This window comes from Bosea sp. BIWAKO-01, assembly GCF_001748145.1.
In the GTDB taxonomy this organism is placed as follows: domain Bacteria; phylum Pseudomonadota; class Alphaproteobacteria; order Rhizobiales; family Beijerinckiaceae; genus Allobosea.
In genome coordinates this window covers 1,889,509-2,112,900 of the sequence record NZ_BCQA01000001.1, presented here as the reverse complement: position 1 = coordinate 2,112,900, position 223,392 = coordinate 1,889,509, and the positions used below count along the sequence as shown (strand labels likewise).

Here is a 223,392-nt window from a genome sequence, read left to right as displayed (position 1 = left end):
AGGTGAGATCAGGCGGGTCGAGGAGCGGCTGCGCGAACGGGTGCGCGATCCCGCGGTCGAGATCGCGCCGCTCTATGGCGCGCTCGATCAGGCCGAGCAGGATCGCGCCGTGCTGCCGGCGCCGGCCGGACGTCGCAAGATCGTGCTGGCGACCTCGATCGCCGAGACCTCGCTCACCATCGAGGGGGTGCGCGTGGTGGTCGATTCGGGTCTCGCGCGCGTCCCGGTCTACGAGCCCGATATCGGCGTGACGCGGCTCGAGACCCGCCGGGTCAGCCGCGCCGCGGCCGACCAGCGCCGCGGCCGCGCCGGCCGTACCGAACCGGGCGTGTGCTACCGCCTCTGGGAGGAGGCTGGCACCGGCGCCCTGGAAGCCTTCGCCCGGCCCGAAATCCTCTCGGCGGATCTCGCGCCGCTGCTGCTGGATTGCGCGGCCTGGGGCGTCGCCGATCCGACATCGCTCGCCTTTCTCGATCAACCGCCGGCGCCTGCCCTGAAGGAGGCGCGGGCGCTGCTGCTCAATCTCGGCGCACTCGCCGATGATGGCCGCATCACCGCCGATGGCCGGGCCTTGCAGGCATTGCCGCTGCCACCACGCCTCGCCCGCATGGTCGTCGTTGCCGCGCGTTTCGGCCAGGCCAGGGCGGCGGCGGAACTGGCGGCGCTGCTGGTCGAGCGGGGGCTCGGCGGGGATGCGACGGATCTCGCCGAACGGGCAGAGCGCTTCGGGCGGGAGCGCGGCGGTCGCGCTGCCGATATGCGCCGTCTCGCGGAGGGGTGGGCCCGGTTGGCGGAGAAGGCGAGCCGGCCCGGGCACGACGCGCCGGGCTCCATCGGCTTCCTGCTCGCGCTCGCCTATCCCGAGCGAATCGCCAGGCTTCGCGCACCAGGCTCGGGCCAGTATCTCCTGGCCAATGGCCGCGGTGCGGCTCTGGAGCCGACACAGCGCCTCGCCCGCGAGCCCTGGATCGTCGTGGCGGACATGACGGGCATGGCGCAGCAGGCTCGAATCCTCGCAGGCGCCGCAATCGCTGAAGACGAAGTCCTGCGTCAGGCCGCCGAAGGCCTCGCCCCTTTCGGTATGGAGGAGCGGACGGAAACGATCTTCGACCGCAATGCCCGCGCCCTGCGTGCGCGTGCGGTCAGGCGCTACGGCGCCATCAGCCTGTCGGAGCGCCCGCTTCCAGTCGAGGCAACGTCGGAGAACGCTGCGATCCTGGCCATTGGTGTCGCGACGCTGGGCATCGGGTTGCTGCCATGGACGAAGGCACAGCAGCAATTGCGCGAGCGTACCGCCTTCCTGCGCCAGGCCGCAGTCGGCGCAGAAGGCGAGAATCCCTGGCCCGACCTGTCCGATGCCGGGCTCGCAGCCGAGCCGGAACTCTGGCTTGCGCCCCATATCGAGGGGCGAACCTCGCTCGCTGCGATTGCGCCGGCCGACCTCGACTTGGCGCTGGCCAGCCTGCTGCCCTGGGATCTGAAACGCCGGCTCGATGCCGAGGCGCCGACGCATTTCGCTGCACCGACCGGCTCCCATCTCGCCGTGGATTATGCAGCCGAGGCGGGGCCGACGATCTCAGTGCGCGTGCAGGAGCTTTACGGGCTGGCCCAGCACCCTTCGCTCGCGGCCGGCCGCGTGCCCCTCGTCCTGGAGCTGCTGTCGCCAGCGCATCGACCGATCCAGGTCACCCGCGATCTGCCCGGCTTCTGGCGCGGCTCCTGGGCTGCGGTGAAGGCCGACATGAAGGGCCGCTATCCCCGCCATCTCTGGCCGGATGATCCAGCCGCAGCGCTGCCGACGACGCGAGCGAAGCCACGGGGCACCTGAGGCTGCCTCAATTCCCCATCCGGTCGCGCCATTGCCTCTCGCCCGAGAGGCAGGATACGCGCGGCTCCTTGGCCTGCGCCTTTTGGATGGTTGCCTCGGCAGCCGGGACGTCGGCAATCTCGCGCACCAGCTTGGTGCGGGTCGCATCGACGAACTGGTGGCGTTCGCGGATCGGGATCACGAAGGCGCCGATGCCGGTGACGACGCAGTCCTCGTAATAGACGTCGAGATTGTCGATATCGAAATAGCTCGCCTGTTTCAGCATCACCGGCAGGCCGTTGATGCTGATGCCCTTGTCGCGGGCATCGTCGCGCGCTGCGGTAACGGGGCGCCCGTCATTGTTGGCGCCGTCGCCCGAGATGTCGATCACACGGCGCATCGCGGTGACATTGGCCTGCTCGAGCAACTGCATGCCGAGATCGATCGCGCCTGAAATCGACGTCCGCCGGCCGCGCCGTGTCTGGGCCTCGCCCAGTTCCTCGGCAAAGGCGATAGCCGATTGCGGCGTGTCGATGACCGTCCAGGGCTTGACGATATGCTGGAAATTGCCGCCGGCCCATTCGAAATAGGTCACGGCGATCTTGCCGAGCGCGCCTTTGGCGATGGCGTCGTGCAGCTGTTTCGAGCGAAAGGCCTCGATATAGCCGCCGCGCTGCAGCGCGAGCTCGTCGAGATCCATGGAGTAGGAAATGTCTACCGCCAGAACGAGGGCGACATCGACCTCGTCGGGTGGGGCTGCCGCCGGCTGCGCATGCGACGCCGTGCTCGTCCAGAGGCCGGCGGCCGCAAGACTCAAGAGACCGAACAGCACGTGCCGCATCTCCACCTCCGCCATCAGGGAGCGGTGGGAGTGTGCACCTCGTTTCGGCTGACGCCAAGAATGATTTATCGGCAGGCTCAGCCCGCGCGGCGGGCATCCACGATGGCGATCGCGGCCGCAACTGCCTCCTCGACCGTGAGAGCCGAGGTGTCGAGGATATCAGCATCCTCGGCGGCCTTCAGCGGAGCGTCGCTGCGGCCGGAATCGCGGGCATCGCGACGCCTGATATCGGCGAGGATACCCTCGAAGGTGGCAAGCTCGCCGCGCCCGGCCAGTTCCTTGTGGCGCCGGGCCGCCCGCACCTCGGGCGTCGCGGTGACGAAGAGCTTGGCCGGAGCCTCGGGGCAGATCACCGTGCCGATATCGCGCCCGTCGAGAACGGCGCCGCCCGGCTGCCCGGCGAAGCGCCGCTGGCGATCGATCAGCCCCTTGCGCACCGCCGGCATCGCCGCAACGACCGATGCGGCCTCGCCGATCTCGCGGCCACGCAGACTGTCCTCGGCGAAGGCCCCTTCATCGAAGGTCGAGACAATCGCTGCAGCGGCCTCGGCATCATGGATATCCTTGCCCGCGTCCTGCATTGCGCGGGCCACCATGCGATAGAGCAGGCCGGTATCGAGAGAGGGCAGGCCGTAATGGGCCGCGAGCCGCCGCGCCAGCGTACCCTTGCCCGAGGCGGCAGGACCGTCCACGGCGATCACCAGGGGCTTGCGCATCGCGGCAGGGCTCATGCGATCTCAGCGCCCAGCCCGTTCATCAGGCTGATAAAGGTCGGGAAACTGGTCGCGATCATCGCACCGTCATCGACCTGCATCGGTTTCTGCGTCGCCAGCCCCATGACGAGGAAGCTCATTGCGATGCGGTGATCGAGATGGGTCGCGGCCGTGCCGCCCCCCGTGACCTTGCCGTTTCCGCCCTCGACGACGAGGTCGTCGCCTTCGATCCGGCAGGTCACACCCGCAGCCTTCAATCCTGCCTCGACAGCGGCGAGCCGGTCCGATTCCTTGACGCGCAGCTCCTGAAGCCCCCGCATCCGGGTCGTGCCGCTGGCAAAGGACGCGGCGACCGCGAGGACCGGGTACTCGTCGATCATCGATGGCGCGCGCTCCGGGGGCACCTCGACGCCCTTGAGGGCGCCGGCGCGGACGCGCAGCGTTGCGACTGTCTCGCCGCCTTCATTGGCTTCGCTCTCGACCGTGATGTCGGCTCCCATCTCGCGAAGCGTGGTCAGCAACCCGCTGCGGAGCGGATTGGTCATCACGCTCTCGATCAGGATATCGGAGCCCGGCACGATCAGAGCGGCGACCAGCGGGAAGGCGGCAGAGGAGGGGTCGGCAGGCACCACGATCGGCGCCGCCTGCAATTCGGGCTGGCCCGTCAGCACGATACGTCGGCCATGGGCGCCTTCGAGGGTCACCCGTACCTCGGCACCGAAATGCGCCAGCATCTTCTCGGTATGGTCGCGCGTCGCTTCGGTCTCGATCACCGTGGTCTCGCCCGGGGCGGCGAGGCCGGCGAGCAGCACGGCCGACTTGATCTGCGCCGAGGCGACCGGTGTGCGATAGGTGATCGGCAGCGCCTCTTTCGGCCCGCGGATCGTCAACGGCACGCGTCCACCCTCTTCCTGCGACAGGATGGTGGCGCCCATCAGCTCGAGCGGATCGAGGATACGCCGCATCGGCCGCTTCCTGAGCGAGGCATCGCCGTCAAAGGTGGTGGTGATCGGGTGCGCGCCGCAAACGCCCATCATCAGGCGCGAGCCGGTGCCGGCATTGCCGAAATCGAGCAGGCCGGCCGGCTCCCTCAACCCGCCGACGCCGACGCCCTGGACGCGCCAGGCGCCGGGGCCGTCATGATGCACGATGGCGCCCAGCGCACGGGCCGCGTCGGCCGTCCGCAGTACGTCCTCGCCTTCGAGCAGGCCGGCGACCTTGGTCTCGCCGATGGCGAGCAAGCCGAAGATCATCGCGCGATGCGAGATCGACTTGTCGCCGGGAACCCGGACACGGCCGGAGAGCGGGCCGGAGGCCCGGGCGGTGACGGGAGTTGGGTGCTGCGCGTGGGCCACGTCGATCGTCTCTGGCTGCTTGATCTTGGACGCTGGCTGCCTAGCATGGCCACCCGTCGCGCGCCACGCGCGAGACGCGAATCAAATCAGCATTTGACAGGGCCGGCCGGCACGACTAACGGACGCGCCTGCTTTTCAAAACATGAATGAATGAAGGTCCGACGCAGTGGCGAAACCGGAACTTGGTACCAAGCGCGTTTGCCCGACCACGGGACGCAAATTCTACGACCTGAACAAGGACCCGATCGTCTCGCCCTATACGGGCCAGGCTTTCCCGCGTTCGATGTTCGAGCCGCAGGCCAAAGCGGCGGCGGTTGTCCCCAAGGAAGCGGATGACGAGGACGAGACCGAGGCCGCTGACGGCGCGGTCGAGCTTGTCTCTCTCGATGAGGCCGATGCCGAAACGAGCGAGAAGGACGCGGTTGTCACCAGCGAGGACGACATCGAGGTCGAGGACGACATCGCTGCCGAGGAAGACGACACGTTCCTGGAAGAGGACGAGGAAGGCGACGATGACGTCTCCGATCTGATCGATGGCGACATCGAGGGTGACGAGGACGTCTGAGGACAAAAAATATTTCTGCGATATAGGTGCTTGTGTCTTCTGCCGAGCCCGCCTATAGAGCCCTCCGTCGCAACAGTGACGACGCGGACATCGCCGGGCTTCGAAGTTGAAGCCACTCCTGCGGTGTCCGGGAATTTGCCGGTTGACCCCCAAATCAATCGGCCAGCGTGGGGCCATAGCTCAGTTGGGAGAGCGCTTGAATGGCATTCAAGAGGTCGGCGGTTCGATTCCGCCTGGCTCCACCATATCCTCCCGCTAATTGATTGAGATTGTGCGGGATTGTCCGGTATTGGCCGGAATCACCCCAACATTTTCCCCAACACCGAGCGCCATTTACCTCGCTCCTATTCGCAGCGCCGGCCGCATAGGTCGCGCCGGCCGATTGATCGAGCGCGGCGCATGATTCGCTCGGCATCAACGCACCGTCGTCTTTCAGTGCGACGCACCGCGGGTTGAGCGCAACGATCAGCAAACCGCCCGACGTACCCGGGCACAAAAAGGCTACATTCCGCCTGCTTAGTGCCCCGACTTCGCCACGAGTATGAAGGGGTCTTTATGGCGAACTTGTTCTGTCGTGCGGGCCTCGCGAGCCTGCTGGTGTCTGGCTGCTCGCCGCAATCAGTGCCGACGGTCGAATCGATCACAAAGCCGACGATCGAGACTTTTGCCCAGCTGGCGACCTGGCGTCCTTGGCAACCTGCTCGATCAGCTCCGCAACAAGCGGCGCCCGTGGCGCTGTCTGAGCCCGCGCCGGAGCCAATTAAGCCCGCGTCAATCGAACGTGAGCATGAGAAGGTGACGAGGACGGCTCCTAAGCCCGCCCCCGTCGTCGCGAAAGCTGCGAAACCGGCATCTTTACCCGCTTCCCGCGTCGAGCCCGCTGCAATGCCGGTGGTACCGAGCAAGACAGTGCCAGCCTTGGTTTCCTGCCGCACGCACAACGAGCCCGGTCAGCGCGTGCGCATGGAATGCGATCCCGTCGACTGACAGGTCGATTGGAAATTCGTCCCAGCTTCCTTCGGCTCATCCAACAGGCAGTTGGCCTTCTCCGCGACCCCATGGGCCTGGTGTTCGGGCGCTTTGCTCCGCCAAATTTTCCGACCCGGACCACAGCATCATTGATGAGCTGGCGGGTGGTACTGCGATCCTGATTGCAGGTTGCTGCACTCGGTCCTCAGGCTTGCCGAGGGGCCTGCGAACAGATCCTTCCTGAGAAACACCATTTCAGCCGCCTGATCATGCCGGCATTCGCGGCCGGAAGGCCCACCCGTCCGATGGGCCATCGATTCGGTGGGGCTGTGTCGGCGAGGCCGCTGATCCGCGATTTGTCATTGACTCCGCACTAGGGCAAAGGGCTTGCCTGCAATGGGGAGAGGCTGGCCATGCGATCGCAGATCAATGCGCGCCTGAAGTTGCGGCAGATCGAGATCGTGATTGCCGTGGCCGAGCAGGGCAGTTTCCTGGCCGCGGCCCACACGCTCAGCATCACGCAGCCCGCGGTGTCGAAGGCGGTGCAGGATGTCGAACAGATCATCGGCCATCCCATCTTCGACCGGATGGCCCGCGGCGTGATGATCAATCCCTTCGGCCGTGCCGTTGTCGAGCGCGGCCGGGCCATGCTGTCGCTGGTCGAGCGACTCACGGACGATATCGGGCTGATCGAGCAGGGGCAGGCCGGCACGCTGGTCATCGGCGCCCTGCCGACAGCGGCGACAAGCGTGCTGCCGCCGACGCTCGGCCGGCTGCGAGCGTCCAATCCCGAGCTGAACATCAGGCTGGTGCAGGGGCGCACGGCGGAGCTGATGCCGCAGCTCGAGAGCGGCAAGCTCGATCTGATCGTCGGGCGGCTCTACGAGCTCGAGACCGCCCACGACGTTCACCGCGAGACGATCTATCACGAGCCGATCTCGGTCCTGGCGCGGGCCGGCCATCCCTTGCTCGGGAGCCCCGGCAGCACGGGCGCGGAACTCGGGAAGTTCGGCCTCGTGCTGCCCTCGCTGGAACAGCGCCTCGGCCAGGAGATCGATGCGGTGATCGCCTATTCCGGATTGGAGATGCTGGCTGCGCCGCTGCGTTCGACCTCGATTTCCTTCATCCGCGAGCTCGTCCTGTCGAACGACTACGTCACCATCCTTCCGCGGTTGATGCTCGCCGGTGATCTCGGCCGCGGTGCTGTCAGGATATTGCCCGTTCCGATGGTCTCCGGCAGCCGTCCAGCCGGTATCATCACCTTGCGCCATCGCCGACGGTCGCCGAGCGTCGGGGCCCTGCTGGCGGCGCTGCGCGAGCATCTGCGCGAATTGCGGGCGACCGGCCTGCTCGACGAGGACGGAGCCTCGCCGGATGGGCCTACCGGCATCTGATATTCCCGGCACTTATAGCTCTTGCGAACCAGCACACGAAGACGCGACTGGCATCCTGCGGATAGCGTTCCGGCGTCATATCCGCAGGTTCGCAGCTCATGCTTCAGCAGACTTCAAGACAGCGCGTATCCGAGCATTGCCTCGACATTCTCTTCCGCGAGGCGCGCACCTATTCCGGCTGGCTGCCGAAGCCGGTGAGCGACGCGCAGCTGCGCGAGCTCTACGAACTCGCGCGGATGCCGCCGACGAGCAGCAACATCAGCCCGCAGCGCATCGTCTTCGTTGTCTCGCCGGAGGCGAAGGCGCGGCTGCGCCCCGGGCTGAAGCCCGGCAATGTCGACAAGACCATGGCAGCGCCGGTGACCGCGATTCTCGGCATCGACAGCCGCTTCTTCGACCATCTCGAGCTCCTGGCGCCGCATGCGGTCGACAAGCGTGCGGGCTATCTCGCGGATCCCGATCTTGCTGCCCGGGCGGCCTTCCGCAATGCGACCCTGCAGGGCGCCTACCTGCTGATGGCGGCACGCGCGCTGGGGCTCGATTGCGGCCCGATGTCCGGGGTCCTGCATGATGTCGTGGACGCCGAATTCTTCCCAGGTGGTCAGGTCAGGTCCAATTTCCTGATCAATATTGGTCATGGCGACCCGGCAAGCGTCAGGCCGCGCGCCGCGCGGTTCGACTTCGACGATATCTGCCAGATTCTCTGACCGCAGAGGGCATCATGCTGCAAACCGTTTCCCCGCGCCCTAACCCGCCGCGACTCTGCTTCATCGGCTTCGGCGAGGCCGGGCAAGCCTTCGCCGGCGGCCTGCTCGAAGCCGGTATCGTCGAGATCGCCGCCTTCGACACCGCAGCTACGGAGGAGCGCGTCCGCGAGCCGGCAGAGCGCCTGGGCGTCCGCCTTGCCGACAGCCTAGAAGCCGCACTGGCCGGCGCCGATTTCGTGTTCTCGGCCGTCACCGCGGCCGACAGCCTCGATGCTGCCCGTCAGGTTGCGCCGCGCCTCGTCCCCGGCCAGGTCTTCGTCGACGTCAATTCGGTCTCGCCCGGTCGGAAGCGCGAGGCGGCCGCGGCATTTGCTGCGCCTGGTGCCTATCTCGACCTCGCGATCATGGCGCCGGTTCACCCCAAGCGCCACGCCACGCCCTGCCTGGTCGCCGGCGAGGCGGCCGAGCATTTCATCGCGATCTTCGCGGGCTTCGGCATGGAACTCGGGCCGGCGGGGCCGCAGATCGGCTCGGCAACGATCATCAAGATGGTCCGCAGCGTCATGGTGAAGGGACTGGAGGCATTGACCTATGAGTGTTTTACGGCGGCCCGCGTCGCCGGAATCGACGCGGTGATCCTCGACTCCCTCGGGCGCAGCTATCCCGGCCTCGATTGGCCAAAGGTCGTTCCCTACAATGTCAGCCGCATGCTGCAGCACGGCGTCCGGCGTGCCGCCGAAATGCGCGAGGTCGCGCTGACGCTTCGCGAGCTTGGCATCGACCCGGCCGTCACCGAGGGGGTCGTCCTCCAGCAGGAACGTCTCGGGCGCCTGCCGTTGCAGGCCGAGCCCGAAGACGGCTTCGCGATGCTCGATGCCGTACGCGCCGCACTCTCCGGGCAGCAGCCGGAGCTCTCATAGTCGCGAAAGTTATAGCTGAAGCCCGAAACACCGCGAAGACCGCTCCGGGCGAAGCCGATACCCAATAGGCAAGCAAGAAAATGCGCCGGCGCAGCAAGCCGGCGCGACCGGCCTCGCCGGAAGGGGAGACAGACGATGGACCAGGACATTCGCGATCCGATCGCGCCAGCAACTGCAAGCGCATCGCCCGATGTCTTGCCGCGCAACCGGAACCTCTACATCAACGGCAGCTGGCGCGAGGCGGCCGAGACCGGCGGTCTCGAACTGACCAGCCCGGCGACGGGCGCGTCGCTCGGCTTCGTCGCGCAAGCTGGAAGCAGTGATGTCGATGCCGCGGTCCGGGCCGCTGGTGCCGCCTATCGCAGCTGGCGGAACGTCGCCCCGGCCGAGCGCGCCAAGATCCTCCGGCGAATCGCCCAGATCGTCCGCGACAACGCGCGGGAACTTGCGCTCATCGACGCCATCGACGGCGGCAATCCGGTCCACGAGATGCTCGGGGACGTTGCCAACGCCGCCTCTCAACTTGATTTCTTCGCCGGCCTCGTCACCGAGATGAAGGGCCAATCGGTGCCGCTTGGCCGCGACTCGGTCAATTTCTCGGTGCGCGAGCCGCGCGGCGTCATCGGCCGCATCATCCCGTTCAACCACCCGTTCATGTTCTGCGCCGCCAAGTCGGCCGCGCCGCTCGCAGCTGGCAACACCGTCATCGTCAAGCCGCCGGACCAGGCGCCGCTGAGCTCGCTGCGCTTTGCCGAACTGATCGACGGGCTGCTGCCTCCCGGCGTCTTCAACGTACTCCCAGGCGGTCGCGAGGCCGGAGCGGCGCTTGCCGCCCATCCCGGCGTCGCGATGATCTCGCTCATCGGCAGCGTCCAGGCCGGGCGCGCCGTCATGAAGGCCGGCGCCGATACCATCAAGCCGGTCCTGCTCGAACTCGGCGGCAAGAATGCGCTGATTGCACTTGCAGATGCCGATCCCGACGAGGTCGCAGCCGCCGTGGTCGCCGGCATGAACTTCATCTGGTGTGGCCAGTCCTGCGGCTCGACCAGCCGGGCTTTCATCCACGAGGCAATCCATGACGCGGTCGTGGCGCGTATCGCCGAGCGCGTGAAGCAATTCCGCCCCGGCGACCCGACCGATCCGGCGACCACGATGGGCGCCATCATCAGCCGCGCCCAGCTGGACAAGGTGATGGGCTTCATCGCGGACACCAAGGCCGAGGGTGCGAACCTGCTCTGTGGCGGCGGCCGCCCGCTTGATCCGGCGCTCGCCAACGGCAATTTCGTCGAGCCCACCGTGTTTACCGGGGTGACGCCTGCGATGCGGCTGGCGCGCGAGGAGGTCTTCGGGCCGGTTCTTGCGGTCTTCCGCTGGTCGGACGAGGCAAGCATGCTCGAGACCGTCAACAGCGTCGAATACGGGCTGACCTGCTCGATCTGGACCAATGACGTCCGCGACGCGCACCGTCTCGCCGGCGAGGTCGAGGCCGGCTTTGTCTGGATCAACGAGGTTTCGCGGCATTTCCTCGGCACACCCTTCGGTGGCTACAAGCAATCGGGCCTCGGCCGCGAGGAGTGCCTCGAAGAACTTCTCAGCTACACCCAGGAAAAGCACATCCACGTCAACCTGAAGCGGCCGGCAAGAAGCTGACAGGAGCGATCGGAAAGCCTGCGTGACTGCTCGCGGGTCATAAAAATACATAAACGGAGGGAGAAACATGCGTAGTCTCAATGGCGCCGCCGCCCGCCTCGTCGGAGCCGGCATCGCACTCTCGGCTTCTGCGGGCCTCGCCTCGGCGCAGGCGCCGGCCTACCCGTCCGACCGCATCAACATGACGGTCGCCTTTGCCGCCGGTGGCTTCGTCGATACCTTCGCACGCATCGTCGGCCAGAAGCTCAACGAGAAATGGGGCAAGGCGGTCACGGTCGAGAACAAGGCCGGCGCCGGCGGCAATACGGCGGCCGCGATCGTTGCGCATGCGAAGCCCGACGGACTGACCTTGCTCGTCACCTCGACGGCGATCGCCATCAACGAGACGCTCTACAAGAAGCGCGACTACGCGCTCGATCAGCTTGTCCCGGTTGCCATCGCGGTTTCGTCGCCGGAGACGATCGCGACGCATCCGTCGAAGCCCGGCAACCTGAAGGACTATCTCGCCTGGGCCAAGAAGGACGAAATCACTTTCGCCAGCGCCGGCGTCGGCTCGGGCTCGCATCTGGCGACCGAGTATTTCCTGAAACGCCTCGCCATGCAGCCGGCTTCGCATATCCCCTTCCGGGGCGGCGCACTCTCGGTGCAGGCGGCACTCGGAAACCAGGTCGATATGGTCGCTTCGTCCTTCGGCATCATCCCGCAGGTCGCGGAGGGCAAGCTCAAGGGACTGGCCGTTGCGAGCGAGACGCGTGTTGCGGCGATGCCCGATGTTCCGACCTACACCGAGTCCGGATTCCCCTTCGTCGCCGAATCCTGGGTCGCCGTGCTCGCCCCGGCCAAGACGCCGCCGGCCATTGTCGAGCAGCTCAACGCCGCGATCAACGAGATCGTCAGCGAGCCGCAGACGCGGGAGAAGCTCCTCGGCATGGGCTACCAGCTCCATGTTCGCTCGGCTCCCCAGGTCGCGACCTATCTGAAGGCCGAGGTCGCCAAATGGGGCGAGATGGTGCGCACCGTCGGCGTGACCGTCGAATGATGCCGAGTCGGCCGCAACGCGCCGCCTCCCGAGCCAGGGCGAAACTGCCATGAGCCAGTCCGAGCCTCTCCCCCGGTGGAAACGCGTTGTGCGTTCTCCGCAGAATCTGGTCTCCGGCCTGATCCTCATCGCAGCGGCGACCGTCGTCGTGTGGATGCTCGGCAATCTCGCGCAGGGCACGCTGCGCGTCATCGGCCCGGCCATGGTGCCGCGCTGGACGGCGATCGCAATCGGCATCGGCGGCGCTATCCTCGTCGTGCTGAGTTTCATCGAGGATGGCGACGCGCTCGAACGCTGGCATCTGCGCGGGCCGGCCTTCGTGCTGGCCGGAATCGTGCTCTTCGCCGCGACCATCCGTGAGCCCGGCTTCGTCGTCGCGGCGCCGCTTGCCATGCTCGTCGCCGGCTTCGGCTCACGTGAGGTCCAGCCGCGCGAGCTCATTGTCTTTGCGCTGGCGATGACTGTCGCCTGTGCCCTTCTGTTCCGCTTCGCGCTCAACCAGCCGATCCCGATGCTGGTGCTCCCGTCGTTCTCGATCAACTTCTGAGGCGCGCATGGAACTCCTGCAGAATCTCGGCCACGGCCTCGGCATCGCGCTGTCGCCGACCAATATCCTGCTCTGCTTTGCCGGCTGCATGCTGGGGACGCTGATCGGCGTCCTGCCTGGGATCGGGCCGATCGCGACCATCGCGATCCTGCTCCCGCTGACCTTCGGCCTCGATCCTACCGCCGCGCTGATCATGCTGGCCGGCATCTATTACGGCGCCCAGTATGGCGGTTCCACCGCCTCGATCCTGCTCAATATCCCCGGCGAGTCGAGCGCTGTCGTCACCGCCATCGACGGCCATGAGATGGCGCGCCAGGGCCGAGCGGGCATCGCGCTTGGGATCTCGGCGATAGGCTCCTTCGTCGCCGGCACGATCGCGACACTGGTGATTGCCGCCCTCGCAGCGCCGCTGGCCAGCATCGCGCTGATCTTCGGGCCAGCGGAGTACTTCGCACTCATGCTGATGGGGCTCGCCTTCGCAGTCCTGCTGGCGCGCGGCTCTGTGCTCAAGGCCGTGGTGATGATCCTGGTCGGTGTGCTGCTCTCGACCGTCGGGCCAGACCTGACAACCGGTCAGCTCCGCCTCACCTTCGGGGCGACCTGGCTCGCCGACGGCATCGAGATCGCCCTGCTCGGCATGGGGCTGTTCGGCATCGCCGAGGTTTTTCGCAGCCTCGAGCATGGCGAGTCACGGCAGGTGCGCGAGACCCATATCGGCCGGCTGCTGCCCGGCCCCGAGGAATTGCGCGCCTCGGCCAAGCCGATCCTGCGCGGAACCCTGCTCGGCTCGATCCTCGGCATCCTGCCGGGCAACGGTGCGGTGCTTGCGCCCTACGCCTCCTATACGCTCGAAAAGAAGCTGGCCCGCGATCCGCGCCGCTTTGGCCGCGGTGCGATCGAGGGCGTCGCCGGGCCGGAATCGGCCAATAACGCCGGAGCTCAGACCTCCTTCATTCCGCTGCTGACGCTCGGCATCCCACCCAATGCCGTGATGGCCCTGATGGTCGGCGCAATGACGATCCACGGCATCGTGCCCGGTCCGCAGATCATGACCAAGATGCCCGACCTGTTCTGGGGGCTGATCGCCTCGATGTGGGTCGGCAACCTGATGCTGCTGGTCATCAATCTGCCGGCGGTCGGGCTCTGGGTGAAGCTGCTGAAAGTGCCGTATCGCCTGATGTTCGTCGGCATCGTCATCTTCTGCTGCATCGGCGTCTACTCGATCAACAACGAGCCGGCCGACATCCTGATCATGGGAGCGCTGGCGGTGTTCGGCTACGGCCTCACCAAGTTCGGCTTCGAGCCGGCGCCGCTGACGCTCGGCTTCGTGCTCGGCCGCATGATGGAGGAAAACCTCCGTCAGGCACTGATGATCTCGCGCGGCAACCCCATGACCTTCGTCGAGCGGCCGATCGCCGCCATCCTCATCCTGATCGCGTTCGCAATGCTCACCGTCGCCATCCTGCCGGCGATCCGTAAGGGCCGCGACGAGGTCTTCAGCGAGTAAGCGCGACAGCCAGATGGACATGACCATGCAGACCGAAGTGGGCGCCGCGGCGCCGGCGACCGAAAGATGGGGCAGCGACGTCGTTGCCGAGACGATCAGGGCGCTGGGCTACAGATTTGTCGCACTGGTTCCAGGCGCGAGCTTCCGGGGCCTGCATGACAGCCTGGTGAACCACCTCGGCAACCATGACCCGGCGATGATCGTCTGCCTCCACGAGGAACACGCGGTGGCGATCGCCGACGGGTTCTCGCGGGTGGCGCAGGAGCCGATGGCCGTCATCCTGCATTCCAATGTCGGGCTGATGCATGCGACGATGACGATCTTCAACGCCTGGTGCGATCGCCGGCCGATGCTGATCCTCGGCGCCACGGGGCCGGTCGACGCGCATCGCCGCCGGCCCTGGATCGACTGGATCCACACCGCGCGCGACCAGGGCGCGCTGGTCCGGCACTACACGAAATGGGACGACCAGCCGGCCTCGGCCGAGGCTGCGGTCGAATCCCTTCTGCGCGCCGACCAGATCGCGCGGACCGCTCCGACCGGCCCGGTCTATGTCTGCCTCGACGCCGAGATGCAGGAAGGCCGGCTCGACCGCGCGGTGAAGGTCCCTGATATCCGCCGCTTTGCGCCGCCACGGCCGGCCGCGGCTCCCGCCGAGGACATCGCCCGGACGCTGGAGATCCTGCGCAATGCGCGGGCGCCCCTGCTCCTGATCGGTCGCGTCTCGCGCCATGCCGGCGATTGGCAACGCCGCATCGCATTGGCCGAGCGGCTGGGGGCGACGGTTCTGACGGCCACGCATAATGCGCCGGGCTTCCCGACCGAGCACAGGCTCCATGCGCTGGCCCCGGTCGGCGAGCGTCCGAACGACGCCGAGCAGCACTTGCTGCGCGAGGCCGATGCCATCGTCAGCCTCGACTGGCACGATCTCGCCGGCTTCCTCAGCGCCCGCTGTGGTGCCTCGCAGACGCAGGAACCGCTGACGACCGCGATCGTCCACTGCTCGCTCGACGGCCATGTCGCCAATGGCTGGAGCATGGACCATCAGGCGCTGCCGGCCTGCGATGTCAGGATCGCGGCCGACCCGGACCGCTTCGTCAGTCAGTTGCTGGAGGCCGTCGGCACGGATTGGCAACCGGCTCCGTCACTGGTTCCCGAAGGCGGCCACTGGACGCAGACAGCCTCGGAGGGCCCGGACCGTACCGCGCCGTTCAATGCCGAACAGATGGCCTTCACGATCTCGGCTTTCGCGCGCGATCGGGAGGTGACGTTCGCACGGCTGTCCTTCGGCTGGCCGCGCAGCGCCTGCCGATTCCGCACGCCACTGGATTTTCTCGGCAAGGACGGCGGCGGCGCCGTCGGTACGGGGCCTGGCCACACGATCGGCGCCGCGATCGCGCTGAAGGACAGCGGCCGGATGACGATCGGCGTCATCGGCGACGGCGATTACCTGATGGGCGTGAACGCACTCTGGACCGCCGCGCATCAGCGCGTGCCGATGCTGCTCGTCGTCGCCAATAACCGGTCCTATTTCAACGACGAGGTGCATCAGGAGCGCATGGCGCGACAGCGCGGCCGGCCGGTCGAGAACAAGTGGATCGGCCAGCGGCTGGACGATCCGGCGCCCGACATCATCGGGCTGGCGCGCGCGCAGGGTTTCGAAGGCGCTGTTTCGGTCCGGAGCGTCGACGAGCTGCTCGCCGAATTGGAGCGGGGCGCCGCCGTTGTCGCGGCCGGCGGTCGCTACATCATCGATGCACTGATCATCCCCGGCTATTCCGACCGATGAACGGGCCCCTGGGAGAGGACACACGGCTCACGGTCGGCTGCGGCGCCTATGACCGGACCTGGCCGCTGATCGCCGGCATGTTCCGGCCGAAGGGCTATAGGCTCGATTGGTCGGTCCTGCCGCCGGAGGAGGTCTTCCTGCGCGGCATGCTTGGAGGCGAGTTCGACATAACCGAGATGTCGCTCTCGACCTACCTCCTGCTGCGCTCGCGCGGCACCTGTCGCTATCTGGGTCTGCCGCTGTTCGTTTCGCGCAAATTTCGCCACAGCGCGCTCTATGTCCGCAGCGATTCCGGGATCGAGCGGCCGGAGGATTTCTCCGGCAGGCGCGTCGGCGTCCCGGAATATCAGCTCACGGCCAATGTCTGGGTGCGCGGGCTTCTCGCCGATGAATACGGCGTGCGGCCGGAAGCGATCCACTGGGTCATCGGCGGAATCGATGCACCCGGCCGCGCGGAAAAGGTGCCCGTCACGCTGCCTCCCCGATTCGAGACGACGCGGTTGCCAGCCGGGGAGACACTCTGGCAGTGGCTGCTCGAGGGCAAGCTCGATGCCATCATCGCGCCGCGGGCGCCAAAAGCCTTCGCCGACGGGCATCCGGCGATCCGGCGGCTGTTTCCGGATGTTCCGGCGGCGGAGCGGGCTTATTTCCGCAAGACCGGCCTGTTCCCGCCGATGCATCTGATCGGCATCCGCGCCGACATCGCCGATCGGCATCCCGATCTTGCCGCGTCGCTGACCGTGGCCTTCGAGCAGGCCAAGGCCTACGCCGCAAGCGAGCTGCACCAGTTTGCCTATGACACGGCGATGCTGCCCTGGCAGGAGGCGGCGCTGCGCCAGACCGAAGAGATCATGGGCAAGGATTACTGGTCCTACGGGATCGAGCCCAACCGCACGGCGATTGAGGCCATGGCCCGCTATTCCCAGGAACAGGGGCTTACCGACAGATGCCTCTCGATCCCGGAGATCTTTCCGAATCACCGCTGACGCTGCCCCGCAGTGCCGCGGATATGCGTGCGGGCTCACCTTGGCCAACACCATCGGCACCACCTAGTATCGGGTCATCGGCCCATGAGATGCTGGCGGCGGGCGCATGAATCGCTATCCGATGTTCAACCCGCAGTTGCTGCTCAGCTTCGTCGCGGTCTGCGAGAGCCAAAGCTTCACCCGCGCCGCCGACCGCGTGTCCCTGTCGCAGTCCACCGTCAGCCAGCAGGTCAGGCGCCTGGAGGAGATGCTGGGCAAGCCGCTGTTCGAGCGCTCCTCGCATCAGGTCGAGCTGACCGAGGAGGGCGGCCGGCTGCTGAGCTATGCACGACGCATCATCGCCCTGAACGAGGAGGCGCATGACGCCTTGACCGGCTTCTGGCGCGACGGTGTGCTGCGGCTTGGCATGCCGGAGGATTTTACGGTCCCAACCGTCGACCTGCTGGCGGCATTCAGCCGTGAGCAACCGCATCTGCGGCTGGACGTCACCAGCGGCCTCAGTGCCGATCTGCGCGGCGCCTATGAGCGCGAGGAACTCGACTTGATCCTGGTCAAGCAGCGCCGCCGTCAGCCGCCGCGCGCGGCCAGGCTCGAACCGCTGCTGTGGCTGGACAGCCAGGCTCACCCGGCTATCGAACGTTCGCCGGTGCCGCTGGCGGTGTTCCCGCTCAACGGTCTCTATCGCGAGGAGCTCTGCCAGGCGCTGGACAGCCTCGGCATTCGCTGGCGTGTAAGCTACAGCAGCGCCAGCCTGGCGGCGCTGGCTGCCGCCTCCGCCGCCGGGCTGGGCGTGACCCTGCTGCCGGCCGGCTGCCGGCTGCCCGACCACCGAATTCTGGGCACGGCAGAAGGCCTGCCGGAGGTGAACGATTTCGAGCTGGCGCTGTATTACCGCGACAACGCTCCTGCAGCGGCCGTCGTGCTGGCGGAAAGACTGGCCGAGTTCTGCCGGCTGGAGCGGTGAGTGAACCGGATTGGCGCTGGCGCGTGGCCCTGACGGGCGTCATTGCCAAATCGAATAGTCATCATTGGCAAATATCGCTGCCAACCCGGGCGGCCCATTCGTAATCTAGGGGCTGAAAAGACCAACCCCTGGGTTAAGGAAACGAACGTGGAACGTGTCCATCAACAAAGCCGCAGGAGCTTTCTCAGCCAGACTGGAAAGCTCACCACCGCCTGCGCGGTCATCGGCTTGGCCAGTGGTGCTGCACAGGCAGCACCGGCCAGCACGGGCCGCCCCGCATCCGAGGCTGGAGCGACCACGCTGACCGATCGTCATTACTACCTGAGCGACGTGCGGCTCGAAGAAGGCTTCGAGTATGACGGCGACACGGTGATCGGCACCCGCACCGCGCTCCATACGCTTGAGATCAAGGACGGCAAGATCGCCGCGCTGCACCCGGCAAACACCACTCCGCCCGCCGGCGTGCCGCTCTATCAGGTGCACGGCCAACTCATGCTGCCGGCGATGCGCGACATGCACATTCACCTGGACAAGACGTTCTACGGTGGCCCGTGGCAGGCGCCCCGACCGCGCCAGGGCAAGACCATCATGGACATGATCGCGCTCGAACAGAAACTGCTCCCCAAGCTGCTGCCGACCTCGCAACAGCGCGCCGAGCAGCTGATTGCCCTGCTGCAGTCCAAGGGCACGACCGTGGCGCGCAGCCATTGCAACATCGACCCGGTCAGCGGGCTGAAGAGCCTGGAGCACCTGCAGCGCGCGCTGGAGAATCACCGCAGCGATTTCAGCTGCGAGATCGTCGCATTCCCGCAGCACGGACTGCTGCATTCCAAGGTCGACGGCCTGATGCGCGAAGCCATGCAGATGGGCGTGCAATATGTCGGCGGCCTGGACCCGACCAATGTCGACGGTTCGATGCAGAAATCGCTCGACGCGATGTTCCAGATCGCTCTCGATACCGGCAAGGGCGTCGACATTCACCTGCATGAGACCAATCCGGCAGGCGTGGCTGCGATCAACCACATGATCGATACAGTGGAGAAGAATCCGGCACTGCGCGGCAAGGTGACCATCAGCCACGCCTTCGCACTCACCACGCTTGCTCCGGAGGCCCTGGCCGAAACCGCCTCCCGTCTGGCGGCACAACAGATGACCATCGCCTCGACGGTGCCGATCGGCGGCCTGATGATGCCGCTGCCCCGGCTGAGCGAAGCAGGCGTCTTCGTGATGACCGGGACCGACAGTGTGATCGATCACTGGTCGCCATTCGGTTGCGCCGACATGCTGGAAAAAGCCAACCTGTATGCTCAGCTCTACCGTGGCAGCGATGAGTACCGGCTGTCGCGCGCCATGGCCATCGCCACAGGCGGGGTGCTGCCCCTGGACGATAAGGGCAATCGGGTCTGGCCGAAGGCTGGCGATGATGCGGCCTTCACCCTGGTCGGCGCCAGTTGCTCCGCCGAGGCGGTCGCCCGCCTGCCGGCACGCAGCGCCACCTTCCATCGCGGGCGCATGGTCTATGGCAGTGTCGGCAACGCCTGACAGCGGGCCGCTCTTTCGCTCCCTGCGGTCTTCCGGGGCTGTAGGGAGCGTCCGCCGGGCGCGGGCGGTTTCGTCGAGCGGCGCGTCGGGTCGCTCTGCACGTCAGCTCGTCGCGAAGAACGCCAGTCGGGTCAAGAGCGTGTAGTGCGCTTCCAGGACCATGATCGCGACGAAGACCATCAGCACGACAGGCGGCAGCAGGATCGCGTAGGAGAGTGCCAGGCGCTCCCAGGCCATGTGCATGAAGACCGCGATGATCAACCCTGCCTTCAACGCCATGAAGAGCAGGATCAGCGACCAGCGCAAGTAGCCGACAAGGCCTAAATAATCGACCATGTAGGAGCAGGCGCTGAGGATGAACAACCACGCCCAGACGACGAGATAAAGCCGGATGGGATGCTGCTTTGTATCGCCATGCGGAGTATTTGACTGAGCCATGTCGACCTCTCACCAGAGATAGAACAGCGCGAAGATGAACACCCAGACCAGGTCGACGAAGTGCCAGTACAGGCCGGTGATCTCGACGATCTCGTAGCGGCCCTTCCGGCTCGTGAAGAATCCGCGGCGCTCCTGGTCGAAATCGCCCCGCCAGACCTTCCGCGCGATGACGAGCAGGAAGATCACGCCGATCGTGACATGGGTGCCGTGGAAGCCTGTGATCATGAAGAAGCTCGAACCGAATTGCTCGGCGCCCCAGGGATTGCCCCAGGGACGGACCCCTTCCGCGATCAGCTTCGACCATTCGAAAGCCTGCATGCCGACGAAGCTCGCGCCGAGCAGGGCGGTCAGCAGCATCAGGATGGCGGTCTTCCGACGGTCGCGCCGGTAGCCGAAATTGACCGCCATCGCCATGGTGCCGCTGCTGCTGATCAGCACGAAGGTCATGATGGCGATCAGGATCAGCGGCAAGTGGTGGCCGCCGATCTCGAGTGCGAAGACTTCGCTCGGATTGGGCCAGGGTATGACGGTCGACATCCTCACCGTCATGTAGGAGATCAGGAAGGTCCCGAAGATGAAGGTGTCGCTGAGCAGGAAGATCCACATCATGGCCTTCCCCCAGGAGGCCGTCTTGAACGCCCGCTGATCCGAGGACCAGTCCGCGACGATACTGTTCCAGCCGGCGGGATGCGTGCTTCCGGGCTTCAGGACGGTCGGCGATAGCTCGTTCATCGATCGCGCCTCCTAGCTCAGTAATCCGCGACAAATCTCGATCAGGTCGTCGGTCCAGCGCATCAGCAGGCTGAAGAGAACGAGCCAGACCAGCAGCAGGAAATGCCAGTAAATCGCGCAGAGCTCGACGCTCAGGCGCAAAGCGCCGGATGCCTGCGGGGTACCTCCGCCTGGGTCGAAGGACCGGATCGTCGTCCGCCCCAACGCCACGAGACCTCCAAGCATGTGCAGGCCATGGATTGCCGTGACCAGATAGAAGAAGGCGCTGGCCGGGTTCGCCGCGTTGAAATAGCCGGCAGCCGCGAGTTCGCGCCAGGCGAGCACTTGTCCGGCCAGGAAAGCGAGCGAGCACACCCCTGCAGCCAGCAGCCCGGAGCGGATGCTCGCTGGTTCGTCGCAGCGCGCTGCGATCACCGCCGAATGCAGGGCGACACTGGCGAGCATCAGCAGCCCGGTGTTGAACCAGAGCACGATCGGCATCGGCAGCGAGCGCCAGTCCGCCATGCTCATGCGCATTGAATAGGCACTGATCAGGAGCGCGAAGAGCGAGCCGGCGACCGCGAGGAAGGCGCCGAGGCCGAGCTTGGCGATCACCGGGGATCGCGGCCTGGTATCTCGGGCCTCGTCGATGACCCCGACTTCGAGCCAGGGCTTGGCCGCCAGCCGCTGATGCGACAGCCACCAGCCGGCGAGCGTTGCCATCAGGATCATGAACAGGACGATGACGAACACGATGCAGCCTCCTCACACCGTTCGTGGATCGGGAGGCTGGTTCTGCGGCAGGAAATCCTCTGCTGCGCCGGGCACGCTGTAATCATAGGCCCAGCGATAGACCACCGGCAGCGTCTTGCCCCAGTTGCCATGGGCTGGCGGCGTCTCGGGCGTCTGCCATTCCAGCGTGGTCGCCCGCCAGGGGTTGCCTCCGGACGGTCGGCCTCGCTTCAGGCTCCAGGCGAGATTGAAGACGAATATGAGCTGGGCGGCGCCGACGATCAGCGCGACGATGGTGATGAAGGCGTTCAGCGTCGCGGTCGATGCCGGCACGAAGGCCATGTCGCCGATCTCGTGATAGCGGCGCGGCACGCCCATCAGGCCGATATAGTGCATCGGGAAGAAGATCAGATAGGCGCCGAGGAAGGTGGCCCAGAAGTGCAGCTTCCCGAGCGCGGTATCGAGCATCCGCCCGGTGACCTTGGGATACCAGTGATAGATCGCGCCGAAGATGACGAGGATCGGAGCGACGCCCATCACCATGTGGAAATGGGCGACGACGAACATCGTGTCCGAGAGCGGCACATCGACGACGACATTGCCAAGGAATAGCCCGGTCAAACCGCCATTGACGAAGGTGACGATGAAGCCGAGCGCAAACAGCATCGGCACGGTGAAATGGATGTCGCCGCGCCAGAGCGTCAGCACCCAGTTATAGACCTTGAGGGCGGTCGGAATCGCGATGATCAGCGTCGTGGTCGCGAAGAAGAACCCGAAACTGGGATGCATGCCGCTGACATACATGTGGTGCGCCCAGACGACGAAGCTGAGTGCACCGATCGCCACCAGCGCCCAGACCATCATGCGGTAGCCGAAGATGTTCTTGCGCGCATGGGTGCTGATCAGGTCGGAGACGATTCCGAAGGCCGGCAACGCGACAATGTAGACTTCAGGGTGCCCGAAGAACCAGAACAGGTGCTGGAACAGGATCGGGCTGCCGCCACGATAGGAGAGCTGTTCTCCCAATGCCACGATTGAAGGCATGAAGAAGCTCGTGCCGATCAGCCGGTCGAGCAGCATCATCACCGCTCCCACGAAGAGGGCCGGGAAGGCGAGCAGCGCCATCACGGTTGCGGTGAAGATGCCCCAGATGGTGAGTGGCATGCGCATCAGCGTCATGCCCTTCGCCCGGCCTTGCAGCACGGTTACGACATAGTTCAGCCCCCCCATGGTGAAGCCGATAATGAAGAGGATCAGCGAGACCAGCATCACGATGATGCCCCAGGGCTGCCCGGGCGTATTGGCAAGGATCGCCTGCGGTGGGTAAAGGGTCCAGCCGGCCCCTGTCGCTCCGCCAGGCACGAAGAAGCCGGCGACGAGCACCAGCACGGCCAGCAGATAGATCCAGTAGCTCAGCATGTTGGCATAGGGAAAAACCATGTCGCGCGCGCCGAGCATCAGCGGGATCAGGTAGTTGCCGAAACCTCCGAGGAACAGCGCGGTCAGCAGGTAGATCACCATGATCATCCCGTGCATGGTGATGAGCTGGTAGTAGCGCTCCGGGTCGATGAAGGAGACGAGACCGGGAAAGCCGAGCTGCAGCCGCATCAGCCAGGACAGGACGAGGGCGACAAGGCCGATCGCCAGCGCCGTCAACGAGTACTGGATCGCGATGATCTTGGCGTCCTGGGAGAAGACGTACTTCGTGACCCAGCTTCTGGGATGGTAGAGCTCGACATCCTCGACCTCGGCGGTCGATAGAGGTGCGACAGCGTCACTCGGCACATCGACCATCAAACTGCCTCCCGCTCTCCCTGAGATGCCATGCCTCGCCGGAGGCTCAGCCGTCACCCCTTCCTAGTTTCTCGCCTGAGCCCGCGCCGCCGCAGTGAGCTGCGCGAAGGTCTTCTGCTGCTGGAGCCAGCCGCGATACTCGCTCTCCGGCTCGACGACGACACCGCCGCGCATGAAGGTGTGGCCGGTGCTGCAGAGTTCGGCGCACAGCGCCTCGAACGTGCCGGTGCGGGTCGGCGTGAACCAGTAATAGGTGACGCTGCCCGGGATCATGTCCATCTTGGCGCGGAACTCGGGCACGTAGAAATCATGCACGACGTCGAGCGAGCGCAGCAGCACCTTCACCGGCTTGTCGAGAAGGAGGTGAAGCTGGTCGCCCTGGATGATGACGTCGTCCTGCCCGCGCGAATCCTTGGGGTCGAGGCCAAGTGGGTTCTCGGGGCTGACAAGGGTTACGTCGGTCGCGCCGAGCTGACCATCGGCGCCGGGCAGACGATAGCTCCATTGCCATTGCTGGCCGACGATCTCGACCGTTGCGGCATCGGCTGGCACCGTGACGAACTGCTTCCAGACGACGAGGCCAGGCGCTAGCATGGCGGCGACTCCGATCCCGGTCCCGATCGCGAGCCACCATTCGAGCCGCTTGTTTTCGGGCTCATAGGCCGCGCGGTGTCCTTCGCGGTGGCGGAAGCGGAACAGGCAATAAGCCATGAACAGCACCACGGCAGCGAAGACTGTGCCGGTGATCCAGAACGTGATGATGATGGTGTTGTCGATATAGTGCCAGTTGGAGGCGATCGGCGTCCACCACCATGGGCTCAGCAGGTGGAACGCCACCGAGCCGATCACAACCAGCGCAAGTACGACGGCAACACCCATGGTCGGTCACCTTTGCCTATGGGGTGATGAACGGGGTCCGGCGGGCGCCGCGACGCGATCGAGGCGTGGCGACGTCATAAAATCGGACTTCTTCGCGGCATGGAACCGAGACCGCCTGCCCATGGCGGCGTCGGAGAGCGGCATCAGCGGGTCGGGAAGGAAGACAGGTGGGATGGCGCAGAGGGATCGCGTGGCGCGGGCTCGGACGAGCGCGTCAACCGGCTTCAAGCGTCGCTTCCTGCTCGCCATCGCCGAACCTCCCGGTCCGTCAGACGATTGGGCGTCACATGTGACGCAAAGCTCCCGCCCAGGCTGCAAAGCGCATCGCTTCTCAGCCTATGGTCGATGAATAGTGTCCGACTGCGCTCGCTGGTTGTCAATCGAGGCCCCACCGGAGCCAGCTGCGCTATTGCCGCAGCTCAGCGCCGAGGGTGGCTATTTCTTCTTTCCCTCAGCGTCGTACTGCTTGAGGAAGGCGACGACATCATCGATTTCCTGTTCGGATTTCAGGCCGGCGAACACCATCTTGGTACCGGGAATCTTGGCCTGGGGAGCCTTGATGTAGTCGCGGAACGTCGACTCGTCCCAGGTGATGCCGGAATTCTTGTTGGCAGCCGAGTAGCTGTAGCCCTCGACCGATCCCGCGGGTCGCCCCAGCAGTCCGTTGAGCTTGGGTCCGACCGCGTTCTTCGCGGTCTCGCCGATCTGGTGGCAGGCGCGGCATCGCAGGAAGATCTTCTCGCCTGTGGTGGCGTCTCCTGCGGCCATGACGGGGTGGGAAAGGACTGGGAGAAGCAGTGCGGTCGTCAAGGCCAAGCGTATCATCGAAGGGCCTCCTTCGAGTTCGGATCGACCCGCTACAAACAGCACGCCGGCCCGCACAACCCGTGCGAGCTAACCCTACACTATCATTGGTGCAGCTCCAATCTGCCTAGGCTTGAAACCGCCTGCCTCAGTCATCGACATGGTCGTGCCCACCGATGCGGCCAGGACGCCAATATCCCTCGGACGCAATCTGATCCCGCCCCAGGCCGCGCCCGATCAGGTGATGTCGCTGGGCGCGGACATTGCTGGTCTCGCCAACGAGATAGGCGTGCCCGCGTCCCTCCGGGAGGATAAAGCTGCGCAGGCGATCAAGCACCAGCGTGTTCGGCCCCGCCGCCGCGCCGTTGCGATGCACCCACTCGACCGTCAGCGCCGCGGCGGTCTGAAGCGGCATTTCCGCCGCCGCATCCGAAACGTCGATCCAGGCAAAGGCGGCGTGTCCGGCCGGCATCGCCTCGAGGATGTGCTGGACGGCAGGAAGTCCGGTTTCGTCGCAGCAGAACAGATGCCAATCGGCCTCGGCATTGAGGGTCGTGCGGCCGCGCGGGCCTTGCGCGAGGAGGGTATCCCCGGGCTTGGCCGCTCGCGCCCAGTTTGGCGCCGGCGTGGCGCCATGCATCACGAAATCGATCGCGAGGCGCTTCTGCGATCGGTCGAACCAGCGGATCGTATAGTCGCGCCGGCCGGTGCCGCCGTCAGGCAGCGGCATGCGCAGGATCAGCGCCTGTCCGGGCGCATAGGAAAGCTCGTCCAGGTTCTCCGCCGTCACGACGACACGGCGCATGTGCGGCGCGATATCGAAGCTCTCGACGACGGAGAGCGTCCATTCGGACATGTCACGATGGCGTGCTGCGGCAGGTACGGGGGCCGACGACGTCATTTGAGGGAGATCCAGTAGGCGCCGTCCAGCGGGAAGGGCTGGAAGCGATCATGAAGGTCACGCAGCAACCGGTCGGAATCAAGGTCGGCGAAGAGCGTGGGATGCAGCCATTTGGCAAAGGCCTGCACGGCAACGATGTTGAAGGGAGAATTGTAGAAATGGTGCCAGATGGCGTGGGCGCGGCCATTCCTGACGGCAGCCAGCTCGGCGATGCCGATGCGCCCCATCGAGCGGGCAAGCGTTACCCTTGCAGCCTCGGCCGGAACTCCGGCGCCAAGCGCGAGCCATGGCCGGTCGAGACTGTCCACGCCGCCGATGGCAGTGCCGATATAGACGTCCGGCGGGTTCGCCAGAAGCCATTCGAGGGTGACGGAGCCCGCCTCGCCAGGCACCATTGCCTCGGCGATATTGATGCCTCCGGCAGCGCTGACGAAACGCCCCATCATGCCGCGCGTCATCGTCTCGCAGCAGCCGCTGTCGAGACCGACCCGGCTCTCGACGAAGACACGCGCGGGGGCGGGGCGGGCCCGGGCCAGCCGGTCCTCGACCTCCGCGAGGGCGGCCTTCCAGGCCGCAACGAATTCACCCGCCTCCCGCTCGCGTCCCAGCACCTTGCCGAGCAGTTCCATCGATTTCGGCGTGTTGACCAGTGGGTCGCGCCGGAAATCGACGAAGAGGATCGCGACGCCGGTGGCTTCCAGGGCGCGGATCACCTCGCCAGAGCGCGTATCGGGCCCGTGGCCATCGAGCCCGAAAATCGCGACCTGGGGCTGCAGAACGATGGCGCGTTCGATGCTGAAGCTCTCGCGCGAAGCACGACCGATGCGCGGGATCTCGGCGATGCGCGGAAACCTCGCGCGATATTTCGCGTAGGTCGCAGGGTCGACATCCTCGTAGTCGCCCATCATCCCGACGACGCGGCCGACCGGATCGGCCCGGTCGAGCACAGCGAGCGCCGGCACGTAGCGCCCCTCGCCGATCACGATACGCTCGACCCGGTCGGGGATCGTCACCATGCGGCCGGCAAGGTCCATAACCTGCTTCGCCGCAGCCTGAACCGGCGCGAGCAGCAGAGCGGCAACGAGAAGGCAGGTGCGCAGCATGGGCCTGTCCCTAGAACCTGGCCGCGGCACTAAGCACGAAGGCCCGGCCCGGCTGGTAGAGCGGCGTTACCGTGCCGAATTCCTGACCATAGGTCGCGCGATCGGCATAGGTCTTGTCGAGCAGATTCTTGACCTCGGCCCGGAAGGTCAGGCTCGAATAGTTTGCCGGCTTGTATTCGATGAAGGTGTTGACGACTTCATAGCCCTTCAGCGGCTGGCTGCCCGGCTGCACCTTCTTGTAGTCGAGCACGATCTCGACATCGGCGCCGACAGTCACACCCCATTGCTTGAAGGTATGGGTGCCAGTCAGGGTGATGACCTGCCCGATCGGCGTCGCGAGATAGGTGCCCGTATCGGAATCGGCGCGCTGCCCGTCGATCTTCACATTGATATCGGCATATTTGGCGCGGACGAAGCCGTCTTCCCAGGCATAGCCGAGGCCGATCTCGTAACCCAGCGACTCGACATCGCGAGTCAGGGTGCCGCTGGCGATGGCGAAGCGCGCCGCGCGGGCATTGTCCAGGGCGGTCCGAAAAATGCTGCCTTCCAGCGTGAAGCCCTGGTAACGCGCGATCAGGCCGGCCATGGCGTTGTCCGCCGTCACGGGCTTGATGCCGGCTCCATAGCGCCAGGCGGTGTTCATGATGAAGTTCTCTGCGAGCTGGATACCGCCCCAGCCATGCGAGTAGCCGGCTTTCACGGTCAGGAATTCCGGAATGATGTCGAACTCGCCAGAGATATTGCGGCTCAGCCCGGAATTATCCCATTCCTGGCCAGTCGTGCCGGTGAACCATTGCCGGTCGCCACGCAGGCCGAAGGAGATCCGTGTCCGCTCCCAGGGCTGCAGTCGCGCCTGGGCGTAGAGGCCGAGATTGCTCGCCCTCTCGTCTGTCCGGAAGTTGCGGTCCTTGTAGAGCGCCTTGTCCTTGTAGAAATCGACGCCGGCCGTGATGCTGCCCAGGCCGAAGCCGAAGCGGCTCTCGAACTTGGCGTTGAAGCTGTCGGTCTGGCCGTTGCCGGGATAGGTCACCGGAAGCGGGCTCGTACCGATCGGGCGTTCGAAGATCGGCGTGTCGACGTCGGTTACGCTGTAGGCGAGCACGGCCTTCGGGTCCCACCAGCCGTTCGGCGTGGTCCGGCTGTAGCTGAACACGGTGTTCTGCCGTTCGATGGTGTAATTGCGGATGCGCGGCTCCCAGGGTGGGCGCCCCGTGATCGCGCCGATATTGGCGCGGAACGGTCGGGGAGCATCATCGCGGACGCGCTCATGGCTGATCTGGACGCGATCGCCCGTCGGGGCCTCATAGCCGAGCTTGACGAGCCCACTGAGGATATCGGTCGAGGTGCCGCCGACCTCGCGGCCATTGCCCGCCTTGTAGTTGTCGCCCTTTCCGAGGGTGAAATAGCCGAGCGCATCGAACCCGTCATGGCGGGCATAGCCGGACAGGCTCGTGGTGAAAGTCCGGCCATTGGTGTTGAACATCGACTTGGCGTAGGCGCCGATGCCGTTGCCGCTCAGGAAATCGCGCGCATCCTTGGTCTCGTAGGCGATGGCGCCGCCGATCGCGCCCGGCCCGGCATCGGTTGGAGCGATACCCGCATCGACACGCACCGCCCTGAGGAAGGAGGGTTCGATCAGGGTCGTGGCGTTATGGTGGAAGACCTTGTTGTTCTGGCGGCTGCCGTCGATGGTGACCGCGAGATTGTTCTCTTCGACGCCATGGACATAGACCTTCTGGGTCGCGGGGATGGAGCCGCCGACCTTGATGCCGGGCTCGCTGGAGAAGATATCGCGGGTATCGGTCGGATTCTTACGCTCGAGCTCCCGCGATCCGATGACGATCTCGCTGACCCCGCCGCGCGCGATCGAGCCACCGGTGACATCGATCGTGTCGAGGGCGATCGCTCCCGGGGGAAGGGCCGCTCCTCCTGTCGCCGATGGGAGCGGTCCGGTGATGGTCACGACTCTTGCGCCGGTGAAGTGATAGGTAAGGCCGGTACCTGCCAGGAGCTGCTGCAAGGCCGCCTCTGGCGCCAGTGTCCCGTTCACGGCCGACGAGCGCTTGCCCGCGGTGGTGCTGGACGGTGCGAAGATCTCGATACGGCTCTGGCGCGAGAAGGCAATCAGTGCGGAAGACAGCGACTGCGCGGGGATGCTGGCGCTCGCTGCCGCGCCCGCGGGCGACTGGGCGTTTGCACGCTCCACCGCCCAGAACGAAGGAATGGCGGTTCCCGCCAGCAGCAGCGTTACCAGCACTGGACGCCTCGTCCGCGCGCGGCATTCTTCGGTCGTCATATCGCCAGAACCCTTGTCCCCGGATTGCGCGGAGACGCGGCATCGGGCGCGGCTCCTGATTCCGAAGACGCTGGCTCCGCGAAAAGTAATTAGTGCGGGGTACGGATTCTTGCGGGGTCAGGCCGGGACGAGCGCGATCAGCCAGTTCGTGGCGCGCAGGACGCGCAGGTCGAGGCTGCGGGCGATGCTGTCGAGCGCCGCATCGATATGGCGCGCGTCGAACACGGCCGTGACGCGTCGCTCGCCAAGATTGCTGCCGATCAGCTGGACATGTCCGCGGCGATAGCGGCGCAGCTCGGCCAGAACCGTGCTCAGCGGCGCATCATGGAAGACGAGCTGGTCCTGACGCCAGGCCTGAGCGCTGTCGAGATCGGCGGGACGGACCGGGGAGAGGCCTGCGCGATCGAAGCTGACCCCCTGGCCCTGGCTCACGCGAACGGGCTCGCCCCGCGCTGCGCTCACAGCCACCGTGCTCTCGGTGACGACAACCTCCACACCATCATCGGCCCGCAGCTTCACGTCGAAGGCCGTACCGAGCACCTCGACCTTGCCCTGTCCCGCTTCGACCACGAAAGGTCGGCCCGCATTCCTGGCAACCGTGAAGAAGGCTTCCCCGGCAACGAGCCTGACGCTGCGCTGCCCACCACCGAACGTCACATCCGCGGCGCTGCCGGGGCCCAGTTCCATCTGCGAGCCATCCGCGAGGCTGATGGTCCGACGTTCTCCGATGCCGGAACGATAATCCGCCAGCAGCCCCGCCGGTGCGAGTTGCCAGCCGGTGGCCAGGCCCAGCAGCACCACGGCTGCAGCCGCGAGGTGCCGCGCCGCTGATCGGCGAGGTCGCGCCCGTGGCTGAAGGCTGAGAGAACTCCGAGCCGATGCGCTGCCGGATACCGTGTCGAGGCGGCCCCAGATCTGCTCGAGCTCGTGCCAGGCCCGCTCATGCGCAGGGTCCGACTGAAGCCACGCCTCGAAAGCGCGGCGATCCCGCGTTCCCGCGTTCTCGTCGCGAAGTCTGACAAACCAGGCAATCGCTGCGTCCTCTGCCGATGACGGCTCGCTTGTGCCCATCAACGCGCTTCACCCGGCTGCGGTATCGGTTTTCGCTGGTCCCACACGCGTTCTGGCTCCATTCATTCGCAACGGCCGGCCCTGTGGGATTGCGCCATTCTGCCTAATTAGACGATTGGGGGCGGAAACCTAATTAGGCGGGCGGGGCATTTTTATCGCGCAGCTGCCGCCGCAGACCTGCCATCGCATTGGCGAGATGCACCATGACGGTGTTTCGGGAGATGCCGAGCCGCTGGGCGATTTCCGCATAGCTCAGGCCGTCGAATTTGTGGAGGAGCAAGACCTCCCGGCTGCGCGGAGGCAGGATCTTGATGGCGGTCTCGAGCGCGGCGCGCTCCTCTCTTGCCAACATCGCGGCATCGGGACGGGGCGCCGGATCGGCGATCTCGTGATCTGCGGCTGCAAGCGGGCTGATCACGGCGGCGGCGCGGCCCTGCTGGCGCCAGGTATCGATCGCCACGCTGTCTGCGGTACGATGCAGATAACCCCGGATGTCGCGGATTTCGGCGCGCGGGATGCGCAACAGACGAAGGAATGCCTCTTGGACGGCATCGGCCGCTGCGGAGACTGAAAGGCCGCGCTTCACCAGCCGTCTTTGCAGGCGCAGCCGCTCATCGGCGTAGAGGGCGGCAAGGCTGGTTGGATCGGAGGACATATCCCGTCTTGCGAGGCTGTCGGCCGCGCTGGCACGCGTCCTGAGGATGCGTCGCATTAGCCAATGAAAAATTATGGTGCAAGTACAATGATTTAGAGGGTTTCTAGGCTGGCCGCGCGGAGTGGGGCGCTGAATTGTTGCTCGCGGACCGAGGCTGGTTGATCGGTGTCGCCTGATCTCGTGTCCGAAATGTCGCGGGGCTGAGCCGAACGCGATGCGCCTTGTGCACTCCACCGGCCTCATGCGGTATGGTGGCGTGAACGCCCGCCGGGCCTGGTGTCGGGCACCCGACCGACAGGGGTCCGCTTGGAGAAGGCTGCTCAGGACATGCGCGAGCCGTGGCCGTGACGTCTTCCCCCTTGCTCCGGCTGGGACTGGATGGCGCCGGCCTGCGGCAAGCAGCGCTGCTGGCTCTTGCCGCCTGGCTCGCATTTGCTCTCGCTTCGTCGCTTCACATCACCAACGCCTATTGGGCCGCGATGCCGGTCTGGGTTGTGGCGCAAGCCTCGCGCGGGCTCTTGTTCGCCCGTGGCTTTCTCAGGATTCTCGGAACGTTGATTGGCGCAGCCGTCGGCTTCGGCCTGCTGCATCTGATTCCCAACCATTATTTTCTGTTGCTCGCGCTTGGCCTTTGGGTCGGCTTCAACACTGCGCTGACGCATGTGCTGCGCGGCGTCACCGCCTATGGCGCCCTGATGAGCGGTATGACCGCGGCCATCGTCATCCTGCCAACCGTGTTCTCCCCCGAACGATCCTGGGACATCGCCATTGCACGGGTTGAGTGCACGTTGATCGGCGTGGCCGTCGTGACGCTGTTCACGGCGCTGTTCACGCCGGCAGCATCGCGTTCTGCTCTCATGTCCCGGGCAGGACTGATGGCCGGGAAAGCGGTGCGGTTCGCAGCCTTGGCGCTCCAGGGCGTTCCGCAAGATCGGATGGCCTTAGCCGAACGGCAGCTTCTCGCCGAGATGAGCAGCGTCACCCAGGCGGCGGATCAGATGACGGCAGGTTCGCTGCGGGGCTCGCGGCGTCGCAAGCGCGTCGATGCACTGGTCGCGGCCGCCTTGTTGGTGATGTCGGCAGGGCGCGCAGCTGCGTCGCGGGAGGCGTCGGAGGAGACCATCGCCAGGGCTCTGCCCGAACTTGACCGGTTGGCAGCACATTTCGAGCGGGAAACAGAGGCGCAAGGAGAGGTACCCCGTGCCGAAGGGCTGGATCCCCGCCTGTCGGACAGTCTGCGGGGGCTGGTCGCAGCAGAAGCCGCACTCAGTGCGGACCGCCCGGCCGGAGATGAGCTCTCCGGTCTGGTGCCTGCCTTCCTGCACAATCCTCATGGCGACTGGTCGCTGGGCACCACCGCCGGCGCGGTGTCGGGGCTGGCCACCTGGCTCGCTTCCTCTGCGGCCTATGCTGCAAACTGGCCGGTGGCGGAACTCGCAGCGCTGGGAGTCTGCATCTTCTCGATGGTCCTGGGTTCGCTGGCGCAGCCGCAGGCCATTGCGCCGCATATGTTGAAGGGGGTTCTGGCCGGGGTGGTGGCTGCCCTGATCTACCGCCTCGGCGTGCAGCCGCATGTCCAGACCGTGCCCGAACTGCTGTTTTCGGTGGCACCGTTCCTCCTGCTTGGAGGGTTGGCGCGCGCGAGCCGCAGGACGGCAATCGCGGCGATCGACGCCAATATGTGTTTTCTCCTGGCCAGCCAGGCGGTGTTGCCGGCCGTCACCAAGCCCGCCGCAATCCTGAGCGAGGCCGGCGCGCTTGTCGTCGCTGCGGTGCTGGTGACAAGCAGCTTCATTCTGCTGCCGCGCAGGCATGACCGGCACGCGGCAAGGACCCGCGAGGATATCCGGCGAGACCTCGAGCGGCTCCTCGCCAATCCGCAAGCCAGGCGCGGGGCAAGCTGGGATCAGGGCATGACCCGGCAGATCATGCGCCTCACTCTGCACCTCGCCCGAGCCGGAGAGGGCGATGGCGGCGCTGCGCGCGGCCTGCTTGGCGTGCTCAATCTCGGCATCGCGGCGACGGCGCTGCAGCGGCTGGTGTCTGAGGGAGGGCTCGGGGACGAGGATCGGCGGCTGATTGCGCAGGGGCTCGCAGCTCTGGGACGGTTCCGGACGGAAACGCCCAGACCGGAATTGTTCGACGAGGCCGCGCGAAAGCTCGCGAATGCCCAGGCTGCGCGCGCAATGAAGGAGGCCGCAGCGGCATTTCGGCAGGCGGAGCCCTTTCTCGCCGGCGCGTAATGGCGTGCGCTGGAGGCCGCCCTGCGCCGGTGTCGGATGGGCGCCTGCCGTAATGCCGCGCAAGCGCGATGGCCATCCGGGTTTGGCCGCTTCAGCGGCACAAAGTCGGGATGGCGTCGTCAGACCTTCCGAGAAGGGGCGCGTCAGGCTGGGTGCTTCTTCACCCAGGCGACATAGGCATCCACCCAGCCTTGCAGGAAAGCCCGGCTGGATTCCCCGATCTCGCCGCTCTCGGTGAACAGTCCATCCTTGGCCTGGATGAAGACTTCCGGCTGTCCGAGCGTCGGCATGTCGAGATAGGCGAGGACATTGCGCAGATGCTGCTGCGCAATCGCTGTTCCGATAGCGCCGACCGACACGCCGAGAACACCGGCCGGCTTGCCGGCCCAGGCACTCTGCCCATAGGGCCGCGAGGCCTGATCGATCGCGTTCTTCAGCACGCCGGGGATGGAGCGGTTATACTCGGCCGTGACGAAGATGACGCCCTGGGACCCGGCGATCTCGGCCTTCAGCCGCTTCACGGCCGGGGCCTGGTTCGCGTCGTCATCCTGATCGTAGAGCGGCAGATCGCCGATCGCGACCTGATGGAGCCTGAATTCGGGCGGGGCGAGTTTGGCGATCGCCGTGGCAAGCTTGCGATTGAAGGAATCGCGACGAAGGCTGCCGATCACGACGGCAATTCTGAATTCGCTCATGGTGTGTCCCATCACATCGTGCTGGTTGCGGCGTCGAGCCTAGTGCCCGACGCCCGATTTGTCGCGCGCGATCATCCCGGCCGCGCGCCACGTGAGCGAGGTGGTTACCGGACCGGTCCATGGACCGGTCCAAGGTTCAGGTCGCGTTTCCAGCGTTCTCCGCCGCCCCCTTGGCGTTCGCCGCGGGGCCTGCATCCTTGGCGGGGCGAGGGTCGCGCCAGTCGATGAGCCGGTAGAACATCGGGATGAAGAAGGTGGCGATGAAGGTTGCCGCCAACATGCCGCCGATCACGCCCGTGCCGATCGAGTGCCGGCTCGCAGAGCCCGCTCCGCTGCTGATCGCGAGCGGAACGACGCCAAGAATGAAGGCGAGCGAGGTCATCACGATCGGCCGGAAGCGCAGCCGCGCCGCTTCCAGCGCAGCCTCGGCAGCACTCATGCCCTGCTGGCGCACCAGAACGGCGAATTCGACGATCAGGATGGCGTTCTTGGCGGCCAGACCGATCAGCGTGACAAGGCCGATCTGGAAATAGACGTCGTTGGTCAGGCCGCGGAGCCAGACCGCGAGCAGTGCCCCGAACAGTGCGAACGGAACCGCGAGAATGACCGCCAGCGGCAGGCTCCATTTCTCGTACTGCGCGGCGAGGATCAGGAACACCATGATGATGCCGAAGATCATGGCCTGCGAGCCGGTTCCGCTGGTTGCGAGCTCTTGATAGGCCGAGCCCGTCCAGGCGATCTGGAAGCCCTGCGGCAGTTCGCGCGCCACCTCCTGCATCGCCGCGATCGCCGCGCCCGATGTGTATCCGGGCGCCGGATTGCCCATCACCTTGGCGGCGGCAAAGGCGTTGAAGCGCTCGAACTGGTCGGGGCCGGCGACGCGCACGGCTTTCACCAGCGTATCGAGCGGCACCATCTTGTTGTTGCTCGAGCGCACGAAGACCTGCTTGAGATCCTTCGGAGCCTGACGGAAAGCGGCCTCCGACTGCAGGTTGACGCGGTAGTTGCGCCCATAGAGCGTGAAGTCATTGACGTAGAGGCTGCCGAACGTGCTTTGCATCGTCTCGAAGACGGAGCTGATCGGTACGCCGAGCGCCTTGGCCATGTCGCGGTCCAGGTCGAGCCGGTACTGCGGAACGCCGGTGTCGAAGGTCGTGCGCACGCCGGCCAGTTCGGGACGTTTCGAGGCGGCTTCGACCAGTTGTGCGGTGGCGGCGGAGAGCGACTGGACGCCGCCTCCGGTGCGATCCTGCACATAAAGTTCGAACCCGCCCGTGGTGCTCAACCCGCTGATCGGCGGCGGATTGAAGAACAGCACCATGGCGTCCTTGATCCCGATATTCATGCCGGTGAACGTCTTGACCAGGTTGCGCGCATCGAGGTCCGGGGTTCGGCGCTCGCTCCAGTCCTTCAGCGTCACGAAGGTCGTGGCGGCGCTGGTCCGCTCGCTTCCGGAGAGAAGGTCGAACCCCGAAATGGCGAAGACGTTCTCGACCGCCGGGTGCTTGCCGATATTGGCCGCAGCCTGATCCATCACCGCCACGGTGCGGTTCAGCGAGGCGGCCGGAGGCAGGATCGCCACCCCGAGCAGCACGCCCTGGTCTTCGTCTGGAACCAGCGAGCCCGGAATGGTCCGGAACAGGATGCCGGTGCCGGCAATGAGCACGGCGAAGAGCACGAGGCCGATGGCGAAGCGTTTGACCAGGAAGCCGACGCCCGAAACGTAGCCGCTCGTCAGCTTGTCGAAGAAGCGGTTGAACAGCCGGAACGGCAGGGCCGGTTCCTGATGGCCCGGTTTCAGGATCAGCGCGCACAACGCCGGAGTCAGGGTCAGCGCGACGATGCCCGAGATCGTGACCGACAGGGCGATCGTGACCGCGAACTGTTTGTACATCGCGCCGGCCAACCCGCCCATGAACGACACGGGGATGAAGACCGCGCACAGCACCAGGACGATCGCGATGACCGGCCCGGTGACCTCGCTCATCGCCTTGATCGAAGCCTCTCGCGGCGACAGGTGCTCGGTCGCCATGATGCGCTCGACATTCTCCAGAACCACGATCGCGTCGTCGACGACGATGCCGATGGCCAGGACGAGGCCGAACAGGGTGAGCAGGTTGATCGAGAAGCCGAACATGTACATGCCGGCAAAGGTGCCGATGATCGAGATCGGCACCGCGATGACCGGGATGAGCGTCGCCCGGAAGTTCTGCAGGAAGAGGAAGACGACGAGGATGACCAGGACGATGGCCTCGACGAAGGTCTTGACCACCTCCTCGATCGAGACCTGGATGAACTTCGTCGTGTCGTAGGGAATGCTGTAGGCCATGCCCTCCGGGAAGGACTGCTTCAGCTCGTCCATGCGGCTCTTGAGCGCCTCCATGGTCGAGAGCGCGTTCGCTCCCGTTTGAAGATAGACCGCAAGCGGCACCGCCGGCTTGCCGTTGAGCTTGCTGTCGACGGTATAGCTGGCCGAGCCGAGCTCGACCCGCGCCACATCCTTGAGCCTGAGCGTCGCCGCGTTGATGTCGGAGCGCAGGATGATGTTGCCGAACGCCTCGGCATCCGGGAGACGCCCCTGGGTCGTGGCGGAATAGGTGAAGGGGGTCGATGGGTCGTTCGGCTCATCGCCGAAGCGGCCGGCTGCGAACTGGGCATTCTGTTCGCGAATGGCTGCGGCGACATCGGTGGTCGTCAGGCCGTAGCGGGCGAGCTTGTCGGGACTGAGCCAGATCCGCATCGAGTAGTCGCGCTGGCCGAGCAAGGCCGCGTCGCCGACGCCGGGAATGCGCTTCAGATCGTCAATGACGTTCAGCAGGGCATAGTTGCCGACATAGGTCGTGTCGAAGCGGTCGTTCTCCGAATACATCGCCACGAGGCCGAGGATGGAGGTCGAGCGCTGGCTGACCGTCACGCCGAGCCGGGTGACCTCTTGCGGCAAGGTCGGCGTTGCGCGCTGGACGCGATTATTGACGTTGATCGTAGCCTGATCGGGATCGGTGCCCTGCGCGAATGTCACCGTCAGCGACATCTGGCCGCTGCTGGAGTTCGAGGACTGCATGTAGAGCATGCCCTCGACGCCGTTGATCTGCTGCTCGAGCGGCGCTGCCACCGTCTGCGCGATCGTCTCGGCGCTGGCGCCGGGATAGGTGGCGCTGACGACGATCTGCGGCGGCGTCAGCTCGGGATATTGCGCGATCGGAAGTGCCCGGATCGCGACGAGGCCGGCAAGCACGATGACGATCGAGATGACGGCCGCGAAGACGGGCCTGTCGATGAAGAAGCGATTCATGGCTTGGCAGCTCCGGGCGCCGCAGCAGCGATCGAGACCGGAGCGCCGGGGCGAACCTTGATGATCCCCTCCGTGATCAGCTTGTCGCCGGCCTTGAGGCCCGACGTGACGATCCAGCCGTCGGCGACCTGACGTCCGAGTACGACGGGGCGGGCTTCGGCCTTCCCCTGGCTGTCGACCGTGTAGACGAACTGTCCGCGCGGTCCCTGCGAGACGGCTGCCTGCGGAACGACGATGGCGTCGTTGAGCACGACACCCATCACGATCGCACGCAGGAACTGGCCGGGCAGCAGGCGATGCTCGGGATTGGGGACAACGGCACGCAGCCGCAGCGTCCCGGTTTCCGGATCAAGGCCGGAGGAGGCGAAATCGATGACGCCTGGCTGCGCATAGACGCGGCCATCGCCGTAGGTGAGCTTGACCGAGAGGACCTCGCCGGCACGTTCCCAGATGCCCTGAGCCTCGAGCAGGGCCCTGACCTCGGCCACTTCGCTCTCGCTGGAGTTGAAGATGACATAGACAGGGTCGAGCTGGGTGATCTTGGTAAGCAGGCTGCTGTCGCCCGTGGTGCCGATCAGGCTGCCCTCGGGCAACTCCTCGCGGCTCGTGACCCCACTGATCGGCGCCCTGACATTGGTGTAGCCGAGATTGAGTTCCGCGACGTTCAGGTCGGCGTGAGCGACGGCGACCGAAGCCGTTGCGAGTTCCTTGGCGGAGAGGGCGTCATCGCGTGCCTTTTCCGTGCCCGAGCCGCTCTGGGCCAGCCGCGTATAGCGCTCGGCATCGCGCGTCGCCTGGGCGAGCTGGGCCTCCGCCTGCTGGAGCTGTGCCTTGGCCTTGGCAACGTCCGCCTCGTAGCGCCTCGGATCGATTTCGAAGAGAATGTCACCGGCCTTGACCTCGGCGCCCTCGACGAAGTTCCGCTTCAGCAGAATCCCGCCAACCTGGGCCCGGACCTGAACCTCCCGAGAGGCCTCGACGCGTGCGGCATATTCGAATGTGAGCGGCACCTTGCCGGCCTTGACCTCGACCACGGTCACCTGAGGCGGGGGCGCGGCCCCCTGCGCCTGGGCCAGGGTTGCTGCGCCAAGCAGCGGCCAGATGAAGGCAAGGCTGAAGAGCGCGAAACGGCGCCGCGGCGTGTAGGTGGTCATCCGTCGCATCCTTCCAATGGTGCCGGTCGCGGCGCGCTCGCCGGCGGGGCATCGCGCAGTCTTCCATGAGCAAGGGCCGTATCCAACCACGAGCATTGCCCGCCGGAAGCGCGGGCAGCCTTCTTCGTTCTTGCGGGGGCATGAGGCAGGGGTGTCCTCCCTCTAGTTGGGCTTGGACAGGAATACGGCGATGAGATTCTCAAGGAAATGCTCCTGAAACTGGCCGCGATCCATGGGGCTCGCGGACAGGGATTGAACGAGGTCCGGCGCGGTCGAGGGCCAGAAGAATGCGCCGGCCAGAATCGAGAAGGCGATGAAGGGGTCGCTCGCATGCGTGACACCTTCGCGAACCGCCTGATCGAGAAGCGGTATGAAGGCATCGAGCGCGGGACGAAGCAGGAGTTCCTTCAGTGCGGCCAGTCGCGCCCCGCTCTCCCTCGCCTGCTGCGCGATGAAGAGGCCGAGTTCCGGGTGGCTGAAATGGAAGAGCACCGTCAGACGGATGGCATCGGTCACTCGGTCCCGGAGCGGGCGTGTCTCGGCCGTCAGGCGTCGGATCTCGGCGTGCAGCTGCGCCGTATACGAGGCGACGTGGTCGATGCTCGCGAGCCAGAGCCCCTCCTTGCCGCCAAAATGCACACGCACCAGCCCGGGGTCGACCTTGGCGGCAGCGGCCAGGCTGCGCAGATCGACGCTGTCATAGCCATGACGCGCAAAGGCGCTGGTCGCAGCGAGAAGCAAAGCCTCGCGGCCCGACATCTGGTCCTTGAGTCGCCGACCGCGAGGGCGCGGAGCTGGACTGGGGGAAGTGGATCGATCGGATCGGGGCATTGCTCGGATGATTGTTATAAAATCTACAAGTGAGGATATTTCAGCGTGACGCGGGACGCAAGGGCGCACGCGATCGCCCGGTGACGGCCATCCTCACGAGATTGTTACGCAAGGGAGATGCTGACCTGGCCAAGGGTCATGCCGACCATGGCGTAATGTCGCCAGCGGCGCGCGACGATCCTCTCAGGCGAATGCAAGTCGTGTTGGTTCGCAGATTCCGCTGAAGGATTGGAGTATCTGAAACGAGACCCGCAGCCTTCTTCAGCGATCCAGTCAGATGATCCTCTGGTATTTTACGGATGTTATGATTTATCTGTACTGTAACGATCGGTCTCTGGGTCTTTGGATCGCATATTTTGGAAAGGTCCCGACTGGCGGCGGATCTGTGATTGCCGGCGGGGCCGGTCGCGGAATTCAGGGTTTCGGAATCTCAAGTATTTCTGAGAAATATCATGCCCTGCTCTCTGAGGGAGGAGTAACGCAAGAATTGGATTGGCCAAAATACTAGGTGATTGGAACAAGTATCAGGTAACGCTGTTCTGAATCTCCAGCGGGGGGGCTGGGTATGACCAAGGATAACGGCAGCGGCGAACGCATGATCTGGTCTGAACTGGCCGGGCAGATGGTCTCGATTTCGTCGCCGGAATGGTGCCACGAGCGGGACGTCGATTATCTGCTGTGGCTGCCTTCGCTGGAACGGGGCCGGGTGCTGCGCGGATATCCCCCGGAGACCGTCGAGCGTCTCTGCGCCGATATCGAACGCTTGCGGGAAATCCGGAAACGCCGCTGAGCGCCGGGGCATCGCAAAGCGGCGGATTGCATTCGCGCGACCCGCCGCGCCTGACCGTTCAGGGCTTGACGATCCACTCATGGGCAGGATCGTTGGCGAATTTCCAAACCCGCTTCGGACCCGCCATCACGTTGAGATAATAGAGCTCATAGCCGTGCGGTGCCGCGACCGGATGATAGCCCCTTGGCACCAGCACGACATCGCCATCCTCGGCGCACAGCGTCTCATCGAGCGAACGGTCATCGGTATAGACGCGCTGCAGCGCAAAGCCCTGGGGCGGCGAGAGCCGGTGGTAATAGGTCTCCTCAAGCAGCGATTCCTGCGGCAGCCTGTCCTGGTCGTGCTTGTGCGGTGGATAGCTCGACCAATTGCCTGACGGGGTGATCACCTCGACGACGAGCAGCCCTTCGGCGGGCTCGGTCTCGGGCAGGATATTGCGGACATGGCGGGTGTTCGTACCGCTGCCGCGCGTCATGCAGCCGACATCCGCTGGCGCGATCACCCTGGGTTTTGAACCCGGCTTTCCCGGCGCCGAGCAGATCGCCAGCTCGCAGGGGCCCTGTGCCGTCACGGCTAGGCGCAATCCGGCCGGTACATAGAGCGACCAGGGGTCGGGTTCGAACGGGGAGGACCGACCGCCAATGACGCCGAAATCGGCGCCCCCGGCCATGGCTGCGGCCTTCCCCGACAGCAGGACGACGCAAACCTCCCGGTCTCCGGTATCCCGTTCAAGCACCTGGCCGTCCGCGAGCCGGTAGACTTCGAAGCCGACATGGCCCCAGCCGGCCGATTCCGGGGTGACGTTGTGGATGCGGCCGTCCTGATCTGGGGCGGATGGTTTTACGAGCAGCTTCGACATGGCGCATCCGGGCCTCAGACGAGCCCGGCCTCCTTCAGGCTGTGCTTGAGATGGGCGACGCCCTTCTTGGCATAGGTCAGCGGATGGGCCTTTTCCGGATCCTGCTCGGCTTCGACCACGACCCAGCCGGAATAGCCCGGCAATGCGCGGAACACCGCGGGATAATCGACCATCCCGTCGCCCGGCACGGTATAGATGCCGAGATCGCTGCCCTTGCCGAGCACGGCATCAAGGAAGCTCCAGCCTTCCGCCGCTGCCTGCGTCATGACATGCGGGCGCACGTCCTTGGCGTGGACATGGCTGATCCGCCCGCGATAGCGCGCGGCGAGCGCAGCTGGGTCCGAGCCACCCCAGGTGGCATGGCCGGTGTCGAGCAGGAGATGCACGGCGGGGCCCGTCGCCGCCATGAAGGCGTCGATATCGGCTTCGCTTTGCACGATTGTGCCCATGTGGTGATGATAGACCAGCCGGACGCCTTCGCTCAGCGTGCGCTCGGCAACCTGCGTGATCCGGTGGCCGAACTCGGCCCAGTCCTGCGCGCTCATCACGGGGCGCTGCGAGAGCGGCTTCGAGCGGTCGCCATGGATCGCATTCGAGGTCTCGGCGAAGACCAGCACGGTCGAGCCCATGGCCTTGAGCAGATCGAGATGCGGCCGCAGATGGCGCATCTCCTCGTCGGCGTCGCGCTGGAGCAGTTCAGCTGAATACCAGCCCGAGATGCAGTCCATGCCGAAGGGGGCGAGAGCCGCCTTCAGCGCTGCCGGCTGCCGTGGGAACTTGTGACCAAGCTCCATGCCGGTGAAGCCGGCCTCACGCGCCTCGGCGAGGCAGGTTTCGAGCGATGTCGCGCCGCCGATCTCCTGGAGATCGTCATTCGACCAGCCAATCGGGTTGGCACCAATGCGGATGGGCATGGATAAGTGTCCTTCGGGATCAGGGGCGTGACTTCAACGCAGTCTCATAACGCTCACGCGCCTGCCGGACTTCGGCGCGCGCGGAGGTTGCCGGCACCGCGACATCCCACCAGTGGCCGCCGGCATCGGTCGAGGCGAGCGGGTCGGTATCGATCACCACGACGGTGGTGCGCGCATGCGCGCGGGCGGCACGCAGCGCTTCGTCCAGTTCGACGAGGCTGCCGGCCTTCGTGGCGATGGCACCGAGCGAAGCGGCATGGGCGGCAAAATCGATTGCGGGCAGCGTCTCGTGGCGGGTGTCGCGCAGCAGGTTGTTGAAGGAGGCGCCGCCCGTCGCATTCTGCAGCCGGTTGATGCAGCCGTAGCCGCGATTATCGAGCAGGACGATCGTCAGCTTCAGGCCGAGCATCACCGAAGTCGCGATCTCGGAGTTCATCATCAGATAGGAGCCGTCGCCGACCATGACGACGACCTCGCGGCTCGGATCGGCCATCTTGACGCCGAGTCCGCCGGCGATTTCGTAGCCCATGCAGGAATAGCCGTATTCCATGTGGTAGCCGCCGGGCGCGCCGGCCTGCCAGAGCTTGTGCAACTCGCCGGGCAGTCCGCCGGCGGCGCAGAGCACGACATCGGACGGCTCGCTCCAGCGCTGCACGGCGCCGATCACCTGCGCATCGCTCGGCAGGGGCTGGTTGCCGGGATCGGTATAGCGCGCGGCGAGGCCAAGCCAGGTCTTGCCCTCGGATTCCGCCCGCTCCGTCCATTCCGCCGGCGCGCGATGTCCCGCCAGTGCCGTAGCCAGCTCGGAAAGGCCGGCCAGGGCATCGCAGACCAGCGGAAGCGCGCGGTGCTTGCCGGCATCGAAGGCCTGCGTGTTCAGCCCGACGATCCGGCAGGCCGGGTTGGCGAAGAGTGCCCAGGAGCCGGTGGTGAAATCCTGCAGCCGCGTGCCGACGGCCAGGACCAGATCGGCCTCGCGTGCCAGCGCATTGGCGGCGGCCGTGCCGGTGACGCCGATGGCGCCGAGATTGAACCTGTGGGTTGCGCCGAGGCTGCTCTTGCCGGCCTGCGTCTCGGCGGCGGGAATGCCGTGCGCCTCGCAGAATTCGGCGAGCGCGGCTTCGGCCCCGCTATAAAGTACGCCGCCGCCGGCAATGACGAGTGGCTTCTTCGCCGCCTTGAGCAGTCTGACCGCCTCGGTCAGCTCCTGCTCGTCCGGGCGTGGGCGGCGTGGCGTCCAGAGCCGCTCGGCAAAGAAGCTCTCGGGATAGTCATAGGCTTCGGCCTGCACGTCCTGGCAGAGCGCCAGCGTCACTGGCCCGCATTCGGCCGGATCGGTCAGGACGGTCATGGCCCGCTCGAAGGCCGGCATCAGCTGCTCCGGCCGTGTCAGCCGGTCGAAATAGCGCGAGACCGGACGAAAGCAGTCATTGGCGGAGACCGTGCCGTCGCCGAAATCCTCGATCTGCTGCAGCACCGGGTCGGGCAGGCGCCCGGCGAAGATATCGCCCGGCAGCAGCAACAGCGGCAGGCGGTTGACATGCGCGACGGCGGCAGCCGTGACCATGTTGGTGGCGCCGGGGCCGATCGAGCTCGTCACCGCCATCATCTGGCGCCGGCGCGATGCCTTGGCGAAGGCGATCGCAGCATGCGCCATGGCCTGCTCGTTATGGGCGCGATAGGTCGGCAACGTGTCGCAAGCGGCATGCAACGCCTCTCCGAGCCCGGCGACATTGCCGTGCCCGAAGATGGCCCAGACGCCCGCGAAGATCGGCACGGTCTTGCCGTCGATCACCGTCTTCTGTGCCTGCATGGCGCGTGTCAGCGCCTGCGCCATGGTGAGGCGGATCGTACCCATTGGGAGTTCCTCAGCGTTCCTGCCAGGCTGCGACCAGCCGGGCGAAGCGTTCTGCCATTATCGCGGTCGCAGCCTCGTCATCGAGGCTGCCGGCAAGCCAGCCACGCGCCGCTTCCCCGAAAATCGTGCGGCCGACGGCGAAGCCCTTGACCGACGCCGAGCCCTGCGCTGCGCGGAAGGCCTGCGCGACCGTCTCTTCCGGCGCATCGAGGCCGAGCAGCAACACGCCGCGGCAATAGGGGTCATGGCCGGCGATGACCGCATCGATCTCGCTCCATGCGGCCGGGGAGGGCTGGCCCTCGAGCTTCCACCAGTCCGGCCTGATACCGATGGCGTAGAGTCGCGTCATCACCCGCGCGACCGTGTCATCCGCAACCGGCCCGTGCTTCGAGGCAATGATCTCGACGAGCAATTCCCGCCCGACCTGTCGACAGGCGAGAGCGACGCGCTTCAGCACCTGCTCCTGCGCATTCCTGAGAGCCTCGGGATCATCCGGGTGGTAGAAACACAGGCATTTGGCGACATGGCTGACCGGCCACTCGGCCAGGGTGGCCCCGAGAGACCCAGTCGTGTCGGTCTCCAGCGCGAGCGGGCGCGAGCCGGGGAGTTCGAGGGGGCGGGCGATCCAGAAGCCGTGATCCTCCGCCCGGAACAGCGCTTCACGGCCATGGATGCCGTCGACCAGCATGCCAAAGCCAGGGCGTCCGTCGGCGACACGGGCCGCCGCCTTCACGGCAAGCGTCTTGAAATGGGCGATCCGCTCCTGCGGTACGCCTGCCGCGTCGGCCATCTCCTCAAGCTGGGCCCGATGATCGATGGCGAGCGCCATCACGCCCGCGGGCTGCGGCAGGCGCGTCGTCGCCCAATGCACATGGTTGATCTCGGCGTCCCGGCGCAACGCCCGGTGCGGCGAACCATGAGCAAGGAAATATTGCAGCTCGGGGAAGGTCGGGCTTTCCGGCGAGCACAGCAGCCGCGAGACCGCGAAGGCGCCGCAGGCATTGGCAAAGGCGCAGCAGGTTGCGATCGGCTCGTCGCGCAGCCAGCCACGCAGGAAGCCGGACATGAAGGCGTCGCCGGCACCGAGCACGTTATAGACCTCGACCGGGAAGCCAGGTCCCTTGATCCCGTCTTCGAGCGAGGCAGGGATAGCGCCGGGAAAGACCACGCAGCCCATCGGGCCGCGCTTGCAGACGATGGTCGCGGCGCTCAGGGACCGAATCGTGCGGATGGCCTGAAGCGTATCCTCCGAGCCGCCGGCGGCGTGGAGCTCCTCCTCGGTGCCGACGATCAGGTCGCAATCGGGCAGGATCGCCTGGAGATGCTCCGTCACTGTCTCGGAGCGGATATAGCGCTCCTCCCCGGCCTGGTGCCCGGCAAGTCCCCAGAGATTGGGCCGGTAGTCGACATCGAACACGACCTTGCGGCCATGCTTGCGGGCGAGCGCGATCGCCTTCTTCTGAGCCGCTGCGGCGTTGGGAATGGCGAAATGCGTGCCGGTGACCACGATCGCCCTGGCAGAGGCAATGAAGGCCTCGTCGATCTCGCTTTCCTGCAATGCGGCGTCGGCGCAGTCGGTGCGGTAGAAGATCAGCGGGAAGGTCTTCTCATCGCGCACGCCGAGGATGACGAGTGCGGTCAGCCGTTTGGGGTCGGTGATCACGCCGCTCGTCTCGACGCCCTCGCGCTCCAGTTGTTCGCGGATGAAGCGGCCCATCTGCTCGTCGCCGACACGGGTGATCACGGCCGATTTGAGGCCCAGGCGCGCGGTGCCGATCGCGATATTGGTCGGGCAGCCTCCGACCGCTTTGAGAAAACTGCCCATGTCTTCAAGTCGGCCGCCGATTTGCTGGCCGTAGAGATCGACCGAGGAGCGGCCAATCGTGATGACGTCGAGCTGAGGGGCGACGGGCATGGTGCTTCGGCTTTCCGCACTAACCTGCGAGATCGGGATCGGCGCTGGCGCCGGCGTGTTCGGCGGTAGCGACGGCAAGCGCCATCGCCAGGGTGACGCTGGCCGCCATCGAGCGGAATGCGCCGAAATCCGCCTCCGCGACATCCAGCCAGAGATTACAGTTTTCGGCGAGCGGACTGAGCGGGCTGTCGGTCAGGGCCAGCACCGGAATGCCGCGCTGATGTGCGGCGGCAGCGATCTCGACCGTGGCAGTCGTATAGGGCGCGCAGCTGATCGCCAGGATGGCGTCGCCTGGTCCGGCAAGGGCCGCCTGCTCCTGGCCGAGGCCGCCGACATGGTCGACCAGCACCGCCCTGATGCCGAGCTTGCCGAAGGCATAGGCGAGGTAGGACACCACCGGGAACATGCGTCGCGCGCCGACGAGGACGATGGTTTGCGCCCTGGCCAGCAAGGCAGCCGCCTCTTCCAGCTGGTCGGGCCTGACAGCTGCCCGGAGCTGGGCAAGCGACGCTTCGCTCGCCTGAATGAAGCCGTCGAGCAGGGCTGCGCCGCCATCCGAGCCTGTTCCTGCCGTTCGCAGCGCTGCCAGACGGGCGCGATGGTCGGCAGCATGCCGGCGCAGACGCGAGCGGAACACCTCCTGGAGTTCGCTGAAGCCGGAATAGTCGAGCGCCTGCGCGAAACGCACCAGCGTCGAGGCCTGGACGCCTGCCTTCTCCGCGATCTGCGCGGTGGAGCCGAAGGCCATGTCGTCGAGATGGGCAAGTGCATGATCAGCGACCTGTTTCAGCCGCTTCGGCAGGGATGGCCGCCGTTCGCGCAGCAAGGCGACGAAACGGTCGAATTCCGGCCTGTCCGTGGGCTGAGGCTGCGATCCTGATGACATGCCGGTTCCGGTTAAAGCGCCTTGACTTCAAACGCTGATCGGCGGAATGTTTATTCCAAAATCAGACAAAGACAATCCATTCGTATCAAAATTTCGCTGGGGAGCGTGGCGTCAGGTGTCAGGGAAGAACGAATTCGGTCGTGATCTGACCGGCAAGGCCGCCATCGTCACTGGTGGTAGCCAGGGGCTTGGCGAAGCCGTCGCCCGCGAGTTCCAGGCGCGCGGGATTGCTTCCCTGCTGCTGACCGGCCGCAATCGCGAGCGCGGCGAGGCGGTTGCCCGCGATCTTCGCAATGCCGGCTGCGATGTTCGCTTCCATGCCGCCGATCTTTCCGAGCTCGATCAGGTCAAGTCAATCGTTCCGGCCGCCGAGGCAGCGTTCGGTCGTCTCGATATCCTGGTCAACGCCGCCGGCGATACGGATCGCGGCTCCATTCTGGAGACGACGCCCGAGCTCTATGAGCGCATCATGGCGGTCAATCTGCGTGCGCCCTTCTTCCTGATCCAGGGGGCCGCCGAGCTGATGTGCCGACTCGGGATCGAGGGCGCCATCGTCAATATCCAGTCGATGTCGGCGCATGGCGGCCAGCCATTCCTGAGCGCCTACAGCGTCTCGAAGGGGGCGCTGGCGACGCTGACCCGCAACGCCGCCTTCGGGCTCCTGCCGCACCGTATCCGGGTCAATGGCCTCAATATCGGCTGGATGGCGACGCCGGGCGAAGACGCGATCATGCGGTTGCGCCATGACGCACAGGATGGCTGGCTCGATCAGGCCGCCGCGAGCCAACCCTTCGGCCGCCTGCTCGATCCGCGCGAGGTCGCCCGCGCTGTCGCCTATCTGGCCTCGGCCGAATCGGGTTTGATGACAGGCTCGAACATCGATTTCGACCAGACGATTCTTGGAGCGCGGCAGTAACGCTGCCGCAGCCACAGCCTTGACGACAGGACATATGACGATGCGCATGGGATTGCTGGGTGCCGGCCGGATCGGACGCATTCATGGGTTGAACCTTGCGGCGCGCAAGGACGCGACGCTGGTTTCGGTCGCGGACGCCTTTGCGGATGCGGCGGGCTCGCTGGCGGCCGAGACGGGCGCAGCGGTTGCCAGTCTCGACGCGATTCTCGCCGACAAGACGCTCGATGCGGTGCTGATCTGCACACCGACCGACACCCATGCCGACCTGATCGAGGCCGCCGTCGCCTCCGGCAAAGCGGTGTTCTGCGAGAAGCCGGTCGATCTCGACGCCGCGCGGATCAAGACATGCCTCAAGACCGTCGCTCAGACCGGCAAGCCGCTGATGATCGGCTTCAATCGGCGCTTCGACCCGAGCTTTGCTGCGCTCCAGAATCGCCTGCGGGCCGGAGAAGCGGGCGCGATCGAGATCGTCAGCGTGATCTCGCGCGATCCCTCGCCGCCGCCGGTCGACTACGTCAAGCGCTCGGGCGGCCTGTTCCGCGACATGATGATCCATGATTTCGACATGGCGCGCTTCCTTCTGGCCGAGGAGCCGGTCGAGGTTTTCGCGCTCGGTTCGGCGCTGGTCGATCCGGCGATCGGGCAGGCCGGCGATGTCGATACGGCCGCGGTTCTGATGCGCACGGCGTCCGGCAAGATCGCGCAGATCTCGAATTCGCGCCGCGCCAGCTATGGTTATGACCAGCGCATCGAAGTCCATGGCTCGAAGGGCATGCTGCGGGCCGGCAACATCCACGAAACCACGGTCGAGATCGCAACCGGTGCCGGCTTCCGGGCGGACCCGGTGCAGAATTTCTTCCTCGAGCGCTATGCCGCAGCCTATCGCGCCGAACTCGATGCCTTCGTCGCCGCCCTGAAGGGCAAGACGGCGCCGTTGCCCTCCGGAGAGGATGGCCTGAAGGCGCAGATCCTGGCCGACGCCGCGACTGAATCCGCACGCATCGGCAAGCCGGTCTCCGTCGATCTCGGAGCGATCTGATCATGACGCCCGCTGATCTCGATCTGCGCCAATATGCCGTACAGGGCCTCGTCCAGCAGGCCGGCTTCCTGGCGCTCGACTATTTCAACAAGAGCGAGAGCCTTGGCGTCACGATGAAGGGCGCCCAGGACTGGCTCACCGTCGCCGATGGTGCTGTCGAGGATTTCCTGCGGCAGCGCCTTGCCGTGATGTTCCCGCAGGATGCGATCATCGGCGAAGAGGGCGGCGGCGAAGCCTCGGACGCGGTCTGGATCATCGACCCGATCGACGGTACCTCGAATTTCGCCCGTGGCGACCGCAACTGGTGCATCTCGATCGGCTTTCTGCTGAACGGCGTCCCCGAGATCGGCATTCTTTCTGCGCCGGCGCTGGGCGAGATCTATGTCGGACGCAAGGGGCGGGGCGCGACCCTGAATGGCGAGGCGATCAAGGTGTCGGGGCAGACCGATATCAAGCGCGCCTATGTCGAGTTGGGCTGGTCGACGCGCATCCCGGCCGAACGCTATGTCGCGATGATCGGGCGTGGCTACGCCGCAGGCGCCTCGGTGAAGCGCGGTGGCTCCGGCGCGCTCGGCCTGGCCCATGTCGCGAATGGCCGGACGGAGGCTTATGCCGAACTCCACATCAACGCATGGGATGTCGCGGCCGGTGTCGTGATCGCAGCCGAAGCCGGCGCCTATGTCAGCGATTTCTTCAGCGGGGACGGCATTGCCAAGGGCAACCCGATCCTGTGCTGCACGCCGGGGCTTCGCCGCGAGCTCGAACAGGTCACGCAGATCGGGAGCCAGCAGGCGAACGATTGATCTTTGCCGGCAACACGTCACTATCAAGCCAACAATAAAACCAAGAACGACACGTAACGGGAGGATGACATGCAGGGATTTCAATGGCTCCGGACCGGGGTCCTGGCGGCGTTGGCCAGCGGGGCTGCTTTTGCGGCGGCCCCCGCACAGGCCCAGGGCGCACTCGTCATGTATTGCGGCGTCCAGGAGGAATGGTGCCGCGCCATGTCGACCGCGTTCGAGCGCGATACGGGAATCAAGGTCGCGATGACCCGCAAGTCGGCGGGCGAGATCTACGCCCAGCTCAAGGCGGAATCGTCCAATCCGCGCGGCGACATCTGGTGGGGTGGTACCGGTGACCCCCATCTCCAGGCCGCCGAGGAAGGGTTGACTCTCGAATATGAATCGCCGGTCAACAAGGACCTTCACGACTGGGCGCTGTCGCAGTGGAAGGCGGCGCAGAAGCGCTCCGTCGGCATTTACGCTGGCGCGCTCGGCTTCGGCTTCAACACCCAGCAGATCAAGCAGAAGGGCCTGAACGAGCCGAAATGCTGGGCCGATCTGCTCGACCCGAAGCTCAAGGACGACGTCCAGGTCGCCGATCCGAACTCCTCGGGAACGGCCTATAACCTGCTCGCGACCGTGGTCCAGTTGATGGGCGAGGACAAGGGCTTCGACTATCTCAAGAAGCTGCACAAGAACGTCAGCCAGTACACCAAGTCGGGTGCTGCCCCCGCCAAGGCCGCGAGCCTCGGCGAAACCGCCGTCGGCATCGTCTTCATCCACGACGCGGTTGTCTTCGCGGTCCAGGGGGATCCGATCAAGGCAGTCGCGCCTTGCGAGGGCACCGGCTACGAGATCGGCTCGATGTCGATCATCAAGGGCGCGCGCAATCTCGACAACGCCAAGAAGTTCTATGACTGGGCGCTGACCCCGGCAGCTCAGGCGCTGGCGGCCCCGGCCAAGTCCTATCAGGTCCCCTCCAACAAGAACTCGACGGTGCCTCCGCAGGCCCCGAAGATGTCCGAGATGAAGATGATCGACTACGACTTCGTCAAATACGGTTCGTCCGCGGAGCGGACGCGGCTGCTGACGAAGTGGGACAAGGAGGTCAAGGCGCTGCCGAAGTAATTTTCCGTTCAGCGCTCTGAAGAGATCCCCTGCGATGCGTCCTGCGACACGGCTCGTCCTGCTGCTCGGCTGGCTCGGCTATGCGGTCATTCCCTGGTACCTGCCTGACGGCATCAGTCTCAGCCAGTTCGGCTGGCTCGCGGGGTATCCATTCGGCAAGGTCGGCACGGCGCTCGCGCTGGCCCTGTCCGGAACGGCCCCCTGGCTGCTGCCGGTTGGCGTGGCGCTGCTGGCTGTGACGCTGCTGCTCGGCCGCAGCGAGAGTGCTGCGGTCGGCAGGACGCTGATCTGGGCGGGGCTGATCGGCATGGTCCTGTTCTTCGCGCAGGGCTTTGCCATCACGCTGCAGGGCCAGGGTATCGCCTGGCTCGCCGCATTGCTCGGCGGCAGCGGCGCGGCTCAGGGCGGCATGGGCTTCGGCGCGTTCCTGACGGTGCTTTCGCTCCTGCTGCTGCTCTGTCATGGGCTCGCCTATCGCGGGTTCTGCCGGGGCGACATCTTCACCACCAGCTCGATCGGCATCATCGTCCTGCTGATCGGGCTCTTCATCTTCTTCCCGGTGGCGACGATCCTGCAAAGCGCGCTTGTCGATCAGGCCGGCGCCTTCGCGCCTGGCATCTTCGTCGCGCGCCTGTTCGATTCCTCGATCTGGGGACTTGGCTGCGTCACCGCGAACACCAATTGCGGCGTCGCCTGGAACACGTTGATCCTTGCCGTGCTGACCGGCGTCATCACGACGCTGCTCGGGCTTGCCTGCGCGCTGCTCGTGCTGCGGACGCGCATGCCGGGCAAACGTGTGATGCGCGCGCTCACCGTGTTGCCGATCATCACGCCGCCCTTCGTCATCGGTCTCGCGCTGATCCTGCTCTTCGGCCGCTCCGGGGTGGTCTCCGGACTGCTCTATGACTGGTTTTCGATCCCGCGCTCGCGCTGGATCTACGGGCTGCCCGGCGTGCTGCTGGCGCAGGTCCTGGCCTTTGCGCCGATCGCGTTCCTCGTCCTGATCGGGGTCGTGCAGGGCATCAGCCCCAGCCTGGAGGAAGCCTCGCAGACGCTGGGCGCCAAACGTTGGGCGACGTTCCGCACGGTGACCTGGCCGCTGCTCAAGCCGGGCCTGGCCAATGCCTTCCTGCTCGGCTTCGTCGAGAGCATGGCCGATTTCGGCAATCCGCTGGTGCTCGGCGGCAATTTCGAGGTGCTGTCGACCAAGATCTTCTTCGCCGTGGTCGGCGCCGCTCATAATCAGGGGCAGGCGGCGGTGCTGGCGATGGTGCTCCTCGTCTTCACGCTCGGCGCCTTCTGGGTGCAGCAGCGCTGGCTCGGCGGCAAATCCTATACGACCGTCACCGGCAAGGGCGATTCCGGCCTGCCGGCAAAACTGCCGAAGCCGGTCACCTTCATCTCCGCACTGGTGATCGTGCCCTGGGTGGCGCTGACCTTCGTGATCTACGTGATCATCCTGATGGGCGGTTTCGTGAAGACCATGGGCCGCGACCACACGCCGACGCTGGAGCATTATCGCACCGGTTTCGCCATCGATTTCAGCCGTGGAATATTCTTCGAGGGTGCGGCGTGGGACTCGCTGTTCACGACGCTGAAGGTCGCGGCAATCTCGGCCCCGCTGACGGCGGTGCTCGGCCTGCTCACCGCCTATCTGTTGATGCGGCAGCAGTTCCGCGGCCGCCATGTGCTCGAATTCACCACCATGCTGAGCTTCGCCATCCCCGGCACCGTGCTCGGTGTCGCCTATATCCTCGCCTTCAACGTACCGCCGATCGAGATCACCGGGACCGGGCTGATCCTGATCATCGCCTTCGTCTTCCGGAACATGCCCGTCGGCGTCCGTTCCGGCATCGCCGGCCTGTCGCAGATCGACAAGAGCCTTGACGAGGCTTCGATCACCTTGCGGGCGCGCAGCTTCACCACGCTCTGGCGCGTTGTGCTGCCCCTGCTGCGCCCTGCGCTCGTCTCCGCGCTCGTCTACAGCTTCGTGCGCAGCATCACCTCGGTCAGCGCGGTGATCTTCCTGGTCTCCGCCGAGTACAACCTGGCGACCGCCTATATCGTCGGGCGCGTCGAGGCCGGCGAGTTCGGGCTCGCCATTGCCTATTCCTCGGTGCTGATCGTGGTCATGGCCGTTGGTATCGGCCTGATCCAGCTCGGCGTCGGCGAGCGCAAGCTCGGGCGGCGCAGCGCGATCCCGCTCGCCACATCCGCCGCACAGCCTGTCAAGTAAGGAGCAGCACCTCTCATGGCCAAGGCGGGACCTGCCTCAGTCGAATTCCGCAATGTCAGCATGCGCTATGGCGCGGTGACTGCCGTCGACAATATCAGCTTCACGATCGAGCCGGGAAAGCTGGTGACCCTGCTCGGCCCCTCTGGCTGCGGCAAGACCACGACCCTGCGCATGATCGCCGGCCTTGAGATTGCCAGCGAAGGCCAGGTGCTGATTGGCGGCAAGGATGTCACGCGGCTTTCCGCTGCCGACCGTGACGTCAGCATGGTCTTTCAGTCCTATGCGCTGTTTCCACATATGAGCGTGCTGGAGAATGCCGCCTACGGGCCACTGGTGAAGGGGCTGCCAAAGGCCGAGGCGCAGGACATGGCGCTGGCCAAGCTCGCCCTCGTCGGCCTCAAGGGCTTCGAGAAGCGCTACCCGTCCGAGCTCTCGGGCGGCCAGCAGCAGCGCGTCGCCGTGGCGCGCGCGCTGGTGCTCGAGCCGCAGGTCCTGCTCTTCGACGAGCCTCTGTCGAATCTCGACGCCAAGCTGCGCCGCAAGGTGCGCGAGGAGATCCGCGAGCTGCAGCAGAGCCTCAATCTGACGGTTGCCTATGTCACCCATGATCAGGAGGAGGCGCTCGCCGTCTCCGACCGGATCATCGTGATGTCGAATGCCCGGATCGCGCAGGAGGGCTCGCCCCGCGAGCTATACGAGGAGCCGGCCAACTCCTTCGTCGCCGACTTCATTGGCGATGCCAATATGGTTCCCGTCACGATCTCGGAAGTTTCCGAAGGCATCGCCGATGTGATGATCGGCTCGGCAAAGGTGAAATTGCCGGCGCGTGGCCTGGTCGCCGGACCGGCCAAGGCGGCGATCCGGCCGGAAAGCCTGTTGATGGGGCCTGCCTCCGGGCCGGGCCTGCGCGGCACCGTCCGCAAATGCGCCTATCTCGGCAACCACCTTGATCTGATGATCGAGACCGAGGTCGGCGAGCTCTTCGTCGTCCAACCGGGCGGGCGCGATCTGCTGCCCTATGGCAGCGAGGTCGGGCTCTCCTTTGCAAATTCGGGCGTCACGCTCATTCCCCAGAGCTGAGCGGCCAGCGCGCCGCTCCTGTCGCTCCAGCGGAGCAGAGGCGCCGCGCGGCGCGCCCGCCGGCTTCCTGCTCGCTTCGGGCGCACCGTGGTCCGTGGGGCACCGGTGCTATCCCCTCAGGGCGAGCAAGAGGAACCGAAGGCGCGCGGATCGCGCGCTTGGCAGCCTCAAAGATGCCTGAGCCACTCCGCGGCCGCTTCCGCTGGCGGCCGCTCGATATTGAAGGCGCCGACGAAACCGCCCTTCTTGTCCATGAGATAGACGAGCGCGGTGTGATCCATCGTGTAATCGCCTTCCTTGAGCGGCACCTTCTTGGAATAGGCGCGATAGGCCTTGATCGTGGCGTCGATGGCGGCACGGTCGCCGGTCAGGCCGACGATGCGCGGGTCGAAGCTGCCAAGATAGCTCTTCAGCACCTCCGGCGTGTCACGCTCAGGGTCGACGCTGATGAACAGCGCGCGCAGCTTTTCGCCCTTGGGGCCGGCGGCGCGCAGAGTCTCGGAAATCTCGAAAAGCTTGGTCGGGCAGATATCGGGGCAATGGGTGAAGCCGAAGAAGACGAGGAAGGGGGCACCGCGCAGATCGGTGTCGGCCAGCGGCTTGCCTTCGCCCGTCGTCAGCGTGAAGGGTCCGCCGACACTGGAGGTCGCGCTCTGACCCTGGCGCACCGGGCTGAAGGTCAGGATCGCGGCCGCCGCCAGGGCGACTGCGCCGGCCAGAAAAACCACGAGAGGCAGGATGAGGCGACGGTTCACGGGGATCCTCGGAAAAGTCGGACGGCGCGGCGCGCCTCAGAAACAGGCAACGATGGCGGCGATGAGGCCGTCGGTGAAGAGTCGGTCGCCCTCGCGCCACCAGAGCAGCAGTCCGGTCAGCAGCAGCGCAAACGCGCCGCCGCCGAGCAGCCATAGCCCGGTCCGCGAGGCCTCGGCCTCATGCTCGGCGCCTGTCTGATCCGATTGCGTCATGACGGCGAGCATAGCCGGGCCAGGCTGAGGCCGGAAGCGGCAACCGTGACGCAGGGGAGTGCAAGGAGAGTGGAGCGGGCAATCGGGATCGAACCGACGGCAAGCTCGGTCAGATGTCGCGGGACGGGATGATCCGCTTCGATGGATGTCACGTGTTCATGCCGGAGCATGCCTGCCTCCTGGGGCGCGAGGTCGTCTCGGCCCTCGACGTCCAGCTCGACCTGCCGGTGCGCCGCTAGAGCCGGGCGGTCTAGCTCCCGGCAGGCTCCCCCTGCCACTCGGCGAGCGGCAGCCCGCACGTGTCGAGATCGAGCAATCCGATGGCTCGCAGCGCGATCTGATCGACGATCTCGCCCACGTCGCGCGGTCGCAGATAGAAGGCGGGAACGGGCGGCGCGACGATCGCGCCGCTCTCGGTGACCTGTGTCATAGCCCGCAGATGGCCGAGATGCAGTGGGCTCTCGCGTGCCAGCAGCACGAGCCGGCGGCGTTCCTTCAGCTGCACGTCGGCGGCGCGCACCAGCAGGTCGTCGAGTTGGCCATAGGCGATCGCGCACAAGGTCCGCATCGAGCAGGGGGCCACGATCATGCCTGCGGTGCGGAACGAGCCGCTGGCGATGGTGGCGCCGATGTCGCCGTGATCGTGGCAGTGGGTCGCCAGGGCGCGTGCCCGCTCGAGAGCGCCGGGGCCGATCTCGCTGGCCAGGGTTCGCTCGGCAGCGGGCGAGACGACGAGATGGATGTCGACCGCCGCGATCCCGGCCAGTAGCTCCAGGACACGCAGTCCGATCGCCGCGCCTGACGCGCCGCTGATCCCGACGACCACCCGCGACCGTCGGTTCATCGCGTGGCTCGCTGCTTGGTTGCGAGGCCGAGCGTGGGCCACAGGGCGTCGATGCGGGCGCTCACAGCCGAATCCATCGCGAGCGCACGCCCCCATTCCCGCTCGGTCTCCGGCGGCAGCTTGCCGGTCGCATCGATGCCGAGCTTGCCGCCCAGGCCAGGCTTGGGCGAGGCGAAGTCGAGATAGTCTATCGGCGTGTCGGTCACCGTCACGAGGTCACGCGCAGTGTCCGACCGGGTAGCAACCGCCCACATCACCTGGGCCCAGTCGCGTGGATCGATATCGGCGTCGACCACGATGACGAGCTTGGTGTAGGTGAATTGCGGCAGCATCGACCACAGGCCGAGCATCAGCCGGCGCGCCTGGCCCGGATAACGCTTTGCGATGGCAACGACCGCAATCCGATAGGAACAGGCCTCCGGTGGCAGCCAGACATCGACCACCTCCGGGAACTGGCGACGCAGCAGCGGCAGGAACAGCACGTTCAGCGCCTCGCCGATGCGCGACGGCTCGTCCGGTGCGCGCCCGGTGAAGGTGGAGAGATAGAGCGGCTCGCGGCGCATCGTCACCGCAGTCACGCGCATCACCGGAAAGGGCTCCACGGCGTTATAGTAGCCGGTATGGTCGCCGAAGGGCCCTTCCGGCGCTGTCTCGCATGCCGACACGAGCCCCTCGATCACGACCTCGGCTTCGGCCGGGACGGAGAGCGGAACGCTGATGCAGGGCGTCAGGACAGGGCGCTCGCCGCGCAGAAGACCCGAGAACCGCAGTTCGGAGACGGTTTCCGGCAGGGGTAGGACCGCCGACAGAATCGTCGCCGGATCGGCGCCGATCACGACCGCGACGGGCATGTCACGGCCGAGGCGGCGCCATTGCTCGTGGTGTCTTGCCCCACCGCGATGGGCAAGCCAACGCATGATCGCGCGGTCGCGGCCGAGCATCTGCATGCGATAGACGCCGATATTGCACTCATCCTCGGGCGACGGCTCGGGCGGTGCCGTGATCACGAGTGGCCAGGTGATGAGTGGGGAGGGCTCGCCCGGCCAGCAGACCTGCACCGGCAGGGTTGTCAGATCGATCGCGTCGCCCTGGAAAATTCGCTCCTGGACCGGCGCACGGGCGCTTTCGCGCGGACGCATCGACAGGGCCGCTCGCGCCAGCGGCAAGGCCCGCCATGCCTCTGCCAGGTCGCGCGGTGGTCGTGGCTCGCGCAGCTCCGCCAGCGTCCGGCCGAGCGCGGGCAGATTGTCCGGGCGGATGCCGAGCCCCCAGGCGACGCGTTCGACCGTTCCGAAGAGGTTGGTGAGGAGGGGGATCGGTGAGACCGTGCCATCGGGCCGCACGGGTCGCTCGAACAGCAGGGCGGGTCCGTCCTCGGCGATGACGCGACGGTGGATCTCGGTGACCTCGTGCACGACGCTGACCGGCTCGGCGATCCGGTGCAATTGGCCAGCCGCTTCGAGATGGGCGGTGAAGGCGCGCAGGTCTCGAAAGCGGGGAAGTTCGCGTATCGGCAAGGGGCTCGCTCCAGTTGCAGCAGCATTCCCTGGTCCATTCGTGTCTGTCTTTGCGCCGGCGCAACGAGTGTCGCGGCAAGCGGCCTAGAAGCGGTCCGGTGAGGTGACCGATGCCAAGCCCTGAAACGCCCGCGGCAGACGCGGCGCCCGCGACATTGCCGCCATTGCTGTCGCTCGCCCTGCGGCCGCTGCCGCTCGAGCCGCTCCAGCCCGCGCTGGCGCTCATGCTCGGCCGCATCAGCCGGCGCCATCCCGGCCTCTACAGCCGGCTGGGGGAGCATGCCGGCAAGCGCTTCGGCATCGATCCGACCGACCTGCCCTTCGCCTTCGTTCTGGAGCCGCGCCTCGATCGGCCGGCGGCGCGTGCGGTCCGGCGGCTGCCGAGTGGGCTCGACGCTCGGATCAGCGGCCCGCTGGCAGGGCTGATCGGAATGGCGGAAGGGGTGTTCGACGGCGATGCCCTGTTCTTCTCGCGCAGGCTCGTGATCGAGGGTGATGTCGAGGCGGTTCTGGCGCTGCGCAACGCCATAGACGATGCGCGACTGGACCTGCGCGCGCTGCTGTTCGGCAGGCTCGGGCCGCTGGGGCGCGCATTGGCCGGCCTGTTGCGCGGGCGGGCGGGACTGGCGCCCGATTCGTTCGGAGCCGGGCCGTGGAACTGATCTGTCCCGCAGGCACTCCCGCTGGCTTTGAAGCGGCCGTCGAGGCGGGAGCCGATGCGATTTACTGCGGCTTCCGCGACGAGACCAACGCCCGCAATTTCCCCGGTCTGAACTTCAGCCGCGAGGAGATGCGCCGCTCGATCGCGATCGCGCATCAGCGCGGCGTCAAGGTGCTGGTCGCGATCAACACCTTCGCCCGGGCCGGGGCGCTCGCGCTCTGGCAGGCTTCAATTGACGACGCCGTCGATGCCGGGGCGGATGCGCTCATTTTGGCCGATCTCGCGACGCTCGACTATGCTGCCAGGCGCCATCCCGAGCAGCGCCTGCACGTCTCGGTCCAGGCCGGCGCGGCCAACCCGGACTCGATCCGCTTTTATGCCGAGAGCTTCGGTGCCCGGCGCGTGGTATTGCCGCGCGTGCTCAGCGTACCCGAGATCGCCGCGATCATCCGCGAAAGTGCCTGCGAGACGGAGGTCTTCGTCTTCGGCGGCCTTTGCGTGATGGAGGAGGGCCGCTGTTCGCTCTCCTCCTATGCGACCGGCAAATCTCCCAACATGCAGGGCGTCTGCTCGCCGGCGAGCCATGTCACTTATGAGGAGCGGGACGGCGAGATCGTCTCGACGCTCGGCGGCTTCACCATCAACCGCTTCGGCAAGGGCGAGCCGGCTGGCTATCCGACCCTGTGCAAGGGCCGGTTTTCCACGCCGAAAGGCTCCGGCTACATTTTCGAGGAGCCGGTCAGCCTCGATGCCGCGATCATGCTGCCGGCGCTGCGTGCCGCCGGCGTGACCGCACTCAAGATCGAGGGACGGCAGCGCGGGCGCGCCTATATCGCGCAGGTCGTTCGTTCGTTCCGACGGACCATCGCCGCCCTCGATGCGGGAAAGCCCGCTCCCGCCGCCGGACTCGCCACCATGACCGAGGGACAGGCAAGCACGGTCGGCGCTTACCGCAAGACCTGGCGATAGTGCTGTCGCGTCTGATTGGATGAAGGAACGGACGATGCAGCTCACCCTCGGTCCCGTGCTCTACCATTGGTCACCGGAGCGCTGGCGCGACTTCCATTACCGCATCGCCGACGAGGCGCCGGTCGATACCGTGGTGGTCGGGGAAGCGGTCTGCTCCAAACGCGCGCCATTCAAGCAGGATTACCTGCCCGGCGTCGTCGAGCGTCTGCAGGCCGCGGGAAAACAGGTCGTACACGCCTCGCTGATCCTCGTGTCGCTCCCGCGCGAGCGACGGCAGACCAGCGAGCTCATGTCGGCGGAAGACATCATGGTCGAGGTCAATGACCTGACCTGCCTCGCCTTCCCCAGGGACAGGCCGCATGCGATCGGGCCTTTCGTCAACGTCTACAACGAGGCGACGGCCGGCTTCCTGGCCCGGCGCGGCGCGACACGCATCTGCCTGCCGCCGGAGCTGCCGCTGGCGGCCGTCACAGCGATCGCCACCGCGCTGCCGGAAACCGCAATCGAGGTCTTCGCCTTCGGCCGGGTGCCGCTCGCGATCTCGGCGCGTTGCTACCATGCCCGCGCTCATAAGCTCACCAAGGACAATTGCCGCTTCGTTTGCGAGCAGGACCCCGACGGCATGCCGGTGCGGACGCTGGACGGCGCCGGATTCCTCTCCGTGAACGGCGTGCAGACCCTGTCGCATGGCTGTGCCGGCCTGTTGCGCGATGTCCCGTTGCTACGCCGCGCCGGTGTCGCTTCTCTGCGCCTCTCGCCGCAGGACTGCGACATGGTCGCGGTCGCGCAGCTCTTCCGCGACGTCCTCGGCGAGCGGATCGCCCCGGAAGAGGCCGAGAGACGGCTCGGCGAGATCTATCCCGGCGTGCCGCTGGCCAACGGCTTCCTGCACGGAGCCCCTGGCCATGCCCGTGTGGGAGCGTAAGCCCGGGCGCAATGCGTTGAACCCCATCTGAAGGCGGAAGGAGCCGGTCATGAATGGCGGGCAGGGCAGGGGAGCGGGCAACGCTCATGACCGCGGCGCTCCGGCGACGCCAGCGAGCGAGCTGATCGGCCGGCTGCGCAGGGTGCTGCGACCCGAGGAGCTCGATTGCGCCTGCCGTGAGACGCTCGACGGTGCGCTCGCTCGCTTCGACCAGCTCGAACGCCGACGCGAGTGGCGCCGGCAATTCGCGGCAGCACGCGACCACAAGGAGCGGATCACCGCGCTGCTCGCGTTCCTGTCCGAGCTCGATGCGCTGAGCGAGGCCGAGAGCGATCGCAGCGTCTTCGAAGAGCTGGCGCTGCTCTTCATCGAGATCGCACGCAGCGCGGAAGCGGGTGCAGCCGCCTTGCGGGAATTGTGAGGCCAGGTTCGGGAGCCCTGTCCCAATCCATCGCGGATTTGCGATTTCGCAAATTGCCGCCGCCGCGCGGCCGCTAGTGTTGCGGTGCAGCGAGAGAGTGATGAACTCGTTGCGGTGATGGAGAAGACAGATGTTCAAGACCATTCTGGCCGGTGCGCTGATGGCGCTGGCGGCCGCCGGGGCGAATGCCGCGGAAGTCGAGATCAAGATGCTCAACAAGGGCGCCGCCGGAGTCATGGTGTTCGAGCCGGCGCTGGTGAAGATCGCGCCGGGCGATATGGTGAAGTTCGTTCCGACCGACAAGAGCCACAACGCGGAGAGCATTCCGGAGATGCTGCCGGCGAGTGCAGAGCCGTTCACTGGCAAGATGAACGAGCAGGTCGAGGTGACCTTCAAGGAAGCCGGCGTCTACGGCGTTCGCTGCAAGCCGCACTACGGCATGGGCATGGTGGCGCTGGTCGTGGTCGGTGAACCCACCAATCTCGAAGCCGCCAGTGCCGGTGCTGCCAAGGCTCCCGGCCGGGCGAAGCAGGTCTTCACCGACCTGATCGCCAAGGCGAACCAGATCGCCAAGGCGCAGTAGTCCAACATTCCCGCCGATCGGGCGCGGCCGGACACGAACCGGCCGCCGGAGGATGGTTCTGATGGCACCCATACCGCGGTTGCAGGCCTATGAAGGGCCAGCCCTGTTATCCTATGGCTTCAGACCCTTCTTTCTTCTGGCCGCCCTGCAGGCCGGACTGACGACCCTGGCCTGGTTGCTGGTCGTCACCGGTCGTCTCGTCCTGCCGACGGCGTTCACGCCAGTGGATTGGCACGTCCACGAGATGCTCTTCGGCTATCAGGCGGCGGCGGTCGGCGGCTTCCTGCTGACGGCCATCCCGAACTGGACAGGCCGGCTGCCTGTGCAGGGCAGGCCGTTGCTCGTGCTCGTGATCGCCTGGTTCGCGGGCCGGGTCGCGGTTGCCTATTCCGCCGTGATCGGCTGGCCCCTGGCCATGGCGCTCGACGCGCTCTTCCTCCTGCTGCTCGCCGGCGCGGCCGCGCGCGAGATCGCGGCGGGGCGCAACTGGCGCAATCTAAAGGTCGTGGCCCTTGTCGGGCTGCTGCTTACGGCCAACCTGACCTTCCATCTGGAGGCCGGGCTGGCTGGAAGCGCGGACTTCGCCCGTCGCTTCGCCATCGCCGTCGTGCTCTTGCTGCTCGCATTGATCGCGGGGCGCATCGTGCCGAGCTTCACACGCAACTGGCTGGCCCAGCGTGGGCCGGGACGGATGCCGGTTCCCTTCGGGCGCTACGACAAGGGTGTGCTGGCCGCGAGCGCCACTGCCCTCGGCCTTTGGGTGGCGCTGCCCGATGCTCTTGCAACCGGCGTGGTGTTGGCGGCCGCGTCCGCGCTCCACCTCTTCAGGCTGGCCCGTTGGGCGGGGGAGCGCACCTGGCGCAATCCCCTGCTCGTCGTCCTGCATGTCGGCTACGCCTTCGTGCCGCTGGGCTTCGCGCTTACGGCGGCGGCGAGCCTCGGTTTCGTGGCGCCCGCCGCCGGCATCCATGCCTGGACCGCCGGCGCCTTCGGCACCATGACGCTCGCCGTGATGTCACGCGCCAGCCTTGGCCATACAGGCCGCCCGCTGGTCGCCACGACCGCGACCCAGGCCTGCTATGGGCTCGTCCTCATCGGCACCGTGGCGCGGATCTGCTCGGCGCTCGGTCATGGTCCGGTTGCGCTGCTGCACATAGCCGGGTTGGGCTGGTCGCTGGCATTCCTCGTCTTCGCGGCGGTCTACTGGCCGGTGCTGACCGGTTCACGCCTCGCCCCGAAGGCCGCACCGGCCGCGCAACGGGCCTGACCGGACCCGTCTCCGACACGAAGCTGCAACGCGCCGGAGTGGCCTAATCCGCGTTTTCCGCCAGGCGCTTGAGGGCGGGCGCATCGCACACCACGAGCTTCTGCCTGCCGCCCTCGACCAGACCCCGCGTCTCCCAGGCGCTGAGGATGCGCGACACCGTATGCAGGGTGGTGCCGGTCATTTCAGCGATATCGCGCCGCGAGATCGGGAAATCGACGCGCACTCCCGTTTCAACGGGTTTTCCGGCCTGCTCGACGAGCCTGAGCACGGCGTGGGCCACCCGGCGCTCGACTTCTTCCGTCGACATCTCGCGGATGCGGGTATGGGCTTCGTCGAGGCGTTGGCCGATGGTTCGTATCGCGTTCATCGCCAGATGCGGATTGTCCTCGACGAAGCTGTCCCAGGATTCGCTTGGCCATGCTGCAACGAGGCTGTCGACGGCTGCCGTCGCGGTGCCCGGATAGTCGGAGCGGCCGAGCGCGCGCGTGAAGCCGAACAGGTCGCCGGGATGGACGACCCTCACGATGATCTGCTGACCATCGCGCGTCACCTGCGTCACCTTCAGCCGGCCATGCAGCAGGAGATAGAAGGCCTTTGCCGCATCGCCCTGCTCGAACACGGCTTCGTCCTGGGGAACGCGGCGCGCGCTGGCCAGCGCGGTCAGGCGGTCGAGCTGCGCATCGCTCATGGCGGAGAAGAGGGAAATGCTGCGCAGCACGCTGCGATCCAATGCCACGGTGCTGCCTTCCCTATGGCCGATCTGAAAAGAGCCCGCGCAGTGCCGTTGCGCAGGCGGGATGCGGGATAAGACCGCAATCGCGATGGGCGTTCAAGTGCGTCACGATACCCCGGCCAGCGCGATTCTGGCGCCTGCCAGCAAACAGACGAGGGCGGCATAGCCGATCAGTGCGCCGGCCAGCATCGTGCTGTCGCGCTGCAGCCGCATGAAGCCGAGAATCACGAGCATCGCCTTGGTCAGGCTGAGGGCAGCGATCGCAGGGCCGCGAAACCCGACCGGCAGGACGGAGGCTGCGAGCAGGCTCAGGCCCGTCGCGGCGAACAGGCAAAACAGCACGATGGGGAGAGTGAGGGCGTCGCGAGATCGCATGTCAGCCGAGATAGACGACGGGAAGGATCAGGAGCCAGACGAGGTCGATCAGGTGCCAGACCGTCGCGATACTGGCGACATGGCGCGGCGCCGGTCGCCAGGCGACGAGCAGCAGCAATCCGGCGACGAACAGGACATGGGCGAAGTGGAAGCCGACAACGAGCATGTAGAGCTCGCAGAGACGCCCCTCCATTGCCGCGAGCACCGGAAGCTCGTGCGTGAACGCTGCGATCTTGAGTGCGCAGAAGGTGAAGCCCCCCAACGCGGCGGCAACGAGATTGCGGCGTGGGTGCTGTCCGGAGGTCGCACGGGCAGCGAAGAAGCCACTGGTGACGAGCACGGCCGTGGCCATGCCGGTGAGGCTGAGGTCGAGCGCGCCGCGCAGCGCGGCCAGTGCCCGCGGATCGAGCGCGGCCAACAGAAGGAAGGCGCCCAGCAACGCGCCAAAGACGAGGAGCTCGCTCCAGATCAGGATCCAGAGCAGGAACTCGATGCCATTCGCGGTTTCCGGCCGTGCGGCGCTGAGGCCGCGGCCTATGGCGACGTTCATGCCGGCAGGAGCCTGCGCAACCGGTCGCGCCAGTCCTGTTCGCGGATCAAGCGGAAACCGAGGCTGTCGGGCGGGGTTGCCACGGAGCAGCCGCCGGCCTTCGGGTTGCGGATGAAGAAGCTCATTGGTGCGCGGTGCTGCCCCTCGACGACATAGATCCCACAATTACTGGTCTCGCCGAGCTTGCGGCCCGCGGCGTCGAGCGCGACGCGGCGCAGGCAGGTCTGCGTCCATTCCCAGATATTGCCGGCGATGTCGTGGATGCCGTGCTCGTTGACGCCGAAGCTGCCGATCGGGCGGGGAGCAGGATCGCTCGCCGCCTTTCGGTTGGCCTCGCGTTCGTAGTCGGCGAGCCAGCGCCGCGCCGGGTTGGTCTCGCCGCCATCCAGGCCGCGCGCGTCGTCGACGAAGCGCGAGCCGGCAGCATGGGCCCATTCGAGATCCGTCGGCAGGCGCCAGATCGCCCCCGTCTCGCGCGACAGCCAATTGGCGTAATCGGTGGCGTCGACATGGCTGACGCCGGTCACCGGGAGGTCGCCACGGGGCGCGGGATGATCGAGGCGCTTGCAGGCGCCGGCCCCGACGCAGTGTGCATAATCGGCGGCCGTGACCTGGTAGCGCATGACCTCGAGGGGCTGCCTGATCGCGATGGCTATGCGCGGGGCGTCGACCGGGCGGCCCGCACGGCTGTATTCGTCGGGGAGCCGATGCAGCAGCGTAGCCGGTGGCACGATCGCGGTCTGCGGCAGCGGGAAAGCCGGCATGGTGCGACGCGCAGGGCCGGACAGCAGAAGCGCCATGGCGCCTGCCATGAACAGGAGGCCGAGCGAGGTCGTCACCCTCGGCAGCGTTAGGTGTAGCGTCGTAGCCATGGCGGCAACCCGTTTGGGAGGGGCTGTCTCCCCGCGAAAAGCGGGGAGACAGGCGGAAGGTCAGATGCCGGCAGGGCCCAGGATCTGCTTCATCAGGTCGTCGTTCCACTCGCCCTCGACCTTGAAATGTCCGGCGGCGCCGAGCTCGAAGGCCTCGATCAGGTTGTGGTTGACATAGGCGTAGATGCCCGGCTGCAGGAAGGTGTAGAGCGCAGCTCCGGCGCAACCGCCCGGGATGAACCAGGTTTCCAGGTCACGCTCCGGCGGATTGCGGAACTTGCCCGTGGCCCAGACATAATCGCCATGGCCGCCGATCAGGTGCGGACGGGTATCGCGGTTGGCCTGCGAATGGACGATCAGCACGGTCTCGCCGACCTTGGCGGTCATGGCGTTCTTGCCGGTCAACCCGCCGACCCTGCCGTTGAAGACGATATGGCTCGGTGTCAGCGTCCGCATCGCCTTCTGCACGTCCTCATGGGCCTCGCCGGCGCTGGCATAGCGCTTGAACTTGCCGCTCTCGTCGCGCGGGACATAGAAGTCCTGCTCGCCCACATAATAGACCTTGTCGTATTTCAGCAGCTTGCCCAGATGGTCCTTCAGCCCGTCGCGCGGCAGCACCATGATTGCGCCGTTCATGCCGGCGGTGACGTGCCAGGGCACCATGCCGGGCGGGGCGCAGTGGTAGACGAACACGCCCGGCCGGGTGGCCTTCCAGCGCAGCACGACCTTCTCGCCGGGGCTGACCTCGGTCAGCGCCCCGCCACCGAGCGCGCCCGTCGCCGAATGGAAGTCGATGTTGTGCATCAACTCGTTCGTCTCGGCGTTGATCAGGGTGAGCTCGACATAATCGCCCTCGTGCACGACCATCAGCGGGCCGGGCACAGTACCGTTAAAGGTAAAGGCGAAGGTCTCGGTGCCGGCATCGTCGAGGACGATCTTCTTCTCGCGGATCGTCATTTCGAACTCGATGAGCTTCGGTCCACCGGTCGCGACCTGCTCATGCACCTGCACGAAAGGCGGATCGACCAGTTTCGCCTTGACGCGCGGCAGCTTCGCCACATCCGCGGCCGAAGCCTTGCTCATCACGGCCTGTGCCTGAGCCGGCGCAGAGGCAGCCTGGACGAATACCCCGGTGGCTGCCGCCCCCGCCAGAATACTGCGACGGGTCAGTTTGAGCTCTTCGCCCATGGCTTGTCTCCTTGCCCAATGACCGGAGATCTACCGGTCGTGAAGACTTTAGGAGCCTGGCGAAATCGCTCTTTGTTGCAGCACAACATCTTTGACGATAGCGTCGTCGGCGCTCATTCGGCGGCGATCATCCCGGGGTTCCAGGCCGGCTCGTAGGTGAGCGTCACCAGGACATCGCTGACGCCTTCCACAGCGCCCGCCGCCATCGCGACGGCTTCTCTCAGGAAGCCCGCAAGCGGGCAGCCGCGGGTCGTCGTGGTCATGGTGATCGCAACCACTCCGTCCGATGTCGCATGGATCGTGTAGATCAGGCCGAGATCGACGACGCTGCGGCCGAGCTCGGGGTCGAGCACGTCGCGCAGCGCGATCTCAACCAGGCGTTGCAGGCTGACACTCATTGGTGGGCGCTTCCGCCGCCATGGCGCACGAGCAGGCGGTAGGCCGTGCCGGATGCGTCGAAATTGCCGGCCCATTCGTGCTGGCGCTTCGCCAGCTCCGGGAACAGGAAGACGGGCTCGCGAGCCAGGAGCGCAAACAGGACATCGCCTGGCTGCAGGTTCTCGAGCGTCTCGAGGATGCGCACCATCGGTTCGGGGGGCTCGAGGTCGCAGAGGTCGAGCTCCGCGGCAGGCTCGCCCCAGAAGAGGGCCGAGGGGCTGCTGCCGATGGCGAGACCCTCGCTGGTGTCCGGGGTCTGGAAGGGTGCGAAGGTCACTTCCCAATCGCCGTTGTCGAGTGCTCGGTCGCTCGCCGAGAAGCCCCGGTTTGCCAGGACGGAGAACAATGGCACCGGCCTGAATGGCGCGACAAGGCGAAGGGCCTGGCCGGGCGCCAATGCGCTCACGGCCTCCATGATCGCCTGGAACGGCTCCTCGCCAGCCCGCAACATCGGTCTGACGTCAAGCTCGCGGGCTTGCGGCGTTTCGGTGGTCGACATGAGGTGGTCTCCTTTCGCCGGTGCGTGCAAACAGCAGCCTCGGGTGTTCATGTGCTGGCGGCCGGGCGTCGGCCTTGATCTCGGACAAGCGGCGCACGCGCACGAGCTCTGCCGCAACCCCGGCGGTCCCCACGAGACAGGGCAGCATGGCCCAGCGGAAGCCGGAGGCTGCTCCGGCAGCCAGGGCGCCCGTTCCCAGCGTGACGCCGCCAAAATACAGCGTAAACCACCAGCCCGTGCGCGGCATGGCGAGAAGCTCGCCGACGCGCGGCGTCGGCCCGCGCCCGAGCCGTGGCGCGTAGGCCTCGAGCCAGGTCATGAAGGAGACGATCTTCACGAGCTGGGCGAGCGTCAGGCCGCTGAGCCAGCCGAAGACGAGAAGGAAGGCCAGCGCAGCGATTATGCGGTCACCGGCCGCCACCGCCACCGCCACCGGCAGCTGCGCGATGCCGAGACCGAGCGAGACATAGGCGGGGATGCCGGCGAGCATGTTGATTTCGAGCGCCTTGCGTCGGCGCGTGCGATAGAGGGCGAGGATGTCCCGGCAATAGAGCGCGCTCGCCATGGCGAGCGCGGCGAGCGCCGTCGCGAGCCATCCGGTCCCGGGTGCGAAGCCGGCGAAGGGAGCGAGCAATCCGCCAAGCGCGGTCGCAAGCCCAAGCCCGGCACAGGCCAGCACCGGCCGCACGCGGCGGGCGGGCGGTTCCGGCGACATCATGAACATGACGAAGAGCCGGTAGCTGACGCCGAAGGCAATCAGCCCGAGCCAGCCACCGAGGCCGAGCAAGGCATGAAAGGGTAGGCCGTCCGGCAGCACCGCCAGGTTGCCGAGCCAGCCCCCGCGGCCGGACAGGATCGCGGCGAAAGCCGAGCCGCTCAGGGCCGTGGCTAGGAGGCAGGCCAGACCGGCCAGGACGAAATATGAGAACAGCGTAACCGGGCGCGCGCTCAGCACTGTTGCCAGCAGCATCATCCCGAGCAGGGCAAAGCCGGTCAGCAGAGCAGCGGCCGCCAGCGGCAGGACATCCAGCGGCCCGTTGATCCAGCCGGCCAGCGTCGCGAAGCCGATGCAGAGCAGGAGGAGGCCGGCACTGAGCGACACGAGCGCAGGCAGGGCCAGTTGCGGCAGGGCGAGGGGGCGGGAGACCAGGACCGGCACGAACTGCAGCAGCGCCCCCGCCATGGCGAGGCTGAGCCAGCCGATCACCACGATATGGACGAGGACGAGCGTCGCGGGGTCGCCGAGGCCAGCGGCCGGGTAGCCCAGGCCAGCCATGGCGAGAGCCTCGGCCGCGAGCAGGAAGGCGAGCGCGGCTGCGAAATAGCTCATCGTCCAGCGCGACAGCGATGCCATCGGCATGGCTGTGGTCTCCCGGTCGGGCGGCTTCAGTGGCCGCAGGTGCAGGAATGGCCTTCATCATGGCCGCCACAATCGGCGGTGCCGACATCGGCTTCGTTGCGGCCGATCTCGACCTGCCACAGCTCCGGCCCCGGTACGATATAGGCCCAGGAATAGGCGCCGGGATAGCGAGCCTCGATCTGCCGTCGCAGTGGTGCGGGGTCGTGGTCGTTGACGATCCTGAAGGCTTCGCCGGGGGCCAGACGCTCCAGGATCCCGAAGATCGTGGCATGGCGGATGGAGTGCGGGATTGCGTGCACGTCCAGGGGTTCGAGGGGTGGGGTGGTCATGGTCCCGGCTCCGTTTCGGCCCCGAATGCGGGGTATCATGAAGACTAGCCGGGTCGTGCCCGTGGCAATTTGTCGAGGCTCAAACAGCGCGCGCTTGGCTGCCTCACTGTTCGAGGAAGAGCATGGCGGCAATGGCGAGCGACATCAGCACGGCTGCCGCGACGCCGCCCTTCTGCAACACGCCCATGCGATAGAGCATTGCGGCCATCGCGATGATGGCCGGCGTGGCGATGGCAAGGCCCATCTGGGCGTCTGTCATGGCGTTCTCCTCAGAGCGTGATGTCGCGTGACCTTCTCCGGAAACCGGTTCCCGCTTTTCGGGATCAAGCTCAGGCTGCGAGTGCGCGATAGATCGCCGGCAGGGCCGCCGGCAGGCGGTCGAGCTTCGAGACCACGGCGTGGCCGTTGCGGCCGAAGAGATGCGGGATATAGGCGCGCGACTCGCGGTCCACCGTCACGGCAAAGACGCAGATGCCGGCGCGGCGCGCCTCGATCACCGCCATGCGCGTGTCCTCCATGGCGAAACGGCCCTCGTAGTGGTCGATATCGTTGGGCTTGCCGTCGGTAAGGACGAGCAGCAGCTTTCGCCGGTCGGGCCGCGCCCTGAGCCCGGCGGCGGCATGGCGGATCGCCGTGCCGATGCGGGTGTAGTATCCGGGCCGCAGCGCGGCGATGCGCGCCTCGACAGCCGGTCCCATGGCCTCGTCGAAGCGCTTCAGCGTTTCGATCCGGACCCAGTCGCGGCGGCGCGAGGTGAATGTCAGGATCTCGTGCCGGTCGCCGCAGGCGGCCAGGCCATGGGCGAAGACAGTGAGGGCCTGCTTCTCGACGTCGAGCACGCGCAGGTCGTCGAACCAGGAATCGGTGGAGAGCGAGATATCCATCAGCGTCGTCACGGCAAGGTCATGCGCCTGCGGCCGTGTCGCCAGATGGATCCGCTCACTGCCGGGCCCGCCGGCGGCGAGCTCGGCCTGCCGGCGCACGACGGCGTCCAGATCGAGATCGGGGCCGTCGATCTGCCCACGTTGCGGGACACGCAAGGGGCGCAGCGCCTCGAACTGACGGCGCACCTGGCGCACCAGCGCGCGTGTCGCCGCGTCCTGCTCGGGCGGTTCCAGCTCCTGCCGGGCCGTCGCGGCAAGGACCCGGCAGTAGTCCTCGCGATAGGAGGCGCTCCGGAAGTCCCATTCCGGGTAGGTCAGGGTCCCGGTGAGGGCGGCCTCGTCGATCGCCTCCGGCGGCAGGTCGAGATCGAAGCGGAAGCGTGAGGCCGGGCGGCCCTTGCGCTCGCTCAGCACCATGTCGTCGAGTTCGTCCGCGGCCTCGGGCTCGTGCTCCTCGCTGTCGTCGGACGGGCGATCGACGGCGACCATCTCGGACATCGCCAGGATCTTCTCGAAGCGGTTGAGGATGAAGGGGCTGCGCTCGCGCCACTCCTCGGCGGTCTCGTCGCGGCTGGCGGCGCAGGCCTTCTCCTGCGCTTCGGAGCGGGCAGTGGCAGGTCCCGACTGCTCCTCGTCGCGCCGCCGCGCGCGCGCCGGGGCGGCCGCGCTTGCCAGCGGCCAGAGCGGCACTCCCAGCGCCGGCAGATAGCCGGCCGGCGCCCTGGCCGGCCAACTCCCGGCGTCGAGGTCGATGTCCTCACCACGCAGGAGCGCGCGGATCACTGCCTCGATCCGCTCCTCGGTCGCCGGCAGACCCTTTCGGCTCCGGGTTGCGAGAAGCATCGCGGCGAGGCGCCGATAGGTCGGGGCGAGGCCGGGGAAACGCGTCAGGACCTTGGCCACCAGACGGCTTGCCGCCGCGATGAGCGCGATGTCGCGATGAAGCGGGTCGCCCTCCGGTAGGGTTGCGGGCGCCATGACGGCCATGCAGGCCGCGAGCCAGACATAGAGGTCGCGGTTCAGTTCGGGCTCGGGGAACAGTGCGATCCGGGCCGGAAGCTGCAGGCTGTCCGGCGTGCGCAGCGCCTGTGCCAGCCGTTCCTCACCGAGGCCGACGCGCTGGCGCAGATTGAGCCGATGACCGGCAACGCGCTCGCGGGCTGGCACGATCCGGACCCCGGGCTCGCCGCCAAATCCGCGAAAGCAGACGGCCAGTGTCGGCGCCATGCTCGCCAGCGTCACCGCCGCCTGCGGATGATGCGGCAAGCTCGCGGTCTCGCCGACCAGCTTGTGCCAGAAGCGCCCGACCGTCTCCTCCAGCTCGAGGAAATCCAGCATCGGAAAGCTCCTAGACGAGAACCGCGCGGGCAATCTCGACGAGCCCGGCCTTGACCTCTGGCTCGTCGGTCAGTGGCTCTATGATGGCGGCCATCACCGCCTCGGAGAGCGGCAGGCCGGCGGCGAGCAGGGTGGCGGCATAGACGACAAGGCGGGTCGAGACACCTTCCTCGATGTCCTGCCCCTTCAGCCTGCGCAGGCGCCGGGCGAGGTCGACCAGCGGCGCGACAGAGCCTTCGGCGAGCCCGCTTTCCTTCGCCACGACGCCGATCTCCTGCTCGCGCGGCAGGAAGTCGAAGCTGATCGAGACGAAGCGCTGGCGGGTCGAGGGCTTCAGGTTCTTGAGCAGGTTCTGGTAGCCGGGGTTGTAGGACACCACGATCATGAAGGAGGGCGGAGCGGCCAGCAGCTCACCGGTGCGCTCCAGCGGCAGGAGACGCCGGTCGTCGGTGAGCGGATGCAGCACGACCGCTACGTCCTTGCGAGCCTCGACGATCTCGTCGAGATAGCACAGCCCTCCCTCGCGCACGGCCCGGGTCAGCGGTCCGTCCGTCCACACCGTCTCGCCGCCCTTGAGCAGATAGCGACCGGTCAGGTCGGCGGCGGAGAGATCGTCATGGCACGACACCGTGAACAGCGGCAGGCCGAGTTTCGCGGCCATATGGGCGACGAAGCGTGTCTTGCCCGAGCCCGTCGGCCCTTTGAGCAGCAGCGGCAGACGCCGCTCCCAGGCCTTCTCGAACAGGAAGCGCTCGTTGCCGGAAGCGGTATAGGCGGCGATGTCGTGCACCTCGGCGGCGGAAGCCGGGACGGGCGGGCGCGGGATCATGTTCATCGCAGAAATCCTTGGAACAGGGAGGCAGCCGCCCACCGGCCCGGAAGGCCGGTGGGCCCCGGCATCATTCCGCCGGCTGGGCGAGCGCGACCGGCGCGCGGCTGCGCTCACGGCCGGGCACCAGTACGGCCCAGACGAACATCAGCGCCGAGATCACCACCACCACGCCGGAGCCGAGCCGGATCCAGTAGAACAGGGCCATCTGGTCCTGGACCTCCATGAAGGACTGGCCCAGGACGCGCTGCAGATGGACCTGCACCACGCCGGCAAAGGTCAGCGCGAAGGTCATGACCGACATGGCCGTGCACATCATCCAGAAGCTCACGATCGAGAGCCACTGGTTGTAGGGCGCGCGGCCCTTCAGCTCCGGAATGGCGTAAGCCATCACCGCGAGGTTCAGCATCACATAGGCGCCGAAGAAGGCGAGGTGGCCGTGGGCGGCCGTGACCTGCGTGCCGTGGGTGTAGTAGTTGACCGAGGACAGCGTGTGCAGGAAGCCCCAGACGCCAGCGCCGAAGAAGGCCATCACCGAGCAGCCGATCGACCACAGGAGCGCTGCCCTGTTGGGGTGATTGCGGCCGGCCTTCCAGGTCATCTGGAAGGTGAAGATCACCATCGTGAAGAAGGGCGCGACCTCCAGCGTGGAGAACAGCGAGCCGATCCACTGCCAGTATCCCGGCGCTCCAATCCAGTAATAGTGATGGCCGGTGCCGAGGATGCCGGAAAACAGGGCGAGACCGACGATGACGTAGAGCCACTTCTCGACCACTTCGCGGTCGACGCCATTGAGCTTGATCATCAGGAAGGCCAGCACCGAGGCCATGATCAGCTCCCAGACGCCCTCCACCCAGAGATGGATGACGTACCACCAATACATCTTGTCGAGCGCAAGATTGGCGGGGTTGTAGAAGGCGAAGAGGAAGAAGATCGCCAGGCCCCACATGCCGAAGAGCAGGATATTGGTGACGGTGGTCTTGCGGCCCTTCAGTGAAGTCATGGTGATGTTGAACAGGAACATCAGCACGACGACGACGATGCCGATCTTGATCGCGAAGGGCTGCTCGAGGAATTCGCGCCCCTCGTGGATGCGGAAGAGATAGCCGACCACGGCGACCGCGGCCGCCACGAAGAACAGCCAGAACTGAATGACGGCGATCTTGCGGCTGTACAATTCTGTCTGCGCCTCCTCGGGCAGCAGGTAATAGGTCGCGCCCATGAAGCCGAGCAGCAGCCACACAACCAGCGCGTTGGTGTGGATCATGCGCACGATGTTGAAGGGCAGGACGACCGAAAGCGTGTTGGGCAGGACATAGATCAGTCCCGCCACGACCCCGAAGGCGACCTGCGCGATGAACAGGGCGAGCGCCCCGTAGAAATAGAGCATCGCGACATTCTGGGTCTCGTATCTCGTCGTGTTGTAGCCTGGCATGGCTTTCTCCTGTCGCGACGTCTCAGCCGGCATCGTTGGGCGGCCAGTTCTGGGTCTTGATCCGGCTCGTCCATTCGAGGAAATCGGCCAGATCCTTGAGTTCCTGCTCGGTCAGGTTGAATTGCGGCATCTGGCGCCGCCCCTCGATCCCGGTCGGCTGAGCCTGCATCCAGGCCTTCAGACTCTCGCGCGCGCCGGCCGCGTCCTTGTCGCCGCCGTAGCGCTTCCAGACATTGCCGAGTTCGGGCGCGAAATAGGCGCCTTCGCCGAGAAGCGTGTGGCAGTTGATGCAGGAATTGCGCTCCCAGACATGCTTGCCGCGGGCGACCGCGGGGGTCAGGGTCGACTCATCGGTGGACTTCGTCCGCATGAACCAGTGGCTGTGTGCGGTGAGCCCGACGAAGATGGCGAAGAAGAAAATCGATCCGCCGTAGAAGACATTTCGGGCTCCCGCCTTTGTCAGACGTTCGGCCATGCGTTCACCCTTCTTCTGCAAGCGAAGATGGACAGGTGCCGGAACTGCCGGGCCACGCTGCCGGCCCCCTTGTCGCGATGCATCGGGAACCAAGGCGCTCCTACTGCCGTTCGCCGCGGCCTTCTTTGCGATTTGGCAAGCAAGAACGATCACGTGTGCGGAAGGCCGGTCTCGAAACCCACCGGGAATGGCTTCGCGGCCTCCGTGGGATCAGGGGAACGACACGCACGCGGCTCTCGCCGCCATGCGCGCAACGATCGAGCTCACGCGACGGCCTCTGGATCGGCGCCGACTAAGCCACCGGGTTCGGTGACGCGCGCTCAGGCTGCGACCTTGTCATTTTCGGACGTGGCCACGAAGGCCGGCACGCCAGTCTCGCGGCGCCACCGGAAGAGGCCGAGCTGTGGCGTTCAAGTGCGCTGCTGACACGGGCTGCGGGGAAACATCCTGAACAGGGCCGGCGGCACGCGAGCTCAGCGGGAGGTCGTTAAGCGAGCTGAGTTCCAAGGGATTTTTGGAGCGGGCGATCGGGATCGAACCGACGACATTCAGCGTTTGGAAGCGGTGCCAGGACGTTGAATGTCGTCCTTCGCACTCCCTAACGGAAAGGCCGAATGGATTGCCGGGGCGCGATAAACCGCGCGATCGTAGTGTCATCTGTTGATGGACGGTCGCGGATCATCTACCCGAGGCGGAGCGTTGCGCGATGTCATCGGGAACGCTGCGCAGCGCCCGTCAGGGCTGTTCTGAGGCTAGCAGCATTTGATGCCGATTGAGCGTTTCGACACTGTCATTCTGGGCGCCGGTGCTGCTGGAATGATGTGCGCCATCCATGCCGCAGCGCGCGGCGGGCGTGTTCTCATTGTCGATCATGCCAAAGCACCCGGGGAAAAAATCCGTATTTCCGGCGGAGGCCGCTGCAACTTCACCAATATCGGAACAGGCGCGCGCAATTTTCTCTCGAACAATCCCCATTTCGCGAAATCTGCGCTTGGCCGATACACGCAGCATGATTTCGTTGCGTTGGTCGAAAAGCACCGCATTGCCTATCACGAAAAGACGCTCGGGCAGCTCTTCTGCGATGATTCCGCCAAGCAAATTATCGCAATGCTGTTGGATGAGATGGCGCGCGCGGCATGCGAACTGCGCCTCAGAACCACACTGGAAAGCCTCGAGCGGATCGATGACGGCTTTGCAATCGCGCTTGGTGGCGATGGGGCTGCAAAAATCCAGTGCCGGCATTTTGTCGTAGCGTCCGGGGGGAAATCCATCCCGAAAATGGGGGCATCCAGCCTTGGCTACCAGATCGCCGGCCAGTTTGGTCTGGCGGTCACGGAAACGCGCCCAGCCCTGGTACCGCTGACATTCGGTGAAGACGTTCTTGCCGGGTTTCGCGACCTTGCCGGCGTCGCCGCAGATGTACGGGTCTCGTGCGGCAAGACAACATTCGATGAGGCGCTGCTGTTCACGCATCGCGGTCTTTCCGGTCCCGCGATTCTGCAGACTTCGTCCTATTGGCGCGAGAAGGAGCCGATCAGGATCGCGTTCCTGCCCACGCAGGACGTGTTCGCCGACTTGCGCGCGTCCAGACAGGAAAACGGCCGCAGAAGCATCGCAAATACGCTTGGTGACCTTCTGCCGAAGCGATTGGCCGCTTATCTCGCAGATGCCCATGGTTGGACGGGGCCCATCGGCGACGCAAGCGACAAGAAGCTCGCCGCGATCGCTTCCACCATTCACGGCTGGGAGGTCATGCCCATCGGATCGGAAGGATACCGGACCGCGGAGGTGACGCTCGGTGGCGTCGATACGTCCGGTCTGAACTCACGGACGATGGAAACAAGGACCGTCGAGGGCCTGTACTTCATCGGTGAAGTGGTCGACGTCACGGGCTGGCTTGGTGGCTACAACTTCCAATGGGCGTGGTCATCAGGCTGGGCCGCAGGGACCGCCATCGCCGAACGCACCGGCTGAGAGGCCTGCGCGATACGAGGGCCAATTCTTAAACAATTGAAAATGCCCGCCGGCGTTCCCTGCCAGACCATGCCGGCGAGTTCGAATGACCGACGCCGCCCGAAAAAACTCTAACGTTCTGTAATCAAAAAGTTTTGGAGCGGGCGATCGAGATCGAACCGACGACATTCAGCTTGGGAAGCGGAGCTAAGTCGTTGAATTACCGCACCTGTGTTCCCCAAACGTAAAAACCGGCAGCCGCGCAGCTCATTGGACCGCGCGGCTTACGGGCTTAGCCTGCTCCGAAATGATCCTCGCCGCTATGTGTCATTGGCTCGGGTGATCCGTCTGATGCTGCTGCTGACGAAGCCGAGCGCAAGGTACGTTCGGTCGAACGGTCCGCCTCGCTATGCCGGCCTGAGCCGATCTTCGGTGATGCTCACGCTTCACCATTCGCGACGCCGCGATGACCCATCGTCCCGTTCGGGAACTCGGCCCCAGCTTCACGTTCGGGCAGCGGACGGGGCTACTTCAAATAGCCTACGTAGTAGATACCGATCACGTTTTTCGACGAATCCCGTATCGGCTTGTACCCTGCGACGTAGGGTTTGCCGAGGATGTCCACCTCTCCATAGAACGCTTCGTCTTTCCTGATGAACTCGATGGCTTTGCCTTTGGGATCCAGAATCGTTCCGATCGCTCGCGAGCCATCATCCTTTTTCACGTTGGTGGCGACGCGAACATACTCGTCACCGCTCTTTACGAAGATCGTGGCCGTCCCCTGAGCTTGCTTCACGACTTCATCAACCAAGTCGAAACTGTTGTTCATCTTGGTTGAACCGAAATAAATGGCAGGCACCGCCTTACCAGCGACAGCATCGGTCCCTTCGATCCTTGGCGGACCGAGCTTGTTCGCCATCGACTCCAAGAGCTCCATCGCCGTCTTCACCTTCGCATCCTGAGCTTGGCCAACGTTCGGTAGAAACATCGCCGCCCCGATGAGGTACATGACTGTCGAGATGCCGATAGCAATTTGCTTGAGTTTCATGAGTGTTCCTCCTCTTGAAAAACGCCTGCATGCGTCAGGGTCCTCACCGCATCTCGGTGACGGCTCGGAGGATCAGGCTGTAGCGGTTTGGTTTGATGTCACGCGATGACCACGCACTGATGGGCGTGCCGACGCGCGTCTCGACTAAGTCCAGCATAAAAACGGCCAGGCGCTCAATCACCCGTGATGATAGAGGAAGGCAGGTCCCAGCGCCAGCCACGCGAGTGGCGTCGTCCGCCGCTCGCAGTGGTCGTACCGGATCGAGGCAGGCCGCATGACTGGCCACAGGAGGCCCGCTGATGGCGTTCGTGGGCGTCGTCGTCTGCATCTTGCCGGTGCTGTCCGGAACGCCCTCGCGAGCCCCCAGAGGCTGGAATCTCAGGCTCGGAGGAACCGTTTCTCCGCCCCCCTCGCGGAGACCGACCAGCCGGCCGCCCGCAAGAGACTTGGGTGGCCGGTTAGGTGCATTGTTCGCTGCAAGAAATGTATCGCGCTGCGCCAGCCAGGCTGCCCGAAAGGAGACATCCCAAACGTCGGGTAATGGGATGGACCGGCTGCTCCCGCGGCCGCGTAAGCTGCGGCCTTACCGTCAAGCCGGAGCAGCCCCATGACCAGGACGACTTCGAACACTGAAGCAGAACTCACCGTTATCGGCATCGATATCGGCAAGGACGTCTTTCACCTCGTCGGCTTCGACGCGAACGGCAAGATCGCCTTCCGGCGCAAGATCCGACGCTTGGCGCTCGAAGAGACCTTCAAGATCCTTCCTGCCTGCATCGTCGGAATGGAGGCGTGCCTAAGTGCGCATTTCGTTGCCCGTACGCTGCGCAGGCTCGGCCATGAGCCCCGCATCATTCCGGCGAAGTACGCCAAGCCTTTCGCGAAGGGGCAGAAGAACGACTACAACGATGCCGAGGCCATCGCGGAGGCCGCGCTGCGACCGAACCTGCGGGTGGTGCGGGAGAAGACGCAGGACGAACTCGACTTGCAGGCCTACCACCGCATCCGGTCGCGGCTGGTCTCGCGCCGAACCGCAACGGTCAACCAGATCCGGGCGTTCCTGATCGAGCAGGGTATCGCCATTCGGCCGGGGTTGCGGGCCCTGCGCACCTCGCTCTTCGACATCCTGAAGAACCGTGCCGATGAGATCTCGCCTCGTATGAGCGATCTGATCGTCGGCCTCTACGAGGACTGGCTGTGGCTCGACGAGCGGATCGAGACGATCACCGCCGAGATCGAGAAGATCGCGGCCGAGCAGGCTGCTTGCACACGGCTCATGAGCGTTCCAGGTGTCGGGCCAATCATCTCGACGGCGCTGGTCGCCGCGATCGGCGACGGTGAAGCCTTCGACCGAGGCCGCGATTTTGGCGCCTGGCTCGGTCTCGTCCCGCGGCAATACAGCACCGGCGGGAGAACCGTGCTCGGGCGCATCTCGAAACAGGGCAACACCTATCTGAGAATGCTGTTCATCCAAGCCGCGAAGGTCATCATCATGAGACCGCAGAACTGGGAGAAGTTCAGCTTCGGAACCTGGTTGAAGGAGGCGGCTCCGCGGCTTCACCGCAACAAGCTTGCGACAGCCCTTGCCAACAAGCTCGCTCGCATCAGCTGGAGCGTTTTGCGCAACGGACGGTCGTTCGACACACACGAGGAGGCGCTCGCCATCTAGCAGCCTCCCAAGGAGTTCGCGACGGAGCAGGCATGGAACGGATTCAATATGCGCACCCAGAGCCTGGTGGCCCTTTTGGCCGCTGAACGGCCGATCTGGTAATGAGGCCAAAGGTGCGCGCGTATTCCCAACGAGGCCACGGCCCGCGAGCCGATCAGTAGGCCGGATACATATGAGCGACTTCCGTTATCGCGCCCAACCGTTGTGAAACGCAGCCGGTCCATACAAAAGGGCCACCTTTGACCGTTCAGCGGCTCGCCGCGAATGTCGCAGTTGGGTCGAAAGCGGACCTTGTCGAGTTGTCAGGGGCGTGCGCAACTGCGGTTGCAGTGCTGCGCGTGAATGGAAGAGCCTGATGCTAGGGAGCGGGAGAGCAAGCCGGTCTATCGGCGAAAGGCTTTTCAAGGTTTTCTGGTTTATCGTTATGCTATGCGTGATGGCCGCTTGGGGCGCCGGATGGGCGTTGGCGCTTTATGCGCTCTTTTTCTTGCTGATCTTCGTTCTCGTAAAGTTCCTCCCTCGCAGCGGCGATAATAGATCGGTATCGGACATTGAACGCCGATCCCTGCTCAGATTTCTCGCCGTGACGGCAGCGTTGTTGATTGTTGCCAGCATTGGCTATTTTCTGTTCGCCAGCATTCGATGAATGAGCGCTGACCGCGATCAACGCCGTCGCGAACGCGGGAAGCGAATGGCTGTTATGGGTCGTAAGCGGACCCGCCCGACGAAAGAGACTGCAACCGATTGCCGCGTTTCGGAGTCGGTCAAGGCGACCAGCCCCTTGCGCGGCGCCTACTTAACCCATTGAAATTACACGCTCACGTTCCCTGCCAAGCCCTGCCACAGAGTTCGACTTACTGGCATCGCTCGATGCAAGTTTGCGCTAACGTACTGTAATAAAATAGATTTTTGGAGCGGGCGATCGGGATCGAACCGACGACTTCAGCTTGGGAAGCGGAGCTAAGTCGTTGATTTTGCGCGCCTGCGTCCCCCAATAGGACAGCGACAAAGCAGCCGCAAGCGAGATTAGGGCTGTCATTGCCAAAGTCGGTTATCGGTGGAGACTGGACCTCGCTGGTTTCTCCAGGCTGCTCAGGTGCGGATTGGTTGAGTCGCGGCGTTTTGTTGAATTCGCCGTTTTAACTCTGCAATGCAGTAATCTAGATCAGACCTCAGCTGTTCGGCTGATTGCAAATCAAAGTTGATAAAATTCTCGACCGCTCCTTCGGGGCCGGCATAAGAATCTGGAAGAAGTTTAGCGCCTAGAAAAAATCGCCCGTCTAGCGCTTTCTTTATCCTCCATACCATGAATGATCTACCGCTGTATCGACCCCAAACCGGATTTGATTCGAATACAACGTCTCCCAAGGAGGCATTCAGCCCTTCTGATCTTGATAGAGTCTGCTTGAACCAACCGAGCATCACAAACCATCCAAACGAGGGCAATCGGATTGTTATGTATCGTTGCAGCGACGCGCGAAGTCCGCAACGGGTCGAGGCCGTGTGGAAACGTCTTTCAGGGTCGTGCTCTGACGATGCGACAGGGTCTGAGGGTCAGGCTCTCATGGCCTTCATCAACGTCGCCGCGCCGAGGATGGCGATGGCCCGCTTGAGATTGTAGGCCAGCACATGGAGGCTCATCTCGGTTCCGACATTGGGGAGGTGGCGGGTCAGGAAGTGACTTCGGCCCATCCAGTCCTTGATCGTGCCGAAGACGTGCTCGACCGTGCGCCTTCGGATCCGCATGGCGTCGGGCATGCGATCGAGCCGGCGCTGCATGGCCTCGATCACCACCTCGTGCTCCCAGCGCTTGATGCGGCGCTGCTTGCCGGTGGTGCATTGGTCTTTGACCAGGCAGGCTCCGCAGCCGTCGGCCCAGTAGGTATGGAGTGTCAGATCCTTCTCGACCGATGAGAAGCGCCATGTGAGCGTCTCGCCGGCGGGACAGCGATAGGTGTCGCTCGGAGCATCGTAGGTGAAGTCCTGCTTGCCCCAGCGCCCGTCGGCTTTGGCCCCTGATGTCAGGGGCTTGGGGACGATGGCGGAGATGCCGATCTCGTCGCAGGCCAGGACCTCCTCGCCTGAGAAGTAGCCGCGATCGGCCAGCACAGTCAGCGCACCGGCTCCTGTCGCATCCTTTGCCTGACGCCCCATGCTGGCGGAGCTGGCTGCGGTCGTGGCCGATGTTGGTGACCTCATGAGCCACGATCAGATGATGTTTGGCGTCGACCGCCGCCTGAACGTTGTAGCCGACGAGGCCAGTGCCCTTGCCGTTGGTGGCCATGGCGCGGGCGTCGGGATCGGTCAGCGAGACCTGACGGTCTGGCGCCACCGCGACGACGTGGTCCATCGCCTGGAGGTCACGCATCTGCTGACGCAGGCGATCAAGCCGGTCCTTGAGGCGGATGCTGCGCATCTGCGCGACGTCATCCTCCTGCCGGTCGGCCGTATCGAGCAGCGACAGATAGCGTGCGATGCTTGCCTCCACCTGCTCCATCCGGCGACGGATCGCGCCGGGCGTGAAGTTCTTGTCGCGCGTGTTGACGGCCTTGAACCGGCTGCCGTCCACGGCCACGGTGCCGCCTGCCAGAAGGCCGAGTTGGCGGCACAGCACGACGAACTGCGCGCAGGCAGCCCGGATCGCAGCCCCATTGTCACGGCGAAAGTCGGCGATGGTCTTGAAGTCGGGCGCAAGCTTGCCCGTCAGCCACATCACCTCGACGTTGCGGCCGGCCTCGCGCTCCAGCCGGCGGCTCGACTGAACCTGGTTGAGGTAGCCGTAGAGGTACAGCTTGAGAAGGGTAGCGGGGTGGTATCCAGGCCGCCCCGTCGAGGCCGGGCCGGCAAAGCCCATCGTTCCCAGATCGAGTTCGTCGATGAAGACATCCACCACCCGGACCGGATTATCTTCGCTGACGTAGTCCTCAAGACAGTCGGGCAGGAGCAGTCTCTGCAGCCGGGTCTCGCCTTCGATGTAGCGCGCCATGCAAGCCCTCGGATCGCTCCAGAAAGCCTACCAGATCAGCCCGTTTCCACACAGCCTCGGTCGTACGCGGACACTAACCGTGCGAGAGGGGTGGACTGCTGTAACACATTGAAATCACTCGACCCTGTTCCCGTCAGATTTTGACGGTCAGCAAAGCCAAATTCGGTCAGGCCGTTGAAATCAAGGGGGTTTTGGAGCGGGCGATCGGGATCGAACCGACGACATTCAGCTTGGGAAGCGGAGCTAAGTCATTGAATTCCCTCACCTGCGTTCCCCAGCACATAAACCGGCAGCTTCTTAAATGGGTGATGGGGTGGACGCCCCCCGACGGCATCTGCGTGCCAGAGTGGGAAGCGGACATGTGGGCCCCGGCAAGGCCTGGCCCTTCTGGAGTTTGAATCCCTTGCCAGGATCTGCTTCGCTCCACGAGCGATGCGATCGGTGGTTCCGGGATTGAGCGGGCCGTGAGGCCTCGCCGCCCTTGAATCCGGATTGGGTCAAATCTGCTGATTTGATCGGCTTTTCGAGAGGTGGTCCGGCGCTGACGGCGGGCGACGAGATGCGCAGTGCGCCGATACGTGCTACGCTCCCAAAAGCGGGAGAAGGAAAATGAAAATGCTGCGAGGTGCTTTCCGCCGTTGTGGTGTCATCACAGCTATCGCGTTCTCTGCTGCAATGTTTATCTCTGATGCCCACTTCAACGTTGCTGAGGCACAGAAGGCGCGGGCGGAGGATCTTGCTTGCGGCAAAGAACTACAAGAGCGGTGCAGTGGCAAAGGAGTGCCGGTACAAACAGACGCGGCTGGGTGGGTCAAAACAGACCTCCTTAGTTGCCTTTCCCAAGAAAAAGACAAGTTAGCAAAAAAATGTGCGGCACGCGCGGCTAATGTTTTGAAGAGCTGCAACGCGGATGCCAATCGACGTTGTAAAGGAATCGTGGCGGGTCAGGGCAATATTCTCGCATGCCTTACAACGGCAAGGCGCGTGGTTTCCGCGCGATGCAATGCGGCTCTTGATGCCGCTTACTTGCGCCAATGATCCTATCTCTACGGTAGCGACCTACAACTGTAGTAATGCCCCCTGACCGTCAATCCATTACCGAGACGATGCCGCTTGCGGCGTGGCGGCGTTCGCAGCCAAGAGTACCGGCCAGAGCGGATCGTCAGCGTCGCCGGCTGCGTTCGCGCCCATGTCGAGGCTGCCCTGGTCCTGTCCGGGGTCGAGGCCGAGCTGCATCACCTGCCGTTTCCGGGCAACGGCCATCAGAACAAGTTTGTCGCCGGGCTGCGCGAGTTGCTGCTGCAGCTGTGATGCCGCCGGCATTGTCCTCGATGCCCGCATCAAGGCGCGGGCGTTGATCTGCGGCGGCGAGGTTCACAACTTTCGCGCGGGTCGGCAGGGTCCGTGAGCAGAAGCGGTCGCCTGCCGAGAACGGATGCTGCCCCCAATCGCGACTTCGGCACCACCCCAGCATCGCTTCCAGGCAGCGCTCCAGCCCCAACTCTGTGCCCCTTGGCCGGCTGGCCAATCAGAATGCCCGAAGCTGACCTTTGCCACGTCGGCTATGGGCCAAATCTCGCCCCTCTCTTGCCTGACCACGAATGTCTCGGACGGGTCGTACGCAGACACTAACCGTGCGAGAGGGTTGGACTGCGGTAACACATTGAAATCACTCGGCCCTGTTCCCGTCAGATTTTGACAGTCCGCAAAGCCAAATTCGGGCAAGCCGTTGAAATCAAAGTGAATTTGGAGCGGGCGATCGGGATCGAACCGACGACATTCAGCTTGGGAAGCTGACGTTCTACCACTGAACTACGCCCGCATGCGCTCGCAGCGACCGCAGATCAACGGCGAGGACACGAATCTCATAGCGGCTTCCTGCGCAGGTGTCATCCGGCAATCGCGCGGGATTTTGGGCGCTGGTTCGCTCAGTCGCGAAAATGCTTCGAGAGCTTGAGCGCCTGGCCCTGGTAGTTCGATTTCAGGTCGGCGCCGTAGAGGGCGTCCGGGCGTGCCGCCATGTGCTCATAGACCAGCCGACCGACGATCTGGCCGTCCTCGATGATGAAGGGCACGTCGCGCGAGCGGACCTCGAGAACGGCACGCGCTCCCTTGCCGCCGGCGCCGCCATGGCCGAAGCCGGGGTCGAAGAAGCCGGCATAATGGACGCGGAACTCGCCGACGAGCGCATCGAATGGCGTCATCTCGACGGCATAATCGGGGGGCACATGCACGGCCTCCTTCGAGGCCAGGATATAAAACTGGTCCGGATCGAGGATCAGGGAGCGCGAGGCGTCCGCCTGGATCGGCTCCCAGAAATCCGCGACACGATAGGCGCCGACCCGGTCGACATCGACGAGTGCGGTATGGCGCTTGCCCCGATAGCCTACGAGACCGTCGAAGCCGGCGAGATCGACGCTGACGGCGACGCCGCTCTGGAAGGAGGGAGTGGCTGCGCTGACCAGCGTCTCCCGTTCGTGCAATTCGCCCAACGAGCGGTCGTCGAGCCGGGCATCGCCAGCGCGGAAGCGGATCTGCGAGAGCCGCGAGCCGGAGCGCACCAGAACCGGGAAGGTGCGTGGCGAGATCTCGATGAAGAGCGGGCCCTCATAGCCTTCCTCGACCAGATCGAATTCGCGCGCCCGGTCGGTGATGACGCGGGTGAAGACGTCGAGCCGTCCCGTCGAGCTCTTCGGGTTGGCGGCGGCGCGCAGGCCCTGGGGCAGCGCCAGCCCTTCCATCAGCTCCGCGACATAGACGCAGCCGGTCTCGAGCACGGCGCCCCTGGTCAGGTCGATCTCATGCAGGGCGAGCTGGTCGAGCCGCCGCGCGACGGTCGATCCGGGGCCGGGCAGGAAGCTGGCGCGGACGCGATAGGCCTTGTCGCCGAGCCTGAGGTCGAGGCTGGCCGGCTGGATCTGGCCTTCCGCGGGCGGCCGCGCAAGCTTGATCACACCCTCTTCGATGAAGGCACGGATGCGGCTGTCGGGCTGGATGCCGGGCAGGAAGGGCAGCATGAGCGTCGGACCTGTTCAGCCTGAGCTAGCGAAGCCTGACACAAGGGCCAGGCGGGCCAGTCCTATCGCCCGTTTTCGGGGCGGTTGTCCACGCGAGAATCACTCTGTCCGCCGCCGCGCCGGGCCAAATGCAGGACTGGCCAGCGCTGCTTCGGGATTGACGCTGCCGCCGGCCGGTCCATAACAGGGGCGTTGTTCCCGGCCCATTTCCGTCCGCCGGCGAACCCGCAACGGCACGGAGCCGCTGAGCATGTATCAGGCGCAAACCCGAGGCGTGCGCGTGACCGCCGTTCCCGAGTTCATGGAACGGGAATCCGCCCATGAGCAGGGCCGCTATTTCTGGGCCTATACGATCGAGATCGTGAACCAGTCGCGCCAGACCGTGCAGCTGATGACGCGGCACTGGTTCATCACGGATGGCCGCGGCGAGGTCCACGAAGTGCGCGGCGATGGTGTGGTCGGCAAGCAGCCGGTGCTGCGGCCCGGCGAGAGCTTCAGCTATACCTCGGGCTGCCCGCTGATGACGCCCGACGGCTCGATGCGCGGCTATTACGCCATGCTGGGAGAGGATGGCGTGGTCTTCGATGTCGAGGTGCCGCTGTTCCCGCTCGATTCCCCCTATGTGAAGAAGGTTCTGCATTGACCATTCCGACCACGGCCGCGCGGCGCTACACGCCGCTCGAAATGCTGTCGCGCCTCGTCGCCTTCGACACGGTGAGCGCCAAGTCCAATCTCGATCTGATCGCCTTCGTTGCGGATTATCTCGAGAGCTGGGGCGTGTCCTCGATCCGGATTCCGAATGCGGAGGGTGACAAGGCGGCGCTCTTTGCCACGATCGGCCCGGCCGATCGCGGCGGCATCGTCCTCTCCGGCCATACCGATGTCGTGCCCGTCGCCGGCCAGGCCTGGTCGAGCGATCCCTTCACCCTGCGCATTGCCGATGGCAGGGCCTATGGCCGGGGCGCCGTGGACATGAAGGGCTTCGTGGCGCTGGGGCTTGCCCTGGTTCCGGATTTCCTGGCCGCCGGGCTGACGACGCCGATCCATCTCTTCCTGTCCTATGACGAGGAGCTCACCTGCCTCGGCGTCGTGGACGGCATTGCCCGCATGGGCCGCGATCTGCCGCTGCCGCGCGCCGTCATCGTCGGCGAGCCGACCTCGCTCGAGATTGCCGACGCCCATAAGGGCATCCGCACCTTCAATACCGTCGTCACCGGCTTCGCCGCCCATTCCTCGAAGCCGCATCTCGGCGCCAGCGCCGTCCATGCCGGGGCGTTGCTCGCCGCAGAGCTCGACCGGATGGCGCAGGAGCTGATGGAGCGGGCCGATCCCGCCGACCGCTTCGATCCGCCCTACGACACGGTCCATGTCGGCAAGCTCCATGGCGGCATCGCCCGCAACATCCTGGCCGATCGCTGCGAACTGGGCTGGGAGGTGCGCACGTTGCCGGGCTCGGATCCGGACGAAGTACCGCACCGCTTCTCCGCCTATGCCGAGACGGTTCTCGCGCGCATGCGCAAGACCGCGCCCTCCTCGACGATCACGACCGTGATGACATCGGATGTGCCGGGTCTGGCGCCTGATGCCGGCTCGATGGCCGAGGCCCTCACCATGCGCCTTGCCGGCCGCAACAGCACGATTGCCGTACCCTATGCGACCGAGGCCGGACATTTCCAGCGCGCCGGCCTGCCGACCGTCGTCTGCGGCCCGGGCTCAATCGATCAGGCGCATCAGCCGGACGAGTACATCACACTCGAGCAGCTCGCCGCCGGCGAGGCATTCATGCGCGACCTGATGCAGAGCTGCCGGAGCTGAGGGGCACTGAGCCCCGCATCGATGACGGCAGGCTGTTGAGGCGAATGTCGCCTCGGCGGGTTGGGAGCGAGGTCTGTCCAGCCATCCCGATCTTCTGCCGTTCGGCGCGCCACGCGCACACCGTGCGAGGTGCGTCGTCTTGCCCGTGCTGAACTTGCTCGCATAACGCCGTACACGTCGCAGCGCGGGTGCCCGTGCAGGGATCCCTGCGCTGTCTTGCCTCGCTTGCGCGCGGCACGCTTCACTGGAAAATGCATACGCTTAGTAATAATGTATGCAGACATTGATTGGATATGGCGGCAATGATCCATTGCGCGCCGAACTCTGGTGAAGCGATGGAAAACGCGTCAAACTCGGCGCTCGCCTGCGGGAAACCTGCCTCGGCAGCGGCATGGGTGAGGAGCTGAGATGTTCGGTCTGACCGCACTCGAGCTGGCCCGCATCCAGTTCGGCTTCACCATCTCGTTCCACATCGTCTTCCCGGCGATCACGATCGGGCTCGCGAGCTATCTCGCGGTGCTGGAAGGCCTGTGGCTATGGAAGCGCGACACCGTCTATCGCGATCTCTACCATTTCTGGTCGACGATCTTTGCCGTGAACTTTGCCATGGGCGTCGTCTCCGGGCTGGTCATGGCCTACCAGTTCGGCACGAACTGGAGCTATTTCTCCTCCTTTGCCGGCAGCGTGACCGGGCCGCTCCTCACCTATGAGGTGCTGACCGCGTTCTTCCTCGAGGCCGGCTTCCTCGGCGTCATGCTGTTCGGATGGAACAAGGTCGGACCGGGCCTGCACTTCTTCGCGACGATCATGGTCGCGCTGGGCACGCTCGTCTCGGCGACCTGGATCCTTGCCTCCAACAGCTGGATGCAGACGCCGCAGGGATTCGAGATCATAGATGGCCGGGTCATACCGGTCGACTGGCTGAAGGTCATCTTCAACCCGTCCTTCCCCTATCGTCTCGTGCACATGACCATCGCCGCCTTTCTCGCGACGGCTCTGTTCGTCGCCGCCTCCGGCGCCTGGCATCTGCTGCGCGGCCGCGACACGCCGGCGATCAGGACGATGCTGTCGATGGCGATGTGGATGCTGCTGGTCGTCGCGCCGCTGCAGGTTGCCGTCGGTGACGCGCATGGTCTGAATACGCTCAAGTATCAGCCGGCCAAGATTGCCGCGGTCGAGGGACACTGGGAGAACAAGCCCGGTGAGGGGGTGCCGCTGGTTCTGTTCGGCTGGCCCGACATGGCGGCGGAGACGACACGCTACAAGATCGAGATCCCCCGCCTGGGTAGCCTGATCCTGACCCATGACTGGAATGGACAGATTCAGGGCCTGAAGGAGTTCGCCCCCGAGGACCGGCCCAACTCGACCATCGTGTTCTGGAGCTTCCGGATCATGGTCGGCCTCGGCTTCCTGATGCTGGCGCTCGGCTTCTGGGGCCTGTGGCTGCGCTGGCGCGGAGGATTGTTCGAATCCAAGCTGTTCCTGCGTTTTGCCCTGCTGATGGGGCCGTCGGGGCTGGTCGCCATCCTCGCCGGCTGGTTCACGACGGAGATCGGTCGTCAGCCCTGGATCGTCTATGGCGTGATGCGAACGAAGGACGCGGTCTCCAACCACTCGGCGCTGGCGCTGTCGGCGACGCTGATCGTCTTCATCGTCATGTACATCGCCGTCTTCGGAACAGGTGTCAGCTACATGCTGAAGCTGGTGGGACATGGTCCGGAGAGCCACGGTCCTGAGCCGGAAGCCCATGGCGAAGAACTCTTGAATCAACGCCCGGCCCGGCCGCTCTCGGCGGCGCCGGATCACCTCGATGCCCCCAGCGGCGCCGGCAAGGGAGCGTGAGCGAAATGGGCATCGATCTTCCGATCATCTGGGCGCTGATCATCGGCTTCGGCCTGATGATGTATGTGATCATGGACGGTTTCGACCTCGGCATCGGGATCCTGTTCCCCTTCGTGAAGGGGAGGGAGGATCGCGACACGATGGTCAACACGGTGGCGCCGGTCTGGGACGGAAATGAAACCTGGCTGGTGCTGGGCGGCGCAGCGCTGATGGCCGCCTTCCCGCTCGCCTATGCCGTGATCCTCAGTGCGCTCTATCTCCCGCTCGTCCTGATGCTGGCGGGGCTGATCTGGCGCGGCGTCGCCTTCGAGTTCCGCTTCAAGGCCGATGAGGCGCACAAGCCGTTCTGGGACAAGGCCTTTGCCTGGGGGTCCTACGTCGCCACCTATTTCCAGGGCGTGTCGCTCGGCGCCTTCATCAACGGTTTTGTAGTCCGCGACGGCGCCTTTGCCGGCGGCGCGCTCGACTGGCTGACACCGTTCAGCCTGTTCACCGGCCTGGGTCTCCTTGTCGCCTACGCGCTGCTGGGCAGCACCTGGCTGATCATGAAGACGGACGAACAGCTGCAGCAGCGCATGATCGCGCTCGCTCGCCCGATCGTCATCGCCCTGCTCGTCGCCATCGTGCTTGTCAGCCTGTGGACGCCATGGCTGCATCAGCGCGTGGCGGAGCGCTGGTTCACGCTGCCGAACCTGTTCTTCTTCGCGCCCGTCCCGATCCTGGTCTTCGCCACGGCCGCCCTGATCCTGTCGGTGCTGAAGCGGTCGCCGCATGCAGCCCCGTTCCTGCTGTCGCTGGTGCTGCTCTTCCTCGGCTATAGCGGCCTTGCGATCAGCCTCTGGCCCAACATCATCCCGCCCGACATCTCGATCCGCGCGGCAGCGGCTCCGCCGCAGAGCCTGGGCTTCACGCTGGTCGGGGCGCTCTTCATCATCCCGATCATCCTCGCCTATACCGCGTGGTCCTATTACGTGTTTCGCGGCAAGGTCAGGGCGGGGGAGGGCTATCACTGATGGCGCCGGTCACTTCCCCTCGCAAGCCCTGGCTCAACCGCTTCGGCTGGCTCGTCCTGATCTGGGGCGCAAGCGTCCTCACGCTCGGCATCGTTGCCCTCGGCTTCCGTCTTCTGATGAAAGCCGCCGGGCTGTCGCTCTGAGAGAGCCGCGGAGGCGCGAGAGCCTCCGCGCCGTCAGGGTGAGGTGTTCAGCCCCGCCTCGACCTCGGTCGGGTCGAAATCATAGCGCCGCGAGCAGAATTCGCAGGTGACGGCGAGCGTGCCGTCATCGGCGACCATGGCCCGGCGGTCCTCGGCGGAAAAACCGCGCAGCATGCCGAGCACGCGCTCACGTGAGCAGCGGCAGGACTCATGAACGATCACCGGCTCGAAGACGCGCGCGCCACGCTCGTGGAACAGGCGATAGAGCAGCCGCTCGCTTTCCAGCATCGGGTCGAGCAGTTCGTGGTCCTCGACCGTCTCGACCAGCGAGCGGGCCTCGGCCCAGGCATCGTCGGCGATCCCGTCGGGGTGCTCGCTGGCCAGGATCTCGTGCCCCTGCGGAGCATCACCCGGATGGATGTCGGCCGCGCGCAGCCGGTCGGGAGAGGTCGGCATGAACTGCACGATCAGCCCGCCGGCTCGCCATTGCCGCCCCGCGCCCGTGACGACGCTGCCGACGCCGAGCCGCACCCGGCTTGGAATCTGTTCGGACTGCTTGAAATACTGGTGCGCGGCGTCCTCAAGGCTCTGATGCTCGAGCGTGACCACGCCCTGATAGCGCGTCGATTGCGAACCCTGATCGACCGTCAGGCCGAGATGGCCCTTGCCGAGCAGTTCGCCGGTGCTCAACGTGCCCTCAGCCACCGCCTGCTGCAGCCGCGCCTCATCGTAATGTGCGACGGCGCGGTAATTGTCGGGCGCGTTGAAATCGACCACCAGCATGGAGATCGGCCCATCGCTCTTGGTCTGGAGCTGGAAACGGCCTTCGAACTTCAGTGCGGTGCCGAGCAGAACGGTGAGCGCGGCCGCTTCGCCGAGGACGCGGGAGACCGGCTCCGGATAGTTGTGACGTTCGAGGACCGTGTCGATCGAGGCGCCGAGCCGCACGACCCGGCCGCGAATGTCGAGGTCCGGGACCGTGAACGGCACGACCCGATCGTCGAGTGCGGCCGTCTCCGAGGGGGTGTCAGCGACGGCCATCAGGCTGCGACGCCGCCAAAGCACCAGGCCAGGATGCCCTTCTGCGCATGCAGCCGGTTCTCGGCCTCGTCGAAGACGGCCGATTGCGGGCCGTCCATGACCGCATCGGTGACTTCCTCGCCGCGGCTCGCCGGCAGGCAGTGCATGAAGATCGCATCCTTTTCGGCGCGGCCGAGCAGGCGCTCGTCGACCTGATAGGGGCGCAGCAGGTTGTGGCGCGTGCCTTCCTCGTCGCCCATCGAGACCCAGCAATCGGTGATGACGCAATCAGCGCCCTCGACCGCGGCTTCGGGCCGGCTGGTCAGCCGGATCTTGGCGCCCTGCTTGCGAGCCCAGTCGATCAGTGCCGGCGGCGGAGCAAGCTCTTCGGGCGTCGCGATCGCGAGCTCGAAATCGAGCCGTCCGGCCGCATGCACCCAGGAGGTCAGGACATTGTTCGTGTCGCCGGTCCAGGCGATGCGCTTGCCGGCGATCGGCCCCCTGCGCTCCTCGAAGGTCATGACATCGGCCATGACCTGACAGGGATGCTGGCGCTTGGTCAGCCCGTTGATGACCGGCACGGTGGCATATTTCGCCATCTCGACCACGGAATCATGGTCGAGCATGCGGATCATGATGGCGTCGACATAGCGCGACAGCACACGGGCGGTATCGGCAATGGTCTCGCGCTCACCGAGCTCGATCTCCTGCCCTGTCACCATCATCGGCGAGCCGCCAAGCTCACGGATCCCGACATCGAAGGAGACGCGGGTTCGCAAGGAAGGCTGTTCGAAGATCATGGCGATGACCTTGCCTTCGAGCAGGCGGTCGGAGGCTGCCGCGGGCGTGCGACGGCGGGCCTTCATCTCCTCGCCTGCGCGCAGGATGGCGCGGAGCTGGTCGCTGGAGAAATCGGAGAGATCGAGGAAATGGCGCATCGTCGGCGCTTCCTTCAAAAAAACGTGCCGTGGGCGGAGGGTTCGTTATTCGGCCGCCGGTCGCGTCAGGGTGGCCTCGACCGCCTGCGCAGCCCTTTCGAGCCGCACGATCGCCTCGGCGGCGTCTGCTTCGGTGATGATCAGCGGCGGAAGCAGGCGCACGACATTGTCGCCGGCCGCGACGACCAGGAGCCCGGCCGCACGTGCCTCGACCACGAAGTCGGTGTTCGGCGTGTTGAGCTTCAGGCCGATCATCAGCCCCTCGCCGCGGATCTCCGCGATCACGTCGGGATGGTGATCCCTGAGCTGGGCCAGCGACTGCCGCAGACGCAGGCTCATCTGCTGCACATGATCGAGGAAGCCCGGCGCCAGCACGACATCCAGCACCGCATTGCCGACCGCCATGGCGAGCGGGTTGCCGCCGAACGTCGTGCCATGCGTGCCGAGCGTCATGCCCGAGGCTGCGTCCTCGGTGGCGAGGCAGGCGCCCATCGGGAAGCCGCCGCCAATGCCCTTGGCGATCGCCATGATGTCGGGCGCGATGCCCGAGAGCTCATAGGAGAAGAACTTGCCGGTGCGCCCGACACCGGTCTGGATCTCGTCGAAGATCAGCATCAGGCCATGCGTGTCGCAAAGCTCGCGGATCAGCTTGAGGAAGCGTACCGGCACCGAGCGCAGGCCGCCTTCGCCCTGGATCGGTTCGATCATCAGCGCAGCCGTCTCGGGCCCGATCGCGGCCTTCAGCGCGGCCTCGTCGTCGAAGGGCACCTGGTCGAAGCCGTCGACCTTCGGGCCGAAACCGTCGATGTATTTCTGCTGGCCGCCAGCGGCGATGGTCGCAAGCGTACGACCGTGGAAGGCGCCTTCGAAGGTAATGATGCGATAGCGCTCGGGATGACCCTTCGCTGCATGGTGCTTGCGCGCCATCTTGATGGCGCACTCATTGGCCTCGGCGCCGGAATTGGTGAAGAACACCCGTTCCGCGAAGGTCGCCTCGCAGAGCCGCCGGGCCAGACGCTCGCCTTCCGGCATGCTGTAGAGGTTTGAGGTGTGCCAGATACGCGAGGCCTGCTCGGTCAGCGCCTGGACCAGATGCGGATGCGCATGGCCGAGCGCATTGACGGCGATGCCGGCTCCGAAATCGAGATAGCGCTGGCCATCCGACGCGACCACCCAGGCGCCCTCGCCGCGCTCGAGCGCGATCGGCGCGCGGGCATAGGTCGGCAGCAGCACGGACTGGGAAGGGTTAACGGGGGCAGGGGTCATGACAGGCGATCCTCGCGGAAGGGCGAATGAGAACGGGTGGGCGCTGGATGGAAGAACGGCGTCGCGGGGCAAAATTTGGCAGCCCTCTGCGACCCGCCGGCGACATTATCGTCGCAGCCAGTTCCCGACGTCTCGTCGCGCCGTCATCCGCATCGCCAAGAAGACCTTGATCCGTCAAAACATAAGCGCCGCCCGTGGAAGGGGCGGCTGGGTAGCCGCGACTATGCAAAACCGGTTACCCGCTGTCAATTCCGCGCCGTAACGTCAGATCTTCCGCAGCCGGGGGCTTGACCCGCGATCCGCGAATGGCTGGGGAAAAACCAATTTCCGATTCGGGGACTCTTGTGGCCGAGTCCCGGCATCTTGTATGGTCCGTTTTGTCAGATACGACATCTCGTGCGGCGTCTCCTGTACCGTCAATTCCGGGTGTAACGGCCTCCGTCTAGCAACGGGAGCTGCCGGTTTCGGATTCCGCCCATGATCGGCCCATAGGCCGGTTCCGTGAAGGAGCTGGCCGGATGAGACAGGTGAAGCCATGAACGACGTCGGAGCATGGACGGACGAACGCGTCGAGCTTCTCAAGAAGCTCTGGAGCGACGGACTGAGCGCCAGCCAGATCGCCGGCGAGCTCGGCAACGTCACGCGTAACGCCGTGATCGGCAAGGTGCATCGGCTTGGTCTTTCCGGCCGCGCCAAGAGCCCGGCCGCGTCGTCGACGCCGCGCCCCCGGAAGGCGCCGACCCGCGCGCCGAGCCATCCTGTCGGCGGCAATGCCGGCATGACCCGTGGCGCCAATGCGCTCGCGCCGCAATATGAGCCGGAGGCCGAGGTCGAGGTCGAGCAGGCGCCGGCTTTGCCTGAGGACGTCGTGGTGCCGTTCTCCGATCGGGTCACGATCATGGACCTGCGCGAATATATGTGCCGCTGGCCGATGGGCGACCCGACCACGGCGGAATTCCGCTTCTGCGGCGGCCGCTCGCAGACCGGCATGCCCTATTGCAGCTACCACGCTCGGATTGCCTATCAGCCCGCGGCCGATCGCCGTCGCGACCGCAAGATCGTGCGCGCCTGAGCCAGGTCTGTTTCGATCGATAGAGAAAAGCCGGCCCGCAAGGCCGGCTTTTTCATGAGGCCCGTCGGAACCGGGCGGGGCGTTCTGGTCCGCTGGCCACCTAACCCAGTTTGCGTCGCTCGAGGCGCTTGCTCCAGCGTGAGAGCGCGTAGCAGATCAGCCAATAGATCGCCCCGGCGAAGGCATAGGCCTCCATGTTCATCCCGACCCAGTTGGGGTCGGCAAGCGACGCCTGCGCGATGCCGAGCAGGTCGAGGATCGAGACGACGAGCACGAGCGTCGTGTTCTTGATCAGCGCGATGAATTCATTGGTCATCGCCGGCAGCGAAATCCGCAAGGCCTGCGGCAGGACGATCAGCCCGGTCGCCTTCCAATAGGTCAGTCCCAGCGCCGTCGCAGCCTCGCGCTGGCCGGAGGGAAGCGCCTGCAATCCGCCGCGGACGGCTTCGGCCATATAGGCGGCGATGACGAGGCCAAGCCCGATCACGGCGCGTGCCAGGCGGTCGATGCCCGTGCCGCTCGGCAGGATCAGCGGCAGCAGCAGCGAGGCGAGGAAGATCACAGCGATGATCGGCACGCCGCGCCAGAACTCGATGAACAGCACGCTGATCAGCCGCACCACCTTGAGCTGCGACTGGCGTCCCAGCGCCAGCAGGATGCCGAGCGGGATCGCGATCAGGCTGGAATAGACCGAGATGAAGAGCGTCAGCATCAGCCCGCCCCACTCGCGCGTCTCGACCGGGCGCAGGCCGAACCCGCCGGCCAGCAGCCAGACGCCGAGCGGCGGCAGGATGACCAGCGCCAGGATCGCGAGCCGGATCCGCATGGATTTCGGCGAGAGATAGAGGCCAAGTCCAGACAGTGCGAAGATCGCCCCGGCGAGATCTGCCCGCCAACGTTCGTCGACCGGATAGAGCCCGTACATGAACTGGCCGAAGCGGGCCCGGATGAAGACCCAGCAGGCACCGCTGCCGGTGCAGTCATTGCGGGTGGTGCCGGACCAGGTTGCGTCGATCAGCGCCCAGCGGATCAGCGGGACCGCGACCCAGGCGATGCCGAGTGCGAGGATGACGGTAAGGGCGGCGGTCGCCGGCGTGCCGAACAGCCTCTGGCGCCAGAGCGGTAAGGTTGCTGCGCTCATCGTGTCACCAGCGCGATCCTGGCATTGTACCAGTTCATGAAGGCCGAGACGGCAAGCCCGATCACCAGATAGACCGCAAGCGTCATGGCGATGATCTCGATCGCCTGCCCGGTATTGTTCAGAGCCGAGCCCATGAACAGGCTCACGATGTCGGGATACGCAATGGCGGCACCGAAGGACGAGTTCTTCAGGACGTTGAGATATTGGTTGGTCATCGGCGGCACGATCACACGCAGCGCCTGCGGGATGACGACGAGCCGCAGGATTTGCCGGGGACGCAGGCCGAGCGCGGCAGATGCCTCGCTCTGGCCATGCGGCACGGCCTGGATGCCGCCGCGCACGATCTCGGCGATGAAGCCGGCCGTGTAGGTCACGAGCGCCGCCAGCAGCGCGACGAATTCGGGGATCACGACGAAGCCGCCGCGGTAATTGAAGCCGCGCAGCACCGGCACGTCCCAGCTTACGGAGAGCCCGGCCCAGGCGAAGGCCAGCGCGGGCACGATCAGGACGAACAGGATGCCGAGCATGAGGACGGGCGCGTCACGGCCGGTCTCCTCCTTCCGCCGACGTGCCCAGCGCATCACCAGCCACTGCACCAGCCAGGACAGGAGCATGATCGCCAAGGCCCAGCGGAAATTCGCCGGCGAGTCGGGCAGCGGAATGGTCAGGCCGCGATTATTGAGGAAGGCGACGCCGAACAGGCTCAATGAGGCGCGTGGCGCCGGCAGGGCCGCGATCACGCCAAAGTACCAGAACAGGACGAAGAACAGCAGCGGGATATTGCGGACGAACTCGATATAGGCGCCGGCGATCGTCGAGAGCAGCCAGTGCGAAGACAGCCGTGCGATGCCGATGACGAAGCCGAGCAGGGTGGCAAGGGCGATCGCGATCACCGTGACCAGCATCGTGTTGGCGATGCCGACCCAGAACAGCGCGAGGATGTTGTCCTGCTGGGTGTAGCCGGTCAGGACGAAGGGAACTTCGATCCCCGATGTGCGCCAGAGAAAGTCGAAGCCCGACGCGATGCCGGCCTTGACCATGTTCTCCGAGGCGTTGCGCACGAACCAGACGGTCGCGCCGACGAGACCAAGCACGAGCGCGACCTGATAGAACAGGTCGCGCACCCGCTTGTCGTTGATGAAGGACAGAACGCTGGCCACGGTGCCGCCTCTTAGACGAGTGGCGAAGGAGATGCGCCATTCCCAGCGGAGCGAGATGCAGGCCCGGAAACCATCGAAAAGCGTTGCGCCCTGCGATGGTGTCCCGAGCTGCCGGCCTTGCCGCCTACCTGGAATGACGCCCGGTTTCTAGAAGCACCGTCAGGCGCCCGATACCGGGGCGCCTCTCACTGGAAGGGCGGCGTGAACAGCAAGCCACCCTTGGTCCAGAGCTGGTTCTGGCCACGCTCGAGCTTCAGTGGCGAGCCCATGCCGACCGAACGCTCATAGCTCTCGCCATAATTGCCGACCTGCTTGATGGCCTTGTACATCCAGTCGTCCGGCAGGCCCATCATCGCGCCGAAACCGCCTTCGACGCCGAGCAGGCGGCGGACTTCCGAGTTCTTGGAATTGGCCTTAATCTCATCGACATTGGCCGAGGTGACGCCGAGCATCTCGGCGGCGATGGTGCCATTCAATACCCAGCGCACGATCAGCTGCCAGCGCTCGTCGCCATAGCGCGTCACCGGCCCCTGGGGATCGTTCGAGATCGGCTGGGTCAGGATGACGTGATCGCCCGGGACCTTGAGCTTGGCGCGCTGACCTGCGAGCGCGCCGACGCCGGCGGTATAGGCGTCGCAGCGGCCGGCATCATAAGCGGCGATGGCGTCGTCGTTCTTCTGGAAATTGGTGATCGTGACCTTGAGGTTGCGCTCGCGGAACCAATCGGCGGCGTTCTTCTCCTCGGTCGAGCCGGCGGCGACGCAGACCGAGGCGCCGTCGAGATCGGCCGCCGTCTTGGCATTGGTCGACTTGCGGACGATGAAGGTCTGGCCTTCGTAGAAATTGATGCCCTGGAAGTTCAGGCCCAAGGTCGCGTTGCGCGAGAAGGTGATGGTCGAGTTGCGCGAGAGCAGGTCGACCTGGCCCGATTGCAGGATCGGCCAGCGCTGCTGAACCGAGGTCGGCGTGAACTTCACCTTGGTGGCATCGCCCAGCACGGCTGCCGCCAGCGCCTTGCAGTAATCGACATCGAGCCCGGTCCACTCGCCCTTGTCATTGGCGAAGGAGAAGCCTGGCAGGCCAAGATGCACGCCGCATTCGAGATGCCCGCGGGCCTTTATGGCATCCAGGGTCGGGCTTGGCGCCAGCTGTTGCGCATTGGCGGCGGTGGCCGCGGCTGCAAGGGCGGCTGCGGCCCCCAGAAACATCATCTTCGTCATCGTCATTCCCCCGAAGCCTGGGCGGCTCTCTGCATGGTGGCATGACTATGCAACAGCTGAGCCGCGAAGGGGAGTGGGGGGATTTCGAATCCCGGATGCGATGTCGAGCGGAAGACAGCTGGCGGCGCCGTCATCGGTGCATCACTGCGCGGTCATGACCGCCTGCACGAATCCGTCCTCGACATAGGTGACGTTGCCGTCCGGCAGTCCGAGGATGCGGTCGATGGCGATGCCCTGGAAGCGCAGTTGCTGCGACCTACTCGTCCGCGACGCCGCAGGGCTCGGCGAACGGGAGAGGGTGCGGATCAGACTGGAGACACGCGGCTTCGTCTTCCAGTGCCATTTCCTGCTGCCGGAATTCACCGTGCGCGAGACCGTCGAGATCCTGAGCCGGCGCATCTCTACAAGCGGCCAGAGCTGCCCTCCGGCGGGCAGCGCCAGCGTGTCGCCGTGGCGCGAGCGCTAGCCAACGATCCGACGTTCGTCCTTGCCGGCGGGCCGACGGGCAGCCTCGACAGCAAGAACCCGGAACAGGTCTTCGTGATTCCGGGCGCGCTGGTGCGTGAGCGCGGCAAGACCGTGATTGCCGTCACTCACTGTCTGGAGATGGCTGCCTTGACCAGTTGTCGCATCCATCTCGTCGACGGCCGGGTGACCGAGGACGAAACCCTGCAGGGGGAGGCTGAGCAGCCGCCCCGCGCGAGCGCCTCAGGTGCCGAACACCGTGTTCAGCTGGCTGCCGACCATGATGAAGGTGGTGCGCTTGGGCATCTCCTTCAGCCGCACGGCACCGATATAGGTCATCGCCGAGCGCACGCCGCCCATCAGCTCCTGCATCGTACCCTCGACCGGGCCGCGATAGGGCACTTCGACGGTCTTGCCCTCGGAGGCGCGGTATTTCGCGACGCCCCCGGAATAGCGCTTCATCGCCGTGTCCGAGGACATGCCGTAGAAGGTCATCGCGACCGGGACCTTCTTGCCGTCGCGCTCCTCGTAGCGGATCTTGCCCTCGCATTCGTCATGGCCGGCGAGCATGCCGCCCAGCATGACGAAGTCGGCGCCGCCACCATAAGCCTTGGCCAGATCGCCGGGCACAGTGCAGCCGCCATCCCCGCAGACCAGGCCCTTCAGGCCATGCGCCGCGTCGGAACATTCGATGATGGCGGAGAGCTGCGGATAGCCGACGCCGGTCATCTTGCGGGTGGTGCAGACCGAGCCGGGGCCGATGCCGACCTTGACGATGTCGGCGCCTGCAAGAAGCAGCGCTTCCGTCATGTCGCCGGTCACGACATTGCCGGCCATGATCGCCGCATGCGGGAAGGCTTCGCGGGTCGCCTTCACGGTGTCGACGAATTTCTCGGTGTAACCATTGGCGACATCGAGGCAGATCTTGCTGATCGGCGCCTTGGAATGGACGTGCTTCAGCTTCTCGTGATCGGTCTCGGTGGTGCCGAGCGAGTAGAAGGCATTGGCCGATTCCTTCTCCTTGAAGAAGGCGATCAGATCGTCGGCATCGTAATGCTTGTGCAGGGCCACCATCGCGCCGTGCTTCAGCAATGCGCGCGCCATGCCCATGGTGCCGACCACATCCATGTTGGCGGCGATCAGCGGAAAGCCGGTCCAGTCCTTGCCGGTATGGGCGAAGCGGAAGGTGCGGTTGACGTCGACATGGGCGCGGCTGCCCAGCGTCGACCGCTTGGGCCGGATCAGCACGTCCCGGAAGTCGAGCTTGGGATCGTTCTCGATGCGCATGATGGAAGCCTCGGCTGCTTTGGCGCGGAATTCGGGCGCACGCGCTGAGGAGGCGTGCCGGGACTCATAGCCGGTTCGGGGCCCCTGAGGCAAATGGCGTGCGCAGTCGGTCGTCGCAACACTTTAGCAGTTGCTAAAATAATTCTGGACGGCTTCGCGGCCTCACGATACTTAAGCGTATGCTTCACCAACCGGCGCAACTCGACTTGATGTTCCAGGCCCTGGCGGATCCGACCCGCCGGCTGATGGTGGAGCGCCTGTGCGATGGCCCGGCCTCGGTGAGCGAGCTTGCCGCGCCGCTGGCGATGACATTGTCGGCGGTGGTGCAGCATCTCGCGGTGCTCGAGGAAAGCGGCCTCGTCCGCTCGCAGAAGCAGGGCCGGGTGCGGACCTGCCATGTCGAGACGCAGGCCCTGCGCGCCGCCGAGCGCTGGATCAACGAGCGCCGGATGCTGTGGGAGCGGCGCTTCGATCGCCTGGGCGCCTATCTCGCAGAGAACCCGGAAGAACCGGACGAAGGAAGCCCGAGATGACGGAACATAGTGTCACGCATGCCACCTTCACCATCGAGCGCGTCTATGACGCCTCTGCGGTCCGTGTCTTCGCGGCCTGGGCCGATCCGGCGATCAAGCGGCGCTGGTTCGCCTGCCACGACGACTGGGAGGCCGGCGAACACCGGTTCGACTTCTCGGTTGGTGGCCGGGAACATCTGACGACACGGGAGTCCGACGGCGTCGACCATGTCTACGATGCGGTCTACCAGGACATCCTGCCCGGCAGCCGCATCGTCTACGCCTATGCGATGCGCCTGGCCGAGCGGCGCATTTCGGTGTCGCTGGCAACCGTCCTATTCAGGTCGGAAGGCGCGCGAACACGGCTCGTCTTCACCGAGCAGGCTGCATTCCTTGACGGTTACGACCGTCCGGAGGAACGGGAACACGGCACCCGCATCGGCCTCGACAATCTCGCCCGCGAATTGCAGCGCCAGTCTGCTGCTGCCTGACCTCACACGGAGGCTCGACCATGTCCCTGACGCTGCATTTCCATCCGCTGTCCTCCTTCTGCCAGAAGGTGGTGGTCGCGCTCTATGAGAACGGTACGCCCTTCACGCCAAAGCTGGTCGACCTCGGCGATCCCGAACAGCGCATGGCGCTGCTGAAGCTCTGGCCGATGGGCCGATTCCCGGTGCTGCAGGATGACGCGCGGGGCCGCATCGTGCCTGAGTCCAGCATCATCATCGACTATCTCGACCAGACCTATCCCGGCGCGCACCGGCTGATCCCCGACGACCTCGGTCTCGCGCTCGAAACCCGGCTGCAGGACCGCTTCTTCGACATTTATCTCAATGAGACCATGCAGAAGATCGTCGGTGATCGCATAAGGCCGGCCGGTGGCAAGGATCCGACCGGCGTCGAACAGGCAAGGAAACGGCTCCAGACGGCCTATGATGTGCTGGAGCACACGCTGGCGGGACGGCGCTGGGCCGCGGGGGATGTCTTCACGATGGCCGACTGCGCTGCCGCGCCGGCGCTCTATTATTCCGAGCTCGTGCTGCCGTTCCGCGACACGCATAAGGCCGTCGCCGCCTATTTCGACCGGCTGCTGGAGCGCCCGTCCTATAAGCGTGTGCTGCAAGAGGCGGCGCCCTACCTGCATATGTTCCCACGCGGCTAGTGACCCTCGTGATCATCCCCTGCATCATGACTGCACACGGTACCGCTCGGGATGAAACGTGCTTTCAGCCTGCGTCGGCGAGCGCCTCTGCTGCCTTGCGCGCGACCACGGCGTCATAGGCCGCCCGCAGGCGCGTGCCGACGCTCAGCCAGCCGGGATTTGCGCGTCGCGGATTGGGCTGGCCGAGATGGTTTTCGCGCAGCTCGTCCATGAACTCTTCCCACATGGCGGGCCCGCCCTCGGCCAGCAGTTCGGCCCGGATCGAGAGTTCTTCGCTGACCGGCAGGAATTTCAGCCCCCAGCACGACATTTGGGCCAGAGCCGGCAGGAGCCCGATGCCCTTCTCGGTCAGGCTGTAGGTCACCTTCTGCTTGTGGCTCGGGTCGTCGCTTCTGGTGATGATGCCCTGGTCGAGCAGGGTTTTCAGCCGGTCGGCCAGGATGTTCGACGAGATGCCCTCCTTGGAGTGCAGCAGCAATTCCCGGAAATGCCGGCGGTTGCCGAACATCATGTCGCGAATGATGAGCAGGCTCCATTTGTCGCCGACCACCTCGAGCGTGAGGTTGATCGGACAGCCCGAGCGAGGATCGTCGGTCATACGCAGTCTCCCGAAAACCGGCCTTCAATTACCGCTTGCATTATGAGATCAGTTTTCCTAGCTTGCAACCGGTTGCATTTGGCAACTGGTTTTGATTTGGAGGCGACTATGTCTGACCGCACCGTCACGCACGCGAGCTTCGTCATTGAACGCGATTATGCCGCTCCCCCCTCCCGGGTCTTCGCAGCCTTTGCCGACCCGGCACAGAAGCGCCGCTGGTTTGCCGAGGGCGAAGGCTGGAGCATCGAGCGCTTCGATGTCGATTTCCGGATCGGTGGTTCCGAGCACAGCAGCTTCCGCTATCAGGGCGGGCCGCCAATCAGCAACGACACGACCTATCAGAACATCGTGCCCGATCGCCGTATCGTCTCCGCCTACACCATGACGATCGCGGGCGAGCCGATTTCCGCGTCGCTGGCGACGGTCGAGCTCATTCCGGTCGGATCGGGCACCCGCCTCGTCTATACCGAGCAGGCCGCTTTCCTCGATGGCAAGGATGAGGTGTCAACGCGCGAGGCCGGCTCCCGCGAGTTGCTTGAGAGTTTGGCTCAGGAGCTCGAGCGTACCGCGGTGGCGGGCTGATCCTGGTGCCGGGTTGAAAGCCTGGAGAGGAGGCGCAACTCCTCCTCCCAGTGCTTCGGCCGGGCTCAGGCCACCAGGCTCTTCGCCAGCATGCAGTGCACGCCCTTGGATCCGTTGACGGTCTGGGTCACGCGCAGGTCGGCAGCAACGCTGCACAGCATGTAAGCCTCCTCTCGCGTCAGTTTGGTGCGTTCGCAGATCAGGCCGATCATCTCGCGCAGCGCCTTCTGTGCGCAGATGTCGAGATCCGGGTCGATGCCCATGGTGATGTGATGCGTCGGCGTCTCCGCGCGCGGCGTGGTGAAGCTCAGGTCTTCGCGCAGGATGAACTCGAAGGTGCCTTCCAGGGCGGTCTCGATAGCGGTGACGCAAACCTCGCCGTCGCCCTGGGCGCCATGGCCGTCGCCGCAGGAGAACAGCCCACCTTCGACGAAGACGGGCAGATAGAGCGTCGACCCCGGACCCAGTTCCTTGTTGTCGAGATTGCCGCCGAAGGCGCGCGGCACCAGCGAGGTCTGCCTGCCCCAATGCGCCGGCGGAGCCACGCCCATGACGCCGAAGAACGGTGCGAGCGGCAATTCCATGCCCCAGGGCAGATGCGCAAGATTCCTTTCGGGATCGAGCCCGATATGGACGAGCTTATACGTGTCGAACTCTTCCGGTAGGGTGCCGGCGAGAGGCCTGATGAACGTGTAGCCCCAATCGGTTCGGAGTTTGACCTCGCGGATGCGCACTTCGAGGACATGGCCGGGCCTTGCTCCTCTCACCGCGACCGGACCGGTGAGGATGTGGCCGGGCATCGGGCGCTCGACCTTGGCGTGAATCTCGTGAGTTTCGGGCAGAACATGGAAACCCGATTTCGGCTGCTCCCCCGTGCCGCCGTTGATCGTGCGGATGGTGACGTTGTCGCCGCTCGCGATTGTCAGAACCGGCGGCAAGGCAGCATCGAAGAAACCCCAGTGGCAGGTCTTCGGTCCGGCATCGAGCTGGTGATGGGTCACGAGGGCATCCTGTAGCGGGCGCGAAGATCAGGCGGGAGGGGCAAGCGGCCGGGCGTTCTTGCGCATCGTGTAGAGCGTTGCCCCGATCACGAAAGTCGCGCCGATCCAGGTGGTGAGCGCCGGAATCTCGGAGAAGAAGACGAAGCCGGTGAAGCTCGCCAGCAGCAGGCGCGTGAAATCCAGCGGAGCGAGCGCGGCTGCCTCCCCGACCTGATAGGCGCGCGTGATCAGCCATTGGCCCGCCGTTCCGAACAGGCTGAGCAGGATCAGCGAGAGCCATTGCTCGGCGGTCGGCTGGACCCAGAAGATCCAGGTCGGCACGGCGAGCACGATGATCAGCACGATGCCCTGGTAGATCAGGATCGTGTCGGTCCGCTCCGTTGCCGCCAGCTTGCGCACGCTGATGGTGATGCCCGCCCCGAGAAAGGCGCCGGCGACGGACATCAGCGCGTAGATATTCAGCCCCTGCGCCGATGGATTGAGCATGATGATGACGCCGATGAAGCCGATGATGGTCGCGACCCATCGGCGGGCATCGACCTTCTCCTTCAGCAGCAGGACGGCGGCGATGGTGACGAACAGAACCTGGCTGAATCCGATCGCGGTCGCCTGGGCCAGCGGAATGTAGATGATGGCGCTGAAGCCGCAGAGCATCGAGGCGAGCGTGATCAACCCGCGAAAGACCTGCAGTCCCAGACGCGAGGTCCGCATCATGGCTGGCAACTGGTTGGCCGCGAAGGCGATGATGATGACGCTCATGATCACCTGTCGGATCAGCAGCGTCTGGACCAGCGGAATGGCTGAGCCGATATGTTTGATCAGCCCGACCATCACCGCATAGACCAGCAGCGACGACAGCATGTAGACCGAACCGCGCAGGTTTGGTGTCGAGCCGCGCCACCAATGTGTCAGCCGATGCCGGCGGCCGGCGAGCCAGCCGGAAGGGCCGGGTCCGATCACGCCGGGAATGGCGGCCAGCACGATCGGCGGAGCCTCATTGCGTCTTGATTCTGGAGGTTCGGAATCCTCCGGCGATGCGTGCCGTAACGGCGTCGACAGCTCGCCGACACCGTCGTCAGAACCCGAGCCGCGCCGCTGCTCGGAAAGCCGGTCTTCGCTCATCGCCCGAACCATTGGCCGAGCGCGATCGCGCGCCCGGCTCGTCACATCGCAAATGCCCTGAAACCATTGATGATCTTCGGCCCCCTGACCAGATGGTCAGGGGGCATGGCGGGGTTGTGATGGAAGGCGGTCGTCATGCGCCGACCCGTTCGGACCGCGGAGCCGACATTCCACCGGCGTACTGTATACGCCGGCCGAAGCGGTGTAGGAGCCGTGCCACCATCGACGCGTTTCCGGCCGTCGCCGGGTTGAAGGGCACGACAGACGTATGCGGGAACTGCTGTCCGATTTCGTGAGCGGCCTGCGTTCGCTCTCTCCCCGGCGCTTCCCCTATCGCCGTTTTGGCCTCGCCCTTGCGCTCGGCGGCTTCGGCGGCTGGCTCTTCGTGCAGGCGAAGTTGCCACTGCCCTGGATGCTGGGTTCCATGGTGTTCTGCACGGTCGCCGCGCTGCTCAAGGCGCCGGTCTCCGCGCCCGGCGTCATTCGCCCTCCGATGAGCGCTGTGATTGGCGTGATGCTCGGCGCGGGCTTTCGCCCCGATCTCGTGGCGCAATTGCCGAACTGGCTGCCGACGCTGATCGGCCTCGTTTTCTTCATGACCGCCTGCGGCCTGTGCTGCGTCACCTATTTCCGCCGCGTCGCCGGCTTCGACCGGGTGACCGCCTTTTTCGCCGGCATGCCGGGTGGATTGATGGAGATGGTTCTCCTCGGTGAGGAGAAGGGCGGCGATGCCCGGATCATCGCGCTGATCCATTCGGCGCGCGTTCTGCTCGTGGTGATGACCCTGCCGTTCATCGTTCAGTCGATCGAGGGTGTCTCGCTGTCGGCGACGCGCAATGCCGGCCCCTCGCTGGCGCAGACACCGCTTTTCGCCGAGCTCTGGCTCATAGGCTGTGGCGTCTTCGGGGTCATTCTCGGACATCTGCTGCGGCTGCCGGCCAAGCACCTGCTCGGCCCGATGGTGGTCAGTGCGCTGGTCCATTTCCTCGGCTGGAGCGATTCCGCCCCGCCCTTCCAGGTCGTCAACGCAGCCCAGCTCGTGCTCGGCGTCACGGTCGGCTGCCGCTTTGTCGGCACCTCGCCGAGCGTCATCCTGCGTGTCCTGCTGCTCTCGGTCGGTTCGACGGCGGTGCTGCTCGCCCTGACGATCGCCTTCGCCTGGGGCGTCTCGAAGGTCTCGATCTACGGTCATGTGCCGCTGATCCTGGCCTATTCGCCGGGGGGGCTTGCCGAGATGAGCCTGATTGCGTTGGCGCTCCACACCGAGGTCGCCTTCGTCGCAGCCCATCACATCATTCGCGTCTTCCTGGTCATGGTCGGTGCCGGGCCGGTCTTCGGCCTGATCCTCGGCGACAAGCGCAAGACCGAGACCGCGCCGGCGGAGTAACGCCTGAGGCATCGGCCCGAAAGGTGGATTGCGGATCTTGGGCCAGCCGATGCAAACACAGAAGCTCAATGGGCCCGATACGATATCGGGTCCGTTGGACTAGCGGCGCGCGGCCTCGAGCCCGGCGGCCAGCGCGCTCGCCAGGGCGGCTCTCTGGATGGCCATGAACGCCGCTCCGTCGATGCGCTGAGGGTTTCCCTCGCGCGCGCTTCGCACCCGTTCGGTCAGAGCCTGGGCAAAAGCCTCCGGCTCGTCCGCGAGCGAGAAATTCGCCGGCAGCGTTGTGAAGCCGCGACAGGAGAGTGTCGTCGCCACGGCTGGCATGCCGAGCTGCATCGCCTCGATCGTCTTCAGCTGCACGCCGGTTCCGGCGCGGCTCGACAAGGCCAGCACATGGCAGGATTGGAGGAAGGCATTCGCATCAGCGACGCGCCCGATCAGCCGCACCTGGGCCGGGACCGGTGGCATCTCCGCCGGAAGGCGTCCGGCGACGGCAATCGAGATATCGGTCGGAAGGAGCGGAGCGATCTCGCGCAAGAACCAGTCGAGGCCGATGAAGTTCGGCTGCCAGGTCCAGGTTCCGATCATGCCGACGTCGAAGGCCGGTGCGACCGGCTCCGCCATGGCCGCCGGCTGCGGGCCACTGCCCGAGACGAGCGGCAGGACCGCCGCCTTCGCTGCGGCTGGGCCGAGCGCGCGTCGGTCTTCCTCGGCCAGCGTCCAGATATAGCCCACCTCGTTCCAGAGGCGCGTCTCGACGGCTTCCAGCAACCTGGCCTCGCGGGCATAGAGCCAGCTCATCAGCCCGGTGCCGGCATGCGCTGCATTCTGCCGGGCGGAAATATGCTCGATATTGTGTTCGACCAGCACGCAGGGCCCGAGCGTGGTCAGCTCCGGAAAGGCGCCAGGCAGCATCACCGAGTTGAGGATCAGCGCGTCGAACGGGCCGCGCGCCCTTACCGTCTCGACCAGTTTGCCAGCTCCGGCGAGCCGCAGCTTGGCGCAGGCGACAGGCAGGCCGTGGATGAGCGCATATCCAAGCCATTGCAGCTTGCGGCTGGCGGGCGCGACTGCGTTCTCGATATCGACGGCGCCGATCACGACGGCCTGAGAGGGGTCGGCCGGCGCTTCGCCCGGGCGCAGGAAACCGAAGGCGGTGACCTCGTGCCCTGCGGAGCGCAGCGCATCGAGGATTGCGGCATTGGCGATCTCGAAGCCGGTATCGGGCTTTGCAACCGGGATCAGCGAGGTGATGAAGGCAAGACGCAACTGGGCCGATCCTGACGATAGGGATGGCTGTGAGAGAGGCGTCAGATGTTCGGTCGGGTCAAGTTCGGCAACGAACTATCCTGAACATCAGATGTGAGAGTGTATGTGCGGGCATGGGATAGCCGACACCGAACCTTAAGCGGAGACGTCGCATGCTGGGGCACCATGGCTAACCCCCTCCATCATTCCGCCGGCAATCTGGAAGGCGCCTTGCGACGCCCCGTCATTCCCGGCTTCGATGCGCCCGAGACCTTCGAGATCGTCGCGGCTTCGCCCGAGACGGCGCTGCGAGGCGTCGAAAGCGTCATCTGCGTGCCGACCTTCAAGCGACCGGAGCTGCTGGAGCGTACCTTGCGCTCCCTGGCAGCGCAGCAGGGCGGGCATGATTTTGCGATCATCGTCGTCGAGAACGAAGGCGTCGAACGCGCCGGCGCGGAGCGGGCGAGTGCCCTTCACGCTGCGGGGCTGTTCAAGGGATACGTCATCGTCGAGCCGCGACAGGGCAACTGCAAGGCCTATAACGCCGCCTGGCGCTGCGGACTGACCCGTCTTCCCGCGCTGAAGCAGGTCCTCGGCATCGATGACGACGAGGAGGCGCTGCCGCTGTGGCTCGACGCTTTTCTGCGTGTGGCGGCGACTGCGCCGGCCCAGCTCTTCGGCGGCTCGGTCACGCCCGTCTTCGAGGATCAATCGCGCGCCTGGCTGAGCGCACACCCGGTCTTCCGATCGCATTATGCTGTCTCGGGCGAAGTGCCGATCCTGTTCTCGAGCGCCAACTATCTGATCCGGCGCGAGGTGCTGGAGGCACTTGGCTTCCCCTTTCTCGACGAGAGCTTCGATTTCACCGGCGGCGGCGACAGTGACTTCTTCCGGCGCAGCAAGGAAGCCGGCTTCCGTTTCTGGTGGGTCCAGGACGCCGCGATGCGCGAGACCATGCCGAGGCGCCGCACGGAATTCAGCTGGATCGCGGCCCGCAGCCTGCGCAACGGCGCGATCTCGGCCACGATCGAACGGCGCCTTGATCCATCGGCGCGGGGGCGGCTCAAGGTTCTGGCGAAGAGCCTCGCGCTGCTCGCAGCCTCGCCCTTTCGCGGGCTCGCGCTCGGCCTGCGCACCGGTTCGGCTACGATCGGGCTCTATCACGCACAGGTGGCGCTCGGTCGCCTGATGTCGGAGTTCGGCGTCAGCAACGAGCAGTACCGCAAGCCGGACAAGAACTAGGACGTGCGGCATGGCGAGCGGTGATGCAGCTCCGAGCGGAGCGGGGTGCTTTTGCTGGGGCATTATCGGAACCGGCGTGATCGCGCGGCAGTTTGCGGCCGATCTCGCCTTGCTGCCGGACGCGCGGATTGGCGCGGTCCAGTCCCGTGCGTTGGACAAGGCGCAAGCCTTTGCTGCCGAGTTCGGTGCTGCGGCCGCCTATGGCGATCCCGAGACCCTTCTCGCCGATCCGGCCATCGATGCGCTCTACATCGCGACGCCGAATTCCCTGCATGTCGCGCAAGGCCTTCGGGCGATCGCTGCCGGCAAGCCGGTCCTGATCGAAAAGCCGATCGCCCTCACCGCCGCCGATGTTCACAGCGTGATCGAGGCGGGCCGGGCGCATCGCGTCTTTGCGATGGAGGCGATGTGGACGCGCTTCCTGCCGGCCGTAATGGCGGCGCGCGAGCAGGTGGCGGCGGGCAGGATCGGCAAGGTTCGGCGCATTCGGGCGGATCTCTCCTATGTCCGCGAGGAAAGCCCCGGCAGCCGCTTCTTCGACCCTGCGCTGGGCGGGGGCTCGGCCTTCGATCTCGGGGTTTATCCGGTCTCGCTCGCCTTGCATTGGCTTGGCAGTCCCAAACGCGTGACCGGTCGCTGGTTGGCGGCGCGCAGTGGAGTCGACCTGCGTTGCGAGATCGTCCTGCATTATCCGGAGGCGGTGGCGGAGCTCTCCTGCGGCTTTGATCGCAACGGAGGAAACCAGTTCTTGATCGAGGGGGCCTCAGGCGCGATCCGTCTGGATGCGCCCTTCCTCAAGGCGCAGCGTCTGACCCATTATACCGCCCCAGCACTTGGGAGCTCGTGGCGAGGGCCGCGGCTCCGGAATGGGCTGGCCGGAAAGCTGCTCGACCGCCTGCCGATGCCGGGACGCATCCGGGAGACCTACAGCTTTGCCGGCAATGGACTGCAGTTCCAGGCCCGTGCCGCGATGGACGCCGTTCGGAGCGGCGAGACTGGCTGCGCAACCATGCCGCTCACCGAAAGCGCGGCCGTATTGAAGATCATCGAGACGGTTCTGGCGCAGCCGCCAGTCAAAACCTTCTGATCAGAAACGGCTCTGTATCCGATAGGGCTGCGGCAGGTCGCGGGCATTGTTCAACGCCAGCGCAAGCTCGGTGATGTGGAGTGCGAGCGCGCCCGAGAAGACGGGCTTCTGCTTCGCCGCAATCGCGATTGCCTGGTCGGCGATGCCGCGCGCGAAATCGATTTGCGAGGGGAAAGCTGGCAGCGCGGACCGGCCCGTGGCGGCGGGGTAGGCGAGTTTGCGGCCGGGCTCCGGCTTCCAGGGCAGGAAGCGGCCGAGCCGCGCCTCGACACGGTTCGCGAGCAGGCGGGGGAGGTTGCGCGGTGCATCCGTGCGCTCGAGATAGACCGCGGATCGATTGTCCCAGAGGTCGCGGACAGTGATCGTTCCCTCGTCTCCGAGGATCAGCAGCGAACGGTCCTTGGGGGCCGCCAGGCCGCAACTCAACCGAGCGACGGCGCCGGAGCGAAAGGTGAGGCAGCCGACCGAGAAATCCGGGGCCATGGTGATGGTCTCAGTGCCGGGCCCCTTGTCCGGGAATGTCACGGCTGAGAATGCCGTCAGGGCTTCGACAGCGCCGAAGAGCGAGACGAGCCAGGACAATGCATAGCCCGCATGTTCCAGCGTGCAGCCGATCTCGAACTCATGCAGGCCAGGCCATGGCGCGCCGGAACGGGACCGCCAGGTCGCCCAATTGCCCCGGAAGACCGGGCCGTCTTCCATGGCGGCATAGATCAGCCGCGGCGTTCCGATGGCCCCCTGCGAGAGCGCATCGCTCACCAGCCGATGGGCATCGCTGAGGCCGTTCGCCGGTGCGGTGGCCAACGTCAATCCAGCGGCTTCCGCCAGGGCGACGAGCTCGCTGGCCTGCTCGAGCTGCATGGCCAGCGGCTTTTCACAATAGACATGCTTGCCTGCGGCGAGAGCCAGCCTGGTGATCTCGTAATGGCTTTCGGGCGTCGTCAGGTTGACGACGATGTCGACCTGCGGCTCGGCGAGCACGGACTCCAGGCTCTGATAAGGCCTCGTGCCGTGAAAGGCGCAGAACGCCCGGAGACGGTCCGGCGAGCGATCATAGACGCCGGCAAGCTGAAGCCCGGGATGGTTGGCCAGCGTGGTCATGTAGTAATCGGCCACGAATCCTGTGCCGATAAGCGCGATCTGCATCACGGTGTCCTGTCTGGCGATCGGGAGCGACGGCGGCGCTCAGGCTTCGTTGCTGACCAAGCCGCGGATCTTGGCTGCGTTCCTGCCCAGCGCCGTACTTGCCTGTTGGAGTTCGCCCGCGCCGACCTCCCCCGCGCGAACGACCAGCACGATGTCGTCGACCGCATCTGCGAAACGCTCCGTGAAAGCGTCGGATCCCAACGAGGCACCATCGATGAAGACCGGCCCGAAGCGGCGGGCCGCGCCGAAGAAGTCGTGGCTGATCTGTTCGGCTGTGACGAGTTCCGGATGCCCCTTGCGCGGGACGAAGAACAGGCCGGTGCCCTCGTCCTGCAGCGCCGCACGGATCAGGCTGGCGCTGCCGGAGACGATCTCGTGCATGCCTGCCTGCGCATCCGGCGCGAAGACCGATGTCAGGCTGTTTGTGCCGAGGCCGGCATCGACCAGCATGGCCGGCAAACCCGCTTGCGCGGCATCGAGCGCGAGGTTGAGCGCCAGCGTCGAGGCGCCGGCATTGCGGCGCAATCCGATGACGAGAACCCGCCGACTGGGGCTGTCCTGGCTGGCGAGCTCGGTTCGGATGCCACGGATCGCCCGGGCGAAGGAGGCATTCGGCTTGTCGATGACGTCGACGAGATGAGCCTTGGCCTGAAAGACCGAGCGCACTTCGCCATCCGTCCGTCGCCAGCGTCGATGCCTCACGGCCGGCAGTTTTGCCAGCAAGGCCAAGGGGGGAGGCGCGGGGGCTTGCACGACCTCCGGAGTGCGGGCCGGTTGACCGCCTTGAATCGTCATGAAACGCCGCCATCCGGTCCTGGCCGGGGCCGCGCCAGGGGAAGGTGGCTCCGTGGCCGCAGCGGCCGAGGGGACGGGTCTAGCAGGAGCGGGTGGGGGCGATGCCTGAGCGGCGGCAGGTTCGCGGCGGTTGCGGAATGGCCAGCGGCGCAGCGCGGGAGGTGGCGCAGGCAGGGACCCGCCCAATAGCGCCAGTCCGAGCGCAGCGATCGCGCCCAGCCCACCGCCGGCGATGCCTCCGAGCATGACGACCGTGCGCCGGCTGACGCCGCTCTTCTCGAGCGCCGGCATGGCCATGCTGATGACGCGCGCATTCGTCGTGTCGATGCCGGATTGTTCCCCGGTCTCGCGTGCCCGGCGCAGGAAAGCGTCATAGACGGCGCGCGAGGATTCGATCTCGCGTTCGAGCTCGCGCAACTGCACCGAAGCGCGCCCGGCGCTGTATTGCTGCCTGGTCAATTCCTCGACGCGCCGGGCGATCTGCCTCTCGGCGTCGACAGCGCGGTCGTATTCGATCTTGGCGGCGCGCGCGATCCGGGCAAGTTCCTCGTTGATCTGCCGGCGCGCATCGCGCACCTGAGCCTGCGCCGCGGCGAGCGCCGGGTGACGCGAGCCGAGCGAGGCCAGCAGATCGGCTTCCTTGCTGAGCGCCGCGCCCAGCTGGGACCGGAGCGCAGTCATGGTGTTCGAGGCGACCGCCTCGGGTATGGCACCGGCCTCGATGCTCGAGGCGCGCGTCGCAAGCGTCTGGTCGTATTTCGCCTTGGCTTCGCTGACCCTGGTGCGCAGGGCGACGAGCTGGGCATTGTTCAGCGCAAGCTGTTCTTCACCGAGCGACTTGCCGCCTGCACCGACGAGGCTGTTGGCTTCCTTGTATTTCTCGGCCTTCTCCTCGGCGATGCGCAGGCGGTTGCGCAATTCCTCCAGGCGCCCGGTCAGCGCGCCGGTGGCGCGTTGCGCGGCCTCGGCTCGGACGGAAGCCTGGTCGTCGAGATAGGCGGTGGCAAGCGCATTGGCGATCCGCGCCGCCTTCTCGGGATCGCGCGAGGTCACCGAGATGTCGATGACGAAAGTCCGCTCGCCACGCCGGACCGTGACGTTCTTGTCGAGGGCCGCGAGCGCATAGAGTAGTCCATCGCGGGAAGAGGTGCTGCTGCCGGAGAGAAGCCGGGCCAGACCGCTTTTCGCAGCCTCGCCGCCGAATTCGGGATCCTTGTCGAGGCCCTCGCTCTTGACTACGCGCGCCTTGATGCTGTCCGAGGCGATGATGCGCGCCTGGCTTTCGAGATAGGCTGTAAGCGAGGTCGGGTCGCTGCCGACTGCATTGGGCGAGACTTCGTTCTGCAGCACGCGCAGATCGCGCGGATCGATGAAAAGCTGGGCGGTCGAGACGTATTTCGGCGGAATGAACAGGCTTGCCAGAGCGGCAAGGAGGGCGCCCGCCAGCGCTGCCGCTAGGATCAGTCCCTTTCGGCTCCACAGCGTCTGAAAGAGCCAGGCCGGGTTGGTCAGGCGCGCCAATGCCGACGGCACGGCTCCGCCGGCCGCCGGCTCCGTGCGGCTTCCGGCCTGTTCGGTTCTGCTGAGCTCGCCATCGGCGGTCTCGGTCGTGAACATGACGCTACGCTTCACTCAAATCCGCCCGGCCCGGGATGATGATGGTCGTCACCCCGGCGGACATCGAACTCACCAACACCGCTCAGCTCGTCCCCAGCCGATAACGGTCAAGTACCTTCATCATCGGCTTCGGCCTGTAGTCCTCATCGAGGGGGAGTGGCCGGGCCTTGGCAGAATCCTTACGCGCGAAGGTCTCTCCGATCCATGAATAGCGGTCGCTGAGGCCCCAGGTGACGATCGCCTTGGGTTGGCGCGCGGAGACCACTGCATTCAGGAAGGTCGAAACCAGGTTTGCCGCAGTGCTGTCGCGCTCCTGCGAAACGGCCGGCAGCTTCCAATCGATCACGTCGAGTTCGGTAATCTCGACTTCGACGCCGAGCGTGCCGAGATCCTGCATGAAATGCTGCAAGCCGGACGTATCGATGGCGCGTTCGCCGTACAGATGGGCCTGCATGCCGAGCCCATGGACCGGGATGCCCTTGTCGCGCAGATCCCGGATGATCGAGAGAGCCGCGGCGCGGCGCCTCGCGATGCGCGGATCGGTATCCTCGAAATCATAGTCGTTGATCACCAGCCGCGCCTCCGGATCGATTTGGGCCGCGGTCCGGAAAGCGATCTCGATATGTTCGGGGCCAAGCAGGCGCTGCCAGATCGTGTCGCGATAGGGCTCCTCGAGGGTCGGATCGTGAGCGATCACCTCGTTGACCACATCCCAGGTCGCGATGACGCCCTTGTAGCGGTCCACGACGGTCTCGATATGGCTGATCAGCTCGCGCTCGGCTTCCGCCTTCGTGCTCATCTCCTTGGCCCAGGGCGGCAAGGCCATGCCCCAGAGCAACGCGTGGCCGCGCAGGGCCTGCTTGTTGCCGCGTGCGAAGGCGACCAGTTCGTCGGCTCCGGAGAAGTCGAACCGGGAGCGGTCATGCCGGAGCGCTTCCCATTTGAGGTCGTTCATCGGGACGATGACGTTGCAATAGGTCTTCAAAGCCTCGCGGTAGCGCGGGTCGGCGCGGAAGGGCTCGATCTGCGCGGCCGAGCCGAATGGAATGGCCGGTCGACCGACCTGCGCAAGACCGGCGCCCGGCCAGGCCAGGGCGATGCTGGCAGTTCCGGCCAGGGCGTCGCGCCTGGTGATGCGGCTCATGTTCCGTTCCGATTCAGGCAGCTGCGCGGGGCAGCGCTTCCCGTGCTTCGTTTAGGGTCGCTCAATGCCTTTGCGCTAAGCGAGGTTCGGGCTCAATTTTGGCGTGAGCAGGGCCCGCGCCAGCTCTCGCCGCCGCCGCAATGGACTCCATGTCGCCAGATCGTGCCACCATATCCGCCTACCTTACGATCCTGAGCGGCTCAGCCGGTCGTCTCATTATCTCTCTTGTATATTTCCTCATCGTTGCGAATACGTTGACCCTTGGTGAGTTTGGCCTGTTCGCGACCGCCTCCTCGACAGGACTCATTCTCTCGCGGTTGCTGGCCTTCGGTTTCGTCTCGCCGGTCTATCGCGTCGCCACGGTCAAGCCGCGTCTCCTCGGCGCCTATCTCGCCGGCTTCGGCGGTCTTGCCGTCCTGTCGCTTCCGCTGATCGCCGCAGTCGCAGCCCTGGCCTATGTCGCCTTGTTCAGGGAGCGGCTGGATCTCCTGCCCTTCGCCCTGATCATCATCGCCGAGGTGCTCGGCTGGCGCCTCGTCGAGGTCGTTGCCATCATCAATAACGGCCTGAGGCGTTTCAGGCAGTCGGCTCTGCTCGTCATCATCGGCTCCTCGCTGCGCACGCTTGCTGCAGTTGCCTTCTATGGTCTGGGCCATGCGAGCCTGGAAACCTGGGTCTGGGCCTATCTCGGCACCACGATCCTGTCCGCGGTGATCGCGCTGACGCTGTTTCTGCCGCCGCTGCGCCTGCGTTTCGTCAGGGCGCTCTATCCCCGCCGCATGGCCGATGCCGTATTCGCGGGCGCGGCCGACATCGTGTTCTACGTCCAATCCGAACTCGACAAGCTGCTGATGCTGGCGCTCGCGGGAGAACGCACAGCGGGGCTCTATGCCATCGCCATGCGCGTCATTGATCTCACTGCGATGCCGGTACGCAGCTTCAACCAGATGCTGGTCCAGAAGATCATGAAGGATCGCGGCCTCGGCGGCGGCTGGCGACGCAAGATGCTGGTCGAGCTCGCGATCGCGCTGGTCTCGATCGGCGGCCTCGTCGCCATCGTCATCCTGCTGTTGCCGTTTCCGGGCGCACTCGGCCGCAATGTCTCCGAGGCCGCCTATCTCTTCCTGCCGATGCTCGCGGTGCCTGCCTTCCGCAATCTCGTCGAGTATCACGCCGAGTTGCTCTATGCGCGGGAGCGCACCGGCTCGCGTATCACCCTGCTCTGCGCCATCACCGCGCTCAAGGCGGCACTGATCGCCTGGGTCATGATACGCTTCGGCCAGGACGAAGCCTGGGCGCCCTGGTTCAACGCCGTCTTCGGCGCAGTCTATCTGCTCTCCGCGACGGTCACCTATCGATTGCTCGGCCGGACGCGCTGAGCAGGGGTTACTGCGCCTCGAACAGCGCCTTCAGGCGCTCGACCGGCTGCCCGATGAACGATTGCACGCCGACCGCGACCTGCCCCGGTTCCAGTATCTCCTCGAAACTGCGCAGCGTTGCCAGCTCTCCGACATCTTCGGGAAACCAGTAGACCTTGCAGAGTTCGTGCCCGTCCGGCCAGTGGCCGGCGGCGTCGAGCCCGAGCACGCGTTCAACGAAATAGCCGTAGATCATGTATTCCGAGAATTGCCTGTGCGTCGCAATTGCCTCGACCCAGCTCCGCCCGGCTCTCTCTTCGATACGCGTCATCATTGCCCGCACGGCGTCTCGCCGCCAGCTGACGAGATTGTTGATGTAGTCGGCGCTGGGAAACGTTGGCTCCGGCAGCCCGAGCAGGCCGGCGGCCATCACGCACCAGTCGGCATGCTGGGCCATCCCACCCGTAATGCCGTCCGGTTTGCGGTAGAGCCGCACCTTGTCGTTCTGAGCGAGGCACGCCACGTCGAACGGCCGCAGGAACATCATGTCGGAATCGGCGAAGATCACGACGTCCTCGTGGCTCGTCATCGGAAAGGCGAACTTCCGCAGCTGTTGTGCGTGCCAGCCGCGCAGCGGCGGCAGACCGCGCCGCAGGGCGCCCAGGCCCGTCCAGACCCGGCGGCGTCCGAGGCTCAGGAGATCGGGCCGGGGTTTCAGCCAGGAGGGCAGAAGCTCCGCTTCCGCGATCACCCGCCGTCGCGGACCTTCCAGCTGCCTGAACAGCGCGACGTCCCGATCCTCGACCAAAAGGTAATGGGCCGTATGGCCGGCGACGAAACGGTCGATGCTGGCGCAGAGCAGCCGGCAACGTTCGAAGTCCCCGGCATAGCTCGGCGTCGCGATGGCGTAGCTAAGGCTCATTGCGCCGGACCGCGGGGCTGGAACCTGATGCGCAGCATCCGCAGCAGGAACGCGGGGTTGCCGAGCACATAGCGCCGCCACAGCCGGCGGGGCTCCAGCAGGAGGCGGTAGAGCCACTCCAGCCGCAGACGCCGCAGGACGTCCGGTGCGCGCTCGACCTCGCCTGCCAGGAAATCGAACAGCGCACCAATACCTGCAGCGATCGTCGCGTGCTGGAGCGTGATCTTCTCTGCGATCCAGCGTTCCTGAAGCGGATTACCGAAAGCCACGAGCAGGAGATCGGGCGGGTTTTCGGCCAGCTGCGCCAGAAGCCCGGCCTCTTCGCTCTGAGCAAAGTAACCGTGGCTCAGCACGGTGAAGCGGTGTCGCGGGTAATCCTGGGTCAGGCGGGCCGCAGCGCGCTCGGCCACGCCTGGCTGCCCGCCCAGCAACGTCACGCGGAGCGGGCGGTTCTGTGCGGCGAGCAGGGCCGGAATGAAGTCGGTGCCATTGAGATTTGCGGGGAAGGACGCGCCATAGAGAAGCCGGGAGCCGATATCGACGCCGATTCCGTCGGCAAGCACCAGGAAGTCCTTGAGCTGTTCCTGCAGCCTTGCGTCCACGGCGGCCAGGTTGACGAGGTTCGCATTGCAGAAGGCGAGCTTCACGTGGCGGTGACGGGCAAGTGCCGTGTCGAGCGCGGCGAGCGCCTGCGCGCTATCGAGCACAGCCACTTCGATGCCGCCGATATCGCGGCGGGCATGGTCGGGATGGTCGGCTGGCTGCGTGTGCGATGACATGTCGAAGAATGAAATGGCAGTCACGATCTCGTTCATTTCGAGGCGTTTTCGGTTCCTGTCTTGGCCGCTCACGTCAGTGGATCACGCCAAGCCCGATGGACGGTGAACAGCCCTTGACCCTGACTACCATTAGACCGGCTGCCGAGGAGTTGCGGAACGGGATTGGCGCTGTCTCATAACGGGACGCCGACATGTCGGTCGTTGCGGCCGAATTCCCTGGCCCCTTCGCGTCGCGGCTGAACGCCGCGTTCAGCGTCTCATTCCGGCGCGTGACCGAGCGGCATGGCGCTTGCCGCTCGCAGCCGTAAGCGCAGTTGGAAGGGAGCGTCCTGTTCCGTTCCGGAGCGCTCGCCGCCGGCCGTCAGGCCGTTGTGGCTCCGGAGAGCCTACCGCGATGATGAGCGTCAACGATCTGAACTATGCGGCGGCGGCCGCCGACGAACGCGCCAATGCCTGGCGGCACTGGATCGGTCTCGTCACGGCGCTGACGGACGCAGTCGTGGTGCTGACGATCGTGTCCCTCGCCTCCGTGGTCTACCACCTCCAGGCCTACGGCCATTTCGGCGATGTCAGGATCACACGCGAGCTGGCGGTGATGATCGCGGCAATCTTCGTCTTCACCAATGTGATGCGCGGTCGCTACCAGCTCAGCCATTATCTCTCTGCCAAGGGGCAGATGGCCTCGGCCTTCACGGTCTGGAACATTACGATGGTGGCCTTCATAGCCGTCGCGTTCCTCGCCAAGATCGTCGATCATTATTCACGCGCCGTCGTGCTCGTGACCTACCTGGCCGGCATTCCGCTGATCACTCTGGCGCGTGCCGGCATTGCCCGCATCATTTCAGTCGCCAGCAAGACCGGCCGCATCACCACGGAGCGGGTGTTCCTGATCGGCCGTGAACCCGACGTGATGTCCTTCGTCTCGCGCCATCAACCCTGGAACATGGGCTTCGCCATCGTCGACGTCGCATTTCTGCACAGCAACGACGCGCGCCGCATCAATGATCCGATGGCCGCGCTCAAGGCCGATCTGGTCACCGCTGCAGGGCGCTGCCGGCAGATGCGACCGGACGCGGTGTTCATCGCCTTGCCCTGGTCGGATCAGGAGACGATCGATGCCTGCATCGATGCCTTCATGAACCTGCCAGTCGCGATCCACCTCGCGCCCGAGCGGATCATGGATCGGTTCGACAGCCCCCATATCGTGCGCATCGGCTCGTTCGCCAGCCTGCGGCTGACGCGCCCGGCGCTCTCCACCGCTGCGATCATCGCGAAGCGTGGCTTCGACATCGTCGCCGCTTCGACCATCCTGCTTCTGGCGTTGCCGGTTCTGCTGATCATTGCAGGGTTGATCAAGCTCGACTCGCGCGGGCCGGTGTTCTTCCTGCAGCGACGCTACGGCTTCAACCAGCAGCCCTTCAGGATCTTCAAGTTCCGAACGATGACGACCACAGATGACGGCGACGTCATTCGTCAGGCGACGCGTAACGACCCGCGCATCACGCGCATCGGCCGCTTGCTGCGCCGCTTCAATCTCGATGAGCTGCCGCAGCTCATGAACGTCATCGCCGGTCATATGTCCCTGGTTGGGCCGCGCCCACATGCGCTCGCCCATGATCACGCGTTCCAACGCAAGATCGCCCTCTATGCTCGGCGTCATAATGTGAAGCCGGGCATCACCGGCTGGGCTCAGGTCAACGGCCTGCGCGGTGAGACCGACACGGACGAGAAAATGGCCAGGCGGGTCGCATTCGATCACTGGTACATCGACAATTGGTCGTTCTGGCTCGATCTCGGCATTCTCCTGCGCACCGTGTTCAGCGCGCGGGCCTATCTCAACGCCCAATAGTCGGCCCGCTGATCTGCCCCGATTCGCGCAGAGCGGCATGGCACCGAGCGCGCTAGCCTAGCGGAAATCAGGCCGCTACCGTGCAGTCCAACTTCTCAGCCGGGGGCTCGCCATGAACCAAATCGATTTAGACGGCCGCGTCGCCATTGTGACCGGTGGAGCGCAAGGGATTGGCCGTGCGGTTGCCGAGCGCTTCGCGGCGAGTGGCGCCAAGGTCGAGATCTGGGACCTCGATGGCGCGCTCGCAGCGAAGGCGGCGGGCGAGATCGGCAAGGGGGCGACCGGGATCGCCATCGATGTCACCGATGCGGCGGCCGTGAAGCGGGCGGCCGACGCGCTCGAGGCCCGCCTCGGCAGTGTCGATATCCTCGTCACCAGCGCCGGCATCGCGGGCCCCAACCTCAAGACCTGGGAATACCCGCTCGACGAATGGGCGAAGATCATGCGCCTGAATGTCGATGGCACGCTGCATTGCTGCCAGGCGGTGATACCCGGAATGCTGAAGCGCAATTACGGCCGGCTGGTGCTGGTCGCGTCGATCGCCGGCAAGGAAGGCAACCCCAACGCATCGGCCTATTCGGCCTCGAAGGCGGCGGTGATCGCCTTGACCAAATCGCTCGGCAAGGAGCTCGCCGACAAGGATATCGCGGTCAACTGCATCACGCCCGCGGCGGCGCGGACTCGCATCTTCGACCAGATGAGCGAGGAGCATATCGGCTACATGCTGGCCAAGATCCCGCGCGGCCGTTTCCTGCAGCCTGACGAGGTTGCCTCGATGGTCGGTTTCCTGGCTTCCGCCGAGAACAGCTTCACCACAGGCGCGGTGTTCGATCTGTCGGGCGGGCGCGCGACTTATTGATCCCGATCCGCGCCGCGCGGTTCTGCGCGGCGCGGATTCCCTTTTCGGTCAGAGGCGCTGGCCGACATCGATCCGGTTGCCGTCCGGATCGGCGAAGACGAAGGACCGCAGCCCGTAGTCCTGGTCGCGCAACCCCTTGATGATGCGCAGCCCTTCGCGTTGGCAAATCGCGTGCAGGGCCTCGGCATCGCCGACCATCAGATGGGCGATGTTGAATGGCGCGGCGGGATGCGTCTTCTGCAGGGTGAGATGCAGTTCGGCCTCATCGCGCTTCAGGATCATGAAGCCGACAGGTGAACCATTCTCGAAGGTCTTTCTGAAGCCGAGTACCCGCGTGTAGAAGTCGTGGGCTTTCTCCATGTCGCGTACGGGCAACATGGCGGCAATCCGTCCGAAGCGGATTCCGTGGTCGGTTGGGTCGGTCATGGCAACGTCTCGCGATGGGGAGCCGCTTCATCCGGTACCGGCGGTGCGGCGCGGACGAGTGCTTTCCAGGGGGTGAAGAGAGACGGTGCTCCGGCTGGATGATTAGCAGGCGGATGGGCCGTCGCGCCAGTCATGGAAATTCGACCGGGGGACGCCTCTGGCTGCTTCCCCCGCAGGGCCGATGCGCTATGGTTTGGCCATGACCGCCTCGCTTCCCTCTGCCGCCGTCCTTGGTGCCCGCGCCTTTGCCGCACTCGATGGACTGAACCGCTTCACCGACGAGCCGGGCAAGATCACCCGCCTCTACCTGTCCCCTTCGCATCGGCAGGCTGCCGAGTGGACGAAGGGCGCGATGGAGGTGGCGGGGCTCGACGCCTTCATCGATGCTGCCGGATCGGTCCAGGGCCGACGCGAGGGCGCAAAGCCTGGTCTTCCCGCCGTGCTGATCGGCTCGCATATCGATACGGTGAAGGATGGCGGCCGGTTTGACGGCAATCTCGGCGTCATCGCCGGTATCCTTGCAGCGCAGGCCCTTCGCGATGCCGGCATCGTCCTGCCCTTCGCGCTGGAGGTCGTCGGCTTCGGGGACGAGGAGACGGTGCGCTTTCCGACCTCCCTTTCGACCTCGTCGGCACTGATCGGGCATTATGATCCGGCCTGGCTCAATTCGCGCGATGAGGATGGCGTGGTGCTGCGCGACGCCCTCGTCGCCTTCGGTGGCGATCCATCCGGAATTGCTGCGCTGAAGCGCAAGCCCGGCACTGTAATGGCCTATCTCGAAGTCCATATCGAGCAGGGTCCGGTGCTGGAGAGCGAAAACGAGGCCGTCGGCATCGTCACGGCCATCAACGCCCAGAAGCGAGCCCGGGTCCGCGTCACCGGCGAGGCCGGCCATGCCGGGACGGTCCCGATGAAGCTGCGCAAGGATGCGCTTGCGGCTGCCGCGGAGATGGCGCTGGCGCTCGAGGACATCGCGGCTGCGCATGAGCAGGCGGTCGGCACGGTCGGCGTGTTCAGGCCCGATCCGGGCGCCACCAATGTCGTGCCCGGCGCGGTCGATTTCACTGTCGATTTCCGTTCGCCGCGCAACGAGACGCTGGCGAGCATGGACAAGACCATCGCCGAGCGCTTCGCGGCGATCGCCGCACGGCGCGGTGTCGGGCTGGAGATCGCGCCCTATTCGCAGGAAGATGCGACGCCGATGGCCGAAAGGCTGCAGGAGGCTTTTGCGACGGGGATCGCCCGTACGGGCGCAAATCTCAGCGCGCGCCGTCTGCCCTCCGGCGCCGGCCATGACGCCATGGCGATGGCACGGCTCTGTCCGGCAGCCATGCTCTTTGTCCGCTGCGAGAAGGGCATCAGCCATTCCCCGCTGGAGAACATGACCGAACTCGACGCCGGCATCGCGATCCGGGTGCTGCTCGAGACAGTCCTCGAATTGGCGCGACAGGAGGGGTGATTCCCAGTCCTGCTCGGCAGTAGGCGCCGAGCAGCTATTCTTCGTGCAAAAACCGCGTGACGGCTGGCCTTACTCCAGCGCCCCCACCACCGCCTCGACCGCCTCGACGATCGCGCCCGAGCGCACAAGCGCCGTCGCCTGATTCATCTCGGCGGCGTACCAGCGGTCGCCGTCGAGCGCGGGCGGGATCGTCTCGCGCAATGCGTCGAGCGCGGCCTGCGTGCCCCGGCCGAGCGGATGGTCCTTGGCCGTCTCCGCGATCAGGGTCAGCGCCTGGCAGGCCATCAGGATTTCCATGGCGATGATCATCTCGACATTCTCGACCACGGTGCGCGCCTTTCGGCCACACCAGGTCGAGTTCGAGACATGGTCCTCGGCATTCGACTTGCCGGGGATCGAATCGACGGATCCCGGCGCCGACAGCGTCCGGTTCTCCATCACCAGCGCCGACATCGAGCACTGCACCGTGGCGAAGCCGGTATTCAGGCCACGCTTGCCGGCAAGCAGGTTGCGCGGCAGGCCATAGCTGAGCGTCGGGTCGATCAGCCGGGCGAGACGGCGTTCGCAGATCGAGCCGAGATCGGTCATGGCCATGGCGAGCAGGTCCATCGCCTGTGCGACGTATTGACCATGGAAATGACCGCCGGAGATCACGGTGTAGCTGCCGCTTTCCTCGAAGATCAGCGGGTTGTCCGTGGCCGAGTTGGTCTCGGTGCCGATGACGCGCAGCACGTAGTCGAGCGCCTCGCGGGCCGGACCATGCACCTGCGGACCGCAGCGCAGCGAATAGACATCCTGCACGCGGGGTGACGGCGGTTTGCCGGGGGTGCGGCCGATCTCGTCAGGGTAGATCGTCTCGCGGGCCGAAGCCGAGCAGCGCCTCGAGCCCTGCGTCAGTTTCAGGATATTGCGCGCGACCAACCCCTGGCCGGGATGGGGACGCGCCGCGTGGACGCGCGGATCGAAGGCCGCAAGCTCGCCGCGCATCGCTTCGAGCGAGAGCGCGAGCCCGATATCGGCCGCTTTGACCAGCCGCTTGGCATCCTCGCTCGCCAGCACGCCGAGCGCGAGCGAGACCGTCGAGCCGTTGATCAGGGCAGAGGCATCCTTGGCGCCGAGCGGGAAATCGGGCGTGAGGCCCGCCTTCGCCAGGGCGTCGCGCGCCGGCATGCGCTTGCCCTTGTAGATCGCTTCGGCCTCGGCGAAGCCGCAGACGGCCGCCGACATATGGGCGAGCGGCGCCAGATCGCCGGAGGCTCCGACCGAGCCCTTCTGCGGGATCACCGGGTGCACGCCGGCATTGAGGCAGGCGAGCAGGCGCTCGACGAGCTCGACCTGGGGGCCGGAATAGTTCGAAGCAAAGGCATTGGCGCGCAGCAGCATGGTGGCGCGCGTCACGTCTTCGGGGAAGGGCTCGCCGATACCGGTGGCATGCGCGTAGACGCTCTTGCGCTGATATTCGGTCATCTCGGACATCAGCACGCGCTGGTCCTTGAATAGGCCGACACCGGTGTTGAAGGAATACATGAACGGCGCATCGTCGGTCATGAAATGCGCATCGATATGGGCGCGCGTCGCCGCAATGCGCTCGCGGGCCGCCTTGGCGAGGCCGGCCTTCTCGTAACGACCGGAGGGGCCCGGCCTTGCGACCTTGAGAACCTGCTTGCCCTTGAGCGTGCGCCCGTCGATCGAAACCGCCATGCTCGTTCCTTCCGCGTGGTCCGTTCTGTTTCCTCTGGTCTAGAGCATGGCATCCGAAAGGGGAAACCGGCCTTCCCGCTGTTTTTTCGCCCTAACTCCTTGATCGAAGACGGATTCAGGTTTCAAACCAAGCAGCTTTGCCGTTTCGTGAATAATCGGCCGGTGTTTGCGGCGTGGCTGCAGCATCGAGAATGGCCGTGCACTGATGGGCGAGGTCAAGATTTGGAATTGGTGGCTCAGGCCCCGTCAGCGCATGGTGCGCCGAACGCCTCATCGTGAGCGCTCCTGACAACGGACTCGCCTGCCAATGCCTCGCATGATCGACTATTTTTTCACGCTGTCCTCGCCCTGGGCCTATCTCGGCCATGCGGCTTTCCTCGAGACAGCCAAGCGCCATGGCGTGACGGTGACCTACCGGCCGATGCCGGTGCGGGCGGTTTTCGACGAGACGGGCGGGCTGCCCTTGCCGAAGCGCCACCCCTCGCGCCAGCGCTATCGTCTGGTCGAGCTGCAGCGCTGGCGCGAACGGCGTGGCCTGCCGCTGGTGTTGCAGCCGAAGCATGTGCCGTTCGATCCGTCCCTGGCGGATCGCTTCGTCACCGCAATGGTGGCGGCTGGTCATGATCCGGATGCGTTCCTGCGGCGCGCCTTCCACACCATCTGGTCGGACGAGCGGGACATGGGCGATCGCTCGGTGATCGCCGGGCTGGCGACCGCGGAGGGTCTTCCGGCCGAGGCCCTGCTGACGACGGCCGAGAGCCCAGCGAGTTCCGAACGCTACGAGGCCAATCGCGTTGGCGCGATCGCCGCCGGTGTCTTCGGGGCGCCCTCCTATGTGCTCGATGGCGAGGTCTTCTGGGGCCAGGACCGTATCGAGCTGCTCGACTCCGCTCTGACGAGCGGGCGGGCTGCCTATCTCCCTCAAGCCTGATCAGCCTCTCGCAGGGCTGATCTGACGCGACGCCTCGGGTGCCCTGCGCCCGAGGCGCTGGTATGCCGTGCCCCACGCGATATGGTTCAGGAGCGCCACTTGGGCGCGCTCAAGAATTCAATCGATTAAGGGAGCGCTGAGCGCGATGACACAGGATCATTCGACATCGAACTGGCCGCAATTGGCTGATCTCAGGGGCAAGAGAATACTGATCACCGGCGCCAGCACCGGCATTGGCGCGGCGGCTGCCCGGGCCTTCGGTGCCAATGGCGCTCACGTCGGCGTTCACTACAATGCCAGTCGTGACAAGGCGGAAGCAGTGGCCCGCGAGATCGAGGCGGCCGGTGGCAAGGCTGTGCTGATTGGCGGCGACGTAACGAAGAGTGCTGAGATTCCGCGCATCATGACCGAGGCGCTTTCGGGCCTCGGGGGGCTCGACGTGCTGATCAACAATGCCGGCGGGTTGGTGAAACGCGTGCCGGTCACCGATTATGATGATGGCATCATCGACGACATCATCGATCTCAACATCCGCCAGGTCGCGCATTTCATGCGCGAGGCGGCCAGGACCCTGATTGCGCAGGGCACGGGCGGCAGCATCGTCAATGTCAGCTCGGTCGCGGCGCGCATTGGTGGCGGCCCGGGCTCCGTGCTCTACGCCGCCTCAAAGGGGTTCATCTCGACGGCGACCCGCGGCTGGGCTCGCGAACTGGTCAAGCACAGGATCCGGGTCAACGCCGTTTCGCCAGGCGTGATCATGACACCGTTCCACGAGCGCTACTCGACCCCCGAGCAACTCGCCGCGATGCAGGCCGGCATCCCGATGGACCGGCTCGGCACGGCGGATGAATGCGTCGGCGCGTTCCTCTATCTCGCCTCCGAGACACTCGGCAGCTTCGTCACCGGCCAGATTCTCGAGGTCAATGGCGGCCAGTACATGCCGTAACCTCCTTCCGTAACGGCCCCCGCGACACCGCGCACCATTTCGCGTTAGGCTCCTCTCTCGTAGGAGAGGCCCGTCGCAGGAGGCCGCCGATGGACTACGAACACTTCTTCCGCACGGAGCTCGACGCGCTTCGCAAGGAGGGACGCTACCGGGTCTTCGCCGATCTGGAGCGCATCGTCGGGCGCTTTCCCCGTGCGCGCTACCATGGCGCGGACGGGCCCCGCGAGATCACGGTCTGGTGTTCCAACGACTATCTCGGCATGGGCCAGCATCCCGACGTGCTGGCCGCGATGCAGGAGGCTCTTGCCGGTTGCGGCGCTGGCGCCGGTGGCACTCGCAATATCAGCGGCACCAACCACTACCATGTGCTGCTCGAGCGGGAACTGGCCGACCTGCACGGCAAGGAGGCGGCGCTTCTCTTCAACTCCGGTTACATGTCGAACTGGGCCTCGCTCTCGACACTGGCCTCCCGGCTCCCGGGCTGCGTCGTCCTGACCGATGCGCTGAACCATGCCTCGATGATCGAGGGCATCCGGCATTCGCGCGCCGAGAAGCTGATCTTCGCCCATAATGATCCCGATGATCTGCGCCGCAAGCTGCAGAGCATCGATCCTGCCCGGCCCAAGGTGATCGCCTTCGAGTCGGTCTATTCGATGGACGGGGACATCGCCCCGGTCGCGGCCTTCTGCGACATCGCCGACGAGTTCGGCGCCATGACCTATATCGACGAGGTCCACGCCGTCGGCCTCTATGGGCCGCGTGGCGGCGGCATCAGCGAGCGCGACGGCCTGAGCGACCGCCTGACCCTGATCGAGGGCACGCTGGCCAAATCCTTCGGCGTGATGGGCGGCTATATCGCCGGCTCGGCCGCACTCTGTGACTATGTCCGCAGCTTTGCCTCGGGCTTCATCTTCTCGAGCTCCCTGCCGCCGAACCTCGCGGCAGGGGCGCTCGCCGCGATCCGTCATCTCAAGACGAGTTCCGTCGAGCGCGAGCGCCAGAGCGATCGGGTCATGGCGCTGAGGAACCGGCTCGACGCGGTCGGCATCGCCCATCTCGCCAATCCGAGCCATATCGTCCCGGTGATGGTCGGCGACGCGGTGCTGTGCAAGGCGATCAGCGACGAGCTGCTGGCGCGCTTCGACATCTATGTCCAGCCCATCAACTATCCGACGGTGCCGCGCGGCACCGAGCGGCTGCGCATCACGCCGTCGCCGCTGCACAGCGATGCTGATATCGACCAGCTCGTGGCGGCGCTGACGGAGATCTGGAGCAGAGTGGGACTGAAGCGCGCGGCATAGCCGCGCAAAACCCCGCCCGAACGGGAGATCCGGGACCCAGTCCGGAGTGCTCTGGATCCCGGCGTTGCGCCCGCCGCGGGGCGACCCTCAGGCCGCTGCCAACGCGCGCTCGAAATCGGCGATCAGGTCGTCGGGATGTTCGAGCCCGACCGAGAAGCGCACCAGCCCGTCGGTGACGCCCATGCTGGCGCGAACCTCCGGCGTGAAGCGCTGATGGGTCGTCGTGGCGGGGTGCACGATCAGGCTCTTGGCATCGCCGAGATTGTTGGAGATGCGGATCAGCTTGAGCGCATTGAGCAAGCGGTAGACGGCCTCCTTGCCCCCACTGACCTCGAAGGCGATCAGGGTCGAGGGACCGCTCATCTGGCGCGCAATGATCTCGGCCTGCGGGTGATTGGGGTCGCCAGGGAAGATCACCTTCGGCAGCTTGGGCTGCTTGGCCAGCCAGGTGGCAAGGATCGCGGCGCTCTGCGCCTGCCGGTTGACGCGCAGCGGCAGCGTCTCCAGGGCCTTCAGCATCACCCAGGCGTTGAAGGGCGACATCGCCGGCCCGGTCTGGCGCAGAAAGGTCTGGATCTCGCTCTGGATCAATTCCTCCGAGGCGAGGACCAGTCCGCCGAGGCAGCGGCCCTGCCCGTCGATATGTTTCGTTGCGGAGTAGACGACGCAGTCGGCGCCGAGTTCGAGCGGACGCTGGAATAGCGGGGTCGCGAAGACGTTGTCGACCACCAGCTTGGCGCCGACCTCCTTCGCCAGCGCGGCGACGGCCGCGATATCGATGACCTCGAGCGTCGGGTTCGCCGGGCTTTCCAGGAAGAAGACCTTGGTGTTGGGCCGTACGGCCTTGCGCCATGCCGCGATATCGGGGCCGTTCACCAGCGTCGATTCCACGCCGTAGCGCGGCAGATGATCCTCGACGACATAGCGACAGGAGCCGAACAGGGCCTGCGCCGCGACGACATGATCGCCGGCACGCACCAGGCTCATCACCGCCGCGGTCACGGCGGCCATGCCGGTCGCCGTCGCGCGGCAGGCTTCGGCCCCCTCGAAGGCGGCCATGCGCTGTTCCAGCATGGTCACGGTCGGGTTCGAGAAGCGGGCATATTGGAAGCCCGGATCCTTGTTCAGGAAGCGTGCTTCGCATTGCTCGGCGCTGTCATAGACATGGCCCTGCGTCAGGAAGAGCGCTTCCGACGTCTCGCCGAACTGAGAGCGCAGGGTGCCGGCATGGACCAGCCGCGTTTCGGGATGCAGCGCCTTTGCGCCAGCGTCTGGACCTGACATGAACTGAACTCCGACCGTTCGTTATAACGGACACGGGGAATAACAGCTCAGCAATCGTTCGTAAAGACGGACAAAAATTCTCCGGAAGGAACGCCTGCGATCTGCGCCTTAGCGGGACAGTTTCGGTGGGCGCCCGAGCGGGGTGAGGAAGCCGGTGAGATCGGTCGTGACATGGTGGACATGGCCGGCTTCGATCGCGGCCTGCTCCCAGGCTTCGCGGAACGGGTCCGGAGTCTGCGGCAGGATCAGCACGGTCTTCATGCCGAGTGCGTTGGGGACAAGCAGGTTCCTCTCGATGTCCTCGAACATGGCGGCGCGGCTGGGATCGACCGCATGTTTCGCCAGGAAATGCTCATAGGTCGCACGCTCGGGCTTGGGCAGGAAGCCCGCCTCGACGATGTCGAAGATGTCCTCGAAATGGTGGAGGATACCGAGCTTGCCCGCGACATTCTCGGCATGTCCGCGCGAGCCGTTGGTGAGGATGAGCTTGCGCCCCGGCAGGGCGGCGATGGCGTCGCCAAGCGCTGGGTTGGGATCGAGCAGGGACAGATCGATCTGGTGCGCGAAATCGAGGAAGTCGCCGGGATCGACGCCGTGCTCCTCCATCAATCCCTTCAGGGTCGTGCCGTAGCGCTGGTAATAGTATTTCTGCAGTGCCCGCGACGACAGCCCGTCGAGCCCGAACAGCTCGCCGAGGAACAGCGTGATGCGCTCATCGACCTGCGGCCAGACTTTTGCCTCGTGCGAATAGAGCGTGTTGTCGAGATCGAAAACCCAGTGCTCGACATGCGCAAACGCGTCCGCATTCGGCAGGAGCGGCGTAGCGGCGGATATGATCGGTTTCTGATTCATGGGCTATGTCATGTGGCGACGTCAGCGTCGCATGCAAGTCTTCCGCAAAGGTTTACCGACGCGCGACGAAATTGGCCGATCGACGGTCAGGCTGCTGGCCCACGATCAAAGCAATTATCAGGCCGTTCTCTCAAGCGCGGCATGAGGGGTGAACGGGTCGCGCATGAGACTCATGCGGACCGTCTCCCTACCCTTCTTCCCGAAATGACCTGCCGCTTCGCGCCGGGACGCGCGCGACATCCTCTCGCCGTCGTGACGTGGTGCGGGCAAGTGCAAGACCGACCATGGCCAGCGAGAGGCCGAGGCCGAGCGCGATGGTGATCGAGTAATCCATGACGGCTCCTCCCGAGAACGCGTCCCCCGGGAGGATGATGAACCTGTTGTTGCCGGCACGCATCACCGGCAAAGGTGGATCACCTTCTGATGATGGTGCCCGAGCCGGTATCGGTGAAAAGCTCGATCAGCGCCGCGTGCGGGATCTTCCCGTCAAGGATGACAACCGCCTCGACGCCCTTTTCGAGCGCGTAGATGCAGGTCTCGATCTTCGGGATCATGCCGCCGGAGATGGTGCCGTCTGCGATCAGTCGGCGGCATTGTTCCACCGTGAGCTCCGGAATCAGGTTCTTGTCCTTGTCGAGCACGCCGGGCACATCGGTCAGCAGCAGCAGGCGCTTGGCGTTGAGCGCACCGGCGATCGCGCCCGCAAAGGTATCGGCATTGACGTTGTAGGTCTGGCCGTCGGCGGCGGCGCAGACCGGCGCCAGTACGGGGATCAGCTCGGCCTTCAATACGGCCTCCAGCACGCTGATATTCACCGCTTCGGGCTCGCCGACAAAGCCGAGATCGAGCACCTGCTCGATCTTCGAATCGGGATCGACGACGGTGCGCGTCACCTTGCGGGCGGTCACCATATTGCCGTCCTTGCCGCAGAGCCCAATCGCCTTGCCGCCCTCGCGCGAGATGTAGCCGACGATCTCCTTGTTGACCGAACCGGCCAGAACCATCTCGACGACATCGACGGTTGCGCGGTCGGTGACCCGCAGGCCCTGCTTGAACTCCGACTTGATGCCGAGCTTGTCGAGCATGCGGGCGATCTGCGGCCCGCCGCCATGGCAGACGACCGGCTTCAGGCCGGACTGCTCGAGCAGGACGATATCCTCGGCAAAATCCTCGGCGGTCGCGGCATCGCCCATGGCGTTGCCGCCATATTTGATCACGATGATTTCCTGGTCGTAGCGCTGCATATGCGGCAGCGCCTGAACCAGCAGTTCTGCCGATTGCGACGGCGTCAGGTGGACGGCGGGATTGATCATCGGCAGGCTCCGCGGGACGCGAGGATCGCGCGCCGGGCCTTCTAGCCGAAGAATGGCCGGGGCGGAAGCCGGCGGGCGCGGTTCAGCTACGCCGCCCGAACAGGGCAGAGAAGGCCAGCGCGAGCCAGCCGGCCAGCATCAGGAAGCCGCCGGCAGGCGCGGCGCCCGCGAAGAGACGCTCCTCATAGAAGCCACGCCGGGTCAGATCGGCGGCAAAGAGCGCGACGCCGAGGATGATGACGGAGAGCGCGATACGCGCCAGCAGGTCGGAGAGCAGGCCGGCCCTGCGCGCCGCCGTCGCGCCCAGGATCACGGGAGCGTGGGTCAGCAGCATCTGGCCGGCGGTCTGGAGGCCGCTCGTGCCCGGTCCATGCGCCGCCGCGGCCAGGAGCGTCACGCCCGCAAGGCCCATCAGCGCGGCCAGCGTGAGATGAATCTTCGCGGCGCTCATGGCAGGGTCACCTTCTCCAGACCGGACAGAAATGCCGGCATGCGCGTCCTCGCAAGGAGGCCTGGCCGGATTGCCTCGCCTCCTTCGCGATCACGGCAGCCGTCGGGCTTATGCCCGCTCTGCCAATACGCGCGCGATCGCGGCGCGCAGCTCCGGAATGCCGAGGCCCTTTTCGCTCGAGGTCAGCAGCACTTCGGGGAAGGCGGCCGGTCGACGCTTGATCTCGTCGAAGGTCGCTTCCTGCATGAACTGCTGGTCGGCCTTCTTGATCGCGTCGCCCTTGGTCAGCACGACCTGATAGGAGACGGCGGCCTTGTCGAGCGTCTCCAGCACTGCGCCGTCGACATCCTTGATGCCATGGCGGGCGTCGATCAGCACATAGACCCGCATCAGGTTGGAGCGGCCGCGCAGATATTCGTGGATCAGATTGGTCCAGGCCGCGACCTTGTCGCGCCCGACGGCGGCATAGCCGTAGCCGGGCATGTCGACGATGGTCAGGCGCTCATCATGCCCGACCTGGCGGAAGAAATTGAGCTGCTGGGTGCGGCCGGGCGTGTGCGAGGTCCGCGCCAGCGCATTGCGCCGCGTCAGAGCATTGATCAGGCTCGACTTGCCGACATTGGAGCGCCCGGCAAAGGCGATCTCCTGGCCGACCATGGGGGGCAGGTCATTGATCTTGGTCGAGGCCCAGACGAAATCCCAGGGACCTTCGAAGAGCTTGCGAGCGCTCTCGATCTCGTCCGGAGTGAAGGGGGCTGTCGTGCTTGTTGTCATGGGTCCTGCCTACACGGCGGCGCGCAAGGCGTCGATGTTGGCGCCAGCGATTGCACTGAGGTTGCGGGAGATTGTCTCTGCATCCCAATCCCACCAGCGAATGGCGAGGAGTTCCGCGATCGTCTCGGCCGGGAAGCGCATCTTTACGATCTGGCCGGGATTGCCGACGACCACCGCATAGGGTGGCACATCGCGCGAGACCTGGGCCCGCGTCCCGATGATGGCGCCGTCGCCAATCGTCACGCCGGGCATGATCACCGCCTCGCGGCCGATCCAGACATCATTGCCGATCACCGTGTCGCCACGCAGGCCAAGCCTGTCCGGCGTCATCTCGGGAGCGCCCTCGAATCCGAACATCTGGAATGGATAGGTCGAGAAGCCGCCCATCGGGTGGTTCGCGCCGTTCATGATGAACTGTGCCGCCTGGGCGATGGCGACGAATTTGCCGATGATCAGCCGGTCGCCGATGAAGTCGAAGTGATAGCGCACGCAGCGGCCGACGAAATGCTCCGGCCCGCGCGAGTCGTCATAATAGCTGTAGTCGCCGACCTCGATCAGCGGGTGGTCGACGACGGCCTTCAGGAAGGCCGTGCCCTTCCAGCCCGGGATCGGGTGAAGGGTCCGCGGATCGGGAAGCGGCATGGAGGCTCCCTTTCGAAGGCAGCGAGAACGAGGTCCATAAAAAGCAAAAGCCCCCCTCCCGAGGGAGAGGGGCGTCGCGTCGCAGCCCGGAGGCTTACTTCGCCTTGTTGCTGTTCGCCGGCTTTCCGGGCGATGGCGTGGCCGTTGCTGCCGCCGCAGCCGGCTTCTTGCCGAACATGCTCTTCAGATTGTCGAACAGTTCGATCTTCACACCGTGCTTGCGCATGATGAAGCCCTGCTGGACGATCGAGAGCAGGTTGTTCCAGCTCCAGTAGATCACCAGACCGGCCGGGAACGAGCCGAGCAGGAAGGTGAAGAACACCGGCATCCAGGTGAACATCATCTTCTGCACCGGGTCCGGCGGCTCCGGGTTCATCTTCATCTGGACGAACATGGTGATGCCCATGAAGATCGGCCAAGCGCCGATCATCAGCATGGCGGGGACCGCGAAGGGCAGCAGCCCGAACAGGTTGAAGACCGAGGTCGGATCGGGCGCGGCAAGGTCCTTGATCCAGCCGAAGAACGGCGCGTGCCGCATCTCGATGGTGATGAACAGGATCTTGTAGAGCGCAAAGAAGACCGGGATCTGCACCAGCACCGGCCAGCAGCCGGCGAGCGGGTTGATCTTCTGGGTCTTGTACAGCTCCATCAGAGCCTGCTGCTGCTTCATCTTGTCGTCGGCGTAGCGCTCGCGAATGGCGAGCATCTCCGGCTGCACCGCTTTCATCTTCGCCATCGAGGCGTAGGACTTGTTGGCGAGCGGGAAGAACAGGGCCTTGAGCAGCACGGTGACGATCAGGATCGAGACGCCGAAATTGCCGACGTGCTTGTAGACCCAGTCCATCACGAAGAAGAGCGGCTTGGTGATGAAATAGAACCAGCCCCAGTCGATCATCAGCTCGAAGCGCTTGATGCCGAGATTCTTCTCATAGCCGTCGATGGCCGCGACTTCCTTGGCGCCGGCGAAGAGCCGGGCATTGGAGGTCGCGCTGGCGCCCGGCGCGACCGTGACGGCCTCGCCGAGGAAATCGGCCTGGTAGGTGTGCGAATTGCCGGTCTGGACCGAGGAATAGCGCCCGTCATACTTGCGCTGCTGATCGGGGATGACCGCGGCTGCCCAGTACTTGTCGGTGATGCCGAGGAAGCCGCCGACGGCGTCCTTCCAGACCTTGCCGGTGGTGCCGGGCGAGAGCGCCGGCTCCTTGTCGATCTTGTCGTAGGTGTATTCCTGCAGGCCCTGCTCGCCGAGATTGCCGACGAGGCCTTCGTGCAGCACGTAGTAGCCTAGCGTGTGCGGCTTGCCGTGGCGAACCACCTGGCCGAACGGATACAGGGTGACCGGCGCACCGCCCTTGTTCTCGACCTCGTCGCGGATCGAGAACATGGCGTTGTCGTCGACCGAGATCATGCGCTTGAACAACAGGCCCTGGCCATTGTCCCAGGTCAGCGTCAGCGGCGTACCGGGGCGCAGCACCTGCGCGTCCGGGGTCCAGACGGTCGTCGCATTCGGCAGCACGACATTGGCGCCAGGCGCGGCGACCCAGCCGAAATCGGAATAATAGGCGTTCGGTCCGCCGAGCGGCGAGAGCAGCACGATGTTCGGGCTGCTGCGGTCTACGGTCTCGTGATAGGCCCTGAGCGAGACGTCATCGATGCGCGCGCCGGTGAGCGAGATCGAGCCGGCAATCTTGGGCGTGTCGATCTTGACGCGCGGACCGCGTGCGAGCGCCTGCTCGCGGGTTTCAACAGCAGCGACAGCCTGGGCCGTGCCGGGAGCGGCGGTGGCTGCCGACTGGCCTGGAACGGTCGCTGGAGCCGGAGCAGCCGAAGAACCGGGCTGAGCCGTCTGGGTCTGCGCCTGCTGGCTCTGCTGCGCGGCCTGCTTCTGCTTTTCCATCTGCGGCACGCCGTAGAAGAACTGCCAGCCGAGCAGCACGACCACCGAGAGGGTGATCGCCAGAAGCAGGTTGCGATTGTCTTCTTTCATCATGACCGGAAACGGATCTCGCTGAATGCCCCGAAGGGCTTTTGGCCTAAGACTGGGGACGGGTGCCACCACTGGGGGGGCGCTTGTCGGTCGGCCTGCGGCCGGCTTTTGCGGGTCTGGCGCGATCGAGCGCGACGGAAAGATCGGCGATCAGCGCGGAAAACGAAGCTGTCAGCACCTCGCGCCGCGCGACGATCACGAGATCGCAGGGCCGGTCGGCCTGGGCGGCAAGTGCTTGCTTCGCGGCGGCGCGCAGACGGCGCCGGATGCGGTTGCGCTCAACGGCATCGCCAACCTTGCGGGAAGCGGTCAGGCCGAGGCGCAGGCCGTGACGGCCTTCTTCACCCGCGGCATCGCGCACCTGCGCCGTGAAGGCAGGCGAACGAAAACGGCGGCCATGCTCGGCCGCCGCCAGAAACTGTTTGCGTTCGGTCAGACGGGCGTGGCGCATGGCGATGGGCCTGTCTTCCGGAAACGGCGCGCAGGTCACGCGCCGGTCGCTCAGGCCGACAGGCGCTTGCGGCCATGCGCCCGACGGGCGGCGATGACCTTGCGGCCACCCTTGGTCGCCATACGGGCGCGGTAACCGTGGCGGCGCTTGCGAACCAGCTTGCTGGGTTGATAGGTTCTCTTCACGGTCCGTCTCCGGGGCCTTGTTCCGGCATGGCGACCGGGTTCCCGCTGGGGAAAATCGGCCGGCCAAGCCTGTCATGCAAAAGGGGCGGCGCCGCCCGAAAGGCTGCGCAGGTGGCGGGCTTATGGCGGAAGGGCGGGGGCGAGTCAATGCCGAAGGCGCATCCTGCGACGATGCCGCGCGGATCGGCGGGCCTGGCTGCTCAGGCCGCCCGTGCCTTGAAGATGCTGATCATCACGAGCCGCGATGCAGTCGGCGAGCAGAAGACCTTCGATAGCGAACAATGGCCAGGCGACGCCGAGCTTCGTCGGACCTGCTCTGTCATAGGGCGACGCGCGCGCCGGCGCGGGGAGGCGGTGAGCGGCCGGTTTCAGCCCGGTGCGATATCTGATGCCCATGCGCACGATCTCTTCGCGCGGTAGCGAGAAGAACCGCCCGGGCGAACTGCGCGACAAGGCGTAGCTCCTGCTTGCGCTCAAGACCGACATGCACGATATAGCGCCCGGGAGGTTGGCGAGGGACGTCTCACTCGCCAACCGGGTCAGGTCCGGAAGGAAGCAGCCCTAACGAGACCGAACGGGTCTTCGTCCAGCCTCCCACTTTGCGGCTGCCTTGCGCGCTGCTCCCGCTTGCCAGGCCTTCGATCAAGGCCGCTCCTGCCTCGTCCCGGCCGGAGTATTGCAAGTCCGGCGTTGACCGTCGCCTCCCGATTGGCGAAAGCATGCGGATGACCGACGAGACTGCCGCTGCCGATTCCGTTGAAGAGCTGGGTTTTCCCGGCCTCGCGCCAGCGCCCGTCGCGACCGCGGCGCCTTACCGGGTGCTCGCGCGCAAATACCGTCCGGCCCATTTCGGCGACCTGATCGGCCAGGACGCCATGGTGCGTACTCTGACCAACGCCTTCGCCGCCGGCCGCATCCCGCAGGCATGGATGCTGACGGGCGTCCGCGGTGTCGGCAAGACGACCACGGCCCGCATCCTGGCGCGCGCCCTGAATTTCCAGAGCGCGGATGGGGCGGGTGGGCCGACCACCGATCTCTCGCGTTTCGGCGTGCATTGCCGCGAAATCATCGAGGGCAGGCATATCGACGTGATGGAGATCGACGCCGCCTCGAACAACGGCGTCGACAATATCCGCCAGATCAACGACAGCGTGCGCTATGCACCGGTCTCGGCGCGCTACAAGGTCTACATCATCGACGAAGTGCACATGATGACCGGGGCGGCGTTCAATGCCTTCCTGAAGACCCTGGAAGAGCCGCCGCCGCACGCAAAGTTCATCTTCGCCACGACCGAGATCCGCAAGGTGCCGGTGACGGTGTTGTCGCGCTGCCAGCGCTTCGATTTGCGCCGGGTCGATGGCAGCCTGCTCGTCGGCCATCTATCGAACATCTGCAAGGCCGAAGGGGTCGACGCCGAGGAGGAGGCGCTCGGCGCCGTCGCCCGCGCCGCCGAAGGCTCTGTTCGCGATTCTCTCTCGATCCTCGATCAGGCCATCGCCCATGCGGCCGGCCGAATCACGCTCGAGGATGTGCGCTCCATGCTCGGCCTCGCCGATCGGGCCCGCGTCATCGACCTGTTCGAGTCGGTGATGAAGGGCGATATCGCGGCGGCGCTGGGCGAACTCAGGGCGCAATATGATGCCGGTGCCGATCCGGTCGTGGTGCTGACCGATCTCGCCGAGTTCACCCATCTGGTGACGCGTCTGAAGCTCGTGCCCGAAGCCGCCCGGGATAACGGCCTGAGCCAGGCCGAGCGCGTGCGCGGCGGTGATTTCGCGGCCCGACTGTCGGTGCGCGTGCTGGCCCGCGCCTGGCAGATGCTGTTGCGTGGCATGGCCGAGGTGAAACAGGCCGACAGGCCGGTGATGGCGGCCGAGATGGTGCTGGTCCGTCTCACCCATGCAGCCGACCTGCCGACGCCCGACGAGGCCATGCGCATGCTGCGCGACGGCAATGGCTCTCCCGCTGGTTCAGGCAATGGCGGGGGAGGCGCTGCGCCCCGCCCTCCCTCCGGAGGCGGCAACACGGCGCTTGCAGCGCGGCCCGTGCTCGCCAGCGCGAACCCCGCGCCGGCTGCCGCCCCGCGCGCGGTTGCGGCTCCGGCCGTGCTCGTCGCCTCGATCGAGGACATCGTCGCGCTCGCCTCGCAGAATCGCGACATCACCTTGAAGATCGCGCTCGAGCGCGACGTACGGCCCGTTCGCTTCGAGCAGGGGCGGATCGAGTTCGCCCTGGTCGAAGGCGGTTCGCGCACACTCGCCAATGATCTGTCACGCCGTCTCAAGGAGTGGACCGGACAGACCTGGATGGTCGTCATCGTCAATGCCGAAGGGGGCGCGACGCTGCGCGAGCAGGCCATCGCCGCGAGGGACCAGCGCGAGAGTGATGCTGCCGCTCATCCTGCCGTGAAGGCCGTGCTCGAGCGCTTTCCCGGGGCCCGCATCGTCAATGTGCGTGATCCGCGTGCTGCCGAGGCTGCCGAGGCGCAATCCGCGGATGCGGGCGGCGATGACTATTTGCCCGATGCCGAGCCGCTGTTCGACGACAGCGAGCCGGATTTCGACGGCATCGATTTCTGACACTTTCGCATACGGAGAGACACCATGCGCGACATGATGGGCCTGATGAAGCAGGCGCAGCAGATGCAGCAGAAAATGGCCGATGTTCAGGCCGAGCTCGACACGATCGAGGTCGAGGGCGCCTCCGGCGGCGGCATGGTCAGCGTGACGATGACCGCCAAGGGCGCGCTCAAGTCGGTCCGGATCGACCCGAGCCTGATGATGGCCGATGAGCGCGAGATTCTCGAAGATCTGATCGTCGCGGCCAGCACCGACGCCCGCGCTCGCGCCGAGCGCGTGATGCAGGAGCGCATGGCTGAAATCACCAAGGGCCTGCCGATCCCGCCCGGCATGAAACTGTTCTGAGCTGCAGGCCCGCATGTCACGCGCCATTGCCGGCCCCGAGATCGAGCGGCTGATACAGCTTCTCGCCAAGCTGCCGGGCCTCGGACCGCGTTCGGCCCGGCGTGCGGCGCTGCATCTCGTCAAGAAGCGCGAGCAGCTCCTGGGTCCGCTCGCCGAGGCCATGGCGACGGCGCGCGAGCGCATCGTCGTCTGCACGACCTGCGGCAATATCGATACCAGCAATCCCTGCTCGGTCTGTCGGGACGCTCGCCGCGACGATGGGGTGATCGTCGTCGTCGCGGACGTCGCCGACCTATGGGCGCTCGAGCGTTCGGGCGCTGTTTCGGGGCGCTATCATGTTCTGGGCGGCGTACTCTCGGCGCTTGACGGTATCCGGCCCGAGCACCTGACGCTCGATGCGCTGGTGGCCCGTGCCTCCGATCCGGTCGTGAAGGAGGTTATCCTGGCGCTCAACGCCACGGTCGACGGGCAGACCACGGCGCATTTCATCACCGATCTGCTTGCCCATTTGCCGGTCAAGGTGACGAAGCTCGCCCATGGCGTGCCGGTCGGCGGCGAGCTCGACTATCTCGACGACGGCACGCTCGCTGCCGCCATTCGCCAGCGCACGGGCTTCTGATCCGGGCTTCCGCCCGTCAGAACTTGTAGCTCAGGCTTGTGCGGACGCTGTGCAGCGTCGAATCCTGATCGGTCGTCACGCCAAGGAAAGCGCCGCGCGCCAGGCGGTTGAACCGGCCGAAATCGGTGTAGCGATATTCGACTCCGGCGATCAGGTGGTCGGTCAGCGCAAAGGAAAGACCGCCGCCCACGCTCCAGCCCGAGCGCGAGGTCTGGGCGCTGTCACGTGCTCCCGAGACGGGATCGAAGAGCTGCTGGTCGAACTCAGTGAAGGTCGCGCCACCCGTGGCGTAGATCATGAAGCGGTCCATCGCAAAGCCGAGGCGACCGCGCACGGAGGCCTGCCAGTCGCGTTTCACCTCACCGATGCCGAGAGAATGACGGAAGCGACCATCGCTATTCAGGGCCTCGATATCGCCTTCGATGCCGAGGACATAGGAGCCGAACTGGTAGTTGAAGCCGGCATGTCCGCCGCCGAGCACCGAATCGGTGTCGGAGGTGAAAGCCGCGCCGATGCCGTTGGAGGCGATGAAGCGGGTGCGCTCCGAGCCCCAGGAATAACCAATCTGGCCGCCGGCGTAGAACCCGGTCCAGGAAAAGAACTCCGGTAGTGCAGGAGCCGGCGGCAGCGTACCCTTGCGATAGGGCATGTCCGCCGCGGAGGCCGCGCCGCCAGCCAGAAGTGCGAGGCTCGCAAGACCGGCTTTCAGGAACATCTTCATCGCAGGTCTCTGTATGTCGTTCGCCGATCGGGTGGCCAGATGCGGTGCCTCCGGTCATCCGGGACCAGGAGGTCGCAAGCCTCTGCTGACGCACGTGAAGTGCGCGCTTTCTGACTTTGATTAGGAACTGTTAAGGTTAACAAACGGATAAGCGGCCTGGGGAAGCCCGCTGCGCAGGGAACAAACTCGTCGTCCGCCCGGTTTGCCCTAGGCTGGTGCCAGGCCGCGTGTCGACCCACCGCGGCGGCGGAGACTTTTCATGGCCTTCTTGAAACGCATCACGGGCGCAGCGGGCGCGGGGGTGGTGCTGGGCTACGTGGCCGAGGCGATCTCGCGCTGGCGCGCGCGGCCTTCGCGCGAGGAGGTTGCACGCGGCCGCGACGCGGCTTCGCCGCTCGAGATGACCTGGCTTGGCTGGAAGGATGTCCTGCTGCGCTTTGCCGGCAATGTTGCCGATAACCGCCTCAGTTCTCTGGCCGGCGCGGTCGCCTTCTTCACCTTGCTTTCGCTCGTCCCGGCGCTCTCGCTCCTTGTCGCGCTGTACCGCTATTTCACCGACCCGCTGACCATCGCCGGCCAGCTCGACAGCCTCACCACGGTCTTTCCGGCTGCCGCACGCGAGTTGATCCGCGAGCAGGCGATGCGGCTTGCGACACAATCCACCACCGGCCTGTCCCTTGCTGTCCTGGTCAGCCTGCTCGTGGCGGCCTGGAGTGCGAACGCTGCGGTGAAGGCGGTCTTCGATGCGCTCAACATCATCTATCGCGAACGGGAGAAGCGCAGCTTCTTCAAGCTGAACCTGATCTCGCTGCTGACCACGCTGAGCGGGGTCGTGCTGCTGATGGCGGCGCTGATCGCGATCGCCATCCTGCCGGTCATCTCCGCGTTCTTCCCGTTCCACTACGAACTCGAGCAACTGGTCCGGCTGGTGCGCTGGCCGAGCTTCGTCGTGATGGCGACGCTGGCGATCGCCTGCCTCTACTGGATCGGGCCGAGCAGGCGGCGGCCGCGCTTCGCCTGGGTCATGCCGGGCGCGATCGCCGCCTCGCTGCTCTGGGCCGCTGCGTCATGGGCCTTCTCCTGGTATGTCGGCACGCTCGGCAATTACACGGCGACCTATGGCTCGCTCTCGACGGTGGTGGTCTTCATGACCTGGCTCTGGCTGTCGGCAATGATCGTGCTCGCCGGCGCCGAACTCAATGCCGAGCTCGAGCATCAGACCGAGCGCGACACCACGATCGGCCGACCCAAGCCTCTCGGCCGCAGGGGCGCGACCATGGCGGACAGGGTTGGTGCTGCCATGGCGGACGAGTAGGCGATGCTGGATCACGACGACACGCGCCAGATCGACCTGCGCAGCGGTTCGAGCCCCTGGCGCATGATGTCGGACATCGGCGAGTGGCTTGGTTCTACGATTTTGCGATCGACCGGCCGAGCCCGGCCTGACGCCCTATGACATTGCGCGGCTGCAATCTTGGTCTTGCCATGCCAAGGGGCGACAATGGCTCGGTTTCTTGCCATTTGAAGGCTGCGGCGGACGTCGAGCCGCATCAATCTCGGAGGCGGCGATGCTCACGGTTCAGGACAAGGTTTCGTCACCGGTACGGCTTGAGGCCTATGACGCGCCCTTTCATATTGGCGCGGTCTCCTTGCGGGTGCGCGATCTGCCGCGCCTGACGGCCTTTTATCGCGACGCGATCGGGCTGACGCTGATCACGGAGGAGCCCGGCCTCTCGGTGCTGGGTGTCGACGGCGTGCCGCTGGTGCGGCTCGAAGCGGGGGCGAGCGCGCCGATATCGGCCGCCGGCCTTTTCCATCTCGCGATCCTGCTGCCCTCGCGCGGTGACCTCGCCAACTGGCTGGCGCATGCGGCCAGAACCCGAGTGCCGCTCGAAGGCGCCTCGAACCATCTCGTCAGCGAGGCGCTCTACCTCTCCGATCCGGAAGGCAACGGCATCGAGATCTATCGTGATCGCAGCCGGCCGGAATGGCCGCGTCTCGATGGCGGCGCCATCAAGATGTCGACCGACCGGCTCGATCTCGACCAGCTCTTGCGTGAGTCGGACGGAGCCGCCTATCCCGGCATGCCGAGCGGCACGGGCATGGGGCATGTTCATTTGCGCGTCGGCGATACCGCGCAGGCCGAGGGCTTCTACCGCGACGGGCTCGGCTTTGACGTGATGGTGCATTATCCCGGCGCCAGCTTCCTCGCGACCGGTGGCTACCACCACCATATCGCCGTCAATGTCTGGGGCAGCCGGGGGGCTGGCTTGCGGGCTGACAGCGACGCGGGGCTGGCGAGCTTCGAGCTGGTCGCCACTGACGACCAGGCCTTCGCGACTATGCGGACGCGGATGATCGCAGCCGGTGGTCGTGACGAGGGAGGCACCGTCACCGTTGCTGACCCCTGGAATAACCGTCTGATCCTGCGTCGCTAAAGCCTCGGCTCGAAAAGTGGATTGCGGCTTTCGGGAAAGCTCAGGCTTCGATCCTAGCGCGTGAGCAGATGACTGCGGCGTGTACCGGCGCGATCGGGCTTGAAGCCCATAACTTCCCAGAAGGCGGCAGCGCCGGAATCCGCGGCGTTGAGCGAGAGCCTCGGCGCCAATGATAGCCCCTGTTGCACGAGTGCGCTCGCGAGCAGGCGGCCGACGCCTCCGCGTCGGCCGGTTGGCCGCACATAGACATGGCGAATGCGCAGGAGGTCGGGCGCCGGGTCATAAGGGTCCGGCGTCACCGCGCCGATTGCGGCGAGCACCCCATCGCGAAACACCGCAAACAGGGCATTCCGCTCGTCGGCGTCACGATAACGGCCGGATTGCCACTCGTCCCGCAAACCGTCGACGAAGCGGTAGCCTTCGGCCGCCGCTTCGTCCTGCAGGGCAGAAAAATCGTCCGGCAGCGTTTCGCTGAGCCGGACGACCTGAAGCGTGCTGGAGATCACAGGCCTTCGAAGAGAGCGCTCGAAATATAGCGCTCGGCGAAGGAGGGGATGATCACGACGATGGTCTTGCCTTCATTGCCGGGACGCGCGCCGATTTCCAGCGCGGCAGCGACTGCCGCGCCCGAGGAGATGCCGGCCGGGATGCCTTCGAGGCGGGCCAGCGCGCGAGCGGTGTCGAAGGAGGTCTGGTTGCCGACAGTCACCACCTCGTCGATCACCGAGCGATCGAGCACGCCGGGAACGAAACCGGCGCCGATGCCCTGGATCTTGTGCGGACCGGGTTGGCCGCCGGAGAGAACCGGGGAGTCCTCAGGCTCGACCGCGATGACCTTCAGCCCGGGCCGGCGTGGCTTCAGCACCTGGCCGACACCGGTGATCGTGCCGCCGGTGCCGACGCCGGAGACAAAGATGTCGATTTCGCCGTTGGTGTCGTTCCAGATCTCTTCGGCGGTCGTCTTGCGGTGAATCTCGGGGTTGGCCGGATTCTCGAACTGTTGCGGAATGATCGCGCCCGGGATCTCGGCCTTGAGCTCTTCGGCCTTGGCCACGGCACCACGCATGCCGCCCGGGCCGGGCGTCAACACGAGTTCGGCGCCGAGCAGGGCCAGCATCTTGCGACGCTCCAGCGACATCGTTTCCGGCATGACCAGGATCAGGCGGTAGCCGCGCGCGGCTGCGACGAAGGCGAGCGCGATGCCGGTATTGCCCGAGGTCGGCTCGATCAGCGTGCCGCCCGGCTTCAGAACGCCCGAGGCTTCCAGCGCGTCGACCATGTTGACGCCGATACGATCCTTGACGCTGGAGATCGGGTTGAAGAATTCGAGCTTGGCAAGGATCGTCGCCTTGACGCCGCGTTCTGCCGGGAGACGGTTCAGCCGTACCAGAGGAGTGTCACCGATCGTATCGGTGATCGACTCATAGACCCGGCCCCGACCGGGCGCCTTGTCCTGTGCGGGATAGAGCTTCTGTGCTGCTTCGGCCATAGCGGCCTCCCTTGCGTCATGTGGTCAGGATGGAAGGGCTAACGTATTTCACATCTTGTGTCGAATAATTAGTTTAATCACATAATTATATTGTGAAATCGGCTCTCTGGGCGATTTCTCCGAAGACCGACTTCTGCTCGGACTGGCGACAGAGATCTTCGACGGTGACGCTGTCGAGCTCGCCCAGGAAGGCGTCGGTCGCCCGCCTCAGCGCCGGGCCGACCACCTCGTCGATAAGGCGGGACTGCGGCAGGGGCGTGGTTTCATCGCTCGTTTCCTGCATGGCCGCACGCGCGATATCGCCGGCGGTGATGCGGCGGCGTTCGCGAGCGAGTTCATAGCCGCCGCGCGGGCCGCGCACGCCCTTCAGGATGCCGGCGCGCACGAGCGCCTGCAGCATGGTTTCGAGATGGCGCGGCGGCAGGTCGTGGCGTGCAGCCAGGAATTTGGCGGCGACGGGCGACGGGCGAGCATGCAGCGCGATATCGACCACTGCGGCGACGGCGAGGAGGCTGCGGTGCGAGAGCGGCATCATTGGCCGCCCCCTTGCGCCGTCGCCTTGCCCCCAGCGATGCCGGTCGAACCGAAGCCGCCGTTCCCGCGCGCGGTCTCGTCGAGTGTGGCGGCCTCGACCAGGGTAGCTTGCGAGACCGGGGCGACCACAAGCTGGGCGACGCGGTCGCCGTGCCGGATCACGAAGTCTTCTGCGCCGAGATTGATCAGGATCACCTTGATCTCCCCACGATAGTCGCTGTCGATGGTGCCGGGTGAATTCAGCACCGTGACGCCATGCTTGAAGGCCAGGCCCGAGCGCGGCCGGACCTGCGCTTCGAAACCGCGCGGCACTTGCAGCACGATCCCCGTTGGGATGAGACCGCGCCCGCCGGGAGCCAGCACGCAGGGCTCATCGGCGGCCAAGGCGGCACGGAGGTCCATGCCAGCGGCACCGCCGCTCTCATAGGCCGGCAGCGGCAGGTCGGCGCCATGAGGCAGGCGCTTGATGGGAAGCATGACCATGATGCTCAGCGTTCCGTCTCGCTGGCCTGCTGCATGCGCACCAGATGCGCAATCAGCCGGCTCGCGACCTCGCCCTTGGGCAGGGTCGGCCAGGTTTCGACAGTGTCGGAGGTGACGAGATGCACGGTGTTGGCGTCGCCGCCCATCACTCCGGTGCCGCCGACATCGTTTGCGACGATCAGGTCGCAGCCCTTCTTTGCCAGCTTGGCGCGGGCATAGTCGATCACGTGATCGGTCTCGGCTGCGAAGCCGACGACGAGGGCGGGGCGATCAATCTCGCGTGCGGCGATCGTCGCCAGGATGTCGGGGTTCTCGACGAGGGCGAGGGCAGGCGCGCTCGCACCGGCCTGCTTCTTGAGCTTGCCGGGCGCCTCTTCCGCAACGCGCCAGTCGGCGACCGCGGCGGCGAAGATCGCGATATCCGCCGGCAGCGCGCCTTCGACCGCGGCCAACATGTCGCGGGCGGACTCGACATGGATCGTGGTCACCCCCTCCGGATCGGCGATCGCGACCGGGCCGGAGACCAATGTCACGTTGGCGCCCGCGGCTGCGGCTGCGGCTGCGATCGCGTGACCCTGCTTGCCGGAGGAGCGGTTGGCGATGTAGCGCACGGGGTCGATCGGCTCGTGCGTCGGCCCGGAGGTGATGAGCACGCGCTTGCCGGCGAGCAGCTTGGGCGCACTGGACGTGCCGCCCGGATTGCGACCGAGGAAGCCGATCGTTCCAACCGGGGAGAGCCGGGTTTCGCCGGCCAGCGCCTGTTCGATCGCCGCCAGCAGCTCATGAGGCTCGGCCATGCGTCCGGGCCCGTTTTCGCCTCGCTCGGCCATGGCACCGGAGTTCGGTCCGACCACGAGCACCCCGTCCTTCTCGAGCTGGGCCATGTTGCGCCGCGTCGCCGGGTGCTCCCACATGCGCGGGTTCATCGCGGGCGCGATCAGGATGCGCTTGTCGGTGGCGAGCAGGGCCGTCGAGGCAAGGTCATTGGCAAGGCCCGTCGCCATCTTGGCGATCAGGTCGGCGGTCGCGGGTGCGACGACGACCAGATCGGTCGAGCGCGACAGCGCGATATGGCCGATATCGGCTTCGTCGGTCAGCGAGAACAGATCGGTGAAGCAGCGTTCGCCCGCCAGCGACGAGACGGCGAGCGGCGTCACGAACTCTTCGCCGGCTTTGGTCAGGATGCAGCGCGAGGTGATGCCGTGATCCTTCAGGCGCCGGATCAGCTCCAGCACCTTGTAGGCGGCGATACCCCCGCCGATGATCAGCAGAACGGAGCGAGATGCGGACAAGGGCGGGCTCCCGAGGCAAGAAGCCCTTCACCTAGCATCGCGGAGGCGCGGCTGTCATGGGGCGGACGTGCAGGGGGCTCTAGCGGAAGGGCGGCTCGTCGAAGGAGCGGAGCTTGCGTGAATGGATCGTGCTGCCGGCTTCCTTGAGCTTCTCCAGCGCTGCCAGTCCGATCTTCAGGTGCTCGCCGACAGCGCGCTCATAGAAAGCGTTGGCGGCGCCCGGCAGCTTGATCTCGCCATGCAGCGGCTTGTCGGAGACGCAGAGCAAGGTGCCGTAGGGCACGCGCAGCCGGTAGCCCTGTGCTGCGATCGTCCCGGATTCCATGTCGACCGCGATGGCGCGCGACAGGTTGATACGGCGGCGCTCCTTGGTCCAGCGCAGCTCCCAGTTGCGGTCGTCCTGCGTCACAACAGTGCCGGTGCGCAGCCTCTGCTTCAGCCGGTCGCCCTTCTCGCCAGTGACCTCGGCGGCAGCCTGCTGCAAGGCGACCTGGACCTCGGCGAGCGCCGGGATCGGGATGTCCGGCGGTACATGGTCATCCAGGATGCCGTCCTGGCGGAGATAGGCGTGGGCCAGCACGTAGTCGCCGATGATCTGTGTTTGCCGGAGGCCGCCGCAATGGCCGACCATCAACCAGCAATTCGGCCTGAGCACCGCGAGGTGGTCGGTGATGTTCTTCGCATTGGACGGGCCGACGCCGATATTGACCAGCGTGACGCCTTCGCCTCCAGCGCGGATGAGGTGATAAGCCGGCATCTGGAAGCGGTGCCAGGGCGCGGACATCACGCGCTCGGCCGCGCTGACATCGATGCCTTCGCGGTCGATCCGGATACCGCCGGGCGCGACGAGCGCCTCGGCGGTGCCGGCCTCGATCTCGGCCAGCGCCAGCCGCACGAACTGGTCGACATACCGATGGTAGTTGGTCAGCAGCACCCAGGGCTGCACGATCCGCCAGTCGGTGCCGGTATAGTGGACCAGCCGCCGCAGCGAATAATCGACACGTACCGCATCGAAGAGCGAGAGCGGGCGTGGCTCACCCTCGATGATCTCGAAGGTGCCGTCGGCGATCTCGTCGCCGACCAGGGAGAGCAGCGGCGTCGGGAAATGCCGCGCAAGCTCTGCGGGCGAGATCCGGCCGCCTCCCAGTTCGTCGCCACCCTCGATTGCATAGGGATAGGGAATTTCCTGGGTGCTGATGCCCGTCTCGATGGTGGCGCCGTATTCCGTCACCAGGGGTTCGAGCTGGTCGAGCAGATAGGCCCGGAACTCGGCCGGCTGGGTCACCGTGGTCGAGTAGATGCCGGGCGCCGCAAACTTGGCGAAGCCGCGGCGCGTCGCTGCCGGCAGCTTCGAAGGCTCATAGGTGACGCGCAGCATCGGGTAGCGATAGCGGGCGCGCTCCTCCGGCGTCGGCGGCTGTCTCGTGTCGAAGAAGCGTTGGAGATCGGCGCGTAGCGCGTCCTTCGCTTCGGCATAAAGCGCCTCCAACCGGTCGATGGCGTCATGCGGTGTGGCGGCGATCTCGAAGCTCATGGCTGACTCTAGCCGGCTGCGGGCGCTCCTGACAACAACCGGCATCGCACCGGCCGATGGTCGGCAGGCCCAAGCGTTCGGCGGGTTCGCTCGGGGCGCTTGACGTTACGGCTTTGGTGTATTAGTAAACCGATCAGTTAATTAACCGATCGGTTTAGTTGATGTCGCCGGACCATCTCAGCGCCACGCTCTCCGCTCTCGCCGATCCAACGCGGCGGGCCATCCTGGCGCGCCTCTCGCTGGGGGAAACCTCGGTCAAGGAGTTGGCGGAGCCTTTCGCGATGAGCCTCCCGGCCGTCTCGAAACATCTGAAGGTGCTCGAGAAGGCAGGCCTCATCTCGCGTGGCCGCGAGGCACAGTGGCGGCCCTGCCGGCTCGACCCCGGCCCGCTGCGCGATGTGGCCGCCTGGCTCGAGCACTACCGGGTCTTCTGGGACCAGAGCCTGGACAGGCTGGAGAGCATGATTCTGGAGCTGAGGACCGAGGACCAGAATGCGGCGCTGTCGTTGAGCCCGCCTTCGCAGGGGGAGGGCGGAGAGTGATCGCGGCCCGTCATCGCCCTGGAATGCAGGCAGTCTTGTCTGCTCGCAATGCGATCTTAGATTCAAAAAACAACTTTGGAGAGCATCATGTCTCTATCGATTACCGAGCCCGTCTTCGCAGAGCCAAGAGCCAAGCTCTGGACGGGCCGGGTGCTGAGCGGCGTCGTCGTCGCGTTCCTGCTGTTCGACGGCGGCATCAAGCTGGCTCCCTTGCAGGTGGTCAACGATACCCTGCTGCAGCTGGGATATCCGGGAAGCAATGAGCTGGCCCGGGGGCTCGGCGCCATGACGCTGATCATTGCGCTGCTCTATGCCTATCCCCGCACCTCCATTCTTGGCGCCGTGCTGCTCACGGGGCTGCTTGGCGGCGCCATGGCGACGCATCTGCGCGTCGGCAGCCCGCTCTTCAGCCACCTCTTCTTCGGGCTCTATCTCGGCCTCATGGCCTGGGGCGGCCTCTACCTGCGCGATCCGAGGTTGCGCGCACTCGTCCCGCTGCGAAGCGCCTAGCAGCCTTCGCCACTCCATCTCGATCCGTCACAGGAGCGTTCCGTGCTCAACACCCTTCTTTGGGCCATTGTCGCCATTCTCGCCCTCGGCATCGTCGTCGTGCTCGTCCTGGCCGCGATGAAGCCCGACAGCTTCCGCGTCCAGCGTTCGCTCGCCATCAACGCACCGCCGGAGCACGTCTTTCCGCTGATCAACGGGTTCCGGAGCTGGGCTGCATGGTCGCCCTGGGAAAAGAAGGACCCGGCGATGAAGCGCAGCTTCAGCGGCGCGGAAAGCGGCCTCGGTGCGGTCTATGCCTGGGACGGCGACAAGAATGTCGGGCAGGGCCGCATGGAGATCGTCGAGGCCTCGGCTCCCCGCAAGGTTGGATTGAGGCTCGATTTCGTCAAGCCCTTCGAGGCTCATAACGACGTCACATTCGCGCTCGAGCCCCGCGGCGGCGCCACCGAGGTGATCTGGACCATGACTGGCCCGGCACCGTTCCTCACCAGGATCATGCACGTCTTCTTCAACGTCGATCGCATGGTTGGGCGCGATTTCGAGACCGGGCTCGCCAATCTGAAGGTGGCGGCCGAGCGCTAGACCCATCTGAGTTCCGAAGATCAGGCAAGGAGGATGCACCTATGCAGACTGTCGAACCACAGGAAGAACATCGCTGGCTTCAGCAACTCGTCGGCGACTGGGCTTATGAGTCGAACTGCTCGCCTGACAAGCCGGACGAAATCTCCAAGGGCTCGGAGACCATTCGCTCCATCGGTGACCTCTGGATCGTTGGGGAAAGCAAGAGCGTGATGCCCGACGGAGATCCTGCGAGCATGCAGATCACCCTCGGCTTCGATCCCCAGAAGGGCCGTTTCGTCGGAACCTGGCTGGGCTCGATGATGGCGATGATCTGGACCTATGAAGGTTCTCTCGACGACAGCGGCAAGATCCTGACACTCGAATCCGAAGGGCCCAGCTTCTCCGGCGACGGCACGACGTCGAAATATCGTGACATCATCGAGGTCAGGAGCCCGACCGAGCGGCTGTTCTATTCGAAGGTTCTCGGTGCCGATGGCAACTGGACCGAGTTCATGAGGGCTCGGTACCAAAGAATCTGATCCGCCAGGCCATCCAGGCCGACGCGACTGGCCATTTCTCAAGGGAATAGCGAAATGAAGCTCTCGACCTATCTGATGTTCAACGGCAATTGCGAAGAAGCGTTCACGACCTACCAGAAGGTGCTCGGCGGCAAGATCACCGCGATGATGAGCCATGAAGGCACGCCGGCTGAGAACGACGTCTCGCCAGATTGGCGCAAGAAGATCATCCATGCCTGCCTGGAACTCGACGGCCAGATGCTGATGGCGTCCGATGCGCCGCCGGACCGCAGCAGCGGGTCGATGCGCAGCGTCTATGTCAATGTCATGGTCAAGGAGGTCGCGGAGGCCGAGCGCATCTTCAAGGGGCTCTCGGAGGGCGGCCAGATCCAGATGCCGATCGGAGAAACCTTCTGGTCCAAGAGCTTCGGCATGCTGACCGACCGCTTCGGCACGCATTGGATGGTCAATGCCGAGTTCAAGAACGGATGAGCGCGGGCAACTCTGAAAAGGGCCTCGCCGACATGGCCGCCGCGATGCGCCGCCATGTTACGCGCGGCGCCGTCGCCGGGATCGTCACGCTGGTCGCCTGGGGTGACGATGTCCATGTCGAGACCTTCGGCCTCGCCGATCTCGACAGCGCCACGCCGATGCGTCGCGACACCATCGTGCGCATCGCCTCGATGACCAAGCCGATGCTGGCGGTGGTGGCCCTGTCGCTGGTCGAGGATGGAGCGATCGGGCTCGATGACGCCGTCGAGCCTTGGATGCCGGAGCTGGCGGACCGCCGGGTCCTGCGCAGCGTTGCTGGCCCGCTCGACGACACCGTGCCGGCCCGCCGATCAATCACGTTGCGCGATCTGCTGACGCTCAGGCTCGGCATCGGCGCGATCATGGCGCCGCCGGGCCGCTACCCGATCCAGCAGGCCATGGCCGATGCCGGCGTCGCGCCCGGTCCAATGAGCCCCGAGCTGCCGCCCGACGCCTGGATGAAACGGCTCGGCTCCCTGCCGTTGATCCACCAGCCGGGGGACGTCTGGATGTATCATACCGGCTTCGACGTGCTCTCGGTGCTCTTGGCCAGGGTTTCCGGCAAACCGCTTGATGATCTCATGCAGGAACGCCTGTTTCGACCGCTGGGCATGGTCGATACCGGCTTCAGCGTCCCGGCGGACCAGGCCGGACGACTGGCCAGCGCCTATCGTCTCGATTCGGACGCGGGCCGGCTCGTGCTGTTCGATCGCGGCGCCGGGGGCATGTTCGCGCGCCCGCCCGCCTTTCCCTGCGAGCTTGTCTCGACGGCGGATGATGTCCTGAGATTTGCGCGCACGCTTCTGGCACCCGGGCAACACGGCGGGCAGCGCATCCTCTCGCAGGGGATGATCGAGCAGATGACGCGGGATCAGATCACGCCGGAGCAGAAGGCGGTTTCGCCGTTCTTCCCCGGCTTCTGGGAGAGCACGGGCTGGGGCTTCGGCCTCGGGATCGCGACGCAGCCCGATCCGATCTCGGCGGTTCCCGGGCGCTATGGCTGGGAAGGCGGGTTCGGCACCAGCCTCAGTATCGACCCGTATCGGAACCTCGTCACGATCTTCCTGAACCAGAAACTGATGCAGGGGCCGGAAGACGCGGCCCTCAGCCAGGAGTTCCAGGCCCTGGCCTATCGGGCGGTCGCCGGCTGAGGATCGTCAGCTGAAGATGCTGTAGGCCAGCAGACCAGCGATCAGCCACAGGGCCCAGTTGCCCCAGCGGTTGCGCCGGGCTTCGGCCCGGCCAATCTCCTGGATGCTGCGTTCGTCCAGGACAAAGCCCTGGCGCGAAGCGTCCTCGAGTTGTCCGAGCACGCGCTCGGCCCGCGCAGCCGTTTCGGGCAGGCTGGCGAGTGTCGAGAGCATGGACTGGGCGCCGCGACCGACCTCCTCGATCTTGCCGAGAGGGCCGAGATTGCGGGTGATCCACTCGCGCACCACCGGCTCGGCCGTCTTCCACATGTCGAGCTGCGGATCGAGCGAGCGCGCTACACCTTCGACCACGACCATGGTCTTCTGCAGCATGACGAGCTCGGTCCGGGTCGCCATATCGAACAGACCGGTGATCTCGAAGAGAAGGGTCAGAACCTTCGCCATCGAGATCTCGTCGGCACGCCGGTCATGGATCGGCTCGCCGACGGCCCGGATCGCCTGGGCGAAGTCCGCGACATCGTGATGGGCCGGAACATAGCCTGCCTCGAAATGGACCCGGGCCACTCGGGCGTAGTCGCGCGTGATGAAGCCGAGCAGGATTTCGGCGAGGAACCGTCGTTCCTTGAGGCCGAGCCGGCCCATGATGCCGCCATCGACTGCAACCAGCCGGCCCTGCGCATCGACGAACAGGTTTCCGGGATGCATGTCGGCATGGAAGAAGCCGTCGCGGATCGCGTGCTTCAGGAAGGACTGGATGACGGTGCGGCCGAGCGCCACGAGGTCATGGCCGGCAGCACGCAGCGCTTCGACATCGGAGAGGCGAATGCCGTCGATCCATTCGTCGACGAGCACCTCGCGCGCCGTCAGCTGCCAGTCCGGCTTCGGGACGCGGAAATCGGCATCGTCCCTGGTGTTCTCGGCGAATTCCGAGAGCGCCGCGGCCTCGAGGCGGAGGTCCATTTCCATGGTTACGGAGCGTGCCAGCGTCTCGACCACGCCGGAGAAGCGCAGGCGCCTAGCCTCGTGCGAACGGCTCTCGGCGAGTTCGGCGCCGAAGCGCATCGCCGCCAGATCACGGTTGAAACGGTCACGGATACCGGGCCGAAGCACCTTGACGGCGACCTCCGCGCCATCCTTCAGGCGGGCGCGGTGGACCTGGGCGATCGAGGCGGCCGCGACGGGCTCGCCGAATTCGGAGAACAGCGCCTCGACCGGCTCGCCATGCGCGGCTTCGATTGCGGCGCGCGCCTGTTCCATCGGGAACGGCGCCATCCTGTCCTGCAGCGCCGACAGGTCTTCGGCGATCTTCATCCCGACCACATCTGGCCGCGTCGCCAGAAACTGGCCGAACTTGACATAGGACGGACCAAGCCGGGTCAGCGCAGCGGCAAGGCGCGTGGCCGAGGAGCCCGCCCCCCCGCGCTCGATCAGCCGGCCGACCCTGATCAGCGCGCGCGCCGCGGGCGGCAGAACCGACGGATCCACCAGCGCGAGCGCGCCTTCGCGAGCCAGAACGAAGCCAACCCGCGCCATGCGGGTGAGATGGGCGATTGAGGAGATCATGCTGGAAGGCGGGCCGTCACAGCTTCCAGCCGGAATGCAGCGCCACGACCCCACCGGTCATGGGCGTGAAACGCGCCCGCCGGAAGCCGGCTGCGGCGATCATGTCCGCGAAAACCTGCGGCTTCGGGAATTTGCGGATCGATTCGACGAGATAGCGATAGGGCTCCGCATCTCCCGTCACGAGCCTGCCCATCGGTGGAATCAGGTTGAAGGAATAGGTCTCGTAGATCTTGTCGAGCACCGGCACGTCGACATGGCTGAATTCGAGGCAGAGGAAGCGGCCACCGCGCTTCAGGACGCGATGCGCCTCGGCCAGCGCCTTGTCGATGCGCGGCACGTTACGAATGCCGAAGGCGATCGTATAGGCGTCGAAACTGTTGTCCGGCAGGCCGAGCTCCTCGGCATTGCCCTGGACGAAGCGGATGCGGTCATCGCCGGGAAAGCGCTTCTGCGCGCGTTCGCGTCCGACGCTCAGCATTTCGCCATTGATGTCGAGCACCGTCACATCCGTTGCCGGGCCGCCGGCTTCCAGGACCTGGAAGGCGACATCGCCCGTGCCGCCGGCCACGTCGAGATGGTGGAATGCCCGGTCGCGCGGCGGCTTCAGCGTCGAGATCAGGGCATCCTTCCAGAGCCGGTGCAGGCCGGCCGACATCAGGTCGTTCATCAGGTCGTAGCGGCCGGCGACCTTGTGGAAGACGTCGTCGACCTTGGCCTGCTTCTCGGCGAGCGGCACGGTCTCGAAGCCGAAATGGGTGGTATCGGAGGCTGCTGTCACGGCTTGGCCCGGAGCTTGTGTTCTGGTGAGGCGGTAACTAGAGCCGGATGAATAGCGAAACGAGCGAGCCTTGTCGCGGCCCGTCTCGACGCATGCTGAAGAGCGAAGTGCAATGCCCGAGCTTCCCGAGGTCGAAACCGTCCGCCGTGGGCTGGAACCCGCCATGCTCGGCCAGGTGCTGGCCCGGGTCGAGCAGCGCCGGCCCGACCTGCGCTTTCCATTGCCCGAGCATTTCGTCGAGCGCCTGACCGGGCGGCGGGTCGAGGGCCTGTCGCGCCGCGCCAAATACCTGATCGCCGATCTCGATGATGGCGAGGCGCTGATCATGCATCTTGGCATGAGCGGCCGCTTCGTGGTCGAGGCGCCGGGCACGCCACCCACCGAACCTGGCGCCTATTACAACGAGATCGGCCGGCACCTGCAGCACGATCATGTCGTCTTCCATCTCGGATCGGGTGCGCGCGTCACCTATAACGACGTCCGTCGTTTCGGCTTCATGGATCTCCTGCCGCGGGCCGAGCTGGAGAGCTCGAAGCATTTCGCGGGAATGGGCATCGAACCACTCGGCAACGAGCTCTCCGGCGAAGTCCTGGCAAAGCTCTTTGCCGGCAAGCTCGCGCCGTTGAAGGCGGCGCTGCTCGATCAGCGGCTCGTGGCAGGCCTCGGCAATATCTATGTCTGCGAGGCGCTGTTCCGGGCGGGGCTTCATCCGGAAGCGGCGGCCGGAACGATCACGACGCCAACCGGTCGGCCCCGCGAGGCAGCCCATGCGCTCGCACAGATCATTCGCGAGGTTCTCGAGGAGGCGGTGGCTGCTGGCGGCTCGACCCTGCGCGATTTCGCCCATGCCGACGGCTCGCTCGGTTATTTTCAGCACCGCTTCAAGGTCTATGACCGCGAGGGCGACCCTTGTGTCACGCCCGGCTGCGGCGGCCTGGTGAAGCGGCTCGTCCAATCGGGTCGCTCGACATTCTATTGCGAGCGCTGCCAACCGAGGCGCTGAGCCAACGTCATATCGCGCGGAGCGGCGTCGGCGGCACGGTCTCCGCAGGGTTCGAAAGCCGCCTTTGCGCGGCCGCGCATGGACCGCGCCCGCGGCCCCCGCTAATGCTGCAGGCGAAGCATCATCCGGGAGGCCGCCATGGCTTATGAGACCATTCTCGTCGAGGTGAAGGGCAAGGTGGGCGTCATCACGCTGAACCGCCCGCAGGCGCTGAATGCGCTCAACGGCCAGCTGATCGGCGAGGTCAACACGGCGATCGATGGTTTCGAGAAGGATGCCGGCATCGGCTGCATCGTCATCACCGGCTCGGAGAAGGCCTTTGCCGCCGGCGCGGATATCAAGGAAATGCAGTCCCGCACCTTCCCCGAGACCTATCTCGACGACAAGTTCGAGCCGTGGGACCGCATTGGCCAGCGCCGCAAGCCGATCATCGCGGCGGTTGCGGGCTTCGCGCTCGGCGGTGGCTGCGAGCTCGCCATGATGTGCGATTTCATCATCGCCGCGGACAACGCCCGCTTTGGCCAGCCGGAGATCAATCTCGGCGTCATTCCCGGCGCCGGCGGCACGCAGCGCCTGACCAAGGCGATCGGCAAGGCCAAGGCCATGGATCTCTGCCTCACCGGCCGCATGATGGACGTGAACGAGGCGGAGCGCTCCGGCCTCGTCGCCCGTATCGTCCCGCTGGCCGACCTGATGACGGAAGCGCTGAAGGCGGCCGAGGCGATCGCGGCGAAATCGCTGCCCTCGGTGATGATGGTCAAGGAATCCGTCAACCGGGCCTTCGAGGTCACCCTGAACGAGGGGCTGCGCTTCGAGCGGCGGGTGTTCTCCTCGCTCTTCGCCACGCAGGATCAGAAGGAAGGGATGGCCGCCTTCTCCGAGAAGCGGCCGCCGGATTTCAAGAACCGCTGAACCCAGCCATGAGCGGGGCGAATGCCGGGGCCGACGATCTTTGATTTGCGGCTCAGCCCCGCTTGCTGACACGATGCGGGTTCTCTTTGAAGCTTAGGGATACCAGATGACCGCTGCCGCTCCTTCCGCCACGGGCGGGCTCGTCCTGCCGACCTATGAGGATGTCGTGACGGCGGCGGGCCGTCTCCAGGGCATCGCACACCGGACGCCGGCATTGACCTCGCGCACGGCCAATGCCCGCACCGAGGCCTCGCTGGTCTTCAAGGCCGAGAACCTGCAGCGCATGGGCGCCTTCAAGTTCCGTGGCGCCTTCAACGCGATCTCGGCGCTGAGCGCCGAACAGAAGCGCGCCGGGGTCGTCACCTTCTCCTCGGGCAATCACGCTCAGGCGATCGCCCTGTCCGGCAAGTTGCTCGGCGTGCCGACCGTCATCCTGATGCCGCAGGATGCGCCTGCCGCGAAGGTTGCGGCGACCCGTGGCTATGGCGCCGAGGTCGTGCTCTTCGACCGCTACAGCCAGGACCGCGACGCGCTCGGCCGCGAGCTGGCCGAGACACGCGGCCTTTCCCTGATTCCTCCCTATGACCACCCCGATGTCATTGCCGGCCAGGGCACCGCCGCCAAGGAACTGATCGAGGAGGCGGGCCCGCTCGATATCCTGCTGGTCCCCTCGGCGGCGGCGGTTTGATTTCCGGTGCCGCTCTCGCGGCCAAGGCGCTCAACCCCGGCATCCGCGTCTTCGGCGTCGAACCGGAGGCCGGCAATGACGGCCAGCAATCCCTGCGCAGCGGCAAGATCGTCAAGATCGACGTGCCCAAGACCATTGCCGATGGCGCTCAGACCGCGTTCCTCGGCCAATACACCTTCCCGATCATCCAGAACCTTGTCGAGGATATCGTCACGGTGCCCGATGCGGCGCTGATCGAAACGATGCGCTTCTTCGCCGAGCGCATGAAGCTCGTGGTCGAGCCCACGGGTTGCCTTGCGGCAGCTGCGGCCTTCGCCGGGGCGGTTCCGGTCGCGGGCAAGCGTGTCGGCATCATCATCAGCGGCGGCAATGTCGATCTTGCTGCCTTCGCACGTTTCGTAGGGCCATCGGCATGAGCAGGATCGAGACCATCGCCTCGCCCGAGGTGCCGGCCCCGGCGGGGCATTATGCGCATGCCGTGGCCTACAAGGACCTCGTCTTCGTCTCCGGCCAGCTCGCTCCCCGTCCCGACGGCAGCCATACCTCGGCCGAGGCCTTCGCCGTCCAGGCGCAACAGGCGCTGGCCAACATGCTCGCGATCCTCGCGGCGGCCGGCTGTGAGCCGACCGATGTCGTCAAGGTCACGGCCTATCTGGTCGGGGTGGGCAACTGGCCCGAGTTCAACCGGATCTACGCTGAGGCCTTCGGCGATCACCGCCCTGCGCGCTCGGTCGTGCCGGTGCCGGAACTGCATCATGGCTACCTGATCGAGATCGAGGCTGTGGCGGTCCGAAAGGGCTGATCTGGCACTTCTGGCGCGATACGGCCATTCCGGCGTTGACGCGGCCCGTACAAGATACTATAGGCCAGCGTCTCGCGACGGCTAGCGCAAGCAACCGCCGCCGCACATGCATTTCAATCAAGGTAGCGGCCCGAACCCGCCAGGCAAATCCGCCGGGTGTTCGGTCGCAATGAAGACGAGGACGATCGATGGCCAATACGACGTCGGCCAAGAAGGCCACGCGCAAGATCGCGCGGCGCACCGAGGTGAACAAGGCGCGCCGCAGCCGTATGCGCACCTTCCTGCGCAAGGTCGAGGAGGCAATTGCCTCGGGCGACAAGGGTGCCGCTGCGGAGGCGCTCAAGGCCGCTCAGCCGGAGATCATGCGCGCCGCTCAGAAGGGCGTCGTTCACAAGAACACCGCTTCGCGCAGGGTCTCGCGCCTGGCGCATCGGATCAGCGCTCTCGCTTCCTGAGCGGCGTTCTGCAGAGCAGTTTCGGACTAAGAAAAGCCCGGCCGTCAGGCCGGGCTTTTTGTTTGCTGTGTTAACCGGCCGTTAGGCAAACCTGACTGCCGCAGACGAGAAAAATTTCATCCGCGAGGCCGATTCCGTAATCTTTCCGCTACGTTATGGGGTTGACTTCGGTTGGGGTTTCAGGGCGCGAAAAGACCCCTTTTTCGCCTTTTGGCCGCGCAAATAAATCCCATATTTTTCATGACGTTAGCGGGCAAAGGAATCTGTTGTCGGGAATCGCCTGAGCTTCTACCTGCGTCTCTGCCGCTTCCTGAAAAAAAGATTCGCGCTCCGCGCGCAGCCTCCGCCGTAAAAAAAACGTTAAGTTCCCCAACCTATTGGGCCTGCCTTGCCCATAGGTCACAGGGTCTCTGAAAGGGCTTGAGTCTCCGAAGCCGGCTGACTGGGATATTGCCCCCGTTCGAGGCGCCCCTGTAAGGTCCCTTCATCGCCGGGCGGACAGCAATGACCTCCGGTGGTTTCCAAAGATTAACGGCGTTTTTGGCTCACGCCCCAAAGGGGAGAGGATGCGGCTCTTTGTCTGTTTGAGTTGAGATGAAGTAGCGGCTCCGTCCTTCGGCGAGCCTTCTAAGCGTAATCAGAAATGGACCCAGAGCCTGTCACCCGCCGGCGCATGCCGTCGAGTGGGCGTCATTCTCTTTGTCCAAACAACAGCTCCGGCAGGCGGTCCACCAAGAGCCGCCGCCGATGGCGCATCTCTTGATATTGAAATGGGGCACGAAATGTTCGAGCGGCAAGCCATGGACGAGATTACCGATGCGAAGGCTGTGCCGGCGTCTGTGATCGCGACCACGACTGCGAGCATCCAGGGGGAGGGCGCAGCGCTTTCCCTGACTGAAGCCTGGGACCGTGTGCGCCGCCGCCTGCGTGCCGAACTCGGCGAAGATGTTTTCTCCAGCTGGTTTGCGCGTGTCGAGATTGGCGGCCTCGTCGATGGCGTGGCCTATCTCACCGTGCCGACCCGTTTCCTGAAGAGCTGGCTCGAGGCGCATTATGCCGAGCGCCTGCGGGCGCATTGCCTGGCCGAGCTGCCTGCTGCCAATGGAATCCTGCTTTCGGTGCGCCAGGCTGCCCGGGATGCCATTCCGGCCGCGGTCCGCGAGGCTGCCATGGCTGCCCCGCGTGCGGCGGCGCCTGAGCCCGTCATTGCCGTTCGTTCGGCGGAGGCCGGAGCCCTTCCCTGTGAGCAGGAACTCGTTGACGCCTGCGGCACGATGCTCGACCGGCGCCTCAACTTCCAGAGCTTCATCGTCGGCAAGTCGAACCAGCTGGCCTTTGCCGCGGCCGAGCGCATTGCCGCGGCCCCGGCCGGAACGACCCCCTATAATCCGCTCTACCTTCATGCTGGTGTCGGGCTCGGCAAGACGCATCTCCTGCAGGCGATTGCTCAGGATGCGCGCAATCATGGCAAACGCGTGGCCTATTTCACGGCCGATCGTTTCATGTACGGTTTCGTCGCGGCCCTGAAATCGCAGACGGCGCTCGCCTTCAAGGAAAAGCTGCGCGGCATCGACCTGCTGATCGTCGACGACGTGCAGTTCATCCAGGGGCGCTCGATCCAGCAGGAGTTCGGCCACACGATCAACGCCTTGATCGATGCCGGCAAACAGATCGTGGTCGCGGCCGATCGGCTTGCCAATGATCTCGAGACGCTCGACGAGCGTATCCGTTCGCGGCTGGCCGGCGGGCTTGTCGTCGAGGTCGGCGATCTTGACGAGGCGCTGCGGGTGAAGATTCTCGGAAGCCGGCTCGAGTCGCTGCAGGCGGCGCATTCGAGCTTCCACGTCAATTCCGACGTGATCGCCTATGTGGCCCGCGTCATCACCGCCAATGGCCGCGATCTCGACGGCGCCGCCAATCGGCTGCTGGCCCATGCCACCTTGTCCGGCAATGCGGTGACGCTGGAAACGGCCGAGGCCGCGATCCGTGACCTGGTCCGGACCCGCGAGCCGCGCCGCGTCAAGATCGAGGACATCCAGAAGCTGGTCGCGACCCGCTACAATGTCAGCCGGGCCGACATCCTCTCCGAGCGCCGCACCGCCGCGGTCGTGAAGCCGCGCCAGATCGCGATGTATCTCTCCAAGGCGCTGACACCGCGCTCGCTGCCGGAGATCGGCCGCCGCTTCGGTGGCCGCGATCACACCACCGTGCTGCATGCCGTTCGCAAGATCGAAAAGGCGATCGCCGAAGATCGCCTGCTGCATGACGAGGTCGATCTCCTGAAGCGGATGCTGCAGGAGTGAGCTGCCTGCCGCGCTATGCCCCGGAGGCGAGCGCGGCTTTGGCTGTGGCCGGTTGTGAGAGCGCCCTTGCGCCACCGGCGCGCGTCCTGCAATGTCGCGGGCCATTCCGTCGCCCGCGCAGCCGCTGCTCGGGCGCTAGCACGCCAGAAGACAGACGATGAAGGTCACGGTCGAACGTTCTACGCTGTTGAAGTCGCTGGGTCATGTCCACCGCGTGGTGGAACGCCGCAACACGATCCCGATCCTGTCGAACCTTTTGCTGAGCGCGGACGGTGCCGGCCTCAAGCTGAAGGCGACCGATCTCGACATCGAGGTCGTCGAGACGGTGCCTGCCGATGTCCCGGAGCCGGGCGCGACGACCGTGCCGGCGCATACGCTCTACGATATCGTGCGCAAGCTGCCCGACGGCGCCCAGGTCTCGCTCGAGACGACGGGTGAAGCGGGACTGACGCTCCGCTCCGGCCGCTCGCGTTTTATGCTGCAGACCCTGCCCGAGGGCGATTTCCCTGACATCACCGCGGGCGAGATGGCGCATCGCTTCACGCTCGCCGCGGGCGAGCTCAAGCGCCTGATCGACAAGACCCAGTTCGCGATCTCCACCGAGGAGACGCGCTACTATCTGAACGGCATCTATCTCCACACCATCGAAGTCGAAGGCCGCAGCCTGCTGCGCGCTGTCGCAACGGACGGGCATAGGCTTGCGCGCGTCGATACCGCGGCTCCGAGCGGGGCTGCCGGCATGCCGGGCGTGATCGTGCCGCGCAAGGCCGTGGCGGAGATCCAGAAGCTGCTGGAGGATGGCGACACCGAGGTCTCGGTCGAGCTCTCCGCCACCAAGATCCGTATCGCGACGCAGGCGGTGGTGCTGACCTCCAAGCTGATCGACGGCACCTTCCCGGATTATCAGCGGGTGATCCCAAGCGGAAACGACAAGCGCCTGACCGTCGACAAGGGCGATTTTGCCGCCTCGGTCGATCGTGTCTCGACGATCTCCTCCGAGCGCGGCCGCGCGGTGAAGCTGTCCATCGCCGATGGCCGCCTGACCTTGTCGGTCACCAATCCCGATTCCGGATCGGCGACCGAGGAGGTCGAGGTCGATTATGATGCGAGCCCGCTCGATATCGGCTTCAACGCCCGCTACCTGATGGATATCGCCGCGCAGCTCGATGGCGACACGGCCCTCCTCAAGCTTGCCGATCCCGGCTCGCCGACGGTGATCCAGGATCGCGAAGGTGCGTCTGCGCTCTATGTGCTGATGCCGATGCGGGTTTAGGCCACGCTCGCATCTTGACCACGGTCGCGCGCCTGATCCTTCAGGATTTCCGCTCCTATGAGGCCCTCGATCTCGCGGTCGGGGGCCAAATCGTTGCGCTTGTCGGCGAGAACGGCGCCGGCAAGACCAATCTGCTCGAAGCCGTGTCGCTGTTTGCGCCGGGTCGGGGGCTGCGCCGCGCCGATCTCTCCGAGATGGCGCGCCAGGCGGGCCCGGGCTCCTTCGCCGTATCGATTGCGCTTGCGGATGATGGCGCGCGCCTCGGCATCGGGCTTGGCAGCGAAAGCGACGGGCGGCGTGCAAGACTTGCCCGCATCGACGGGGTCCAGGTCGGCTCGGCGCTGGCTTTCAGCGACTATCTCCGCGTGGTCTGGCTGACGCCGGATCTCGATGGCTTGTTCCGTGGCGCGGCCGGCGATCGCCGCCGCTTCCTCGACCGGCTCGTGCTTGCGGTCGATCCTGGCCATGCGACGCGCTCGAACGCACTCGAACGGGCCTTGCGCTCGCGCAACCGGATCCTCGAGGACACTCCGCAAGAGGCGTCCTGGCTTGATGCGATCGAGCGGGAGATCGCCGAACTCGGCGTGGCCGTGGCTGCGGCGAGGGCTGAGACGGTTGGCCGGCTGGCGATGATCATCGCGGCCAATGGCGACGACGCATCTCCCTTTCCCCGTGCCGCGCTCGGCCTTGAAGGCGAGATCGATCGGCTTGTAGCGGGGCTGCCGGCACTCGATGCCGAGGATCGCTATCGCGACATCCTGAAGCAGGGGCGCCAGCGCGACCGCGCGGCCGGGCGCACCCTCGTTGGCCCGCAAGCGTCGGACCTCCTCGTTCGCCATGCCGCCAAGGATATTCCGGCCGAGCAGGGCTCGACCGGCGAGCAGAAGGCTCTGTTGATCGGGCTCGTACTTGCGCATGCGAGGCTGGTCCGGAGCATGAGCGGGCTTCCGCCGCTGGTCTTGCTCGACGAAGTCGCCGCCCATCTCGATCCGCGTCGGCGCGCTGCGCTCTACGCCGAACTCGGCGAGTTGGGCTCGCAGGTCTGGATGACGGGGGCCGATCCGGCGCTGTTCACCGATCTGCCGGCAGGAGCGCAGTGTTTCACCGTGACATCCGGGCAGGTCGAGGCCATCGGCTGACGTGCGTGAGCTGGGCTGATCGGTCAGATCACGCGTCGCAATGAGACGCCTCGGGTGCATTCTGCTAGGGTTGCCGCAGCTCTGAAGAGGCTGCTCCCATGGAACTCACAGGCCTTCTGGTTTTTGCTGGCGTCTATTTTCTGGCGGTCGCTTCGCCTGGTCCTGCGGTCGCTGCCCTGGTTGCGCGCTCGCTCGGCACCGGCTTTCGCCGCTCGCTTCCCTTTGCGGCGGGAATCGTCGCAGGCGATCTGATCTGGTTTTCCTGCACGGCGTTTGGCCTTGCCGTGCTGATGCAGAGCTTCCATGGACTCTTCGTCGCGATCAAATATGCCGGCTGTGCCTATTTGCTCTATCTCGCCTGGAAGCTCTGGACCGCCCCGGCCGAGGCGCCGCGTCAGCCGCCGAGTGCCCGCGGTGAGGGCTTGCGGCTGTTCTTCGGCGGCATCGCGCTGACGCTCGGCAATCCCAAGGTCATGGTGTTCTTCCTGTCGATCCTGCCTCTCGTCGTCGATCTCGGGCGGATGACGATGCTCGCCTTCGTCGAGGTCGCGTTGCTGCTCACCCTGATCATCGGCTCGACGATGCTCGCCTATGCCTATGCCGCGGATAAGGCTCGGCGGCTGGTGGCGAGCCCGAGGGCGATGCGCCGGATCAATCGCCTGACCGGCGGCGTCATGGCCGGTGCGGCGGCTGCTATCGCTGCACGGGGCTGACAACCAGTTCCATCGCCCCCAGGAAGGTCGCAGCTTGGGGCTGGCCATTGCCGCCAGCCTCGGGCAAACCCTTCGGCATGCCGCAATCTCGCGAATCACAGGCGCGCGCGACGCTGAAATCCGTCTTCGGCTATGACGATTTCCGCCCGGGACAATGGGAGGTCATCGCAGCCGCGCTGGCGGGAAACGACGTCTTCGCGGTGATGCCGACCGGCTCCGGCAAGTCGATGTGCTATCAGCTGCCCGCACTGGTCACGGGCGGGCTGACGCTCGTGGTCTCGCCGCTGATTGCGCTGATGCGGGATCAGGTCGGGCAGTTGACGCGGGCCGGCGTCGCGGCCGCTTCGCTGAACTCGATGAACAGCGAGAGCGAGGCGGCGGACGCCTGGGCGAAGCTCAACGCCGGCGACCTGCGTCTGCTCTTCGTCTCGCCGGAGCGATTGGCGGGAGAAGGGCTGGTCGCTCGGCTGCGCAGGCTCGGCGTTGCGCGGCTTGCCATCGACGAGGCGCATTGCGTCTCGCAATGGGGGCATGATTTCCGGCCGGAATACCGCCTGCTTGCCAAGGTTCGCGAGGCGCTCGGCGGCGTCCCGGTCACGGCACTGACGGCCACTGCGGATCGGCAGACGCGCGATGACATCGCCCAGCAGCTGTTCCCGAAGCCGCCTGTCACCGTCATTCATTCCTTCGATCGGCCGAATCTGAAGCTCGCCTTCGCACCGAAGGACCAGCCGCGGCGCCAGATCGCCGATTTTCTGAAGCGGCATCGTGGCGGCAGCGGCATCGTCTATTGTTCGTCGCGCGGCCGGACCGAGCGCCTCGCCGAAGGCCTGCGCGAGCAGGGCTACAAGGCCTTTGCCTATCATGCCGGCATGGAGCAGCAGGAGCGCAACCGCAACCAGGACCTCTTCCTGCAGGAGGATGGAGTGGTGATCTGCGCCACCATCGCCTTCGGCATGGGCATCAACAAGCCCGATGTCCGCTTCGTCGTCCATGCCGACATGCCGGGCTCGATCGAGGGCTATTATCAGGAGATCGGCCGCGCCGGGCGCGACGGACTGCCGGCCGATACGCTCACCCTCTACGGCGTCGAGGACATGGCGTTGCGCCGCCGCCAGATCGAGGAGAAGGCGATCGACGACGAGCGCCGGCGCATCGAGCATAAGCGTCTCAGCGCGATGACCGACCTGTGCGAGTCGGCGCTCTGCCGGCGCTCCTCCCTGCTCGCCTATTTCGGCGAGGAGACGCCGCCTTGCCGGCATCGGGACGCACCGTTCCGCTGCGACCTCTGTGGTGGAGAGGCGACGCTCCAGGATGCCACGCTCGACGCCCGAAAGCTGCTCTCGGCAGTGGCGCGCTCGGGACAGCGCTTTGGCGCCGGGCATCTCGCCGATATTCTGACCGGCACGATGAGCGAGGCGGTCCGCCGCCAGAACCATGACGGGTTGAAGACCTTCGGCGTTGGCAACGACAAGCCCAAGGCCGCCTGGGCAGCCCTGACCCGCAAGCTCTTCGCCGCCGGTGCGCTTGCGGAAGCCAGCACCGAGCATGGCGGTTTCTGCCTGACGGAGAAGGGCGAGGACATCTTGTTCGGGCGCGAGCCGATAGCGCTCAGGGCCGATGCCCTCCCGGTGCGGCGCGGCCGCGCTGCCGAGCGTGGCGCGCGGGCCGATGGGCTCGATGAAGGCACCGCTGCCCTGTTCGAGCATTTGCGCCAGCTCCGGCTGACCATTGCCCGCGAGGAAGGCGTTGCGGCCTATATCATCTTCACCGACCGCACGCTGATTGCCATGGCGCGCGAGCGGCCGCTCGGGCTCGACCAGATGCGCGGGATCGAGGGCGTCGGCGAACGCAAGCTCGCCCAGTATGGCGAGGTCTTCGCCGATGCGATCGCGGGCTTTCGGGGATAGCGGGGCTGGCCCGTCACGGTGAGCGGGGGCTGCTCCTGCGCGCACGTACGCGCACGCGCGTGAAAAAGCCACCGTTCCCGCCTATATTCGTGATACGAATCAAGACGATCGCGGGCATAGCCTCGCCCGCTGAAGGACCCCGACATGAGTGATGCTGCCCGCGACCTTGAAGACGCAGCCTATGGCGCCGATTCCATCAAGGTTCTCAAAGGCCTGGATGCGGTGCGCAAGCGCCCTGGCATGTATATCGGCGACACCGATGACGGCTCGGGCCTGCACCACATGGTCTATGAGGTGGTCGACAATGCCATCGACGAAGCGCTGGCGGGGCACGCCGACCTCGTCACTGTCACGCTGAACGCCGATGGCTCGGTCACGGTCACTGATAACGGGCGCGGCATCCCGACCGATATCCACAGCGAGGAGGGCATTTCCGCCGCCGAGGTCATCATGACCCAGCTCCATGCCGGCGGAAAGTTCGACCAGAATTCCTACAAGGTTTCGGGTGGCCTGCACGGCGTCGGTGTCTCCGTCGTCAACGCGCTCTCGGTCTCGCTCAAGCTGCGCATCTGGCGTGGCGGTAAAGAGCATTTCATGGAGTTCCACCATGGCGACGCCGTCGCGCCGCTCGCCGTTGTCGGCCCGGCCGGCGACAAGCGCGGCACCGAAGTCACCTTCCTGCCCTCGACCCAGACCTTCACGATGGTCGAGTTCGACTACAAGACGCTCGAGCATCGCCTGCGCGAACTCGCCTTCCTGAATTCGGGCGTCCGCATCGTCCTCACCGATGCCCGCCATGCCGAGGTCGTTCGTGAGGAGCTGAGATACGAGGGGGGCGTGGAGGCCTTCGTGCGCTATCTCGACCGCGCCAAGACCCCCGTCGTCGACAAGCCGGTGGTGCTCGGCGCCGAGAAGGACGGGATCACCGTCGATGTCGCGCTGTGGTGGAACGACAGCTACCACGAGAACGTGCTCTGCTTCACCAACAACATCCCGCAGCGGGATGGCGGTACGCACTTAGCCGGCTTTCGTGCCGCGCTGACCCGCCAGATCACCGGCTATGCCGAAAATTCCGGCATGATGAAGAAGGAAAAGGTTTCGCTCACCGGCGACGATTGCCGCGAGGGTCTGACGGCGATCGTTTCGGTGAAGGTGCCGGACCCGAAATTCTCCTCGCAGACCAAGGACAAGCTGGTTTCCTCCGAGGTTCGTCCCGTCGTCGAGAACATCGTCAATCAGGCGCTTTCGACCTGGCTTGAAGAGCACCCGAACGAAGCCAAGACGATCGTCGGCAAGGTGGCGGAAGCTGCCGCGGCGCGCGAAGCCGCCCGCAAGGCGCGCGATCTGACCCGACGCAAGGGCGCGCTCGACATCGCCTCGCTGCCCGGCAAGCTCGCGGATTGCCAGGAACGCGACCCCGCCAAATCAGAAATCTTCATCGTCGAGGGTGACTCGGCCGGTGGCTCCGCCAAGCAGGGCCGCGCCCGCGAATACCAGGCGGTGCTCCCCCTGCGCGGCAAGATCCTCAACGTCGAACGCGCACGCGTCGACAAGATGCTCTCCTCCGAACAGGTCGGCACGCTGATCATCGCGCTCGGAGCCGGCATCCGCGAAGAATTCAACATCGAGAAGCTGCGCTACCACAAGATCATCATCATGACCGACGCGGACGTGGACGGCGCCCATATCCGCACCTTGCTGCTGACCTTCTTCTTCCGGCAGATGCCGGAGGTGATCGAGCGCGGGCATCTCTTCATCGCTCAGCCGCCGCTCTACAAGGCGGCGCGCGGCAAGTCGCAGACCTATCTCAAGGACGAGCGCGCGCTCGAGGAATATCTCGTCGACTCGACGCTGGATGGTGCTGTTTTCCGGACCGGAGACGGCATCGAGCGCGCCGGTCCCGACCTGCGCAGTCTGATCGACGAGGCGCGCGGCGTGCGCCATACGCTGTCGCAGCTGCATTCACGCTATGACCGGCGCATCGTCGAGCAAATGGCGATCGCAGGCGCGCTGCATCCGCTGACCAATGAAAGCGACGCCCAGGCCAACGAGGCCGCGGCCTATGTCGCGCGCCGGCTGGACGCGATTTCCGATGATCTCGAGCGCGGCTGGGAAGGCCGGGTGGAGGATGGCGGCTTCACCTTCTCGCGGCTCGTGCGCGGCGTGAAGCAGGTCGCGGTGCTTGATGCCGGCCTGCTCGCGAGCGCCGAAGCGCGCAAGCTCGCTGCGGCAGCCGTCTCGCTGCAGGAAGCCTATTCCAGGCCGGGCGTGCTCAGCCGCAAGGGCGATGATCACATCGTCAACGGCCCGAGCGATCTCTTCGACGCGGTCAGCGCCATCGGCAAGAAGGGCGTCTCGCTGCAGCGCTACAAAGGTCTCGGCGAAATGAATCCCGAGCAGCTCTGGGAGACGACGCTCGATCGCGACGTGCGCTCGCTGCTCAGGGTCAAGAACGACCAGAATGACGAGGCCGACGATCTCTTCGTCAAGCTGATGGGCGACGTCGTCGAACCCCGTCGCGACTTCATCCAGAGCAACGCCCTGAACGCGACCGTCGATACGTGACGGCGCGGCCCTGGCGGTCCGTCGCCCGGACCGATCGTGCCAACCTGCTCCACGGACGCCTTCCTTGAGTGGTGGTGTGCCAACACCACTACTCAAGCACGCAGGTGCCGCGCGGGGGGCGTCCTGGGATGCCCATCAGATCGGCTGATATCAAATCTGCTCGACGGCGCGCTTAGGGAATAGAACAACAGCGTAGCAAGATGCGCATGGACCGAGGGGCGCGGAGGGCTCCCGCGGCTACGCGGCCGGTCGTCGACGCCTGAGGCGAGGAGATCAGGGTTTCTTTTCGTTGGGTACCTGCGTTGCCGCAGTGATTGCCGTGATCAATCGCTGGCGATTGTCGAGCACGAAGGCCGTGAAGGTATCTTGACCGACGATCGACCTCAGCATGGTCGGCAACATGCCGTAGAGCTTGTGGGCGAAATCGGTCATCGCAGCGTCGTCATTGATAAGACCGGAGGCCTTCTGCCCCACGAAGTCCGTGATGAGATGCTGGTTCTGGCTCACCAGTGCGACGATCTCCGCTTCGATCTTCTCTTTCACGGCTTCGAACATGAATCACCTCGGTCGGCACTATCCGGAACCTGGAGTACCGGCCCGAAAACGAGAATGCGGCGCTCAGGCTAATGCGAGACGCTATCCCCATCTGGCGGGCGCGTCGCCGGATTGAGCCAATTGGCTTCAGAGCGCGTCACCTGAACCGAGATGCCGACACGGTTCCCGATGATGTCCGCGGATGTTGCCTTTTCAGCGTCGACCAGTTCGCGTCAGGCGGACCTGCAGTCTGCGCTGCAGGCCCTCGACCGCTGCGACGATTGAGGCACCGTGTCTCGCTGTCACCGCAAGCGAGATCAAGGCCGCTGGAATGGCCACGATAATCGCGCCGAAGAGATCGGATGGGTAGTGGACACCGACATAGACGCGCGACCAGCCTACGAGCGCACCCATCGCGGCAGCGAGGCAGGCCATCCGGTATTGCCGCACCAAGGCAAGCACAGCCACGCCCACCGCGAAGGCAAGCGCGTGATTGCTCGGGAAGGAGGCGTTGGAGCGGTGATCTACCAGGCTGTGCCCGAGGCTGATCATGAAAGGACGAGGCCGAAAGGCGATGAGCCCGATCATGAAACTGATGGTCATTGCGATGACCAGGGCAAGAGTGAGGGCAAAGGCGAGAAGCCGCCGCCTTCGCGTGCCGCGGATCCATAGGACGACGATGTAGCAGGGAATCATGAGAATCACGAAGCGAGTGACCGATATCGCGAAAAGAGCGACATAAGAGCTTGGGCTCGGCCCGGCATTGAGAGCAAGGAACAGTTCGGTATCGAGTGCGAGCATCGGCGAGAGAATCGGTCACGGTCTTTGGGGGACGGCTGTCGCACACCATGCGGTGGCCGGCGACTGAAATTTACCGGCCTCTCCTCGACTGTATCGGGCCCGTGCGCCGGCGGCTTCCTTTGGGGCGCCGGAGCCTGTCTCGGCCTGATTTTCATCGCAGCCTTCGTTCTCGACGCGTCCCGGGTCGTCTTCGTCCTGTTGTTGATCCTGTTGCCGCTCTGCTGGAGATCGAGCCCGGATCAGAGGGATGATCCCGGCCGGGACCGCCGGCTTTCTGCTTTGCAACGGGCGACATCAAGGCCTCCGGATCGACCGAAAGCATCGCGTCATGAGCGCGCGGTGACCAAGGCTGGATAGCTCGTGACGGGGGTCCGTTTCCAGGCCGAGACGCCCCGGCAAAGGGCGCCGGAAGCGCGAAGATATTTAGCCGCCTGCACATGCTTGCGCTCTGCAGAAATTATTACAATCAAACAATAATTTCTGCAGAAGGAGACCAGTTCAGTTCCATTTTTGGGGCGGCTGTGCAAATTTGCACAGGAACGCGCCAAAGGGTTCCCGATGAACAAGCCGATTCGTCCGCCGATCAACGCCCAGCAAGTCGCCGATCGCGCCGGCGTGTCGCGTTCGGCGGTGTCGCGCACCTTCACCGAGGGCGCCAGCGTGTCGGAGTCGACGCGCGCCAAGGTGCTCAGGGCGGCCGCGGACCTGGGCTATCACGTCAACCATCTGGCTCGCGGCCTGACCAGCCAGCAATCCGGCATCGTCTGCCTTTTGATCGGCGAAATCGCCACGCCTTACCAGTCGGCCTTGCTCGACGTGGTGACGCGGCGGCTGCAAGCCATGGGCAAGGTCGTGATGGTCTTGAACACGGCGGGGCAGGCGGAGGCGACAGAGGCCGCGTTACGCCAGACGCTCAATTACCGCGCCGACGCCACCGTGGTCGTGTCGGGCAGTCCTTCATCCTCGCTCGTGAAGACCTGTGTCGCCAATGGCCAGCGCGTCATCCTGATCAATCGCGACGATCTGCTCGACGGAACCCAGCAGATCCTTGTCGACAGTTCCGGCGCCGCTGCCGAGGCGTTGATGATGCTGCGGCGCGCTGGCTGCGAGCGCATCGCCGTCGTCAGTTCGACCGCCGGTACACCCAGCATCGTTGCGCGCGAAGTCAGTTTCTCGGTCGCTGCTGCCAAGGCCGGGGTCGACGTGCAGCTGTGCCGTTTCGGCCCGACGGGTTACGCCACGGGCGCAGAGACGGCGCGCCAGCTCTTCGCCTCGGCGGCGCGGCCGGACGGCGTCTTCTGCGTCACCGACCTGCTGGCATTGGGCTTCATGGATGCGGCGCGGAAGGAATTTGGTCGGCGCGTCCCCGACGATCTCTGTGTCATCGGCTTCGACGATATACCGCAGGCCGGCTGGGCTGCCTACGAGCTGACGACCTTCCGGCAGCCGCTCGACATCATGGCTGACCATATCGCAACAATCCTGGAGAGCGGCTGCCTGGTCGAAGGCCCCATCAACCTGCCGGCTCAGACGGTCTGGCGGCGCAGTGTCCGCCCCTGAGACGGCGTCACGACGAGCGCCTTAAGATCCAGCGCGACATCAAGGGTTGGCATGCGGTCGAGATAGCGCCCGAGCAGGCTGATGAAGGCGGCGAACCGCCCGGCCAGCCCCGCGGCTTCGGCATGACGCAGTTCGTCGACCCAGCGGCGATAGACGGCAAGGCGCGCTTCGGGCACCAGATCAAGCGCGAGGTCTGCTGCCTTGCGCAAGCGGTACCAGTCCTCGGCGAGCGCGGTCAGGGCTATGTCACCCGTGCTGGCAGCCGGCGCTGCCCGTGGCCAGAGCAGCCTCTCCAGATCGGCGAAGCGGTGGGTGCGTGTGAACTCCGCCATATCGCGCGGCCATTCGCGTGCCATGTAACGGGCGCCGACGAGGGCGCACAGATGAGTGTCGAGAAAACCAACATGGCCGCCGGCGTTGACGGCTTTTGGTGACGGATCGCCTGCGACGCCCGCCTCGCGGCTATAGTCATCGAACGCGGCATCGTGACCGGGCACGTCGTCGAGACGGACGGTGCGCAACCACACGTGGTCGGTGGTGACATCGAGCAGCTTCATCGCAGGAGCGAAGCCGACCGGCGATGGCACGGCGATGTTGAAGAAGCCCCCATATTCGTCCCGGAACACGGCAGTATCGTTCACGTGGAGATGGCCGGAGAGGTGAAGACGCACGCCGGTCTCGGTGAAGCGTCGCGCCACCTCCATGGTCGGCGCGCGCCGGGCGAGGCCGGAACTTGGGAACAGTGCGCACTCCAATGCCGAGGCGCCGGCGAGCGCGTCCAGCACCGGATAGTGCGAGAATGCGACGAGAGCCTTGCCGCCGCGCTGCGCTCGCTCGGCAACGTCCCGCATCCAGGGAAGCAGATGCGGACGCGTGCGCAAGACCGCAGACCACCCGCCATCCGAGGGGTCGAACATCTGCGCGGGATCATCGAGATCAGTTGCCCCGTCGCGCGGCGCGACGATGTTGGCGTCGATCGATAGCAGCCACAACCCCGCAACGGGCTCGATCAGATATGATGCGTCGATCATATCAAAGCTCGCGGCTCCGTCAGGGCTGGCGGCACGGGCCGTTCGCGAACTCCACCGGGCATCGCTGCCAAACGGCGTTTCAAAATGCAGGTCGTCGGTGCGAGGTTGAAAGCCGAGATCGGCCATGAGCGTCAGCGCCTCGGGCGCGCCGAGCATGGCAGTCTCCGGCGACGAGACTGCGGCGCCACCCGGTGCGGCGTGGCTCCCGACGATGACCCGGCAGCCGTCGCGCCCGACGAACTCCTTGCGCTGCGGCCGGCCCTTCAGCGCCCAGAAATCGTGATTGCCGGGTGTCATGAACACGCGCAGGCCATGGCGATGCTCGTACTCGGCGATGAGCGCGACGGCGACTTCGATATTGTGCCGCTGACCGTCGTCGGTGAGATCGCCGGGAACGATGACGAGCCTCGCGCCTTCCGCAGCGGCGCGATCGAGCGCGGCGCGGAAGGCAGGAAGGCTCTCGTTGAATACGCGGGTGGACGCGGCGGTATCGGCCCAGCTGCGCACGGCGCCCGTAAGCCCCGCTCCCGCCGGCCGCCAGGCAACGTCATGCACATGCGGGTCGGCGATGATGGCGATGCGGTATGTTGGGTTCAATCAGCCAACTCCGGCAGAGGGCCGTGCTCTTCGGGATGCGCGGCGATGTCATCCTCGATCATGCGCGCCCAGCGAGCAGTCCGTGCTGCGGCGGCGATCAGCATGGGCTTGGGCGTCTCATGCCACTCGTCGGGATGGAGTTCGCGCTTGCCGCGAACGTAATTGATGGCGTCCTCTAGGGTGGGAAACTCCGCCGGGAGACGCAGATGCAGAAACAGCGCCACCAGGATGACGGAGCGCGACCGCCCGGCCCGGCAGCTGACCAGCACATTTCCGCGCTCGCGCACGGAATAGGACGGCTTCTCCGGCAGAATCTGGTCGAGTGCCCCCTTCAGCTGAAAATAGCCAGCCAGCATCATGGTTTGCGGATTGCCCGGTCCGTCAACGATCCCAAGCTTGTAGTAGCGGATCGGGGCATGACCGAAATCGACGTCGTTCAGCGCGTCTGGCGCCGGCTCGGCCACGTAATTGAAGTCGAGATTGACGGCACAGTTGAGCACGGTGGTGATGCCGTGCCGCTTCAGCAGCGGGATATCGGACGCGCCTTCACGCCCGCCGACATAGAGATCGATGCCATAGCCGGGCAGGTTCTCGTAGACGCGCGAGATGTGGGGCCGGTCATAGCGGGGCGTGGGCATTTCAGGGGCAGCGATGTCTCGTGTCGAAGCCATAAGGGGTACTCGCCAATTCCAGATCGAATGAGTTTGCACAGCTGTTCACTATCGCTCGCCCGGAGCCGCTCGTGCAGATGCAATGACGCAGTGCACTCCTGCGGTGACCGCGCCGCCGCGACGACACGGCCGTTCTAAGCGACGCGTCGCCTTCGCCCCTCGGAGATCTCGCGCGCGATGCGATCGAGCGTCGGATAATCTGCCCCTCCCCCCACAGCGACATAGCCTGGCTGGAGGAACGCCGGCGCGGTCGGCGCCACCTTGCCGAGGTCGTGCGGGGTGTAGCGGCCGCCCGCCTTCTCAAGGATCAGGATGGCGGCAGTGACATCCCAGGCGTTGACGCCGAAACCGGCGGCGGCGTCGACCCAGCCGGCCGCGACATGGGCGATGCTGAGTGCGGCGCTACCCGGTCGTCGCAGGGTCGCGAAGGTGCGTGTCAGTTCGCCGAAGCGGCCGAGCGCTACCGCTTCGCCGTCGCTGCGGAAGTCGCGCGGCACCGGATAGCCGGTGATCAGCACGGCGTTGGCCTCGTCGGGCGCAGCACGGCTGGCGAGCGGTTGCCCGTTGAGCCAGGCCCCGTCCCGATCGGCGAGGAACAGGTTGCCACCGATCGGATCGAGGATGGCTCCGGCGACGGTCTCGCCGTCGATCACGGCCGCCACCGACGTGCACCAGAACGCCATCCCGCTGGCGAAATTGGCCGTACCGTCGATCGGATCGACATACCAGTGAACTGCACCACTCCCGACCGAGCCGCCTTCCTCGCCGACAAAGGTCGAGTCGGGAACCTCCCGGAACACGAGATCGCGGATCACCGCCTCGGCGCGGCGGTCATGCTCGGTGACGGGGTCGTGCCGGTCGCGCTTGAAATCGACCACCATGCCGCCGCGAAACGCGGCCGTGAGCGGCTCCTGAACGGCGAGAACGGCCTTGCGGGCAATGTCGGCGATCGTCGTATGCAGCATTGTCTGGACTTCCGGCTCAAGGGGCGCGGTTGCGTTAGCGCTTGTAGTGGATCTGCCAAAAATCCTGCCAATCCTGCCGCTTGTCCCAGTCGTCGAGGCCTGTCTTGGCGTCGTAGGGAAACAGGCGGTCGAGCACGACGGCGACACCCGACGGCTCGTCCTTGGGAACCGGGATCGCTTTGCTGGTCGGCAGCTTGCCATCCTGCATCTGTGGCATCAGCCCCTCCTCCGTCAGAATGTAGCGGACGAAGAGTTTGGCGGCGTTTGGGCTTTTGGTACCTTTGGCGATGAGCGCAAGCTTGGTGTAGGTCCAGCCGACCCAGGGCTCGAGCGTCCTGCAAAGGCCGAGCTTGTAGCCCTTGTCGGTGTTGTCGCGGAACTTGGCCGAGCTCAGCAGCCCCATGAACGGCGCCTTCTGCCCGGGCGCCCCAACGGCGTCCGAGATGCGGTCGTCATTCTCGGACACGAGCGGCGCGTTCTTCGCCAATGCCGCGAGCCATTCGGCGGCAACGGTCTTCTGCTGCGGGATCAGTGTCTTGCCGTAGTGCGCCTTGTAGGCGGCGGCGAGCGCCTCGTTGCCATGCTGGGCCAATTGGTTGAACCAGTCGGTATAGGTGCCCTTGGTCAGCGGATCGATGAAGGCGACGCGACCTTTCCATGCCGGCTCGGTCAACTGCCAGATGTTGGAAATCGGGCACGTCGCTCCGTGGATCTCGGTGTTGTAGGCCCAGACATTGGCATTGACGGAAATGGCGAGAGGGTCGCGGTAGCCGGCCGGGATCTCGCCGGCGAGATCGGCAGGCAGGTAGCTTTCCAGCACCTGGGCCGGGAGCATCTGCCCGATGACGGCCGGCGTGTCGGTCAACAGTGCCACGTCTCCCTTGACGTTGCGGCTCTTGCTCTCGCGCAGCAGCATTTCGAGCTGGCTGTTGGCCGACACTTTCTGCCCCGTCGCGCTGAGGCCGTATTTGGCCGAGAACGCCTTGGCCATGTCGACGATCTTGCCGGTGCTGTCGTAGATGGTGATCGGCGGCTCCTTCTTGGCCGCGGCGATCAGGCCGCTGAGGTCGAACGGCTCTACGGCGATGGTCGGGGTGGCGGCGGCTGCCAAAGCAACGGCCAGCAGCGGTGCTCTCCAGTAGGCGCTCATGGTCGTTCCTCCCTCGTGCGGCTTGCGAGTTGTTGCACCCGCGCCGCTTGCCTGTTTGGTTCGTGCGCAGGGCGCCGTCAGCGCCTGAGATTGACGCGCCACAGGTCCTGCCAATCCTGGCGGCGCTCCAGGTCGCTCGCGGACGACGCCAGATCCCACGCCATCATCCGGTCGAGGGAACGGCCGATGCCCGAGGGCTCATCAGCGGGCAAGGCGATCTTGGGGTGCGTCGGCACCTTCCCGTCGATGAGTTGCGGCGCCAGTCCCGGTTCGGTCAGCAGGTAGTTGATGAACAGCTTCGCCGTGTTGGGGCTCTTCGTGCCGGCCGCAACGACAGCCATACTGGGATAGAGCATGCCGGCGAAGGGTTGCATGTCGCGGCAGATCGTCAGGCTGAACTTCTTGTCGATATTGTCGCGGAACTTGGCGACCGGCACCATGCCGAAGAACGGCTGCTTTTGTCCGGGCGCGCCGACGGCGGCGGCGACAGCGGTCGAATCGGCGATGAGCGGCCCGTTGGCGGCCAGCGCCTTCACCCAGGCTGCGGTCGCCGAGCCCTGCCGCTTGTCGAACGGCTTGCCGAAATGCGTCGCATATGCGGCTGCCATCGCGGCGTCGTGGTGCGTCTCCAACTGGTTGAACCAGTCGGCATAGGCCGGCCTCTCCAGGGGGTCCATCAGGGTCACCAGACGCGACCATGCCGGTTCGGTCAGCTCCCACACGTTCTTGACCGGACAGGATTGCGATGCGGCGCCGTTATAGCTCCAGACATGCGGATCGGTGACGAAGACCAGCGGATCCCTCGCATTTTTCGGCAACAGGTTCGCCGCGTCGTCGGGCACGTAGGAGGTGACGACCTTCTTGGGCAGCAACTCGGCCGCGACCGACGCCGTGTCGGCCGCGAGCGAGATGGAGGCGAGCGCGGCACCGGCGCGGTGCTCCCGAATGAGCAGTTCCACCTGGCCGGCCTCGCTGACCTTCTTGCCGGAGACACCCAGTCCATAGATCTTGTTGAAGGCGTTGGCCGTATCAACGATCTTGCCGGTAACGGCGTAGACCGTCATCGGCGGCTCGGACTTCGCTCGTTCCGCGAGCAGCTTCAGATCCTCGGCCATGGCGGCCATTGCAGCGATCGACGCGGCGACCGCCAGGCCGGTGCGGAGCGCAGCCCTCGTCATGACAAGCATGGATCCCTCCCGTTTTCTGTCGTTGGGGGCGTTCATTGGACAGCCGCTTGCGCGAGGACGTCGTCGGCGCGTTGGAGACGCTGGCCGTCGCGCGAAAACACATGCAGCGCTGCCGGTCGGACGTGAAACCAAACGGTGTCGCCGACCTTGTGGCGCGGCGCCTCGTTGGCTGTCGCGAATGTCTTCTTGCCGCCCGAAGTCAACTCGACGATCCAACTGCCACCGGTCGGAAGGATGCCGGTGACGACCGCCTCGTCGGCGAAGTTTCCGAGAGGCACCGCCTCGGCCGAGCCGGCGATCTGAATGGTTTCGGGCCGGAGCCCGAGCGAGCCGATATCGGCATCGGGGCCCAGCCGGGCCGTGAGAAAGGTCACCGCGTGCCGCCCGACGACGTCGTGCGAGGCAGCGCCGATCTCGAAAATGTTGATCGGCGGGCTGCCCACGAACTCGGCGACGAAACGATTGGCTGGCCGGTCATAGATGTCGTTCGGCGTCCCCATCTGTTGCAGAGTGCCCTCATTCATCACCGCAATTGTGGTCGCGAGCGTCATAGCCTCCCATTGATCGTGTGTGACGAAGACGATGGTGGTGCCGAACTCGGCATGGATGCGCTTCAATTCGGCGCGCATTTCCAGCCTCAGCCGGGCGTCGAGATTCGACAGCGGCTCGTCGAGCAGCAAGACGCCCGGATTGACCACAAGCATGCGGGCAAGCGCCACGCGCTGCTGCTGGCCGCCGGAGAGCTGCGACGGATACCGGCCCCGGTATTTTTCGATGTCGAGCGCCTTCATGACGCGGGTGACGAGAGCCTCGCGCTCGGCCTTCGGCATCTTGCGCAGGCGCAGGCCAAAATCGGTATTGCGCTCGATGGTCAAATGCGGCCAGAGCGCGTAGCTCTGGAATACGAGGCCGAGTTCGCGCTTTTCCGGCCCGACGAACAGGCCCTTGGAAATGCTGTCGACGACGCGCTCGCCGATGCGGATCTCGCCGCCGGAGAGGTTCTCCAACCCCGCGATCATCCGCAAGGTCGTCGTCTTGCCGCAGCCGGATGGGCCGAGCAGGCACATGAACTCGCCATTGGCGATCTCGAGGTCGAGATTCGACACTGCGTTGGGCGAACCGGCGCCGTAGCTCTTATTGGCGTTCTCCAGGATGATCGCGGGCATCAGCTGCCTAGTCCTTCCGCCAGGTTCGTCTTGGTGAGCTTCTGCGCCGCCAGGGTGCCGAAATAGGCGATGGCCGCGATGATCAGGACGACCGCATTGGCCGCCTGCGTGTAGTGATAATCGACGAGGCGCATCGAGAACGTGGTCAGCACGTCCGTGCTGGGCACTGCGAGCATGACGAACAGGCTGAGCCCCTTGATGCCGGAGATGAAGGGCAGGAGGATGCCGGTCATCAGCGAACCCTTCTGGATCGGCACGACGACAAGGCGCATGCGCGCCAGCCAGCCAGCGCCGACGACCTGCGCCGCCTCCTCCGGATCCCTGCCGAGTTGCATCATGGCGGAAATGCCGGCGCGCGAGGCATAGGGCATCTGGTCGGCGATGAGTGCCAGGATCAGGATGAGCGAGGTGCCATAGAGCGCCGGAATCGGCCCGCGCGGCACTGCAAATAACGAGAGATAGGCGGCTGCGAAGGCGATGCCCGGCACGAGATAGGGCATGAACGTCACCTGGCGCAGGACGGTGGCGAGCGGCCGGACCGGCGTGCGCACCACGACATACCCGGTGATGATGCCGAGCAGGCCCGAGCAGGTCGAGGCCAGGCCGACGATCCACAATGTGTTGAACGCCGCCTGCCACAGGTCCGGGCTGAGCAGGATGCCGGTGCGCATGGCGACCGTCGGCAGATTCCAGCCGATCCAATAGTCGAGGGTGAAGTTCGACCATGAGAAGTCGGCCGGCACGCGCATGACCGTCGACAGGAACAGGGTCAGCAGTGGCACGCCGACGCTGGCGGCGTAGACGCCCGCGGCGAAACCGGTGGCCGGCCAGCGCCAGATGCCGAGTCGCGCCGGCCGGTTCATGGCGCCCTTGCCGCCGACCGTGACGAAGCGCTGCGCCTCGCGCACCAGATAGGCGTCGATCAGGATCGTGATGATGCCGATCAGCATGATGGCGCCGGCGATCACCCCGGCCACGCCGGTCTGGCGCGAGCCGATCGAGCGGTACAGCGAGGTCGCGAGTACGTCGTACTTTACCGGCAGTCCGAGCACATAGGCGACGCCGAACTCGCCGAGGCACTTGGCGAAGATCAGCACCACCGCCGACATCAGCGCCGGGCGCATCAGGGGCAGGATGATCTTCAGCGCGATGGCCCCGCGTCCGGCACCGAGGACGCGAGCCGAATCCTCGAGTTGACTGTCGAAGCGGCGCAGCGCCGAGCCAAAGAGGAGAATAACGAACGGCGTGTAGTGCAGCGCCAGGATGAGCGTGATCGGCACCTGGCCGTAGGCGAGCCAGTCCGGCGGGGTGAAGCCGAGGCTCTCCATCCAGCCGGCCTGACCACCGACCGTGCGGTTCTTGAACAGCGTCGTCCAGGCGAGCGCAAAGGTCCAGGCCGGCAGCATGTAGGGTACGATCAGGGCCGTCGCGAACCACTGCCGCGCGAACATGTCCGTGCGGCAGATCAGCCAAGCGATCGCCGTGCCGACGACGACGGCGATGCCAATGGCGCCGGCGGCCACCATCAAGGTGTTGCGCAGCGGTTGCCAGAACAGGTTCGCCGCCACCGGCGATGTGAAGGCGCGGGTGAGATAATAGGTTGTGAAGCTGCCGACCTCGGCGGCGGTGCGGCGCTCGTCGCCGAACTGTACGGTCACCGCATCGCGCAGAATGGAGACCACCGGCACGACGATGAGATAGGCAAACAGAAGTGCGGCGAAGAGGCCGATGATGGTCGTCGGCTCGCGCAGCGCAACGCGGAGCCGGTAGCGCAGCCGACATGTCCAGGCCGGCGACGGGATGGCATTCGCCCGGGCCCCTTCCCGGCCACTCTCGCGGCGTGGCGCGACGGCGTTACCGGTGGTCATCGGGGCGCCCTATTCCGCGCAAGGGCGGGCGCCCGCTGAAGCGGGACACGTCTTGGCCATCGTACCCTCCCTCTCCCCGCACAGCCTTGCAAAGAACGCTCTGCTGTGGGGCAGCTGTTATTTAGCTCTGATCGTGGGGCTGCGTGCAGCTTGACCCGATCCGTTGCATATCAAGCTCAACGCAAACGGCAGGCCTGTCAATCGCAATTTTGCACATGCGTGCAAGCGTGAATCCGGGCAGGTTGTGGTGAACCTCGACAGCGGTTTGCGCCGCGATGCTCGCGCTTGACCAGGTTGGGCGGGCGCCGTTGGCCAAAGCGGCTACGGCCCGGCGGCTGCGATCATCCGCTTCGGCAAAACCGTCATGGGAGCACTCTCATCATGGAGCTCTTGGGGGGCCTCCTCAGCCGGGGGCCCGGATGTCAGACCCAGGCAGCCCGGCGGGGCCGTCACTCCCCATCCAGGCCGGCGTCGCATTCGTCGATCAACCAGGAGCGAAAGCTCGAGACCTCCGCACGCATTCGGGAGAGCCTCGGCGTGAGAAGATAGAAGGCCCGCTCCGACGCGGCCCGCAGAGCTGTGCCGAATGGTGCCGCCAGGCGTTGCCCGGCGAGATCCTCCGCAACGAGAGCAGATGGCGCAAGCGCCACGCCCTGGCCATCAAGCGCGGCAGCCAAGGCCAGCGCGGTCTGGTTGAAGCGGCGTCCGACCGTTGGTGGGGTCGATGCGTTCGCCAGTTCCAGCCAGAGCGGCCAGGCGTCGTGGGCGTCGTGAAGGAGCGTCGCTCCTGCGAGGTCGTCCAGGCTCGAGAGTGTCTTGGCGATGGACGGGCTGCAGACCGGAAAGAGATCGTCTGCAAGCAGGCGCCGGGCATCGAGCGAGCGCTCGAAGGGCGGAGCCGACAGGCGCACTGCGAGATCCGGCAGGCCATGTCCTCCGAGGTGCTCGGTCGATTCCGACGCCAGGACGCGCACCTCGACATCCGGCGCAATCACGGAGAATTTCCCGAGCCGGGGAATGAGCCATCTTGCCGCGAAGGAGGGGGTGACAGTGACCGTCACGCCGCGTCGCTCGCGCTCCTGCGTGGGTTCGATTGCGGCCATGGCGCCCGCGATGAGCGCGAAGGCCCGCCTGATCTGCGGGTGAAAGGCCCGCCCGGCCGCGGTGAGCGCGAGGCCGCGCGGCTCCCGCTCGAACAGGGCGACCCCGAGGCTGGCCTCCAGAGCGCGAACCTGTTGGGCGACAGCGCCATGCGTCACATTCAACTCCTCCGCCGCAAGGCGAAGATTGAGGTGGCGCGCGGCCGCATCGAATGCGCGCAAGGTCGCGAGAGGGGGCATTCGTGACATGATGAGGGTGTAGCAACGCTACAGGGACACCGCACGGAAAATCCATGGTTCGGGACGTCCTCGTCGCCTACGACCGGTTGCAGCAGGCAACCAGGGGAAAGTCCATGACTCAGAAAGTCGCGATCATTACGGCCGGTGGCAGCGGGATGGGGGCTGCCGCCGCGCGCCGTCTCACCAAGGACGGTTTCGCGGTCGCCATCCTGTCCTCATCCGGCAAGGGCGAAGCCCTGGCCCATGAACTCGGCGGCATCGGAGTCACCGGTTCGAACCAGTCCAACGACGATATCAAGCGCCTCGTCGATGCAACCGTCTCCCGCTGGGGGCGCATCGACGTTCTCGTCAACAGTGCGGGCCATGGCCCACGCGCGCCGATCCTGGAGATTCCGGACGAGGACTGGCATCGCGGCATGGAGGTCTATTTCTTGAGCGTCGTGCGGTCAGTCCGGCTGGTGACGCCGGTCATGCAGGCTCAACGCTCCGGATCGATCATCAACATCTCGACGGCATGGGCCTTCGAGCCCGACGCCATGTTCCCGACATCGGCCGTGTTCAGGGCCGGGCTCGCCTCCTTCTCCAAGATCTTTGCCGACAAGTACGCAGCCGACAATATCCGCATGAACAACGTGCTTCCCGGCTGGATCGACAGCCTGCCGGCCACCGATGAGCGGCGCCAGCGCGTGCCGCTGCAGCGCTATGGCAGGAGCGACGAAATCGCGGGCACGATCGCCTTCCTTGCCTCCGACGATGCCGGCTACATCACCGGGCAGAATATCCGTGTCGACGGCGGCATCACGCGCGGGATCTGAGCGCCAGGGCGCGCGGGGCCTTTGAATATCTGGGGGCCTGCGCGAAACGCTCGCGGGCCCTCAGGCGCGCCGGGAAATGCCCTTTCCCAGAGAAGGCTCCTTCCGACGGAATGCTCTTGACCGACTGCCCCGGGGGTGAGTGGCTCGCGCGTCAGGGCGGAGGTGCAGGCTGGTGACGGCTGTCCGGATGCTGCCGACGGCTCAGGGGCGGCCGCCTCCCGATGGGCTGAACACCGACCAGCCCGTCGCTTCGGCAATGCGCTCCAGCGCGAGGGTGCCGAGGCGGGAATTGCCGCTTTCGTTCAGTCCGGGCGACCAGACGGCGATTGCGGCCTTGCCCGGCGCGATCGCCAGGATGCCGCCGCCGACCCCGGATTTTCCGGGCAGGCCGACGCGGAAGGCGAAGTCGCCGGAAGCATCGTAATGACCGCAGGTCAGCATCAGGGCATTGATGCGGCGCGCTCTTTGCGCCGAGATCACCCGCGCTCCGCCGGGCGAATGCAGGCCGCCGAGCATCAGGTAGCGTCCGGCCATGGCGAGCTGCCGGCAGCTCATGGCGATGGCGCATTGGTGGAAATAGACGCCAAGCGTCAGCGGCGCCGCATGCGTCAGATTGCCGAAGGCCTTCATGTAATTGGCCAGCGCAATGTTGCGGAAACCGGTCTCCTGTTCGGCGCGGGCCACGGTCTCGTCGATGACGATCGTCTCGTCCTCGGCGAGATAGCGGATGAAGCGCAACAGTTCGCCGATCGCGACGCGCGGTTCATGTCCGGCGAGATTGACGTCGCTGACGACGAGCGCGCCGGCATTGATGAAGGGATTGCGCGGAATGCCTTGTTCGCGCTCGAGCTGGACGATCGAATTGAAGGGAGTTCCGGAAGGCTCGCGTCCGACGCGGCGCCAGAGCGTGTCGCCGACCTTGCCGAGCGCCTGGGTCAACGCGAAGACCTTGGAGACGCTCTGGATCGAGAAGGGCTCTTCGGCATCACCGGCAGCGTGCGTTGCGCCATCGGAGGTGACGATGCAGAGGCCGAACTGCCCGGGATCGACATGGGCGAGCGGCGGAATATAGCTCGCGACCTCGCCCCGCTCGGGATGGGCGGCCATCTCCTCGGCCACCTCGTGGACGATTCGTCCGATATCTGCCACGGCCGCTCTCCGCTGTCCCGCACGGCAGGAAGCCCGAGGGAGGCAAGGGGGTCAAGATTGCGGCGCGCCAGGCCAGCCTTGCAAGGGGCCGTCGTTGTGGTGCTGCAGGCGACGATGCTTCGCTGCCGGACGATGCGGTGGGCGTGCGGCATTGCCTGGCCGGGATCGCCTTGGCGACCTGTCGTCAGGGAGGAGCGCTGCGAGCAGCAGCAGGCCGTGGATCTTGGGCTCAGTGCAACTGGCGGGCCGAGCTGACCAGCAGCGGCGCGCCGGGGAAGGGCCGGTTGAGTTCGCTCTGCGACGCGGACGCGATCATGCAGCGCGACTTGCCGCGGGACTTGGCCTGATAGAGTGCGCTGTCTGCCGCGGCGAGCAGGGTCATCATGTCGGTGCCGTGTTCCGGAGCAAGCGCAATCCCGACCGAGGCCCCCACGGTGACCTCGTGCTTGTTGTCGAGTTCGTAGGGTCGCGAGATCTCGCGGATCAGCCTTTCGCCGAAGCCGAGAAGTTGCGCGGCTTCGGTTTGCTCGGACAAGACGATGAACTCGTCTCCGCCCATCCGGGCAGCGAGATCACCATTGCGGATCATGCCGCGCAACCGCTCGGCGACGAGCTGCAACAGCCGGTCTCCGGCCATATGGCCGTAGCTGTCGTTGACGGCCTTGAAGCCGTCGAGATCGAGATAGATCAGTGCAAGCCGCTTCTGTCCGGCCTCGCGGGCGAAATGCGCGTCGAGTGCCTTCGTCAGGCCCGAGCGGTTCGAGAGCCCGGTCAACATGTCATGGCGCGCATGGAATTCGTTCTCGCGCTCGGCGCGCATCGTGGTGACCAGCATCTTGTTGAGCGTGCGGGTCGCCCGGCTCATGCTGAAGAGATAGAAAGGGATCTGCATGAAAACGATCAGCATGATCGGCTCGCCGAGGAAGGGCGCGGCAAAGCAGCAGGCCCCGAGCGTGAGGAAAATCATCACTCCGGCGAGTCGTGGCGCCCCGTAATTGCGGAAGCAGATGCCGCCGACCATCGCGGCGGCCGATAGGCAGGCGAGCGTGGCCACCACCCAGTCGCCGCTGCTCAGGCTGATGAAGGTGCCGTAGCCGACACCGCCGGCCCAGCCGAGGCCGAGCAGGATGTAGAGATCGGTTGGTGTTTCCTTGCCCTGCCTCGCCCGCTTCTGGGCGAGGAGAAGCACGAAGAGCCGCGTCACGCAGCAGAGGACCTCGAAGGCGCACCAGAGCACGAATGGCAGCGTCGGGATCCGCATCGCGATCAGAAACGACACGGCGATGGTGTTGATCACGCCGCCGGCGAAGATCGGCAAGGTGCCGTAGAGGCTTCCAATCAAGGCGAGCCTGATGTCGGCGGGCACATCGGGGCCAGCATCGGTCAGCCAGCGCGTCAGGCGCCAGCGCGGCAAACTATAGCTAGATGCCTGCCCACTCATACGCGTGCTGCAACTCCCTGGCCATGAGGTCCTGGAAGAGACCGGGGCGAGACCAGTGCTCTTGTTCGCGGCTCATAGAGCCGAGCCGTTACGATTCCGTGTGGAAGGCACAATGACTTGCGCACTTCCCTAGCGTCCGATCGTCACGCCGCCGCGACTACAGGCCCTTGCCGGAAAGTTTGAGCAGCCGAGCCACCTGGGCATCCAAGAAACCGCTGCTGCGCGCATCGGTGAGGTTGCCATCGGCATCAAACATCTTGTCGGCGAAACTGACGGCGACCATTTCGGGCACCATCAGCGCGCCGAAGCCGAGTTCGAGTGAGGTTCGCAACTGGGTCAGCCCACGATAGGCGCCGAGCGAGCCGGTGGAAGCTCCGCCGAGCGCTACGACCTTGCCCGCAAGGCCGCTGGCAGGGGCGCCAGGCTTGGCGGTCGATGCCCAGTCGAGCGCGTTCTTCAAGGCCGGGGCGTAGCCAGCATTGTATTCGGGGCTCGCGATGTAGAGGCCGTCATGCGCGTCGATCAGCGCGCGCAGCTCATGGGCTGCTTGCGGCGCGTTGCCGAAGCCGGTGGCATCGACCAGAGGAAGCGGATAGTCGCCAAGCGAGATCTGCCTCACATGTGCCCCGGCGGCGTGCAGCTTCCTTGCCGCCAGCGTCGCGAGCTTGGTGTTGAGGGAGCCCTCGCGCCAGGAACCGGCGAAAACGAGAATCCTAGGTGCTGGCATGTGATGACCCCATGACCTGGCCGGAAAGCTCCGGCCTGTCCGCGATCAGGAAAGCCTGCACTGTTGCTGGCGGCCTGGAAACCCGGGCTGCGGTATCCACACCATGCACGGGAGGGCGGGTGGGACCATCGCCAGGGAGCCCTCGCAGCCCTATGCCGCGCGACGATAGACCCAGACGCGGGCCGGCGGGATATTCCTCAAGACCCAGTCGGACACCATGGCCTTGAGGCCCGAACCCTTCCGCGGCACCGGCGAGATCACGGAGTAAGTGAACTGGATAAAGGGCGCATCCTTGATGAGCAGCGTGAAAGCGTCCTTGACGAGGGCGGTGCGTGTCGCCGGCGGGCGCGTGAACAGCGGCAAGCTGGAGACGACCGCTACGGCCTTCTCGCTCAGATGCCCGGCAAGCGTCGTCGATAGCGCGTAGGCGTCGCCTTCCACCACGGTGGCGCGCGGAAACCGTTCGCGCAGCAGCTTGCAGAATTCGGGGCTGTACTCGACCAGGATCAGTCTGGACTCGTCGATGCCGCGTTCGATCAGCGCCTCTGTCACAGGGCCGGTCCCGGGGCCGATCTCGATCACCGGACCAGGTACGGTCGGATCGACGAAGGAGGCCATGCGGCGCGCCAGGAACGGGCTTGACGGGGTCACCGAACCGGTGCGCAGCGGATCGTCGATCCAGGATTTCAAGAAGCGGGCATCGTCGCCGAATTTCGCCTTGGCTTCATTGACCCGCGTCTTCAGCTTCCCGGCCGTGTTGCGGACCTCGCCCTCGACCTTGTAGCGCACGGCAGCGACCTTCAGCTTGGCCTCGGCCACGCTATCTGCCAGCTCCGCAGCAGTGACGCGCATTTCACCCTCGATGCGAGCGGCAACGCTCGATTTGCCGAGCCGTCCGGCAAGCGCGCCGCGAGAATCCCGGGTGGTGGAAGAACGCGTCATGAAACCTCAGGCCTCGCCCCGTTAGCCGAAGCATCAGAACGAACAGATGCCGCTAGCGAGCAGAATTGACGTTAACCGTCAAGAAGTTCGGGTCAAGAGTGCCGCGTAGCGGCTGAGCTGTTTCAGATCAACGGCCTCGGATGGCGCTCGCGTTCGAAAAGCAGGGCCATGCGCGCGGTCAGCCGCGGGTTGAGCAAGGTGAGCCGTCCTCCGGCAAGCGAGAAAAGGCCGGCACGGCGCAGGCGGGACCAGGTTTTGCTGGTGTGGACAAGTGACAGGCCAAGCGCGTCTGCGAGGTGCTGTTGCGACAAGGGGAACTGGAAACTGCTGTCGCTGACGAGATCGAGCGCCTCGGCCCGGCGATAGAGCGAGATCACCAGCGCAGCGATGCGCTCGCTCGCGTTGCGCTGGCCGACTGATGTCAGATTCTCGTCGATCAGGCTCTCCTCCCGGGAGCCGAGCCAGGCGATCTCGTATGACAGCGACGGCATGTGCACGAAAAGATCCCAGATCCGCTTGCGCGGAAAGGTGCAGAGCTCGACATCGGTCAGCGCCTCGATGCCATGTTGGGCCGCGCTCAGGAGGGAAGCCTGCAGCCCGACCAGATCGCCCGGCAGCAGGAAGTTCAGAATCTGACGCCGCCCGTCGGAGAGCAATTTGTAGCGAAAGGCCCAGCCGGAGAACAACGTGAAGAGCTCGGCATCTTCCTGGCCGGGGTGAATGACCTCCGATCCGGCAGAAACGGAACGATGATCGATCTTCATACCCTGGATGAAGCGGACTTCCTCATCGCTCTTGTCCTTGAATGCCGCCTTCAGCCGCAACGGGCAGGCCAGGCATGGCACTCCGAGCCGGGTTATGCTGGCATGGTCGGGTATGGTCTTCATAACCCCATTATGCGCGGGGGAGCCGGCACAGCTCAATGTCGAATCGCATGCTTCGTGCGGTGCAACATATCCCGTGTGATTGACGGAACTGGCAGAAGCGTCGCGGCGTTCTAGCGCCGTGGAGCGTGCCGATCTCCAGCCTCCGGTTTATGATCGCGAGACCTCGCGATGATGCTCCGGTCAATGACATCTCGGGCGGGAGTTGCAAGACCATGGCTGAGACGCCGCAACCATCCAGGCGGTCGCGCATGCGGCAGTTTTTCCGCATCGCGCTGCGGTTCTGGAGTGGTGAAACCCGGTTGCGCGCCTGGGTTCTGACGATAGCGGTGCTGGTTTTCGTCGCTGCGCAGACGGCGACCGCCGTCGGCATCAATAGCTGGAACCGGTACTTCTTCGATGCGCTGGAAAAGCGCGACACCGGCGCTGTCTGGTCGGTGATCGCCTGGCTGCCGGCGCTGGTCATCGCATTCAGCCTGTCGCTCTCCGCCCTCGTGATCAGCCGCATGCTGCTCCAGGCGCGGTGGCGGGAGGACCTGACCAGGCGTCTTGCCGGCTGGTGGATCGCTGATCAGCGCTATTACCGGCTGGGCTTCCTCACCAAGAGGCAGACGGCCCCGGAATACCGGATCGCAGATGACGTCCGGCTCGCGATCGAGCCGCTAGCCGAATTCGCGATCGGCTTGATCAGCGCGGCGGTAACGGCCGCGACCTTTGCCGCCATCCTCTGGCAGGTCGCAGGCTCAGCTCACTTCACGCTCGGTGGCGTGGCGGTCGTGATCCCGAGCTACATGGCGCTGGCCGCGATCGTCTATGCGGCGGTCGCGTCGCTCGCGGCCTATCTCACAGGACGACCGCTGGTCGCTCGGATCGCAGCAAAGAACGAGGCCGAGGCCCAGTTCCGGGCCGAAATGACGCGATTGCGCGAGAATGCCGAGAGCATCGCCCTGATCAAGGGTGATGCCGACGAGCGTGCATCGGTCGGCGAGAACTATGGCCGCGTCCTGGCCGCCTGGCTCAGCGTCATTCGCCAGCAAGGCGTGATCGCATTGGTGCTGAACACCAATGGTGCCTTGTTTCCTATCGTGCCGCTGCTGCTGATCGCGCCGAAATATCTCTCGGGCGAGGTTACGCTCGGGGCCGTGATGCAGGTCGTCGCGGCGTTCAGCGCCGTTCAGGCCGCGCTGATCTGGTTCGTCGACAACTTCGTCAGGCTGGCCGAGTGGTTTGCCTCCGTCACCCGGGTCGACGAGCTTGTCGAAGAGCTGGAAGCGCTCGACGTCGGCACGATCATGGTCGGCGAGACCCAGATCTCACTCGGCGAGAGTGATGACGGCGCGATTCATATCAAGGAGCTCTCGCTCGCGCACAGCAATGGGCGCATCGTCATCGCAGACGCGACGGTTGTCATCGAACTCGGCGAGAAAGTCCTGATCGTGGGAGAGAGCGGCTCCGGCAAGAGCACGCTGATCCGGTCGCTCGCCGGCCTCTGGCCCTGGGGTTCAGGCTCGATCCAGGTGCCTCGCGGCAAGAGCATCGCCTTCGTGCCGCAGAAACCCTACTTGCCCCTCGGCAATTTCAGGACAGTCCTGCTCTACCCTGATTCCGAGATCCCCGTCAGCGACGAGACCATCATTGCCGCCCTTCGGCGCTGCGGCCTGGCCTATATGGCCAAACGCCTGAACGAGGAGGACAATTGGGATCGCGTCCTGTCCGGCGGCGAGCGTCAGCGCGTCGCCTTCGTGCGCTTGCTGATCCAGAAACCCGATATCATCATCATGGACGAGGCGACCTCGGCCCTCGATGAGGACAGCCAGAATTCGCTCCTTGGACTGTTCGAAGGCGAGCTCGCGCACGCGACAGTCATCAGTGTCGGTCACCGCCCCGGTCTCGAGGATTTCCATGACCGCAAGATCACCCTGGAGAAGCGGCTCGCCGGCGCGCATCTGAGCTCGCGCCGGATCGGCAAGTCGCTCTGGCGGCTGTTTCGCAGCCGTCAGCCCGCCAACGAGGACGAGGAGGCCTGAGCCGCCGCTCCCGGTTTCGTGATCGCTGCCAACCGCGCAACGGGAACCGAACGGGCGGCGTCGCGTTCTCTTCGACGTGAACCGGTCAATGGTGACCGGTCGTGGCGTAGGGAGAGACAGATGTTGAATGACAGCCTTGCCCCCATCAAACGCGCCTTCGCCTTCTTTGGAATCATGGGCGCGGTGGTGGCCACGCTGACCTTCGGCTCGGCTCTCCAGAGCGCGACCGATCAAAGTTCGACCTCCGTCGCGGAGGCCAAGATTCGAAACAACATGCCGACAGATAGCCAGCTGGCATCGGTGGATCCCGCCCAGAGGGTCGCCGATCGGACCAAGCGCGCCATCGCGACCTCGCAGGAGGCTCGCGTGGTCGGGCCGGTCGCCAGCGTCATTCGCTGAGCCGGGACCGTCTGCGGGAAAGCGGAAGAAGGGGCGCTCGGTCGCGGTGCGACTGGGCGCTCTCCGCGCGCTTGTCACGCGCGAAGCCGCCCTCGGGCGGCTTGTTTTGTCCGTGGCCGCGCTGACTGCGATGAGGCGCATCGCTTGGCCTGGAGGGTTCAGTGCAGCTGCGTATCCGTCACGCGACGACCTATCGCTACGCCCAGCCGGTCGAGTTCGGACCGCATCGCCTGATGTTGAGGCCGCGGGACAGTTTCGACCTGCGCGTCGTGGGAACCGCGCTCAGCATCACGCCGGCGGCGCAATTGCGCTGGATGCATGATGCCTATGGCAATTCGGTTGCCATCGCGAGTTTCGAAGGGCAGGCCGACAGCCTCGACATCGTCAGCGAACTGGTGGTCGAGCGCTTCGGACCGGCTCTTCCGAGCCCGGTGCTCGCGTCGGACGCGGCTATGACGGGGATTGTCTACACCCCCTCCGAGCGCGCGGCGCTACAGCCCTATCTGGCGCTGGCAAGCGCCGATCCGGATGGCGCTCTCGACCAATGGCTTCTCGCCTTTCGCGCGCGGAGCGGCGCCGGCACCGGGCACCTGTTACGGGATCTCGCACATGCCATCAATGACGTGCTGAGCTACGCCATTCGCTTTGACGAGGGCACGCAACACCCGCTCGACACGCTGCAGATGGGGAGCGGCTCCTGCCGTGACTATGCGTGGCTGTTCATCGAGCTGGCGCGCCGCCTGGGCTTCGCCGCCCGGTTCGTGACCGGCTATATTCACGAGCGCACCCTGGAAAACGGCGGTCTCGTCTCACCGGCGGGCCTGACGCATGCCTGGGCCGATGTCTTCATCCCCTTCGACGGCTGGGTCGAGTTCGATCCGACCAATGATCTGGTGGCGGACCGCCAATTGCTGCGCATCGCCGTCGCCCGCGTTCCTGAGGACGCATCGCCGGTCTCCGGCAGCTATACCGGGCTCGCCGGTGCTTTCCTTGGCCTGAATGTGGGGGTCAGCATCGAACCGGTCGAGACGAACCCCTGCTGGGCAGGCTCAGTCCCGGTGCACGATGCGCCAGGAGCCCAGTGAACGCCCGCCCGGCGCGGAGACCTCGGTCGCCGCGATCTGTGTCAGCAGACCGGCGAAGAGCTTGGGGGGCTCGGCATGGTCGATCTCGCGATCGGCCTTGATGCTGATCTCGATGGTCTCCTCATCGATATCGGCAGCGGTGACAGTCACGGTGAGGCCCGGTCCGTGCCGCAAGGCACGCCCCACCACGTCGACGATCAGGAAGCCGAGCGGAATGATCCGGTCGACAGAAAGGGACGACATCGTCTCGATCTGGCTGACGAGGCCCTGGTCGCGGCGGCGGATGAGGTTCGAGATCATCGTCATGACGTCGTCGAGGAACAGGTCGACGCGGACAGGCTGCATTTCTCCGTCGGCGAGCGTGAAGCGATAGGCTGCCGAGAGGACGTGGACGCGGCATTCGGCGTCGGCGAGCGCAAGCCTGGCTTCGCCGCGGGAATCGCGCTTGGTCAGTCCGATATAGCTCTGGACGACCTGCAGGCTGTTCTTCACCCGGTGATGCAGCTCGCGCACCAGGAAGCGATTGTCGTCGAGGGCGTTCGAGAGCTTGCGCTGCCGCACCTCCTCCTCCTCGACCATTGCGTTGAAGGCCTCGGCTACGCTGCGCATGTCGCTCGGCATGTCCGCCGCAATCGGGGCCCGGGCGCTCGAGAGTTTCGCACGTGTCCTGGCCGCCGTTTCGATGCCGCGCAGCCAGCGCACGCAATGCCGGTCGATTGCGCGCAGGTAGACGAAGCAGAGCAACGCCAGGGTGAGGAGCGGGGTCAGCAGCAAAATGAGGAACTGCGTCTGGGCCGCACGTTCGGCTGTGTTGTCGAAACTCGCGATCACATAGAGGTCGGGCTCGGCAACCATGCGGGCGGCATAGGCGCCGTTGGGGCCGGCCTTGCTTGCCGCCTCCCAGCGCGCCTTGACCTCAGGCACCACTTCTTGCGCCGGTAGCCAGGATTCGTCGCCTTCATCGGCTCCCCGGCTGGTGACGATTCCGCTGCCCCGGTGGATCAGTGCGACCGCAAGACTTTCATCGCTCTCGCCGAGATCGAAGACCTTGTTGAGGAGGTCGGGGTCGGCGAGCAGCAGAGCTTCCTGCGCAGGTTGTTCGGGGTCGTTGGTATGAGCATAGACTGCGAGATAGCGCTGTTGATCGAGGATGAGGTCGTCATAGCGCACGGCCGCAAGTTCCGTGCCCGCCCAGATGCGGACCGGTGGTTTGGCGCTCAGTTGCTCTACGGTCGCGGCAAGCTTGGCCGACGTGACGTGCGGATCGAGCGAGACCGAGCAGATCTCGCCGTTGCGCATCTTGAGGTGAAGGGCGCTGTAGCCGGTTACCCGCTTCAGAATCTCCTGGGCGGCCGCATCGCAATCCCTGTTGCTCGACGTGCCCACGGCTGCGGCCGCCGCCAGCAGCGAGCGCAAGGCGCCGCGATACCAGACGCGAGCGCGCACGGCATAGTCGTCCGCCGTGCGGACCTGGAAAGTCTGAATTGAGGCGATGACCGTTCGGTAGGTCGTGATCGCAGCGATCGCCGACAGACAGGCGATCGGCAACGCGATTGCGACCAGCAGGGCGAGAAGCCTGCCGCGGACGGTCTTGAACCGCGCCAGTCGCATTAGGGTCGGATGGGTTCGGAGCTGGTCCTGTGAACCGCTGCCGCGCTCTGACGATCGGGCCCGAGATCATCGAGACCTTTGATCGACAGCAGCTCCGCAAGCTTGGTGCGCGCCCTGTTGACTCGGCTTTTGATGGTGCCGATCGCGACGCCGCAGATCTCAGCAGCCTCCTCATAGGAAAGGCCCGTTGCGCCGACCATGATCAGCACTTCCCGCTGTTCCTCCGGAAGCTTGGCCAGAGCCTTGCGGAAATCGGCGAGATCGAGATGGCTCTCCTGGTTGCCGTGCACAGCCATGCGCTCGGCATAGGTCCCCTCACTGTCCTGCACCTCGCGGCCGCGCTTGCGGTAGAGCGAGTAGTAGGTGTTGCGCAGAATGGTAAAGAGCCAGGCGCGCAGGCTGGTGCCCGGTTCGAACTTGTCGGAATTGCCCCAGGCCTTGAGCAGGGTGTCTTGCACCAGATCGTCCGCGAGCTGCATCGAGCCCGAAAGCGATGCCGCAAAGGCACGCAGGTTCGGGATTTCCTTGATCAGGCCGTCCTTGAACTCAGGGGCGCTCATCACTTGCTTCCTCAGCGGATGAACGGCTTTCCTTGGCTTCCAGCTGCGCCAGCAGAACCAGGAATTTGTCGGGGATGGGAGCGTTGATCAGATCGTCGTAATGCGCCTTCAGCGACCGGCCGATCGACTCCTGAACCCTGGGGTCCAGAATGGCTTCGAAATCCGTCTCTTCGCTCCCGTTCGGCTCTGGCATCTCGATCTTCATACCACTCATCATACCCTCGCGCCGACGCCGCTCCGCTCTTGCTGCAGGGGCGGCCGGATTGCCTTGTTCAACCGACTTCCAGATGCCGGCGGATCATGATCCGCCGGGAGCATCATTGACACGTATGCTGCCAGATAACGGTCTCGTTTCAGAAAAGTTCCGGGCAAATCGCAAAATAAATTGCTTGTCAGAAACACGTTGCGGGTGCTCACTTTCGGCAAGTTGAAGAAGGACCAATCAATGTCGATTGCGAAGGAAATTGCCCCGCATCTGCCCTATCTGCGCCGCTTTGCGCGAGCTCTGAACGGCACGCAGGCGAGTGGCGATGCCTATGTCGTTGAAATGCTCGAAGCGCTCGTCGTCGATCCAAATTCCTTTCCGCGCGACGTCGATGCCCGCACTGGGCTGTACAGGATTTTCCTGAAGCTCTGGTCGTCGGTCGGTATCAACAACCAGTCTTCGGGCGGTGTGGAGCGCTCATCGGCCGAGCGCAATCTCAGTGCGCTGACGCCGCGTCCACGGCAGGCTTTCCTGCTGCGCACCGTCGAGGGCTTTTCGCTCGATGAGGTGGCTGCGATCATGGAGGTCTCCGCGGCGGAAGTGGCAAATCTCGTGCAGGTCGCGGGACAGGAAATCGCCGATCAGGTGGCCACCGACGTGCTGATCATCGAAGACGAGCCCATCATCGCTCTCGATATCGAAACGATGGTCGAAGAGCTTGGACATACGGTGACCGGTGTCGCCCGGACCCATCGCGAGGCGATCGCATCTGTCGCGAAGAAGCGGCCGGGCCTGGTGCTCGCCGATATCCAACTCGCTGACGGTAGTTCCGGCCTCGAAGCCGTCAACGAGATCCTGAGCGCGATCGACGTCCCGGTGATCTTCATCACGGCCTATCCGGAACGCCTGCTGACCGGAGACCGGCCCGAGCCTGCCTTCCTGATCACCAAGCCGTTCCAGCCGGAAGCGGTGAAGGCGGCGATCAGTCAGGCGCTGTTCTTTGACCGGCGCGCGGGTCGCAAGGCTGCCTGATACAGGTCAGTATGATATCGGGGTCCGTGGCGTCAGGGCGCAACGGGCCCTTTCTCGTGCGTCTTACCAGCCGAGAAAATAGACGATCAGAAGTGCCGGAAACGGCACGGCGACGATCATCGGCGCAATCCATTTCATGACATCTCTCCTGGCGCGTGGCCGGCTCACGACCGCCGCCTCTTGGTTATTGCAATCAAGCCGGTGATCGCCGCTGCGGCGAGCGCAGCGAAGAAGACGATCCTTGCGGCCATCGTCGCCAGCCCCGGCACACCGCCAAAAGCCAGCATCGCCGCAACAAGCGCTGCGATCAGGAATGTCACGGCCCACCCGGACATCGAGAAACCTCAGAATTCAACACACATCGTTGAAGCAACGGTTCTGCCGCAGAAAAAGTTCCGACTCGGTGGCCCGGAGAAGATGAGTAATGAATGGAACAAGTCTTACGCATCCTGCGTTGCCTCATGTGCGTTCCGAAATTTGAAGGGCGCCGAGAACGACAAGGCTGATGCTGCTCGATAACTTTCCGGACGCGACGGACGCATCCGTTTTATTTAGCAGCTACGTATGAACCAGCGCTCAGATGACTCTGGCTGTCCTTCTCGTCGTTGCACCGCTTTCGCTCCCTTCTGAAATCGTGACGGGGGCCTGAATGAAGGAGGGAATGCTGCGATGACGACCAGGGGCATGGTGCGGGTATGCTGCATCGGCGCGGTGGCCGCCATGCTGCCCCTTGGCACGCCTTCCAAGGCCGAGCCGGCTCCACGAACTCAGACGGAGATGCGCCCCGGGCCCGTTGCTTTGCCGCCGCCGCGCCCTCGGGATTTGGCTATGCCTTCACCAGCGCTGCCCTCCGTGCCGGCCCCCGCGGAACAGTCGCCTGTGAAGCCGGTCGAACCGCAGCCGCCCGTCACCTCTACTCTGCCCGGAGAAGGCGCCTGCATGCGGGCATTGGCAGCGATCGCGGGCAATCGCATTCGTCAGCCCGATGCTAGGCAATACCGGGCAACGGACCCGGCCTGCCGGGTGCAGGAGCCGGTCGTCGTGGAGGCGCTTGCATACCGTGCGAGCGACGGGCCGGGGACAGTTGTCTTCGCGCCGCCGGTCACGATCAGCTGTGCCATGGCGACGACGGTTTCGCAGTGGCTTGACGATACCGTCCAGCCCCTCGCCCGAGGGCATTTTGGGCGGGATCTCTCGCGTCTTCAGGTTGGAGGTGGCTATGAGTGTCGTCGGCGCAATCGCTCGACGGCCGGCCCGGTCAGTGAGCATGCGACGGGACAGGCGCTCGATATCTTCGCCTTTGTCATGGGCGAGGAACGGTCGGGCGGTGTTCGTGTCGTGGTCGAGAAGCCGGCAGGATTGGCTCAGGATCGCTTTTTGAAGTCGGTGAGGCAATCGGCGTGTGGGGCTTTCGCGACCAGCCTAGGCCCGGGCTCGGACGCCGCCCATGCCAATCATCTTCATGTCGATATTCAGCCGCGCCGCTCAGCGGCGGCGCGCTTCTGCCAATGAGGTCTGCGCCGTCGCTCAAGCGACGTTGTCAGAGATCTCGTCGAGTTCGACGCGGGTGAGCCGCCAGGGATCGCTTGGGCGAAACAGGGCCACCGGGACCCGGCCGGTCTCGGCCTGCGCGCGGCGCAGCGCGAGAATATCGAGCGCCGTGCTTTGGTCTAATCCCGACGCAATCAGATCCTCAAGTTCCCAAAAGGGAGGAAGCCGGTCCGGCTCGCTGCCTGTCGGGATCAGCGTCGCTTGCAGAGGAGGGCTAATACGAGTGAACATCTCACGTTTCCGTCCAGGGGCGGAATTGGAACGCAACGCTCCTGCCTAGGTTCCAGACTGATTGGGAACTGTGGAGCTATTGCGGCATTTTTTGGTAACCATGTTGTCAGGAGATTCGTCATGATCCATCGGCCTGCCAAAATTGTCGCCGCAACCGCGTTCTGCGTTGCCGCCTTGAGCGCGCTTACAACCACGGCTGCGAACGCACAGAGCGGGGCCCCGGCAGGTCGGCTGAGTTGCCATGTCGGCGGCGCACTCAGCCTTATCGTGACATCGCAGAAGCCCATGGAGTGCCGTTTTACGCCGCGCCGGGGCCCCGTGCAGCGCTATACCGGCGTTGTGCGCAGCTTCGGGCTCGATGTCGGCTCGTTCAAGCGCAGCAGCATGGGCTGGCGTGTCTTCGGTCCTTATGCACGAGCTCCTCTGGGAGCTTTGGCGGGCACCTATGTCGGTGCGAGCGCTGGCGCTTCGGCGGGGACGGGAGGATCGGTGAACATGCTCATCGGCGGCGTCGAGAAGGATGTCACGCTGCAGCCTCTCTCACTTCAGACCCTTCGCGGCTTCAATGTCGCCGTCGGCGTAACCGGTCTCGAGCTTACGCTCGCGCCGTCATCGTCTTCTCCCCCGCCGCGTGGGCGCCGCTGACGTCTCGCAACTGCTGAAGACGGAGAGGCTCTGCAGAGGGTTACGCTTCGATAACCTTCTTGCCGCATGTTTAGCTCAATTTGGAGCTTTCCGTCGCGGTGCGTCCCGTGTGCCGGAACAACGCCATGCTTCGCCGCGTTCTTCAGACAGAGGCGAAAGTTCCATGGCTGGTCGAGAAAGGACGCGGGATTGATGAGCCAGATCCGCATCCTGATCGTCGAGGACGACCCGTTCATCGCGATGGATATCGAGTATGCCGTGATGGATAAGCTCGGCGAGGATGCCGAACTCATCATTGTCGGTTCCGTCGAGGAGGCTCGGCGCGCCATCGGCTCGCCGGTTTCCTGCGCATTGCTGGACATCGACGTCGTCGGCGGCAAGACGTTCGACGTTGCCAAGAGCCTGCTCAGCAAGGGGACGCCGATCGCGTTCGTGTCCGGTGCGACGCCGGGCGATGTGCCCGACGCGCTGCGCCAGGTGCGCTTTCTGCGCAAGCCATTCTCGACGCGCGAGATTGCCAGCTTCGTATCGCGAGCATTGAAGGCGAACTGACGGCACCCTGCGGCTGCGTCCAGGGCAGCTCGCGCGGTTGGCTCAGTTCACTCTGCGCTCAGCCTCTCTTGGGGAATATCAGCGTGACCCGGGTTCCAGGACGCTCTGTGCCCGGGGTGCGGGCGGCGACATCCATGGTCGCCCGCATGCTTCGTAGCAGGCTCGCAATGACCGTCTGACCCAGCCCCTTGACCTCGGTCTGGGGCGGCATTCCGACGCCGTCATCTTCGATCGTCAGGACGAGTGTCGGGGCTTCGGTACCGTCACCTCTGCCGAAGCGAATGACGACCCGCCCGGTCATGTTCCCGGGAAAGGCATGCTTGATCGCGTTGGTGACGAGTTCGTTGACGATCACTACGAAGGAAACCGCGTCGCGCCCGGGCAGCCGGATCGAATCCATATCGAGATCGATCGAGATCGGTCGACCCTCGGCCGCCTTGCCGATCTCGTCCAGTAGGTCCTCCATATAGGGGCGGGCGTCGATCTCATCGGTCTCGATGTCGAGACGCAGCCGGCGCTGTCCGGCGGCGATCGCCTGGATGCGCGATTGCGCCTGGGCGAGGGCCGTTTTCACCGCCGGCTCACGCGTCTGCCGGCTCTGCACATTGAGCAGTGCGGAAACCATGGCGAGGTTGTTGCCGACGCGATGGTTGACGTCACGCAGAAGCGCCTCGATGCGCAATCGCTCCCCTTCGAGCTGCTGCGTGCGCTCACTGACGATCTGTTCGAGTTCCGCATTGGTCATCGCAAGCGCTGCAGAGCGGCGCTGGCGCGTGCGGACCTGCAGCCATGCGGCGAATGCGAGCCCTGCCAGCGCCACCACGATTCCGATACTGGCCCAGAGCCGGCGGCGCTCCTCGCGGCTGCTCAAGGCGACCAGCTTGATGTTCTCGGCGAGCTGGATCTGCTGGATCGTCCCGCGCAGTTCGTCCATCGCCGCAATGCCGTACCCGTCGCGGATTTGCGCCAGCGCCTCAGCCTGCCGGCCTTCGCGAGCAAGCGCTATCGCTGCCTCGAGTTCCTCGAATTTGCGGGCCATCTGGGCGCGCACCAGGGCCACCCGCTCGCTCTGCTGCTTATCGTCGGAGACGAGGCGCTCAAGCGCCTCAAGGTCGGACGGAGCGGCTGCGCGGCCAGAGGTATAGGGGGCAAGGTAGGGTGTCGTACCCGTCAGCAGATAGCCGCGCTGTCCGGTTTCAGCATCCCGCATGTGCCCGAGCAGGCGTTCGGCCTGTTCGCGAATCTCGACCGAGTGAGCCACCTCGCGCGAGGTTTCAATCGCTTGCGAATTGATCCAGGCCGCCAGGATGATCGCAACCCCGACGACGGTGATGGCAGCAATGGTGGTTGTCGCGGAGCGCAGCCGCCGGGCCAGCGTCGGTAATGGCGATAGAAAGATCGGGCCTTGCGGCCTTGCTTGGGCGGACATGGACACCGTGATAGCCGACCGAAGTCACAATCCCTATGTAAAAAGACAGGATTCGTCCATGCTCGGCGGCGCTCGGCGCCTATGAGGGCGCCGCGACGAGGCTCCGGAGCGAGGTTTTAGCTCTCGCCCTCGGCGCCATCGTCCCCCTTGAAAAGCTGACGTCCGAGGATCGCGCCCAGGATCACCACGCCGCCGACGAGAACGGTGCTCCACTTCTTGCGAGAGCTCAGCAGCGAGGCTGCGATCGGGGCGGCGGCCAGGGCGGTTGCAGCGTAGGGAGGGGGCGGCCGGCGACGGCTGTTGATGAAAGCCGCGATCGCGAAGACCAGCAGACCGGCAATAACCAGTCCGCCGGCGATGATCAGGCTCGCCTGGACCTTGCCGTAATGCAGCTCCAGCACCGCATGCAGCGCGCCGAGCGCGAAGCCGACGGCGCAGATCATTAGCAGGGCCGCCAACCCGTACAGGCTGTAGACGACGATATTGCGCTTCACCCTGCCGCGGATTTCCGACGCCAGAAGCTCTCCCAGCCCCCCGATCATGATCTCAGCGCGCCGAAAGGAAGCCGACGAACAGACCCACCGCTGCGGCTACGCCAAGCGCGCGCAACGGGCGCTCCTGGATTTCCGCGACGATCAGGCGCTGCAATTCGGTCGCCTGCTCCTTGGCGACGTCGACCATCTTATCCGTATCGACCCCGACGGCCCTGAGCTTCTCACTCACCGTCGCCGCGAGATCCTCGGCACTGCGCGACAGGCTCTCTTCGACATTCTCGGCTTCGCCGCGAACGCGGCGCCCGGCTGTAGCCGCACGCTTGGCGATGTCGTCGGCGCCGGCTGCGATCTCATCCCCGGCGCTCTTGACGGAGGTCTCCGCCTGACGCTTCGCGGAAGTGGCGGTCTTGGCCATGTCTGTCGTTCCCTATGTCTGGAAAACCGGTTCCGTCGAGAAATCGACGCGTCATGGTGGCAACGCGCCATCATCGCTCCGGTTCCGCGAAATGCTCGGTGATCAGTCCGGCCGTTAAGCCGGCTTGGTCTCCTCGCCAGCGTCGTCAAGCTGCGTCTTGCGATACCGCGCGAACTCCTCTTGCGCCACCATGGCAACGAGGAGGATCGGAGTCGAGAGCACTGCGCCCACCGGCCCCCAGAGCCAGAGCCAGAAGATGAAGCCGATGAAGACCAGGAAGGGCGACACCGTCAGCGTGCGGCCAACGAAGACAGGGGTGACCGCGTTCCCCTCGAGAAGGTGGATCACGAAATAGGTGGCTGCCGGCCAGGCCGCGCTGACGAGCGAAGGCGCATCGAGCAGGGCGCCGGCAAACAGCATCACTGTGACGATGATCGGGCCAATGAAGGCGAGATAGTTGAGGAGGAAGGCGAGTGCACCCCAGAACACCGGAAAGGGGAGTCCGGCGAGCCAGGCGATCGCCATCGCGGCCAGGCCCATGCCGAGATTGATCAGCGTGACGAGGCCGAAATAGCGGGCGACCCGCACTTCGATCTCCTCGAAGAAGGATCCGGCGGACCGGCGCGCGCCATGGCCGAGGCAGAGCCTGAGGACGCGCGCCTTGAAAATTCGGCGGGTCGCCAGCCAGAAATATACCGTCGCCACGAAGATCAGCAGCCCGCCGGCGGCAGTGGAGGAGCCGAGCGCGATATCGAAAAGCGGATTGCCTTGCGAGACATTCAGTTCCACGCCGCTCTTGCCGGAGAGGCTGGCTGCCATCTTCTTGAATTCGTCCATGAAGACAAGGACGCCGGCCAGTTTCGAGCGGAGCGCGGCCAGCATGGCCGGAAACTGATCGCTCCAGGTTGCGATCGGCACTGCCAGCACTGTCAGGGCACCGATCAGGAGCAACACGCCGACAAGGACCACGATAAAAGCAGCGAGGAGCTGCGGCACGCCACGGCGCACCAGCCAGTCGACGACCGGGCCGAGCACGAGGCCGAAGATCACCCCAGCGGTGACGGGCAAGGCAATGACCTTGGTGATGGAGAGTGCCGCAGTGGCCAGGATCACGAAGATGCCGATGATGGCGTAACGCAGGATCAGGTCATGCTCGTAAGGCGTGACGGTGCTGCCGCTCTCGTCCTCAACGACCTCAGGCTCCGCCATATAGCGCGGAAAAGGCCTCCAGGCCGACGTGCTGAGCATGATGCGTTACCCCCGCGCCCCCCGAGGCACGACGGAACGATAACGTCAGTACTGCCGCTCTGGTTCCCGGTCTTGCCCGCGGTCAGTGTGCCTCGTCCCAATTGCCGGCCGCGCGCGCATCGACCTGGAGCGGCACGCGCAGCTGTACTGCCGGGTGCGGCGCCTCGACCATCACCTTGGTGATCACGGGCAGGGTTGCCTCGACCTGAGCGTCCGGCACTTCGAAAACGAGTTCGTCATGCACCTGCAGCAGCATGCGGGCATCGAGCCTGGCCTCAGTCAAGGCTCCTTCCATCCGGATCATGGCACGGCGGATGATGTCGGCCGCCGAGCCCTGGATCGGTGCGTTGATCGCCTGACGCTCGACAAAGGCGCGCTCGGACGGGTTCTTCGAGCCGACGGCCGGGAAATGGCAGACGCGGCCGAAGATCGTGGTGACATGCCCGTTCGCCCTGACCGCAGTCTTGGTCTGATCCATATAGTCGCGGATGCCGGGGAAGCGCTCGAAATACTTGCGGATATAGGCGCCCGCTTCCTCGCGCCCGATGCCGAGCTGATTGGCGAGGCCGAAGGCCGAGATGCCGTAGATGATGCCGAAATTGATCGCCTTGGCGCGCCTGCGCACCTCGCTCGGCATGCCCGCGACCGGCACGCCAAACATTTCCGACGCGGTCATGGCGTGGATGTCGATGCCGTCGGCAAAGGCCTGCCGGAGTTGCGGTATGTCCGCGATATGGGCGAGAAGGCGCAGTTCGATCTGGCTGTAGTCGGCCGAGATCAGTTTGTGACCCTTTTCCGGAATGAAGGCCGTGCGGATCTTGCGACCCGCTTCGGTGCGGATCGGGATGTTCTGAAGATTGGGCTCAGAGGAGGAGAGCCGCCCCGTCGTCGTCGCGGCCAGGGCATAGGACGTGTGCACCCGGTTGGTCGCCGGGTTCACATAGGCCGGCAGTGAATCGGTATAGGTCGATTTCAGCTTGGCGAGCTGGCGCCATTCCAGGATCTTCGACGGCAGCGGGTGGCCCTGCTCTGCGAGATCTTCGAGCACGCCGGCGCCGGTCGCCCATTGTCCGGTCGCGGTCTTCTTGGCGCCGGCGAGTCCCATCTTACCGAACAGGATGTCACCGAGCTGCTTGGGACTGCCGATCGTGAACTTCTCCCCGGCGATCTCGTAGATCTCATCCTCGAGCCGCGCGAGCCCCTGCGCGAAGTCGCCCGAGAGCCGCGACAGGATCTGCCGGTCGATGGCGATGCCGCGGCTTTCCATGCGGGCGAGAACGGCGACCAGGGGGCGCTCGAGCGTCTCATAGACAGTGGTCTTGCTTTCGGCTGACAGCCGGGGCCGGAGCGCGCGCCAGAGCCGCAAGGTGACGTCGGCATCCTCGGCCGCATAGGCGGTCGCCTTTTCCAGGTCGATCTTGTCGAAGGTCACCTGTGCCTTGCCGGTGCCCGCGACCTGCGAATAGGGGATGGTCTCGTGGCCAAGATGCAGCTCCGAGAGCTTGTCCATGCCGTGGCTGTTATTGCCGGCATCGAGCGCATAGGAGATCAGCATCGTGTCCTCGATCGGGGACACGGCGAGCCCGTGACGCTGCAGGACGAGCAGGTCGTATTTCAGGTTCTGGCCGATCTTCAGCACGCCGCTATCGGCAAGCAGCGGTTTCAGCGCCGCGACTGCGTCGGCGACGAGAATCTGGCCCTCCAGCATACCACCGCCGAACAGGTCGGTGCCGCCGCGATGCTGCAACGGGATGTAGCAGGCGCGGCCTGGCGCGACGGCGAGCGAGATGCCGACGAGATCGGCCTGCATCGCGTCGAGCGAGTTCGTCTCGGTGTCGAGCGCGACCTGGCCGGCCTCATAGGACCAAGCGATCCAGCGCTGGAGATCGGCGAGCGTGCGCACGCATTCATAGGTCGAGCGGTCGATCGGCAGCTTCACGACCTCGTCGCGCCGCTGCGCCACGAGATCGGCCGGCTTCATCCAGCCATCTGTCGCGGATGCCGCCGCAATGGGCGCCTGCGCCGAGCTTGGAGCCGCGACCGTTGCGCTGGTCGTGGCGACGATCGCCTCACCGGCCGGTCCGTCCGTACCGGCATAGAGCGCCTTGAGCTCGGCTGCACGCGATCCGCCGGGTGCGAGCGCCGGGTCGGGGTCGACTGCCGCGACATCGACCTCGTAGGCCTCGGCAACGCGCTTGGTGATGGTGGTGAACTCCATCGCCTTGAGGAAGGCGACCAGTCTGGCCGGATCTGGCTGGTTCAGCGTCAGGTCGGCAAGCGGAGTCTCGACCGCGACATCGTCGACCAGGGTGACGAGCTTGTGCGAGATCCGGACCTTCTCGACCACCTCGGGATTGGTCAGCGTCTCCCGGCGCTTCGGCTGCTTGATCTCGCCGGCGCGCGCCAGCAGCGTCTCCAGATCGCCGAACTCGCCGATGAGCTGGGCAGCGGTCTTGATGCCGATCCCGGGCGCGCCTGGCACATTGTCGGTCGCATCGCCGGCAAGCGCCTGCACGTCGACGACCTTGTCGGGCGTCACGCCGAAATACTCGACCACCTCGGGCTCGCCGATCTTGCGCTCGGCACGAAAGCCCTTGCCCTTCGATGCGTCGCCGGAGGCAGGGTCGTACATGGCGACGCCCGGCCGCACGAGCTGCATCAGATCCTTGTCGGCCGAGACGATCAGCACGTCGGCCCCAGCCTCGCGCGCCTGCTTGGCATAGGTCGCGATCAGGTCGTCGGCCTCATAGACATCCTGCTCGACCGGAATCAGGCCGAAGGCACGGACCGCCTCTCGCATCAGCGGGAACTGCGGAATCAAGTCGGCCGGGGGCTCGGAGCGATTGCCCTTATAGGCCGGGTAGAGGGCCTTGCGGAACGAGTTTTCCGTCTTGTCGAAGACGATGGCGAGGTGGGTCGGCTTCACGCCGAGCACGCCCTCGCGCACGAACTGGAAGAGCTTCGTCGCAAACAGCCTCACTGCGCCGGAGGGCAGTCCATCCGAGCGCGAAAGATACTTCCGGTCCTGATTGATCGACTGGAAATAGGCGCGGAAGATGAAGTTCGAGCCGTCGACGAGAAAGAGATGGTCGCCGGGCTTGAGGTCTGGTGCGGTCGTGCTCATGGCGCGGACCTTATGCGGGCGACGCGGCCGGGTCCATTGCATCAGAGGCGCGATTCGCAGCAAGCTGCGCCAAAACACGTCAGGAGCGAAACGTCATGAGTCCCTACGTCACCATGCCTCTGGTTTTCGAGGGTGTTCCCGAGGACCAGATGCAGGGGCGCGCCGAGGCCTTCCTTGCCCGCATGCGCAAGCGCCGCACGGTGCGCGACTATTCGCAGCGGCCGGTTCCGCGCGAACTGATCGAGACGGCGGTTCGGGCCGCCGGAACCGCTCCGTCCGGTGCGAACCAGCAGCCCTGGACCTTCGTCTGCATCTCCGATCCGGAGCGCAAGAAGCTGATCCGAGAGGGGGCGGAAGAGGAGGAGCGTGCCTTCTATGCCGGTCGGGCCGGCGAGGAATGGCTCGGAGCGCTTGCCCATCTCGGCACCGACGACAACAAGCCCTTCCTCGAAAGGGCACCCTGGCTGATCGCAATCTTTGCGCACCGCTGGGGTTATGATGCGCAGGGCCGCAAGGTGAAGCACTATTACGTGCCCGAATCGGTCGGCATCGCGACCGGCTTCCTGATTGCGGCGCTGCACGATGCCGGGCTCGCGACCCTGACCCATACGCCGGCGCCGATGAATTTCCTGAACGAGATCTGCGGGCGGCCGGATAACGAGAAGGCGCTGATCCTGCTCGTCGTCGGCTATCCCGCAGATGACTGCGTCGTTCCCGCGATCGGCAAGAAGCCGCTGGAGGAGATCGCGAGTTTCCTTTGAGAGAGCCTGATGCTCGCCGCTGTGGCGAGCATCAGGCTCCTGAACACGAGCCTCGGGTGGCGAGGGCGCGCACGGTCGGGGCGGACCTGGTCATGACGGGTCCTATCAGGGGCCAGGGGCCCCGCCGGCTTACGCGGTGATCGCGTCGATCTCAGCCAGTTCATCGGCGTTGAGCGTCCAGCTCGCAGCCTTCACATTGGCTTCGATCTGCTCGGGCCTGGTGGCGCCCGCGATGACGCTGGAAACGACCGGCTGAGCCGCCAGCCAGGAGAAGGCCAGCTCGACCATCGTCTTGCCGTGCTTCTCGCAGAAGGCGGAGAGCTTCTCGGTCTTCTGCCAGTTCGCCTCGGTCAGGACTTCGTTGGCGCGCTGGGCCTCACGCGTCATGCGCGCGCCGTCCGGCATTGGCTGATTGCGCTTGTACTTGCCGGTGAGCAGGCCGTTCGCGAGCGGGAAATACGGCAGGAGGCCCATGCCAAAATGGCGGGCAGCCGGAATCAGCTCCCTTTCCGCGCCGCGCACCAACAGGCTGTACTCGTCCTGGCAGGAGGCAAAGCCCTCGATGCCATGGTTGCGCGCCGTCCAGTAGGCATCGGCGACCTGCCAGCTCGGCAGGTTCGAGCAGCCGATATAGCGCACCTTGCCCTGCCGGATCAGGTCCTCGAGCGTGCGCAGCGTTTCCTCGATGGGGGTCAGCGGGTCCGGCCGGTGGATCTGGTAGAGGTCGATCCAGTCCGTCTTCAGCCGCTTCAGCGAAGCCTCGACGGCCTCCACGATATAGCGCCGCGAGCCGCCCTTCTTGATGCCCTCGGCGTCCATGTCCATGCCGAACTTGGTCGCCAGCACGATGTCCTTGCGGCGTGCGCCCAGGAGTTCGCCGAGAGCCGTCTCCGAACCGCCGCGCGCACCATAGATGTCGGCCGTGTCGAACAGGGTGATGCCGCTCTCGATCGCCTTGTCGACGACCTTGCGGGCCGCCTCAAGATCGATCCGGCCGCCGAAATTGTTGCAGCCGAGGCCGACGAGCGAAACGCGCAGGCCGGTACGGCCGAGATTGCGGGTAAGCATGATGTGATCCTCCCAGAGAGGGCGGCAGAGGATCAGAGCCAAGGCGGCGTGGCAATCGCCGCTATCGTCATTCGCGGGCTGCGCGAGGCGCAGGCTCGCAGAAGCCCGCAGATGCCAGGTCGTTCACAACGAAAATGGCCGGGCGAGGGGCCCGGCCATCCTGCAGTAGCCGTTACGCCACCGCTTCCTTCTGCTTCTGCGAGCGCTTGCGCTCGTTCGGGTCGAGCACGCCCTTGCGCAGGCGGATCGACTTCGGCGTCACTTCGACCAGCTCGTCGTCGTCGATCCAGGCGAGCGAACGCTCCAGCGTCATCCGGATCGGCGGCGTCAGGCGCACGGCCTCGTCCTTCGAGGTGGTGCGGATGTTGGTGAGCTTCTTGCCCTTGAGCACGTTCACCTCGAGATCGTTCTCGCGGGTGTGCTCGCCGACGATCATGCCCTGATAGACCTTCCAGCCGGGCTCGATCATCATCGGGCCGCGATCCTCGAGGTTCCACAGTGCATAGGCCACGGCCTCGCCGGTCTCCATCGCGATCAGCACGCCGTTGCGGCGCCCGCCGATCTCGCCCTTGTAGGGCAGGTAGTCATGGAACAGCCGGTTCATGATGGCGGTGCCGCGCGTGTCGGTGAGCAACTCGCCCTGATAGCCGATCAGGCCGCGGGTCGGAGCGTGGAAGACCAGACGCAGGCGATTGCCGCCCGAAGGCCGCATCTCCAGCATGTCGGCCTTGCGCTCGGACATCTTCTGCACGACGACGCCGGAATGCTCCTCGTCGACGTCGATCACGACCTCTTCGATCGGCTCGAGCAGCTGGCCGTCCTCGCCGCGCTTCAGCACGACGCGGGGGCGCGAGACGCCGAGCTCGAAGCCCTCGCGGCGCATCTGCTCGATCAGGATGGCAAGCTGCAATTCGCCGCGGCCGGAGACGATATAGCTGTCCTTGTCGGTGGCTTCCTCGACCTTGAGCGCGACATTGCCCTCGGCCTCCTTCAGGAGCCGGTCACGGATGACGCGGGTGGTGACCTTGTCGCCCTCGGTGCCGGCCAGCGGCGAGTCGTTGACCATGAAGGTCATCGAGACGGTCGGCGGGTCGATCGGCTGCGCCTTGATCGCGGTCTCGACCGACGGATCGCAGAAGGTGTCGGCGACCGAGCCCTTCACCAGGCCGGCGATCGAGACGATGTCGCCGGGAATGGCCTCCTCGATCGGCGTGCGCTCGAGGCCGCGGAAGGCCAGGATCTTGCTGATCCGGCCGGTCTCGACGAGGGTGCCGTCGCCCGACAGCACCTTGATGGTCTGGTTCGGCTTGGCTGTGCCGGAGACGACGCGGCCGGTGATGATGCGGCCGAGATAGGGGTTGGCCTCGAGCAGCGTGCCGAGCATCCGGAACGGGCCTTCCTCGATGCGCGGCTCGGGCACATGGCTGAGGATCAGGTCGTACATCGGGGCCAGGCCCTGGTCCTGCGGACCGGCCGGATCATGCGCCATCCAACCCTGCTTGCCCGACCCGTAGAGGATCGGGAAATCGAGCTGCTCGTCATTGGCATCGAGCGCGGCGAAGAGATCGAAGACCTCGTTGATGACTTCCTGGACGCGGGCGTCGGGCTTGTCGACCTTGTTGATCGCCACGATCGGACGCAGGCCAAGCTTCAATGCCTTGGAGACGACGAACTTGGTCTGCGGCATCGGGCCTTCAGCCGCATCGACCAGCACGATGGCAGAGTCGACCATGTTCAGGATGCGCTCGACCTCGCCGCCGAAATCGGCGTGGCCTGGAGTGTCGACGATGTTGATGCGCGTATCCTTCCAGACCACGGAAGTGGCCTTGGCAAGGATCGTGATGCCGCGCTCCTTTTCGAGCTCGTTGGAATCCATCACGCGCTCGATCACGCGCTGGTTTTCGCGATAGGTACCCGACTGCTGGAGCAGCTTGTCGACCAGAGTCGTCTTGCCATGATCGACGTGGGCGATGATGGCGATATTGCGCATGGACATGCGTGGGGTACCTTTTCAGGACCGCGAGCCGGCGCGGAAAGCCCGGCCGGCGCAGTTCACTTTCGTATGGGATTCTGGAATTCGTTGCGCTGCACATAAACGCTAGAGGGCGTTTGGGCAACCTTGATCGACAGCTGCCCGGCAACAGGGGCAGCGCTGGCGCATGAATCTCAGCGGGCAGTGGTCTGCAATTGCCGCCAGACCCAATAGGAATAGCTGAAGGTTGCGGCCGTCAGGGCGGCAAGCCCGAGCAGCGTGGCCGTGGCCAGAACCAGAGGTGCCGCGGCGCCAAGCGCGAGGCCGACGAGGGCAAGGCCGAGGCAGACGGAACCCCAGCCATAGAGCCTGTGGGTCCTCTGCCAGACACGCTCGTCCGAAAGCGTCCACGGCGTCCTCACCCCAAATAGCAGCATCGAGCGCGTCTTGGCTGCGACATTGCCGCTGACGACCAGGAACAGGCCGAGCATCGCGGTCACCAGGCGTGGCACATCCGCCGCATACCCAAGTGCGTGCGCAATCAGAAGCGCGTGACACGCAGCGAGCATGAGCACGACGGCGATCCATGTTGCGGTGTAGGCCTTGCCGGAGTGGGCAAGATTGCCGGCGCGGGGCTCCATGCGCGGCAGCAGCGCGAACAATGCGGTTACGAACCCCGCGATGGCGGGCAGGCTGAGGAACGCCACCCAAGGCCCGGCGAAACCATTTGGCTGGCCATCGATCCCGAAATGAATGGCGATCCGGGCATCGGGCGACACCTGCATCAACGCAAAGGCCGAAGCGGCGAGCATGCTGCCGAGGACGGCAAGGCTCAGGGTCATGGTGGAGCGGATCATGATTGAGCGTCCTTTGGTTTGGCCTTGCGAGGCCTCGGTTCGAGAGCGAGCCCGAAATGGTCGAGGAACAGGCACATTGCCTCTTCGAGCACGGACAGGTTCAGGCGGTAGGTGATGGTGGTGCCGAGCTTGTCGCTCTGAATCAGGTCCGCCTCGCGCAAGACGGCGAAATGGCCGGACAAGGTGGGTTTGGCGAGGTTGAAACGGGCCGCGATCTCTCCGGCCGTCATGTCCCGTTCGCGCAGCAGCCGCAGGATTTCACGGCGTGTGGGGTCGGAGAGCGCTTTGAAGACCATGTTCATTTTTGTTATTTAGGAAATTACCGAAATAAACGCAAGCAGCCAGCTCACGCATGCCCGCATTGGCGGGGCTGGAAGCTGCCGGATCACGCGGCCGGCGTGCCCTCGGCGTCGAGGAGGGTCTGCCTGCGTTCGGCTACGGCGCGCCCGACCTGATCCATGGCGAGCCGGTAGGCGGCGAGGCCGCTGGCGTCGACATCGCCGCTCGAAAAATTCGAGAGCACCTCGGCCAGGATCGCATCGGCCGCGCGTTCGAAATTCTGGAGGGCGGTCTCGTCCTGTTCCGAGCGGATGGCGGAGAGCATGGCGACAAGCCGGTCGAGCCCTGCCATGGCCTTGCGCCGGCGCAGCGCGCTGTCATGGCTGAGCAGGCCGGCAAAGCCGGTGCCAAGCAGCGAAAGCGCCATCACGCCCAGATAGAACCAGTCGCCATAGCGTTCGAAGAAGGTTTCCTGGTCGCCGTCGATGAAGGCCGCCGCGCCGGAATGAACCGGCAGCGGTGTGTCCTTGTCGGTCGAGGGGGTCTCCAGCCCCTGGATCGAGGGCAGCTCGGCCGCCAGCGTCAGTCGCAGGGCGAGCAGGTTCTTGACCAGATCCCCGACGACGGCGTCGTCAAGGCTTTGGGCCGCAACCAGTCGTGAGGTCACGGAGATCGTCGTCAGGCTCTCGGAGGGGCGCGGCGGGTCTCCGCCGAGCGCGCCGCGCACGATCTCTCCGGTTTCGATCGATCTGTGACGTGCGGTGATCGCATCGGCTGCGCTGATCGGGATGAGGACCGGGTCGTCGCCCCAGGCCAATTTGAGTTTGCTCAGCCCATCATTGTTGATGCGCGAACCGACGGCGTTGATCGAAAAGAAGGCATCGATCCTGCGTTCGCGCGCGGCGGGTACGATCTCTTCGGAGTTCAGCCCGACGATCTCGACCTCCTCCGGCTTGACCTCGTATTGCGCCAGTACGCGCTTGAGCAGCGCGATATTGCCTGCCGGATTACGCACCACGCCAATCCTGTGCCCGCGCAGATCGGCGATACGCCCGATTGCGGTTTCCTTGTTGGTGATCAGGAAGGGGAAGGTGCGGCGGGTGATCAGGGCGGTGTCGGCGTTCTCCGGCAACGCGATATCGGGACGGATGATGGCGAGATCGGCCTGGCCGCTGTCGACGCGCTTGGCGCTCTCCTCGGAGCCCTCTGTCAGGATCAGGCGCAGTCGGATCGAGGATTTTTCGCGGCTGAGCCCCTGCACGAAGCCTGCGGCCATGCGCGCATCTTCCGATCCGAGCGGGCCGACGGCGAGTCTGAGCGTCCGAGGTTGGTTCAGGACGTAGAAGACGGAAGCGGCGACACCGAAGATCGCCAGCAGGCCCGCCAGAGCCATGAAACCGCGCCGCCCCATGCCGGACCAATCCTGACCGTTCTGCCGTCGCCCCCGCGACGCGCTTGGCTTCGCTTGTGATCATGTCGCAAGTGGGGCGCGCCGCAAGAGGGCATGGGCGCGCGGGAACGCGGAGGTTGCCGGGCCAGCGGCAGATGTCCTATTGCCGGGGAATGTCGCAAAGCCCCGATGCCTTCACCGTCAAGATTTGCGGTCTCTCCACGCGTGAGACGATGGCGGCGGCGCTCGCCGCCGGTGCCGACATGGTCGGGCTGGTCTTCCACCCGAAGAGTCCGCGCTTCGTCGATATGGCTCGCGCGGTGGCGCTGGCCGAGATGGCGCGCGGCCGCGCCGAGATCGTGGCCCTGATCGTGGATTTCGATGTGGCGCGGGCAAAGGAACTCGCGGACGCGCTCAGGCCGGACTGGCTTCAACTGCATGGCAGCGAGACACCGGAGCAGGCGCTGGCGCTCAAGGCCGCGACCGGTCTTCGCGTGATGAAGGCGCTGGGTGTCGCTGCTCCGTCTGACCTTGCCGCCATGTCCGCTTATCTCGCCGTGACGGACCGCATCCTGCTTGATGCCAAGCCGCCGAAGGATGCGGCCTATCCCGGTGGCCACGGCCGGCCCTTCGACTGGACGATCCTCTCCGGCCTCGACCCGGCTTCGCGCTTCATGCTATCGGGCGGCCTCGATCCGGCGAATGTTGCCGATGCCATCCGCATTGCCCGGCCTGCCGGGGTCGATGTGTCGTCCGGCGTCGAAAGCGCGCCCGGCGTCAAGGATATCGGCCGGATCAGGGATTTCATCGCCGCCGCACGTCAGGCGGCGCAGGATTTGAAGAAGGCAGGCCCGACATGAACGCGCCCCGCAATCCGAATACATATCGTTCCGGGCCCGACGAGAACGGCCGTTTCGGCATGTTCGGTGGTCGTTTCGTTGCCGAAACGTTAATGCCCCTGATCTTGGAACTGGAACAGGCCTATGACGCCGCCAAGGCTGATCCGGCCTATCACGCCGAGATGGCCGGCGGCCTCAAGCACTATGTCGGCCGTCCGTCGCCGCTCTATCTGGCTGAGCGCCTGACGGATCATTTCGGTGGCGCAAGGATCTATCTCAAGCGTGAAGAGCTGAATCACACCGGCTCGCATAAGGTCAATAATGTGCTCGGCCAGATCCTGCTGGCGCGGCGCATGGGCAAGAAACGCATCATCGCCGAGACCGGCGCCGGTCAGCACGGCGTCGCCACCGCAACGCTCTGCGCGCGCTACGGTCTCGAATGCATCGTCTATATGGGCGCGGTCGACGTTGCCCGTCAGGCGCCGAACGTCTTTCGCATGCAGATGCTGGGCGCCACCGTGGTGCCGGTCGAATCCGGAACCAAGACGCTCAAGGATGCGATGAATGAGGCCCTGCGCGACTGGGTCACCAATGTCGCGACGACCTTCTATTGCATCGGCACGGTGGCCGGCCCGCATCCCTATCCCGCCATGGTCCGCGACTTCCAGTCGATCATCGGCAGGGAAACGCGCGAGCAGATGCAGGAGCTCGAGGGGCGCCTGCCGGATTCGCTGATCGCCTGCATCGGCGGCGGCTCGAACGCGATGGGGCTGTTCCATCCCTTCCTCGACGATCCCGCGGTCGAAATCTATGGCGTCGAGGCGGCCGGGCACGGCATCCCGAGCGGCCTGCATGCGGCCTCGCTGACGGGCGGGCGTCCCGGCGTGCTGCATGGCAACCGCACCTATCTGCTGATGGATGATGATGGGCAGATCAAGGATGCGCACTCGATCTCGGCCGGCCTCGACTATCCCGGCATCGGCCCTGAGCATTCCTGGCTCAACGATGTCGGCCGGGTCAAATATCTGTCCGCCACTGACGAGGAGGCCCTGGAGGCGTTCCAGCTCATCTCCAAGCTCGAAGGCATCATTCCTGCCTTGGAATCGGCACATGCGCTTGCTCGTGTAGCTGAGCTTGCGCCGCAAAAGCCGAAGGATCACCTCATGGTGGTCAATCTCTCCGGTCGTGGTGACAAGGATATTCCGCAAGTTGCGGAGATTCTGGCAGGACGGTGAAGCCGGCCCGCCCGATAGTCTGAGGATGAAGCGATGAAGAAGACGATCCTGCTCGCCGCCATGCTGGTTCTGTCTGGCCCGGTCATGGCCCAGACCACGAATGCACTGGCTCCCGCCGAGGGCATCGTCATCCGGACCGAGGGCGAGGTCAGGGTCAGGCCCGATATCGCGATCCTGCAGGCCGGCATCGTCAGCGAGGGCAAGACGGCCGCCGAGGCTCTCGCCCAGAACACGCCGGCGCTGGCCAGGCTGGTCGAGGCCGTCAAGGCGGCGGGCATCGCCCCGGCCGATCTGATGACCTCGCAGGTCTCGCTGATGCCGCGCATGACGCAGCCTTCCATGTCTCCAGGTCCGAAGCCGCCGCGCGCCGCCACGATCGACGGCTATGAGGCCCGCACCGGCTTGACCGTCACCGTGCGCGATCTCGCCAAGGCCGGTCCGCTGATCGACGCGCTCGCCAAGGCCGGTGCGAACGAGATGTCCGGAATCAGCTTCGGGCTGGCCGATGAGAGCAGGGCCAAGGATGCTGCGCGCCTGAAGGCGGCGGAGGCTGCGCGTGCGCGCGCCGAGCTCCATGCCACGGCGCTTGGCGTCAAGGTCGGGGAGCTGGTCTCGATCGTCGAAGCGGAGGCCGAGGTTCCAGGCCGCGCTGCCGGCGATGTCCGTGCCTTCCGCATGGCGGCGGGCGCCGCGCCGATTTCGGTCGAACCCGGCGAGATCACCGTGACGAGTTCGCTGCGCACGGTTTGGCGGATCGCGCCCTGAGCCCTCGCCAGCCCGCCCCCTTCATGCTAACCGCACGCTCATGACAGAGACCGGCCAGACCCGCATCCAGTCCCGCTTCGCCGCTTGCGCTGCCCAAGGCCGGGCAGCGCTTGTGACCTTCGTCACCGCTGGCGACCCGGATTTCGAGACCGCAAGCGCGATCCTCAACGCCCTGCCTGAGGCAGGCGCGGATGTGATCGAGCTCGGCGTGCCCTTCACCGATCCGATGGCCGACGGCGTACCGATCCAGCTCGCGGGCCAGCGGGCTTTGAAGTCCGGGCAGACGCTGAAGAAGACGCTGGCCATGGTCGAGTCCTTCCGCAAGGCTGGCCATGACACGCCGATCGTGCTGATGGGATACTACAATCCGATCTGGGCCTATGGCGTCGAGCGCTTCCTGCAGGATGCGCGCCGGATCGGCGTCGATGGGCTCATCGTTGTCGACCTGCCGCCGGAAGAGGATGTGGAGCTCTGCCTGCCGGCTCTTGAGGCCGGTATCAGCTTCATCCGTCTGGCCACGCCGACGACCGACGACAAGCGCCTGCCGAAGGTGCTCAGCAACACCTCTGGCTTCGTCTATTATGTCTCGATGACGGGCGTCACCGGCGGCGCCATCGCAAGCTACGACGCGGTCGGCGATGCGGTGGCCCGGATCAAGCGCCACACCGATCTGCCGGTCGCTGTCGGCTTTGGCGTGAAGACCGCGGCCGATGCCGCAGCCATCGCGAAGGGCGCTGACGGGGTCGTTGTCGGCTCCGCGCTCGTCGAGCGGGTTCGCCTTTCGCTGGATGCGGACGGCAAGGCCACGGAAAAGACGGTTTCGGCGGTCACCTCGCTGGTTGCGGAACTGGCTGCCGGCATCCGCACGGTCTCGAAGGCGGCCTGAGCCGGCCGCTCCAGTCACACGTTTCAAGGATGATCCGATGAACTGGATTTCCGAAGTCGTTCGCCCGCGCATCAAGACGCTGTTCAAGCGCGAGAGCCCCGAGAACCTCTGGATCAAGTGCCCTGATTCCGGGCAGATGGTCTTCCACAAGGACGTCGAGGCCAATGGCTTCGTCATTCCGGGCTCCGACCATCATATGCGCGTCACCGCGCAGGACCGGCTGCGCCTGACCTTCGACGAGGGCAAATGGGTCGACGTCCCGCTGCCGGAGGTCGCTGTCGATCCGCTGAAGTTCCGTGACGAGAAGCGCTATGTCGACCGTCTCAAGGATGCTCGCGCCAAGACTGGCGCGGCCGATGCCTTCAAGGTCGGCTTCGGCCGCGTCCAGGGCCTGCCCCTGACGATTGCCGTGCAGGATTTCCACTTCATGGGCGGCTCGCTCGGCATGGCGGCCGGCGAAGCCTTCATCAAGGGCGCCGAAACCGCGCTTGAGAAGAAGACCCCCTATGTCGTGTTCGCCGCCTCCGGCGGCGCGCGCATGCAGGAGGGCATCCTCTCGCTGATGCAGCTTCCGCGGACGACGGTCGCGATCAGGCGTCTGCGCGCGGCTGGGCTGCCCTATTTCGTGGTTCTGACCAACCCGACCACCGGCGGCGTCACGGCGTCCTACGCGATGCTGGGCGACGTCCATATCGCCGAGCCGGGCGCCCTGATCGGTTTCGCAGGTCCGCGCGTCATCGAGCAGACCATCCGCGAGAAGCTGCCCGAGGGCTTCCAGCGCGCCGAATATCTCAAGGATCATGGCATGGTCGACATGGTTGTCCATCGCCATGAGATCCCGGCGACGCTGGCGCGGCTCGGCCGCCTGCTGACCAAGCAGTCCGAGCGGGCAGCCGACGCCAAGCAGCCGGTCGGGCCGGTCCCCGAAGCGGCCTGACACGGATAACGGGACGGCCGGGGGCCGAGCGCATCATGGGGTCTTCCGACACGTTGCTGGCGCGCTTCCTGGCGCTGCATCCCAAGCTGATCGATCTCTCGCTCGGCCGCATCCTGACCTTGCTGGAGCGGCTCGGCGATCCGCACAAGCGCCTGCCGCCAGTGATCCATGTCGCCGGCACCAATGGCAAGGGTTCGACCATCGCCTTCATGCGGGCGATTCTCGAGGCGGCGGGTCTCAGCGTCCATGTCTACACCTCTCCGCATCTGGTGCGCTTTCATGAGCGCATCCGGCTCGGTCAGCCGGGCGGCGGTCGTTTCGTCGACGAGGCCGTGCTGGTCGAGGCGCTGGAGCGCTGCGAGCGGGCCAATGCCGGCGACCAGATCACTTTCTTCGAGATCACCACTTCAGCCGCCATGCTGCTCTTCTCCGAGCACAAGGCCGATGTTCTGCTGCTCGAGGTCGGTCTCGGCGGTCGCTTCGACACGACGAATGTCGTCGCCCATCCCGCCTGCACGGTGGTGACGCCGGTCTCGATGGACCACGCCGAGTATCTCGGCGATACCGTCACCAAGATCGCGGGCGAGAAGGCCGGCATCTTCAAACGCGGCGCCCCGGCCGTGATTGCGCCACAGGAACCGGAGCCGACGGCCGTGCTCGAAGCCGCGGCCGAACGCGTGGGCGCCTCGAAAATTCTGATCGGCGCGCAGGACTTCAACATTCACGAGGCGGGTGGACGGCTGGTCTACGAGGATGGCGACGGCCTGCTCGATCTGCCGTTGCCGCGCCTCACCGGGCGTCATCAGCACGTCAATGCCGGTACAGCGATCGCGGCCTTGCGCGCAGCCGGATATGGCGGCCTGCCGGCCCGCGTCTTCGAGCAGGGCATGCTCAATGCCGAATGGCCGGCACGGCTGCAAAGGCTGGCGCGCGGCCAACTCGCCGAGCTCGTGCCCGCCGGCGCCGAGCTCTGGCTCGATGGCGGCCACAATCCCGATGGCGGCCGTGTTCTCGCGCAGGCGATGGCCGATCTGGAGGAGAAGAATCCAGCTCCGCTCGTCATGATCGCGGGATTGCTCTCGACCAAGGACGCAACGGCGACGCTCGGGCATTTCAAGGGTCTCGCGCACGCGCTCTTCGCCGTGCCGATCCACAACCAGCTTGCCGCCCGCCCGGCCGAGGAGGTTGCGGCTCTCGCGCGGGGCGCCGGGTTGAATGCCGAGGTCGCAGGTTCCGTCGAGCACGCGCTGCGCGAGATCGCAGTGCGGACCTGGCGGGCGCCGCCGCGCATCCTGATCTGCGGCTCGCTCTATCTGGCCGGCGAAGTGCTTTCGGCCAACGGTACGCCGCCGGTGTAGCACTGGCACGGATGGGGAGAGTGCGATGCAGGCCCGGCAATTCGGAGCCAATGGCCCGTCGGTCCCCGTCATAGGCCAGGGCTCCTGGAACATCGAACTCTCTGACCGGGCCGGCGCGGTGGCGGCTTTGCGGCGCGGGCTCGACCTTGGCCTGCGCCATCTCGACACGGCAGAGATGTATGGTTCCGGCCGCTCGGAGGAGATTGTCGGAGAAGCCATCGCCGGGCGGCGAGACGAGGTCTTCCTCGTTTCCAAGGTGCTACCGTCAAACGCCTCTCGTGCGGGTACGCGCAGGGCTTGCGAGGAATCGCTGAGGCGGCTGCGGACCGACAGGCTCGATTGCTTCCTGCTGCATTGGCGCGGCTCATACGCGCTGGAGGAAACTCTCGCAGCCTTCGAGGACCTGAAGCGCGAGGGCAAGCTTCTGTCCTGGGGCGTCAGTAATTTCGACGTCGATGATCTCGACGAGGCGTTGGCGATTGCGGGTGAGGGCATCATCGCCTGCAACCAGGTGCTCTATCATCTCGGCGAACGTGCCATCGAGCACATGGTCATCCCGTGGTGCGAGCGCCACGGCGTTGCGGTGACCGCCTACAGCCCATTTGGTCAGGATGATTTTCCCTTAGCGGCAAGTGCCGGAGGCCGCGTGCTCGCCGATGTCGCGATCGCGCATGGAGCAACACCGCGTCAGGTCGCGCTTGCCTTCCTGACCCTCCAATCCCCGGTATTCGCGATCCCGAAGGCGGCCAAGGCCCAGCATGTCGAGGACAATGCCGGTGCGCTGAGGCTGCGCCTGAGCGACAGCGATGTGGCGCGGATCGACGCTGCTTTTCCACGCGGGCCCAAGCCCCGTTCCCTGCCGATGTTGTAGCGGCGCCTGCAGGTCAAACCGGCGGCGCGGAAACCAAGTTGCGGCTTTCTGCTTTACAACTGGGGGCTGAAGGGCGTTTCCTAGAGTAAAGGCGGCGGAGCATTGCATCCGACAATGCCGAATTCTTGCAACGGTTGCGTCTTCAGGAGTGGTGTGATGCGTCGCGTTCTCGGCGTCCTCGCCGTATTGTTTCTTTCGCTTGCCGGCTTGGCTTCAGCCCAGGCCGGCGTTCAGGTCCGCGTCGACCTGGCTGCCCAGCGCATGCAGGTGACGACGACTGACGGGGAGATCTACAATTGGGCGATCTCGTCCGGCCGCAAGGGATTCCGCTCGCCCAACGGCGTCTATAGCCCGACGCGGCTGGAGCGGAGTTGGTACTCGCGCAAATATGGCGGAGCGATGCCCTATTCCGTGTTCTTCCGCGGTGGCTATGCCATCCACGGCACGACAGCGGTAGGTGCTCTCGGTCGGCCGGCATCGCATGGCTGCATTCGGCTGCATCCAGCCCATGCTGCCAAGCTGTTTGCGTTGGTCAAGAAGCACGGTGCCGGCCAGACGCGCATTGCGCTGAATGGAGCCAGCTCGGACGGGTTGTCGCAATTTGCCAGGGCAGGCGGTGCCAAGAGCAAGCTCGCGAAGGCGCCTCAAAAGAGCAAGGTCGCCCTCGCGCAGTCGAAATCCAAGCAGCGTGCGGCTGCGATCGCGCATCAGCGTGGCGCGCCGAACTGGGACGCGGCGCGTGATCAGCTCTTCATGCGGCCGACGCTGCCGCCCAACGCCTATGGCTACCAGCCCTACCGGGCCGGGCCGACCTGGAGATAGGGACTTCAGATCGCCTCCGCCGCGATCCGCATCCAGCCGCTGAGCGTCTCGCCCGGTTGAAGCCGGGTTAGGGGGGAGGACGCACGTGCTGCAGCCTCGCTCGGCGAACCGATGGCGTGGCTTTGCGGCTCGACGCAGAGGAAGTCGGCACCGGCAGGCGCCCATACGACCGGGCAGCGCAGCGTTTCGCTTGCCGTGACGGTGATCGCGACGCCGCGCGAAGGCGTGTCGATGCGCGCTGTGCCATCCCAGCCGAGGAAGCTCCAGGCCGTTTCCGTCTCGGTTGCAAAGAGGGGGCTGGCCGCATAGGGGCCGCCGGCTTCGAGCGCTTGCGCGCCGGTTGCGCGGAAGCCGTTGCCGAGGATCAGCGCGCCTTCGGAGCGCATCCTGAGCCGCGTATCTGCCGCCGCGGGGAACCAGGGATGCAGTCCGAAGCCAAAGGGTAGGGCCACGTCCGCCTCGTTGATGATCGCAAGGGCGATGGTCATACCGGAATCGTCGAGGCTGATCTCCTGTCGCGCGCGGTAGCGATACGGGTCTTCACCCGCGCTGCGCCGATGTTCCAGGACGGTATGGCCGTGGTCATACCGCAGAATCTCCCAGGCCGACTGCCAGCCGAAGCCATGAATGCTGCCGGTTCCCGCAGGATCGTTCGCGGGCACCCGAAAGCGCTGCTCGCCATCATCGATGACACAATCGAAGGCGCGGTTGGCAAAGGGCAGCATGGCCCAGCTGCCGAAGCGATTGGGGGCCGCGATGGAGGGAACCGCCCCCGCCGGCGCCCGCAGGAGCGAATGCAATTGCCCGTCAGGCGCGCGCCATTCGAGCGCGGTCACCATCGCACCGATCTCGGGCGCGATCGCGGCGGAGAGAGGTCCGGACTGCAGGGCAATCATCGTGATGTCCTTACTTGATCAGCGGGCGCAGCATCGCCTGCATCGAGCGCATGCGCGGCAGGAACTGCGCCACCATCTCTTCGGCTGAGGTTCGCTGTACCTGCCCGGAAATATTGAAGGCGGCAACGGTCTCGCCACGCGCATTGGCGAGGGGGAGTGCCATGGATATCAGGCCAAGTTCCAGTTCCTGATCGACCACGCTGTAACCCTGTTCGCGGGCCGCCGCCAAGGCGGTCATGATCCGATCGGGTTCTGTCACGGTATGGGACGTCAGGGCTCGCGGCCGGCCGGACAGAATCCGTTCGCGGGCCTCGTCCGGTGGCAGCGCTGCGAGCAGGACGCGCCCCATCGAGGTGCAGAAGGCGGGCAGACGCGAGCCGACGGAAAGGCCGACGGACATGATCCGCCTCTGCGCCGAACGCGCGATATAGACGATCTCGTGCCCGTCAAGCAGTGAAGCCGAGGAGGATTCATGGGTTTCCTCGGACAACCGCTCCAGGAAGGGCTGGACGAGCTGGGGCAGGGCGCTGGAGGCCAGCCAGGCATGGCCGAGCCTGAGCACGCGCGGCGTCAGCCGGAAGAACTTGCCGTCGAATTCGGCGTAGCCGATCCTTGTGAGGGTGAGAAGGCAGCGCCGGGCCGCCGCGCGGGACAATTCGGTGGCGCGCGCCACGTCTGCGATGGTGAGCTTCTCATGCGCCGCGTCGAAGCATTCGATCACGGCCAGCCCCTTTTCCAAGGCGGCCATATGGTCGCGATCCGACGCTGCCGTGTCCAATCTTGACCCCTGTTGACGCAATGGGTATTGTTCGAAAATCAAAACGATGTGCGATTAACGCACAAAATGAGGAGATGTCAAGGTGGCTGAGTTCGTCTCCCTCGCCGAGGGAATCGAGGCGGTGGTGCGTGACGGCTGCTCCGTCGCGATGGAAGGCTTCACTCATCTCATCCCGCATGCTGCCGGGCATGAGGTGATCCGTCAGGGCCGCAAGCGACTGACGCTGATCCGCATGACGCCCGACCTGATCTACGATCAGATGATCGGGATGGGCTGCGCCGAAAAGCTGGTCTTCTCCTGGGGCGGCAACCCTGGCGTCGGCTCGCTGCATCGTCTGCGCGATGCGGTCGAGAATGGCTGGCCGCATAAGCTTGAGCTTGAAGAGCACAGCCACGCCGCCATGGCCAATGCCTATGAGGCCGGCGCCGCCAACCTGCCCTTCGCAGTGTTTCGCGGCTACAAGGGCGTCGACCTGCCCAAGGTCAATCCCCGGATCAAATCCGTTACCTGCCCCTATACCGGGGAAGTCCTGGCGACGGTTCCCGCCATTCGGCCCGACGCAGCTGTCATTCATGCGCTGAAGGCGGACCGCGAGGGCAATGTCCTGCTCGAGGGCATCGTCGGCGTGCAGAAGGAGGTCGTGCTGGCGGCCAGGCGTTCGCTGGTCACCGTCGAGGAGATCGTCGAGGACTTTGGCCCACGCAATGCCAATGCCGTTATCCTGCCGTCCTGGGTGGTGACCGCCATCGCCAAGGTGCCGGGCGGCGCCTACCCGTCCTACGCCCAGGGTTATTACAAGCGCGCCAATGATTTCTACATTGCCTGGGACAAGATCTCCCGGGAGCGTGACACATTCATGGCTTGGATGAAGGCAAATGTCCTGGAGCAGGGGCCGGAGGTGTTTGCCCACCATGCCGGCCTTGCTCGGCAGGCCGCGTGAGGATCAGTGCCATGAGTCATACTCCCATCAGCCACACGCCCACCGAGATGATGAGCATCGCGGCCGCCCGCCTGCTGACCAATGACGACGTCTGCTTCGTCGGCATCGGCGCGCCCTCGGCCGCCTGCAACCTGGCGCGCCTGACGCATGCCCCGAAGATCACGCTGATCTACGAATCCGGTACGCTCTCGACCCGCCCCTCCGTGCTGCCGCTCTCGATCGGCGACGGGGAGCTCTGTGATACCGCGCTGACCACGGTCGGCGTGCCCGAGATGTTTCGCTACTGGCTGCAGGGCGGCCGGATCACCATTGGCTTCCTGGGCGGCGCGCAGATCGATCGCTTTGCCAATCTGAACACCACCGTCGTCGGGGACTATGCCGCGCCCAAGGTGAGGCTTCCCGGCGGCGGCGGCGCGCCGGAGATCGCCAGCAATTGTGGCGAGATCTTCATCACGATGGCCATGGGCTCGCGGGCCTTCGTCGAGACGCTGCCCTTCATCACATCCTTCGGCCACGGCAAGGGCAATGGCGACCGGGCACGGCTCGGCCTCAAGACCATGGGGCCGACCAAGGTGATCACCGATCTTTGCGTCATGGAACCCGATGCCGAGACCGCCGAGCTGACTGTGACTGCGCTGCATCCCGGCGTGACGCGGGATCAGGTTCAGGCCGGTTGCGGCTGGACCTTGCGTTTCGCTGGCGAACTCGTCGAAACTCCGGCGCCGACCGCGCAGGAGATCGAGATCCTGCGCGATCTGCACGCCCGGACCAAGCGAGCGCATGGAGTAGCGGCATGAGCCTGATCTATCCACGCGATGGCCTGAAGGCCCATCCGCTCAACGCGTCGCCGGCCTATACGAGCACGCTGAAGCGCGCGCCCTCGCAGCCCCTGATCCTGCTGCCGCATACGCTGTCGGAGATCAGCGGTCCGGCGTTCGGCCATAGCGCCGTGCAAGCCGGCGATTCAGACCTGACCCTGCAGCATGAGGGTGAGCCGCTCGGCGAGCGGATCATCGTGACGGGCCGGGTGCTTGACGAGGATGGCAGGCCGGTGCCGCATACCCTGGTCGAGATCTGGCAAGCCAACGCGGCCGGGCGCTACGTTCATCTGCGCGATCAGCATCCCGCGCCGCTCGACCCGAACTTCACGGGGGCCGGCCGCGCCATGACCGATGCGGAGGGGCGCTATCGCTTCGTCACCATCAAGCCCGGCGCCTATCCCTGGCGCAACCATCACAATGCCTGGCGCCCGGCGCATATCCATTTCTCGCTGTTTGGGCCGAGCTTCCTCTCACGCGTGATCACCCAGATGTATTTCCCGGGCGATCCGCTTTTCGCCTACGACCCGATCTTCCAGTCGATCCCGGACGCGAAGGCACGGGAGCGCCTGATCTCGCGCTTCGACATCGACACGACCGAACCGGAATGGGCGCTCGGATACCAGTTCGACATCGTTCTGCGCGGTCGCGACGCGACGCCGCTCGAGGAGCCGCATGATGACTGAGCGCAAGGCCGCCCTGGGCCTCACCCCCTCGCAGACGGTCGGCCCCTTCTACGCTTACGCGCTGACGCCCCGTGCCTATGGCGGTTCGGAGCTGGCCAATGAGCGGATCGCGACCGATGGCGTCTCGGGCGAGCGCATCACCATTCGCGGCCATGTCCTCGATGGCGATGGCGAGCCGGTGCCGGACGCCATGATCGAGGTCTGGCAGGCCGATGCGGATGGGCATCACAATGCCGGGGGCAATGCCGGCTTCACAGGTTTCGGCCGGGCGGAAACGTCGCCGGAAGGCTTTTTCCACTTCGAGACGGTGCGGCCGGGCGCGGTGGAGGGGCTAACCGGTACGAGACAGGCGCCGCATCTCGCCGTCTCGGTCTTCGCGCGCGGGCTCCTGCTCCGGCTGGTGACCCGCATCTATTTCTCGGACGACCCTGCCAATGCGTCCGATGCAGTGCTCGCGCTGGTCCCGCATGAGCGGCGTGAAACGCTGATCGCGCAACGTGGCCCGGACGGCGTCTTCCATTTCGACATCCGGCTGCAGGGCGAAGGCGAGACGGTGTTCTTCGACGTCTGAGCCCGTGCGGCATGTGCAGGCTTGACCCCGGCTTGCGGGCCAAGGAGATAGTCGGGTCAGCGCTTTGCTTCGCCCGCGCCTGATGCGGCAAGGCAGGGCCATGACCGATGCCGTGCCGGAGCCCGCCATGCCGAAACCCTTGATCGCGCTCGACTGGGGCACCACCCGTGCCCGCGCCTTCCTCATTGGCGAGGACGGCCGCGTGATGGACCGACGGATTGCGGATCAGGGCATCCAATCCGTGCCGGCCGGAGGTTTCCCGGCCGCTTTCGAGGCGATCGCCGGTGATTTCCTCCGCAGGCGGCCGGATGCCGCGATCGTGCTCGCCGGGATGGTTGGCAGCCGCAATGGCTGGGTCGAGGCGCCTTACGTCGCGTGCCCGGCCTCAATCGAAGCGCTGGCAGATGCCGGTATCGCGGTGACGCTGGAGGACGGAACACGGGCAACCGTGCTGCCCGGCCTGTCCTGGGACGATGGTGCCTTCGATGTCATGCGTGGCGAGGAAACGCTGATCGTCGGACTCGGGCTCAACGAGGGTATTGCCTGCCTGCCCGGCACTCATTCGAAATGGGTTGAAGTGCGGGCTGGCCGGATCACGCGCTTTGCCAGCTTCATGACCGGCGAGATCTACGGCCTGCTGCGTCAGCATTCGATTCTGGCGCGCCTCGCGGAAGAGCCCTCCGGAGACGACGCAAGCACCGGCGCCGCACGCGGCTTTGCTGCAGCAGCGCGCCCTGCCGGGCTGCTCAACGCAGCCTTTGCGGCGCGTACCGAGGTGCTGGCGGGGCGAATGGGCGGCGGCGCGGTCGGGCCCTATCTCTCGGCGTTGCTGGTCGGTCAGGAAATTGCCGGCGTGCAGGCGTTGTTCGGACGCCCCGCCACGGTCCATCTGGTGGCCGATGGAGCGCTGGCGGCGAGCTATGGAGCGGCGTTCGAGACGGCGGGCCTGCCCTTCCAGATCACGACACCGGAAGACGCGTTTGTCGCGGGTGTGAAGCGTCTGGCTGCGAGGCTGGTGGCGTGATCACCGTCTTCGGGTCGCTGAATGTCGATCTGGTCACGCCCGTCGAGCGCCTGCCGGGAGCCGGCGAGACGGTGATCGGACCGGGCTATGCGCTGCATCCCGGCGGCAAGGGGGCCAACCAGGCGCTTGCCGCCCGCCGGGCGGGCGCCAAGGTCGTGCTCGCCGGCGCTGTCGGGCGTGACGCCTTTGCCGAGATCGCCCTGTCCCTGCTGGCGGCCGACGGAGTCGATCTCACGCTGGTCGAGCGGGTCGAGGCGCCGACTGGCGCTGCCTTCATCGCGGTCGATGCAGCCGGTTCCAATCAGATTGTGGTGGCGGCCGGCGCGAATGCCCAGGCCCGCGCGGATGGCTTGCGCGACCTGCCGCTGGGTCAACTGCAGCGCGAGGTTCCGGAGACGGAGTGCATCGCGGCGGCCCGGCTGGCGAAGCAGGCGGGCGGGCGCGTCATCCTGAACCTCGCACCAGCCGGCTCGCCTGCTCCCGAATTGCTCGACTGCCTGGACATGCTGATCGTCAACGAGCACGAGGCGCTGGTGCTTGCCAGCGCCTGGGGCTGGGCCGAGCGGGATCCCGACGCCTTTGCGCAACGCGTCGATGCCGAGCGCGGCATTGCCTGCGTCGTCACGCTCGGCGGCGAGGGCGTCGTCGGCTGGCATGGCGGCGTTCGCCGCCGCCTCGACGCACCGAAGGTCAAGGTTGTCGACACGGTCGCGGCCGGAGACAGCTTCGTCGGGGCCTTCGCGGCGGCGCTCGATGCCGGTTATGGTTTTTCAGGCGCGCTCCAGCGCGGGCTCGCAGCTGGCTCGCTCGCCTGCACGGTGTCCGGTGCGCAACCAAGCGTGCCACGCCGGCCGGAGATCGAGGCACTGGCCGGTGCCGGCTTCCTCTGAGATGTCGTCAATCTGGATGACGATACGTTAAGTCTATTTGGATTCATCGGTTCGGAGCTTGGCCGAACCCGCCAATCCGCCCGTTCCCATTCATTCTTCGGCAGTGTCCTGGGAGCAGCATCCCGGGAGCATGGCGGAGACTGAAAGCAGATGGCGCAACGGCCCATCGTCTGGGCGCTCGGAGTAGCCTTCATCGTCGGTTACGGCGCGATGTCATACGGCACGCGTCTGGCCGGCTATGTCGAGGGCGATGACGCGCCCGGCGTGGCGGCTGTCACGTCCGATGCGCGACTAGCCTCGCCGCCGCCTCCAATGGCCCGATCGAGCGAGCCTCCGACCGTCACCGTGGCGGCCGATTCTCGTGGTCACTACATGGTCCATCCGACCATCGACAATTACCGCGTCAGGATGCTGGTCGATACCGGTGCGAGCTTTATTGCATTAACGGAGAGCGATGCCCTGGGGCTCGGCATCCGCCCCGCATCATCCGACTACAAGGTCACGCTGCGCACGGCCAATGGTGTCGTGCGAGGCGCCCGGGTGAATCTGCGCGAGGTCAGGCTCGGCGCTATCATCGTGCGCAATGTCGAGGCCATGGTGCTGCCCGCCGGGGCGCTGTCCGTCAGCCTGCTTGGAACCTCTTTTCTGAGCAAGCTCAAGGGCTACGAGGTCCAGACCGGTCGCATGATCCTGCGCGGTTAGGCGGTCTCCGGCGTTTCCTAATCGGCCGCGATCCGCTATGCCAATTGTCCGTCAAGACGGCGTCGCTGCCGTGTCACGGTCAGGCTGCATTCATGTGGCTTGATGCTTCGTTCGCCCTGCATGTTCCCTTGCAATGGATGCCTTGATGTTCCCGAAGCCGCTGCCTGAGCTGTTCCCGAATACCTTCGAGTATGAATCCCTGCCGATGGTGAAGCCGACGGGGTTCCGCGAATATGATGCGCGCTGGTTCTTCGGCAAGGAACTGAACCTGATGGGCGTGCAGGCCGTCGGCATGGGCCTCGGCACGCTGATCAAGCGCATGGGCATCAAGCCCGAGATCGTCACCGGCCATGATTTCCGTGGCTACTCGTCGTCGATCAAGATGGCGCTGGTCACCGGCCTGATGGCGGCGGGCTGCAAGGTCCATGATATCGGCCTCGCGATGTCGCCGATGGCCTATTTCGCCCAGTTCGCGCTCGACGTTCCCTGCGTTGCGATGGTCACCGCCTCGCATAACGACAATGGCTGGACCGGTGTGAAAATGGGCGCGCAGCGCCCCGTCACCTTCGGCCCCGACGAAATGGGCCAGCTCCGCGACATCGTGCTCGCGGCCGATTTCGAGCTGTCGGGCGGCGGCTCCTATGTCTTCGTTCCGGATTTCCCGGCCGTCTACATCAAGGACCTGACCAACCGGCCCAAGATCACGCGCAAGCTCAAGGTCATCGCGGCTTGCGGCAACGGCACGGCCGGCGCCTTCGCTCCGCAGATCCTGGAGGCGATCGGCTGCGAGGTCATCCCGATGGATGCGGAGCTTGACCACTCCTTCCCGCGTTACAATCCCAATCCCGAAGACATGAAGATGCTGCATGCCATGGCGGATGCCGTGAAGCAGTACGGCGCTGACGTAGCACTCGGCTTCGATGGCGACGGCGACCGCTGTGGCGTGGTCGACAATCACGGCGAGGAGATCTTCGCCGACAAGATCGGCGTGATGCTGGCGCGCGACCTGGGTAGGTTGCATCCCGGCGCGCAGTTCGTCGTCGACGTGAAATCGACCGGGCTCTTCATCACCGACCCCGAGCTGCAGAAGCTCGGCGTGAAGACCGATTACTGGAAGACCGGCCATTCCTACATCAAGCGCCGCGTCCGCGACCTCAACGCGCTGGCGGGCTTCGAGAAGTCGGGCCATTTCTTCTTCAACGCACCGGTTGGGCGCGGCTATGACGATGGTGTGGTCACGGCGCTCGCGGTCATCGACATGCTCGATCGCAATCCGGGCAAGTCGATGGCGGAACTCTATGCCGCGGTTCCCAAGACTTGGGGCACGCCGACCATGGCCGCCAAATGCGCCGATGAGATCAAGTACGAGGTCAGCGATCGCGTGACGAAGCGCATCGAGGCCATGCAAGCCAAGGGCGAAACCATCGCCGGTCAGAAGATCCGCGACGTGATCACCGTCAACGGCGTCCGCGTCGTCAACGAGGATGGCACCTGGGGGCTGGTCCGCGCCTCCTCAAACAAGCCGGAGCTTGTCGTGGTCTGCGAAAGCCCGGTTTCGGACGCGCGCATGCGCGAGATGTTTGCCGCCATCGACGGCGTTCTGCGCGAAAACCCCGAAGTGGGTGCCTATAATCAGACGATCTGAGGCTGGTGAGCAGATATGTCCCGGCGCGAGCGATCTCGCATCGGGACACTCCTCTCGCCGCCAGGATTCTCGGCGGCGAGGCGCACG

Annotated in this window: 213 protein-coding genes, 2 tRNA genes, 1 other RNA gene and 4 pseudogenes (1 of these 220 only partly in view); 105 read left to right on the top strand and 115 right to left on the bottom strand. The window is 65.5% G+C overall.

Translation table 11 applies throughout. The annotated features are described in order from the left end of the window. On the top strand, window positions 1–1,828 hold the 3' portion of the coding sequence (gene hrpB, locus BIWAKO_RS09665; RefSeq protein ID WP_069878525.1) for an ATP-dependent helicase HrpB. 680 nt of this gene lie to the left of the window's left edge; the window shows 1,828 of its 2,508 coding nt (coding positions 681–2,508); its start codon lies beyond the left edge, outside the window; it ends in the stop codon at window positions 1,826–1,828. A 7-nt stretch (window positions 1,829–1,835) separates the two neighbouring features. On the opposite strand, the gene BIWAKO_RS09660 is transcribed toward hrpB, so the two are convergent. The 3 genes from BIWAKO_RS09660 to aroA form a co-directional block, all read right to left on the bottom strand. Continuing rightward, window positions 1,836–2,648, bottom strand: a complete 813-nt coding sequence (locus BIWAKO_RS09660) for a DUF1194 domain-containing protein (protein WP_069882318.1) — start codon at window positions 2,646–2,648, stop codon at window positions 1,836–1,838. A gap of 77 nt (window positions 2,649–2,725) precedes the next feature. Continuing rightward, window positions 2,726–3,352, bottom strand: coding sequence for a (d)CMP kinase (cmk, locus tag BIWAKO_RS09655; protein ID WP_069882317.1), 627 nt, complete (start codon window positions 3,350–3,352; stop codon window positions 2,726–2,728). 23 nt (window positions 3,353–3,375) lie between these two features. After that, the gene (gene aroA, locus BIWAKO_RS09650) at window positions 3,376–4,716 is read right to left on the bottom strand and encodes a 3-phosphoshikimate 1-carboxyvinyltransferase (protein WP_069878524.1); all 1,341 of its coding nucleotides are present in this window, start codon (window positions 4,714–4,716) and stop codon (window positions 3,376–3,378) included. A gap of 166 nt (window positions 4,717–4,882) precedes the next feature. Here aroA and BIWAKO_RS09645 point away from each other — a divergent pair, with 166 nt between their 5' ends. From BIWAKO_RS09645 to BIWAKO_RS09585, 13 genes are all read left to right on the top strand, one after another. Continuing rightward, on the top strand, window positions 4,883–5,281 hold the full coding sequence (locus BIWAKO_RS09645) for a TIGR02300 family protein (protein WP_069878523.1): 399 nt from the start codon (window positions 4,883–4,885) through the stop codon (window positions 5,279–5,281). Between the two features lie 169 nt (window positions 5,282–5,450). Then, window positions 5,451–5,526: transfer RNA gene (locus tag BIWAKO_RS09640), tRNA-Ala, on the top strand. A gap of 1,137 nt (window positions 5,527–6,663) precedes the next feature. Continuing rightward, window positions 6,664–7,644 carry a LysR substrate-binding domain-containing protein gene (locus BIWAKO_RS09635; RefSeq protein WP_069878522.1) on the top strand — a complete coding sequence of 327 codons (981 nt, stop codon included), beginning with the start codon at window positions 6,664–6,666 and terminating at the stop codon, window positions 7,642–7,644. A 98-nt stretch (window positions 7,645–7,742) separates the two neighbouring features. After that, window positions 7,743–8,351, top strand: coding sequence for a malonic semialdehyde reductase (locus BIWAKO_RS09630; protein WP_069878521.1), 609 nt, complete (start codon window positions 7,743–7,745; stop codon window positions 8,349–8,351). A 14-nt stretch (window positions 8,352–8,365) separates the two neighbouring features. Next, window positions 8,366–9,271 (top strand): NAD(P)-dependent oxidoreductase, encoded by a 906-nt coding sequence (locus tag BIWAKO_RS09625; protein ID WP_069878520.1) that lies wholly within the window; start codon window positions 8,366–8,368, stop codon window positions 9,269–9,271. Window positions 9,272–9,406: 135 nt separating this feature from the next. Beyond that, entirely contained in the window at window positions 9,407–10,921 is a 1,515-nt protein-coding gene (locus BIWAKO_RS09620; RefSeq protein WP_084651237.1) for an aldehyde dehydrogenase family protein, read from the top strand. 67 nt (window positions 10,922–10,988) lie between these two features. Next, complete coding sequence (locus BIWAKO_RS09615; RefSeq protein ID WP_069878519.1) at window positions 10,989–11,960, top strand: Bug family tripartite tricarboxylate transporter substrate binding protein; 972 nt, start codon at window positions 10,989–10,991, stop codon at window positions 11,958–11,960. Window positions 11,961–12,048: 88 nt separating this feature from the next. Beyond that, window positions 12,049–12,507, top strand: coding sequence for a tripartite tricarboxylate transporter TctB family protein (locus tag BIWAKO_RS09610; RefSeq protein WP_244523396.1), 459 nt, complete (start codon window positions 12,049–12,051; stop codon window positions 12,505–12,507). Window positions 12,508–12,514: 7 nt separating this feature from the next. Beyond that, window positions 12,515–14,014 (top strand): tripartite tricarboxylate transporter permease, encoded by a 1,500-nt coding sequence (locus BIWAKO_RS09605; RefSeq protein WP_069878517.1) that lies wholly within the window; start codon window positions 12,515–12,517, stop codon window positions 14,012–14,014. A gap of 25 nt (window positions 14,015–14,039) precedes the next feature. Next, window positions 14,040–15,803 carry a thiamine pyrophosphate-binding protein gene (locus BIWAKO_RS09600; protein WP_141740034.1) on the top strand — a complete coding sequence of 588 codons (1,764 nt, stop codon included), beginning with the start codon at window positions 14,040–14,042 and terminating at the stop codon, window positions 15,801–15,803. Beyond that, on the top strand, window positions 15,800–16,789 hold the full coding sequence (locus BIWAKO_RS09595) for an ABC transporter substrate-binding protein (protein ID WP_069878516.1): 990 nt from the start codon (window positions 15,800–15,802) through the stop codon (window positions 16,787–16,789). The genes BIWAKO_RS09600 and BIWAKO_RS09595 overlap by 4 nt, the downstream gene beginning before the upstream one ends. Window positions 16,790–16,910: 121 nt before the next feature. After that, a complete protein-coding gene (locus BIWAKO_RS09590; RefSeq protein ID WP_244523395.1) occupies window positions 16,911–17,753 on the top strand; it encodes a LysR family transcriptional regulator in 843 nt (280 codons plus the stop codon). 147 nt (window positions 17,754–17,900) lie between these two features. Then, a complete protein-coding gene (locus BIWAKO_RS09585; RefSeq protein ID WP_069878514.1) occupies window positions 17,901–19,295 on the top strand; it encodes an amidohydrolase family protein in 1,395 nt (464 codons plus the stop codon). Between the two features lie 102 nt (window positions 19,296–19,397). Here the strand turns inward: BIWAKO_RS09585 and BIWAKO_RS09580 are convergent, their stop codons facing one another. The 12 genes and pseudogenes from BIWAKO_RS09580 to BIWAKO_RS09530 all read right to left on the bottom strand — a co-directional run bounded on the left by BIWAKO_RS09580 (window position 19,398) and on the right by BIWAKO_RS09530 (window position 30,679). Beyond that, complete coding sequence (locus BIWAKO_RS09580) at window positions 19,398–19,733, bottom strand: cytochrome C oxidase subunit IV family protein (RefSeq protein ID WP_069878513.1); 336 nt, start codon at window positions 19,731–19,733, stop codon at window positions 19,398–19,400. Between the two features lie 9 nt (window positions 19,734–19,742). Then, window positions 19,743–20,465 carry a heme-copper oxidase subunit III family protein gene (locus BIWAKO_RS09575; RefSeq protein WP_069878512.1) on the bottom strand — a complete coding sequence of 241 codons (723 nt, stop codon included), beginning with the start codon at window positions 20,463–20,465 and terminating at the stop codon, window positions 19,743–19,745. Window positions 20,466–20,477: 12 nt separating this feature from the next. Then, a complete protein-coding gene (locus BIWAKO_RS09570; protein ID WP_141740033.1) occupies window positions 20,478–21,197 on the bottom strand; it encodes a cytochrome c oxidase subunit 3 in 720 nt (239 codons plus the stop codon). A 12-nt stretch (window positions 21,198–21,209) separates the two neighbouring features. Next, on the bottom strand, window positions 21,210–22,970 hold the full coding sequence (locus BIWAKO_RS09565; RefSeq protein ID WP_069878511.1) for a cytochrome c oxidase subunit I: 1,761 nt from the start codon (window positions 22,968–22,970) through the stop codon (window positions 21,210–21,212). 63 nt (window positions 22,971–23,033) lie between these two features. Next, window positions 23,034–23,849 (bottom strand): cytochrome c oxidase subunit II, encoded by an 816-nt coding sequence (locus tag BIWAKO_RS09560; RefSeq protein ID WP_069878510.1) that lies wholly within the window; start codon window positions 23,847–23,849, stop codon window positions 23,034–23,036. Between the two features lie 435 nt (window positions 23,850–24,284). After that, entirely contained in the window at window positions 24,285–24,674 is a 390-nt protein-coding gene (locus BIWAKO_RS09555) for a c-type cytochrome (RefSeq protein ID WP_069878509.1), read from the bottom strand. Between the two features lie 127 nt (window positions 24,675–24,801). Next, window positions 24,802–25,554 carry a siderophore-interacting protein gene (locus tag BIWAKO_RS09550; RefSeq protein ID WP_069878508.1) on the bottom strand — a complete coding sequence of 251 codons (753 nt, stop codon included), beginning with the start codon at window positions 25,552–25,554 and terminating at the stop codon, window positions 24,802–24,804. Then, window positions 25,551–26,657 (bottom strand): ABC transporter substrate-binding protein, encoded by a 1,107-nt coding sequence (locus BIWAKO_RS09545; RefSeq protein ID WP_069878507.1) that lies wholly within the window; start codon window positions 26,655–26,657, stop codon window positions 25,551–25,553. The genes BIWAKO_RS09550 and BIWAKO_RS09545 overlap by 4 nt, the downstream gene beginning before the upstream one ends. A gap of 10 nt (window positions 26,658–26,667) precedes the next feature. Continuing rightward, window positions 26,668–28,914, bottom strand: coding sequence for a TonB-dependent receptor (locus BIWAKO_RS09540; RefSeq protein WP_244523394.1), 2,247 nt, complete (start codon window positions 28,912–28,914; stop codon window positions 26,668–26,670). A 156-nt stretch (window positions 28,915–29,070) separates the two neighbouring features. Continuing rightward, window positions 29,071–29,754 carry a FecR family protein gene (locus tag BIWAKO_RS09535; RefSeq protein ID WP_244523631.1) on the bottom strand — a complete coding sequence of 228 codons (684 nt, stop codon included), beginning with the start codon at window positions 29,752–29,754 and terminating at the stop codon, window positions 29,071–29,073. Window positions 29,755–29,880: 126 nt separating this feature from the next. Beyond that, window positions 29,881–30,024: pseudogene (locus BIWAKO_RS36615) on the bottom strand (FecR/PupR family sigma factor regulator); the annotation flags it as partial. 133 nt (window positions 30,025–30,157) lie between these two features. Then, complete coding sequence (locus tag BIWAKO_RS09530) at window positions 30,158–30,679, bottom strand: RNA polymerase sigma factor (protein WP_069882313.1); 522 nt, start codon at window positions 30,677–30,679, stop codon at window positions 30,158–30,160. Between the two features lie 344 nt (window positions 30,680–31,023). Here BIWAKO_RS09530 and BIWAKO_RS09525 point away from each other — a divergent pair, with 344 nt between their 5' ends. Beyond that, complete coding sequence (locus BIWAKO_RS09525) at window positions 31,024–32,922, top strand: FUSC family protein (RefSeq protein ID WP_176733294.1); 1,899 nt, start codon at window positions 31,024–31,026, stop codon at window positions 32,920–32,922. Window positions 32,923–33,065: 143 nt separating this feature from the next. Here BIWAKO_RS09525 and BIWAKO_RS09520 read toward each other — a convergent pair whose 3' ends face one another. The 4 genes from BIWAKO_RS09520 to BIWAKO_RS09505 form a co-directional block, all read right to left on the bottom strand. Next, the gene (locus BIWAKO_RS09520) at window positions 33,066–33,617 is read right to left on the bottom strand and encodes an NADPH-dependent FMN reductase (protein ID WP_069878503.1); all 552 of its coding nucleotides are present in this window, start codon (window positions 33,615–33,617) and stop codon (window positions 33,066–33,068) included. Between the two features lie 136 nt (window positions 33,618–33,753). Next, the gene (locus tag BIWAKO_RS09515) at window positions 33,754–36,909 is read right to left on the bottom strand and encodes an efflux RND transporter permease subunit (protein WP_069878502.1); all 3,156 of its coding nucleotides are present in this window, start codon (window positions 36,907–36,909) and stop codon (window positions 33,754–33,756) included. Then, entirely contained in the window at window positions 36,906–38,063 is a 1,158-nt protein-coding gene (locus BIWAKO_RS09510) for an efflux RND transporter periplasmic adaptor subunit (RefSeq protein ID WP_069878501.1), read from the bottom strand. The genes BIWAKO_RS09515 and BIWAKO_RS09510 overlap by 4 nt, the downstream gene beginning before the upstream one ends. 162 nt (window positions 38,064–38,225) lie before the next feature. Beyond that, window positions 38,226–38,822 carry a TetR/AcrR family transcriptional regulator gene (locus tag BIWAKO_RS09505; protein WP_069878500.1) on the bottom strand — a complete coding sequence of 199 codons (597 nt, stop codon included), beginning with the start codon at window positions 38,820–38,822 and terminating at the stop codon, window positions 38,226–38,228. Between the two features lie 637 nt (window positions 38,823–39,459). On the opposite strand from BIWAKO_RS09505, the gene BIWAKO_RS09500 reads away from it, so the two are divergent. Next, the gene (locus tag BIWAKO_RS09500; RefSeq protein ID WP_069878499.1) at window positions 39,460–39,684 is read left to right on the top strand and encodes a hypothetical protein; all 225 of its coding nucleotides are present in this window, start codon (window positions 39,460–39,462) and stop codon (window positions 39,682–39,684) included. Window positions 39,685–39,742: 58 nt separating this feature from the next. On the opposite strand, the gene iolB is transcribed toward BIWAKO_RS09500, so the two are convergent. The 5 genes from iolB to BIWAKO_RS09475 are packed head-to-tail and all read right to left on the bottom strand — an operon-like array spanning window position 39,743 to window position 46,116. After that, window positions 39,743–40,543 carry a 5-deoxy-glucuronate isomerase gene (iolB, locus tag BIWAKO_RS09495; protein WP_069878498.1) on the bottom strand — a complete coding sequence of 267 codons (801 nt, stop codon included), beginning with the start codon at window positions 40,541–40,543 and terminating at the stop codon, window positions 39,743–39,745. 14 nt (window positions 40,544–40,557) lie between these two features. Next, complete coding sequence (gene iolE, locus BIWAKO_RS09490) at window positions 40,558–41,457, bottom strand: myo-inosose-2 dehydratase (RefSeq protein ID WP_069878497.1); 900 nt, start codon at window positions 41,455–41,457, stop codon at window positions 40,558–40,560. Window positions 41,458–41,476: 19 nt separating this feature from the next. Next, on the bottom strand, window positions 41,477–43,315 hold the full coding sequence (iolD, locus tag BIWAKO_RS09485; protein ID WP_069878496.1) for a 3D-(3,5/4)-trihydroxycyclohexane-1,2-dione acylhydrolase (decyclizing): 1,839 nt from the start codon (window positions 43,313–43,315) through the stop codon (window positions 41,477–41,479). Between the two features lie 10 nt (window positions 43,316–43,325). Then, a complete protein-coding gene (locus BIWAKO_RS09480) occupies window positions 43,326–45,230 on the bottom strand; it encodes a bifunctional 5-dehydro-2-deoxygluconokinase/5-dehydro-2-deoxyphosphogluconate aldolase (protein ID WP_069878495.1) in 1,905 nt (634 codons plus the stop codon). 19 nt (window positions 45,231–45,249) lie between these two features. Further along, window positions 45,250–46,116 carry a MurR/RpiR family transcriptional regulator gene (locus BIWAKO_RS09475; RefSeq protein WP_069878494.1) on the bottom strand — a complete coding sequence of 289 codons (867 nt, stop codon included), beginning with the start codon at window positions 46,114–46,116 and terminating at the stop codon, window positions 45,250–45,252. A gap of 115 nt (window positions 46,117–46,231) precedes the next feature. Between BIWAKO_RS09475 and BIWAKO_RS09470 the strand changes: the two genes are divergently transcribed. The 6 genes from BIWAKO_RS09470 (at window position 46,232) to BIWAKO_RS09445 (ending at window position 53,300) form a co-directional block, all read left to right on the top strand. Next, window positions 46,232–47,032 (top strand): SDR family oxidoreductase, encoded by an 801-nt coding sequence (locus BIWAKO_RS09470; protein WP_069878493.1) that lies wholly within the window; start codon window positions 46,232–46,234, stop codon window positions 47,030–47,032. Between the two features lie 34 nt (window positions 47,033–47,066). Continuing rightward, window positions 47,067–48,071: an inositol 2-dehydrogenase gene (iolG, locus tag BIWAKO_RS09465; RefSeq protein WP_069878492.1), complete on the top strand. Its 1,005-nt coding sequence runs from the start codon at window positions 47,067–47,069 to the stop codon at window positions 48,069–48,071. Between the two features lie 2 nt (window positions 48,072–48,073). Beyond that, a complete protein-coding gene (locus BIWAKO_RS09460; RefSeq protein ID WP_069878491.1) occupies window positions 48,074–48,874 on the top strand; it encodes an inositol monophosphatase family protein in 801 nt (266 codons plus the stop codon). A gap of 69 nt (window positions 48,875–48,943) precedes the next feature. Further along, window positions 48,944–49,984: an ABC transporter substrate-binding protein gene (locus tag BIWAKO_RS09455; RefSeq protein ID WP_069878490.1), complete on the top strand. Its 1,041-nt coding sequence runs from the start codon at window positions 48,944–48,946 to the stop codon at window positions 49,982–49,984. 34 nt (window positions 49,985–50,018) lie between these two features. Further along, complete coding sequence (locus BIWAKO_RS09450) at window positions 50,019–52,220, top strand: ABC transporter permease (RefSeq protein ID WP_069878489.1); 2,202 nt, start codon at window positions 50,019–50,021, stop codon at window positions 52,218–52,220. 15 nt (window positions 52,221–52,235) lie between these two features. After that, a complete protein-coding gene (locus BIWAKO_RS09445; protein ID WP_069878488.1) occupies window positions 52,236–53,300 on the top strand; it encodes an ABC transporter ATP-binding protein in 1,065 nt (354 codons plus the stop codon). 167 nt (window positions 53,301–53,467) lie between these two features. Here BIWAKO_RS09445 and BIWAKO_RS09440 read toward each other — a convergent pair whose 3' ends face one another. The 4 genes from BIWAKO_RS09440 to BIWAKO_RS09425 form a co-directional block, all read right to left on the bottom strand. Continuing rightward, the gene (locus BIWAKO_RS09440; RefSeq protein ID WP_069878487.1) at window positions 53,468–54,061 is read right to left on the bottom strand and encodes an SCO family protein; all 594 of its coding nucleotides are present in this window, start codon (window positions 54,059–54,061) and stop codon (window positions 53,468–53,470) included. 30 nt (window positions 54,062–54,091) lie between these two features. After that, a complete protein-coding gene (locus tag BIWAKO_RS35920) occupies window positions 54,092–54,268 on the bottom strand; it encodes a hypothetical protein (protein WP_176733293.1) in 177 nt (58 codons plus the stop codon). Window positions 54,269–54,518: 250 nt separating this feature from the next. After that, window positions 54,519–55,112 (bottom strand): UbiX family flavin prenyltransferase, encoded by a 594-nt coding sequence (locus tag BIWAKO_RS09430; protein WP_069878485.1) that lies wholly within the window; start codon window positions 55,110–55,112, stop codon window positions 54,519–54,521. Continuing rightward, on the bottom strand, window positions 55,109–56,629 hold the full coding sequence (locus BIWAKO_RS09425; RefSeq protein WP_069878484.1) for a UbiD family decarboxylase: 1,521 nt from the start codon (window positions 56,627–56,629) through the stop codon (window positions 55,109–55,111). The genes BIWAKO_RS09430 and BIWAKO_RS09425 overlap by 4 nt, the downstream gene beginning before the upstream one ends. 110 nt (window positions 56,630–56,739) lie before the next feature. Here BIWAKO_RS09425 and ubiT point away from each other — a divergent pair, with 110 nt between their 5' ends. The 6 genes from ubiT to BIWAKO_RS09395 all read left to right on the top strand — a co-directional run bounded on the left by ubiT (window position 56,740) and on the right by BIWAKO_RS09395 (window position 61,455). After that, window positions 56,740–57,291, top strand: coding sequence for a ubiquinone anaerobic biosynthesis accessory factor UbiT (ubiT, locus tag BIWAKO_RS09420; protein WP_069878483.1), 552 nt, complete (start codon window positions 56,740–56,742; stop codon window positions 57,289–57,291). Then, entirely contained in the window at window positions 57,282–58,259 is a 978-nt protein-coding gene (ubiU, locus tag BIWAKO_RS09415) for a ubiquinone anaerobic biosynthesis protein UbiU (RefSeq protein ID WP_069878482.1), read from the top strand. Before ubiT ends, ubiU begins: the two co-directional genes overlap by 10 nt. Before the next feature lie 34 nt (window positions 58,260–58,293). Continuing rightward, window positions 58,294–59,184, top strand: a complete 891-nt coding sequence (gene ubiV, locus BIWAKO_RS09410) for a ubiquinone anaerobic biosynthesis protein UbiV (RefSeq protein ID WP_069882312.1) — start codon at window positions 58,294–58,296, stop codon at window positions 59,182–59,184. 49 nt (window positions 59,185–59,233) lie between these two features. Beyond that, window positions 59,234–59,605 carry a hypothetical protein gene (locus tag BIWAKO_RS09405; protein ID WP_244523393.1) on the top strand — a complete coding sequence of 124 codons (372 nt, stop codon included), beginning with the start codon at window positions 59,234–59,236 and terminating at the stop codon, window positions 59,603–59,605. A gap of 130 nt (window positions 59,606–59,735) precedes the next feature. Beyond that, window positions 59,736–60,188: a pseudoazurin gene (locus BIWAKO_RS09400; RefSeq protein WP_069878481.1), complete on the top strand. Its 453-nt coding sequence runs from the start codon at window positions 59,736–59,738 to the stop codon at window positions 60,186–60,188. Window positions 60,189–60,249: 61 nt separating this feature from the next. Further along, window positions 60,250–61,455, top strand: a complete 1,206-nt coding sequence (locus BIWAKO_RS09395; RefSeq protein ID WP_069882310.1) for an NnrS family protein — start codon at window positions 60,250–60,252, stop codon at window positions 61,453–61,455. Between the two features lie 43 nt (window positions 61,456–61,498). Here BIWAKO_RS09395 and BIWAKO_RS09390 read toward each other — a convergent pair whose 3' ends face one another. The 14 genes from BIWAKO_RS09390 to BIWAKO_RS09330 form a co-directional block, all read right to left on the bottom strand. Then, on the bottom strand, window positions 61,499–62,191 hold the full coding sequence (locus tag BIWAKO_RS09390; protein WP_069878480.1) for a Crp/Fnr family transcriptional regulator: 693 nt from the start codon (window positions 62,189–62,191) through the stop codon (window positions 61,499–61,501). A 102-nt stretch (window positions 62,192–62,293) separates the two neighbouring features. Next, the gene (locus tag BIWAKO_RS09385) at window positions 62,294–62,563 is read right to left on the bottom strand and encodes a hypothetical protein (RefSeq protein WP_069878479.1); all 270 of its coding nucleotides are present in this window, start codon (window positions 62,561–62,563) and stop codon (window positions 62,294–62,296) included. Between the two features lies 1 nt (window position 62,564). Next, window positions 62,565–63,113, bottom strand: a complete 549-nt coding sequence (locus BIWAKO_RS09380) for a cytochrome c oxidase subunit 3 family protein (protein WP_069878478.1) — start codon at window positions 63,111–63,113, stop codon at window positions 62,565–62,567. After that, entirely contained in the window at window positions 63,110–63,985 is an 876-nt protein-coding gene (locus BIWAKO_RS09375; RefSeq protein ID WP_074471527.1) for an SUMF1/EgtB/PvdO family nonheme iron enzyme, read from the bottom strand. The genes BIWAKO_RS09380 and BIWAKO_RS09375 overlap by 4 nt, the downstream gene beginning before the upstream one ends. A 60-nt stretch (window positions 63,986–64,045) precedes the next feature. Further along, a complete protein-coding gene (gene nirK, locus BIWAKO_RS09370) occupies window positions 64,046–65,173 on the bottom strand; it encodes a copper-containing nitrite reductase (protein WP_069878476.1) in 1,128 nt (375 codons plus the stop codon). Window positions 65,174–65,286: 113 nt separating this feature from the next. Continuing rightward, the gene (locus BIWAKO_RS09365; RefSeq protein ID WP_069878475.1) at window positions 65,287–65,571 is read right to left on the bottom strand and encodes a metal-sulfur cluster assembly factor; all 285 of its coding nucleotides are present in this window, start codon (window positions 65,569–65,571) and stop codon (window positions 65,287–65,289) included. After that, window positions 65,568–66,110, bottom strand: coding sequence for a DUF2249 domain-containing protein (locus tag BIWAKO_RS09360; protein ID WP_069878474.1), 543 nt, complete (start codon window positions 66,108–66,110; stop codon window positions 65,568–65,570). The genes BIWAKO_RS09365 and BIWAKO_RS09360 overlap by 4 nt, the downstream gene beginning before the upstream one ends. Beyond that, window positions 66,073–67,470 carry a hypothetical protein gene (locus BIWAKO_RS09355; RefSeq protein ID WP_074471526.1) on the bottom strand — a complete coding sequence of 466 codons (1,398 nt, stop codon included), beginning with the start codon at window positions 67,468–67,470 and terminating at the stop codon, window positions 66,073–66,075. Before BIWAKO_RS09355 ends, BIWAKO_RS09360 begins: the two co-directional genes overlap by 38 nt. A 26-nt stretch (window positions 67,471–67,496) precedes the next feature. Beyond that, the gene (locus tag BIWAKO_RS09350) at window positions 67,497–67,799 is read right to left on the bottom strand and encodes a DUF2249 domain-containing protein (protein WP_069878472.1); all 303 of its coding nucleotides are present in this window, start codon (window positions 67,797–67,799) and stop codon (window positions 67,497–67,499) included. Between the two features lie 103 nt (window positions 67,800–67,902). Then, the gene (locus BIWAKO_RS35915; protein WP_176733292.1) at window positions 67,903–68,058 is read right to left on the bottom strand and encodes a hypothetical protein; all 156 of its coding nucleotides are present in this window, start codon (window positions 68,056–68,058) and stop codon (window positions 67,903–67,905) included. A gap of 70 nt (window positions 68,059–68,128) precedes the next feature. After that, a complete protein-coding gene (locus BIWAKO_RS09345; RefSeq protein WP_069878471.1) occupies window positions 68,129–70,021 on the bottom strand; it encodes a nitric oxide reductase activation protein NorD in 1,893 nt (630 codons plus the stop codon). Between the two features lie 10 nt (window positions 70,022–70,031). After that, complete coding sequence (locus tag BIWAKO_RS09340) at window positions 70,032–70,850, bottom strand: CbbQ/NirQ/NorQ/GpvN family protein (RefSeq protein ID WP_244523630.1); 819 nt, start codon at window positions 70,848–70,850, stop codon at window positions 70,032–70,034. 70 nt (window positions 70,851–70,920) lie between these two features. Continuing rightward, on the bottom strand, window positions 70,921–72,285 hold the full coding sequence (locus tag BIWAKO_RS09335; RefSeq protein WP_069882309.1) for a cbb3-type cytochrome c oxidase subunit I: 1,365 nt from the start codon (window positions 72,283–72,285) through the stop codon (window positions 70,921–70,923). A gap of 22 nt (window positions 72,286–72,307) precedes the next feature. Beyond that, a complete protein-coding gene (locus BIWAKO_RS09330) occupies window positions 72,308–72,760 on the bottom strand; it encodes a c-type cytochrome (RefSeq protein ID WP_069878469.1) in 453 nt (150 codons plus the stop codon). 771 nt (window positions 72,761–73,531) lie between these two features. Between BIWAKO_RS09330 and BIWAKO_RS09325 the strand changes: the two genes are divergently transcribed. Continuing rightward, window positions 73,532–74,734 (top strand): BaiN/RdsA family NAD(P)/FAD-dependent oxidoreductase, encoded by a 1,203-nt coding sequence (locus BIWAKO_RS09325; RefSeq protein ID WP_141740342.1) that lies wholly within the window; start codon window positions 73,532–73,534, stop codon window positions 74,732–74,734. A gap of 505 nt (window positions 74,735–75,239) precedes the next feature. On the opposite strand, the gene BIWAKO_RS09320 is transcribed toward BIWAKO_RS09325, so the two are convergent. Continuing rightward, a complete protein-coding gene (locus tag BIWAKO_RS09320; RefSeq protein ID WP_069878467.1) occupies window positions 75,240–75,761 on the bottom strand; it encodes a Cache 3/Cache 2 fusion domain-containing protein in 522 nt (173 codons plus the stop codon). A 607-nt stretch (window positions 75,762–76,368) separates the two neighbouring features. Between BIWAKO_RS09320 and BIWAKO_RS09315 the strand changes: the two genes are divergently transcribed. Together BIWAKO_RS09315 and BIWAKO_RS09310 are read left to right on the top strand one after the other, a co-directional pair. Beyond that, window positions 76,369–77,430, top strand: coding sequence for an IS110 family RNA-guided transposase (locus tag BIWAKO_RS09315; protein ID WP_069878466.1), 1,062 nt, complete (start codon window positions 76,369–76,371; stop codon window positions 77,428–77,430). Between the two features lie 436 nt (window positions 77,431–77,866). Beyond that, a complete protein-coding gene (locus tag BIWAKO_RS09310; protein WP_141740032.1) occupies window positions 77,867–78,076 on the top strand; it encodes a hypothetical protein in 210 nt (69 codons plus the stop codon). A 908-nt stretch (window positions 78,077–78,984) separates the two neighbouring features. Here BIWAKO_RS09310 and BIWAKO_RS09305 read toward each other — a convergent pair. Continuing rightward, window positions 78,985–80,416 (bottom strand): annotated as a pseudogene (locus tag BIWAKO_RS09305) (IS1182 family transposase). Between the two features lie 609 nt (window positions 80,417–81,025). Between BIWAKO_RS09305 and BIWAKO_RS35295 the strand changes: the two are divergent. Continuing rightward, complete coding sequence (locus BIWAKO_RS35295) at window positions 81,026–81,454, top strand: hypothetical protein (RefSeq protein WP_141740031.1); 429 nt, start codon at window positions 81,026–81,028, stop codon at window positions 81,452–81,454. Between the two features lie 75 nt (window positions 81,455–81,529). Beyond that, on the top strand, window positions 81,530–81,727 hold the full coding sequence (locus tag BIWAKO_RS09300) for a hypothetical protein (protein WP_069878464.1): 198 nt from the start codon (window positions 81,530–81,532) through the stop codon (window positions 81,725–81,727). Window positions 81,728–82,163: 436 nt separating this feature from the next. On the opposite strand, the gene BIWAKO_RS09295 is transcribed toward BIWAKO_RS09300, so the two are convergent. Then, window positions 82,164–82,238, bottom strand: a tRNA-Gly gene (locus BIWAKO_RS09295). A 106-nt stretch (window positions 82,239–82,344) separates the two neighbouring features. Then, window positions 82,345–83,433, bottom strand: coding sequence for a 2'-deoxycytidine 5'-triphosphate deaminase (locus BIWAKO_RS09290; RefSeq protein ID WP_069878463.1), 1,089 nt, complete (start codon window positions 83,431–83,433; stop codon window positions 82,345–82,347). Between the two features lie 250 nt (window positions 83,434–83,683). Here BIWAKO_RS09290 and apaG point away from each other — a divergent pair, with 250 nt between their 5' ends. The 5 genes from apaG to BIWAKO_RS34180 all read left to right on the top strand — a co-directional run bounded on the left by apaG (window position 83,684) and on the right by BIWAKO_RS34180 (window position 88,246). Beyond that, window positions 83,684–84,076, top strand: a complete 393-nt coding sequence (gene apaG, locus BIWAKO_RS09285) for a Co2+/Mg2+ efflux protein ApaG (RefSeq protein ID WP_069878462.1) — start codon at window positions 83,684–83,686, stop codon at window positions 84,074–84,076. After that, the gene (gene argE / locus BIWAKO_RS09280) at window positions 84,073–85,248 is read left to right on the top strand and encodes an acetylornithine deacetylase (RefSeq protein ID WP_274533581.1); all 1,176 of its coding nucleotides are present in this window, start codon (window positions 84,073–84,075) and stop codon (window positions 85,246–85,248) included. The genes apaG and argE overlap by 4 nt, the downstream gene beginning before the upstream one ends. 408 nt (window positions 85,249–85,656) lie before the next feature. After that, entirely contained in the window at window positions 85,657–87,090 is a 1,434-nt protein-coding gene (locus BIWAKO_RS09275) for a cytochrome ubiquinol oxidase subunit I (protein WP_069878461.1), read from the top strand. A 5-nt stretch (window positions 87,091–87,095) separates the two neighbouring features. Next, window positions 87,096–88,103, top strand: a complete 1,008-nt coding sequence (gene cydB / locus BIWAKO_RS09270; RefSeq protein ID WP_069878460.1) for a cytochrome d ubiquinol oxidase subunit II — start codon at window positions 87,096–87,098, stop codon at window positions 88,101–88,103. After that, on the top strand, window positions 88,103–88,246 hold the full coding sequence (locus BIWAKO_RS34180; RefSeq protein WP_074471525.1) for a DUF2474 domain-containing protein: 144 nt from the start codon (window positions 88,103–88,105) through the stop codon (window positions 88,244–88,246). The genes cydB and BIWAKO_RS34180 overlap by 1 nt, the downstream gene beginning before the upstream one ends. A 33-nt stretch (window positions 88,247–88,279) precedes the next feature. Here BIWAKO_RS34180 and BIWAKO_RS09265 read toward each other — a convergent pair whose 3' ends face one another. From BIWAKO_RS09265 to BIWAKO_RS09255, 3 genes are read right to left on the bottom strand one after another with little or no spacing between them, the layout of a single operon-like run. After that, on the bottom strand, window positions 88,280–89,287 hold the full coding sequence (locus BIWAKO_RS09265; RefSeq protein WP_069878459.1) for an Hsp33 family molecular chaperone: 1,008 nt from the start codon (window positions 89,285–89,287) through the stop codon (window positions 88,280–88,282). Further along, on the bottom strand, window positions 89,287–90,204 hold the full coding sequence (gene argF / locus BIWAKO_RS09260) for an ornithine carbamoyltransferase (RefSeq protein ID WP_069882307.1): 918 nt from the start codon (window positions 90,202–90,204) through the stop codon (window positions 89,287–89,289). Before argF ends, BIWAKO_RS09265 begins: the two co-directional genes overlap by 1 nt. Before the next feature lie 45 nt (window positions 90,205–90,249). Continuing rightward, entirely contained in the window at window positions 90,250–91,470 is a 1,221-nt protein-coding gene (locus tag BIWAKO_RS09255) for an aspartate aminotransferase family protein (RefSeq protein WP_069878458.1), read from the bottom strand. 535 nt (window positions 91,471–92,005) lie between these two features. Between BIWAKO_RS09255 and BIWAKO_RS09250 the strand changes: the two genes are divergently transcribed. Further along, window positions 92,006–92,542: a GcrA family cell cycle regulator gene (locus BIWAKO_RS09250; RefSeq protein ID WP_069878457.1), complete on the top strand. Its 537-nt coding sequence runs from the start codon at window positions 92,006–92,008 to the stop codon at window positions 92,540–92,542. A 100-nt stretch (window positions 92,543–92,642) separates the two neighbouring features. Here BIWAKO_RS09250 and BIWAKO_RS09245 read toward each other — a convergent pair whose 3' ends face one another. The 4 genes from BIWAKO_RS09245 to BIWAKO_RS35905 form a co-directional block, all read right to left on the bottom strand. Next, window positions 92,643–93,683: an amino acid ABC transporter permease gene (locus tag BIWAKO_RS09245; protein WP_069878456.1), complete on the bottom strand. Its 1,041-nt coding sequence runs from the start codon at window positions 93,681–93,683 to the stop codon at window positions 92,643–92,645. Continuing rightward, complete coding sequence (locus BIWAKO_RS09240; RefSeq protein ID WP_069878455.1) at window positions 93,680–94,843, bottom strand: amino acid ABC transporter permease; 1,164 nt, start codon at window positions 94,841–94,843, stop codon at window positions 93,680–93,682. Before BIWAKO_RS09240 ends, BIWAKO_RS09245 begins: the two co-directional genes overlap by 4 nt. Window positions 94,844–95,028: 185 nt before the next feature. Next, window positions 95,029–96,069 (bottom strand): amino acid ABC transporter substrate-binding protein, encoded by a 1,041-nt coding sequence (locus tag BIWAKO_RS09235; RefSeq protein ID WP_244523392.1) that lies wholly within the window; start codon window positions 96,067–96,069, stop codon window positions 95,029–95,031. A 135-nt stretch (window positions 96,070–96,204) separates the two neighbouring features. Continuing rightward, a complete protein-coding gene (locus tag BIWAKO_RS35905; RefSeq protein ID WP_244523391.1) occupies window positions 96,205–96,426 on the bottom strand; it encodes a hypothetical protein in 222 nt (73 codons plus the stop codon). Here BIWAKO_RS35905 and BIWAKO_RS36610 point away from each other — a divergent pair. Beyond that, window positions 96,329–96,729, top strand: a pseudogene (locus BIWAKO_RS36610) (ABC transporter ATP-binding protein); the annotation flags it as partial. The gene BIWAKO_RS35905 and the pseudogene BIWAKO_RS36610 sit on opposite strands and share 98 nt — an antisense overlap. 42 nt (window positions 96,730–96,771) lie before the next feature. On the opposite strand, the gene BIWAKO_RS09225 reads toward BIWAKO_RS36610, so the two are convergent. Continuing rightward, complete coding sequence (locus tag BIWAKO_RS09225; protein ID WP_069878453.1) at window positions 96,772–97,815, bottom strand: GMP reductase; 1,044 nt, start codon at window positions 97,813–97,815, stop codon at window positions 96,772–96,774. A 179-nt stretch (window positions 97,816–97,994) separates the two neighbouring features. On the opposite strand from BIWAKO_RS09225, the gene BIWAKO_RS09220 reads away from it, so the two are divergent. The 3 genes from BIWAKO_RS09220 to BIWAKO_RS09210 are packed head-to-tail and all read left to right on the top strand — an operon-like array spanning window position 97,995 to window position 99,489. Further along, window positions 97,995–98,348: an ArsR/SmtB family transcription factor gene (locus BIWAKO_RS09220; protein ID WP_069878452.1), complete on the top strand. Its 354-nt coding sequence runs from the start codon at window positions 97,995–97,997 to the stop codon at window positions 98,346–98,348. Then, entirely contained in the window at window positions 98,345–98,818 is a 474-nt protein-coding gene (locus BIWAKO_RS09215) for an SRPBCC family protein (RefSeq protein ID WP_069878451.1), read from the top strand. The genes BIWAKO_RS09220 and BIWAKO_RS09215 overlap by 4 nt, the downstream gene beginning before the upstream one ends. 20 nt (window positions 98,819–98,838) lie before the next feature. Then, on the top strand, window positions 98,839–99,489 hold the full coding sequence (locus BIWAKO_RS09210) for a glutathione S-transferase family protein (protein WP_069878450.1): 651 nt from the start codon (window positions 98,839–98,841) through the stop codon (window positions 99,487–99,489). Window positions 99,490–99,553: 64 nt separating this feature from the next. On the opposite strand, the gene BIWAKO_RS09205 is transcribed toward BIWAKO_RS09210, so the two are convergent. Further along, a complete protein-coding gene (locus BIWAKO_RS09205) occupies window positions 99,554–100,087 on the bottom strand; it encodes a winged helix-turn-helix transcriptional regulator (RefSeq protein WP_069878449.1) in 534 nt (177 codons plus the stop codon). Window positions 100,088–100,195: 108 nt separating this feature from the next. Here BIWAKO_RS09205 and BIWAKO_RS09200 point away from each other — a divergent pair, with 108 nt between their 5' ends. Further along, on the top strand, window positions 100,196–100,669 hold the full coding sequence (locus BIWAKO_RS09200) for an SRPBCC family protein (RefSeq protein WP_069878448.1): 474 nt from the start codon (window positions 100,196–100,198) through the stop codon (window positions 100,667–100,669). A 65-nt stretch (window positions 100,670–100,734) separates the two neighbouring features. Here the strand turns inward: BIWAKO_RS09200 and BIWAKO_RS09195 are convergent, their stop codons facing one another. Together BIWAKO_RS09195 and BIWAKO_RS09190 are read right to left on the bottom strand one after the other, a co-directional pair. After that, window positions 100,735–101,670: an acetamidase/formamidase family protein gene (locus BIWAKO_RS09195; RefSeq protein ID WP_069878447.1), complete on the bottom strand. Its 936-nt coding sequence runs from the start codon at window positions 101,668–101,670 to the stop codon at window positions 100,735–100,737. 27 nt (window positions 101,671–101,697) lie between these two features. Continuing rightward, window positions 101,698–102,792: a DMT family transporter gene (locus BIWAKO_RS09190; RefSeq protein ID WP_069878446.1), complete on the bottom strand. Its 1,095-nt coding sequence runs from the start codon at window positions 102,790–102,792 to the stop codon at window positions 101,698–101,700. Window positions 102,793–103,060: 268 nt separating this feature from the next. On the opposite strand from BIWAKO_RS09190, the gene BIWAKO_RS09185 reads away from it, so the two are divergent. After that, on the top strand, window positions 103,061–104,179 hold the full coding sequence (locus tag BIWAKO_RS09185; protein WP_084651232.1) for an AbrB family transcriptional regulator: 1,119 nt from the start codon (window positions 103,061–103,063) through the stop codon (window positions 104,177–104,179). 99 nt (window positions 104,180–104,278) lie between these two features. On the opposite strand, the gene BIWAKO_RS09180 is transcribed toward BIWAKO_RS09185, so the two are convergent. Further along, window positions 104,279–105,448 (bottom strand): glycosyltransferase, encoded by a 1,170-nt coding sequence (locus BIWAKO_RS09180; protein WP_069878445.1) that lies wholly within the window; start codon window positions 105,446–105,448, stop codon window positions 104,279–104,281. A 165-nt stretch (window positions 105,449–105,613) separates the two neighbouring features. On the opposite strand from BIWAKO_RS09180, the gene BIWAKO_RS09175 reads away from it, so the two are divergent. Together BIWAKO_RS09175 and BIWAKO_RS09170 are read left to right on the top strand one after the other, a co-directional pair. Further along, the gene (locus BIWAKO_RS09175; RefSeq protein ID WP_084651231.1) at window positions 105,614–106,669 is read left to right on the top strand and encodes a glycosyltransferase family 2 protein; all 1,056 of its coding nucleotides are present in this window, start codon (window positions 105,614–105,616) and stop codon (window positions 106,667–106,669) included. A 10-nt stretch (window positions 106,670–106,679) separates the two neighbouring features. Beyond that, window positions 106,680–107,756, top strand: coding sequence for a Gfo/Idh/MocA family protein (locus tag BIWAKO_RS09170; RefSeq protein ID WP_069878444.1), 1,077 nt, complete (start codon window positions 106,680–106,682; stop codon window positions 107,754–107,756). Here BIWAKO_RS09170 and BIWAKO_RS09165 read toward each other — a convergent pair whose 3' ends face one another. The 3 genes from BIWAKO_RS09165 to BIWAKO_RS09155 form a co-directional block, all read right to left on the bottom strand. Further along, window positions 107,757–108,902 carry a Gfo/Idh/MocA family protein gene (locus BIWAKO_RS09165; RefSeq protein WP_069878443.1) on the bottom strand — a complete coding sequence of 382 codons (1,146 nt, stop codon included), beginning with the start codon at window positions 108,900–108,902 and terminating at the stop codon, window positions 107,757–107,759. It abuts the gene before it with no gap. A gap of 39 nt (window positions 108,903–108,941) precedes the next feature. Then, window positions 108,942–111,314: a Wzz/FepE/Etk N-terminal domain-containing protein gene (locus BIWAKO_RS09160; protein ID WP_069878442.1), complete on the bottom strand. Its 2,373-nt coding sequence runs from the start codon at window positions 111,312–111,314 to the stop codon at window positions 108,942–108,944. An 82-nt stretch (window positions 111,315–111,396) separates the two neighbouring features. Beyond that, window positions 111,397–112,458: an endo-1,4-beta-xylanase gene (locus BIWAKO_RS09155; protein WP_069878441.1), complete on the bottom strand. Its 1,062-nt coding sequence runs from the start codon at window positions 112,456–112,458 to the stop codon at window positions 111,397–111,399. A 254-nt stretch (window positions 112,459–112,712) separates the two neighbouring features. Between BIWAKO_RS09155 and BIWAKO_RS09150 the strand changes: the two genes are divergently transcribed. Next, window positions 112,713–113,837, top strand: a complete 1,125-nt coding sequence (locus tag BIWAKO_RS09150) for a lipopolysaccharide biosynthesis protein (protein ID WP_244523390.1) — start codon at window positions 112,713–112,715, stop codon at window positions 113,835–113,837. 7 nt (window positions 113,838–113,844) lie between these two features. Here BIWAKO_RS09150 and BIWAKO_RS09145 read toward each other — a convergent pair whose 3' ends face one another. Both BIWAKO_RS09145 and BIWAKO_RS09140 read right to left on the bottom strand, forming a co-directional pair. Next, a complete protein-coding gene (locus tag BIWAKO_RS09145) occupies window positions 113,845–114,738 on the bottom strand; it encodes a DUF6492 family protein (RefSeq protein WP_069878439.1) in 894 nt (297 codons plus the stop codon). Beyond that, on the bottom strand, window positions 114,735–115,541 hold the full coding sequence (locus tag BIWAKO_RS09140) for a WecB/TagA/CpsF family glycosyltransferase (RefSeq protein WP_244523389.1): 807 nt from the start codon (window positions 115,539–115,541) through the stop codon (window positions 114,735–114,737). Before BIWAKO_RS09140 ends, BIWAKO_RS09145 begins: the two co-directional genes overlap by 4 nt. 370 nt (window positions 115,542–115,911) lie before the next feature. Between BIWAKO_RS09140 and BIWAKO_RS09135 the strand changes: the two genes are divergently transcribed. Continuing rightward, on the top strand, window positions 115,912–117,366 hold the full coding sequence (locus BIWAKO_RS09135; RefSeq protein ID WP_074471523.1) for an undecaprenyl-phosphate glucose phosphotransferase: 1,455 nt from the start codon (window positions 115,912–115,914) through the stop codon (window positions 117,364–117,366). Window positions 117,367–117,478: 112 nt separating this feature from the next. After that, a complete protein-coding gene (locus BIWAKO_RS09130) occupies window positions 117,479–118,225 on the top strand; it encodes an SDR family NAD(P)-dependent oxidoreductase (protein WP_069878438.1) in 747 nt (248 codons plus the stop codon). A gap of 48 nt (window positions 118,226–118,273) precedes the next feature. Here BIWAKO_RS09130 and BIWAKO_RS09125 read toward each other — a convergent pair whose 3' ends face one another. Further along, window positions 118,274–118,651: a VOC family protein gene (locus tag BIWAKO_RS09125; RefSeq protein WP_069878437.1), complete on the bottom strand. Its 378-nt coding sequence runs from the start codon at window positions 118,649–118,651 to the stop codon at window positions 118,274–118,276. A gap of 199 nt (window positions 118,652–118,850) precedes the next feature. Between BIWAKO_RS09125 and BIWAKO_RS09120 the strand changes: the two genes are divergently transcribed. Then, a complete protein-coding gene (locus tag BIWAKO_RS09120) occupies window positions 118,851–120,110 on the top strand; it encodes an allantoate amidohydrolase (protein ID WP_069882301.1) in 1,260 nt (419 codons plus the stop codon). Between the two features lie 69 nt (window positions 120,111–120,179). Here the strand turns inward: BIWAKO_RS09120 and BIWAKO_RS09115 are convergent, their stop codons facing one another. Then, entirely contained in the window at window positions 120,180–121,811 is a 1,632-nt protein-coding gene (locus tag BIWAKO_RS09115; protein ID WP_069878436.1) for an HAL/PAL/TAL family ammonia-lyase, read from the bottom strand. Window positions 121,812–122,127: 316 nt separating this feature from the next. On the opposite strand from BIWAKO_RS09115, the gene BIWAKO_RS09110 reads away from it, so the two are divergent. From BIWAKO_RS09110 to hemA, 3 genes are all read left to right on the top strand, one after another. After that, window positions 122,128–122,742, top strand: coding sequence for a 2-hydroxychromene-2-carboxylate isomerase (locus BIWAKO_RS09110; RefSeq protein WP_371331894.1), 615 nt, complete (start codon window positions 122,128–122,130; stop codon window positions 122,740–122,742). A 145-nt stretch (window positions 122,743–122,887) separates the two neighbouring features. Then, window positions 122,888–123,688 (top strand): SDR family NAD(P)-dependent oxidoreductase, encoded by an 801-nt coding sequence (locus BIWAKO_RS09105; protein WP_176733290.1) that lies wholly within the window; start codon window positions 122,888–122,890, stop codon window positions 123,686–123,688. A gap of 89 nt (window positions 123,689–123,777) precedes the next feature. Beyond that, entirely contained in the window at window positions 123,778–124,989 is a 1,212-nt protein-coding gene (hemA, locus tag BIWAKO_RS09100; RefSeq protein ID WP_069878434.1) for a 5-aminolevulinate synthase, read from the top strand. An 87-nt stretch (window positions 124,990–125,076) separates the two neighbouring features. On the opposite strand, the gene BIWAKO_RS09095 is transcribed toward hemA, so the two are convergent. The 10 genes from BIWAKO_RS09095 to rpmH form a co-directional block, all read right to left on the bottom strand. Beyond that, window positions 125,077–126,273 (bottom strand): O-succinylhomoserine sulfhydrylase, encoded by a 1,197-nt coding sequence (locus BIWAKO_RS09095; protein WP_069878433.1) that lies wholly within the window; start codon window positions 126,271–126,273, stop codon window positions 125,077–125,079. A 108-nt stretch (window positions 126,274–126,381) separates the two neighbouring features. Beyond that, a complete protein-coding gene (locus BIWAKO_RS09090; RefSeq protein ID WP_069878432.1) occupies window positions 126,382–127,125 on the bottom strand; it encodes a pyrimidine 5'-nucleotidase in 744 nt (247 codons plus the stop codon). Window positions 127,126–127,312: 187 nt separating this feature from the next. Beyond that, window positions 127,313–127,459: a hypothetical protein gene (locus BIWAKO_RS35900; protein WP_176733289.1), complete on the bottom strand. Its 147-nt coding sequence runs from the start codon at window positions 127,457–127,459 to the stop codon at window positions 127,313–127,315. A gap of 79 nt (window positions 127,460–127,538) precedes the next feature. Continuing rightward, window positions 127,539–128,438, bottom strand: coding sequence for an acetylglutamate kinase (gene argB, locus BIWAKO_RS09080; protein WP_043234901.1), 900 nt, complete (start codon window positions 128,436–128,438; stop codon window positions 127,539–127,541). Window positions 128,439–128,520: 82 nt separating this feature from the next. Continuing rightward, window positions 128,521–128,889 (bottom strand): DUF423 domain-containing protein, encoded by a 369-nt coding sequence (locus BIWAKO_RS09075; RefSeq protein ID WP_069878430.1) that lies wholly within the window; start codon window positions 128,887–128,889, stop codon window positions 128,521–128,523. 108 nt (window positions 128,890–128,997) lie between these two features. Beyond that, window positions 128,998–129,663, bottom strand: a complete 666-nt coding sequence (gene yihA / locus BIWAKO_RS09070) for a ribosome biogenesis GTP-binding protein YihA/YsxC (RefSeq protein WP_069878429.1) — start codon at window positions 129,661–129,663, stop codon at window positions 128,998–129,000. Between the two features lie 9 nt (window positions 129,664–129,672). After that, a complete protein-coding gene (locus BIWAKO_RS09065; RefSeq protein WP_069878428.1) occupies window positions 129,673–130,305 on the bottom strand; it encodes a CatB-related O-acetyltransferase in 633 nt (210 codons plus the stop codon). A gap of 94 nt (window positions 130,306–130,399) precedes the next feature. After that, window positions 130,400–132,292 carry a membrane protein insertase YidC gene (gene yidC, locus BIWAKO_RS09060; RefSeq protein WP_069882299.1) on the bottom strand — a complete coding sequence of 631 codons (1,893 nt, stop codon included), beginning with the start codon at window positions 132,290–132,292 and terminating at the stop codon, window positions 130,400–130,402. A 46-nt stretch (window positions 132,293–132,338) separates the two neighbouring features. Further along, the gene (rnpA, locus tag BIWAKO_RS09055; RefSeq protein ID WP_141740029.1) at window positions 132,339–132,782 is read right to left on the bottom strand and encodes a ribonuclease P protein component; all 444 of its coding nucleotides are present in this window, start codon (window positions 132,780–132,782) and stop codon (window positions 132,339–132,341) included. A gap of 11 nt (window positions 132,783–132,793) precedes the next feature. Continuing rightward, window positions 132,794–132,928, bottom strand: a complete 135-nt coding sequence (gene rpmH / locus BIWAKO_RS09050) for a 50S ribosomal protein L34 (protein ID WP_038364779.1) — start codon at window positions 132,926–132,928, stop codon at window positions 132,794–132,796. 502 nt (window positions 132,929–133,430) lie between these two features. Between rpmH and ffs the strand changes: the two genes are divergently transcribed. The 4 genes from ffs (at window position 133,431) to recR (ending at window position 136,471) form a co-directional block, all read left to right on the top strand. After that, window positions 133,431–133,527: signal recognition particle sRNA small type (gene ffs, locus BIWAKO_RS09040), an RNA gene on the top strand. A 126-nt stretch (window positions 133,528–133,653) separates the two neighbouring features. Beyond that, entirely contained in the window at window positions 133,654–135,507 is a 1,854-nt protein-coding gene (locus BIWAKO_RS09035; RefSeq protein WP_069878425.1) for a DNA polymerase III subunit gamma/tau, read from the top strand. Between the two features lie 24 nt (window positions 135,508–135,531). Continuing rightward, a complete protein-coding gene (locus tag BIWAKO_RS09030) occupies window positions 135,532–135,852 on the top strand; it encodes a YbaB/EbfC family nucleoid-associated protein (protein WP_069878424.1) in 321 nt (106 codons plus the stop codon). A gap of 13 nt (window positions 135,853–135,865) precedes the next feature. Then, on the top strand, window positions 135,866–136,471 hold the full coding sequence (gene recR, locus BIWAKO_RS09025) for a recombination mediator RecR (protein WP_069878423.1): 606 nt from the start codon (window positions 135,866–135,868) through the stop codon (window positions 136,469–136,471). 16 nt (window positions 136,472–136,487) lie between these two features. Here the strand turns inward: recR and BIWAKO_RS09020 are convergent, their stop codons facing one another. Further along, on the bottom strand, window positions 136,488–137,192 hold the full coding sequence (locus BIWAKO_RS09020) for an outer membrane protein (RefSeq protein WP_069878422.1): 705 nt from the start codon (window positions 137,190–137,192) through the stop codon (window positions 136,488–136,490). A gap of 259 nt (window positions 137,193–137,451) precedes the next feature. Between BIWAKO_RS09020 and BIWAKO_RS09015 the strand changes: the two genes are divergently transcribed. From BIWAKO_RS09015 to BIWAKO_RS09010, 3 genes are all read left to right on the top strand, one after another. Next, on the top strand, window positions 137,452–138,507 hold the full coding sequence (locus BIWAKO_RS09015; RefSeq protein WP_069878421.1) for a YihY/virulence factor BrkB family protein: 1,056 nt from the start codon (window positions 137,452–137,454) through the stop codon (window positions 138,505–138,507). Between the two features lie 3 nt (window positions 138,508–138,510). Continuing rightward, window positions 138,511–138,648, top strand: coding sequence for a hypothetical protein (locus BIWAKO_RS36510; RefSeq protein ID WP_210185087.1), 138 nt, complete (start codon window positions 138,511–138,513; stop codon window positions 138,646–138,648). A 112-nt stretch (window positions 138,649–138,760) separates the two neighbouring features. Next, the gene (locus BIWAKO_RS09010) at window positions 138,761–139,630 is read left to right on the top strand and encodes a VOC family protein (protein WP_069878420.1); all 870 of its coding nucleotides are present in this window, start codon (window positions 138,761–138,763) and stop codon (window positions 139,628–139,630) included. Window positions 139,631–139,683: 53 nt separating this feature from the next. Here BIWAKO_RS09010 and BIWAKO_RS09005 read toward each other — a convergent pair whose 3' ends face one another. From BIWAKO_RS09005 to BIWAKO_RS08980, 6 genes are all read right to left on the bottom strand, one after another. Next, window positions 139,684–140,136, bottom strand: coding sequence for a GNAT family N-acetyltransferase (locus BIWAKO_RS09005; protein WP_084651230.1), 453 nt, complete (start codon window positions 140,134–140,136; stop codon window positions 139,684–139,686). Then, entirely contained in the window at window positions 140,133–141,119 is a 987-nt protein-coding gene (gene cysK, locus BIWAKO_RS09000; protein WP_069878419.1) for a cysteine synthase A, read from the bottom strand. The genes BIWAKO_RS09005 and cysK overlap by 4 nt, the downstream gene beginning before the upstream one ends. A gap of 85 nt (window positions 141,120–141,204) precedes the next feature. After that, window positions 141,205–141,654 (bottom strand): RrF2 family transcriptional regulator, encoded by a 450-nt coding sequence (locus BIWAKO_RS08995; RefSeq protein ID WP_069878418.1) that lies wholly within the window; start codon window positions 141,652–141,654, stop codon window positions 141,205–141,207. Further along, window positions 141,651–142,136: a dUTP diphosphatase gene (dut, locus tag BIWAKO_RS08990; protein ID WP_069878417.1), complete on the bottom strand. Its 486-nt coding sequence runs from the start codon at window positions 142,134–142,136 to the stop codon at window positions 141,651–141,653. Before dut ends, BIWAKO_RS08995 begins: the two co-directional genes overlap by 4 nt. 5 nt (window positions 142,137–142,141) lie before the next feature. Then, the gene (locus BIWAKO_RS08985; RefSeq protein WP_069878416.1) at window positions 142,142–143,428 is read right to left on the bottom strand and encodes a phosphopantothenoylcysteine decarboxylase domain-containing protein; all 1,287 of its coding nucleotides are present in this window, start codon (window positions 143,426–143,428) and stop codon (window positions 142,142–142,144) included. Window positions 143,429–143,507: 79 nt separating this feature from the next. Beyond that, window positions 143,508–144,962: an AMP nucleosidase gene (locus BIWAKO_RS08980; RefSeq protein WP_069878415.1), complete on the bottom strand. Its 1,455-nt coding sequence runs from the start codon at window positions 144,960–144,962 to the stop codon at window positions 143,508–143,510. 161 nt (window positions 144,963–145,123) lie between these two features. On the opposite strand from BIWAKO_RS08980, the gene BIWAKO_RS08975 reads away from it, so the two are divergent. The 6 genes from BIWAKO_RS08975 (at window position 145,124) to BIWAKO_RS08950 (ending at window position 148,775) form a co-directional block, all read left to right on the top strand. Then, on the top strand, window positions 145,124–145,504 hold the full coding sequence (locus tag BIWAKO_RS08975; protein ID WP_069878414.1) for an ArsR/SmtB family transcription factor: 381 nt from the start codon (window positions 145,124–145,126) through the stop codon (window positions 145,502–145,504). Between the two features lie 87 nt (window positions 145,505–145,591). Continuing rightward, window positions 145,592–146,014, top strand: coding sequence for a DoxX family protein (locus tag BIWAKO_RS08970; protein ID WP_069878413.1), 423 nt, complete (start codon window positions 145,592–145,594; stop codon window positions 146,012–146,014). A 42-nt stretch (window positions 146,015–146,056) separates the two neighbouring features. Beyond that, on the top strand, window positions 146,057–146,596 hold the full coding sequence (locus tag BIWAKO_RS08965) for an SRPBCC family protein (protein ID WP_244523388.1): 540 nt from the start codon (window positions 146,057–146,059) through the stop codon (window positions 146,594–146,596). Between the two features lie 41 nt (window positions 146,597–146,637). Continuing rightward, window positions 146,638–147,114 carry a DUF1579 domain-containing protein gene (locus BIWAKO_RS08960; protein ID WP_069878412.1) on the top strand — a complete coding sequence of 159 codons (477 nt, stop codon included), beginning with the start codon at window positions 146,638–146,640 and terminating at the stop codon, window positions 147,112–147,114. A 54-nt stretch (window positions 147,115–147,168) separates the two neighbouring features. Further along, window positions 147,169–147,585, top strand: coding sequence for a VOC family protein (locus BIWAKO_RS08955; protein ID WP_069878411.1), 417 nt, complete (start codon window positions 147,169–147,171; stop codon window positions 147,583–147,585). Beyond that, on the top strand, window positions 147,582–148,775 hold the full coding sequence (locus BIWAKO_RS08950) for a serine hydrolase domain-containing protein (RefSeq protein WP_069878410.1): 1,194 nt from the start codon (window positions 147,582–147,584) through the stop codon (window positions 148,773–148,775). Before BIWAKO_RS08955 ends, BIWAKO_RS08950 begins: the two co-directional genes overlap by 4 nt. A 6-nt stretch (window positions 148,776–148,781) precedes the next feature. Here BIWAKO_RS08950 and ubiB read toward each other — a convergent pair whose 3' ends face one another. Together ubiB and ubiE are read right to left on the bottom strand one after the other, a co-directional pair. Further along, window positions 148,782–150,338: a 2-polyprenylphenol 6-hydroxylase gene (gene ubiB, locus BIWAKO_RS08945; RefSeq protein ID WP_069878409.1), complete on the bottom strand. Its 1,557-nt coding sequence runs from the start codon at window positions 150,336–150,338 to the stop codon at window positions 148,782–148,784. 16 nt (window positions 150,339–150,354) lie between these two features. Further along, window positions 150,355–151,116 (bottom strand): bifunctional demethylmenaquinone methyltransferase/2-methoxy-6-polyprenyl-1,4-benzoquinol methylase UbiE, encoded by a 762-nt coding sequence (ubiE, locus tag BIWAKO_RS08940; RefSeq protein ID WP_069878408.1) that lies wholly within the window; start codon window positions 151,114–151,116, stop codon window positions 150,355–150,357. A gap of 112 nt (window positions 151,117–151,228) precedes the next feature. On the opposite strand from ubiE, the gene mutM reads away from it, so the two are divergent. From mutM to gyrB, 11 genes and pseudogenes are all read left to right on the top strand, one after another. Next, complete coding sequence (mutM, locus tag BIWAKO_RS08935) at window positions 151,229–152,119, top strand: bifunctional DNA-formamidopyrimidine glycosylase/DNA-(apurinic or apyrimidinic site) lyase (protein ID WP_069878407.1); 891 nt, start codon at window positions 151,229–151,231, stop codon at window positions 152,117–152,119. A 138-nt stretch (window positions 152,120–152,257) separates the two neighbouring features. After that, window positions 152,258–153,031, top strand: coding sequence for an enoyl-CoA hydratase (locus BIWAKO_RS08930; protein ID WP_069878406.1), 774 nt, complete (start codon window positions 152,258–152,260; stop codon window positions 153,029–153,031). Between the two features lie 106 nt (window positions 153,032–153,137). Next, a pseudogene (locus BIWAKO_RS08925) lies at window positions 153,138–154,135 on the top strand (threo-3-hydroxy-L-aspartate ammonia-lyase). Continuing rightward, entirely contained in the window at window positions 154,132–154,521 is a 390-nt protein-coding gene (locus BIWAKO_RS08920) for a RidA family protein (protein WP_069878405.1), read from the top strand. The pseudogene BIWAKO_RS08925 and the gene BIWAKO_RS08920 overlap by 4 nt, the downstream one beginning before the upstream one ends. 188 nt (window positions 154,522–154,709) lie before the next feature. Continuing rightward, entirely contained in the window at window positions 154,710–154,976 is a 267-nt protein-coding gene (gene rpsT / locus BIWAKO_RS08915; RefSeq protein ID WP_069878404.1) for a 30S ribosomal protein S20, read from the top strand. A gap of 800 nt (window positions 154,977–155,776) precedes the next feature. Continuing rightward, entirely contained in the window at window positions 155,777–157,279 is a 1,503-nt protein-coding gene (gene dnaA, locus BIWAKO_RS08910; RefSeq protein ID WP_244523387.1) for a chromosomal replication initiator protein DnaA, read from the top strand. A gap of 157 nt (window positions 157,280–157,436) precedes the next feature. Continuing rightward, a complete protein-coding gene (dnaN, locus tag BIWAKO_RS08905; protein WP_069878403.1) occupies window positions 157,437–158,552 on the top strand; it encodes a DNA polymerase III subunit beta in 1,116 nt (371 codons plus the stop codon). A gap of 14 nt (window positions 158,553–158,566) precedes the next feature. Beyond that, on the top strand, window positions 158,567–159,691 hold the full coding sequence (gene recF, locus BIWAKO_RS08900) for a DNA replication/repair protein RecF (protein ID WP_244523386.1): 1,125 nt from the start codon (window positions 158,567–158,569) through the stop codon (window positions 159,689–159,691). A 98-nt stretch (window positions 159,692–159,789) separates the two neighbouring features. Further along, window positions 159,790–160,404: a LysE family translocator gene (locus tag BIWAKO_RS08895; protein WP_069878401.1), complete on the top strand. Its 615-nt coding sequence runs from the start codon at window positions 159,790–159,792 to the stop codon at window positions 160,402–160,404. A gap of 77 nt (window positions 160,405–160,481) precedes the next feature. Then, a complete protein-coding gene (recQ, locus tag BIWAKO_RS08890; protein WP_069878400.1) occupies window positions 160,482–162,314 on the top strand; it encodes a DNA helicase RecQ in 1,833 nt (610 codons plus the stop codon). Between the two features lie 144 nt (window positions 162,315–162,458). Next, a complete protein-coding gene (gene gyrB / locus BIWAKO_RS08885) occupies window positions 162,459–164,879 on the top strand; it encodes a DNA topoisomerase (ATP-hydrolyzing) subunit B (RefSeq protein ID WP_069878399.1) in 2,421 nt (806 codons plus the stop codon). A gap of 273 nt (window positions 164,880–165,152) precedes the next feature. On the opposite strand, the gene BIWAKO_RS08880 is transcribed toward gyrB, so the two are convergent. Together BIWAKO_RS08880 and BIWAKO_RS08875 are read right to left on the bottom strand one after the other, a co-directional pair. After that, window positions 165,153–165,434, bottom strand: a complete 282-nt coding sequence (locus BIWAKO_RS08880; RefSeq protein WP_069878398.1) for a hypothetical protein — start codon at window positions 165,432–165,434, stop codon at window positions 165,153–165,155. Between the two features lie 192 nt (window positions 165,435–165,626). Next, a complete protein-coding gene (locus BIWAKO_RS08875) occupies window positions 165,627–166,214 on the bottom strand; it encodes a phosphatase PAP2 family protein (protein ID WP_069878397.1) in 588 nt (195 codons plus the stop codon). A 558-nt stretch (window positions 166,215–166,772) separates the two neighbouring features. On the opposite strand from BIWAKO_RS08875, the gene BIWAKO_RS08870 reads away from it, so the two are divergent. Next, a complete protein-coding gene (locus tag BIWAKO_RS08870) occupies window positions 166,773–167,774 on the top strand; it encodes a LacI family DNA-binding transcriptional regulator (RefSeq protein ID WP_069878396.1) in 1,002 nt (333 codons plus the stop codon). On the opposite strand, the gene BIWAKO_RS08865 is transcribed toward BIWAKO_RS08870, so the two are convergent. The 8 genes from BIWAKO_RS08865 to BIWAKO_RS08830 all read right to left on the bottom strand — a co-directional run bounded on the left by BIWAKO_RS08865 (window position 167,741) and on the right by BIWAKO_RS08830 (window position 177,749). After that, window positions 167,741–169,402: a metallophosphoesterase family protein gene (locus BIWAKO_RS08865; RefSeq protein WP_069878395.1), complete on the bottom strand. Its 1,662-nt coding sequence runs from the start codon at window positions 169,400–169,402 to the stop codon at window positions 167,741–167,743. The two genes, BIWAKO_RS08870 and BIWAKO_RS08865, sit on opposite strands and share 34 nt — an antisense overlap. Further along, on the bottom strand, window positions 169,399–170,073 hold the full coding sequence (locus tag BIWAKO_RS08860) for a dual specificity protein phosphatase family protein (protein ID WP_244523385.1): 675 nt from the start codon (window positions 170,071–170,073) through the stop codon (window positions 169,399–169,401). The genes BIWAKO_RS08865 and BIWAKO_RS08860 overlap by 4 nt, the downstream gene beginning before the upstream one ends. A 134-nt stretch (window positions 170,074–170,207) precedes the next feature. Beyond that, a complete protein-coding gene (locus tag BIWAKO_RS08855) occupies window positions 170,208–171,038 on the bottom strand; it encodes an inositol monophosphatase family protein (RefSeq protein WP_069878393.1) in 831 nt (276 codons plus the stop codon). A 34-nt stretch (window positions 171,039–171,072) separates the two neighbouring features. Next, window positions 171,073–172,188, bottom strand: coding sequence for an ABC transporter substrate-binding protein (locus tag BIWAKO_RS08850; protein ID WP_069878392.1), 1,116 nt, complete (start codon window positions 172,186–172,188; stop codon window positions 171,073–171,075). Between the two features lie 77 nt (window positions 172,189–172,265). Further along, a complete protein-coding gene (locus tag BIWAKO_RS08845) occupies window positions 172,266–173,411 on the bottom strand; it encodes a substrate-binding domain-containing protein (RefSeq protein ID WP_244523384.1) in 1,146 nt (381 codons plus the stop codon). Next, window positions 173,408–174,541 carry an ABC transporter ATP-binding protein gene (locus BIWAKO_RS08840; protein WP_069878391.1) on the bottom strand — a complete coding sequence of 378 codons (1,134 nt, stop codon included), beginning with the start codon at window positions 174,539–174,541 and terminating at the stop codon, window positions 173,408–173,410. The genes BIWAKO_RS08845 and BIWAKO_RS08840 overlap by 4 nt, the downstream gene beginning before the upstream one ends. Next, the gene (locus BIWAKO_RS08835; RefSeq protein ID WP_084651228.1) at window positions 174,541–176,409 is read right to left on the bottom strand and encodes an ABC transporter permease; all 1,869 of its coding nucleotides are present in this window, start codon (window positions 176,407–176,409) and stop codon (window positions 174,541–174,543) included. The genes BIWAKO_RS08840 and BIWAKO_RS08835 overlap by 1 nt, the downstream gene beginning before the upstream one ends. A gap of 449 nt (window positions 176,410–176,858) precedes the next feature. After that, complete coding sequence (locus tag BIWAKO_RS08830) at window positions 176,859–177,749, bottom strand: LysR substrate-binding domain-containing protein (protein WP_244523383.1); 891 nt, start codon at window positions 177,747–177,749, stop codon at window positions 176,859–176,861. Between the two features lie 113 nt (window positions 177,750–177,862). On the opposite strand from BIWAKO_RS08830, the gene BIWAKO_RS08825 reads away from it, so the two are divergent. Beyond that, entirely contained in the window at window positions 177,863–178,564 is a 702-nt protein-coding gene (locus BIWAKO_RS08825; protein WP_069878389.1) for an SDR family oxidoreductase, read from the top strand. A 201-nt stretch (window positions 178,565–178,765) separates the two neighbouring features. On the opposite strand, the gene BIWAKO_RS08820 is transcribed toward BIWAKO_RS08825, so the two are convergent. From BIWAKO_RS08820 to BIWAKO_RS08800, 5 genes are all read right to left on the bottom strand, one after another. Next, a complete protein-coding gene (locus BIWAKO_RS08820) occupies window positions 178,766–179,713 on the bottom strand; it encodes a glutaminase (RefSeq protein ID WP_074471522.1) in 948 nt (315 codons plus the stop codon). Window positions 179,714–179,942: 229 nt separating this feature from the next. Continuing rightward, on the bottom strand, window positions 179,943–181,154 hold the full coding sequence (locus BIWAKO_RS08815) for a GGDEF domain-containing protein (protein ID WP_069878388.1): 1,212 nt from the start codon (window positions 181,152–181,154) through the stop codon (window positions 179,943–179,945). A gap of 157 nt (window positions 181,155–181,311) precedes the next feature. Then, window positions 181,312–181,881, bottom strand: coding sequence for an NADPH-dependent FMN reductase (locus BIWAKO_RS08810; protein ID WP_069878387.1), 570 nt, complete (start codon window positions 181,879–181,881; stop codon window positions 181,312–181,314). A gap of 150 nt (window positions 181,882–182,031) precedes the next feature. Continuing rightward, complete coding sequence (locus BIWAKO_RS08805) at window positions 182,032–182,823, bottom strand: class I SAM-dependent methyltransferase (protein WP_371331890.1); 792 nt, start codon at window positions 182,821–182,823, stop codon at window positions 182,032–182,034. Between the two features lie 122 nt (window positions 182,824–182,945). Next, entirely contained in the window at window positions 182,946–183,710 is a 765-nt protein-coding gene (locus BIWAKO_RS08800; protein WP_074471521.1) for a Crp/Fnr family transcriptional regulator, read from the bottom strand. 248 nt (window positions 183,711–183,958) lie between these two features. Here BIWAKO_RS08800 and BIWAKO_RS08795 point away from each other — a divergent pair, with 248 nt between their 5' ends. From BIWAKO_RS08795 to BIWAKO_RS08785, 3 genes are all read left to right on the top strand, one after another. Next, a complete protein-coding gene (locus BIWAKO_RS08795; RefSeq protein ID WP_176733288.1) occupies window positions 183,959–185,734 on the top strand; it encodes an ABC transporter ATP-binding protein/permease in 1,776 nt (591 codons plus the stop codon). A gap of 120 nt (window positions 185,735–185,854) precedes the next feature. Further along, entirely contained in the window at window positions 185,855–186,133 is a 279-nt protein-coding gene (locus BIWAKO_RS08790; RefSeq protein WP_069878385.1) for a hypothetical protein, read from the top strand. A 161-nt stretch (window positions 186,134–186,294) separates the two neighbouring features. Next, the gene (locus BIWAKO_RS08785) at window positions 186,295–187,218 is read left to right on the top strand and encodes a transglutaminase family protein (protein WP_069878384.1); all 924 of its coding nucleotides are present in this window, start codon (window positions 186,295–186,297) and stop codon (window positions 187,216–187,218) included. On the opposite strand, the gene BIWAKO_RS08780 is transcribed toward BIWAKO_RS08785, so the two are convergent. Genes BIWAKO_RS08780 through BIWAKO_RS08770 form a run of 3 tightly spaced genes read right to left on the bottom strand, consistent with a single transcriptional unit; the run spans window position 187,183 to window position 189,594 of the window. Then, window positions 187,183–188,829 carry a sensor histidine kinase gene (locus BIWAKO_RS08780; protein WP_069878383.1) on the bottom strand — a complete coding sequence of 549 codons (1,647 nt, stop codon included), beginning with the start codon at window positions 188,827–188,829 and terminating at the stop codon, window positions 187,183–187,185. The genes BIWAKO_RS08785 and BIWAKO_RS08780 overlap by 36 nt on opposite strands. Then, entirely contained in the window at window positions 188,829–189,389 is a 561-nt protein-coding gene (locus BIWAKO_RS08775) for a sigma-70 family RNA polymerase sigma factor (RefSeq protein WP_043234959.1), read from the bottom strand. Before BIWAKO_RS08775 ends, BIWAKO_RS08780 begins: the two co-directional genes overlap by 1 nt. Then, a complete protein-coding gene (locus BIWAKO_RS08770; protein WP_176733287.1) occupies window positions 189,376–189,594 on the bottom strand; it encodes a NepR family anti-sigma factor in 219 nt (72 codons plus the stop codon). The genes BIWAKO_RS08775 and BIWAKO_RS08770 overlap by 14 nt, the downstream gene beginning before the upstream one ends. Before the next feature lie 240 nt (window positions 189,595–189,834). Between BIWAKO_RS08770 and BIWAKO_RS08765 the strand changes: the two genes are divergently transcribed. From BIWAKO_RS08765 to BIWAKO_RS08755, 3 genes are all read left to right on the top strand, one after another. Continuing rightward, window positions 189,835–190,626: a response regulator gene (locus BIWAKO_RS08765; RefSeq protein ID WP_069882289.1), complete on the top strand. Its 792-nt coding sequence runs from the start codon at window positions 189,835–189,837 to the stop codon at window positions 190,624–190,626. Window positions 190,627–190,806: 180 nt separating this feature from the next. Continuing rightward, window positions 190,807–191,145 (top strand): hypothetical protein, encoded by a 339-nt coding sequence (locus BIWAKO_RS37305; protein WP_371331889.1) that lies wholly within the window; start codon window positions 190,807–190,809, stop codon window positions 191,143–191,145. A gap of 309 nt (window positions 191,146–191,454) precedes the next feature. Then, complete coding sequence (locus BIWAKO_RS08755) at window positions 191,455–192,138, top strand: extensin-like domain-containing protein (protein ID WP_074471520.1); 684 nt, start codon at window positions 191,455–191,457, stop codon at window positions 192,136–192,138. A 15-nt stretch (window positions 192,139–192,153) separates the two neighbouring features. Here the strand turns inward: BIWAKO_RS08755 and BIWAKO_RS08750 are convergent, their stop codons facing one another. After that, entirely contained in the window at window positions 192,154–192,408 is a 255-nt protein-coding gene (locus BIWAKO_RS08750) for a hypothetical protein (protein ID WP_069878380.1), read from the bottom strand. 120 nt (window positions 192,409–192,528) lie between these two features. On the opposite strand from BIWAKO_RS08750, the gene BIWAKO_RS08745 reads away from it, so the two are divergent. Next, window positions 192,529–193,053 (top strand): DUF992 domain-containing protein, encoded by a 525-nt coding sequence (locus BIWAKO_RS08745; RefSeq protein WP_069878379.1) that lies wholly within the window; start codon window positions 192,529–192,531, stop codon window positions 193,051–193,053. Window positions 193,054–193,245: 192 nt separating this feature from the next. Continuing rightward, complete coding sequence (locus tag BIWAKO_RS08740) at window positions 193,246–193,605, top strand: response regulator (RefSeq protein WP_069878378.1); 360 nt, start codon at window positions 193,246–193,248, stop codon at window positions 193,603–193,605. Between the two features lie 58 nt (window positions 193,606–193,663). On the opposite strand, the gene BIWAKO_RS08735 is transcribed toward BIWAKO_RS08740, so the two are convergent. From BIWAKO_RS08735 to polA, 5 genes are all read right to left on the bottom strand, one after another. Beyond that, window positions 193,664–195,034 (bottom strand): sensor histidine kinase, encoded by a 1,371-nt coding sequence (locus BIWAKO_RS08735; protein ID WP_069878377.1) that lies wholly within the window; start codon window positions 195,032–195,034, stop codon window positions 193,664–193,666. Between the two features lie 116 nt (window positions 195,035–195,150). After that, a complete protein-coding gene (locus BIWAKO_RS08730; protein WP_069878376.1) occupies window positions 195,151–195,576 on the bottom strand; it encodes a hypothetical protein in 426 nt (141 codons plus the stop codon). A 4-nt stretch (window positions 195,577–195,580) separates the two neighbouring features. Then, entirely contained in the window at window positions 195,581–195,943 is a 363-nt protein-coding gene (locus BIWAKO_RS08725; protein WP_069878375.1) for a DUF883 C-terminal domain-containing protein, read from the bottom strand. A 114-nt stretch (window positions 195,944–196,057) separates the two neighbouring features. Then, window positions 196,058–197,191 carry an AI-2E family transporter gene (locus BIWAKO_RS08720; RefSeq protein ID WP_069878374.1) on the bottom strand — a complete coding sequence of 378 codons (1,134 nt, stop codon included), beginning with the start codon at window positions 197,189–197,191 and terminating at the stop codon, window positions 196,058–196,060. Window positions 197,192–197,273: 82 nt separating this feature from the next. Further along, entirely contained in the window at window positions 197,274–200,315 is a 3,042-nt protein-coding gene (polA, locus tag BIWAKO_RS08715) for a DNA polymerase I (RefSeq protein ID WP_069882288.1), read from the bottom strand. Between the two features lie 95 nt (window positions 200,316–200,410). Here polA and BIWAKO_RS08710 point away from each other — a divergent pair, with 95 nt between their 5' ends. Beyond that, on the top strand, window positions 200,411–201,076 hold the full coding sequence (locus BIWAKO_RS08710) for a nitroreductase family protein (RefSeq protein WP_069878373.1): 666 nt from the start codon (window positions 200,411–200,413) through the stop codon (window positions 201,074–201,076). Between the two features lie 129 nt (window positions 201,077–201,205). Here BIWAKO_RS08710 and BIWAKO_RS08705 read toward each other — a convergent pair whose 3' ends face one another. The 5 genes from BIWAKO_RS08705 to BIWAKO_RS08685 form a co-directional block, all read right to left on the bottom strand. Then, window positions 201,206–202,144, bottom strand: a complete 939-nt coding sequence (locus tag BIWAKO_RS08705; RefSeq protein WP_069882287.1) for an aldo/keto reductase — start codon at window positions 202,142–202,144, stop codon at window positions 201,206–201,208. Window positions 202,145–202,316: 172 nt separating this feature from the next. Further along, a complete protein-coding gene (gene typA / locus BIWAKO_RS08700; protein WP_069878372.1) occupies window positions 202,317–204,140 on the bottom strand; it encodes a translational GTPase TypA in 1,824 nt (607 codons plus the stop codon). Between the two features lie 170 nt (window positions 204,141–204,310). Beyond that, window positions 204,311–204,973: an SdpI family protein gene (locus tag BIWAKO_RS08695; RefSeq protein WP_069878371.1), complete on the bottom strand. Its 663-nt coding sequence runs from the start codon at window positions 204,971–204,973 to the stop codon at window positions 204,311–204,313. Further along, the gene (locus tag BIWAKO_RS08690; RefSeq protein WP_069878370.1) at window positions 204,970–205,275 is read right to left on the bottom strand and encodes an autorepressor SdpR family transcription factor; all 306 of its coding nucleotides are present in this window, start codon (window positions 205,273–205,275) and stop codon (window positions 204,970–204,972) included. The genes BIWAKO_RS08695 and BIWAKO_RS08690 overlap by 4 nt, the downstream gene beginning before the upstream one ends. A gap of 83 nt (window positions 205,276–205,358) precedes the next feature. Beyond that, window positions 205,359–206,663, bottom strand: a complete 1,305-nt coding sequence (locus BIWAKO_RS08685; protein ID WP_069878369.1) for a TAXI family TRAP transporter solute-binding subunit — start codon at window positions 206,661–206,663, stop codon at window positions 205,359–205,361. Between the two features lie 152 nt (window positions 206,664–206,815). On the opposite strand from BIWAKO_RS08685, the gene BIWAKO_RS08680 reads away from it, so the two are divergent. The 8 genes from BIWAKO_RS08680 (at window position 206,816) to BIWAKO_RS08645 (ending at window position 214,355) form a co-directional block, all read left to right on the top strand. Further along, window positions 206,816–207,502, top strand: a complete 687-nt coding sequence (locus tag BIWAKO_RS08680) for a phosphoribosylanthranilate isomerase (RefSeq protein WP_069878368.1) — start codon at window positions 206,816–206,818, stop codon at window positions 207,500–207,502. Then, on the top strand, window positions 207,499–208,716 hold the full coding sequence (gene trpB / locus BIWAKO_RS08675; protein ID WP_069878367.1) for a tryptophan synthase subunit beta: 1,218 nt from the start codon (window positions 207,499–207,501) through the stop codon (window positions 208,714–208,716). The genes BIWAKO_RS08680 and trpB overlap by 4 nt, the downstream gene beginning before the upstream one ends. Window positions 208,717–208,749: 33 nt before the next feature. Then, complete coding sequence (locus tag BIWAKO_RS08670; RefSeq protein WP_069878366.1) at window positions 208,750–209,481, top strand: SIMPL domain-containing protein; 732 nt, start codon at window positions 208,750–208,752, stop codon at window positions 209,479–209,481. Between the two features lie 40 nt (window positions 209,482–209,521). Next, window positions 209,522–210,367, top strand: coding sequence for a tryptophan synthase subunit alpha (gene trpA, locus BIWAKO_RS08665; RefSeq protein ID WP_069878365.1), 846 nt, complete (start codon window positions 209,522–209,524; stop codon window positions 210,365–210,367). Window positions 210,368–210,404: 37 nt separating this feature from the next. Then, window positions 210,405–211,304: an acetyl-CoA carboxylase, carboxyltransferase subunit beta gene (gene accD / locus BIWAKO_RS08660; RefSeq protein ID WP_069878364.1), complete on the top strand. Its 900-nt coding sequence runs from the start codon at window positions 210,405–210,407 to the stop codon at window positions 211,302–211,304. A gap of 35 nt (window positions 211,305–211,339) precedes the next feature. Continuing rightward, window positions 211,340–212,662: a bifunctional folylpolyglutamate synthase/dihydrofolate synthase gene (locus tag BIWAKO_RS08655; protein ID WP_069878363.1), complete on the top strand. Its 1,323-nt coding sequence runs from the start codon at window positions 211,340–211,342 to the stop codon at window positions 212,660–212,662. Window positions 212,663–212,687: 25 nt separating this feature from the next. After that, complete coding sequence (locus BIWAKO_RS08650; protein WP_069878362.1) at window positions 212,688–213,533, top strand: aldo/keto reductase; 846 nt, start codon at window positions 212,688–212,690, stop codon at window positions 213,531–213,533. 156 nt (window positions 213,534–213,689) lie between these two features. Further along, window positions 213,690–214,355, top strand: coding sequence for a L,D-transpeptidase (locus tag BIWAKO_RS08645; protein ID WP_069878361.1), 666 nt, complete (start codon window positions 213,690–213,692; stop codon window positions 214,353–214,355). Window positions 214,356–214,360: 5 nt separating this feature from the next. Here BIWAKO_RS08645 and BIWAKO_RS08640 read toward each other — a convergent pair whose 3' ends face one another. Beyond that, complete coding sequence (locus tag BIWAKO_RS08640; RefSeq protein WP_069878360.1) at window positions 214,361–215,251, bottom strand: aldose epimerase family protein; 891 nt, start codon at window positions 215,249–215,251, stop codon at window positions 214,361–214,363. 10 nt (window positions 215,252–215,261) lie between these two features. Beyond that, entirely contained in the window at window positions 215,262–215,999 is a 738-nt protein-coding gene (locus BIWAKO_RS08635; RefSeq protein ID WP_069878359.1) for an IclR family transcriptional regulator domain-containing protein, read from the bottom strand. Between the two features lie 112 nt (window positions 216,000–216,111). Between BIWAKO_RS08635 and BIWAKO_RS08630 the strand changes: the two genes are divergently transcribed. The 8 genes from BIWAKO_RS08630 to BIWAKO_RS08595 all read left to right on the top strand — a co-directional run bounded on the left by BIWAKO_RS08630 (window position 216,112) and on the right by BIWAKO_RS08595 (window position 223,305). Beyond that, window positions 216,112–216,969 (top strand): CoA transferase subunit A, encoded by an 858-nt coding sequence (locus BIWAKO_RS08630; protein WP_069878358.1) that lies wholly within the window; start codon window positions 216,112–216,114, stop codon window positions 216,967–216,969. 11 nt (window positions 216,970–216,980) lie between these two features. After that, window positions 216,981–217,766, top strand: a complete 786-nt coding sequence (locus BIWAKO_RS08625) for a CoA-transferase subunit beta (RefSeq protein ID WP_069878357.1) — start codon at window positions 216,981–216,983, stop codon at window positions 217,764–217,766. Then, a complete protein-coding gene (gene pcaH, locus BIWAKO_RS08620; protein ID WP_069878356.1) occupies window positions 217,763–218,473 on the top strand; it encodes a protocatechuate 3,4-dioxygenase subunit beta in 711 nt (236 codons plus the stop codon). The genes BIWAKO_RS08625 and pcaH overlap by 4 nt, the downstream gene beginning before the upstream one ends. Then, window positions 218,466–219,044, top strand: a complete 579-nt coding sequence (gene pcaG, locus BIWAKO_RS08615) for a protocatechuate 3,4-dioxygenase subunit alpha (protein WP_141740028.1) — start codon at window positions 218,466–218,468, stop codon at window positions 219,042–219,044. Before pcaH ends, pcaG begins: the two co-directional genes overlap by 8 nt. Window positions 219,045–219,171: 127 nt before the next feature. Continuing rightward, window positions 219,172–220,068, top strand: a complete 897-nt coding sequence (locus BIWAKO_RS08610; protein WP_176733285.1) for a 2-dehydro-3-deoxygalactonokinase — start codon at window positions 219,172–219,174, stop codon at window positions 220,066–220,068. Continuing rightward, on the top strand, window positions 220,065–220,958 hold the full coding sequence (locus tag BIWAKO_RS08605; RefSeq protein ID WP_069878351.1) for a ribokinase: 894 nt from the start codon (window positions 220,065–220,067) through the stop codon (window positions 220,956–220,958). The genes BIWAKO_RS08610 and BIWAKO_RS08605 overlap by 4 nt, the downstream gene beginning before the upstream one ends. A 150-nt stretch (window positions 220,959–221,108) precedes the next feature. Next, the gene (locus BIWAKO_RS08600; RefSeq protein WP_069878349.1) at window positions 221,109–221,660 is read left to right on the top strand and encodes a retropepsin-like aspartic protease family protein; all 552 of its coding nucleotides are present in this window, start codon (window positions 221,109–221,111) and stop codon (window positions 221,658–221,660) included. A 145-nt stretch (window positions 221,661–221,805) separates the two neighbouring features. Continuing rightward, the gene (locus BIWAKO_RS08595; RefSeq protein ID WP_069882286.1) at window positions 221,806–223,305 is read left to right on the top strand and encodes a phosphomannomutase/phosphoglucomutase; all 1,500 of its coding nucleotides are present in this window, start codon (window positions 221,806–221,808) and stop codon (window positions 223,303–223,305) included. The last annotated feature ends 87 nt before the right edge of the window (window positions 223,306–223,392 follow it).

Excerpts from the sequence above, each read along its gene's own strand:
- BIWAKO_RS09345 (WP_069878471.1), bottom strand. The coding sequence starts at position 70,021 with ATGCTGGATTTCCTCGAGCTGGAGGAGACGGTCGGGCGCTTCTGGCAC.
- BIWAKO_RS09350 (WP_069878472.1), bottom strand. The coding sequence starts at position 67,799 with ATGACCACCCCACCCCTCGAACCCCTGGACGTGCACGCAATCCCGCAC.
- BIWAKO_RS09405 (WP_244523393.1), top strand. The coding sequence starts at position 59,234 with ATGAATGGCGGGCAGGGCAGGGGAGCGGGCAACGCTCATGACCGCGGC.
- BIWAKO_RS08920 (WP_069878405.1), top strand. The coding sequence starts at position 154,132 with ATGAGCAGGATCGAGACCATCGCCTCGCCCGAGGTGCCGGCCCCGGCG.
- BIWAKO_RS09450 (WP_069878489.1), top strand. The coding sequence starts at position 50,019 with ATGCGTCCTGCGACACGGCTCGTCCTGCTGCTCGGCTGGCTCGGCTAT.
- BIWAKO_RS09165 (WP_069878443.1), bottom strand. The coding sequence starts at position 108,902 with ATGCAGATCGCGCTTATCGGCACAGGATTCGTGGCCGATTACTACATG.
- BIWAKO_RS09575 (WP_069878512.1), bottom strand. The coding sequence starts at position 20,465 with ATGAACGAGCTATCGCCGACCGTCCTGAAGCCCGGAAGCACGCATCCC.
- BIWAKO_RS08795 (WP_176733288.1), top strand. The coding sequence starts at position 183,959 with ATGCGGCAGTTTTTCCGCATCGCGCTGCGGTTCTGGAGTGGTGAAACC.
- BIWAKO_RS09185 (WP_084651232.1), top strand. The coding sequence starts at position 103,061 with ATGCGGGAACTGCTGTCCGATTTCGTGAGCGGCCTGCGTTCGCTCTCT.
- BIWAKO_RS09115 (WP_069878436.1), bottom strand. The coding sequence starts at position 121,811 with ATGGCGGTTTCGATCGACGGGCGCACGCTCAAGGGCAAGCAGGTTCTC.
- mutM (WP_069878407.1), top strand. The coding sequence starts at position 151,229 with ATGCCCGAGCTTCCCGAGGTCGAAACCGTCCGCCGTGGGCTGGAACCC.
- BIWAKO_RS09210 (WP_069878450.1), top strand. The coding sequence starts at position 98,839 with ATGTCCCTGACGCTGCATTTCCATCCGCTGTCCTCCTTCTGCCAGAAG.
- BIWAKO_RS08835 (WP_084651228.1), bottom strand. The coding sequence starts at position 176,409 with ATGACCACCGGTAACGCCGTCGCGCCACGCCGCGAGAGTGGCCGGGAA.
- BIWAKO_RS08740 (WP_069878378.1), top strand. The coding sequence starts at position 193,246 with ATGAGCCAGATCCGCATCCTGATCGTCGAGGACGACCCGTTCATCGCG.
- typA (WP_069878372.1), bottom strand. The coding sequence starts at position 204,140 with ATGTCCATGCGCAATATCGCCATCATCGCCCACGTCGATCATGGCAAG.
- BIWAKO_RS08895 (WP_069878401.1), top strand. The coding sequence starts at position 159,790 with ATGGAACTCACAGGCCTTCTGGTTTTTGCTGGCGTCTATTTTCTGGCG.
- BIWAKO_RS09360 (WP_069878474.1), bottom strand. The coding sequence starts at position 66,110 with ATGTCGACCACCGAAACGCCGCAAGCCCGCGAGCTTGACGTCAGACCG.
- BIWAKO_RS08705 (WP_069882287.1), bottom strand. The coding sequence starts at position 202,144 with ATGCTTACCCGCAATCTCGGCCGTACCGGCCTGCGCGTTTCGCTCGTC.
- BIWAKO_RS09335 (WP_069882309.1), bottom strand. The coding sequence starts at position 72,285 with ATGCCAGGCTACAACACGACGAGATACGAGACCCAGAATGTCGCGATG.
- apaG (WP_069878462.1), top strand. The coding sequence starts at position 83,684 with ATGTATCAGGCGCAAACCCGAGGCGTGCGCGTGACCGCCGTTCCCGAG.
- BIWAKO_RS08670 (WP_069878366.1), top strand. The coding sequence starts at position 208,750 with ATGAAGAAGACGATCCTGCTCGCCGCCATGCTGGTTCTGTCTGGCCCG.
- BIWAKO_RS08735 (WP_069878377.1), bottom strand. The coding sequence starts at position 195,034 with ATGTCCGCCCAAGCAAGGCCGCAAGGCCCGATCTTTCTATCGCCATTA.
- BIWAKO_RS09625 (WP_069878520.1), top strand. The coding sequence starts at position 8,366 with ATGCTGCAAACCGTTTCCCCGCGCCCTAACCCGCCGCGACTCTGCTTC.
- BIWAKO_RS08635 (WP_069878359.1), bottom strand. The coding sequence starts at position 215,999 with ATGGCCGCCTTGGAAAAGGGGCTGGCCGTGATCGAATGCTTCGACGCG.
- BIWAKO_RS08950 (WP_069878410.1), top strand. The coding sequence starts at position 147,582 with ATGAGCGCGGGCAACTCTGAAAAGGGCCTCGCCGACATGGCCGCCGCG.
- BIWAKO_RS09380 (WP_069878478.1), bottom strand. The coding sequence starts at position 63,113 with ATGAACGTCGCCATAGGCCGCGGCCTCAGCGCCGCACGGCCGGAAACC.
- BIWAKO_RS09510 (WP_069878501.1), bottom strand. The coding sequence starts at position 38,063 with ATGACCACCTACACGCCGCGGCGCCGTTTCGCGCTCTTCAGCCTTGCC.
- BIWAKO_RS08770 (WP_176733287.1), bottom strand. The coding sequence starts at position 189,594 with ATGAAGATCGAGATGCCAGAGCCGAACGGGAGCGAAGAGACGGATTTC.
- BIWAKO_RS09120 (WP_069882301.1), top strand. The coding sequence starts at position 118,851 with ATGACCGCCTCGCTTCCCTCTGCCGCCGTCCTTGGTGCCCGCGCCTTT.
- BIWAKO_RS09560 (WP_069878510.1), bottom strand. The coding sequence starts at position 23,849 with ATGGGTGTTGCCGTCGTACTTGCGCTGGTTGTGATCGGCTCGGTGGCG.
- iolB (WP_069878498.1), bottom strand. The coding sequence starts at position 40,543 with ATGTCGAAGCTGCTCGTAAAACCATCCGCCCCAGATCAGGACGGCCGC.
- BIWAKO_RS09550 (WP_069878508.1), bottom strand. The coding sequence starts at position 25,554 with ATGACGTCGTCGGCCCCCGTACCTGCCGCAGCACGCCATCGTGACATG.
- pcaH (WP_069878356.1), top strand. The coding sequence starts at position 217,763 with ATGAGCCTGATCTATCCACGCGATGGCCTGAAGGCCCATCCGCTCAAC.
- BIWAKO_RS08855 (WP_069878393.1), bottom strand. The coding sequence starts at position 171,038 with ATGCTGCATACGACGATCGCCGACATTGCCCGCAAGGCCGTTCTCGCC.
- BIWAKO_RS08875 (WP_069878397.1), bottom strand. The coding sequence starts at position 166,214 with ATGCTCGCACTCGATACCGAACTGTTCCTTGCTCTCAATGCCGGGCCG.
- BIWAKO_RS09600 (WP_141740034.1), top strand. The coding sequence starts at position 14,040 with ATGCAGACCGAAGTGGGCGCCGCGGCGCCGGCGACCGAAAGATGGGGC.
- BIWAKO_RS08655 (WP_069878363.1), top strand. The coding sequence starts at position 211,340 with ATGGGGTCTTCCGACACGTTGCTGGCGCGCTTCCTGGCGCTGCATCCC.
- BIWAKO_RS09255 (WP_069878458.1), bottom strand. The coding sequence starts at position 91,470 with ATGACCCCTGCCCCCGTTAACCCTTCCCAGTCCGTGCTGCTGCCGACC.
- BIWAKO_RS09310 (WP_141740032.1), top strand. The coding sequence starts at position 77,867 with ATGGCCGCTTGGGGCGCCGGATGGGCGTTGGCGCTTTATGCGCTCTTT.
- BIWAKO_RS08815 (WP_069878388.1), bottom strand. The coding sequence starts at position 181,154 with ATGAGTGGGCAGGCATCTAGCTATAGTTTGCCGCGCTGGCGCCTGACG.
- BIWAKO_RS08695 (WP_069878371.1), bottom strand. The coding sequence starts at position 204,973 with ATGATCCGCTCCACCATGACCCTGAGCCTTGCCGTCCTCGGCAGCATG.
- BIWAKO_RS08600 (WP_069878349.1), top strand. The coding sequence starts at position 221,109 with ATGGCGCAACGGCCCATCGTCTGGGCGCTCGGAGTAGCCTTCATCGTC.
- BIWAKO_RS09015 (WP_069878421.1), top strand. The coding sequence starts at position 137,452 with ATGGCCTTCTTGAAACGCATCACGGGCGCAGCGGGCGCGGGGGTGGTG.
- BIWAKO_RS08960 (WP_069878412.1), top strand. The coding sequence starts at position 146,638 with ATGCAGACTGTCGAACCACAGGAAGAACATCGCTGGCTTCAGCAACTC.
- BIWAKO_RS09155 (WP_069878441.1), bottom strand. The coding sequence starts at position 112,458 with ATGAGCCGCATCACCAGGCGCGACGCCCTGGCCGGAACTGCCAGCATC.
- BIWAKO_RS08730 (WP_069878376.1), bottom strand. The coding sequence starts at position 195,576 with ATGATCGGGGGGCTGGGAGAGCTTCTGGCGTCGGAAATCCGCGGCAGG.
- BIWAKO_RS35295 (WP_141740031.1), top strand. The coding sequence starts at position 81,026 with ATGAAAATGCTGCGAGGTGCTTTCCGCCGTTGTGGTGTCATCACAGCT.
- BIWAKO_RS09395 (WP_069882310.1), top strand. The coding sequence starts at position 60,250 with ATGGCACCCATACCGCGGTTGCAGGCCTATGAAGGGCCAGCCCTGTTA.
- BIWAKO_RS08610 (WP_176733285.1), top strand. The coding sequence starts at position 219,172 with ATGCCGAAACCCTTGATCGCGCTCGACTGGGGCACCACCCGTGCCCGC.
- BIWAKO_RS09475 (WP_069878494.1), bottom strand. The coding sequence starts at position 46,116 with ATGTCATCAGGATCGCAGCCTCAGCCCACGGACAGGCCGGAATTCGAC.
- BIWAKO_RS09170 (WP_069878444.1), top strand. The coding sequence starts at position 106,680 with ATGGCGAGCGGTGATGCAGCTCCGAGCGGAGCGGGGTGCTTTTGCTGG.
- BIWAKO_RS09545 (WP_069878507.1), bottom strand. The coding sequence starts at position 26,657 with ATGCTGCGCACCTGCCTTCTCGTTGCCGCTCTGCTGCTCGCGCCGGTT.
- trpA (WP_069878365.1), top strand. The coding sequence starts at position 209,522 with ATGACAGAGACCGGCCAGACCCGCATCCAGTCCCGCTTCGCCGCTTGC.
- BIWAKO_RS09660 (WP_069882318.1), bottom strand. The coding sequence starts at position 2,648 with ATGCGGCACGTGCTGTTCGGTCTCTTGAGTCTTGCGGCCGCCGGCCTC.
- BIWAKO_RS09065 (WP_069878428.1), bottom strand. The coding sequence starts at position 130,305 with ATGCCGCTTCCCGATCCGCGGACCCTTCACCCGATCCCGGGCTGGAAG.
- BIWAKO_RS09445 (WP_069878488.1), top strand. The coding sequence starts at position 52,236 with ATGGCCAAGGCGGGACCTGCCTCAGTCGAATTCCGCAATGTCAGCATG.
- rpsT (WP_069878404.1), top strand. The coding sequence starts at position 154,710 with ATGGCCAATACGACGTCGGCCAAGAAGGCCACGCGCAAGATCGCGCGG.
- BIWAKO_RS09500 (WP_069878499.1), top strand. The coding sequence starts at position 39,460 with ATGACCAAGGATAACGGCAGCGGCGAACGCATGATCTGGTCTGAACTG.
- BIWAKO_RS09010 (WP_069878420.1), top strand. The coding sequence starts at position 138,761 with ATGCTCACGGTTCAGGACAAGGTTTCGTCACCGGTACGGCTTGAGGCC.
- BIWAKO_RS08955 (WP_069878411.1), top strand. The coding sequence starts at position 147,169 with ATGAAGCTCTCGACCTATCTGATGTTCAACGGCAATTGCGAAGAAGCG.
- dut (WP_069878417.1), bottom strand. The coding sequence starts at position 142,136 with ATGGTCATGCTTCCCATCAAGCGCCTGCCTCATGGCGCCGACCTGCCG.
- BIWAKO_RS08755 (WP_074471520.1), top strand. The coding sequence starts at position 191,455 with ATGCCTTCACCAGCGCTGCCCTCCGTGCCGGCCCCCGCGGAACAGTCG.
- BIWAKO_RS09275 (WP_069878461.1), top strand. The coding sequence starts at position 85,657 with ATGTTCGGTCTGACCGCACTCGAGCTGGCCCGCATCCAGTTCGGCTTC.
- dnaA (WP_244523387.1), top strand. The coding sequence starts at position 155,777 with ATGGACGAGATTACCGATGCGAAGGCTGTGCCGGCGTCTGTGATCGCG.
- BIWAKO_RS08880 (WP_069878398.1), bottom strand. The coding sequence starts at position 165,434 with ATGTTCGAAGCCGTGAAAGAGAAGATCGAAGCGGAGATCGTCGCACTG.
- BIWAKO_RS34180 (WP_074471525.1), top strand. The coding sequence starts at position 88,103 with ATGGCGCCGGTCACTTCCCCTCGCAAGCCCTGGCTCAACCGCTTCGGC.
- BIWAKO_RS09605 (WP_069878517.1), top strand. The coding sequence starts at position 12,515 with ATGGAACTCCTGCAGAATCTCGGCCACGGCCTCGGCATCGCGCTGTCG.
- BIWAKO_RS09265 (WP_069878459.1), bottom strand. The coding sequence starts at position 89,287 with ATGGCCGTCGCTGACACCCCCTCGGAGACGGCCGCACTCGACGATCGG.
- BIWAKO_RS09030 (WP_069878424.1), top strand. The coding sequence starts at position 135,532 with ATGCGCGACATGATGGGCCTGATGAAGCAGGCGCAGCAGATGCAGCAG.
- BIWAKO_RS09145 (WP_069878439.1), bottom strand. The coding sequence starts at position 114,738 with ATGAGCCTTAGCTACGCCATCGCGACGCCGAGCTATGCCGGGGACTTC.
- BIWAKO_RS09075 (WP_069878430.1), bottom strand. The coding sequence starts at position 128,889 with ATGAGCGCCGCGAAGATTCATCTCACGCTGGCCGCGCTGATGGGCCTT.
- BIWAKO_RS08790 (WP_069878385.1), top strand. The coding sequence starts at position 185,855 with ATGTTGAATGACAGCCTTGCCCCCATCAAACGCGCCTTCGCCTTCTTT.
- BIWAKO_RS09385 (WP_069878479.1), bottom strand. The coding sequence starts at position 62,563 with ATGCGATCTCGCGACGCCCTCACTCTCCCCATCGTGCTGTTTTGCCTG.
- BIWAKO_RS09190 (WP_069878446.1), bottom strand. The coding sequence starts at position 102,792 with ATGAGCGAAGACCGGCTTTCCGAGCAGCGGCGCGGCTCGGGTTCTGAC.
- BIWAKO_RS08860 (WP_244523385.1), bottom strand. The coding sequence starts at position 170,073 with ATGGCTTCGACACGAGACATCGCTGCCCCTGAAATGCCCACGCCCCGC.
- BIWAKO_RS08930 (WP_069878406.1), top strand. The coding sequence starts at position 152,258 with ATGGCTTATGAGACCATTCTCGTCGAGGTGAAGGGCAAGGTGGGCGTC.
- BIWAKO_RS09205 (WP_069878449.1), bottom strand. The coding sequence starts at position 100,087 with ATGACCGACGATCCTCGCTCGGGCTGTCCGATCAACCTCACGCTCGAG.
- nirK (WP_069878476.1), bottom strand. The coding sequence starts at position 65,173 with ATGGGCGAAGAGCTCAAACTGACCCGTCGCAGTATTCTGGCGGGGGCG.
- BIWAKO_RS09035 (WP_069878425.1), top strand. The coding sequence starts at position 133,654 with ATGACCGACGAGACTGCCGCTGCCGATTCCGTTGAAGAGCTGGGTTTT.
- iolE (WP_069878497.1), bottom strand. The coding sequence starts at position 41,457 with ATGCCCATCCGCATTGGTGCCAACCCGATTGGCTGGTCGAATGACGAT.
- trpB (WP_069878367.1), top strand. The coding sequence starts at position 207,499 with ATGAACGCGCCCCGCAATCCGAATACATATCGTTCCGGGCCCGACGAG.
- BIWAKO_RS35920 (WP_176733293.1), bottom strand. The coding sequence starts at position 54,268 with ATGACGCAATCGGATCAGACAGGCGCCGAGCATGAGGCCGAGGCCTCG.
- BIWAKO_RS09375 (WP_074471527.1), bottom strand. The coding sequence starts at position 63,985 with ATGGCTACGACGCTACACCTAACGCTGCCGAGGGTGACGACCTCGCTC.
- hemA (WP_069878434.1), top strand. The coding sequence starts at position 123,778 with ATGGACTACGAACACTTCTTCCGCACGGAGCTCGACGCGCTTCGCAAG.
- recQ (WP_069878400.1), top strand. The coding sequence starts at position 160,482 with ATGCCGCAATCTCGCGAATCACAGGCGCGCGCGACGCTGAAATCCGTC.
- BIWAKO_RS09590 (WP_244523395.1), top strand. The coding sequence starts at position 16,911 with ATGTTCAACCCGCAGTTGCTGCTCAGCTTCGTCGCGGTCTGCGAGAGC.
- BIWAKO_RS09505 (WP_069878500.1), bottom strand. The coding sequence starts at position 38,822 with ATGTCGGGCCGCGAGGCTTTGCTTCTCGCTGCGACCAGCGCCTTTGCG.
- BIWAKO_RS08970 (WP_069878413.1), top strand. The coding sequence starts at position 145,592 with ATGTCTCTATCGATTACCGAGCCCGTCTTCGCAGAGCCAAGAGCCAAG.
- BIWAKO_RS08680 (WP_069878368.1), top strand. The coding sequence starts at position 206,816 with ATGTCGCAAAGCCCCGATGCCTTCACCGTCAAGATTTGCGGTCTCTCC.
- BIWAKO_RS08710 (WP_069878373.1), top strand. The coding sequence starts at position 200,411 with ATGAGTCCCTACGTCACCATGCCTCTGGTTTTCGAGGGTGTTCCCGAG.
- BIWAKO_RS08750 (WP_069878380.1), bottom strand. The coding sequence starts at position 192,408 with ATGTTCACTCGTATTAGCCCTCCTCTGCAAGCGACGCTGATCCCGACA.
- BIWAKO_RS09125 (WP_069878437.1), bottom strand. The coding sequence starts at position 118,651 with ATGACCGACCCAACCGACCACGGAATCCGCTTCGGACGGATTGCCGCC.
- BIWAKO_RS35915 (WP_176733292.1), bottom strand. The coding sequence starts at position 68,058 with ATGACAGACGCCCAGATGGGCCTTGCCATCGCCACGCCGGCCATCATC.
- BIWAKO_RS09455 (WP_069878490.1), top strand. The coding sequence starts at position 48,944 with ATGCAGGGATTTCAATGGCTCCGGACCGGGGTCCTGGCGGCGTTGGCC.
- BIWAKO_RS36510 (WP_210185087.1), top strand. The coding sequence starts at position 138,511 with ATGCTGGATCACGACGACACGCGCCAGATCGACCTGCGCAGCGGTTCG.
- BIWAKO_RS09315 (WP_069878466.1), top strand. The coding sequence starts at position 76,369 with ATGACCAGGACGACTTCGAACACTGAAGCAGAACTCACCGTTATCGGC.
- iolG (WP_069878492.1), top strand. The coding sequence starts at position 47,067 with ATGACGATGCGCATGGGATTGCTGGGTGCCGGCCGGATCGGACGCATT.
- BIWAKO_RS09200 (WP_069878448.1), top strand. The coding sequence starts at position 100,196 with ATGTCTGACCGCACCGTCACGCACGCGAGCTTCGTCATTGAACGCGAT.
- yidC (WP_069882299.1), bottom strand. The coding sequence starts at position 132,292 with ATGAAAGAAGACAATCGCAACCTGCTTCTGGCGATCACCCTCTCGGTG.
- BIWAKO_RS09635 (WP_069878522.1), top strand. The coding sequence starts at position 6,664 with ATGCGATCGCAGATCAATGCGCGCCTGAAGTTGCGGCAGATCGAGATC.
- ubiB (WP_069878409.1), bottom strand. The coding sequence starts at position 150,338 with ATGATCTCCTCAATCGCCCATCTCACCCGCATGGCGCGGGTTGGCTTC.
- ubiT (WP_069878483.1), top strand. The coding sequence starts at position 56,740 with ATGCCAAGCCCTGAAACGCCCGCGGCAGACGCGGCGCCCGCGACATTG.
- BIWAKO_RS08640 (WP_069878360.1), bottom strand. The coding sequence starts at position 215,251 with ATGATTGCCCTGCAGTCCGGACCTCTCTCCGCCGCGATCGCGCCCGAG.
- BIWAKO_RS08780 (WP_069878383.1), bottom strand. The coding sequence starts at position 188,829 with ATGCGACTGGCGCGGTTCAAGACCGTCCGCGGCAGGCTTCTCGCCCTG.
- yihA (WP_069878429.1), bottom strand. The coding sequence starts at position 129,663 with ATGACAACAAGCACGACAGCCCCCTTCACTCCGGACGAGATCGAGAGC.
- BIWAKO_RS09620 (WP_084651237.1), top strand. The coding sequence starts at position 9,407 with ATGGACCAGGACATTCGCGATCCGATCGCGCCAGCAACTGCAAGCGCA.
- BIWAKO_RS09220 (WP_069878452.1), top strand. The coding sequence starts at position 97,995 with ATGCTTCACCAACCGGCGCAACTCGACTTGATGTTCCAGGCCCTGGCG.
- BIWAKO_RS09355 (WP_074471526.1), bottom strand. The coding sequence starts at position 67,470 with ATGCCGATGGCATCGCTGTCGCGCTGGACGATGAGCTATTTCGCAGCC.
- BIWAKO_RS09460 (WP_069878491.1), top strand. The coding sequence starts at position 48,074 with ATGACGCCCGCTGATCTCGATCTGCGCCAATATGCCGTACAGGGCCTC.
- BIWAKO_RS09160 (WP_069878442.1), bottom strand. The coding sequence starts at position 111,314 with ATGTTCACGACCGAGACCGCCGATGGCGAGCTCAGCAGAACCGAACAG.
- BIWAKO_RS09095 (WP_069878433.1), bottom strand. The coding sequence starts at position 126,273 with ATGTCAGGTCCAGACGCTGGCGCAAAGGCGCTGCATCCCGAAACGCGG.
- BIWAKO_RS08825 (WP_069878389.1), top strand. The coding sequence starts at position 177,863 with ATGACTCAGAAAGTCGCGATCATTACGGCCGGTGGCAGCGGGATGGGG.
- BIWAKO_RS08690 (WP_069878370.1), bottom strand. The coding sequence starts at position 205,275 with ATGAACATGGTCTTCAAAGCGCTCTCCGACCCCACACGCCGTGAAATC.
- accD (WP_069878364.1), top strand. The coding sequence starts at position 210,405 with ATGAACTGGATTTCCGAAGTCGTTCGCCCGCGCATCAAGACGCTGTTC.
- BIWAKO_RS09400 (WP_069878481.1), top strand. The coding sequence starts at position 59,736 with ATGTTCAAGACCATTCTGGCCGGTGCGCTGATGGCGCTGGCGGCCGCC.
- BIWAKO_RS09595 (WP_069878516.1), top strand. The coding sequence starts at position 15,800 with ATGAACGGGCCCCTGGGAGAGGACACACGGCTCACGGTCGGCTGCGGC.
- BIWAKO_RS09235 (WP_244523392.1), bottom strand. The coding sequence starts at position 96,069 with ATGACGATGACGAAGATGATGTTTCTGGGGGCCGCAGCCGCCCTTGCA.
- BIWAKO_RS09330 (WP_069878469.1), bottom strand. The coding sequence starts at position 72,760 with ATGGCCGAACGTCTGACAAAGGCGGGAGCCCGAAATGTCTTCTACGGC.
- BIWAKO_RS09615 (WP_069878519.1), top strand. The coding sequence starts at position 10,989 with ATGCGTAGTCTCAATGGCGCCGCCGCCCGCCTCGTCGGAGCCGGCATC.
- pcaG (WP_141740028.1), top strand. The coding sequence starts at position 218,466 with ATGACTGAGCGCAAGGCCGCCCTGGGCCTCACCCCCTCGCAGACGGTC.
- BIWAKO_RS08975 (WP_069878414.1), top strand. The coding sequence starts at position 145,124 with ATGTCGCCGGACCATCTCAGCGCCACGCTCTCCGCTCTCGCCGATCCA.
- BIWAKO_RS09555 (WP_069878509.1), bottom strand. The coding sequence starts at position 24,674 with ATGATACGCTTGGCCTTGACGACCGCACTGCTTCTCCCAGTCCTTTCC.
- dnaN (WP_069878403.1), top strand. The coding sequence starts at position 157,437 with ATGAAGGTCACGGTCGAACGTTCTACGCTGTTGAAGTCGCTGGGTCAT.
- BIWAKO_RS08995 (WP_069878418.1), bottom strand. The coding sequence starts at position 141,654 with ATGATGCCGCTCTCGCACCGCAGCCTCCTCGCCGTCGCCGCAGTGGTC.
- BIWAKO_RS09515 (WP_069878502.1), bottom strand. The coding sequence starts at position 36,909 with ATGAATCGCTTCTTCATCGACAGGCCCGTCTTCGCGGCCGTCATCTCG.
- argF (WP_069882307.1), bottom strand. The coding sequence starts at position 90,204 with ATGCGCCATTTCCTCGATCTCTCCGATTTCTCCAGCGACCAGCTCCGC.
- BIWAKO_RS08870 (WP_069878396.1), top strand. The coding sequence starts at position 166,773 with ATGAACAAGCCGATTCGTCCGCCGATCAACGCCCAGCAAGTCGCCGAT.
- iolD (WP_069878496.1), bottom strand. The coding sequence starts at position 43,315 with ATGGGTACGATCCGCCTCACCATGGCGCAGGCGCTGACACGCGCCATG.
- BIWAKO_RS08685 (WP_069878369.1), bottom strand. The coding sequence starts at position 206,663 with ATGGGGCGGCGCGGTTTCATGGCTCTGGCGGGCCTGCTGGCGATCTTC.
- BIWAKO_RS09430 (WP_069878485.1), bottom strand. The coding sequence starts at position 55,112 with ATGAACCGACGGTCGCGGGTGGTCGTCGGGATCAGCGGCGCGTCAGGC.
- BIWAKO_RS08840 (WP_069878391.1), bottom strand. The coding sequence starts at position 174,541 with ATGCCCGCGATCATCCTGGAGAACGCCAATAAGAGCTACGGCGCCGGT.
- BIWAKO_RS09245 (WP_069878456.1), bottom strand. The coding sequence starts at position 93,683 with ATGAGCGCAGCAACCTTACCGCTCTGGCGCCAGAGGCTGTTCGGCACG.
- BIWAKO_RS08800 (WP_074471521.1), bottom strand. The coding sequence starts at position 183,710 with ATGAAGACCATACCCGACCATGCCAGCATAACCCGGCTCGGAGTGCCA.
- BIWAKO_RS09090 (WP_069878432.1), bottom strand. The coding sequence starts at position 127,125 with ATGAATCAGAAACCGATCATATCCGCCGCTACGCCGCTCCTGCCGAAT.
- BIWAKO_RS09175 (WP_084651231.1), top strand. The coding sequence starts at position 105,614 with ATGGCTAACCCCCTCCATCATTCCGCCGGCAATCTGGAAGGCGCCTTG.
- BIWAKO_RS08625 (WP_069878357.1), top strand. The coding sequence starts at position 216,981 with ATGAGTCATACTCCCATCAGCCACACGCCCACCGAGATGATGAGCATC.
- BIWAKO_RS09520 (WP_069878503.1), bottom strand. The coding sequence starts at position 33,617 with ATGAGCGAATTCAGAATTGCCGTCGTGATCGGCAGCCTTCGTCGCGAT.
- BIWAKO_RS09110 (WP_371331894.1), top strand. The coding sequence starts at position 122,128 with ATGATCGACTATTTTTTCACGCTGTCCTCGCCCTGGGCCTATCTCGGC.
- BIWAKO_RS08650 (WP_069878362.1), top strand. The coding sequence starts at position 212,688 with ATGCAGGCCCGGCAATTCGGAGCCAATGGCCCGTCGGTCCCCGTCATA.
- BIWAKO_RS09135 (WP_074471523.1), top strand. The coding sequence starts at position 115,912 with ATGATGAGCGTCAACGATCTGAACTATGCGGCGGCGGCCGCCGACGAA.
- BIWAKO_RS09580 (WP_069878513.1), bottom strand. The coding sequence starts at position 19,733 with ATGGCTCAGTCAAATACTCCGCATGGCGATACAAAGCAGCATCCCATC.
- BIWAKO_RS08810 (WP_069878387.1), bottom strand. The coding sequence starts at position 181,881 with ATGCCAGCACCTAGGATTCTCGTTTTCGCCGGTTCCTGGCGCGAGGGC.
- BIWAKO_RS09480 (WP_069878495.1), bottom strand. The coding sequence starts at position 45,230 with ATGCCCGTCGCCCCTCAGCTCGACGTCATCACGATTGGCCGCTCCTCG.
- BIWAKO_RS08725 (WP_069878375.1), bottom strand. The coding sequence starts at position 195,943 with ATGGCCAAGACCGCCACTTCCGCGAAGCGTCAGGCGGAGACCTCCGTC.
- BIWAKO_RS09130 (WP_069878438.1), top strand. The coding sequence starts at position 117,479 with ATGAACCAAATCGATTTAGACGGCCGCGTCGCCATTGTGACCGGTGGA.
- BIWAKO_RS09105 (WP_176733290.1), top strand. The coding sequence starts at position 122,888 with ATGACACAGGATCATTCGACATCGAACTGGCCGCAATTGGCTGATCTC.
- BIWAKO_RS09215 (WP_069878451.1), top strand. The coding sequence starts at position 98,345 with ATGACGGAACATAGTGTCACGCATGCCACCTTCACCATCGAGCGCGTC.
- BIWAKO_RS09290 (WP_069878463.1), bottom strand. The coding sequence starts at position 83,433 with ATGCTGCCCTTCCTGCCCGGCATCCAGCCCGACAGCCGCATCCGTGCC.
- BIWAKO_RS08980 (WP_069878415.1), bottom strand. The coding sequence starts at position 144,962 with ATGAGCTTCGAGATCGCCGCCACACCGCATGACGCCATCGACCGGTTG.
- BIWAKO_RS09365 (WP_069878475.1), bottom strand. The coding sequence starts at position 65,571 with ATGAGTGTCAGCCTGCAACGCCTGGTTGAGATCGCGCTGCGCGACGTG.
- BIWAKO_RS09225 (WP_069878453.1), bottom strand. The coding sequence starts at position 97,815 with ATGCGCATCGAGAACGATCCCAAGCTCGACTTCCGGGACGTGCTGATC.
- BIWAKO_RS09020 (WP_069878422.1), bottom strand. The coding sequence starts at position 137,192 with ATGAAGATGTTCCTGAAAGCCGGTCTTGCGAGCCTCGCACTTCTGGCT.
- BIWAKO_RS08595 (WP_069882286.1), top strand. The coding sequence starts at position 221,806 with ATGTTCCCGAAGCCGCTGCCTGAGCTGTTCCCGAATACCTTCGAGTAT.
- BIWAKO_RS09630 (WP_069878521.1), top strand. The coding sequence starts at position 7,743 with ATGCTTCAGCAGACTTCAAGACAGCGCGTATCCGAGCATTGCCTCGAC.
- recR (WP_069878423.1), top strand. The coding sequence starts at position 135,866 with ATGTCACGCGCCATTGCCGGCCCCGAGATCGAGCGGCTGATACAGCTT.
- BIWAKO_RS08830 (WP_244523383.1), bottom strand. The coding sequence starts at position 177,749 with ATGCCCCCTCTCGCGACCTTGCGCGCATTCGATGCGGCCGCGCGCCAC.
- BIWAKO_RS35900 (WP_176733289.1), bottom strand. The coding sequence starts at position 127,459 with ATGGATTACTCGATCACCATCGCGCTCGGCCTCGGCCTCTCGCTGGCC.
- BIWAKO_RS08805 (WP_371331890.1), bottom strand. The coding sequence starts at position 182,823 with ATGACGCGTTCTTCCACCACCCGGGATTCTCGCGGCGCGCTTGCCGGA.
- BIWAKO_RS09530 (WP_069882313.1), bottom strand. The coding sequence starts at position 30,679 with ATGTCCTCCGATCCAACCAGCCTTGCCGCCCTCTACGCCGATGAGCGG.
- argB (WP_043234901.1), bottom strand. The coding sequence starts at position 128,438 with ATGATCAATCCCGCCGTCCACCTGACGCCGTCGCAATCGGCAGAACTG.
- gyrB (WP_069878399.1), top strand. The coding sequence starts at position 162,459 with ATGAGTGATGCTGCCCGCGACCTTGAAGACGCAGCCTATGGCGCCGAT.
- BIWAKO_RS08745 (WP_069878379.1), top strand. The coding sequence starts at position 192,529 with ATGATCCATCGGCCTGCCAAAATTGTCGCCGCAACCGCGTTCTGCGTT.
- BIWAKO_RS09565 (WP_069878511.1), bottom strand. The coding sequence starts at position 22,970 with ATGGTCGATGTGCCGAGTGACGCTGTCGCACCTCTATCGACCGCCGAG.
- BIWAKO_RS09340 (WP_244523630.1), bottom strand. The coding sequence starts at position 70,850 with ATGATCCCGCGCCCGCCCGTCCCGGCTTCCGCCGCCGAGGTGCACGAC.
- ubiV (WP_069882312.1), top strand. The coding sequence starts at position 58,294 with ATGCAGCTCACCCTCGGTCCCGTGCTCTACCATTGGTCACCGGAGCGC.
- cysK (WP_069878419.1), bottom strand. The coding sequence starts at position 141,119 with ATGGCCGAAGCAGCACAGAAGCTCTATCCCGCACAGGACAAGGCGCCC.
- BIWAKO_RS08645 (WP_069878361.1), top strand. The coding sequence starts at position 213,690 with ATGCGTCGCGTTCTCGGCGTCCTCGCCGTATTGTTTCTTTCGCTTGCC.
- BIWAKO_RS08845 (WP_244523384.1), bottom strand. The coding sequence starts at position 173,411 with ATGAACGCCCCCAACGACAGAAAACGGGAGGGATCCATGCTTGTCATG.
- BIWAKO_RS08720 (WP_069878374.1), bottom strand. The coding sequence starts at position 197,191 with ATGCTCAGCACGTCGGCCTGGAGGCCTTTTCCGCGCTATATGGCGGAG.
- polA (WP_069882288.1), bottom strand. The coding sequence starts at position 200,315 with ATGAGCACGACCGCACCAGACCTCAAGCCCGGCGACCATCTCTTTCTC.
- BIWAKO_RS09250 (WP_069878457.1), top strand. The coding sequence starts at position 92,006 with ATGAACGACGTCGGAGCATGGACGGACGAACGCGTCGAGCTTCTCAAG.
- BIWAKO_RS08775 (WP_043234959.1), bottom strand. The coding sequence starts at position 189,389 with ATGAGCGCCCCTGAGTTCAAGGACGGCCTGATCAAGGAAATCCCGAAC.
- BIWAKO_RS08765 (WP_069882289.1), top strand. The coding sequence starts at position 189,835 with ATGTCGATTGCGAAGGAAATTGCCCCGCATCTGCCCTATCTGCGCCGC.
- BIWAKO_RS09320 (WP_069878467.1), bottom strand. The coding sequence starts at position 75,761 with ATGAAACTCAAGCAAATTGCTATCGGCATCTCGACAGTCATGTACCTC.
- cydB (WP_069878460.1), top strand. The coding sequence starts at position 87,096 with ATGGGCATCGATCTTCCGATCATCTGGGCGCTGATCATCGGCTTCGGC.
- BIWAKO_RS08850 (WP_069878392.1), bottom strand. The coding sequence starts at position 172,188 with ATGAGCGCCTACTGGAGAGCACCGCTGCTGGCCGTTGCTTTGGCAGCC.